General features: G+C 51.3%; 175 protein-coding genes, 4 tRNA genes and 7 pseudogenes (1 of these 186 running past the window's edge). 82 read left to right on the forward strand and 104 right to left on the reverse strand.

Going from position 1 to position 198,804, the window contains the following annotated elements; all coding sequences use genetic code 11:
- The 3 genes in view from nadR to serB are tightly spaced (at most 48 nt apart) and all read right to left on the reverse strand, a layout consistent with a single transcriptional unit that may run on beyond the window.
- On the reverse strand, positions 1-1,083 hold the 5' portion of the coding sequence (gene nadR, locus D9736_RS05540) for a multifunctional transcriptional regulator/nicotinamide-nucleotide adenylyltransferase/ribosylnicotinamide kinase NadR (RefSeq protein WP_130217520.1). It extends 150 nt beyond the left edge of the window; only the first 1,083 of its 1,233 coding nucleotides appear in the window; its start codon is at positions 1,081-1,083; the stop codon falls past the left edge of the window.
- A gap of 20 nt (positions 1,084-1,103) precedes the next feature.
- On the reverse strand, positions 1,104-2,486 hold the full coding sequence (gene radA / locus D9736_RS05545) for a DNA repair protein RadA (protein ID WP_001029698.1): 1,383 nt from the start codon (positions 2,484-2,486) through the stop codon (positions 1,104-1,106).
- 48 nt (positions 2,487-2,534) lie between these two features.
- Entirely contained in the window at positions 2,535-3,503 is a 969-nt protein-coding gene (gene serB / locus D9736_RS05550) for a phosphoserine phosphatase (RefSeq protein WP_130257882.1), read from the reverse strand.
- Positions 3,504-3,608: 105 nt separating this feature from the next.
- Here serB and D9736_RS05555 point away from each other — a divergent pair, with 105 nt between their 5' ends.
- From D9736_RS05555 to D9736_RS05565, 3 genes are read left to right on the forward strand one after another with little or no spacing between them, the layout of a single operon-like run.
- Positions 3,609-4,253 carry a YtjB family periplasmic protein gene (locus tag D9736_RS05555; protein WP_130204786.1) on the forward strand — a complete coding sequence of 215 codons (645 nt, stop codon included), beginning with the start codon at positions 3,609-3,611 and terminating at the stop codon, positions 4,251-4,253.
- Positions 4,254-4,280: 27 nt separating this feature from the next.
- On the forward strand, positions 4,281-5,297 hold the full coding sequence (lplA, locus tag D9736_RS05560) for a lipoate--protein ligase LplA (protein WP_130257883.1): 1,017 nt from the start codon (positions 4,281-4,283) through the stop codon (positions 5,295-5,297).
- 31 nt (positions 5,298-5,328) lie between these two features.
- On the forward strand, positions 5,329-5,592 hold the full coding sequence (locus D9736_RS05565; protein ID WP_130257884.1) for a helix-turn-helix transcriptional regulator: 264 nt from the start codon (positions 5,329-5,331) through the stop codon (positions 5,590-5,592).
- Between the two features lie 160 nt (positions 5,593-5,752).
- On the opposite strand, the gene deoD is transcribed toward D9736_RS05565, so the two are convergent.
- The 4 genes from deoD to deoC all read right to left on the reverse strand — a co-directional run bounded on the left by deoD (position 5,753) and on the right by deoC (position 10,031).
- Positions 5,753-6,472, reverse strand: a complete 720-nt coding sequence (gene deoD, locus D9736_RS05570) for a purine-nucleoside phosphorylase (protein WP_130257885.1) — start codon at positions 6,470-6,472, stop codon at positions 5,753-5,755.
- 56 nt (positions 6,473-6,528) lie between these two features.
- The gene (gene deoB, locus D9736_RS05575) at positions 6,529-7,752 is read right to left on the reverse strand and encodes a phosphopentomutase (protein ID WP_000816471.1); all 1,224 of its coding nucleotides are present in this window, start codon (positions 7,750-7,752) and stop codon (positions 6,529-6,531) included.
- Positions 7,753-7,803: 51 nt separating this feature from the next.
- Positions 7,804-9,126: a thymidine phosphorylase gene (gene deoA, locus D9736_RS05580; RefSeq protein ID WP_130257886.1), complete on the reverse strand. Its 1,323-nt coding sequence runs from the start codon at positions 9,124-9,126 to the stop codon at positions 7,804-7,806.
- Positions 9,127-9,251: 125 nt separating this feature from the next.
- Positions 9,252-10,031, reverse strand: a complete 780-nt coding sequence (gene deoC, locus D9736_RS05585) for a deoxyribose-phosphate aldolase (protein ID WP_001295412.1) — start codon at positions 10,029-10,031, stop codon at positions 9,252-9,254.
- A 257-nt stretch (positions 10,032-10,288) separates the two neighbouring features.
- Here deoC and D9736_RS05590 point away from each other — a divergent pair, with 257 nt between their 5' ends.
- Together D9736_RS05590 and D9736_RS05595 are read left to right on the forward strand one after the other, a co-directional pair.
- Positions 10,289-11,839 carry a YjjI family glycine radical enzyme gene (locus D9736_RS05590; protein ID WP_130257887.1) on the forward strand — a complete coding sequence of 517 codons (1,551 nt, stop codon included), beginning with the start codon at positions 10,289-10,291 and terminating at the stop codon, positions 11,837-11,839.
- Complete coding sequence (locus D9736_RS05595) at positions 11,811-12,674, forward strand: YjjW family glycine radical enzyme activase (protein WP_130257888.1); 864 nt, start codon at positions 11,811-11,813, stop codon at positions 12,672-12,674. Before D9736_RS05590 ends, D9736_RS05595 begins: the two co-directional genes overlap by 29 nt.
- A gap of 418 nt (positions 12,675-13,092) precedes the next feature.
- On the opposite strand, the gene D9736_RS05600 is transcribed toward D9736_RS05595, so the two are convergent.
- From D9736_RS05600 to holD, 8 genes are all read right to left on the reverse strand, one after another.
- A complete protein-coding gene (locus tag D9736_RS05600; RefSeq protein ID WP_130257889.1) occupies positions 13,093-13,872 on the reverse strand; it encodes a metal-dependent hydrolase in 780 nt (259 codons plus the stop codon).
- Positions 13,869-14,942, reverse strand: a complete 1,074-nt coding sequence (locus tag D9736_RS05605; RefSeq protein ID WP_130257890.1) for a patatin family protein — start codon at positions 14,940-14,942, stop codon at positions 13,869-13,871. Before D9736_RS05605 ends, D9736_RS05600 begins: the two co-directional genes overlap by 4 nt.
- A gap of 121 nt (positions 14,943-15,063) precedes the next feature.
- Entirely contained in the window at positions 15,064-15,225 is a 162-nt protein-coding gene (locus D9736_RS05610) for a DUF1328 family protein (RefSeq protein ID WP_000490275.1), read from the reverse strand.
- Positions 15,226-15,351: 126 nt separating this feature from the next.
- On the reverse strand, positions 15,352-15,957 hold the full coding sequence (gene osmY, locus D9736_RS05615) for a molecular chaperone OsmY (protein WP_130217540.1): 606 nt from the start codon (positions 15,955-15,957) through the stop codon (positions 15,352-15,354).
- A 401-nt stretch (positions 15,958-16,358) separates the two neighbouring features.
- On the reverse strand, positions 16,359-17,948 hold the full coding sequence (gene prfC / locus D9736_RS05620) for a peptide chain release factor 3 (RefSeq protein ID WP_130204770.1): 1,590 nt from the start codon (positions 17,946-17,948) through the stop codon (positions 16,359-16,361).
- Positions 17,949-18,038: 90 nt separating this feature from the next.
- Complete coding sequence (gene yjjG, locus D9736_RS05625) at positions 18,039-18,716, reverse strand: pyrimidine 5'-nucleotidase (RefSeq protein ID WP_000870705.1); 678 nt, start codon at positions 18,714-18,716, stop codon at positions 18,039-18,041.
- Between the two features lie 14 nt (positions 18,717-18,730).
- On the reverse strand, positions 18,731-19,177 hold the full coding sequence (gene rimI / locus D9736_RS05630; RefSeq protein WP_130257891.1) for a ribosomal protein S18-alanine N-acetyltransferase: 447 nt from the start codon (positions 19,175-19,177) through the stop codon (positions 18,731-18,733).
- A complete protein-coding gene (gene holD, locus D9736_RS05635) occupies positions 19,146-19,559 on the reverse strand; it encodes a DNA polymerase III subunit psi (protein ID WP_130204768.1) in 414 nt (137 codons plus the stop codon). The genes rimI and holD overlap by 32 nt, the downstream gene beginning before the upstream one ends.
- Positions 19,560-19,661: 102 nt before the next feature.
- On the opposite strand from holD, the gene rsmC reads away from it, so the two are divergent.
- From rsmC to D9736_RS05655, 4 genes are all read left to right on the forward strand, one after another.
- Positions 19,662-20,693 (forward strand): 16S rRNA (guanine(1207)-N(2))-methyltransferase RsmC, encoded by a 1,032-nt coding sequence (rsmC, locus tag D9736_RS05640; RefSeq protein ID WP_001272323.1) that lies wholly within the window; start codon positions 19,662-19,664, stop codon positions 20,691-20,693.
- A gap of 310 nt (positions 20,694-21,003) precedes the next feature.
- Positions 21,004-21,090 (forward strand) — tRNA-Leu (locus D9736_RS05645).
- A 28-nt stretch (positions 21,091-21,118) separates the two neighbouring features.
- Positions 21,119-21,205: transfer RNA gene (locus D9736_RS05650), tRNA-Leu, on the forward strand.
- 34 nt (positions 21,206-21,239) lie between these two features.
- Positions 21,240-21,326, forward strand: a tRNA-Leu gene (locus D9736_RS05655).
- Between the two features lie 27 nt (positions 21,327-21,353).
- On the opposite strand, the gene D9736_RS05660 is transcribed toward D9736_RS05655, so the two are convergent.
- The gene (locus D9736_RS05660) at positions 21,354-21,590 is read right to left on the reverse strand and encodes a DUF1435 domain-containing protein (RefSeq protein ID WP_130257892.1); all 237 of its coding nucleotides are present in this window, start codon (positions 21,588-21,590) and stop codon (positions 21,354-21,356) included.
- Between the two features lie 140 nt (positions 21,591-21,730).
- On the opposite strand from D9736_RS05660, the gene fhuF reads away from it, so the two are divergent.
- Positions 21,731-22,519 carry a siderophore-iron reductase FhuF gene (gene fhuF, locus D9736_RS05665; RefSeq protein ID WP_130221692.1) on the forward strand — a complete coding sequence of 263 codons (789 nt, stop codon included), beginning with the start codon at positions 21,731-21,733 and terminating at the stop codon, positions 22,517-22,519.
- Between the two features lie 37 nt (positions 22,520-22,556).
- On the opposite strand, the gene bglJ is transcribed toward fhuF, so the two are convergent.
- Both bglJ and D9736_RS05675 read right to left on the reverse strand, forming a co-directional pair.
- A complete protein-coding gene (gene bglJ / locus D9736_RS05670) occupies positions 22,557-23,234 on the reverse strand; it encodes a DNA-binding transcriptional activator BglJ (protein WP_130204762.1) in 678 nt (225 codons plus the stop codon).
- Positions 23,192-23,917: a response regulator transcription factor gene (locus D9736_RS05675; RefSeq protein ID WP_130216547.1), complete on the reverse strand. Its 726-nt coding sequence runs from the start codon at positions 23,915-23,917 to the stop codon at positions 23,192-23,194. Before D9736_RS05675 ends, bglJ begins: the two co-directional genes overlap by 43 nt.
- A gap of 628 nt (positions 23,918-24,545) precedes the next feature.
- Here D9736_RS05675 and D9736_RS05680 point away from each other — a divergent pair.
- The 6 genes from D9736_RS05680 to opgB all read left to right on the forward strand — a co-directional run bounded on the left by D9736_RS05680 (position 24,546) and on the right by opgB (position 30,255).
- Positions 24,546-25,316 carry a threonine/serine exporter ThrE family protein gene (locus D9736_RS05680; RefSeq protein ID WP_130216549.1) on the forward strand — a complete coding sequence of 257 codons (771 nt, stop codon included), beginning with the start codon at positions 24,546-24,548 and terminating at the stop codon, positions 25,314-25,316.
- Complete coding sequence (locus tag D9736_RS05685; protein WP_130204757.1) at positions 25,307-25,780, forward strand: threonine/serine exporter; 474 nt, start codon at positions 25,307-25,309, stop codon at positions 25,778-25,780. Before D9736_RS05680 ends, D9736_RS05685 begins: the two co-directional genes overlap by 10 nt.
- A 106-nt stretch (positions 25,781-25,886) precedes the next feature.
- Positions 25,887-26,426, forward strand: a complete 540-nt coding sequence (dnaT, locus tag D9736_RS05690; RefSeq protein ID WP_130257893.1) for a primosomal protein DnaT — start codon at positions 25,887-25,889, stop codon at positions 26,424-26,426.
- A 2-nt stretch (positions 26,427-26,428) separates the two neighbouring features.
- On the forward strand, positions 26,429-27,166 hold the full coding sequence (dnaC, locus tag D9736_RS05695) for a DNA replication protein DnaC (protein WP_130216555.1): 738 nt from the start codon (positions 26,429-26,431) through the stop codon (positions 27,164-27,166).
- A gap of 48 nt (positions 27,167-27,214) precedes the next feature.
- Positions 27,215-27,709, forward strand: coding sequence for a DUF2501 domain-containing protein YjjA (yjjA, locus tag D9736_RS05700; protein ID WP_130205058.1), 495 nt, complete (start codon positions 27,215-27,217; stop codon positions 27,707-27,709).
- Positions 27,710-27,963: 254 nt separating this feature from the next.
- Complete coding sequence (gene opgB, locus D9736_RS05705; protein ID WP_130257894.1) at positions 27,964-30,255, forward strand: phosphatidylglycerol--membrane-oligosaccharide glycerophosphotransferase; 2,292 nt, start codon at positions 27,964-27,966, stop codon at positions 30,253-30,255.
- A 167-nt stretch (positions 30,256-30,422) separates the two neighbouring features.
- Here opgB and lgoD read toward each other — a convergent pair whose 3' ends face one another.
- A complete protein-coding gene (gene lgoD / locus D9736_RS05710) occupies positions 30,423-31,445 on the reverse strand; it encodes an L-galactonate oxidoreductase (protein ID WP_130257895.1) in 1,023 nt (340 codons plus the stop codon).
- Between the two features lie 137 nt (positions 31,446-31,582).
- Between lgoD and D9736_RS05715 the strand changes: the two genes are divergently transcribed.
- Complete coding sequence (locus D9736_RS05715; RefSeq protein ID WP_130257955.1) at positions 31,583-32,497, forward strand: GntR family transcriptional regulator; 915 nt, start codon at positions 31,583-31,585, stop codon at positions 32,495-32,497.
- Between the two features lie 214 nt (positions 32,498-32,711).
- Positions 32,712-34,073 (forward strand): MFS transporter, encoded by a 1,362-nt coding sequence (locus D9736_RS05720; protein WP_130257896.1) that lies wholly within the window; start codon positions 32,712-32,714, stop codon positions 34,071-34,073.
- A gap of 49 nt (positions 34,074-34,122) precedes the next feature.
- Here the strand turns inward: D9736_RS05720 and tsr are convergent, their stop codons facing one another.
- On the reverse strand, positions 34,123-35,787 hold the full coding sequence (tsr, locus tag D9736_RS05725) for a methyl-accepting chemotaxis protein (RefSeq protein ID WP_130257897.1): 1,665 nt from the start codon (positions 35,785-35,787) through the stop codon (positions 34,123-34,125).
- A 181-nt stretch (positions 35,788-35,968) separates the two neighbouring features.
- Here tsr and D9736_RS05730 point away from each other — a divergent pair, with 181 nt between their 5' ends.
- The gene (locus D9736_RS05730) at positions 35,969-36,832 is read left to right on the forward strand and encodes a MurR/RpiR family transcriptional regulator (RefSeq protein WP_064530245.1); all 864 of its coding nucleotides are present in this window, start codon (positions 35,969-35,971) and stop codon (positions 36,830-36,832) included.
- Between the two features lie 9 nt (positions 36,833-36,841).
- Here D9736_RS05730 and D9736_RS05735 read toward each other — a convergent pair whose 3' ends face one another.
- The 3 genes from D9736_RS05735 to D9736_RS05745 form a co-directional block, all read right to left on the reverse strand.
- Positions 36,842-38,311, reverse strand: a complete 1,470-nt coding sequence (locus tag D9736_RS05735) for a sodium:solute symporter family protein (RefSeq protein ID WP_130216571.1) — start codon at positions 38,309-38,311, stop codon at positions 36,842-36,844.
- Between the two features lie 102 nt (positions 38,312-38,413).
- Entirely contained in the window at positions 38,414-38,803 is a 390-nt protein-coding gene (locus tag D9736_RS05740) for a RidA family protein (protein WP_000023754.1), read from the reverse strand.
- 9 nt (positions 38,804-38,812) lie between these two features.
- The gene (locus D9736_RS05745; protein WP_130257898.1) at positions 38,813-40,255 is read right to left on the reverse strand and encodes a D-aminoacylase; all 1,443 of its coding nucleotides are present in this window, start codon (positions 40,253-40,255) and stop codon (positions 38,813-38,815) included.
- 200 nt (positions 40,256-40,455) lie between these two features.
- Here D9736_RS05745 and D9736_RS05755 point away from each other — a divergent pair, with 200 nt between their 5' ends.
- On the forward strand, positions 40,456-41,676 hold the full coding sequence (locus tag D9736_RS05755) for an amino acid deaminase (RefSeq protein WP_130257899.1): 1,221 nt from the start codon (positions 40,456-40,458) through the stop codon (positions 41,674-41,676).
- A gap of 58 nt (positions 41,677-41,734) precedes the next feature.
- On the opposite strand, the gene D9736_RS05760 is transcribed toward D9736_RS05755, so the two are convergent.
- From D9736_RS05760 to D9736_RS05780, 5 genes are all read right to left on the reverse strand, one after another.
- On the reverse strand, positions 41,735-42,745 hold the full coding sequence (locus D9736_RS05760) for an Ldh family oxidoreductase (protein ID WP_130257900.1): 1,011 nt from the start codon (positions 42,743-42,745) through the stop codon (positions 41,735-41,737).
- Positions 42,746-42,756: 11 nt separating this feature from the next.
- Positions 42,757-44,358, reverse strand: coding sequence for an APC family permease (locus tag D9736_RS05765; protein ID WP_130204740.1), 1,602 nt, complete (start codon positions 44,356-44,358; stop codon positions 42,757-42,759).
- A gap of 11 nt (positions 44,359-44,369) precedes the next feature.
- Entirely contained in the window at positions 44,370-45,980 is a 1,611-nt protein-coding gene (locus D9736_RS05770) for an aldehyde dehydrogenase (NADP(+)) (RefSeq protein WP_130257901.1), read from the reverse strand.
- Between the two features lie 14 nt (positions 45,981-45,994).
- Entirely contained in the window at positions 45,995-46,915 is a 921-nt protein-coding gene (locus tag D9736_RS05775) for a dihydrodipicolinate synthase family protein (protein WP_130204736.1), read from the reverse strand.
- A gap of 151 nt (positions 46,916-47,066) precedes the next feature.
- Positions 47,067-47,894 (reverse strand): AraC family transcriptional regulator, encoded by an 828-nt coding sequence (locus D9736_RS05780; protein WP_130221703.1) that lies wholly within the window; start codon positions 47,892-47,894, stop codon positions 47,067-47,069.
- 311 nt (positions 47,895-48,205) lie between these two features.
- Between D9736_RS05780 and D9736_RS05785 the strand changes: the two genes are divergently transcribed.
- The 7 genes from D9736_RS05785 (at position 48,206) to yjiA (ending at position 55,718) form a co-directional block, all read left to right on the forward strand.
- A complete protein-coding gene (locus tag D9736_RS05785; RefSeq protein WP_130257902.1) occupies positions 48,206-49,153 on the forward strand; it encodes a 4-hydroxyproline epimerase in 948 nt (315 codons plus the stop codon).
- A complete protein-coding gene (locus D9736_RS05790) occupies positions 49,150-50,259 on the forward strand; it encodes an FAD-dependent oxidoreductase (RefSeq protein ID WP_130257903.1) in 1,110 nt (369 codons plus the stop codon). The genes D9736_RS05785 and D9736_RS05790 overlap by 4 nt, the downstream gene beginning before the upstream one ends.
- Entirely contained in the window at positions 50,256-50,519 is a 264-nt protein-coding gene (locus D9736_RS05795; protein WP_000017085.1) for a (2Fe-2S)-binding protein, read from the forward strand. Before D9736_RS05790 ends, D9736_RS05795 begins: the two co-directional genes overlap by 4 nt.
- Complete coding sequence (locus D9736_RS05800; RefSeq protein ID WP_130257904.1) at positions 50,500-51,765, forward strand: FAD/NAD(P)-binding oxidoreductase; 1,266 nt, start codon at positions 50,500-50,502, stop codon at positions 51,763-51,765. Before D9736_RS05795 ends, D9736_RS05800 begins: the two co-directional genes overlap by 20 nt.
- Before the next feature lie 501 nt (positions 51,766-52,266).
- Positions 52,267-54,417 carry a pyruvate/proton symporter BtsT gene (btsT, locus tag D9736_RS05805; protein WP_001298933.1) on the forward strand — a complete coding sequence of 717 codons (2,151 nt, stop codon included), beginning with the start codon at positions 52,267-52,269 and terminating at the stop codon, positions 54,415-54,417.
- Positions 54,418-54,547: 130 nt separating this feature from the next.
- Positions 54,548-54,751, forward strand: coding sequence for a YbdD/YjiX family protein (locus tag D9736_RS05810; RefSeq protein ID WP_000467859.1), 204 nt, complete (start codon positions 54,548-54,550; stop codon positions 54,749-54,751).
- A 10-nt stretch (positions 54,752-54,761) separates the two neighbouring features.
- Positions 54,762-55,718, forward strand: a complete 957-nt coding sequence (gene yjiA, locus D9736_RS05815; protein WP_130257905.1) for a GTPase — start codon at positions 54,762-54,764, stop codon at positions 55,716-55,718.
- A gap of 39 nt (positions 55,719-55,757) precedes the next feature.
- On the opposite strand, the gene mrr is transcribed toward yjiA, so the two are convergent.
- Positions 55,758-56,672 carry an adenine/cytosine-specific restriction endonuclease Mrr gene (gene mrr / locus D9736_RS05820; RefSeq protein WP_088551263.1) on the reverse strand — a complete coding sequence of 305 codons (915 nt, stop codon included), beginning with the start codon at positions 56,670-56,672 and terminating at the stop codon, positions 55,758-55,760.
- Positions 56,673-56,859: 187 nt separating this feature from the next.
- Here mrr and hsdR point away from each other — a divergent pair, with 187 nt between their 5' ends.
- The 4 genes from hsdR (at position 56,860) to symE (ending at position 64,114) form a co-directional block, all read left to right on the forward strand.
- Positions 56,860-60,372, forward strand: a complete 3,513-nt coding sequence (gene hsdR / locus D9736_RS05825; protein ID WP_165383144.1) for a type I restriction-modification system endonuclease — start codon at positions 56,860-56,862, stop codon at positions 60,370-60,372.
- A gap of 198 nt (positions 60,373-60,570) precedes the next feature.
- Positions 60,571-62,160, forward strand: coding sequence for a type I restriction-modification system methyltransferase (gene hsdM, locus D9736_RS05830; RefSeq protein WP_059273476.1), 1,590 nt, complete (start codon positions 60,571-60,573; stop codon positions 62,158-62,160).
- A complete protein-coding gene (locus D9736_RS05835) occupies positions 62,157-63,545 on the forward strand; it encodes a restriction endonuclease subunit S (protein WP_130257906.1) in 1,389 nt (462 codons plus the stop codon). Before hsdM ends, D9736_RS05835 begins: the two co-directional genes overlap by 4 nt.
- Positions 63,546-63,772: 227 nt before the next feature.
- Positions 63,773-64,114 (forward strand): endoribonuclease SymE, encoded by a 342-nt coding sequence (gene symE / locus D9736_RS05840; protein WP_130257907.1) that lies wholly within the window; start codon positions 63,773-63,775, stop codon positions 64,112-64,114.
- A gap of 42 nt (positions 64,115-64,156) precedes the next feature.
- Here symE and D9736_RS05845 read toward each other — a convergent pair whose 3' ends face one another.
- The 3 genes from D9736_RS05845 to D9736_RS23540 form a co-directional block, all read right to left on the reverse strand.
- A complete protein-coding gene (locus D9736_RS05845) occupies positions 64,157-70,501 on the reverse strand; it encodes a DEAD/DEAH box helicase (protein ID WP_130257908.1) in 6,345 nt (2,114 codons plus the stop codon).
- A 12-nt stretch (positions 70,502-70,513) separates the two neighbouring features.
- Positions 70,514-73,804: a protein YjiT gene (gene yjiT / locus D9736_RS05850; RefSeq protein ID WP_130257909.1), complete on the reverse strand. Its 3,291-nt coding sequence runs from the start codon at positions 73,802-73,804 to the stop codon at positions 70,514-70,516.
- A gap of 542 nt (positions 73,805-74,346) precedes the next feature.
- A complete protein-coding gene (locus tag D9736_RS23540) occupies positions 74,347-74,391 on the reverse strand; it encodes a hypothetical protein (protein WP_240731119.1) in 45 nt (14 codons plus the stop codon).
- A gap of 250 nt (positions 74,392-74,641) precedes the next feature.
- On the opposite strand from D9736_RS23540, the gene D9736_RS05860 reads away from it, so the two are divergent.
- The gene (locus D9736_RS05860; RefSeq protein ID WP_130257911.1) at positions 74,642-76,054 is read left to right on the forward strand and encodes a PLP-dependent aminotransferase family protein; all 1,413 of its coding nucleotides are present in this window, start codon (positions 74,642-74,644) and stop codon (positions 76,052-76,054) included.
- Positions 76,055-76,295: 241 nt separating this feature from the next.
- On the opposite strand, the gene D9736_RS05865 is transcribed toward D9736_RS05860, so the two are convergent.
- On the reverse strand, positions 76,296-77,252 hold the full coding sequence (locus tag D9736_RS05865; RefSeq protein WP_130257912.1) for an Rpn family recombination-promoting nuclease/putative transposase: 957 nt from the start codon (positions 77,250-77,252) through the stop codon (positions 76,296-76,298).
- A gap of 184 nt (positions 77,253-77,436) precedes the next feature.
- On the opposite strand from D9736_RS05865, the gene D9736_RS05870 reads away from it, so the two are divergent.
- The 4 genes and pseudogenes from D9736_RS05870 to D9736_RS05880 all read left to right on the forward strand — a co-directional run bounded on the left by D9736_RS05870 (position 77,437) and on the right by D9736_RS05880 (position 81,079).
- Positions 77,437-78,717, forward strand: coding sequence for a DUF445 domain-containing protein (locus D9736_RS05870; RefSeq protein ID WP_130257913.1), 1,281 nt, complete (start codon positions 77,437-77,439; stop codon positions 78,715-78,717).
- A 34-nt stretch (positions 78,718-78,751) separates the two neighbouring features.
- Positions 78,752-78,912, forward strand: a pseudogene (locus D9736_RS23545) (2-hydroxyacyl-CoA dehydratase family protein); the annotation flags it as partial.
- A gap of 60 nt (positions 78,913-78,972) precedes the next feature.
- Positions 78,973-79,833 (forward strand): YjiK family protein, encoded by an 861-nt coding sequence (locus D9736_RS05875; RefSeq protein WP_130257914.1) that lies wholly within the window; start codon positions 78,973-78,975, stop codon positions 79,831-79,833.
- Between the two features lie 67 nt (positions 79,834-79,900).
- Positions 79,901-81,079, forward strand: coding sequence for an MFS transporter (locus tag D9736_RS05880; protein ID WP_130257915.1), 1,179 nt, complete (start codon positions 79,901-79,903; stop codon positions 81,077-81,079).
- A 12-nt stretch (positions 81,080-81,091) separates the two neighbouring features.
- Here D9736_RS05880 and kptA read toward each other — a convergent pair whose 3' ends face one another.
- On the reverse strand, positions 81,092-81,646 hold the full coding sequence (gene kptA, locus D9736_RS05885) for an RNA 2'-phosphotransferase (RefSeq protein ID WP_130257916.1): 555 nt from the start codon (positions 81,644-81,646) through the stop codon (positions 81,092-81,094).
- Positions 81,647-81,896: 250 nt separating this feature from the next.
- Here kptA and D9736_RS05890 point away from each other — a divergent pair, with 250 nt between their 5' ends.
- The 5 genes and pseudogenes from D9736_RS05890 to D9736_RS05910 all read left to right on the forward strand — a co-directional run.
- Entirely contained in the window at positions 81,897-82,580 is a 684-nt protein-coding gene (locus tag D9736_RS05890; RefSeq protein WP_001298014.1) for a nucleoside recognition domain-containing protein, read from the forward strand.
- On the forward strand, positions 82,577-83,038 hold the full coding sequence (locus tag D9736_RS05895) for a YjiG family protein (RefSeq protein ID WP_089565898.1): 462 nt from the start codon (positions 82,577-82,579) through the stop codon (positions 83,036-83,038). The genes D9736_RS05890 and D9736_RS05895 overlap by 4 nt, the downstream gene beginning before the upstream one ends.
- Before the next feature lie 12 nt (positions 83,039-83,050).
- Positions 83,051-84,223 (forward strand): beta-aspartyl-peptidase, encoded by a 1,173-nt coding sequence (iadA, locus tag D9736_RS05900; protein WP_130257917.1) that lies wholly within the window; start codon positions 83,051-83,053, stop codon positions 84,221-84,223.
- A gap of 64 nt (positions 84,224-84,287) precedes the next feature.
- Entirely contained in the window at positions 84,288-85,199 is a 912-nt protein-coding gene (hypT, locus tag D9736_RS05905; protein WP_130257918.1) for a hypochlorite stress DNA-binding transcriptional regulator HypT, read from the forward strand.
- A gap of 12 nt (positions 85,200-85,211) precedes the next feature.
- Positions 85,212-85,577 (forward strand): annotated as a pseudogene (locus D9736_RS05910) (putative PEP-binding protein); the annotation flags it as partial.
- A gap of 47 nt (positions 85,578-85,624) precedes the next feature.
- Here D9736_RS05910 and iraD read toward each other — a convergent pair.
- The 4 genes from iraD to uxuA form a co-directional block, all read right to left on the reverse strand.
- Positions 85,625-86,008: an anti-adapter protein IraD gene (iraD, locus tag D9736_RS05915; protein ID WP_033555723.1), complete on the reverse strand. Its 384-nt coding sequence runs from the start codon at positions 86,006-86,008 to the stop codon at positions 85,625-85,627.
- A 413-nt stretch (positions 86,009-86,421) separates the two neighbouring features.
- Positions 86,422-87,195 (reverse strand): Uxu operon transcriptional regulator, encoded by a 774-nt coding sequence (gene uxuR / locus D9736_RS05920; RefSeq protein WP_130216613.1) that lies wholly within the window; start codon positions 87,193-87,195, stop codon positions 86,422-86,424.
- A 268-nt stretch (positions 87,196-87,463) separates the two neighbouring features.
- Positions 87,464-88,924, reverse strand: coding sequence for a fructuronate reductase (locus D9736_RS05925; RefSeq protein ID WP_130257919.1), 1,461 nt, complete (start codon positions 88,922-88,924; stop codon positions 87,464-87,466).
- 80 nt (positions 88,925-89,004) lie between these two features.
- Complete coding sequence (uxuA, locus tag D9736_RS05930) at positions 89,005-90,189, reverse strand: mannonate dehydratase (protein ID WP_000438582.1); 1,185 nt, start codon at positions 90,187-90,189, stop codon at positions 89,005-89,007.
- A 571-nt stretch (positions 90,190-90,760) separates the two neighbouring features.
- Here uxuA and D9736_RS05935 point away from each other — a divergent pair.
- Together D9736_RS05935 and D9736_RS05940 are read left to right on the forward strand one after the other, a co-directional pair.
- Positions 90,761-91,867: an N-acetylneuraminate epimerase gene (locus tag D9736_RS05935; RefSeq protein ID WP_130257920.1), complete on the forward strand. Its 1,107-nt coding sequence runs from the start codon at positions 90,761-90,763 to the stop codon at positions 91,865-91,867.
- 104 nt (positions 91,868-91,971) lie between these two features.
- Positions 91,972-92,151: pseudogene (locus tag D9736_RS05940) on the forward strand (sialate O-acetylesterase); the annotation flags it as partial.
- A gap of 7 nt (positions 92,152-92,158) precedes the next feature.
- On the opposite strand, the pseudogene D9736_RS05945 reads toward D9736_RS05940, so the two are convergent.
- A pseudogene (locus tag D9736_RS05945) lies at positions 92,159-92,263 on the reverse strand (HNH endonuclease); the annotation flags it as partial.
- A 99-nt stretch (positions 92,264-92,362) separates the two neighbouring features.
- Here D9736_RS05945 and D9736_RS05950 point away from each other — a divergent pair.
- Entirely contained in the window at positions 92,363-93,235 is an 873-nt protein-coding gene (locus D9736_RS05950) for a phosphorothioated DNA-binding restriction endonuclease (protein WP_130257921.1), read from the forward strand.
- Positions 93,236-93,545: 310 nt separating this feature from the next.
- Here D9736_RS05950 and yjhR read toward each other — a convergent pair whose 3' ends face one another.
- Both yjhR and D9736_RS05960 read right to left on the reverse strand, forming a co-directional pair.
- Positions 93,546-97,061: a helicase YjhR gene (gene yjhR, locus D9736_RS05955; RefSeq protein WP_130257922.1), complete on the reverse strand. Its 3,516-nt coding sequence runs from the start codon at positions 97,059-97,061 to the stop codon at positions 93,546-93,548.
- A gap of 293 nt (positions 97,062-97,354) precedes the next feature.
- Positions 97,355-97,439, reverse strand: a tRNA-Leu gene (locus tag D9736_RS05960).
- A gap of 193 nt (positions 97,440-97,632) precedes the next feature.
- Here D9736_RS05960 and D9736_RS23550 point away from each other — a divergent pair.
- Together D9736_RS23550 and D9736_RS05970 are read left to right on the forward strand one after the other, a co-directional pair.
- Positions 97,633-97,819: pseudogene (locus D9736_RS23550) on the forward strand (alcohol dehydrogenase); the annotation flags it as partial.
- Between the two features lie 109 nt (positions 97,820-97,928).
- Positions 97,929-99,431 (forward strand): helicase HerA-like C-terminal domain-containing protein, encoded by a 1,503-nt coding sequence (locus D9736_RS05970; protein ID WP_130216641.1) that lies wholly within the window; start codon positions 97,929-97,931, stop codon positions 99,429-99,431.
- 125 nt (positions 99,432-99,556) lie between these two features.
- Here the strand turns inward: D9736_RS05970 and lptG are convergent, their stop codons facing one another.
- The 3 genes from lptG to ytgA all read right to left on the reverse strand — a co-directional run bounded on the left by lptG (position 99,557) and on the right by ytgA (position 101,852).
- The gene (lptG, locus tag D9736_RS05975; RefSeq protein WP_130257923.1) at positions 99,557-100,639 is read right to left on the reverse strand and encodes an LPS export ABC transporter permease LptG; all 1,083 of its coding nucleotides are present in this window, start codon (positions 100,637-100,639) and stop codon (positions 99,557-99,559) included.
- The gene (gene lptF, locus D9736_RS05980) at positions 100,639-101,739 is read right to left on the reverse strand and encodes an LPS export ABC transporter permease LptF (RefSeq protein ID WP_105290081.1); all 1,101 of its coding nucleotides are present in this window, start codon (positions 101,737-101,739) and stop codon (positions 100,639-100,641) included. Before lptF ends, lptG begins: the two co-directional genes overlap by 1 nt.
- Positions 101,740-101,801: 62 nt before the next feature.
- Positions 101,802-101,852, reverse strand: coding sequence for a protein YtgA (gene ytgA / locus D9736_RS23555; protein ID WP_211180521.1), 51 nt, complete (start codon positions 101,850-101,852; stop codon positions 101,802-101,804).
- A 153-nt stretch (positions 101,853-102,005) separates the two neighbouring features.
- Here ytgA and pepA point away from each other — a divergent pair, with 153 nt between their 5' ends.
- From pepA to valS, 3 genes are all read left to right on the forward strand, one after another.
- The gene (gene pepA, locus D9736_RS05985; protein ID WP_000397144.1) at positions 102,006-103,517 is read left to right on the forward strand and encodes a leucyl aminopeptidase; all 1,512 of its coding nucleotides are present in this window, start codon (positions 102,006-102,008) and stop codon (positions 103,515-103,517) included.
- 550 nt (positions 103,518-104,067) lie between these two features.
- Positions 104,068-104,511: a DNA polymerase III subunit chi gene (gene holC, locus D9736_RS05990; RefSeq protein WP_000786399.1), complete on the forward strand. Its 444-nt coding sequence runs from the start codon at positions 104,068-104,070 to the stop codon at positions 104,509-104,511.
- Positions 104,511-107,366, forward strand: a complete 2,856-nt coding sequence (gene valS / locus D9736_RS05995) for a valine--tRNA ligase (RefSeq protein ID WP_000416385.1) — start codon at positions 104,511-104,513, stop codon at positions 107,364-107,366. The genes holC and valS overlap by 1 nt, the downstream gene beginning before the upstream one ends.
- A gap of 49 nt (positions 107,367-107,415) precedes the next feature.
- Here valS and D9736_RS06000 read toward each other — a convergent pair whose 3' ends face one another.
- On the reverse strand, positions 107,416-108,603 hold the full coding sequence (locus tag D9736_RS06000) for a DUF898 family protein (RefSeq protein ID WP_130257924.1): 1,188 nt from the start codon (positions 108,601-108,603) through the stop codon (positions 107,416-107,418).
- A 192-nt stretch (positions 108,604-108,795) separates the two neighbouring features.
- On the opposite strand from D9736_RS06000, the gene D9736_RS06005 reads away from it, so the two are divergent.
- Positions 108,796-109,299 carry a GNAT family N-acetyltransferase gene (locus D9736_RS06005; RefSeq protein ID WP_130206082.1) on the forward strand — a complete coding sequence of 168 codons (504 nt, stop codon included), beginning with the start codon at positions 108,796-108,798 and terminating at the stop codon, positions 109,297-109,299.
- A 45-nt stretch (positions 109,300-109,344) separates the two neighbouring features.
- Here D9736_RS06005 and rraB read toward each other — a convergent pair whose 3' ends face one another.
- Positions 109,345-109,761 carry a ribonuclease E inhibitor RraB gene (gene rraB, locus D9736_RS06010; RefSeq protein ID WP_130206080.1) on the reverse strand — a complete coding sequence of 139 codons (417 nt, stop codon included), beginning with the start codon at positions 109,759-109,761 and terminating at the stop codon, positions 109,345-109,347.
- Between the two features lie 161 nt (positions 109,762-109,922).
- Between rraB and argF the strand changes: the two genes are divergently transcribed.
- Positions 109,923-110,927, forward strand: coding sequence for an ornithine carbamoyltransferase (gene argF, locus D9736_RS06015; protein ID WP_130257925.1), 1,005 nt, complete (start codon positions 109,923-109,925; stop codon positions 110,925-110,927).
- A gap of 46 nt (positions 110,928-110,973) precedes the next feature.
- Here the strand turns inward: argF and tabA are convergent, their stop codons facing one another.
- Positions 110,974-111,426 carry a toxin-antitoxin biofilm protein TabA gene (gene tabA / locus D9736_RS06020; RefSeq protein ID WP_130216649.1) on the reverse strand — a complete coding sequence of 151 codons (453 nt, stop codon included), beginning with the start codon at positions 111,424-111,426 and terminating at the stop codon, positions 110,974-110,976.
- A gap of 196 nt (positions 111,427-111,622) precedes the next feature.
- A pseudogene (locus D9736_RS23560) lies at positions 111,623-111,706 on the reverse strand (hypothetical protein); the annotation flags it as partial.
- Between D9736_RS23560 and pyrL the strand changes: the two are divergent.
- From pyrL to D9736_RS06045, 4 genes are all read left to right on the forward strand, one after another.
- Positions 111,686-111,820, forward strand: a complete 135-nt coding sequence (pyrL, locus tag D9736_RS06030) for a pyr operon leader peptide (protein ID WP_032341226.1) — start codon at positions 111,686-111,688, stop codon at positions 111,818-111,820. The pseudogene D9736_RS23560 and the gene pyrL overlap by 21 nt on opposite strands.
- A gap of 3 nt (positions 111,821-111,823) precedes the next feature.
- Positions 111,824-112,759, forward strand: a complete 936-nt coding sequence (gene pyrB / locus D9736_RS06035) for an aspartate carbamoyltransferase (RefSeq protein ID WP_000013052.1) — start codon at positions 111,824-111,826, stop codon at positions 112,757-112,759.
- Between the two features lie 12 nt (positions 112,760-112,771).
- A complete protein-coding gene (pyrI, locus tag D9736_RS06040) occupies positions 112,772-113,233 on the forward strand; it encodes an aspartate carbamoyltransferase regulatory subunit (RefSeq protein WP_097748119.1) in 462 nt (153 codons plus the stop codon).
- A 72-nt stretch (positions 113,234-113,305) separates the two neighbouring features.
- Positions 113,306-113,692, forward strand: a complete 387-nt coding sequence (locus D9736_RS06045; RefSeq protein WP_000047542.1) for an enamine/imine deaminase — start codon at positions 113,306-113,308, stop codon at positions 113,690-113,692.
- Between the two features lie 205 nt (positions 113,693-113,897).
- On the opposite strand, the gene mgtA is transcribed toward D9736_RS06045, so the two are convergent.
- On the reverse strand, positions 113,898-116,594 hold the full coding sequence (gene mgtA / locus D9736_RS06050; protein WP_130257927.1) for a magnesium-translocating P-type ATPase: 2,697 nt from the start codon (positions 116,592-116,594) through the stop codon (positions 113,898-113,900).
- A gap of 142 nt (positions 116,595-116,736) precedes the next feature.
- The gene (gene mgtL / locus D9736_RS06055; RefSeq protein ID WP_001387276.1) at positions 116,737-116,790 is read right to left on the reverse strand and encodes a mgtA regulatory leader peptide MgtL; all 54 of its coding nucleotides are present in this window, start codon (positions 116,788-116,790) and stop codon (positions 116,737-116,739) included.
- Positions 116,791-116,946: 156 nt separating this feature from the next.
- On the opposite strand from mgtL, the gene treR reads away from it, so the two are divergent.
- The 3 genes from treR to nrdG all read left to right on the forward strand — a co-directional run bounded on the left by treR (position 116,947) and on the right by nrdG (position 121,392).
- A complete protein-coding gene (gene treR, locus D9736_RS06060; RefSeq protein ID WP_276319958.1) occupies positions 116,947-117,921 on the forward strand; it encodes a trehalose operon repressor TreR in 975 nt (324 codons plus the stop codon).
- 535 nt (positions 117,922-118,456) lie between these two features.
- A complete protein-coding gene (gene nrdD / locus D9736_RS06065; protein ID WP_130216657.1) occupies positions 118,457-120,595 on the forward strand; it encodes an anaerobic ribonucleoside-triphosphate reductase in 2,139 nt (712 codons plus the stop codon).
- Positions 120,596-120,927: 332 nt separating this feature from the next.
- Entirely contained in the window at positions 120,928-121,392 is a 465-nt protein-coding gene (gene nrdG / locus D9736_RS06070) for an anaerobic ribonucleoside-triphosphate reductase-activating protein (RefSeq protein ID WP_064530204.1), read from the forward strand.
- Here the strand turns inward: nrdG and D9736_RS06075 are convergent, their stop codons facing one another.
- From D9736_RS06075 to pmbA, 4 genes are all read right to left on the reverse strand, one after another.
- A complete protein-coding gene (locus D9736_RS06075; protein WP_130257928.1) occupies positions 121,393-121,683 on the reverse strand; it encodes a type II toxin-antitoxin system RelE/ParE family toxin in 291 nt (96 codons plus the stop codon). It lies immediately after the preceding gene.
- A complete protein-coding gene (locus D9736_RS06080) occupies positions 121,673-121,915 on the reverse strand; it encodes a type II toxin-antitoxin system RelB/DinJ family antitoxin (RefSeq protein WP_000212715.1) in 243 nt (80 codons plus the stop codon). Before D9736_RS06080 ends, D9736_RS06075 begins: the two co-directional genes overlap by 11 nt.
- Positions 121,916-122,106: 191 nt before the next feature.
- On the reverse strand, positions 122,107-122,493 hold the full coding sequence (gene cybC, locus D9736_RS06090) for a cytochrome b562 (protein WP_130206066.1): 387 nt from the start codon (positions 122,491-122,493) through the stop codon (positions 122,107-122,109).
- A gap of 183 nt (positions 122,494-122,676) precedes the next feature.
- The gene (gene pmbA / locus D9736_RS06095) at positions 122,677-124,029 is read right to left on the reverse strand and encodes a metalloprotease PmbA (protein WP_032230414.1); all 1,353 of its coding nucleotides are present in this window, start codon (positions 124,027-124,029) and stop codon (positions 122,677-122,679) included.
- A gap of 93 nt (positions 124,030-124,122) precedes the next feature.
- On the opposite strand from pmbA, the gene yjgA reads away from it, so the two are divergent.
- On the forward strand, positions 124,123-124,674 hold the full coding sequence (gene yjgA, locus D9736_RS06100; RefSeq protein ID WP_000166270.1) for a ribosome biogenesis factor YjgA: 552 nt from the start codon (positions 124,123-124,125) through the stop codon (positions 124,672-124,674).
- Between the two features lie 168 nt (positions 124,675-124,842).
- On the opposite strand, the gene mpl is transcribed toward yjgA, so the two are convergent.
- Complete coding sequence (mpl, locus tag D9736_RS06105) at positions 124,843-126,216, reverse strand: UDP-N-acetylmuramate:L-alanyl-gamma-D-glutamyl-meso-diaminopimelate ligase (protein ID WP_130216663.1); 1,374 nt, start codon at positions 126,214-126,216, stop codon at positions 124,843-124,845.
- 175 nt (positions 126,217-126,391) lie between these two features.
- Between mpl and fbp the strand changes: the two genes are divergently transcribed.
- Positions 126,392-127,390 (forward strand): class 1 fructose-bisphosphatase, encoded by a 999-nt coding sequence (gene fbp / locus D9736_RS06110; RefSeq protein ID WP_000853753.1) that lies wholly within the window; start codon positions 126,392-126,394, stop codon positions 127,388-127,390.
- A gap of 39 nt (positions 127,391-127,429) precedes the next feature.
- Here the strand turns inward: fbp and D9736_RS06115 are convergent, their stop codons facing one another.
- The 5 genes from D9736_RS06115 to ytfQ all read right to left on the reverse strand — a co-directional run bounded on the left by D9736_RS06115 (position 127,430) and on the right by ytfQ (position 132,904).
- Positions 127,430-127,945, reverse strand: a complete 516-nt coding sequence (locus D9736_RS06115) for a DUF2569 domain-containing protein (RefSeq protein ID WP_130257929.1) — start codon at positions 127,943-127,945, stop codon at positions 127,430-127,432.
- Positions 127,946-127,972: 27 nt separating this feature from the next.
- Positions 127,973-128,977 (reverse strand): galactofuranose ABC transporter, permease protein YjfF, encoded by a 1,005-nt coding sequence (gene yjfF, locus D9736_RS06120; protein ID WP_130216669.1) that lies wholly within the window; start codon positions 128,975-128,977, stop codon positions 127,973-127,975.
- Complete coding sequence (ytfT, locus tag D9736_RS06125) at positions 128,964-129,986, reverse strand: galactofuranose ABC transporter, ATP-binding protein YtfT (RefSeq protein WP_130206106.1); 1,023 nt, start codon at positions 129,984-129,986, stop codon at positions 128,964-128,966. Before ytfT ends, yjfF begins: the two co-directional genes overlap by 14 nt.
- Before the next feature lie 13 nt (positions 129,987-129,999).
- A complete protein-coding gene (ytfR, locus tag D9736_RS06130) occupies positions 130,000-131,502 on the reverse strand; it encodes a galactofuranose ABC transporter, ATP-binding protein YtfR (protein ID WP_130257957.1) in 1,503 nt (500 codons plus the stop codon).
- Between the two features lie 445 nt (positions 131,503-131,947).
- Positions 131,948-132,904: a galactofuranose ABC transporter substrate-binding protein YtfQ gene (ytfQ, locus tag D9736_RS06135; protein WP_130216675.1), complete on the reverse strand. Its 957-nt coding sequence runs from the start codon at positions 132,902-132,904 to the stop codon at positions 131,948-131,950.
- 308 nt (positions 132,905-133,212) lie between these two features.
- Between ytfQ and ppa the strand changes: the two genes are divergently transcribed.
- Positions 133,213-133,743: an inorganic diphosphatase gene (gene ppa, locus D9736_RS06140; RefSeq protein WP_064525871.1), complete on the forward strand. Its 531-nt coding sequence runs from the start codon at positions 133,213-133,215 to the stop codon at positions 133,741-133,743.
- Between the two features lie 568 nt (positions 133,744-134,311).
- Here the strand turns inward: ppa and D9736_RS06145 are convergent.
- Genes D9736_RS06145 through tamA form a run of 3 tightly spaced genes read right to left on the reverse strand, consistent with a single transcriptional unit; the run spans position 134,312 to position 140,168 of the window.
- Positions 134,312-134,656 (reverse strand): gamma-glutamylcyclotransferase, encoded by a 345-nt coding sequence (locus D9736_RS06145; RefSeq protein ID WP_130206055.1) that lies wholly within the window; start codon positions 134,654-134,656, stop codon positions 134,312-134,314.
- A 2-nt stretch (positions 134,657-134,658) separates the two neighbouring features.
- Complete coding sequence (tamB, locus tag D9736_RS06150; RefSeq protein WP_130257930.1) at positions 134,659-138,438, reverse strand: autotransporter assembly complex protein TamB; 3,780 nt, start codon at positions 138,436-138,438, stop codon at positions 134,659-134,661.
- Complete coding sequence (tamA, locus tag D9736_RS06155; RefSeq protein ID WP_130221754.1) at positions 138,435-140,168, reverse strand: autotransporter assembly complex protein TamA; 1,734 nt, start codon at positions 140,166-140,168, stop codon at positions 138,435-138,437. Before tamA ends, tamB begins: the two co-directional genes overlap by 4 nt.
- 205 nt (positions 140,169-140,373) lie before the next feature.
- On the opposite strand from tamA, the gene msrA reads away from it, so the two are divergent.
- Positions 140,374-141,012, forward strand: coding sequence for a peptide-methionine (S)-S-oxide reductase MsrA (gene msrA, locus D9736_RS06160; RefSeq protein WP_130257931.1), 639 nt, complete (start codon positions 140,374-140,376; stop codon positions 141,010-141,012).
- A 187-nt stretch (positions 141,013-141,199) separates the two neighbouring features.
- Positions 141,200-142,555, forward strand: a complete 1,356-nt coding sequence (locus tag D9736_RS06165) for a hemolysin family protein (RefSeq protein WP_130206047.1) — start codon at positions 141,200-141,202, stop codon at positions 142,553-142,555.
- Positions 142,556-142,615: 60 nt separating this feature from the next.
- Here the strand turns inward: D9736_RS06165 and D9736_RS06170 are convergent, their stop codons facing one another.
- Complete coding sequence (locus tag D9736_RS06170) at positions 142,616-142,822, reverse strand: DUF1107 domain-containing protein (protein ID WP_000689228.1); 207 nt, start codon at positions 142,820-142,822, stop codon at positions 142,616-142,618.
- Positions 142,823-143,146: 324 nt separating this feature from the next.
- Here D9736_RS06170 and D9736_RS06175 point away from each other — a divergent pair, with 324 nt between their 5' ends.
- Entirely contained in the window at positions 143,147-143,704 is a 558-nt protein-coding gene (locus tag D9736_RS06175; RefSeq protein ID WP_064525852.1) for a YtfJ family protein, read from the forward strand.
- Here D9736_RS06175 and cysQ read toward each other — a convergent pair.
- Positions 143,694-144,434, reverse strand: a complete 741-nt coding sequence (cysQ, locus tag D9736_RS06180; RefSeq protein ID WP_130206045.1) for a 3'(2'),5'-bisphosphate nucleotidase CysQ — start codon at positions 144,432-144,434, stop codon at positions 143,694-143,696. The genes D9736_RS06175 and cysQ overlap by 11 nt on opposite strands.
- Positions 144,435-144,605: 171 nt before the next feature.
- Here cysQ and cpdB point away from each other — a divergent pair, with 171 nt between their 5' ends.
- On the forward strand, positions 144,606-146,549 hold the full coding sequence (cpdB, locus tag D9736_RS06185; protein ID WP_130257932.1) for a 2',3'-cyclic-nucleotide 2'-phosphodiesterase: 1,944 nt from the start codon (positions 144,606-144,608) through the stop codon (positions 146,547-146,549).
- Between the two features lie 128 nt (positions 146,550-146,677).
- Here the strand turns inward: cpdB and D9736_RS06190 are convergent.
- Positions 146,678-146,785 (reverse strand): annotated as a pseudogene (locus D9736_RS06190) (transcriptional regulator); the annotation flags it as partial.
- A 138-nt stretch (positions 146,786-146,923) separates the two neighbouring features.
- On the opposite strand from D9736_RS06190, the gene D9736_RS06195 reads away from it, so the two are divergent.
- Both D9736_RS06195 and ytfE read left to right on the forward strand, forming a co-directional pair.
- On the forward strand, positions 146,924-147,889 hold the full coding sequence (locus tag D9736_RS06195) for a DMT family transporter (protein ID WP_130216791.1): 966 nt from the start codon (positions 146,924-146,926) through the stop codon (positions 147,887-147,889).
- A 107-nt stretch (positions 147,890-147,996) separates the two neighbouring features.
- The gene (gene ytfE, locus D9736_RS06200; protein ID WP_000331456.1) at positions 147,997-148,659 is read left to right on the forward strand and encodes an iron-sulfur cluster repair protein YtfE; all 663 of its coding nucleotides are present in this window, start codon (positions 147,997-147,999) and stop codon (positions 148,657-148,659) included.
- 58 nt (positions 148,660-148,717) lie between these two features.
- On the opposite strand, the gene D9736_RS06205 is transcribed toward ytfE, so the two are convergent.
- From D9736_RS06205 to fklB, 4 genes are all read right to left on the reverse strand, one after another.
- Positions 148,718-150,238 (reverse strand): hypothetical protein, encoded by a 1,521-nt coding sequence (locus D9736_RS06205; RefSeq protein ID WP_130257933.1) that lies wholly within the window; start codon positions 150,236-150,238, stop codon positions 148,718-148,720.
- A gap of 33 nt (positions 150,239-150,271) precedes the next feature.
- Positions 150,272-151,435, reverse strand: a complete 1,164-nt coding sequence (locus D9736_RS06210; protein ID WP_130257958.1) for a hypothetical protein — start codon at positions 151,433-151,435, stop codon at positions 150,272-150,274.
- Positions 151,436-151,701: 266 nt separating this feature from the next.
- Positions 151,702-153,105 carry a D-serine/D-alanine/glycine transporter gene (gene cycA / locus D9736_RS06215; RefSeq protein WP_130216689.1) on the reverse strand — a complete coding sequence of 468 codons (1,404 nt, stop codon included), beginning with the start codon at positions 153,103-153,105 and terminating at the stop codon, positions 151,702-151,704.
- 302 nt (positions 153,106-153,407) lie between these two features.
- Positions 153,408-154,028 carry an FKBP-type peptidyl-prolyl cis-trans isomerase gene (fklB, locus tag D9736_RS06220; RefSeq protein ID WP_064525832.1) on the reverse strand — a complete coding sequence of 207 codons (621 nt, stop codon included), beginning with the start codon at positions 154,026-154,028 and terminating at the stop codon, positions 153,408-153,410.
- A gap of 217 nt (positions 154,029-154,245) precedes the next feature.
- Between fklB and ytfB the strand changes: the two genes are divergently transcribed.
- Positions 154,246-154,884 carry a cell division protein YtfB gene (gene ytfB, locus D9736_RS06225; RefSeq protein WP_112019584.1) on the forward strand — a complete coding sequence of 213 codons (639 nt, stop codon included), beginning with the start codon at positions 154,246-154,248 and terminating at the stop codon, positions 154,882-154,884.
- On the opposite strand, the gene D9736_RS06230 is transcribed toward ytfB, so the two are convergent.
- A complete protein-coding gene (locus D9736_RS06230) occupies positions 154,868-155,515 on the reverse strand; it encodes a TetR/AcrR family transcriptional regulator (RefSeq protein WP_130216693.1) in 648 nt (215 codons plus the stop codon). The genes ytfB and D9736_RS06230 overlap by 17 nt on opposite strands.
- Positions 155,516-155,726: 211 nt before the next feature.
- Here D9736_RS06230 and D9736_RS06235 point away from each other — a divergent pair, with 211 nt between their 5' ends.
- Genes D9736_RS06235 through D9736_RS06270 form a run of 8 tightly spaced genes read left to right on the forward strand, consistent with a single transcriptional unit; the run spans position 155,727 to position 164,638 of the window.
- Entirely contained in the window at positions 155,727-156,518 is a 792-nt protein-coding gene (locus tag D9736_RS06235) for a 3-ketoacyl-ACP reductase (RefSeq protein WP_130216695.1), read from the forward strand.
- 9 nt (positions 156,519-156,527) lie between these two features.
- Complete coding sequence (locus tag D9736_RS06240) at positions 156,528-157,370, forward strand: sugar phosphate isomerase/epimerase family protein (RefSeq protein WP_130257934.1); 843 nt, start codon at positions 156,528-156,530, stop codon at positions 157,368-157,370.
- 9 nt (positions 157,371-157,379) lie between these two features.
- Positions 157,380-158,156 (forward strand): enoyl-CoA hydratase/isomerase family protein, encoded by a 777-nt coding sequence (locus D9736_RS06245; RefSeq protein WP_032226418.1) that lies wholly within the window; start codon positions 157,380-157,382, stop codon positions 158,154-158,156.
- A gap of 9 nt (positions 158,157-158,165) precedes the next feature.
- A complete protein-coding gene (locus tag D9736_RS06250) occupies positions 158,166-159,707 on the forward strand; it encodes a CoA-transferase (RefSeq protein ID WP_130257935.1) in 1,542 nt (513 codons plus the stop codon).
- Positions 159,704-161,785 carry an FAD-binding protein gene (locus D9736_RS06255; RefSeq protein WP_130257936.1) on the forward strand — a complete coding sequence of 694 codons (2,082 nt, stop codon included), beginning with the start codon at positions 159,704-159,706 and terminating at the stop codon, positions 161,783-161,785. The genes D9736_RS06250 and D9736_RS06255 overlap by 4 nt, the downstream gene beginning before the upstream one ends.
- 20 nt (positions 161,786-161,805) lie before the next feature.
- Positions 161,806-162,282 (forward strand): TRAP transporter small permease, encoded by a 477-nt coding sequence (locus tag D9736_RS06260; protein ID WP_130216701.1) that lies wholly within the window; start codon positions 161,806-161,808, stop codon positions 162,280-162,282.
- A gap of 42 nt (positions 162,283-162,324) precedes the next feature.
- Positions 162,325-163,614 carry a TRAP transporter large permease gene (locus D9736_RS06265; protein WP_130257937.1) on the forward strand — a complete coding sequence of 430 codons (1,290 nt, stop codon included), beginning with the start codon at positions 162,325-162,327 and terminating at the stop codon, positions 163,612-163,614.
- A 52-nt stretch (positions 163,615-163,666) separates the two neighbouring features.
- A complete protein-coding gene (locus tag D9736_RS06270; protein ID WP_130257938.1) occupies positions 163,667-164,638 on the forward strand; it encodes a TRAP transporter substrate-binding protein in 972 nt (323 codons plus the stop codon).
- Between the two features lie 111 nt (positions 164,639-164,749).
- On the opposite strand, the gene rplI is transcribed toward D9736_RS06270, so the two are convergent.
- The 4 genes from rplI to rpsF are packed head-to-tail and all read right to left on the reverse strand — an operon-like array spanning position 164,750 to position 166,189.
- Positions 164,750-165,199 (reverse strand): 50S ribosomal protein L9, encoded by a 450-nt coding sequence (gene rplI, locus D9736_RS06275; RefSeq protein WP_001196062.1) that lies wholly within the window; start codon positions 165,197-165,199, stop codon positions 164,750-164,752.
- Positions 165,200-165,240: 41 nt separating this feature from the next.
- Entirely contained in the window at positions 165,241-165,468 is a 228-nt protein-coding gene (gene rpsR / locus D9736_RS06280) for a 30S ribosomal protein S18 (RefSeq protein WP_000135199.1), read from the reverse strand.
- Between the two features lie 4 nt (positions 165,469-165,472).
- Complete coding sequence (priB, locus tag D9736_RS06285; protein WP_001296681.1) at positions 165,473-165,787, reverse strand: primosomal replication protein N; 315 nt, start codon at positions 165,785-165,787, stop codon at positions 165,473-165,475.
- Between the two features lie 6 nt (positions 165,788-165,793).
- Positions 165,794-166,189, reverse strand: coding sequence for a 30S ribosomal protein S6 (gene rpsF, locus D9736_RS06290; RefSeq protein ID WP_001216676.1), 396 nt, complete (start codon positions 166,187-166,189; stop codon positions 165,794-165,796).
- A gap of 326 nt (positions 166,190-166,515) precedes the next feature.
- Between rpsF and yjfY the strand changes: the two genes are divergently transcribed.
- Entirely contained in the window at positions 166,516-166,791 is a 276-nt protein-coding gene (yjfY, locus tag D9736_RS06295) for a DUF1471 family protein YjfY (protein WP_000492914.1), read from the forward strand.
- A gap of 129 nt (positions 166,792-166,920) precedes the next feature.
- On the opposite strand, the gene ulaF is transcribed toward yjfY, so the two are convergent.
- From ulaF to ulaA, 6 genes are read right to left on the reverse strand one after another with little or no spacing between them, the layout of a single operon-like run.
- Positions 166,921-167,607 (reverse strand): L-ribulose-5-phosphate 4-epimerase UlaF, encoded by a 687-nt coding sequence (gene ulaF / locus D9736_RS06300; RefSeq protein WP_130257939.1) that lies wholly within the window; start codon positions 167,605-167,607, stop codon positions 166,921-166,923.
- Complete coding sequence (gene ulaE / locus D9736_RS06305) at positions 167,607-168,461, reverse strand: L-ribulose-5-phosphate 3-epimerase UlaE (protein WP_000949498.1); 855 nt, start codon at positions 168,459-168,461, stop codon at positions 167,607-167,609. The genes ulaF and ulaE overlap by 1 nt, the downstream gene beginning before the upstream one ends.
- A gap of 9 nt (positions 168,462-168,470) precedes the next feature.
- On the reverse strand, positions 168,471-169,121 hold the full coding sequence (gene ulaD / locus D9736_RS06310; protein ID WP_130257940.1) for a 3-keto-L-gulonate-6-phosphate decarboxylase UlaD: 651 nt from the start codon (positions 169,119-169,121) through the stop codon (positions 168,471-168,473).
- Positions 169,122-169,134: 13 nt separating this feature from the next.
- The gene (gene ulaC, locus D9736_RS06315; RefSeq protein WP_000776505.1) at positions 169,135-169,599 is read right to left on the reverse strand and encodes a PTS ascorbate transporter subunit IIA; all 465 of its coding nucleotides are present in this window, start codon (positions 169,597-169,599) and stop codon (positions 169,135-169,137) included.
- Between the two features lie 9 nt (positions 169,600-169,608).
- On the reverse strand, positions 169,609-169,914 hold the full coding sequence (gene ulaB, locus D9736_RS06320; protein ID WP_000218362.1) for a PTS ascorbate transporter subunit IIB: 306 nt from the start codon (positions 169,912-169,914) through the stop codon (positions 169,609-169,611).
- Positions 169,915-169,929: 15 nt separating this feature from the next.
- Positions 169,930-171,327 carry a PTS ascorbate transporter subunit IIC gene (ulaA, locus tag D9736_RS06325; RefSeq protein ID WP_130257941.1) on the reverse strand — a complete coding sequence of 466 codons (1,398 nt, stop codon included), beginning with the start codon at positions 171,325-171,327 and terminating at the stop codon, positions 169,930-169,932.
- Between the two features lie 353 nt (positions 171,328-171,680).
- Between ulaA and ulaG the strand changes: the two genes are divergently transcribed.
- Both ulaG and ulaR read left to right on the forward strand, forming a co-directional pair.
- Entirely contained in the window at positions 171,681-172,745 is a 1,065-nt protein-coding gene (gene ulaG, locus D9736_RS06330) for an L-ascorbate 6-phosphate lactonase (protein WP_001295191.1), read from the forward strand.
- Between the two features lie 107 nt (positions 172,746-172,852).
- Complete coding sequence (gene ulaR / locus D9736_RS06335) at positions 172,853-173,608, forward strand: HTH-type transcriptional regulator UlaR (protein ID WP_000133631.1); 756 nt, start codon at positions 172,853-172,855, stop codon at positions 173,606-173,608.
- Here the strand turns inward: ulaR and yjfP are convergent.
- The gene (yjfP, locus tag D9736_RS06340) at positions 173,605-174,354 is read right to left on the reverse strand and encodes an esterase (protein WP_130257942.1); all 750 of its coding nucleotides are present in this window, start codon (positions 174,352-174,354) and stop codon (positions 173,605-173,607) included. The genes ulaR and yjfP overlap by 4 nt on opposite strands.
- A gap of 181 nt (positions 174,355-174,535) precedes the next feature.
- Here yjfP and bsmA point away from each other — a divergent pair, with 181 nt between their 5' ends.
- Both bsmA and yjfN read left to right on the forward strand, forming a co-directional pair.
- A complete protein-coding gene (gene bsmA, locus D9736_RS06345; RefSeq protein ID WP_064525807.1) occupies positions 174,536-174,865 on the forward strand; it encodes a biofilm peroxide resistance protein BsmA in 330 nt (109 codons plus the stop codon).
- A 273-nt stretch (positions 174,866-175,138) separates the two neighbouring features.
- Positions 175,139-175,414: a DUF1471 family protease activator YjfN gene (yjfN, locus tag D9736_RS06350; protein ID WP_001517630.1), complete on the forward strand. Its 276-nt coding sequence runs from the start codon at positions 175,139-175,141 to the stop codon at positions 175,412-175,414.
- A gap of 116 nt (positions 175,415-175,530) precedes the next feature.
- Here yjfN and D9736_RS06355 read toward each other — a convergent pair whose 3' ends face one another.
- The 21 genes from D9736_RS06355 to nnr form a co-directional block, all read right to left on the reverse strand.
- On the reverse strand, positions 175,531-177,156 hold the full coding sequence (locus D9736_RS06355) for an isovaleryl-CoA dehydrogenase (protein WP_130257943.1): 1,626 nt from the start codon (positions 177,154-177,156) through the stop codon (positions 175,531-175,533).
- 83 nt (positions 177,157-177,239) lie between these two features.
- Positions 177,240-178,403 carry a glutathionylspermidine synthase family protein gene (locus D9736_RS06360; RefSeq protein WP_130257944.1) on the reverse strand — a complete coding sequence of 388 codons (1,164 nt, stop codon included), beginning with the start codon at positions 178,401-178,403 and terminating at the stop codon, positions 177,240-177,242.
- Positions 178,404-178,405: 2 nt separating this feature from the next.
- The gene (locus tag D9736_RS06365) at positions 178,406-179,044 is read right to left on the reverse strand and encodes a DUF1190 domain-containing protein (RefSeq protein WP_130216719.1); all 639 of its coding nucleotides are present in this window, start codon (positions 179,042-179,044) and stop codon (positions 178,406-178,408) included.
- Between the two features lie 9 nt (positions 179,045-179,053).
- The gene (locus D9736_RS06370; RefSeq protein WP_064525800.1) at positions 179,054-179,452 is read right to left on the reverse strand and encodes a DUF350 domain-containing protein; all 399 of its coding nucleotides are present in this window, start codon (positions 179,450-179,452) and stop codon (positions 179,054-179,056) included.
- Between the two features lie 17 nt (positions 179,453-179,469).
- Complete coding sequence (locus tag D9736_RS06375) at positions 179,470-180,129, reverse strand: YjfK family protein (RefSeq protein ID WP_130257945.1); 660 nt, start codon at positions 180,127-180,129, stop codon at positions 179,470-179,472.
- Between the two features lie 50 nt (positions 180,130-180,179).
- Positions 180,180-180,878, reverse strand: a complete 699-nt coding sequence (locus D9736_RS06380; RefSeq protein WP_130216723.1) for a PspA/IM30 family protein — start codon at positions 180,876-180,878, stop codon at positions 180,180-180,182.
- Positions 180,879-180,896: 18 nt separating this feature from the next.
- Complete coding sequence (locus tag D9736_RS06385; protein ID WP_130205993.1) at positions 180,897-181,298, reverse strand: DUF2170 family protein; 402 nt, start codon at positions 181,296-181,298, stop codon at positions 180,897-180,899.
- A gap of 126 nt (positions 181,299-181,424) precedes the next feature.
- On the reverse strand, positions 181,425-182,156 hold the full coding sequence (gene rlmB, locus D9736_RS06390) for a 23S rRNA (guanosine(2251)-2'-O)-methyltransferase RlmB (protein WP_130257946.1): 732 nt from the start codon (positions 182,154-182,156) through the stop codon (positions 181,425-181,427).
- Between the two features lie 180 nt (positions 182,157-182,336).
- Positions 182,337-184,778: a ribonuclease R gene (gene rnr / locus D9736_RS06395; protein ID WP_130216725.1), complete on the reverse strand. Its 2,442-nt coding sequence runs from the start codon at positions 184,776-184,778 to the stop codon at positions 182,337-182,339.
- 38 nt (positions 184,779-184,816) lie between these two features.
- Entirely contained in the window at positions 184,817-185,242 is a 426-nt protein-coding gene (gene nsrR, locus D9736_RS06400) for a nitric oxide-sensing transcriptional repressor NsrR (RefSeq protein WP_130257947.1), read from the reverse strand.
- A 206-nt stretch (positions 185,243-185,448) separates the two neighbouring features.
- On the reverse strand, positions 185,449-186,747 hold the full coding sequence (gene purA / locus D9736_RS06405) for an adenylosuccinate synthase (RefSeq protein WP_021557463.1): 1,299 nt from the start codon (positions 186,745-186,747) through the stop codon (positions 185,449-185,451).
- A gap of 103 nt (positions 186,748-186,850) precedes the next feature.
- Entirely contained in the window at positions 186,851-187,048 is a 198-nt protein-coding gene (locus D9736_RS06410) for a DUF2065 domain-containing protein (RefSeq protein WP_001089295.1), read from the reverse strand.
- Positions 187,049-187,129: 81 nt separating this feature from the next.
- Complete coding sequence (hflC, locus tag D9736_RS06415) at positions 187,130-188,134, reverse strand: protease modulator HflC (RefSeq protein WP_001232411.1); 1,005 nt, start codon at positions 188,132-188,134, stop codon at positions 187,130-187,132.
- Between the two features lie 2 nt (positions 188,135-188,136).
- Positions 188,137-189,396, reverse strand: a complete 1,260-nt coding sequence (gene hflK, locus D9736_RS06420; protein WP_000312488.1) for an FtsH protease activity modulator HflK — start codon at positions 189,394-189,396, stop codon at positions 188,137-188,139.
- Positions 189,397-189,481: 85 nt separating this feature from the next.
- Positions 189,482-190,762 carry a ribosome rescue GTPase HflX gene (hflX, locus tag D9736_RS06425; protein ID WP_105290100.1) on the reverse strand — a complete coding sequence of 427 codons (1,281 nt, stop codon included), beginning with the start codon at positions 190,760-190,762 and terminating at the stop codon, positions 189,482-189,484.
- A 76-nt stretch (positions 190,763-190,838) separates the two neighbouring features.
- Positions 190,839-191,147 carry an RNA chaperone Hfq gene (gene hfq / locus D9736_RS06430; RefSeq protein ID WP_001051883.1) on the reverse strand — a complete coding sequence of 103 codons (309 nt, stop codon included), beginning with the start codon at positions 191,145-191,147 and terminating at the stop codon, positions 190,839-190,841.
- An 85-nt stretch (positions 191,148-191,232) separates the two neighbouring features.
- Entirely contained in the window at positions 191,233-192,183 is a 951-nt protein-coding gene (miaA, locus tag D9736_RS06435; protein WP_130257948.1) for a tRNA (adenosine(37)-N6)-dimethylallyltransferase MiaA, read from the reverse strand.
- Positions 192,176-194,041, reverse strand: a complete 1,866-nt coding sequence (mutL, locus tag D9736_RS06440) for a DNA mismatch repair endonuclease MutL (RefSeq protein WP_130257949.1) — start codon at positions 194,039-194,041, stop codon at positions 192,176-192,178. Before mutL ends, miaA begins: the two co-directional genes overlap by 8 nt.
- A gap of 9 nt (positions 194,042-194,050) precedes the next feature.
- Positions 194,051-195,379, reverse strand: a complete 1,329-nt coding sequence (amiB, locus tag D9736_RS06445; RefSeq protein ID WP_130257950.1) for an N-acetylmuramoyl-L-alanine amidase AmiB — start codon at positions 195,377-195,379, stop codon at positions 194,051-194,053.
- An 18-nt stretch (positions 195,380-195,397) separates the two neighbouring features.
- On the reverse strand, positions 195,398-195,859 hold the full coding sequence (tsaE, locus tag D9736_RS06450) for a tRNA (adenosine(37)-N6)-threonylcarbamoyltransferase complex ATPase subunit type 1 TsaE (RefSeq protein WP_069913368.1): 462 nt from the start codon (positions 195,857-195,859) through the stop codon (positions 195,398-195,400).
- A complete protein-coding gene (gene nnr / locus D9736_RS06455) occupies positions 195,831-197,378 on the reverse strand; it encodes a bifunctional ADP-dependent NAD(P)H-hydrate dehydratase/NAD(P)H-hydrate epimerase (protein WP_130257951.1) in 1,548 nt (515 codons plus the stop codon). Before nnr ends, tsaE begins: the two co-directional genes overlap by 29 nt.
- Here nnr and queG point away from each other — a divergent pair.
- Positions 197,377-198,516 (forward strand): tRNA epoxyqueuosine(34) reductase QueG, encoded by a 1,140-nt coding sequence (queG, locus tag D9736_RS06460; RefSeq protein WP_130257952.1) that lies wholly within the window; start codon positions 197,377-197,379, stop codon positions 198,514-198,516. The two genes, nnr and queG, sit on opposite strands and share 2 nt — an antisense overlap.
- On the opposite strand, the gene D9736_RS06465 is transcribed toward queG, so the two are convergent.
- Positions 198,499-198,552 (reverse strand): hypothetical protein, encoded by a 54-nt coding sequence (locus tag D9736_RS06465; protein ID WP_100699686.1) that lies wholly within the window; start codon positions 198,550-198,552, stop codon positions 198,499-198,501. The genes queG and D9736_RS06465 overlap by 18 nt on opposite strands.
- Positions 198,553-198,804 lie beyond the last annotated feature (252 nt).

Here is a 198,804-nt window from a genome sequence, read left to right on the forward strand (position 1 = left end):
ACTGCCGAGGCTGCGTAAACCATCCGCCACCCACGGGGTGTTGTTCTCCAGCAGGATCACCAGATCAAAACGGTATTCATCAATCAACGCCTGCACGAACGGATGCTCACGCCCTTCGTACTTTTTGCAGAACGCCTGAGTAGTCACAAAATCAGTGTCGATAAACGCTACTTTATTGGCATATTTTACTGCAAAATCAATATATTGTGCGTGTCCCAGCGCGATTTTATCGTAGTCGGAATACTGCAATGCGATCTCATCGCCGCCGAGATGCGAAAAGACATAATCACGACCAAACTCCCACGCACTGGTGGTGTTGAAGATATTGGCAAGTTTGTTTACCAGGGTGGATTTACCGCTCGACTCGCCGCCAAGGATCGCCACGGTACGCACAAAGAACGGCTTCACTTCGGTAGGAATATATTCCCAGTAGCGGAACGGGTTTTCGCGGATCTGCGCACCGCTGATACTCATAAAAGTGCGTTTCGGATCGATCAACACCGTTTCGATCCCCAAATGCTCCATATACTGCGGCGCGTCGGCCTCTTCCGAGGTGTAGATCAGATCCGGCTGGATCCCCTTTTCAGCCATAAACTTTTTGATGCCGTTGCTCCACACATCCCAGCCGTGCGGATACGGCTCCATGCCCTCTTCGTTAAAGGCATGAATACGAATGTTTTTTTGATACTTAAAGGTTTGCAATAACCAGCGCAGACGATCCGGCACCGTGGGCTGCTGCGACATGGCACTGTCTTCAAACAACGCGCGGTCACGGGTATCGTCAAAGCCCATAATGATATGCAGCTCGTCAACCTGGCTACAGGCGCGCTGGATAAGGTAGATATGTCCGGTATGCAGTGGGTAGAACTTACCGAATACAACGCCGATCGTTTTCTTCTGCCGTGGAAACTCAAGCCCCAAAAAACGGTGCAATGCCTCCAGCTTTTGCGCGCTGGGGCTTTTGATTTTGGCATTCAGTAACTGGCTTAAATACCCTTTGGTCATACCGCTGGCATCAGCTACCTGCTGTAGCGTGCAGCCCTGTTGCTTGATGGCAGTTTTCAGGTAATCAAATGACGACATATCTCCCTCCGTATCTCTTATTATAAGTCGTCGAACACGCTAAGCGCGTCGGAGAGTTTTTTAACGCCAAAAATCTGCATCCCTTCCGGCGCTTTTTTCGGTACGTTAGCCGCCGGAACAATTGCCCGCCGAAAACCGTGTTTCGCCGCTTCTGAGATTCGTTCCTGGCCGCTGGGCACCGGGCGGATCTCCCCTGCCAGCCCGACTTCACCAAACACCACCAGATCCTGCGGTAGCGGCCTGTCACGCAGACTGGAAACCATCGCCAGCAGTAACGCTAAGTCGGCACTGGTTTCGGTTACCTTCACGCCGCCGACCACGTTCACAAACACATCCTGATCAGCCATTTGCAACCCACCGTGACGATGCAGCACTGCCAGCAGGATTGCCAGACGGTTTTGCTCCAGACCTACCGCCACGCGGCGCGGATTCGCCATCATCGAGTGATCGACCAGCGCCTGAATCTCCACCAGCAGTGGACGCGTTCCTTCCCATACCACCATCACTGAACTACCAGAGGTCACTTCATCGCCACGGCTTAAAAAGATGGCTGAAGGGTTGCTGACTTCACGCAGCCCCTGTTCGGTCATCGCAAATACGCCCAGCTCATTCACCGCGCCGAAGCGGTTTTTATGGCTACGTAAGGTGCGAAAACGGGAGTCGGCATCGCCGTCCAAAAGCACCGAACAGTCGATACAGTGTTCCAGCACTTTCGGGCCAGCCAGTGAACCATCTTTGGTTACGTGACCGACCATGACAATCGCCACACCGCGCGTTTTGGCGAAGCGCGTCAGATAAGCCGCCGTTTCACGCACCTGCGCCACGCTGCCTGGCGATGACTGAACATCCGCCATATGCATCACCTGGATCGAGTCAATTACCATCAGCTTCGGTTGCTCTTCTTCGGCAATCAGGCAGATCTGCTCGATGCTGGTTTCCGACAACATATTGAGATTGTCAGTCGGCAGGCCAAGGCGATGAGCGCGCATTGCCACCTGTTGCAGCGACTCTTCGCCAGTGACATACAGCGTTTTCATCTGCTGCGCCAGTTTGCACAGCGTTTGCAGCAACAGCGTGGATTTCCCGGCACCTGGGTTACCGCCAATCAGAATGGCGCTTCCCGGCACAACGCCACCGCCTAATACGCGGTCGAACTCTTTAAATCCGGTGGAAAAACGCGGCAGCTCTTCAAGGCTGATATCGGAGAGTTTCTGGACTTTTGCCACCCCGGCGCTACCGGCATAGCCACTCAGACGCTCGTTACGCGCCACCGTTGGCGACGCAGCAAGACGCACCTCGGTGATGGTGTTCCAGGCATGACAGGCGCTGCACTGCCCCTGCCAGCGCGGATAATCGGCCCCGCATTCATTACAAACAAAGGCGCGTTTTGGAGCTTTTGCCACGGTGTACCTCGTTAATGCTGTGCCGCCCGCAGGATGACGGGCGGGCAATTACTTCTGATTCAGGCTGCCAGAGAGGATGCAGAATACCCCCATCAAGTCAGCGTGACGGATGGTGACTTCCGTCTTTTCATTCACTTTTGGCTTGGCATGGTAGGCAATCCCCAGCCCTGCCGCTTTGATCATCGGCAGGTCGTTGGCACCATCGCCAATCGCCACGGTTTGCGCCAGCGGAATATCATACTCCTGCGCCAGCCGGGTCAGGGTTTTCGCTTTGTACTGCGCGTCCACAATGTCGCCGATCACATTGCCGGTAAATTTACCGTCCATGATCTCCAGTTCATTGGCTACCACGGCGGTTAATCGCAGCTTGTCGCGCAGGTATTCAGCAAAGAAGGTAAAGCCGCCGGAGGCAATCGCCACTTTCCAGCCCAGCGTTTCTAGCTTCAGCACCAGTTGCGTTAAGCCTGGCATCAGCGGCAGATTTTCACGCACCTGTTGCAGAATATTGGCGTCAGCGCCTTTCAGCGTCGCCACGCGGCTACGCAGGCTAGCGGTAAAATCGAGTTCGCCGCGCATCGCCCGTTCGGTCACTTCCGCCACCATCTCGCCCGTTCCAGCCAGTTTGGCAATTTCATCAATACATTCTATCTGGATGGCGGTGGAGTCCATGTCCATCACCAGCAAACCCGGCGCGCGCAGGTGCGGGATTTTCCCCAGCGGCGCGACATCCAGCTGCGCTTCGTGGGCCAGGCGCGTAGCCCGGGCGGTGAGTGAACCTGCCAGACGAATCACCTGATAATCTTCCACGCACCAGGCAGCAACAATCACCATTGCCGCGCCCAGTTTGCTTTGGTACTGGGTCAGACGTTGTTTATCCAGCCCACGACCATACAGCAGCCAGCCGCTACGACCTGCGTGGTAATCCAGTGGCATCACTTCATCACCACTTAATGAAAGAGGCAGACCAGGCCATAAAGAGACATCTTCAGGCAGGTCGCACCAGGTAATGTTAGGCATTAAGGCTCCTGTAAAATCGTTCGAAGCAGGGAAAATAACGCATGAGGCTACCTTGTATCCATTGCTTCTGGCAACATTAAGTCTCAAATTTTCAACGGGTGGAATATGGCTCGCACAAAACTAAAATTCCGGCTGCATCGGGCAGTGATTGTCCTGTTCTGTCTCGCGTTGTTAGTCGCACTAATGCAGGGAGCATCATGGTTTAGTCAAAACCACCAGCGACAGCGTAATCCACAGCTGGAAGAACTGGCCCGTACCCTGGCGCATCAGGTAACCCTGAACGTTGCGCCGCTGATGCGTACCAACTCACCTGATGAAAAACGCATTCGGGCGATCCTCGATCAGTTGACGGACGAAAGTCGCATCCTCGACGCGGGTGTGTATGACGAACAAGGCGATCTTATCGCCCGCGCAGGCGAAAGCGTCGAGGTGCGCGACCGACTGGCGCTCGACGGTAAAAAAGCAGGTGGCTATTTTAACCAGCAGATTGTCGAACCGATTAAGGGGAAAAATGGACCGCTCGGCTATCTGCGCCTCACGCTCGATACCCATACGCTCGCCACCGAAGCCAAACAGGTGGATAACACCACCAATATTCTACGCCTGATGCTGCTGCTCTCGCTGGCAATCGGCGTGGTGCTGACTCGCACACTGTTGCAGGGTAAACGTACCCGCTGGCAGCAATCGCCCTTCCTGTTAACCGCCAGCAAACCGGTACCGGAAGAGGAAGAAAGCGAGAAAAAAGAGTGACCCATTACTACAAGAAAGGAAATCGTTATGTCCACATTACGCCTGCTCATCTCTGACTCTTACGATCCGTGGTTTAACCTGGCGGTGGAAGAGTGTATTTTTCGCCAGATGCCCGCCACGCAGCGCGTTCTGTTTCTCTGGCGCAATGCCGACACGGTAGTGATTGGTCGTGCGCAAAACCCGTGGAAAGAGTGTAATACCCGACGGATGGAAGAAGATAACGTCCGCCTGGCACGGCGCAGCAGCGGTGGCGGCGCGGTGTTCCACGATCTCGGCAATACCTGCTTTACCTTTATGGCTGGCAAGCCGGAGTACGATAAAACCATCTCCACGGAGATTGTGCTTAATGCGCTGAACGCGCTCGGCGTCACCGCAGAAGCTTCCGGGCGCAACGATCTGGTGGTGAAAACCGCCGAAGGCGACCGCAAAGTCTCAGGCTCGGCCTATCGCGAAACCAAGGATCGCGGTTTCCACCATGGCACCTTGCTGCTCAATGCCGACCTCAGCCGCCTGGCAAACTATCTCAACCCGGATAAAAAGAAACTGGCAGCAAAAGGTATTACCTCGGTACGTTCCCGCGTGACCAATCTGACCGAGCTGCTGCCGGGGATCACCCATGAGCAGGTTTGCGAGACCATAACCGAGGCCTTTTTCGCCCATTATGGCGAGCGTGTAGAAGCGGAAATCATCTCCCCGGACAAAACGCCAGACTTGCCGAACTTCGCCGAAACCTTTGCCCGCCAGAGTAGCTGGGAGTGGAACTTCGGTCAGGCTCCGGCGTTCTCGCATCTGCTGGACGAACGCTTTACCTGGGGCGGCGTAGAACTGCATTTCGACGTTGAAAAAGGCCATATCACCCGCGCCCAGGTGTTTACCGACAGCCTTAACCCCGCGCCGCTGGAAGCTCTCGCCGGGCGGCTGCAAGGCTGCCTGTACCGCGCGGATATGCTGCAACAGGAGTGCGAAGCGCTGCTGGTCGACTTCCCTGAACAGGAAAAAGAGCTACGGGAGTTGTCGGCATGGATGGCAGGGGCGGTGCGGTAACTCGCTCATTAAAATATCCAGGGAAGGAAATATGATCGATCTGGAGAACCAGGAACGGGAGATTATCAATTTAATGTTCAGCCAGGGTATATCCTGGCTAGCCGCCATGCGTATCAGGCATAAATTATCGCTTGCTGAAGTAAGTAAAATGTTAGGTATCTCGATTAATTCTCTAAAACGGATCGAAAAGACGGAACGGCTTAGCTCAAATATCAAAAGCAAAATGGCAGGAATTTATGGTTGTCCGCCAGAGTTGCTGATATGCCCTTACTGGATGACGGTTGAACATAAATGAATAGATTCGTGAATAGATACTTGAATGGTTTTGATTTCCTATCCATATGAAAAATAATAGTAAATCTATATATCAGTCGCTATTGATGAATAGATACTAAAAAGCCGGAGCAGTCTCCCGCTCCGGCTTAACACGACAATCGCCTTTCAGCGAAACACAATTACTCTTTATCGCCCAGCAGAACGGATTCCAGTGCAATTTTGATCATGTCGTTGAAGGTGGTCTGACGCTCTTCAGCAGTGGTCTGCTCGTGAGTACGGATGTGGTCAGACACGGTGCAGATAGCCAGTGCTTTCGCACCAAACTCTGCAGCCACGCCGTAGATACCAGCCGCTTCCATTTCTACGCCGAGGATGCCGTATTTTTCCATCACGTCGAACATTTCGCCGTCCGGAGAGTAGAACAGGTCAGCGGAGAACAGGTTACCAACACGCGCATCAACGCCCAGAGCTTTAGCCGCGTCTACCGCGTTACGCACCATGTCGAAGTCAGCGATAGCGGCAAAGTCATGGTCTTTAAAACGGATACGGTTAACTTTGGAATCGGTGCAGGCACCCATACCGATAACGACGTCACGCAGTTTTACATGCGGCAGAACAGCGCCACAGGAACCTACGCGGATAATTTTCTTCACGCCGAAATCGGTGATCAGTTCTTTGGTGTAGATGGAGCAGGACGGGATACCCATACCGTGACCCATTACGGAAATTTTGCGGCCTTTGTAAGTACCAGTGAAGCCCAGCATACCGCGAACGTTGTTCACTTCACGGGCATCATCAAGGAAAGTTTCAGCAATATACTTCGCACGCAGCGGGTCGCCAGGCATCAAAACTACGTCAGCGAAATCGCCCATTTCTGCATTAATGTGTGGGGTAGCCATCGTTTTATCCTTTTTGTGACATAACAAAGGCGGAGTCAACGCTCCGCCCAAATCCATCAGAACATGGCTTTGCCATATTCCATATCAGAAGTACCAAAATATTTTGCCAGAGTCTGACCAATATCCGCGAAGGTTTCACGGTGCCCCAGCGAACCCGGTTTCACTTTCGGGCCATACACCAGTACCGGAATGTGTTCACGCGTGTGGTCAGTACCGGTCCAGGTCGGGTCGCAACCGTGGTCAGCGGTGAGGATCAGGATATCGTCATCGCGCAGCAGAGACATCAGCTCCGGCAGACGGCGGTCGAACAGTTCCAGACCCGCGGCATAACCGGCGACGTCGCGACGGTGGCCCCAGGAAGAGTCAAAGTCAACGAAGTTGGTGAAGACGATGGTGTTATCACCCGCTTCCTTCATCTCTTTAATGGTGGCGTCAAACAACGCGTCCAGACCGGTCGCTTTCACTTTCTTGGTGATACCGCAGTTAGCGTAGATGTCCGCAATCTTACCGACAGAAACCACCTGACCATGTTTTTCATCAACCAGTTTCTGCAGCACGGTCGGTGCTGGCGGTTCAACGGCCAGGTCGTGACGGTTACCGGTACGCTGGAAGTTACCGGCTTTGTCGCCGATAAACGGACGAGCGATAACACGACCGATGTTGTAGCCGCCGTTGGTCAGCTCTTCACGGGCGATTTCACACAGTTCGTAGAGTTTATCCAGACCGAAAGTTTCTTCATGGCAGGCAATCTGGAACACGGAGTCAGCGGAGGTATAGAAAATCGGCTTGCCGGTTTTCATGTGCTCTTCGCCCAGTTGATCCAGGATGACCGTACCGGAAGAGTGGCAGTTACCGAGGTAACCTGGCAGGTTAGCGCGTTCAACCAGTTTATCCAGCAGCTCTTGCGGAAAGCTGTTTTCGTGATCGGAGAAGTATCCCCACTCAAACAGAACCGGGACACCGGCGATTTCCCAGTGACCAGACGGGGTGTCTTTACCAGATGACATTTCGTGCGCCCATGCGTACGCGCCGATAACTTCAGCGTTGCCGTCCATTCCTGCCGGAATGAAACCGGTAGAACCTTCATGTGCTTTCGCCAGCCCCAGACGGGTCAGATTTGGCAGATTGAGCGGGCCTTTACGACCGTTATCAGCTTCGCCTTTGGCACAGGCTTCTGCGATATGACCCAGGGTGTCAGCCCCGACGTCACCAAAGCGTTCTGCATCTTCTGTAGCGCCGATGCCGAATGAGTCCAGCACCATAATAAATGCACGTTTCATATGTTCTCCGTACTCAGTGCTTCAAATTTAAATGATCAGATCAGTATACCGTTATTCGCTGATACGACGATAGACAGTTGGTGTGCTTTCCGGTGCTTTATCGGCAAGTTTAATTGCCGCTTTCACCGCTTTCGCCGCTTCCTGCCAGCTGTTTTCGTCTTTCGCGTGGATAACCGCCAGCGGACGCTGACCGTCTACCAGGTCGCCCAGACGCACCATATCAGTAAAGCCGACGCTGTAATCGATGGTGTCAGATGCCTGACGGCGACCGCCGCCCATCGCAACCACTGCCATTCCCAGCGCACGGGTATCCATTTCACTGACAAAACCTTCGGTATCAGCATAGACTGCTTTCGTCAGCATCGCTGTCGGCAGATACTTCGCGTAGTTCTCAACGAAGTCGGTCGGGCCTTTTTGTGCTGCCACCATACGACCAAAGACTTCTGCCGCTTTACCGTTGTCCAGCACCGCCTGCAATTTCGCGCGCGCTTCGGCGTCATCTTTCGCCAGTTTACCGGAGATAAGCATCTCCACGCACAGCGCCATCGTGACATCAAACAGACGCGGGTTACGGTATTCACCCGTCAGGAACTGCACCGCTTCACGTACTTCAACCGCGTTACCTGCACTGGAGGCCAGCACCTGATTCATATCGGTGAGCAGCGCGGTGGTGCGCACGCCAGCGCCGTTAGCCACGCCAACAATCGCTTCGGCAAGGGCTTCAGAGAGTTCGTAGGTCGGCATAAACGCGCCGCTACCTACTTTCACGTCCATCACCAGCGCGTCCAAACCTTCCGCCAGTTTCTTCGCCAGAATAGAGGCGGTGATCAGCGGAATGGAGTCCACGGTTGCGGTAATATCGCGGGTCGCGTAGAAACGTTTATCCGCCGGAGCCAGTGAGCTGGTCTGGCCGATAATCGCCACGCCGACGTCTTTAATAATTTCGCGGAAACGGTTGTCATCCGGGAAAATGTCGAAGCCAGGGATGGATTCCAGTTTGTCGAGCGTACCGCCAGTATGACCGAGGCCGCGACCGGAGATCATCGGAATATAGCCGCCGCAGGCTGCGACCATTGGCCCTAACATCAGCGAAGTGACATCGCCGACGCCACCGGTCGAGTGTTTATCAACAATCGGGCCATTCAGATGCAGGCTTTTCCAGTCGAGAACGGTTCCTGAATCTCGCATCGCCATGGTCAGCGAGACACGCTCAGGCATTGTCATATCGTGGAAGAAAATGGTCATCGCGAGGGCGGCAATCTGCCCTTCGGAGATAGTGTTGTCGCGAATGCCGTTGATAAAGAAACGAATTTCTTCATCACTCAGCGCATGACCATCACGTTTTTTACGAATAATTTCTTGTGCGAGAAACAAGGTAACCTCCCGTGGAAAAGAGTATGAGGCGGCTTTTGCCGGATGCGTCTACGCCTTATCCGGCCTACGGGTGATACGTCTCGTAGGCCTGATAAGCGCAGCGCATCAGGCGCAAAGCATCTTACTTAGTAGCTGCTGGCGCTCTTACCGTCGCCGTGGCCCAGCGCTTTCAGCAGGCTTGCCAGCAGGCTGGAAGCGCCAAAGCGATAGTGACGCGCATCTGCCCAGTCAGCACCGAACAGTTCATCTGCAATAGCGAGATATTTCTGCGCATCTTCCGCAGTACGCACGCCGCCCGCCGGTTTGAAACCAACGGTTTTCTCTACGCCCATATCACGGATCACTTCCATCATGATGCGCGCGCTTTCCGGCGTCGCGTTCACTGCCACTTTACCGGTAGAGGTTTTGATGAAGTCGGCACCCGCTTTGATGGAGATTTCAGACGCTTTGCGGATCAGCGCTTCGTCTTTCAGTTCGCCGGTTTCGATGATCACTTTCAGCAGTACGTTCGCCGCTGCGCAAGCCTCTTTACAGGCTTTCACCAGATCAAAACCAACTTGCTCGTTGCCCGCCATCAGCGCACGGTACGGGAACACCACGTCAACTTCATCAGCACCGTAGGCGATTGCCGCACGGGTTTCTGCCAGTGCAATTTCAATGTCATCGTTACCGTGTGGGAAGTTGGTTACCGTAGCAATACGGATTTCCGGGGTGCCCTGCTCTTTCAGCGTTTTGCGAGCAATCGGGATAAAGCGAGGATAGATACAGATAGCAGCGGTATTGCCGACCGGAGTTTTGGCCTGATGACACAGGGCGATCACTTTCTCGTCGGTGTCGTCGTCATTCAGGGTAGTCAGGTCCATCAATTTCAGTGCACGCAGGCTGCTTGCTTTCAGATCAGTCATTTCATTCTCCTGGCTTGTCGCCAATAAAATTCACCTTGCGAGTTTGTTAGTATTCTAACATCGACTCCGCAACACACTTCGATATACATCACAATTAAGAAAATCTACTTACAAATTTGCATTACGGTAATGCGATCTGGTTCAAATAATTCACTTTCAAATGAATGCACCGGTGGTGACAAACGCATCAGGATCAAAGTGAACATCACGAAACTTCTTACAATGGCGCATCACCTTTGGCATAAAAGGAAAAGAAGATGCCCACTTCTCACGAGATTGCACTGCAACAACGTTGCCAGCAAATTGTCACAAGTCCGGAGCTTAGTCCGGAGCAGAAACGCCATTTTCTGGCGCTGGAAGCAGAAAACAATCTGCCTTATCCGCAGCTACCTGCCGAAGCCCGCCGCGCGCTGGATGAAGGCGTAATCTGCGATATGTTTGAAGGTCATGCGCCGTACAAACCGCGCTATGTCTTACCCGATTACGCCCGTTTTCTGGCGAACGGTTCCGAATGGCTGGAGCTGGAAGGCGCGAAAGATCTTGATGACGCGCTCTCTCTGTTGACCATTCTTTATCATCATGTCCCTTCGGTCACATCGATGCCGGTCTACCTGGGGCAGCTGGATGCGTTGTTGCAACCGTATGTTAGAATTCTAACACAAAACGAGATCGACATTCGAATAAAACGTTTCTGGCGTTACCTCGACAGAACCCTGCCAGACGCCTTTATGCACGCCAATATCGGCCCGTCTGATTCGCCCATTACCCGAGCAATTTTACGCGCAGACGCAGAACTGAAGCAGGTTTCACCGAACCTGACCTTTATCTACGATCCTGAAATTACCCCTGATGACCTGCTGCTGGAAGTGGCGAAAAACATCTGTGAATGTAGCAAACCGCACATCGCCAACGGTCCGGTGCATGATAAAATTTTCACAAAAGGGGGCTACGGGATTGTGAGCTGTTACAACTCACTGCCGCTGGCGGGTGGTGGCAGCACGCTGGTGCGCCTTAACCTGAAAGCCATTGCCGAGCGCAGCGAATCGCTGGAAGACTTCTTTACGCGCACTCTACCGCACTACTGCCAGCAGCAGATCGCCATCATCGATGCGCGGTGTGAATTCCTCTATCAACAATCACACTTCTTTGAGAATAGCTTCCTGGTGAAAGAAGGGCTGATTAACCCTGAACGTTTTGTGCCAATGTTTGGCATGTATGGGCTGGCGGAAGCGGTTAACTTGCTGTGCGAGAAAGAAGGGATTGCCGCGCGCTACGGTAAAGAGGCCGCCGCAAATGAAGTGGGTTATCGCATCAGCGCGCAACTGGCGGAGTTTGTCGCCAATACCCCTGTGAAATATGGCTGGCAAAAACGCGCCATGTTGCACGCACAGTCGGGGATCAGTTCCGATATCGGCACCACGCCGGGCGCGCGTTTGCCGTATGGCGATGAGCCAGATCCGATCACCCATCTGCAAACTGTCGCCCCGCATCATGCTTATTATTATTCCGGCATCAGCGACATTCTGACGCTCGACGAAACCATCAAACGTAACCCGCAGGCACTGGTACAGCTTTGCCTCGGTGCCTTTAAAGCCGGAATGCGTGAATTTACCGCCAATGTCAGCGGTAACGATCTGGTTCGCGTTACCGGTTATATGGTGCGTTTGTCGGATTTAGAAAAATATCGCGCCGAAGGTTCACGCACCAACACCACCTGGCTGGGCGAAGAAGCCGCACGCAACACTCGTATTCTGGAACGCCAGCCGCGCGTGATAAGCCATGAACAGCAGATGCGCTTTAGTCAGTAAGATTATCCCCTTCTCCTGCGTTGACGGGCCAGGCAGTCGTCTGGCTCTGTTTTTGCAGGGCTGCAATCTGCGCTGCAAAAACTGTCACAATCCGTGGACGATGGGACGTTGCAATGACTGTGGGGAGTGCGTGCCACAGTGTCCGCATCAGGCGTTGCAGATTGTTGACGGCAAAGTGCTGTGGAACGCTGTGGTCTGCGAGCAATGTGATACCTGCCTGAAGATGTGTCCGCAACACGCCACGCCAATGGCGCAATCCATGAGCGTGGACGAGGTGCTTAGCCATGTCCGCAAAGCGGTGCTGTTTATTGAAGGGATAACGGTAAGCGGCGGCGAAGCCACGACCCAGCTGCCGTTTGTGGTGGCGCTGTTTGCTGCCATCAAAAACGATCCGCAATTGTGCCATCTCACCTGTCTGGTGGACAGTAACGGCATGTTGAGTGAAACCGGCTGGGAAAAATTACTCCCGGTGTGCGACGGCGCGATGCTCGATCTCAAAGCGTGGGGGAGCAAATGTCATCAACAATTAACCGGACGCGATAATCAGCAGATTAAGCGCAGCATTAGTCTGCTTGCCGATCGCGGCAGGCTGGCGGAACTGCGTTTGCTGGTAATCCCAGGCCAGGTTGATTATTTGCAACACATCGATGAGCTGGCGGCGTTTATCAAGGGACTTGGAGATGTTCCGGTTCGCCTGAACGCATTTCATGCCCACGGCGTGTATGGCGAGGCGCAAAGCTGGCCGAGCGCCACGCCGGAAGACGTTGAGTCGTTGGCTGATGCGTTAAAGGTGCGCGGGGTGAGTCGGTTAATATTTCCGGCGCTGTATTTGTGACATGCCGGATGCGGCCTACGGTTCGGCATAAACTTGTAGGCATGATAAGACGCGACAAGCGTCGCATCTGGCATTGTGCACCGACTGCCGGATGCGGCGTGAACGCCTTATCCGGCCTACGGTTCGGCACAGACTTGTAGGCATGATAAGACGCGTCAAGCGTCGCATCTGGCATTGTGCGCCAACTGCCGGATGCGGCGTGAACGCCTTATCCGGCCTACGGTTCGGCACAGTCCTCCAGGCATGATAAGACGCGACAAGCGTCGCATCTGGCATTGTGCGCCGACTGCCGGATGCGGCGTGAACGCCTTATCCGGCCTACGGTCGGCACAGGCCTGTAGGCATGATAAGACGCGACAAGCGTCGCATCAGGCATTGTGCGCCAACTGCCGGATGCGGCGTGAACGCCTTATCCGACCTACGGCACGTTAAACAACGTATACGTGTTATTAAGCAACACTTCGGCAATCTCATCCACGGGTTCCGGGCGTAACTCGCAAAGCACGGCAAACACACGGGCAGCCTGCTCCGGGCGGTTAGGCTGCCCCTGAAAACCGTTGAGCGGCATATCCGGCGCGTCGGTTTCCAGCAACAACGATGCCAACGGTAATTTTGCGATGACATCGCGGGTTTTACTGGCGCGTGGATAGGTGATAGTACCGCCTACGCCAATTTTGTAGCCCAGCTGTACAAACCGTTCGGCCTGCTGCAAGCTGCCGGAAAAACCGTGAACCACGCCAGTGCACGGCAAATCGTGACGCTTAAGATGCATCGCCAGTTTGTCGTGCGTGCGCCGTGAATGAAGGATCACCGGCAGATCGTAGCGTTTCGCCAGTTTCAGTTGTTCGTCGAGCAACCACTGCTGCCTCTCAAATTGCGGATCATCGCCGAAGAGATCCAGACCGATCTCCCCCACCGCCACCACCTTCGCCGGACGCCTTTCCAGCGCCTGCTGTAACTGCTCCAGCGATGCATCGTTATGTTTTTCCAACATACCAGGATGCAAGCCCAATGCGGCATACAGTGGCTGATAATTTTCCGCCAGTGCCAACACGCGGGCAAAATTTGCCGCCTCGGTTGCCGGAACAATGATCTTGCCTACGCCCGCTTGTGCCGCGCGTTGCAGGCTGGCCTCTTCATCGCCGCTAAACGGCGGGAAATCAAAATGGCAGTGGGTGTCGATAAAACGGCAAATCAAGCCAGATCCTCATTGTTAAATGTCGGGTCGTTCGCCTGCGGAGCATCGCTCACTTCGGCAACCAGCGTATCGTTGGCGACTGGCGCAGGCGGAATGACAATCGATTCCGGCGTCACCACTGGCACCAGATGGCGGGTAAGCGGCGCTTTTTCAGTTAATAGCTTGCCAACCGTGGCGAGGAAATAACGACCGCATAAACGCCCAAGTTTATAGTCTTCACGCAGCGCCGGAATCCGACTGCCAAGCGCGATACTATGCAATGGCTTCGGCGGATAAATTTCGAATATCCGCAGCTTGCCCGGTGGTTTCTCAATAAACTGCTGAATGTCACGATAGCTGGTTTCATGATGCTGCACCAGATTGACCAGCGGCTGCAGGCTACTGTCACCCAGCCAGCGTTCCATGCGTTTGAACCACTGCGGCGTGTAGTACATTTGTGACGGCACAGTGCGGATGACGACCAACGTTTTAGCGCCCTGCCTTGCCGCCTCTTTAACCGGAATCGCATCACTGATCCCACCATCCAGGTAGTTAATGCCTTCCAGCGACACTCCGCTACGATAAAAACCAGGTATCGCACTGGAGGCGCGAATCACATCCAGCCAGTTTTGTTTGGTCGGTAAAAAGTAATTCGGCGCATAGTCGTCCTCACGACAGGCACACATATAAAACGATTTACCGCTCTCAAACAGCCGCGCGGCGGTGTCCATTTGCAACGGCATCTGGCTTGCGGTGGCCTCCACCAGCCAGTCGAGATCGATAAGATTTCCTCCACGGACGAAGCGCACTGGATCGAAAAATTCGCGTTTTGTGGTATAGCGCATGATGACTTTGCGCGCGTAACCGGGCTGATTGCAGATATATGCCGAAAGGTTCTGCGCCCCGGCTGATGTGCCGAGATAAAGATCGAAAGGATTAAACTGCGCGCGCATAAACTCATCCAGCACGCCAGCCGTGAAAATTCCACGCTGCCCGCCGCCTTCGCACACCAGAGCAATTCGTCCAGGCTGGAACGGCCTTAGCGACAACGGCGCAATATTACCAAGCGTTACAGGTATTCGCTGCCCCACCTCTGCCTTCCTGTTTTTGTTGTGAAAGACTGACAAAGTAACGCAATTTATTATTCGCTAAAACCGCAAAAGCCAGTCCGTTGGACTGGCTTTGTATAAAATTTTCTTAATGGTTTGAAATCTAGGGTCGTTTTCGGCCCATAAACAAACTCACCAGGAACAGAATAATCCCGACGACAAAGACAATTTTAGCTGCGCCTGCAGCGGTACCGGCCAGACCACCAAACCCAAGTGCGGCGGCGATTAACGCGATAACCAGAAATATGATGCCCCAACGAAACATAAGCGTCTCCTTTACCATAGTTAATGTCACCGCTTGATATGAGCGTGAAAATCACTCAATGCGATATTTTTAGTGTGGTGCACATCGCGCCTCCCGACAAAGTTCGGGAGAACGAATTACGACGAATTACTTAGTTTTCAGATCATTTTTAACGCTTTTCACACCATCTACCGCTTTGGCGATACTTTCAGCACGGTCGCTTTGTGCCTGGGAATCGACGGTACCGGAGAGCTGAACCACGCCGTCGGTGGTTTCAACTTTCACATGACGGGAAGGGACGATGTCATCCGCCAGCAGTTTGGCTTTGATTTCACTGGTGGTGGCGGTGTCCCCCGCATAGCCCTTCACAGAGCCTTCTTTAGCGTCGCGAACGTGCAGTTTGTCGCTGACAGAGGTCACGCCTTCAACGCCTTTCGCCACTTTCACAGCCTCTTCGGCCTGGGCCTGGCTTTCAACGAAACCGCTCAGGGTCACAACTTTTTGATCGGTTTTGACAGAGATATCAGTGCTCTTGATGTTGTCATGATCCACCAGGGCCGCCTTCACTTTCGCGGTGATGGCGCTGTCATCCATGAAATTACCGACTTTATTCATAGAGCTATCGACTTTTTGCCCTGCGCTTTCATTGGTTGTCTGCGCGCTGTTTTCCGCAAAAGCAGAGCCGGTCGCGACGGCAGAGGTCAACATTACAGCCAGCAGAGTTTTCGAAATCTTCAGTCTTGTCATAGTCATCGATTTATTCCTGTATGTTTGCTCGTAATTTGAGCCAGGCAACACGAGGTTGCATTGCTGAAAGGGAGAGACTTCACCCTGTACAGAAGTCAATGGTCGCCATCACAAAAGCGATGAGTGATGAATAACGACCATTACAGCCTCTGAATCAGTTATTAATATCAATCGGATGACAGTTAACGGTTTTAAATACTGATATCTACGTATTGATCGGTATTTAAAGCCGTCACAAATGTCATCACTTTGTTAAATATAGATCACAATTTTGAAACCGCTCGCCGTATCGACTAAAAAACGCGCAAACATAAGCAAAAGCGAATGTTTTAAGAACATTCCGCAAGCGGCTAATAAGGAAGGGAAATTGACAGGGCGCGGCGGATACCGCGCCCTGGAGGCAAGAATTAATGCTCGCGGGTCTGGTGGAACTGAACGTCCGGGTAACGCTCCTGCGCCAGGCGCAGGTTGACCATGCTGGTAGCGATGTAAGCGAGGTTGTCGCCGCCATCCAGCGCCAGTTGGCTTTCGTTCTTACGCTTGAACTCTTCGAATTTCTTCGCGTCCGCGCATTCTACCCAGCGAGCGGTGGCGACGTTGACTGACTCATACACCGCTTCGACGTTGTATTCGCTCTTCAGGCGCGATACCACCACATCAAACTGCAGCACACCAACCGCACCAACGATCAGATCGTTGTTGGAGATCGGACGGAACACCTGCACCGCGCCCTCTTCGGAAAGCTGTACCAGCCCTTTGAGCAGCTGTTTTTGCTTCAGCGGATCTTTCAGGCGGATACGACGGAACAGTTCTGGCGCGAAGTTCGGAATGCCGGTGAACTTCATCATCTCACCCTGGGTAAAGGTGTCGCCGATCTGAATAGTGCCGTGGTTGTGCAGACCAAGGATGTCGCCCGGATACGCTTCTTCAACGTGCGAACGGTCACCCGCCATAAAGGTCAGCGCGTCGGAGATCACCACATCTTTCGCGGTGCGCACCTGGCGCAGTTTCATGCCTTTTTCATATTTACCGGACACCACACGCATAAACGCCACGCGGTCGCGGTGTTTCGGGTCCATGTTGGCCTGAATTTTAAATACGAAGCCGGTAAATTTGTCTTCGCTCGCTTCTACGGTACGGGTATCAGTCTGACGCGGCATCGGCGCAGGTGCCCACTCCACCAGGCCATCCAGCATATGATCGACGCCGAAGTTACCCAGCGCAGTACCGAAGAATACCGGAGTGATTTCGCCCGCAAGGAATAATTCTTTGTCGAACTCGTTAGACGCGCCTTTCACCAGTTCCAGTTCGTCACGCAGCTGCTGTGCCAGATCTTCACCGACCGCAGCATCGAGATCCGGGTTATTCAGCCCTTTAACAATGCGGACTTCCTGAATGGTGTGGCCTTTACCGCTCTGATAGAGATAGGTTTCATCTTTATAAAGGTGGTAAACGCCTTTAAACAGCTTGCCGCAGCCAATCGGCCAGGTGATCGGTGCGCAGCCGATTTTCAGCTCGTTCTCAACTTCATCGAGCAGTTCCATCGGGTCGCGGATATCACGGTCAAGTTTGTTCATAAAGGTGAGGATCGGCGTGTCGCGCAGACGGGTAACTTCCATCAGCTTACGGGTACGATCTTCAACACCTTTTGCGGCGTCGATAACCATCAGGCAGCAGTCCACCGCGGTCAGAGTACGATAGGTATCTTCCGAGAAGTCTTCGTGCCCCGGGGTGTCGAGCAGGTTAACCAGGCAATCCTTATAAGGGAACTGCATCACAGAAGTGGTAATAGAGATACCACGCTGCTTTTCCATCTCCATCCAGTCCGACTTAGCGTGCTGGTTAGAACCACGGCCTTTTACTGTACCGGCGGTCTGAATGGCCTGTCCGAACAGCAGCACCTTCTCGGTGATGGTGGTTTTACCGGCGTCCGGGTGAGAAATAATGGCAAAAGTGCGGCGCTTCGCCACCTCTTGCAAATAAGGAGACAACGTCATAATTCTTTCTTCTTGAGTAAGCGGCATCGCGCCGCGCTTGTTGAAAACGAAAAATTGCGGCTATTTTACCCATCAACGGGGGGGAGGCAATCAGTGTTTACACAGGAGCTGCTCCAGTTCGTGCAACGAAGAAACGGTCCAGGTGGGCGCGATGCCTTCTGGTTGCTCGCGATTGTGCGCATTCAGCCAGCAGGTCGCAAGCCCGGCGTTGATGCCACCGAGAATATCGGACTCAGCTGTGTCGCCAACCATCAGCACGCGTGAACGGTCAGGATTGCCCGCCTGTTCCAGCGCATAATCGAAAATTTTCTTATTCGGTTTGGCAACGCCAACTTCTTCGGAAATCACCAGCAAATCGAAATAATCACGCAGACCCGTGCGTTCCAGACGCACTTGCTGCAAGGCGCTAAAACCGTTGGTGATGATGCCGATTTTGGCGTTGCCACGAATGGCGTTAAGCAGGGAAACCGCCCCCGGCAGCGGCGTACAGATTTCCGCCATCGCATTAATAAAGGCGTCGTTGAGTTTACCCGGCTCGACGTTCAGGCGTTCGGCCCAGCTCTCAAAACGCCCGTGCTGAAGCTGTAATGAAGTGATCGCGCCGTTTTGATAATCCACCCACAGTGGCTTGTTAACGGCCTGATAGTCCTGAAAATCTTCAGCGGTAAAGGTGACGCTGTAATCAAGAAACATCCGCTGCAGGCCGGTGAATGAGTCAAAGGTAAACAGCGTTTCATCGGCATCAAAGAAAATCCAGTCCCACTTCATTATTCCACCTTGTCTTACATACTGATTGGCAACGCCATGATGATGGCGTCTTCGCGACCGTCCGTGGTGGGGTAGTAATTGCGGCGAATCGTCACCTCGTTAAAGCCTAAACTTTCGTACAGGGCAATGGCGGCAGCGTTTGAGGCACGGACTTCCAGCCAGAGCGTCGCCACGCCGCGTTTTTCCAGTTCGTCGATCAGATGTTCCAGCAGCGCCCTTCCCAGTCCCTGACGCTGATAGTCGGGATCGACCGCAATATTGAACAATGTAGCTTCATCCAGCACCACTTGCGTAATCGCAAACGCCGCCATTTTGCCGTTTTGCGTTAACTGAAAGTTGAGATAACGCTCGCCCTGATTGCTGGCAAACGTTTTTTCACTCCACGGAAAGGCGTGGGCACGTTGTTCAATGTGGAAAGCCGCTGGTAAATCAGTCGTTTCGAGGGAAGAAATCGTGTTCATATGTGCAAATTTGTTGCCATAACGCGGCGCGTGCCGTTGGGTTTGCCCGTAATTCGGTGAGCGCCGGTGATGCCACCTGAGCGCCTTCCAGTGATAGCGGTTCGTCAGTACCCAACCGCCAGCTGTTGCAGCGACTGCCTTGCGGCAGCATCGCGATCCTATCTGGCGTCAGTTGCAGCACTTGATCGGGGCTGACGGTTAATGCACGCAGAACATCGCTCACCAGTGGATCGGTCAGGGCGGGAAGATCGTTTGCCACCATCACCAGACGGACGTGTGCCGGGATCGCAATGGCAATCTCCCCCTGCAACGCGCCAGGGCGACGCAGCGACCACTGGGTAATGCCCAGTTGCTGTAACTGCCAGTCTCGTCGGGATGTCATAGCGAATCGCTCCTGTTGTCAGGGGCGCAAATATAGCAAATTCGTCGATACCGCGCCAACATATGGCTATAATCGCCGCCAGTATCAATTGAGGAGCATTCCATGTCTGCATTTACCCCGGCAAGTGAAGTCTTGCTGCGTCACAGTGATGATTTCGAACAAAGCCGTATTCTGTTTGCCGGAGACTTACAGGATGACCTGCCCGCGCGTTTAGATACCGCGGCCAGCCGTGCTCATACCCAGCAATTCCACCACTGGCAGGTGTTAAGCCGCCAGATGGGAGATAACGCCCGTTTTAGTCTGGTCGCCACGGCGGATGACGTCGCAGATTGCGATACGCTGATTTACTACTGGCCGAAGAATAAACCAGAAGCCCAGTTCCAGTTGATGAATTTACTTTCTCTGCTGCCGGTGGGGACGGATATTTTTGTCGTTGGTGAAAACCGCAGCGGCGTACGCAGCGCCGAGCAGATGCTAGCCGATTATGCGCCGTTGAATAAAGTCGACAGCGCCCGTCGCTGTGGCCTCTATTTTGGTCGTCTGGAAAAACAGCCGGTGTTTGATGCGGATAAATTCTGGGGCGAATACAGCGTCGATGGCCTGACGGTCAAAACGCTGCCTGGCGTGTTTAGCCGCGACGGTCTGGATGTCGGTAGCCAGTTGCTGCTCTCGACGTTAACCCCGCACACGAAAGGTAAAGTGCTGGATGTCGGCTGTGGCGCGGGTGTGCTTTCAGTTGCCTTTGCGCGCCATTCGCCGAAAATTCGTCTCACCTTGTGCGATGTCTCTGCCCCGGCGGTAGAAGCCAGCCGTGCGACGCTTGCGGCCAACGGTGTTGAAGGTGAAGTCTTTGCCAGCAACGTCTTTTCCGAGGTGAAAGGTCGTTTTGATATGATCATCTCCAACCCGCCGTTCCACGATGGGATGCAAACCAGCCTGGATGCGGCGCAAACGCTAATTCGCGGCGCGGTGCGTCATCTTAATAGCGGCGGCGAGTTGCGAATTGTAGCGAACGCCTTCCTGCCTTATCCGGACGTGCTGGATGAGACATTTGGCTTCCACGAAGTGATCGCGCAAACCGGGCGCTTCAAGGTGTATCGCGCCATTATGACCCGCCAGGCGAAGAAAGGTTAAGTATCTAGCACCTGTCGCCGCATACCGTGCTGGATGCGGCGTGAACGCCTTATACAACCTACAAAACCTGCACGTTAGCCCTTCGTAGGCCAGATAAGACGCGCCAGCGTCGCATCTGGCATCTGCACCCAAATACCGTGTCGGATGCGGCGTGAACGCCTTATCCGACCTACCAAACCTGCACGCTAGTTTCCTGATGGCCATTTTTCCAGCAATTACACATCAGGCGATAATTAACTATTGACGAAAAGCTGAAAACAACTAGAATGCGCCTCCGTGGTAGCAATTCTTTTTTAAGAATTGATGGTATGCGAAGGTGGCGGAATTGGTAGACGCGCTAGCTTCAGGTGTTAGTGTCCTTTCGGACGTGGGGGTTCAAGTCCCCCCCCTCGCACCAAAAACCACGTTGATATTGCTTGCACTGGGCGAAGGTGGCGGAATTGGTAGACGCGCTAGCTTCAGGTGTTAGTGTCCTTTCGGACGTGGGGGTTCAAGTCCCCCCCCTCGCACCAAACGAGGCGATATCAAAAAAAGTAAGATGACTGTGCGAAGGTGGCGGAATTGGTAGACGCGCTAGCTTCAGGTGTTAGTGTCCTTACGGACGTGGGGGTTCAAGTCCCCCCCCTCGCACCAATTATCTTTACTTCCTTCCCTGTTTTATCATCCCTGATTCCCGTTCATTATCATCAGCATGACGCCAGAAATAAGCGCCAGGCACGATGGTAGCAAAACGTAATGCCGTAATTGTTTGTGATACAGCATCACCGGCGTCAATACTAATCCCATCAGAATGACAATCCGCCACTGATCCGGCGATAAATCCGCATAAATCAGCCCTGCAATCAGCAATCCTGGCAGCAACACTCCCCAGCCACTGCCCAGCATACGTTGCAACATGGTTTGATCTCTTTCATTAATAATGATAACCAATATCATATGATAATTTTTATCATTTGCAAGCCAGAGAAATCCCTTGCTATCGGGTAAACCTATCGCTAGGATTAGCAATCATTATCATTTAGATTACTATCACGATTATGGCCTATCGTTCCGCACCGCTCTATGAAGATGTTATCTGGCGAACGCATCTCAAGCCGCAAGATCCCACGCTTGCACAAGCGGTTCGCGCGACGATCGCCGAACATCGTCAACATTTGCTGGAGTTTATCCGTCTGGATGAACCCGCCCCGCTTAGTGCCATGACGCTGGCGCAATGGTCCTCTCCCAATGCGCTAAGTTCTCTACTGGCGGTCTATTCCGATCATATCTACCGCAATCAACCAATGATGATCCGCGAGAACAAACCGCTGATCTCACTGTGGGCGCAATGGTATATCGGCCTGATGGTGCCGCCATTAATGCTGGCGCTGCTGACGCAGGATAAAGCGTTAGATGTGTCGGCGGAACATTTCCACGTTGAGTTTCACGAAACCGGTCGTGCTGCCTGTTTCTGGGTCGATGTGTGTGAAGATAAAAACGCAACATCACATTCGCCACAGCAGCGAATGGAAACGTTAATCAGCCAGGCGCTGGTTCCGGTTGTGCAGGCATTAGAAGCGACAGGTGAAATTAACGGCAAACTTATCTGGAGTAATACCGGTTATTTGATTAACTGGTATCTGACCGAGATGAAGCAGTTGCTTGGCGAGGCGTTAGTTGAATCGCTCCGCCATGCCCTGTTCTTTGAGAAAACGCTCTCCAGCGGCGAAGATAATCCATTATGGCGCACAGTCGTGCTGCGCGACGGCCTGCTGGTGCGCCGCACCTGTTGCCAGCGTTATCGCTTACCGGATGTGCAACAGTGTGGGGATTGCACGCTGAAATAAGCACACTGCCGGGAGGATAAACCCGGCATTAAGTAGATTAATATGGATGCAACACATTACTTGTTTCTGAAATCCGCATACATAACAGAATATCTGCCGCCTCAAGCAATCCGGCATCAGAACTGACACCCAGTTTCGACATCACATTAAATTTATGCGCGCGGATCGTTTTTATATTCCGTTTAAGCTGTTCAGCAATTTGCGTCATTGAGTAGCCACGCGACATAAACCGTAATATTTCCCTCTCTGTCGGGCTCAGCGTCCGGCTTTGATTAATATACCACTGGTTGTTCAGTCGATCGGTCGCCTGACGTACACCATTTAATGACAGAAACAACTCCTGGTGAAAAACATCCAGCGTTGATGCTTTACTTAACACACCATCCAAAGGAGAAGGCGATAATGAGCCAATCAACCGCGCTTCAATATCATCATCCGCAATAACCAAACGCCGGGTACGTGGAAATTTGATTGCCAGCTCAGTCAGACAAGATAATCCCTCCCTGCGCTCAGTTCTCATGGCAGAAAAAGAAAAAATGACCGCCGCAAATGAAACCCGCGACATAGCATCCTGAAAAGCCTCCTGGCTGGTATACGTATAGAGTTTATAAGGATTACCCGCAAACTTTCTGAATAAACTCTCAATACCGATACTGCTCATGACGCACTTTTCTATGAGTGCGACATTTCTCTTCTTAATTCGGTTGTGTTCCATTCCGCGGCATCTCCATAAACAGAAGGCAAGTTAAGTTCCCTTGCCCCCTGTGCGCTATTAATCCATGCATACATCTCAGCGTTACTGTGAATTGCCAGCCGACGCATCGCACTGTTTTTTTGTGCGCTGATGGTTTTATTGCTTTTCTTAAGCAATGAAGCTATTTGGTTGATGCCCCATCCTTTACCTAACAGCCGCAGTACCTTGCGTTCAGAAAGGGTAAGAATCACGGTGCGATAACCAAATTCCTGGATTTCCGGCATTGCAGGCGAAGTCAGCATGGCGCTGATGCGATCTGCATGGACATTGCCGGAACGAACGGTCTTGACCAGATTCTCAATGGGCTCGATATCGGACAGTAACGTCGCAGTTGGACACATGAGCAGTTCCACCGCCTGAGAGTACCAGGCTCGCGAAACCATGAAAACCCAATGAATTTCCCGGTATTGTGAGATCAATGAATAGTAATGTTCACAAACAGAACGCGGGTCTTCTGTTTGTCCGGCTAAATCGGCAATAACTAACCCAGCCCGACGTAATTGTAATATGGTCAGCTCCTCCGCAGAGGTGCTACTCGTTATATCGTATTCAGGGAGATGGGTCCTCATGACCTCTTTTAACCCTGCCTGCATAACGGGTATTTTACTGATAACAATTCCATTTTTGCAGCATCCTGGCAACATATATCCTCCACATCCACTGTCTATAAATTATGATGGTTTATTCAGAATATTCATCCTTTAAATAATTCCAATAAATTAATAGATTCAGCGAATAATTTATCCTTAGCATTCACTTCATATCAGTTTACCCCAGCCACACAAAAAATCCTTTGTATGTTTCAGGAGACTAGCATCAAATAATAACCTGGAAAAATACCTCTGACACATTTAAAATATCTAAATTATGTTGTTAGAAATACTTAATCAACATCCTCAAAATCAATCAGTTTAAGATATCATTTAAAATAACGAATAAAAGTTAAATGAAACGCCTTTAGCCAGAATATCAAGAAAAAAACCAATAAAAACTGAAGTGTATTTCTTACCAGAAACCGAAAAAAATGATTTCACCGGCCATTACTCAAACGCGTAAAAACAAAACAATAAATTCATTTTAATGATAATATTCATGGAATTATTTATTCCACTCAAAACTTGCACCGTTTCCCTTCCGCGAACTCATCACCGCAACCAGGATTAATCAGCGCAATTTTGATCTTAACCAACGTCAAAACAGCCATGCTTCGTGATACAAAAGGGTTCTCATTTTTTGAAAAATACGCAACGCGTCTATGACAAAGGGCGAGTTATGCAAACAGAGCAACAGCGAGCCGTTACACGGCTATGTATCCAGTGCGGATTATTTCTTTTACAGCACGGGGCGGAGAGCGCGCTGGTTGACGAGCTTTCTTCACGACTGGGTCGGGCGTTAGGGATGGACTGCGTTGAAAGCTCCATCTCTTCCAATGCTATCGTACTGACCACCATTAAAGATGGTCAATGTCTGACATCTACGCGCAAAAACCACGATCGCGGTATTAATATGCATATGGTTACTGAGGTACAACACATTGTGATTCTGGCGGAACATAAGCTGCTGGATTACAAAGGTGTTGAGAAACGTTTTAGCCAAATACATCCCCTGCGCTATCCGCGTTGGCTGGTCGCTTTGATGGTGGGACTCTCTTGCGCCTGTTTCTGTAAACTGAATAACGGTGGTTGGGATGGGGCGTTGATTACATTCTTCGCCAGTATGATCGCCATGTATATCCGCCAGCTACTGGCACAACGCCACCTCCATCCACAAATAAACTTTTGCATCACTGCCTTCGCCGCCACCACAATTTCTGGCCTCCTTCTACAACTTCCGACATTCAGTCATACGCCTACTGTGGCAATGGCGGCCAGTGTTCTTTTACTGGTGCCGGGTTTTCCGTTGATAAATGCTGTAGCCGATATGTTTAAAGGTCATATAAATACCGGACTGGCACGCTGGGCGATTGCCAGCCTGCTGACACTGGCAACCTGCGTTGGCGTGGTGATGGCACTCACAATTTGGGGGCTACGCGGATGGGTGTAATCGAATTTCTCTTAGCATTAGCGCAGGATATGATCCTCGCGGCAATCCCAGCGGTCGGCTTTGCGATGGTGTTCAACGTGCCAATCCGGGCATTACGCTGGTGTGCGCTGCTTGGCGCGATGGGTCATGGTTCACGAATGATTTTAATGACTACCGGACTCAATATTGAGTGGTCGACGTTTATGGCTTCGCTACTGGTCGGCACCATTGGTATTCAGTGGTCGCGCTGGTATCTGGCGCACCCGAAAGTCTTTACCGTGGCGGCTGTCATTCCGATGTTCCCGGGCATCCCGGCGTATACTGCAATGATTTCAGCGGTAAAAATCAGTCAGTTAGGTTACAGCGAGCCGTTAATGATTACCCTGTTAACTAACTTTCTTACCGCTTCATCAATTGTTGGCGCGTTATCCATCGGTCTTTCCGTTCCTGGATTGTGGTTGTACCGCAAGCGCCCCCGCGTATAAAATTGCCTCGCTTAAAGCACATGGATGAGAGGCTGCCTGGCCTCATCCGTGTGTTACTATAAAAGTAATCTCCCTTCTCGTTCATCGTTCCATATTGAGAAACAGTATGTCTTCCAGAGTTTTGACCCCGGACGTCGTTGGTATTGACGCCCTGGTACACGATCACCAAACCGTTCTGGCAAAAGCAGAAGGCGGCATGGTTGCCGTATTTGCCAACAATGCCCCGGCGTTTTATGCCGTTACGCCCGCGCGTCTTGCTGAACTGCTGGCGTTGGAAGAAAAACTGACGCGTCCGGGAAGTGACGTGGCCCTGGACGATCAACTCTATCAGGAACCGCAAGCCGCCCCCGTAGCCGTACCCATGGGCAAATTCGCCATGTACCCAGACTGGCAACCCGATACCGACTTTATCCGTCAGGCGGCATTATGGGGCGTGGCGCTAAAAGAGCCGGTGACCGCCGAAGAACTGGCGTCATTTATTGCTTACTGGCAGGCGGAAGGCAAAGTTTTCCATCATGTGCAGTGGCAACAAAAACTGGCGCGCAGCCTGCAAATAGGTCGTGCCAGCAATGGCGGATTAACGAAACGAGATGTGAACACAGTCAGTGAACCTGACAGCCAAATTCCACCGGGATTCAGAGGGTAACGATGAAAAACGTTGGCGACCTGATGCAACGTCTGCAAAAAATGATGCCAGCCCATATCAAACCCGCTTTCAAAACGGGTGAAGAACTTCTGGCATGGCAGAAAGAACAAGGGGCGCTCCGCGCCGCCGCTCTTGAGCGCGAGAATCGGGCGATGAAAATGCAGCGAACCTTTAACCGCTCTGGCATTCGTCCACTGCATCAAAACTGCTCCTTTGAGAACTATCGTGTTGAGTGCGAAGGGCAGATGAATGCGTTGAGCAAAGCGCGCCAGTATGTCGAAGAGTTCGACGGCAACATCGCCAGCTTTATCTTTTCTGGCAAGCCTGGAACTGGCAAAAACCATCTGGCGGCGGCAATCTGCAACGAACTGCTGCTACGCGGTAAGTCCGTATTGATCATCACCGTGGCCGATATTATGTCGGCGATGAAAGATACCTTCAGAAATAGCGGTACCAGCGAAGAACAACTGCTTAACGATCTGAGCAACGTTGATCTGCTGGTGATCGATGAGATCGGCGTGCAGACCGAATCGAAATACGAAAAAGTGATCATCAACCAGATCGTCGATCGCCGCTCTTCTTCCAAACGCCCAACCGGGATGCTGACCAACAGCAATATGGAAGAGATGACCAAGTTACTGGGCGAACGCGTTATGGATCGTATGCGACTGGGTAACAGTCTATGGGTTATTTTTAACTGGGAAAGCTATCGTAGCCGGGTAACGGGTAAAGAGTATTAATCCTCCTTTCCGGCGCTATACTGCGACACAATTCCACCTTGAGTAATGATGATGAAAACTATTAAACACCTTCTGTGCTGTGCAATTGCCACCAGCGCATTAATTTCCACCGGGGTGCATGCCGCGTCCTGGAAAGATGCGCTTTCCAGCGCCGCCAGTGAACTTGGCAACCAAAACAGCACCACACAGGAAGGCGGTTGGTCGCTCGCCTCATTAACTAACCTGCTTAGTAGTGGCAACCAGGCGTTAAGCGCAGACAACATGAACAATGCCGCAGGCATTTTGCAATACTGCGCGAAGCAAAAGCTGGCTTCAGTTACCGATGCGGAAAACATCAAAAATCAGGTCCTGGAGAAGCTAGGCCTGAACAGCGAAGAGCAGAAAGAAGATACCAACTATCTGGATGGCATTCAGGGTTTGCTAAAAACCAAAGATGGTCAGCAGCTTAATCTGGACAACATCGGTACGACTCCTTTAGCTGAAAAGGTAAAAACCAAAGCCTGCGATCTGGTGTTAAAGCAAGGTCTGAACTTTATTTCCTGATCCGCATAACGCCGCGTTTTAGCTGTTAATCGGCTGGCGCGGCTATCCCCTTCTCTTTTTCCCGCTTCTGACGCTTTCATCCCTTGCTATGCGGGAAACAACCTCGCTCAAAAAAGTCTGTTTATAAACTAATTCCTAACAACATCGCATTTTTTTGACACTAGAATTGCAGCTATATGGCAGCACCATTACATTGTGTTTCTCAAAAAATCTTAAACATCGGCTAACCGGCCTGTTTTAGTGAGGATCGCCCGTTGTCAGAACTATTCTCTTTCGCCCTATTTCTCGCCTCTGTGCTGATCTACGCATGGAAAGCGGGGCGTAACACCTGGTGGTTTGCCGCCACGTTAACGGTACTGGGGTTATTTGTCGTTTTAAACATTACCCTGTTTGCCAGTGACTATTTTACTGGCGACGGCATTAACGACGCGGTGCTCTATACCTTAACTAACAGCCTGACCGGTGCTGGCGTCAGCAAATATATCCTGCCGGGAGTGGGTATCGTGCTGGCACTGGCGGTAGTTTTCGGCGCGCTGGGCTGGATCCTACGCCGACGCCGTCATCATCCTCACCATTTTGGCTACAGCCTGCTGGCGCTCTTACTGGCGCTGGGTTCTGTGGACGCCAGCCCGGCGTTTCGCCAGATAACGGAGCTGGTAAAATCCCAGTCACGCGACGGCGATCCTGACTTTGCGGCTTATTATAAAGAACCGTCGAAAACCATCCCTGCCCCCAAACTTAACCTGGTTTATATCTATGGTGAGAGTCTGGAGCGGACCTATTTTGATAACGACGCTTTTCCTGACCTCACTCCCGAACTGGGCGCACTGAAAAATGAAGGGCTGGATTTCAGTCATACTCAACAACTGCCAGGAACGGATTACACTATCGCGGGCATGGTGGCGTCTCAGTGCGGGATTCCACTGTTTGCCCCGTTTGAAGGTAACGCCTCTGCCTCGGTTTCCAGCTTCTTCCCGCAGAACATCTGTCTTGGCGATATCCTGAAAAACTCCGGTTATCAGAACTATTTTGTGCAAGGGGCTAACCTGCGTTTTGCGGGTAAAGATGTGTTCCTGAAATCACACGGTTTCGACCATTTGTATGGTGCAGAAGAGCTGAAAAGTGTGGTGGCGGATCCGCATTATCGCAACGACTGGGGATTCTACGACGATACCGTGCTGGATGAAGCGTGGAAAAAGTTTGAAGAGCTTTCCCGCTCTGGTCAGCGATTCTCACTGTTTACTCTGACGGTCGATACCCATCACCCGGATGGTTTTATCTCTCGCACCTGCAACCGCAAAAAATATGATTTTGACGGTAAGCCGAATCAGTCATTCAGCGCGGTAAGTTGCAGCCAGGAGAACATCGCGACGTTTATCAATAAAATCAAAGCGTCACCGTGGTTTAAAGATACCGTCATCGTCGTCTCATCTGACCATTTAGCGATGAACAACACGGCGTGGAAATACCTTAATAAACAGGATCGTAACAACCTGTTTTTCGTCATCCGTGGCGACAAGCCACAGCAAGAGACGCTGGCGGTGAAGCGCAACACCATGGATAACGGCGCTACAGTGCTGGATATTCTTGGTGGCGATAACTTTATCGGCCTTGGGCGTAGTAGCCTCTCTGGTCAATCCATGTCGGAAGTGTTCCTCAACATTAAAGAGAAAGTGCTGGCGTGGAAGCCCGATATCATTCGTCTGTGGAAATTCCCCACCGAGATGAAAGAGTTCACCATCGATCAGAATAAAAACATGATCGCCTTCTCGGGTACCCATTTCCGTCTGCCGCTGCTGTTACGCGTGTCGGATAAACGTGTGGAACCACTGCCAGAAAGCGAATATTCTGCACCACTTCGTTTCCAGTTGGCCGATTTCGCTCCGCGCGACAATTTCGTCTGGGTTGATCGCTGCTACAAGATGGCGCAGCTATGGGCGCCAGAGTTGGCTCTCTCCACTGACTGGTGTGTTTCCCAGGGGCAGCTTGGTGGTCAGCAAATTGTTCAACATGTTGATAAAACGACGTGGAAGGGCAAAACCACATTTAAAGATACCGTCATCGATATGGAACGCTACAAAGGCAATGTCGATACGCTGAAGATTGTCGATAACGATATTCGCTACAAAGCCGACAGTTTCATTTTTAACGTCGCGGGTGCACCGGAAGAAGTGAAACAGTTTAGCGGGATTTCCCGTCCGGAGTCGTGGGGCCGCTGGTCCAACGCGCAGCTGGGCGATGAAGTAAAAATCGAGTACAAGCATCCGCTGCCGAAGAAATTTGACCTGGTGATTACCGCCAAAGCATACGGCAATAACGCCAGCCGTCCTATTCCGGTACGCGTAGGCAATGAAGAACAAACCATCGTACTGGGCAATGAAGTGACCACCACCACGCTGCATTTCGATAACCCAACCGATGCCGACACACTGGTAATTGTTCCGCCAGAACCTGTCTCAACCAACGAAGGGAATATCCTCGGACACTCGCCGCGTAAGCTCGGCATTGGCATGGTGGAAATCAAAGTGGTGGCGCGTGAAGGGTAATCACTGACTGATTTGTAGTTTGGATAGACGCGCAAGCGTCGCATCCAACATTGAGTACATAATGCCGGATGCGACGAAAACGCCTTCTCCGACCTACAAAACATTATTAAGAAACAGAAAAAACAGCGCCCAACATTTCCCCGGGCGCTGCATGGCAACTCGCATTATCAGAAAGTAATCACGCCCTTAATCAACTCACGATTGTTAATCACATCGCGCTCATAGATTTCTGCCAGCGTGGCGAATGGATAGCGATGGGTTAACATCATGTCGGCAGTAATTTTCCCTTCCGCCATCAGCCGCCCGACTTTCGCGAAATCTTCCGGCGTGGCATTTCGGCTGCCCATCATTGTGGTTTCTTTTTTATGGAATTCCGGATCAGAGAACTGCAACTCGCCTTTAAACAGGCCAACAAAAACTACCGTGCCGCCATGACGAATCAGATTAACGGCGTTATTCATCGCATGTTGATTACCTGTTGCGTCGATCACTTTCTGCGCCAGCGAACCACCAAATTGCGCCCGCAACTGGTCGTCAAAATCCTCGGCTGACGGGTCCAGCACGGGTAACTCCAGACGCGTTGCCACATGCTCACGCCGCGCCGGACTGGTATCCGCCACCACCACCTGTGCGCCATCGGCTTTAGCGATTGCTGCCGCGCCCAGACCAATTGGTCCCGCCCCGACCACCAGCACCTGCTCACCTGGCGCAATTGCTGCGCGACGAACCGCATGAGCGCTAATAGCGAAAGGTTCAATCAATGCTGCCGCCTGCGGATCAATACCATCCGCAGGCAAAATGTTCGCCACCGGCACGCTCAAATACTCACTAAAACCGCCATCCTGATGCACGCCAATGACCGAAATTTTTTCACAGCAATTGGTGCGACCGCTTTTACACGCCGGGCATTCCTGACAAGAAATATACGGAATTACCGCAACTTGCTGTCCATTTATAAGATCAGCAATATTTTTTCCCAATCCAACAATCTCCCCACATATTTCATGGCCTAAAACGCGTGGATAACTAAAAAATGGTTGATTCCCCCTCCAGGCATGAATATCGGTACCACAAATTCCGACGGCTTTAATTTTAATTAATGCTTCGTTGTCACCCGGAATAGGTATCTCGCGTTGTTTCCAGATTAATTCTTTCGGCTGCTGACAAATTAAAAATTTCATCGTAGACATGATTCTGTTCTCCATTCTTTGTTGCAATAGATATCAATGAAAATTAAAAATGACAGCAAAACAGAAAATCTATTTTGTGAAAACACACACATAAAAATGTTTTAAATATGGTTTTAATGGACTCACAAGGAGAAAATATGAGTCGTTCGCAAAATTTACGCCACAATGTGATTAACCAGGTCATTGATGATATGGCGCGTGGTCATGTCCCTTCACCACTTCCATCGCAAAGCGCGCTGGCGGAAATGTACAACATCAGTCGCACCACAGTGCGGCATATTCTCAGCCACTTACGCGAATGCGGCGTCCTGACACAGGTCGGAAATGACCATGTTATTACGCGCAAACCTGACTACGATGACGGTTTCGCCTGCACTATCGCTTCAATGAGTGAGCAAAACAAAATGTTTGAACAGGCTTTTTTCACTATGATAAACCAGCGCCAGTTACGCCCTGGGGAAACTTTTTCTGAACTGCAACTGGCGCGAGCCGCGGGTGTCAGCCCGGTGGTAGTGAGGGAATACCTTTTAAAATTCGGTCGGTATAATCTTATTCAAAGCGAAAAACGCGGTCAGTGGTGCATGAAGCAATTCGATCAACCCTACGCCGAGCAGCTGTTTGAACTGCGTGAAATGCTCGAAACACATTCACTTGAGCACTTTCTTGACCTGCCTGATCATGATCCCCACTGGCTGCAGGCGAAAAGCATGCTCGAACGTCATCGCCTACTACGAGACAACATCGGCAATAGCTTTCGTATGTTTTCCCAACTGGACAGAGATTTTCACTCCTTACTGCTTTCAGCTGCCGATAATATCTTTTTTGATCAATCGATTGAGATAATCTCAATCATCTTTCATTTTCACTATCAATGGGACGAAAGCGATCTTAAACAGCGTAATATCATTGCCGTCGATGAGCACATGACCATTCTCAGCGCCTTGATTTGCCGCAGTGACCTGGATGCCACCCTTGCGCTCCGTAACCATTTGAATTCAGCTAAACAATCAATGATTCGCTCCATTAATGAGAACACGCGTTATGCTCATTAAGTACGGATTAAAAACAGCAAACTATTAGCGGGTGCACGGTTTTATCAAAAGATAAATACCGGGAAATTCCCGCTTACCTATGCTCACAATCAGTCGACTAAAAATGTTTTTGTGAGCGGAAGTAAAGTCCTAAAACTTTAACCTGCCGTTAATGTCAACCTTGCGTAATGCACAATTACGTAAACAATTAAAATTATAAATACAGGAGTCCGGCGTGGAAAAAGAAAATATCACCCTCGATCCGCGTTCTTCATTTACTCCATCTTCGTCGGCAGATATTCCCGTGCCACCAGATGGATTAGTTCAACGCAGTACCCGAATTAAACGCATTCAAACCACCGCCATGTTGTTATTATTTTTTGCGGCGGTAATCAATTATCTCGACCGCAGTTCGCTGTCGGTAGCAAATTTAACGATTCGTGAAGAATTGGGATTAAGTGCCACCGAAATCGGCGCTTTGCTCTCCGTGTTTTCACTCGCTTACGGCATTGCGCAACTTCCTTGCGGCCCACTATTGGATCGTAAAGGCCCACGCCTGATGCTGGGACTGGGGATGTTCTTTTGGTCACTGTTCCAGGCCATGTCTGGCATGGTGCACAGCTTTACGCAGTTCGTGTTGGTTCGTATCGGTATGGGGATTGGTGAAGCGCCGATGAACCCATGCGGTGTAAAAGTCATTAACGACTGGTTCAACATCAAAGAGCGCGGACGCCCGATGGGCTTCTTCAACGCAGCGTCTACCATTGGCGTAGCCGTAAGCCCACCGATTCTGGCGGCGATGATGCTGGTGATGGGTTGGCGCGGGATGTTTATTACCATTGGTGTGTTGGGTATTTTTCTCGCCATCGGCTGGTATATGCTCTATCGCAACCGCGAGCACGTAGAACTGACTGCCGTTGAACAAGCTTATCTCAATGCTGGTAGCGTCAATGCCCGCCGAGATCCGCTCAGTTCTGCCGAATGGCGCAGCCTGTTCCGTAACCGCACAATGTGGGGAATGATGCTCGGATTCAGTGGCATCAACTACACTGCGTGGCTGTATCTGGCCTGGCTTCCTGGTTACCTGCAAACAGCCTATAACCTGGATTTAAAAAGCACAGGGTTGATGGCGGCTATCCCTTTCCTGTTTGGGGCTGCCGGGATGCTGGTCAACGGTTACGTTACCGACTGGCTGGTCAAAGGGGGAATGGCTCCGATTAAGAGCCGGAAGATCTGCATTATTGCCGGGATGTTCTGTTCTGCCGCCTTTACGCTGGTAGTACCGCAAGCGACAACATCCATGACGGCGGTTCTGCTGATTGGCATGGCACTGTTCTGTATTCACTTTGCCGGAACATCCTGCTGGGGATTGATCCACGTCGCAGTCGCTTCTCGCATGACTGCGTCGGTGGGCAGTATCCAGAACTTTGCCAGCTTCATCTGCGCCTCTTTCGCGCCGATTATTACCGGTTTTATTGTTGATACCACACACTCATTCCATCTGGCACTAATCATCTGCGGTTGCGTCACCGCGGCTGGTGCGCTGGCGTACATCTTCCTGGTTCGTCAGCCGATCAACGACCCACGTAAAGATTAATCTCCCTATGCCCGATAGCATTTTGCTTATCGGGCATTTTTCATGGCGATTAAAACGTTTCCCAGTTATCCCCGCTATCAGCGACGGCAATTTTGCGCGGCACAACCGGCAACGCTGCGTTTAACACTGGCAAAGCTTCATGCTGACGCTGTTGCGTTTGCTGTATACGGAACACCGCCACGGCTTCGGTCAGACGGCTGGCCTGCTCTTCCAGCGCGGCGGCAGCGGCAGCAGACTCTTCCACTAACGCGGCGTTCTGTTGCGTTACCCTATCCATTTCGACAACCGCTAAACCAACCTGATCAATGCCACGGCTTTGCTCATCAGAGGCTGAAGCGATTTCTCCCATAATGTCAGTAACGCGTGTTACGGCGCTGACAATCTCTGTCATGGTTTCCCCGGCACTTTCGACCTGCGTAGATCCGACATCCACTTTACTTACGGAGTCTTCAATCAAGCTTTTAATTTCACGGGCCGCCTGGGCGCTACGCTGCGCCAGGTTACGCACTTCCCCCGCAACTACCGCAAAACCACGCCCTTGCTCGCCCGCGCGCGCCGCTTCAACCGCCGCGTTCAAAGCCAGAATATTGGTCTGGAAGGCAATACCATCGATAACGCTGATAATATCGGCAATCTTCTGCGAACTGGTGGAGATATCGCGCATCGTCTGTACCACGTTATCCACTACCTTGCCGCCACGTTGCGCAGTTTCAGATGCACTTAACGCCAGATGACTGGCCTGACGCGCGTTCTCGGCGTTCTGTTTCACCGTTGCAGTCAGTTGCTCCATGCTGGCCGCCGTCTCTTCCAGTGAAGCCGCTTGCTGCTCAGTACGTGATGAGAGATCGTTATTACCCGTGGCAATTTCGCTGACACCGCTATAAATGGCATTAGCACCGTTACGTACATCTCCGACAGTACGCATCAGTTCACTTTGCATATGGCGTAAACTCTGAGCCAGTTGTCCTACTTCGTTAGAACCATCCACCTCAATGGGTTTTACCAAATCCCCGCCAGCAATATGACAGATGCTTTCGATCAGGCGATTCATTGGTGCTACCAGCGAGGCTTTAATACCAAACCAGACGGCCACAATGACGGCTAACACGACGATCAACACGCCCACCAGCACCCACATCGCCTGGTTGTAGGAAGCATTATTATCGCTGACGGCAATATCGTAGAGACGATCGTTTTGCTCCATATAAGCCATATACAGCTTCTCGAAACCGTCCTGATATCCCTGAGTCGGCTGCTCAAAAAACTCATTGATTTTGCCTGCACCTAACAGCTGGATCAGCTCCGCCAGCGCATTGTGGTAAATATCGTAATTACGTTTGATGTCCGCCGCTGCGGCTGTGCTCTGACGCGGGTCACGCGGCAATGCTTCGTAGTCCGCCCAGTTTTTTTCCGCTTGCTTCAGCGAAATACTGGCACTCTGCATCAGCTCGGCGACGGTTGAACCGCTGCCAATATTGTTCTGATCCATCATGTAGCGGATACCCGCGCGGTTGAGAGTGTTACGTGTCTGCAACAACGCGACCCAGCTGCCATTCAGCGTGGATTGCTGCTGACGAATGGTTTGTAAAACGGAGAAATTTTCTTTGTCATTTTTTAAGGCATTAAAGAACAAACCGCCTGATGTCAGTTGTAAAAGGCCAAAAACGGCCAAAACCAGCAATAAGCTGGTCACGATCTTAATACGTTTAAACATGGTTTCTCTTCCCTCCAGACCTGATACTCAGGTTGTCGGCCTGGTGGTAGAAAACTTTATGATCTGGAGCGGTGTTGAGCGTTTTTTTGTCGCTGCGTACTTACATTTTTTATGAGGGTCACACTCTGGAGCAATTTTTATGGTACAAAGTACCAGTTTTTACTGAATCAGTGATACTCCCATGGCTTATAGCATCGATATCATCTCCTGCATTACCGAGCGGTTTATGGCGTTAACCGCCACTGAAAAGCGTATCGCACAATTTATTCTTGATGACGTCTCCGCAGCCGTGGAACTGCCAATTGCCGAGCTGGCGCGGTTAACACAAACCAGCCAGGCGTCGGTGACGCGTTTTGCCCGTGCATTGGGTTGCAAAGATGTCCGCGAACTGAAAGTCAAACTGGCGCAGTCACTGGCTATCGGGCAGCGGTTTATTCTCGATGTACCGGATCTTGACGGTGTTCAGGGGATCTACGAATCAATTATCAGCGTGCTGGAAACGCATCGTCGCTCACTGGATATGAACGCCATCAGCCAGGCGGTCAGTTGGTTAAGCCAGGCGCGGCAAATTCTTGCATTGGGAACGGGCGGCGGTTCTACCATCTGCTCGCAGGAGATCCAGTACCGTCTGTTCCGCCTGGGATTGCCAGTGGTCAGTCAGAACGATTCACTCATGATGAGAATGATGTGCTCAGCCGTGATGCCGCAGGATGTGGTGATAGTTCTTTCACTCGGCGGCTATACGCCAGAAATCATCGAAAGTGCCGCTATCGCCCGTCAGTACGGCGCGCGAGTTATCGCCATTACGCCTGCACAAACACCACTGGCAGAACAGGTGGATCTGGTATTGCCGTTGCTGGTTCAGGAAAGTGATTACATTTTTAAGCCCACCCCTTCCCGTTACGCCATGCTCGCGATGATCGATGTGCTGGCAACAGAGCTGGCTATGGCAAATAAAGCGCAGGCGAAAGATCGCCTGCGGCGGATAAAACTGGCATTAGACAGCCACCGGGGTGGCGCTAACCGCCAGCCACTTGGCGATTAGCACTATTGGTTATGCCTCTTCAGGTTTGGTGATCACGACACTCTGGTTTTCACGCTCATTGGTGATAATAGCCAGAGCTTCTTCCCGGCTGATCTCGCTTGCTGGCGTTACCAGCGTCACCAGTACGCCAGCGACCAGGCTTCCCAGCACTGACGGAATACACGGGTTACCCCAGTAAGCCAGCCAGTCGGCATTCATCAGCACCACAATTGACATCACCATACCGCTCACTAACGCTGCCAGCGCGCCCTGCCAATTAAAGCGTAGCCAGAAGCGACCGAGAATCGAGCAGATAAACAGCCCGGACATCAGCATCGAAATCATTTTGGTAATGTAGCTGATGATGTCATTAGAGGTCAGAGCAAAGACCAGCGCCAGGCCAATAACAAAGGTCAGCATCCAGCGTGAGTAAGTGATTGCCTTGTTCTCCGGCGGCATTCTGCCGGTAATCATCGTGTAGACATCGCGCATCATAATCGCCACCGCTGCGATGGCATCGGAGCTGGCAGAAGACATGGTGGCAGAAAGCCCGGCAATCAGTACCACCAGGCCAAGCAATGGCGGCAGAAAACTGGTGGCGAACAAGAAGGCATAGTTACTGTTTTCCAGATTCGGGTTCATGGTGAACGCCGCCATGCCGATAATGGCAGGCAGAATCGAGAAGAACAGATACAGCACGCCAGTAATAACAAACGAACGGCGTACAGAGGGAACATCTTTACCCGAGTAAATACGCTGGCGATAAGACGGTGTTGCCAGCACACCTACGCCAATAACCAGCGCCAGCGAAAGCGCAGGTAACACGCCCATTTTATCAATCGCAAACAGGCTCATCGCTTTTGGGTCCATCGCCTGTTCAATCGCACTCCAGCCGCCTACGTGAACAACGGCAAGAATAGCCATCAAAATAAAACCAAAGAACAAAATTAAGGCCTGAATGGTGTCTGTCCACACTACCGCCGAATAACCGCCGATAATAACGTAAATCGCAAAAGCTAAGGCGATAATTAATTTTGCTACAGTAAGATCAATACCTGTTGCCCAGGCAAGATACATACTGCCACCTAAAATATGCGCGCCCAGCCAGCCAATAGAGGCAATAAATATCATCAGACCGACAATATTTTTAATTAAATGACTCCCGCCAGTATAATAAGAGAGTTCTTCACTCATGGTCATAAAACGTAATTTACGTACCGGTGCAAACAGCCACGCCACCAGCAATATACCTACGGCCCCACCGACGCCATAAAGCATTCCGGCCCAGCCATTGCTGTAACCAAAGCCCACTGCGCCCATACTGGAACCCGTGCCAACCATTGTGGCAACGGTTGAACCCAGCGTCAGAAACAGCGGCAGCGAGCGCCCGCCCAGCAGAAAATCTTCTCCGCTTTTCTGATTTCGCGAAACAAACCAACCAAGCCAAATCATGGCGATGGCATAAATAATAAAGCCGACTAAAAAGATATGACTGTTCATAATTCACATCCTGCCAGTAGAGAGAAAATAATGTAAGAGTTCCCGGAGTGCTGAATGTATTCAGCACTCAATTGCGGTCTATTTTTTTAATTCTTAAATTTATTAGCGGGTCGCGTTATAACAGGTCACATCGACTTCGACTTTACAATCGACAACCAGATCAGCCACACAACAAATACGTGCGGGCGGATTCTCGCCAAAAAATTCTCTGAATACTTTATTAAATGACTGGAAATAGCGGGCGTCGGTCAGGATCACTTTCACGTGAACCACATCCGCCAGGCTATAACCGGCTTCGGTCATGATGTCGACACAGTTTTGGATCGCCAGTCGTGACTGTTCAACGATACCGCCTTCTACCACCTCACCATTTTTCATGGGTGTTTGCCCGGAGACGTACAGCCAGCCGCCCGCCTCAACCGCCCTGGCAAACGGCAAATGCTGCCCACCAGTGCCCGTTCCACCTTCCGTACCGTAACGTTTAATGCTCATATTCACTCCTTAATGTGAGGTCTGGCGGCGCAGGAAACGTCCCGCACGGCCTGTAATGTGTTTATCGCGACCATAGCTCATAACACCGTTCACCATCACCGCCTCAATGCCATCTGCCGGACGTTTGGGATCAGAAAAACTGGCAACATCACGAATGGTTTGCGGATCGAACAACACCAGGTCCGCAAAATAGCCGACTTTCACCAGTCCACGCTGGGGTAGACAAAAACGGCTGGCAGAAAGCCCGGTCATTTTGTGGATAGCCGTGGTCAGCGGGAATAAGCCTTCATCACGACAATAGTGACCCAGCACGCGAGGGAAAGCGCCCCATAAACGCGGATGCGGCATGGGATCATTAGGCAGGCCGTCAGAGCCAATCATACTGACCGGATAACTCAATACTCGGCGGACGTCGCGCTCGTCCATGTTGTAATAGATAGCCCCGGCAGGCATTAGCAGCTTCGCAGCCTCCAGCATACTCATCTGCCAGTCGATGGCGATTTGTGCCAGTGTTTTCCCGGCCTGCTGCGGATGTGTTTGTGACCAGGTGATCACAATATCGAATTCGTCGGTGACTTGTTTGAGATCCAGCGTTGAAGAGCTGGCCGAGTAAGGGTAGACATCGCAGCCAATTTCCTGGTGTTGACGCATTTGGTCAAAAAAAGCCAACGTTTCTTTTGTCCGCCCCCAGTTTTTCGCCCCGGCACATTTATGGTGGGAAACAACGACAGGCACTTTGCCATGACGCCCAATACGAAACGCCTCATCCAGCGCATCCAGAATCGGTTCGAATTCAGAACGCAGATGAGTGGTATAAACCCCCTTCTCACCTGCCAGTTCTTCCGCCAGCGCCATCACCTCTTCGGTAGTCGCCTGAAATGCCGTGGCATAGGCCAGTCCGGAACTTAACCCCAGCGCCCCCTGACTCAACGCCAGACGTAAGTCGGCACGCATAGCGGCAATTTCATCTGCCGTCGCCGGGCGAAACAGGTCGCCCATATGATTATTACGCAGCGCCGTATGACCAATCAGCGTGCCAACGTTCAGTGACGGTCTGGCTGCTTCCACTGCCTGGGCATAGCTTTCAACGGTGGGATAAATAAAGTGCTCCGCTTCCCCCAACAGATTCATCGGGTCAGGGACTTCGCCTTTCATTTTCGCCGACGCTGCACTGATCCCGCAGTTGCCGACAATCACGGTGGTGATCCCCTGGCTGATTTTTGGCAGATATTCCGGGATACGAATAACGTTGATATCGTCATGGGTATGAACGTCGATAAACCCTGGTGCCAGCACCCGTCCTTCACCGTCAATGGCCTGCTGCGCCGTAACGTTAAGCGCAGGGGCAATATCAACAATCCGATCACCTGTTATTGCCACGTCCCCGCGAAATTCAGGGCCGCCGCTGCCGTCGATAACCGTCACATTTTTGAATAACCAGTCAACCTGCATGTTCGTCACTCCATTTCTGCAATGGTGACAAGTTAACCATTTACAAGGATGAAAAACAGTGGAAAACTACGCAAAACCCAGATGATTTTCTGATACTTTTATTCATAAATCATAAGATAAATAAACTAAGTATTTATATTTCATTTAGTTACAAATGATACTCACATCCGATACGTTGAAATCTTTAAAAGGTGAATGTTATGAAATACCACTCTAAGCCGCTGGTTCCCCATAAATCTGCCCTGATGCAAATGCCCGCCAATATCCTTGCCGAAGATGTTTGTTTACCTGCCGCGATCATTAAAAAGCAGGCCCTGGAGAACAACATTACGTGGATGCAGCGTTACGCTGACGCGCGCGGCGTTTCGCTGGCACCGCACGGTAAAACCACCATGACGCCGTGGATTTTTCAGGCGCAGCAGGCGGCTGGTGCCTGGGCAATAGGTGTCGGTAGCGCGTGGCAGGCTGGTGCGGCAATGGCGAGCGGTATTCAGCGTGTGCTGATGGTTAACCAGTTGGTCGGCAAGGCGAATATGCAGCTGATTGCCCAGTTGCAACGGCATTACCCGACGGTCGATTTTATCTGCTGTATCGACAGCATTGAGAACGCCCGCGCTTTGTCTGCCTTTTTTGCCAGCCAGCAACAGACGCTGAACGTGATGATTGAGCTGGGTGTTCCCGGCGGGCGCTGTGGTTGCCGCTCAACGGATGCCGCACTGGCTCTGGCTAAGCAGGCGGCCCAGTTACCAGGATTACGTCTGCGAGGGCTTGAGTTATATGAAGGTGTTTTACACGGTGACGATCCACAGCCGCAGGTAGAAGCGCTGCTGCGGGATGCCGCACAACTAGCCTGTGATATGGCGAGTCTGGTTGATGGCGAGTTTATTCTCACCGGAGCAGGCACGGTCTGGTATGACGTGGTGTGCAATATCTGGCTGGCGGCAGAAAAACCGACTAACTGCCGAATTGTCATTCGCCCAGGCTGCTACATCACCCATGACGCAGGGATCTACGACATCGCGCAACAGCAATTGATCGCCCGTGATCCCGTGGCTTGCGATCTGGCAGGCGATCTCACATCTGCACTGGAACTGGTGGCTATGGTGCAATCGGTGCCAGAGGCCGATCGTGCGGTGGTTAATTTTGGTAAGCGTGATTGCGCCTTCGACGCCGGACTGCCGCAACCAGTCGCCCACTATCGCAACGGCAAATCACTGGCATTTAATCCTGAGGCTATTCGCAGTGTCGGCATTATGGATCAGCACTGTATGTTGCAACTGTCAGCTAATAGCGACGTGCAGGTGGGGGATATTCTGGTGTTTGGCACTTCCCATCCGTGCCTGACCTTCGACAAATGGAAAACGTTGTTATTGACTGATGACGACTACAACGTACTGGCAGAGCTGGATACGTTGTTTTGATAGCGCAGATGGCGGGAGCCTTCCCGCCATTAATTGTATGTATATCCTTTAATATCTATCAGCTACTTAAGGATCGAATATCGTCATAGAGTGACTGGCTGATCTCTACACCCTGTTGCTCACTGCGCAATCGTGCCTGGTAGCGACGTTCTCCCGGCAGGCGCGCGCCCTGTGCCTGCATCTGACTAAACAGTGTTTCCGCCCTTGCCAGATGCCTCCCGGCATCCTCACCAAGAAAACGCTGCGGATCGAGTGCCAGGATCAACTCTCCGCCATACGGCAAACCACCTGCACCGTTATCCCACGCAAGAGACTCAGCACTGGTCATATCGCCAATCAGTGGCCCCGCAATCAGCTCCACCATCGCTGCCAGTGCCGAACCTTTATGACCGCCGAAGGTTAACATTGCTCCGTCCAGCACAGCTTGTGGATCGGTGGTGGCATTGCCATTACTGTCGATCCCCCAACCTTCAGGAAGTGATTTCCCGGCTCGCTGATGTAACTGAATCTCCCCGCGTGCCGCCGCACTGGTCGCCATATCAAAAATAAATGGCGGCTGTTTGTCGCGCGGCCAACCAAACGCGATTGGGTTAGTACCAAAAAGAGGTTTGCGCCCCCCTTTCGGCGCAACCCAGGCATGGCTTGGCGTGGTCGCCAGCGCCACCAGTCCGACTTCAGTCAGCGGTTCAACATCCGCAAATAAGGCGGAGTAGTGAACACAATGATTAATCGCCAGTGCTGCAATCCCGCACTGACGCGTTTTCTCGATCAGTAACGGTAGTGCCTGCTGATAAGCCAACAGCGAATAGCCACCTTTGGCATCGGCCTTAACGATTGCCGGCGCCTGAGATTCCACTGTCGGCAGAGCATCGGCAGAGACTTTCCCTTTTCGCAGCGTGTCAACAATCCCCAGCAGTCGCCATAAACCGTGCGAGGCACAGCCGTCGCGCTCCCCGGCGGTAACGTTGTTTGCAATCACCACTGCATGTTGCTCACTAAATCCGTTACTGATGAGCGCATGATAGGCTAGTGCGTAAGCCTCTGATAATGAGAGGATTACTCTATCCATTTTCTACTCCTTTATTCTTCTTCATCCCCGTTAAAGTTCGCCCGAGGAAGACAGGTGTATGCGCCCCAGTAATAAATTCCCAACGACATCAGCGCGACGACGATAGTATCCCACGGGTGACCTATAATGCCGCTACCGCCAAAACTACCCAACCAGGAAAACAGCATAATCAGGGCATAGAAGGCAATAAGCCACAATGAAGATTTAATCTGCTGCGCCAGGCTGACATGCTGAACAGGCACTTTCGACTTACAAACCACGTAAACCACAAACATTACGATTTGTAGCCCCAGCAGCCAGGAAAGCGTTCCCCAACCAGACCAAAAAACAATCAGCGCGGAAATCATAAAAGAGAGTGGGCCGAGCACCGCAAAACCACGAACGCGGAACGGGCGCGGCATATCTGGTGCATTACGACGCAGCCCGGCAGCTGTAACTGGCGCGATGGCGTAGCTCAGTACCAGAGCCGCAGAAACCACGCTAATCAATTGCTCCCACGACGGGAACGGCAGCGTCCAGAAGATAGATAAACCAAACGTCAGCCACAGTGCCGGACGTGGAATACCTGACTCCTTATCGATATGAGTAAAGGTTTTAAAGAATGTCCCCGCCTTCGCCCAGCCATAGATCACGCGCGGTGTCGCATTCATGTAAATATTGCCAGTGCCGCTGGGAGACACAATAGCATCACATACCACCATAAATGCCAGCCAGCCCATCCCAAGGGTAATGGCGATATCACGATACGGCAGCGAATAGTTCTTACTGATCTCCGCCCACCCCCCACTTAGCGACTCAGTAGGGATGCTGCCCAAAAAGGCTATCTGCAGCAGAACGTAGATGATGGTCGAGAGAATTACCGAGAGGATCAGCGCAAATGGGATGGTACGTTGCGGATTTTGCGCCTCGCTGGCAACGGAGATAATCGGTGTCAGCCCAAGGTAAGCGAAGATAATCCCACCCGCGCTAATTGCCGCTTCCACTCCTGACATACCAAATGGAGCCATACCCTGTATATGCAGATTCTCCGGTTTGAAGAAGGCAAATAACGTTATTACCACCAGCAACGGCACCAGAAACTTCAGCACACTAATAAAATTGTTCGAGCGGGCGAACGTTTTGACACTGTAGTAGTTCAGGGCAAAAAAGAAGCACAACAGTAAGAACTGCACCACCCAGCCTAACAGCGTCGGGTCACTGCTCCCCGTCTGCGTCAGCGCCGGAAACCAGGCGGCAGCATATTGCCGTGCGGCTACAATCTCAATGGAGATCAGGCTGGAGAAGGCAATCAGGGTAATAAAGCCCAGCAGATAGCCCATCAATTCGCCGTGCGAAAATACCGGGTAACGAATAATACCGCCCGCGCGGGGAAGCGCCGCCCCCAGTTCGCAGTAAATAATCCCCAGTAGCAACACCGCAAAACCGCCAATAACCCAGGAAGCAATCCCGGCTGGGCCAGCGATCGATGCGACATGGCTGGCAGCAAACAGCCAGCCAGAACCAAAAATCGCCCCCAGACCAATAAAGGTCAAGTCGGTGAGCGTTAACTGCTTTTTAAACTTCCCCGACTCAACAACGACGGTTTGCGTGCTTTGGGTAGAAGGAATTGTCATAGTGATGCCCTTCAATGAGTCAACAAGGAGGAAATGGCTTCCCGGGTCCACTGGCCGTTAACCAGGCGCAGCAGGTTTAATGGATTACTGTCCTGCAACGCAGGCGGTAATAGCGCAGCGGGTGCATTTTGCAGGCATACCGGGCGCAGAAAACGAGTAATGGACAGCGTGCCTACGGACGTGCCGCGCGCGTCGGTGGTTGCCGGGAACGGACCACCGTGTACCATGGCATCGCAAACCTCAACGCCGGTGGGATAGCCGTTGAACAATACGCGCCCGGCTTTATCAGCCAACAACGGCAATAAACGACCAGCCAGTTGCCGGTCATCCTCATCCGCCTGAAGTGTGGCAGTAAGTTGCCCTTGCAGAGCGTTAATCACCTGCAACAACTCCGCTTCATCAGCGGCTTCAACCACAATCGCGAGCGGCCCGAACACTTCCTCCTGCAACAGAGGATCTTTTTCAAGTACGCTTGCCACCTGAGCCTGATAGAGACGAGCTTCTGCACGTCCGGTCTGATGATTATCGCCCCCCGCCAAACACCGAATTGTCGGATGTCCTGCCAGTTTCTCTACGCTGTGGCGATAGTGTTCAAGCGTGGAGGCGTTAAGCATGAGTTGCGGTGAGGCGGCATTCACTTTCTCAACCAGTTGCTGCAAAAAGTCCGCGTTTTTCTCCCCCTTCAGCAACACAACCAAGCCTGGTTTAGTGCAGAACTGCCCACATCCCAGCGTGAACGACGCGACTAAATCGCGGGCCAGCGTATCGGCACGTACTGATAGCGCCTGCGGCAGAATGAAAAAGGGATTGAGAGCCGACATTTCGGCAAAAACCGGTATCGGCTGTGGACGCTGTTGGGCCAAACGAAAGAGTGCCATGCCACCACGTAATGAGCCGGTAAAACCCACCGCCTGAATTGCGGGATGTTTCACCAGTTCAGCACCGATATCAGTACCGAAAATCATATTGAATACGCCTGCGGGCATGGCGCATTTAGTCACGGCACGAGCGATCGCTGATGCGATAATTTCTGCCGTTCCCATATGCCCAGGATGCGCTTTCACCACTACCGGGCATCCTGCAGCCAGTGCCGCAGCTGTATCACCACCGGCGGTAGAAAAAGCGAGTGGAAAGTTGCTGGCACCAAATACCGCCACCGGCCCGAGAGCCGTTTTATACTGGCGCAAATCCGGTCGAGGAAGAGGCTGACGCTCCGGCAACGCAGTATCAATTCTTACCTCAAACAGATCGCCCCGACGTAATAACCCGGCAAACATGCGCATCTGCCCGCTGGTTCTTGCCCGCTCTCCCTGTAAACGCGCCAGGGGTAACGCTGTCTCCTGATGTGCCGTAGCGAACAGTTCGTCGCCTGCCGCATCAAGTTCATCGGCGATGGTTTCTAAAAAATCGGCACGTTGCCCGGCACTGGTCTGTGAATAGCGCACAAAAGCCTGCTGCGCCGCAATAGCCGCCTGCGCGGCCTCCTCCACGGAGGCCGGGTAAAAACGTTGCCCGGTAGGTTCGCCATCCTGCGCTCGCAGGCTGACCAGCGACGGTTCACCGCTGGCAACACGTTGCCCGGCGATGAACTGTTGCCCGGTGAAAGGGAAAGTTTCAGTCATAGTCTCTCCCCACCTCAAAGGCCCACGTCCGGCAGCGCAGGGCGAGTCGCCAGCGCTTTCTCAACTATCGCCACAACCTGGGCACGCGTTTCACCTTCCAGCGCCAGACGCGGCGGGCGAGTAACCTCACTGCCACGCCCCAACAGGGCTTCGCACAGCTTGATACACTGCACCAGGTCAGGACGCGCATCGAGATGCAGCAGCGGCATAAACCAGCGATACAGCGCCATAGCCTCGTCAAAACGCTGTTGTTTTGCTAAACGGAACAACGTCTCACCTTCGCGTGGGAAGGCGTTTGACATCCCGGAAATCCAGCCTTCAGCGCCCACCGCAATGCTCTCAACCACGACATCATCCAGCCCTGCAAACAGCACAAAGCGATCTCCTACCGCATTGCGAAGATCGATAAAGCGACGAGTATCACCAGAGGAATCTTTAAAGCAGACAATATTTTCGCAATCAGCGAGTGTTTCCAGGATATCAGGGGTGACATCGTTTTTATAAATCGGTGGGTTGTTATAGACCATGATCGGCAGGTCGGTCGCCATTGCCACACTGCGGAAGTGCGCTGCAGTTTCATGAGGCTTAGACGAGTAAACCAAAGCAGGCATCACCATAACGCCATCAACACCGACCTTCTCGGCCTCTTTTGCCATCGTCCGGGCAAAGGCGGTGGTGAACTCAGCAACCCCGGCAATCACCGGAATTTTTCCGCCAGCAGCATCTTTCGCGACTTCGATGATTTGCAGTTTTTCCTGAGTGGTAAGTGACGTGTTTTCTCCTACGCTACCGCACACTACCAGGCCAGAAACCCCGTCTTTAACCAGGTTTTTCATCACCGCATGGGTAGCATCCAAATCAAGTGAGTAATCACTACGGAACTGAGTGCTAACCGCCGGAAAAACGCCACTCCAGTTAATCGCTTTATTGCTCATCTTTGGTTTCCTTATTGTCAACCTGTTGCGTTAATGTGAATTAAAAGTGAATTTTCATTAACAGATTGACCTCTCCTTGCGCTGGCGGCTTGTCGATTTTCTTTCCCCAGGATGACGAAATTAGCACAATGCCCGGTTGCGATTTGTCGTGCTACCCGACCAACGTCATCCGAAAATCACGCGGTGTTGAGCCTGTCATCGCCTTAAATTGACGGCTGAACGCACTGTGGTCGGTATAACCGCACTGCAAAGCGATATCGGTAATCGGCGTAGTTCCGGCAAGCAACTCCGTGGCCTTTTCCAGTCGAACTTTGTGGATCATCTGGCGAGGAGTCAGGTGAAAAATCCGCTTACAGTAGCGTTCAATTTGCGCCACAGACATTCCGCTCATTTCAGTCAACTCTTCCATAGAGATCGCGCGGTGGTAGTGATTGCGAATGTGCTCATCGATGATCGCCAGACGTTGCCAGGCAGGATGACGCGCATGTGCTTCCTGGAGATCATGTGAGATCCCCGCCATTCCAATCACACGCCCCTGCATATCGCGCAGTGCCAGTTTCTGCGTCAGGCACCAGCCGCGTTCGCGCCCGTTATAGAGATGCATCTCCAGTTGATCACGTAACGCAACCCCTTCGCGTAGCACACGCAGATCCTGTTCGGTATATCCTCGTCCCAGCGCAGAAGGGAAAACATCTGCCGATGTCTTCCCCAGTAGCGATGTCACGTTTTTAAACCCGCAGCGTCGCGCCAATGTCATATTGACTAACAGATAACGGGCCTGCACATCCTTAATAAAAAACACCACATTAGGAATGGCGTTGAGAAGTGGCGCAATCAGCGCCAGTGCATTTAACAATGCCTGAATATTTTGTGGACGCTGCCGCGCCAGCCCCTCGCAAATTTGACTAAGTTCATCAACGGCCAGCGCAGTTTCTTCACAAGGGGAAAACTCAATAGTCTGATGACATATGCTGGACATAGCTGTTCCTCATAGCGATTGAGGATGAATGTTTATTAACCTTTAGTTAACATGACAAGTACTGAAAGCGCATTTTGCGATCCTTCCGTGTATTTCCACTTTCCGTTGCTCTCACTACTGACGAACGCTTGTTCTTGGTCTAACACATCACTAACAAGATGATTAATATTAAAAAAATATGACCACTCCTGGTATCGCGAAATAATTCACTGTGCTGATTTCGTCATTTCCCTTGCAGAAACCCTTCAAGCGATAAAGTTGCAATTACGCCAGCATTTAGAAACATTTCGTTAACCACATGGAGCCAGAGCATGCATGTTCCTCACCAAATCACTGAACTCAGGGCTATCGACTCCCATACCGGAGGCGAGCCGACCAGGTTGATTATTGATGGCTTTCCCGATCTCGGTAGCGGCAGCATGGCCGAACGGCGCGAACGTTTTGCCCGGGAATTTGACAGTTGGCGCAAAGCCATAATTCTTGAGCCACGCGGCAACGACGTGCTGGTCGGCGCGCTACTGTGTGAGCCGGTTTCCCCTCATGCCACGGCGGGTGTCATCTTTTTCAATAATGCCGGATACCTGAATATGTGTGGGCACGGCACTATCGGGCTTATTGCTTCACTGGCCTGGTTAGGTCGTATTAAACCAGGCGTTCACCGCATTGAAACCCCTGTTGGAGATGTAAACGCCACATTGCATGACGATGGCAGTGTGTCAGTTGAAAACGTTCCGGCCTGGCGCTGGCAAAAACAGGTAAGTGTGGAAACGGCGGTGGGTACAGTTACAGGTGATATCGCCTGGGGTGGCAACTGGTTTTTTCTTATTAATGATCATCCATTTGATATTGTGCCGGAACAGATCCCGCAGTTAACTGAATACGCCTGGGCGGTACGGGAAGGACTCGATAATGCGGGGATCGTCGGTGAAAATGGTGGCATTATCGATCATATCGAACTTTTTGCCGATGACGATCAGGCGGATAGCCGTAGCTTCGTCCTTTGCCCAGGCAAAGCGTGGGATCGTTCTCCCTGTGGCACAGGCACCAGCGCCAAGTTGGCCTGTCTGGCAGAGGACGGAAAACTCGCCCCCGGCGATATCTGGCGCCAGGCCAGTATTATTGGTAGCCAGTTTACGGCTCACTATACCCGCCATGGCGAGAAGATTATCCCCACCATTCGTGGAGAAGCCTGGGTATGCGGCGACAATCGCCTGCTCCTTAATCCGGACGATCCCTTCTGCTGGGGGATTAGCCTGTGAACAGCACGGAGGTCATTGTCATCGGCGCAGGCATCATCGGGGCCGCCTGCGCATGGCAACTGGCAAAACGAGGGGTGAGAGTCACGTTAATTGACGACGGCCGAGCCGGAGCTACGGCTGCAGGAATGGGGCATCTGGTCTGTATGGATGATGATCCCGCAGAACTGACGCTCTCTGCCTGGTCGCTGGAACTGTGGCGCACGTTGACGCCTCAGTTACCGGAAAGCTGTGCCTGGCGCGGCTGTGGCACATTGTGGCTGGCGGAAACACCAGAAGAACTGGAAATGGCCCGAGAGAAGCAGCGACGTCTGGCATCGCAGAAAGTAAACAGCGAAATGCAAAGCGCCGCACAATTGGCTGAGCGAGAAGTTATGCTACGCCCGGGGTTATCCGGCGGGTTATGGGTGCCGGGCGATGGCATCGTCTATGCCCCAAACGTTGCCCGTTGGTTTATTGCCAATGCGGGCGATAAGCTGACACATCTGGTTGATCCCGCCATTCGTCTGGAAGAACCAACAGTGACATTACAGAGCGGTCGCCAGGTACGCGCCGACGCGATCGTCATCGCCAGTGGTCTGGGAGCCAATACGTTACTGGGGGAGCCATGGCTGCGCGCGAAGAAAGGCCAACTGGCGATTACTGATCGCTATGGTCCACTGGTCAATCACCAACTGGTTGAACTTGGCTACGGCGCCAGTGCTCACGGCGGCGGCACGTCAGTGGCCTTTAATGTGCAGCCTCGTCCCACCGGCCAACTGCTGATTGGCTCTTCACGTCAGTTCGATAACCAGGATCGCGAACTGGACCTTCCACTCCTGGCCGCGATGCTGTCCAGAGCGCAACACTTTCTGCCGTCTCTGGCAACGCTCAATATTATTCGTTGCTGGAGCGGTTTTCGCGCCGCCTCGCAGGATGGTAATCCCCTTCTCGGCCCGCATCCTTCCCGTGCTGGCGTCTGGCTGGCTCTTGGTCATGAAGGGCTTGGCGTGACCACTGCCCCCGCCAGCGCGTCGCTGTTAGCCGCACAGTTGCTGGGTGAACGTAGCCTCGTATCTCCTGCCCCCTGGCTACCCGCCAGACTTATCTCCCTGGAGGCCAGCGCATGAGTGGCACTATTCGAATTTTTATTGCCGGACAGCCCTGGTTTGTCCCGACGGGTATTAGCGTAGCGGCGGCACTGGCCTTAACCGATAACCCCATTACGCGCCTTTCGGTGAGCGGGCAACCACGTACACCTTTCTGCGGCATGGGCGTTTGCCAGGAGTGTCGGGTGAGCGTTAATGGTCGTCGGGTACCAGGTTGTCAGACCCTTTGCCAGCCAGACATGCAGATTGAAAGGAGCGGATATGCAGACCTTACAGTGTGACATTTTAATTCTCGGTGCAGGTCCGGCGGGGCTATCAGCTGCCCTGGCCGCAGCAAAGTGCGATAAGCAGGTCATCATCCTTGATGATAATCCGCTTCCTGGCGGTCAAATCTGGCGCGATGGCCCACAAAGTCAGCTTCCTCCACTGGCCCGCCATTACCGTGATGCCGTTGCCAACGAATCGCGGATTCGTGTGCTCAACGGAGCGAGGTTAATCGCCCGCCGCAGCGAAAATTGTGTACTGTTCGAAACCGCAGAAGACTACGGCACAGTAAGCTGGAATAAACTGATTCTCTGCTGCGGTGCACGTGAACTTGCATTACCGTTTCCAGGCTGGACACTGCCCGGTGTCAGTAGCGCGGGTGGGTTACAGGCACAAGTGAAACAGGGGCTGCACATGGCGAATCAAAAAGTGGTTATTGCCGGAAGCGGGCCACTATTACTGGCCGTTGCTGACACCGTTCGCCGTGCCGGAGGCGAAGTGGTGGCGATTGTGGAACAAGCCCCACGCGCAGCGCTATTGCGCTTTGGCCTCGGGCTATGGCGTTGGCCGGGTAAGCTGCGCCAACTGGCGACACTATTTCCTCGTCGTTATCTCAGTGCAAGCCAGGTTATCGCTGCTCACGGCGACGCAACATTGCGTGCTGTCACCCTCCGACACAATGGTAGGGAAATCACACTGCCATGCGACAAATTGGCTATTAGCTATGGTCTGGTGCCTAATCTTGAACCAGGGTTGTTCTTCAGTTGTGTCATCAGCAATGATGCCGTGCAGGTGGATGAACTTCAGCGAACCTCGGTTAAAAACATCTATGCAGCCGGTGAATGTACTGGATTTGGTGGCAGTGAACTGGCGCTGATAGAAGGTGAGATAGCCGGGCTTTGTGCGGCCGATCGCGCCCATGAAACCAGGTTTCTGCAACAAAAACGTGCCGGGTGGCAGCGCTTCGCCCTTGCACTTCATAAAACCTTTGCCCTGCCCGAAAGTCTCAAGCGCGTTGCGACACCAGAAACGCTGCTTTGCCGCTGCGAAGACATTCGCTGTAGCGATGTAGAGCAAGCACAAAGCTGGCTGCAGGCCAAATTAACGACCCGCTGCGGCATGGGAGCCTGTCAGGGGAGAACCTGCGCCGCTACCGCTCGATGGTTATACGGCTGGCCATTACCGCAACCGCGAGAACCCCTTTCCCCCTCTCGCAGCGAAACGTTAATTGCCCTGGCGCACCAGCCACCTTCACCACATTAAATCCCTGATAAGGACTTAACGTTAATGGCTTATCCGGTCTGGTAAATCTTACAAATTCAATACATTGCAGAATCTACCCAGGCCAGATAAGCGTGGCGCATCTGGCAATTATTGAGGCGCAAACGAGAAATCTATCCAGGCAAAAAAATTCGTGATCTCAATCACATATTAGCCTAATGAATAATTCTTGCCCAACCGCTCACCGCCATTCCTGACCGCTTACGTCCCTAATATAACCACTCAGTTATTTACCTTACTTTACGCGCGCGTAACTCTGGCAACATCACTGCAGGATAGCGGTCAATTTACCTCCTCAAACGCAACGCAAACCTAGAACGGCTTCGGCCTATGATTAACAAATTACTCTAAGGATTTTGGTTTGCAGGAAGGCAGCAAGTGAGTGAATCCCCGGGAGCTTACAACAGTAAGTGACAGGGGTGAACGAACGCAACTGCCGCACCTGTAAGCCAAAAGACGACGAGTAAAATGCCAGGTTTTACTATGGATACGAAAAAACTATTCAAGCACATACCCTGGGTGATTCTCGGAATCATCGGTGCATTCTGCCTCGCGGTAGTTGCATTACGTCGGGGGGAGCACGTCAGCGCCCTGTGGATCGTGGTCGCCTCTGTGTCGGTGTATCTGGTGGCGTATCGCTACTACAGTCTGTATATCGCCCAGAAGGTGATGAAACTCGACCCCACGCGCGCGACGCCTGCGGTTATTAACAACGACGGTCTGAACTACGTTCCGACCAACCGTTACGTGTTGTTTGGTCACCACTTCGCCGCTATCGCCGGTGCTGGTCCGCTGGTTGGTCCGGTTCTCGCCGCGCAGATGGGCTACCTGCCTGGCACGCTGTGGCTGCTGGCGGGGGTAGTGCTGGCCGGTGCGGTTCAGGACTTTATGGTGCTGTTTATCTCCTCTCGCCGTAACGGCGCATCTCTCGGTGAGATGATCAAAGAAGAGATGGGACCAGTACCGGGGACTATCGCGCTGTTTGGCTGTTTCTTAATCATGATCATCATCCTTGCCGTACTGGCGCTGATTGTGGTTAAAGCCCTGGCCGAAAGTCCGTGGGGTGTCTTCACCGTTTGCTCAACCGTACCGATTGCGCTGTTTATGGGTATCTACATGCGCTTTATTCGTCCGGGGCGTGTGGGTGAAGTCTCTGTCATTGGTATCGTGCTGCTGGTTGCCTCTATCTACTTCGGTGGCGTGATTGCTCACGACCCGTACTGGGGTCCAGCACTGACCTTTAAAGACACCACCATTACCTTCGCGCTGATTGGCTATGCGTTTGTTTCCGCACTGCTGCCGGTGTGGCTGATCCTCGCACCGCGCGACTATCTGGCCACCTTCCTGAAAATCGGCGTTATCGTCGGCCTGGCGCTGGGTATCGTGGTGCTGAACCCGGAACTGAAAATGCCAGCGATGACCCAGTACATTGACGGTACTGGCCCGCTGTGGAAAGGTGCACTGTTCCCGTTCCTGTTCATCACCATCGCCTGTGGTGCGGTATCTGGCTTCCACGCGCTGATCTCTTCCGGTACGACGCCGAAACTGCTGGCTAACGAAACCGACGCGCGTTTCATTGGCTACGGCGCAATGCTGATGGAGTCCTTCGTGGCGATTATGGCGCTGGTTGCTGCGTCCATCATCGAACCGGGTCTTTACTTCGCGATGAATACCCCGCCTGCGGGCCTTGGCATCACCATGCCTAACCTGCATGAAATGGGTGGCGAGAACGCGCCGATCATCATGGCGCAGCTGAAAGACGTTACCGCACACGCGGCGGCGACCGTCAGCTCCTGGGGCTTCGTGATTTCGCCAGAGCAGATCCTGCAAACCGCGAAAGACATTGGTGAGCCTTCTGTCCTGAACCGTGCAGGTGGTGCGCCGACACTGGCGGTAGGTATCGCGCACGTGTTCCACAAAGTGCTGCCGATGGCTGACATGGGCTTCTGGTATCACTTCGGTATTCTGTTCGAAGCCCTGTTCATCCTGACCGCGCTGGATGCCGGTACCCGTTCTGGCCGCTTTATGCTGCAAGACCTGCTGGGTAACTTCATCCCGTTCCTGAAAAAAACCGACTCTCTGGTTGCCGGTATCATCGGTACTGCGGGTTGTGTGGGTCTGTGGGGCTACCTGCTGTATCAGGGCGTGGTCGATCCGCTGGGCGGCGTTAAGAGCCTGTGGCCGCTGTTCGGTATCTCCAACCAGATGCTGGCAGCCGTAGCGCTGGTACTGGGCACCGTTGTGCTGATTAAGATGAAGCGCACCCAATACATCTGGGTAACTGTTGTTCCGGCTGTATGGCTGCTTATCTGCACCACCTGGGCGCTGGGCCTGAAACTGTTCAGCACCAACCCGCAGATGGAAGGCTTCTTCTACATGGCGAGCCAGTACAAAGAGAAGATTGCTAACGGTACTGACCTGACGGCGCAGCAGATTGCCAACATGAACCACATCGTTGTGAACAACTACACCAACGCAGGTCTGAGTATTCTGTTCCTGATTGTGGTGTACAGCATCATCTTCTACGGTTTCAAAACCTGGCTTGCGGTGCGTAACAGCGACAAACGTACTGACAAAGAAACACCGTACGTTCCAATCCCGGAAGGCGGCGTGAAGATCTCTTCGCACCACTAACCGGTTGCCGGATGCGCTGCGCGTATCCGGCCTACAAAGTGTCTATCGTGGGCCGGATAAGGCGTTTACGCCGCATCCGGCAAATCCCCAGCCCGGACCTTCCGGGCTTTACGCATATCTGGAAGGCAAAATGTTTGGTAACTTAGGACAGGCAAAAAAATATCTCGGCCAGGCGGCGAAGATGTTGATTGGCATTCCAGACTACGACAACTACGTCGAGCATATGAAGACCAACCATCCCGACAAGCCGTACATGAGCTATGAAGAATTCTTCCGCGAACGCCAGAACGCGCGCTACGGCGGCGATGGTAAAGGCGGTATGCGCTGTTGTTAATGGAGAGAGCATGAACCCGATTGCAGTTACCCTACTCACCGGTTTTTTAGGCGCGGGCAAAACCACCCTGCTGCGCCATATTCTTAACGAACAACACGGCTACAAGATTGCCGTGATTGAAAACGAATTCGGCGAAGTCTCCGTTGATGATCAACTGATTGGTGACCGCGCCACGCAGATCAAAACGCTGACCAACGGCTGCATCTGCTGTTCGCGCTCCAACGAGCTGGAAGACGCACTACTCGACCTGCTGGATAATCTCGACAAGGGCAATATTCAGTTCGACCGTCTGGTCATTGAATGCACCGGCATGGCCGATCCCGGCCCGATTATTCAGACCTTTTTCTCCCATGAGATTTTATGCCAGCGCTACCTGCTGGACGGCGTGATTGCGCTGGTGGATGCGGTACATGCCGACGAGCAGATGAACCAGTTCACTATCGCCCAGTCACAGGTTGGCTACGCCGACCGTATTCTGCTGACCAAAACCGACGTCGCAGGCGAAGCAGAAAAACTGCGTGAACGCCTGGCGCGCATCAACGCCCGTGCACCGGTCTACACCGTCACCCACGGCGACATCGACCTGGGCCTGCTATTCAACACCAACGGTTTTATGCTGGAAGAGAACGTCGTCAGCACCAAACCGCGTTTCCACTTTATCGCGGATAAACAAAACGATATTTCGTCGATTGTGGTGGAACTGGATTACCCGGTAGATATCAGCGAAGTTTCCCGCGTGATGGAAAACCTGCTGCTGGAATCGGCGGATAACTTGCTGCGTTACAAAGGGATGCTGTGGATTGACGGCGAACCTAACCGCCTGCTGTTCCAGGGCGTCCAGCGCCTCTACAGCGCCGACTGGGACCGCCCGTGGGGCGATGAAAAACCGCATAGCACGATGGTGTTTATCGGGATTCAGCTGCCAGAGGATGAGATTCGGGCGGCGTTTGCGGGGTTGAGGAAGTAAGGGGTTATGGGCCGGATAAGGCGCATCCGGCCTGATATTTCACTCAAAATAGTCCATATCCAGTTTCGGCACCTTCAACAAACGTGAAGAAACCCCTACTTCGTTTTCGATCATTAAGTGCACCAGGCGTTCCCCATCAACCAGCACCATACCCTCGACGGATTGAGCAAAGTCACGCGCCTGAGACGTAAATCCAGAAGTGGTAATAAACACCCCACGTTTCGCCTTTTGCCCAGCCAGTGCGCCGTAAAATGCCTGTAACTCTGGCCTGCCTACAGTGTTCTGCCAACGTTTTGCCTGAACATAAACTTTCTCCAGGCCAAGTTTATCAAGCGATATCACACCATCGATGCCACCATCTCCAGTACCGCCAACACGCTGCAAATCATCACGGTGGCCGCCATACCCCAGGCGATGCAAAACATCCAGAACAATGACTTCAAAGCGCGAAGGAGAAACCTGCAATAAGTTTTCCAGAACCTCATCAGCCACCGCATCACGAAGCTCTTTTAGCGCCTGATCTAACCGATCGTCCGGGCTGCTCTTTGCAAGTTCTTCATGATCGGGAGAGTCGGCTTTCGGATCTAAATCGACGGCATCCGGCCGTGACTTAAGTTTGACATTCACAAAATCGAAGGCCAGATGGTTCGTCTCCTGCTCCTTCATTGGCTGGGGATGAGACGCAACCCAGTCAAAACCCGCAGGAGTCAGGCACCATTTGCCACGCGACAAACTTTGCGACAACCCGGCACGTTTTAAACGGTCATGCGCCCAGCCTGCACGATTTTTATAAACAAGTTGTCCGCTGGTAATGACTTTCGCTCGCTGACTGTCATCCAGTCCTAATGCATCCGCGGCAGCCTCATGAACATCACGCGCGGCTGCACCTTCCGGTTTTGTCGCCAGATAACGCAGAACAGGTTCAATAAATTTGTCATAGGTAGGAACCGTCATAGTACATCCTTGCAGAATCAGGTAGATGTTTTTCGGCTACTATAACACTACCAAAATAGACGAACACGTTAGAAATTAGTCAGTTGCTGTGACTCCGGTCATTGCCCGGAAAGGTACAGAAAGCTAAGATAGGGCGTTATGGGCCTTAAATATTTGGACAGGCCCACACAGCAATGGATTAATAACAATGATGAATAAATCCAATTTTGAATTCCTGAAGGGCGTCAACGACTTCACTTATGCCATCGCCTGTGCGGCGGAAAATAACTACCCGGATGATCCCAACACGACGCTGATTAAAATGCGTATGTTTGGCGAAGCCACAGCGAAACATCTTGGTCTGTTACTCAACATCCCCCCTTGTGAGAATCAACACGATCTCCTGCGCGAACTCGGCAAAATCGCCTTCGTTGATGACAACATCCTCTCTGTATTCCACAAATTACGCCGCATTGGTAACCAGGCGGTGCACGAATATCATAACGATCTCGACGATGCCCAGATGTGCCTGCGACTCGGGTTCCGCCTGGCTGTCTGGTACTACCGTCTGGTCACTAAAGATTATGACTTCCCGGTGCCTGTGTTTGTATTGCCAGAACGTGGCGAGAACCTCTATCACCAGGAAGTGCTGACGCTAAAACAACAGCTTGAACAGCAGGTGCGAGAAAAAGCGCAGACTCAGGCAGAAGTCGAAGCGCAACAGCAGAAGCTGGTTGCCCTGAACGGCTATATCGCCATTCTGGAAGGCAAACAGCAGGAAACAGAAGCGCAAACCCAGGCTCGCCTTGCGGCGCTGGAAGCACAGCTTGCCGAGAAGAACGCGGAACTGGCAAAACAGACCGAACAGGAACGTAAGGCTTACCACAAAGAAATTACCGATCAGGCCATCAAACGCACGCTCAACCTTAGCGAAGAAGAGAGCCGCTTCCTGATTGATGCCCAACTGCGTAAAGCGGGCTGGCAGGCCGACAGTAAAACCCTGCGCTTCTCCAAAGGCGCGCGTCCGGAACCCGGCGTCAATAAAGCCATTGCCGAATGGCCGACCGGGAAAGATGAAACGGGAAAACAGGGCTTTGCGGATTATGTGCTGTTTGTCGGCCTCAAGCCCATCGCGGTGGTAGAGGCGAAACGTAAAAATATCGACGTTCCCGGCAAGCTCAATGAGTCTTATCGCTACAGCAAATGCTTCGATAATGGCTTCCTGCGGGAAACCTTGCTTGAGCACTACTCACCGGATGAAGTGCATGAAGCGGTGCCGGAGTATGAAATCAGCTGGCAGGATACCAGCGGCCAACAACGGTTTAAAATCCCCTTCTGCTACTCGACCAACGGGCGCGAATACCGCGCAGCAATGAAGACCAAAAGTGGCATCTGGTATCGCGACGTGCGTGATACCCGCAATATGTCGAAAGCCTTACCCGAGTGGCATCGCCCGGAAGAGCTGCTGGAAATGCTCGGCAGCGAACCGCAAAAACAGAATCAATGGTTTGCCGATAACCCTGGCATGAGCGAGCTGGGCCTGCGTTATTATCAGGAAGATGCCGTCCGCGCGGTTGAAAAGGCAATCGTCAAGGGTCAACAAGAGATCCTGCTGGCGATGGCGACCGGTACCGGTAAAACCCGCACCGCAATTGCTCTGATGTTCCGCCTGATCCAGTCCCAGCGTTTTAAACGCATTCTCTTCCTTGTCGACCGCCGTTCTCTTGGCGAGCAGGCGCTGGGGGCGTTTGAAGATACGCGTATTAACGGCGACACCTTCAACAGCATTTTCGACATTAAAGGGCTGACGGATAAATTCCCCGAAGACAGCACCAAAATTCACGTTGCCACCGTACAGTCGCTGGTGAAACGCACCCTGCAATCAGATGAACCGATGCCGGTGGCCCGTTATGACTGTATCGTCGTCGATGAAGCGCATCGCGGCTATATTCTCGATAAAGAGCAGACCGAAGGCGAACTACAGTTCCGCAGTCAGCTGGATTACGTTTCTGCCTACCGTCGCATTCTCGATCACTTCGATGCGGTAAAAATCGCCCTCACCGCCACCCCGGCGCTGCATACGGTGCAGATTTTCGGCGAGCCGGTTTACCGTTATACCTACCGTACCGCGGTTATCGACGGTTTTCTGATCGACCAGGATCCGCCGATTCAGATCACCACCCGCAACGCCCAGGAAGGGGTTTATCTCGCCAAAGGCGAGCAGGTTGAGCGCATCAGCCCGCAGGGGGAAGTGATCAACGACACCCTGGAAGACGATCAGGATTTTGAGGTCGCCGACTTTAACCGTGGCCTGGTGATCCCGGCGTTTAACCGCGCCGTCTGTAACGAACTCACCAACTACCTTGACCCGACCGGGTCGCAAAAAACGCTGGTCTTCTGCGTCACCAATGCCCATGCCGATATGGTGGTGGAAGAGTTGCGTACCGCGTTCAAGAAAAAGTATCCGCAACTGGAGCACGACGCGATCATCAAGATCACCGGTGATGCCGATAAAGACGCGCGCAAAGTGCAGACCATGATCACCCGCTTCAATAAAGAGCGGCTGCCCAATATCGTGGTAACCGTCGACCTGCTGACAACCGGCGTCGATATTCCGTCGATCTGTAATATCGTGTTCCTGCGTAAAGTACGCAGCCGTATTCTGTACGAGCAGATGAAAGGCCGTGCCACGCGCTTATGCCCGGACGTGAATAAAACCAGCTTTAAGATTTTTGACTGTGTCGATATCTACAGCACGCTGGAGAGCGTCGACACCATGCGTCCGGTGGTGGTGCGCCCGAAGGTGGAACTGCAAACGCTGGTCAACGAAATTACCGATTCAGAAACCTATAAAATCACCGAAGCGGATGGCCGCAGTTTTGCCGAGCACAGCCATGAACAACTGGTGGCGAAGCTCCAGCGCATCATCGGTCTGGCCACGTTTAACCGTGACCGCAGCGAAACGATAGATAAACAGGTGCGTCGTCTGGATGAGCTATGCCAGGACGCGGCGGGGGTGAACTTTAACGGCTTCGCCTCACGCCTGCGGGATAAAGGGCCGCACTGGAGCGCCGAAATCTTTAACAAACTGCCTGGCTTTATCGCCCGTCTGGAAAAGCTGAAAACTGATATCAACAACCTGAATGATGCGCCGATCTTCCTCGATATCGACGATGAAGTGGTAAGCGTAAAATCGTTGTACGGTGATTACGACACGCCGCAGGATTTCCTCGAAGCCTTTGACTCGCTGGTGCAACGTTCCCCGAACGCACAACCGGCATTGCAGGCGGTGATTAATCGCCCGCGCGATCTCACCCGTAAAGGGCTGGTCGAACTCCAGGAGTGGTTTGACCGCCAGCACTTTGAGGAATCTTCCCTGCGCAAAGCATGGAAAGAGACGCGCAATGAAGATATCGCCGCCCGGCTAATTGGACATATTCGCCGCGCTGCGGTGGGCGATGCGCTGAAACCGTTTGAGGAACGTGTCGATCACGCGCTGACGCGCATTAAGGGCGAAAACGACTGGAGCAGCGAGCAATTAAGCTGGCTCGATCGTTTAGCGCAGGCGCTGAAAGAGAAAGTGGTGCTCGACGATGATGTCTTCAAAACCGGCAACTTCCACCGTCGCGGCGGGAAGGCGATGCTGCAAAGAACCTTTGACGATAATCTCGACAACCTGCTCGATAAATTCAGCGATTATATCTGGGACGAGCTGGCCTGACACGTATACACTTCATCCTTCAGGCTGCCTCTGCGTTGGCTGCGCTCGTTCACCCCGGTCACGTACTTCTGTACGCTCCCGGGGATTCACTCACTTGCCGCCTTGATGCAACCTGAATGATTTTGTGTATATTACCCTCGGCAATTTCTTCTGCGGCCCCAAACAATGCGGGCCGCTGCTTAATTTACGGAATCTACAATGAACAATAACGATCTGGTCGCGAAGCTGTGGAAGCTGTGCGACAACCTGCGCGATGGCGGCGTTTCCTATCAAAACTACGTCAATGAACTCGCCTCGCTGCTGTTTTTGAAAATGTGTAAAGAGACCGGGCAGGAAGCGGAATACCTGCCGGAAGGTTACCGCTGGGATGACCTGAAATCCCGCATCGGCCAGGAGCAGTTGCAGTTCTACCGAAAAATGCTCGTGCATTTAGGCGAAGATGACAAAAAGCTGGTACAGGCAGTTTTTCATAATGTTAGTACCACCATCACCGAGCCGAAACAAATAACCGCACTGGTCAGCAATATGGATTCACTGGACTGGTACAACGGCGCGCACGGTAAGTCGCGCGATGACTTCGGCGATATGTACGAAGGGCTGCTGCAGAAGAACGCCAACGAAACCAAGTCTGGCGCGGGCCAGTACTTCACCCCACGTCCGCTGATTAAAACCATTATTCATCTGCTGAAACCGCAGCCGCGTGAAGTGGTGCAGGACCCGGCAGCAGGTACGGCGGGCTTTTTGATTGAAGCTGACCGCTACGTTAAGTCGCAGACCAATGATCTGGACGACCTTGATGGCGACACGCAGGATTTCCAGATCCACCGCGCGTTTATCGGCCTCGAACTGGTGCCTGGCACCCGTCGTCTGGCGCTGATGAACTGCCTGCTGCACGATATTGAAGGCAACCTCGACCACGGCGGCGCAATCCGTCTGGGCAACACCCTGGGCAGCGACGGTGAAAACCTGCCGAAGGCGCATATTGTCGCCACTAACCCGCCGTTTGGCAGCGCCGCAGGCACCAACATTACCCGCACCTTTGTTCACCCGACCAGCAACAAACAGTTGTGCTTTATGCAGCATATTATCGAAACGCTGCACCCAGGCGGTCGTGCGGCAGTGGTGGTGCCGGATAACGTACTGTTTGAAGGCGGAAAAGGCACCGATATTCGTCGTGACCTGATGGATAAGTGTCATCTGCACACCATTCTGCGTCTGCCGACCGGTATTTTTTACGCGCAGGGCGTGAAAACCAACGTGCTGTTCTTTACTAAAGGGACGGTGGCGAACCCGCATCAGGATAAGAACTGCACCGATGACGTGTGGGTGTACGACCTGCGTACCAATATGCCGAGCTTCGGCAAGCGCACGCCGTTTACCGACGAGCATTTGCAGCCGTTTGAGCGCGTGTATGGCGAAGACCCGCACGGCTTAAGCCCGCGCACTGAAGGTGAATGGAGTTTTAACGCTGAAGAGACGGAAGTTGCCGACAGCGAAGAGAACAAAAACACCGATCAGCATCTGGCCACCAGCCGCTGGCGCAAGTTTAGCCGCGAGTGGATCCGTACCGCGAAATCCGATTCGCTGGATATCTCCTGGCTGAAAGATAAAGACAGTATTGATGCCGACAACCTGCCGGAGCCGGATGTATTAGCGGCAGAAGCGATGGGCGAGCTGGTACAGGCGCTGGGCGAACTGGATGCGTTGATGCGTGAACTGGGGGCGAGCGATGAGGCGGATGCGCAGCGTCAGTTGCTGGAAGAAGCGTTTGGTGGGGTGAAGGAATGAGTGCGGGGAAATTGCCGGAGGGGTGGGTTGAAACCAATCTGCAAAACGTCGCATCATGGGGCTCAGGTGGAACACCCTCCCGAAATCATGATGAGTATTACAATGGCAATATCCCCTGGATTAAAACAGGTGATTTAGGGCCTAAAATTATTACTAATGCCAGTGAGTATATAACCGATGCTGGTGTAAAAAACTCAAGTGCAAAATTCTTTCCTAAGGGTTCTGTCGCTATTGCAATGTATGGAGCAACTATTGGTAAAACATCCATATTAGGCATTGATGCAACCACAAACCAGGCATGTGCAGTGGGAACCCCTCTTGAAGGCGTCACATCCACCCTTTTTCTATATTATTTTTTACTTAATGAAAAAAATGCATTTATAAAAAAAGGAAAAGGTGGTGCACAACCTAATATTTCTCAAACAGTGATAAAAGAGCACATAATTTACTTGCCACCACTTGCCGAGCAAAAAATCATCACTGAAAAACTCGATACGCTGCTGGCACAGGTAGAGAGCACCAAAGCACGTCTTGAGCAAATCCCACAAATCCTGAAACGTTTTCGTCAGGCGGTGTTGGCTGCTGCTATGGGGGGGAAATTTACTACAAATGCAGGCATAACACAGTCACCTTTGACAATTGGATATGAGACATCTAAAACTCCGCCAGGATGGAAATGGTATAAGCTAATAAAACTGGCTCAATTGGAATCAGGTCATACCCCTAGAAAAACTGTTCCTGAATATTGGGAAAATGGTGATGTACCATGGATTTCGCTACAAGATATAAGAGCTGCTCATGGTAAAAAAATATATAAAACGAAGTTTATGCCAACACAAAAGGGCATAGATAATTCTAGTGCAAGATTACTACCAGAAGGAACGGTTTGTTTTTCCCGTGATATTTCAGTTGGATATGTCACAATTATGGGAAAAAGAATGGCAACTACACAGCATTTTGCTAATTGGATATGTGGCAACGAATTGAAAAACAAGTATTTAATGTTTGCTTTTATGGCGGCAAAGCAACATTTAACAAATTCAGGTCAAGGAACAACTGTAAAAACTATTTACATGCCCGCACTTAAGGAATTAATGATTTTAATACCGTCTCTTTCTGAACAAGCCGAAATCGTTCGCCGCGTCGAGCAACTCTTCGCCTACGCCGACACCATAGAAAAACAGGTCAACAACGCCCTGGCCCGCGTCAACAACCTGACACAATCCATCCTGGCAAAAGCGTTCCGTGGTGAACTCACCGCCCAGTGGCGGGCCGAAAACCCGGAATTAATCAGTGGTGAAAACAGCGCCGCCGCGTTGCTGGAAAAAATCAAAGCTGAACGCGCAGCCAGCGGGGGTAAAAAAGCCTCGCGTAAAAAATCCTGATCATTATTTTCTGGCGCACCTTTCCGGTGCGCTTTTTATTATTTCACGCCAATCATAATTCACGCAAATATATTTAAATCACTCCAGAAATTGCCCATTTTATTCTATTTTTAGCTGGACTTTCCCTGTATTTACTGATGATATATCCAGGTATTTAGCGCGGTGCGGATGTGCGCCAACACACCCGCACCGCTCATCACAATCACTATTTATAGAGAATAGTTATCATGACTGACACGCATTCTATTGCACAACCGTTCGAAGCAGAAGTCTCCCCGGCAAATAACCGTCATGTCACTGTCGGTTATGCGAGCCGCTACCCGGATTACAGCCGTATTCCCGCCATCACCCTGAAAGGTCAGTGGCTGGAAGCCGCCGGTTTTGCCACCGGCACGGCGGTAGATGTCAAAGTAATGGAAGGCTGTATTGTCCTCACCGCCCAACCACCCGCCGCCGAAGAGAGCGAACTGATGCAGTCGCTGCGCCAGGTGTGCAAGCTGTCGGCGCGTAAACAAAAGCAGGTGCAGGAGTTTATTGGGGTGATTGCGGGTAAACAGAAAGTTGCCTGAATGGAAAAACGCTCCCGACACCACATCGGGAGCGGCACATCATCAGGAGGCGATCACCTCCACCAGCACATCCGTTGCCCAGCTCTCTTCGCTGTTGGCGACATTCCCTTCCTGACAGGCCTGAGCCATTTTGACTAACTGGAAAGAAACGTCATCGCTGAAGTCAAAGTAATGCCATTTCGATGCAAAGTTGATACGCCAGTAGCCCATCCCCTGATCGAAGCGGATCTTCAATACCTGACCATCCTCAAAAGTCACCGTCAGTTTACGATGGTGAGGAATATCGCGCGGCGAGTCGAACACCGTCAGTTCTACCGGCCTGCCCAGCGCAGCAGCAAACCACTGATCAGCGAAATCCTGAAAATCCGCTATGCTCATCCAGTCATGGAAAGGCCGTTTACCGGGGCGATCTTTATCTTTAAACAGCGTATCCAGCGCCACTTCAGCGCCATCGGTCAGCTTTGTTTTTAGCGGTCTCAGAATTGATCCCAATAACGCCAGCGCAACCGGGTTTTGCAGATAGCGATCGGTATAGTGAACGCCGGTAATTCGCGTGTTTTTCATCAGAGACTGCGCTTCTTCATGGTCGTTAAACAGCACGTCCCAGAAGCGTTGCCCAAACTGCGACAGTGGTCCATTCAACTGTTTGTGGATCTGAATGTCTTTGACCCGCTCCACAGCGTTGGCGGCTTTAGCGGGCAGAATAAACTCGTTCAGTTGTACCGTTTTATAGCCGAGGCTACGCACCACCAGTTCGTCATTCAGGTGCCACTCCGGCCCCGGAATCGTTGCCTGCTGGCTGCGAGAGGCCAGCGTCATCACGCGATCGGCAAAGGTGACCTGGGCAACAATCGGTAATTGCAGCTCCTGCTCAACATGGCACAACCGCACACCCAGCGCAGTAAATTGCGAAAGTTCATGCCACAGGTCCGGGTCATCCACTCCCGCAGGAATAACAAGATCGACCTCGACATTGTCTTTTAGCCGATAGCTCTGAATAGCCGCGCGGAACTGACGGGCGTATAAATCCCACTCATTGGGCGCGCCGGTCATCCATAGGGTAAGCTTTTCAGCACCTTCGTTAATCGCCCGGCGAATCGTATCGCCAATAGCGCCAGGGCAGTAGCGGGCATCCGGCAGCGAGAATGTCTCTTCATCCGGTAAACCGATGTAATACGTGAAGTCATCGCCAAGCCAGGCCAGCGCCGCTTTGCGATCCAGCAAATCATGATCGTGGCGAGTCTGGGAATCAAGCAGGCATTCACTACATGCAGTATCACAATGGCGGCAGCCTAACTGTTTCACCATTCCCTGCAAAATAGCTTCAATGTGTACCGGTGCGCTGGAGGCAAAACCTGCACCACCGCTGATCACATCATAAAGCTGTACGGCTAATACCGATTGCCCATCCTCCAGTCTGACCGGACGTACAGAATAGCCGAGTTCTGCGGTGGAGATACCCAGAACGCCCGCCAGCGCCTGACGCAGAGCAACCGCCAGAGTCATGGCGACAATCCGCCCCTCTTCTGTGTTATCTGGCAGATACTCGCCGTTTTGCGGTTTGCGCAGAACCATTTCAAAGACATCGGTGCGCGCCAGTGCGCCCAGGGTGACGTTCTTCATGAGTGCCGTCGAACCTGGGCAAATCAGACGATGATTCTGGCTGTCGCGGTCCGCTTTACCCGGACGCGGTGGATAGTGAGCTTCCATACTTTTCGGCGCATCATTTTCATTCAGCATCGACTCCGCACGGCCACAGCTCAGACACAATGCATAACCGTGTCCACCTTCCCCCAGACTTTGCTGGAAAACATGCCCATCAGCCCCAGAAGCCATATAACCCATTAGCGGGTTAGGCAACGGTACGGGCTCTGCTTTAACAAAGACCCAGGCGGGGACAACCGGGACGAATTTCATGGTTTCAATATTGTTCGTTACCGGAGCGTGTGCATCGGTGACAAACCCGGCAGGCTGCAGCACCTGACGGCGATTATCCATGATTATTTTTTCGCCGCAGGCGCTATTGGAGCAAAAGAGCATCCCGGAACTGCTCATCCCCTCTTCATAGCCAATGGTCCCGCATTTGTGACAGCGCCAGGCGCAATCCAGACGCTGGGCTTCATTGGTATCAGCATTAATGTTGTGCCAGTGCAGTGAGACACCGGCAGAGCGGAAGACACGGCCATCAAGAATGATCTCTGCTCCCGGTGCATATTCACGAATGGCAACACCGAGGTTACGGGAAGGTAATCCTTTATAACGGGAGACGTTATCTTCACGGTCCTTTTTATCACGACTTTTCTGCGATTTTTCGCGGATATAATCTTCCATTGTGAAGTTATCAAACGTCACTACATCTGTCGGGAAACCGTATCCCGGCAAGAAGGTTCTGGCAGCCAGATCGCGCAGCAGATACTCGCCACAGTGCCGTTTCTTCTCCAGCTCTATGCGCTTACGATAAGGCGTTTGCGGCTGCGACTCACGCTCCTGGGTCACGAGATCGCGATAAACGGAGAGCCACCGCTGTTGCAGGAAGGTGATCGCGCTGATTGTTTTATCCCGCAGATGTTCAGCTCTTGCACCATGCAACGCCGTACCTTTCACCAGCCGTTCCAGCGCCGTGTCGATATCAAGAACCGGGCGCTCCAGCCAGACTTTAAAGCGTTCGCATTTTGACTGCCCATCATCTTCACCGAAAAACCAGAGGCTATCGAGGCTGGTTTTCTCTTTATCGGTTTCGCCAATAACGTTACATAAAAAGTCAGACAGTAATAATGCATTGACGTGACGTTGCACCAGTCGGGCGGAGTTCATCGCGACCATGGGTGCCGGGATCATGGTTTCAAATGGCCAGAGCGGGTTGGCAAAAACCTGCTGGTCGTGTGGGTTACCTTTGCATAGGGTATAAGAGATCGCGCGTGATTCTTTACTACGCCCGGCTCGCCCGGCGCGCTGTAAATAGTTGGCCGGATGTGGCGGAACGTTGTTCATTACCACCGCAGTAATGCCCCCAATATCAACCCCCATTTCCATGGTGGTGGAACAGTTGAGAACATTTAGTTGCCCGTTCTTGAACATCTTTTCATAGCTTTGCAGGCGTTCTGACGACTGCTGGGCAGAGTGCTCGGCAGTGCGATAGTAGAAACCGCCTTCCACGACACGATCGTTGATGTCTGTCCAGACGTTTTCCGACCGCAATTGTGCGATCAGCGGCTGATTGCTGACCCAGTCTCGTGCTTTTGCCAGACCCTCTGCGTAGTCTTCCTGTGAACGATCCAGCTTCCAGATTTCCGGCATGGTGACTTTCTGCGCGACAAAAGTGTCATATTGCGCCTGGGTAAGATGCTCGAACGAAATGTGGGTAGGCAGATAAGGGGTTAAGCCTTTAAAAGCCGTATCCAGGATTTTATTGGTTACCGGGCAAATCCAGGCATCCGTGATTAAAGAAAAAGTCATATGCTCTTTCGGTAAATAAAAACGGTTGCCATCGGGTTTCAGTACTGCAAGCGGTCCGGTAAGTTGGGCCCATGCTTCTTTCAGCCATGTATTGATAATATCAATAGTCGCCGTATTGACGGTTTTGAATCCAGCCCCCAGCATCAGTAACTTCGCTAAACGATGGGATACGTTGCCATTACGAATTTGAGGCCAGCGTCTGTTCTGATTATCTTCAGGATCTTTTGATTCCGGGTTACGGACGAATTTTGATGAAAAACGGCTACCGATCCAGTTTTTCAGCTCATCATCCAGCTGTGTGAAGTTGCTCTCGCGAACGTAATGATCCAGCGTAACCTTGAGAAAATCGCGCCAGTCATCCAGCGTTAATCCTTTTTCCTGCCAGTGCAGAGGGATCTTATGTATTTTCTCCAGTCCCAGGTAACCTACCTGAACAAGCCCCTGTGTTTCCAGGCTGTTGGTTCGTTTAGGGCGACGCATGAATTCCCGGAACAACAACATTTCCGAGAGCTTTAGAGGCCCGCCGTTTTCATTAAACACTTCAGGCTTAAGATAATGGTTATATTGCAGAACCGGCCCGCGGATATCGGCTCTCTCTTTAAGCTCGTTAACCATTTCTGTCCAGGTTCGGGATACCAGAATAGTCGCGGCTTTCCCACCGGTTGCAGCCTGATAAGCCTGTTCAAGCTGTTCAGCCTGCGCTTGCGACAATTTAGCCTGGTCCGGCAATCCCCAGCTTCGATATTCTTCTGCCTGCTCACGGGCTTGCTTCGCCCTGGCCGCTAATTTTTCCAAATCGGCATTGGCATTCGGCGCTGTGGACGTTTGTGTCCGTTGATGCCAACTCAGAATTTCGACTACGCTTCCACGTAAGCGACTGCGTTCTGCTTCTTGCTGCATACGCACCGCCATTCGGGCTGTACCTTGTCGACTGTCCGTAAAGGTAATGAGTCGACGTCCTCGCCCTGGCAACGAATCTGGTCCGACGCCCTCTTTGCCTTCATCACTGGTAAAGTCCTGACAATACTCAAGAACGGTGGGCACGATGTTAGTAACGTAAAATGGCCCTCCTAATAATGCACGCCGGAAGGGTTGTTTCCCACTCATGCCTCTGTAGCCACAGCCACTGGCACTACAAACCTGTTCAATATCATTAATAATCAGCGGAATGCTGTCATTGTTAATAACGCCAATACGGCGCGTCTGACGGTCGAGGCGTTGTAGGGTATAACCTGCCTCGCTGGTCTCTCCTGCGGCAATAATCAACGGAGGCTGAAAACTGTTCTCTTTTTCGACTTTTTCTTCTGTAGCGTCATGTTCAACAGGTACTTCATCCTGCAAAGAGAATTCATCGCCACCTTTATTTTCCCACTGGACTAGTTTGCCCTTTTTGTCCCGTGCCAGAAGATGAGGCTCATTACAATCATTGCAGAATGCAACTTCGTATACAGGGCTTCCACAGTCACAATTTTGTCGCTGGTTCACATACACATAGCCAAAGGGCCAGCCTTTTTCGAGCGGTGTACCGTGCTTTAATCTGCAATCTTTATCAACACAAGCCCATATTCCCTGGGTATTACGCTGGAAGATATGCGCCCTGACTTTAAGAAATGCGGGATCCTTTGCATTAGGTTGAGTCCCTGAACAGACATCGATCCAACGCAGTACTTCCTGCTGGCTGTAATGCTGTTTTGTCAGCACGTTTAACCGATCTGTCATCTCATCCAGCTTCATCGGATTGGGCTGTTTGACCAACATCTCACGTATGTAACGCGCTTCGGGGGAATGCGTAAGCGCATAAAAGCGATCAGGACTTATCCCTTTAATTTTATTATCATTTTTATCTCTTAGATCCAGATCAGGTATTTGCTCTATTTCGTCTAACGGAAGAGAAACGTTTTTGGATGGTTCCAGTTCAGGAATCACCCGACTTCCGTCCAGAACATCGATGCGCTCCTGCGGGATACCGGATAATTCAGAGAGAAATTTTTTCAGCTGCTTTTCGGCGTCGCTGCCGGCAATGGTCGCAGAGGTCGCTACAAAGCGCACATCATCTGGCGTCACGCCAAACGCTGTCATCACACGACGCAGCTGGAGTGCCAGTTCAGCGGCCTGCGACCCGACATAGGTATGCGCTTCATCCAGTACAATCCAGCGTAGTGATTTTTGTGCTTTGGATTGCTGGATAATCGGGGCGTCGACCTGGCGAACCATCATATATTCCAGCATCGTGCCGTTGGTCACCAGAATCGGCGCAGGTTCTTCACGCATTTTTTCGCGCGAGAGCACCTCATTCGGCCTTTTTGCCTGTTCGCTTTTTACCGAAGCGTGTAGGTTTTCGGTGTTGCCGTTGTAAAGGCAGTAGCGGATCCCGGTACCAAAACCACGCGTCCAGGCATCCAGACGCTCGCGCTGTGAATTAATCAGGGCGTTCAATGGATAGAGAAAAAGGGCTCGGACACCGACCAACGGATTGTTGCCATTTTCATGCAGTTCCCGGTAAAGATCTTCCAGCACCGGTACCATAAAACATTCCGTTTTACCTGAACCCGTACCACTGGTTACCACCACTGAATGTTTCTTTTCCAGCAAAGCTTTCCAACTGGCTAACTGGTGTGTAAAAGGCTTCCAGTCAGCACCAAATCGGTACCGGCCATTACTCTGATCATCCAGTGAATCAACCACTGCTTTGCTCAACAATGCGTTGCCTTCCGTCAGACTGCGCATCGTGTGGTTTGACTCCTTCCAGCCAAACATTTGCTGGAATACCGGAGAAGCAAGGAATGAGCCCGGTTTCCCACAATCAGCCCCCATTTGCTGCGCGAGATGTTCACGCAACTGCGGGTTTGTAACGCCCATGATACTGAGCGTTGCTTCAGTTGAACGAGACAACGATTGTTCAATAAGTGACGAAAAATAGCGTGTAGTCATCCTTATTCCTTTTTATTTTTTAGCAACATAACGCAACAGGCTGCACTGGAAGATGGCCTTAAACCAGCGGGAATCGAAATCCCTGACTTGCCTCAGGAAAAATACGGCACCGGGTTTACGGTCAAATACAGATTCAAAAGAAGCATTTCCGCTTGCCACCGCTGCGGCGAAGACGGGTAACCAGGCCACGGAATAGCGGTGATTTGCGTCAGGATTAATACCAATCACTGGATTTTTTTGTGACATCATCCATTTATACAGACGCTTGCAGCCATATTCAGGCCAGCGAGCCTCACTGTGCTCACGTAAGAGCTCCTGATACCACCCGTGGACACAAGATTCAGGAATAGACGGGGGGAGATATCCATTACTTAACCATTTCTCAATTTCATCGGCATATGTCGGGAACACGAGCCCCAGCCGTTGAAACATATTGGTAACCAGTAATTTCTGGGTTTCCTCCGGTGCACCTTTTTGGCTCAGGAACAATTTGAAACGCTCAGATGCAGCTTTGATCTCAAAGATGGGGAAAAACTCCCATAAAATAGGGAACTCATTCTCAATACGACTCAGATACTCTGCTGACATTTCGAATTTGAAGAGCGACATCGCCAATGCCTGCGGATGCTGCACTAGTGCACGCCATACTTCAAAGGTTGCCAGCGGTAAATAACCAAATTGATCGTACAGGCTACGCATAAATTGCCAGCCGGAATGGGCAGGATCGTTAGCCATCTGTCCGAGAACCCGTGTGATGGTATTAACTTCTGCCTGTGGATTAAAAAGCTGGGTCGCTTTCTGCAATGAGCGGATGTTGCTTTCTTCTACCGGTAACGAAGATTCGCCACGAATGAAGCAGGGGCGAAAAGCCATCTCTTCACCCGGTTTAGGAACAACCAACCATGGTCCGTTTTTGTTAACGATTGAGCTCAACTCATATTCACCGACAGGCACTCCCTCGCTCATTCTTGATGCTAAGGGAATGGATTTCCTCTCGGGTTCACTTAACAGCATGATAACGGGGGAAGGAATCTGTCCAGCACGATGGTTCACTGACTGGCTGAGTAATAGTTCTTTTTCATAATCATAGCGCAGGCTGTATTTATAGCGACGAATTTGCCAGGCCATGACCACACCCGCCCCCGTAATACGCATCTCAACAACCTGATCAATACCTGCCTCAAGTGAAATCAGATTTTCAATGTGTTCACGTAGACTATAGAGATTCAATTCAACAGGACGCTCGCTCAATGCCGTATAACTCCATTCGTGCCATGCCTGTAATCCACTAATGGAGCGCAAATGCAACTGCAATGTATATTTTGTCGGCTCACCATTTCTGGAGAACAGGAATGCTCTGGAACCCAGCAGATCATGCAGCGTAATGTTTTTATCCAGAGGACGTCCGTTTACATCAAGAGCAAGGCAGCCTTTAGCTGGGAAAGGTAACTCAATGTCGATGGTATCAGCCGCCAAATTAGGCAGAACTTGTAATGTAATAAATGCCGGAGGTACCCCTTCCGCTTTGAGTTGTATCTCTGTTCGCCCCTCAGTACGCTTACGTGTAGCCTCCAATGTTTTATCTTTAAGTGTTGCTACACAAGGATGCTGTGTGGTGATTACGATAGTGCCTTCATTTGCGTGCATTCCACCTTTTATCTCAATACTGAAATCAGCAGGCAAGATACCGATTTTGCGACGCAAGAGCGTTTCATTATTACTATTACGGATAGAAAGATATTGAGCCCCTAGCATCTCTTGTATATGACATTGCTCAATTGAAATTCCGCTCAGGTAACGCGTTACATCAATGCTTTGAATATCTGGTAGTGTAGAAATGACTTTTGGTACACCAATAAATGTCTCATCTGGATGACAAACCCAGCTTGCACGCTTTCCATTTAGAGCAAACCTTCCGATGCTGATTTGTTCTCTTCCGGTGCGAATCCGATAAGTTTCATTTGCTGTAACTGTAACGTCCTGACATCCCTTAACAGGTAGCGCTTTAAGTCCTAATACGTTTACTGCACTCGATTGGCCATCAAAACCAGCAACAGTACTATTGTCCCGAGGGAGCACAATCAGAACATCGCTGCTTCGCACACTACAGGAGGCCTGTCCCTGTAACAGCCATTGATCTGCATCAACGATGAAGGTTAACGGCACCTCACCAATGGCAATTTCACTGTCATCAAGTTTAATGCTCCCAACAATCATCCCTCCAGCACGAGCCACTAACGACAAACCTGCCGATGGATTTTGCCTGACAAATCTCACTTCGCTTTTACGTAATCGAACTGTTGCCTGTCTGTTTTCCAGGGAAGCATAGGCTGGCCCAAGGCCAGAGACTTCCTCACCATCTTCACAAATGGCAAGTTCAAAGCGCGTAGTTGACGGCTCGCTTGTTACAGGAAAGGAAACTTCGTCAGGGAGAGATACTATCGCCCTAAGCTCATCTGGATGCTTTTCTGACCAATAGAATTGGCAACGCGTACTCTTATTTTTTTGTAGTCGAGGCTTAGCCTCTACAGAGGCTGCGCATAGCAGTCCATTCAAAAAATGCGTTCCTGTTTCATCATCTAACGGTATTGGAAACTCGCTTCGCCAGGTAGGGTGAACCTTATCAAGCTGTTGTACTGGTTCTTTGTGATTTATTAGGTTGTGAGTAAGTACTAAGGAATTGAGGTTATCAGCCATATGACTGATAAGTTCTACAGAGGTATCTTCGCTAAAAACAGTTGGCAGCGCTGATTTTTCTATGACGGCTCTTGCCAGCGAAAGGGCAGAAAAACCTGACTGCTTTGCTTGCTCATATTGTCCAAGGATCCTGGAGAAAACAGCCAGAAAGCGACTGTCTGATTCTTTGAGTAACCGGAAAGGTAAACCACCTTCACTGAATAATGTTCCGAGAAAATTGCGTCGTTCAGATTCATAAAATCGAATTGGGCGCAGCCAGTAATCGTCCATCCCTTTCGGTACGATAGTACCAAGCTCTGTGGCGGTAAATGAAATCCCTATTTTTTTATATATAGGGTCCCACGTCCATCCGCATTGCCGTTCATAATCCCTGCGGTACCACTCAGAGCAAAAAAGAACAAAACAGGCAGCAAAGTCCTTATTACATATATTAGATTGTGATTGACCGACTGCACGGAGTAGCTGCGTTAATTGGTTATATTCATCATTGGTTGCATGATATTCATAAAGAGGACGGCCATCCGGTTGTCTCAACCCTCTAAGATTCACAAAGTTACTTAGCCAGGAAGTACATTTTACCCATGAAATGTATTCTGATTGACCCAAAGCAAGCTCCTTAGAGATAAAAGATACAAAAACAAAACCCCAGAATATTTCTAATTTGAAAGAAAACCTTTAAAAATATCGTATAATTAATCAGGCGGCAATAGCTAATTTTTCAGGTCGGCGCCATAAATCAATTTTAGATAAAAATGATATCAACTATCTATTAATCACAACTCATTTATCACCTGACTTTATAATTTCAAATGAAAATAAATCTCAAAAAATAAAAAAGTATGCAGTAACTAACATTTAACTTTCCAGGATATAAAACAATTAGAGAAACTTCACAATAGCGAATAATGAGAGTTGTAAAGTCAGTCAAAAAACACAAGTAATCACTGTGCGTTTTTTGACCATTATCGACATGAGTTTAAAGAGGTTAGTGAAGAAGATATTCCTGTACACTCCATACCTATTGATGAATTGTCTCAGGAAAATTTTTATAACTTAATTTAAAAACATAAAAACGTTTTATTATATAAATTTATATCCCCCCTCACTCCACATCCTCCCTGCGTAACCCAATATCCCTCAACCGCTCATCACTCATCTGCTGTAACACGCGCCGGGCCTGCTTTTTCAGCCACCAGGTCCTCACCGCCTGCCAGAGTTGCACCAGGCCGATAAACGGCGCTTTAGCTTTGTTTTCGTGAAATTCCATCTGCTGCCTCCTCATCTTTCAGAGGCTTCATCATCCGCCTTTTGGCAGTTCACAATACAGATGCAAATATTACTTTTATTTAACATACACACAGATTAAAACAGCATCTGCATCCGGTTTTTTAGCCTCATCTGTACCGGTTTTTCTCTCTGTATGGTCCACATAAGGAATACAGCATGACGCGTTATCAACATCTGGCGACTTTGCTTGCCGAGCGGATTGAGCAAGGGCTGTATCGTCACGGGGAGAAATTGCCGTCGGTGCGCAGCTTAAGTCAGGAGCACGGCGTCAGCATCAGTACCGTGCAGCAGGCGTATCAAACGCTGGAGACGATGAAGCTCATCACTCCGCAGCCGCGTTCGGGTTATTTTGTCGCACAACGTAAAGCCCAGCCGCCAGTACCGCCGATGACGCGTCCGGTGCAGCGCCCGGTGGAGATTACCCAGTGGGACCAGGTACTGGATATGCTGGTAGCGCATAGCGACAGTTCCATTGTTCCGTTAAGCAAAAGCACGCCGGATGTCGAAACGCCCAGCCTGAAACCGCTGTGGCGGGAGTTAAGCCGGGTGGTGCAGCATAATCTGCAAACCGTTCTCGGTTATGACTTGTTAGCCGGTCAGCGAGTGTTGCGTGAGCAGGTTGCCCGCCTGATGCTCGACAGCGGCTCGGTGGTCACCCCCGATGACATCATTATCACCAGCGGCTGCCATAACTCGATGTCGCTGGCGTTAATGGCGGTGTGTAAACCGGGCGATATTGTCGCGGTCGAATCCCCCTGTTATTACGGTTCAATGCAGATGCTGCGCGGTATGGGCGTGAAAGTGATTGAAATCCCAACCGATCCAGAAACAGGCATCAGCGTTGAAGCGCTGGAACTGGCGCTGGAACAGTGGCCGATTAAAGGCATCATTCTGGTGCCAAACTGTAATAATCCGCTGGGATTTATTATGCCGGACGCGCGCAAACGGGCCGTTCTCTCTCTCGCTCAGCGTCATGATATTGTAATTTTTGAAGATGATGTCTACGGCGAACTGGCAACGGAGTATCCGCGCCCGCGGACCATTCACTCCTGGGATATCGATGGGCGAGTGCTGCTGTGCAGCTCGTTCAGTAAAAGCATTGCGCCTGGCCTGCGCGTGGGTTGGGTCGCGCCGGGACGTTATCACGATAAACTGATGCATATGAAATATGCCACCAGCAGCTTTAATGTGCCGTCCACGCAAATAGCGGCGGCAACGTTTGTGCTGGAAGGTCACTATCACCGCCATATCCGGCGGATGCGGCAGAACTATCAGCGCAATATGGCGCTTTATACCTGCTGGATACGGGAATATTTTCCCTGCGAAATCTGTATTACGCGCCCGAAAGGCGGATTTTTACTGTGGATAGAATTGCCTGAACAGGTCGATATGGTCTGCGTCGCGCGGCAACTGTACCGCATGAAAATCCAGGTGGCGGCAGGCTCGATTTTCTCAGCGTCCGGCAAATACCGTAATTGTCTGCGCATCAACTGCGCTTTGCCGCTCAGCGAAACCTATCGCGAAGCACTGAAGCAAATTGGCGAGGCCGTGTATCGGGCAATGGAATGAATTCGAAATAGTGGCGAAGCACCTGATTTACTCTCACGAATCGCCTGTAACTCGTTTTATCTCTGCTGGGTCATCGCCACGTTCCAGCCTGACTTAGGCAAAGTGCGCTTCTTTCATGCCGGATGCGGCGTGAACGCCTTATCCGGCCTACAAACCGCGCAAATTCAATAGATTGCAGAGATAATGTAGACCTGATAAGCATAGCGCATCAGGCTGCTTTGCGTTTGTCATCAGTCTCTGATTAGTACTCGATCCATGGATCGCGCTTGCTTTCAGGCAAGGGCTGATCTAATGCCTGCATTTGCTCTGCCGAAAGTCCGGTATATCGTTGTATCCATTCAGGATCCGCCCCATTCTGCAACAACAATCGGAGGAGGCTCTGTTCCCCTTCTTCTTTCCCTTCTTTCCTCCCCCTCTCCCTTCCCAACAGCCATCCATCATTATGAATTCGCTCTGCAATCGTCATTATTCGCTCCCTGTGTTGTGGCATTCGACTGGTTAGTTCGCTGATAAACTCTTTAAAACTCGCTTCATCGCCAGCCAGTAAAATGTAATTTAACAGCGCGGTTATCTGGCTGTCATTAGCGCACCCTGTAACCAGTAATACTGCCAGTTGATCAATAAGCCCCATTAGATCGCGCTGGCGAATATGCTTTTGGATCAACTCCAACAGGGCGACTCTGCGATGCTGCACAATCTCGTCGTCTGGCACGACAGTGATATCCACCAGCGGGAACGCGGCGTTATAAACTTTCCGTGCGGTAGTCGGGTCGGCAAATTCGTCCAACCAGCACAGGGACCAGGGATAAGGACTACGGCTACCGTGATAAAACAGCATCGGGATGACCAGCGGTAGCGGCCGGCGTTTATCATGCTCGATATGGCGTTGCATCACCGCCATGGAATAGCGCATCAGGCGAAAGGCCATATGAATATCCTCACGGCTCTGATGTTCAATCACCACATAGATATAACCATCGCCTTCGCGGGTCTTTACCGACCACAGAATATCGGAATGTAGCGCCCGCAATTTTTCATCGACAAAGCTGGCGGATTCCAGTTTTAAGCTGTCGAGATCGCACAGCTCACGTAAATCTTTAGGTAAGTGGATCTCCATAAAATCCCGCGCGGTGTCAGGGTGCGTGAGAAAGGATTTAAATAATGCGTCATGCGGCGTGCTGCTCGTGAAGTTTGTCATGGCGATCCGTCACCTGTAGATAAGATGGCCCGACTTTAGCGACTAACAAAACCATTCTCACCTGGCAATTTCCCGTTCCCCGAGGCGCTTTCCAGGCTATTTTTATTCTTCTGCAAACGATACATTTTTATGGAAGATATCTCGCTTTTTGCGTTTTCTTACCGTCAGGCTCTATTCTTACGATATGAATAAAATCATTGAACTCCGACGCGCCAAAATGCTGGCGCTCTCTTTGCTGCTCGTTGCTGCCGCGACTTTTATCGTTACGCTGTTTTTACCGCCTAATTTTTGGGTGAGCGGCGTGAAGGCGATTGCCGAAGCGGCGATGGTCGGCGCGCTGGCGGACTGGTTTGCGGTGGTGGCGCTGTTTCGCCGCGTGCCGATACCGATTATTTCTCGCCATACGGCGATTATTCCGCGTAATAAAGACCGGATTGGCGAAAATCTCGGCCAGTTCGTGCAGGAAAAATTTCTCGATACTCAATCGCTGGTAGCGCTAATCCGGCGTCATGAACCGGCGTTGTTAATTGGCAACTGGTTTAGTCAGCCGGAAAACGCCCGTCGCGTTGGACAGCATCTGTTGCAGATCATGAGTGGTTTTCTCGAGCTGACCGATGATGCGCGTATTCAACGTCTGCTTAAGCGTGCGGTGCATAAGGCGATCGATAAAGTGGATCTTTCCGGCACCAGTGCACTGATGCTGGAGAGCATGACCAAAAACGATCGTCATCAGGTGCTGCTCGATACGTTAATCGCACAACTGATCGCCCTGCTGCAACGAGACAAATCGCGCAAGTTTATCGCCCAGCAGATCGTCCGCTGGCTGGAGAGCGAGCATCCGCTGAAAGCCAAAATTTTGCCTACTGAATGGCTGGGCGAACATAGCGCGGAGTTGGTTTCTGACGCCGTGAATTCTTTGCTTGATGATATCAGCCGCGATCGCGCACATCAGATCCGCCATGCGTTTGATCGCGCTACCTTCGCGCTGATCGAGAAACTGAAAAACGATCCGGAAATGGCGGCGCGTGCCGATGCCGTGAAAAGTTATCTGAAAGAAGATGAAGCATTTAACCGCTATCTTGGTGAATTGTGGGGAGATTTGCGGGAGTGGTTGAAAGCGGATATCAACAGCGAAGATTCTCGCGTGAAAGAACGTATTGCTCGTGCAGGACAGTGGTTTGGCGAGACGTTAATTGCCGATGATGCCCTGCGCGCCTCGTTAAATGGTCATCTGGAACAGGCCGCGCACCGCGTCGCGCCAGAGTTTTCGGCATTCCTGACTCGCCACATCAGCGATACGGTAAAAAGCTGGGATGCGCGCGATATGTCGCGGCAGATCGAGTTAAATATTGGCAAGGACCTCCAGTTTATCCGTGTTAACGGCACGCTAGTCGGCGGTTGTATTGGTCTGATTTTGTATTTGTTGTCGCAGATCCCGGCCTTGCTACCCTTCAGCAATTTTTAGGAAGCGATAAAAATTATGCCAGGGGCGAACTGAGAAAAGCAGCTACAGTTTCAGCAAAATCGATAATGCCCCTACTTCTATTTTTCTGATCTGGTGGTCAGTGAAGCTATCTGCGACAGCAAAAAGAAAATGTACGAATACATGGCGGCGTTTAAACCTGTTCATGTAATGCAACAGCCGAACGGCGTTAAGGATTCATTAAGATCGCTACGTATACTTCTCGATATCTTATTGATTTGCCTTAAAGGGATTACCGTGACAAAAAGTATTTCGTTAAGTAAACGCATCTCCGTTATTGTGATTCTTTTTGCCATTGTGGCAGTGTGTACTTTCTTCGTGCAATCTTGCGCCCGTAAAAGCAATCATGCAGCGTCATTTCAGAATTACCACGCCACCATTGATGGCAAAGAAATTGCAGGCGTAACGAATAATATCTCCTCGCTGACCTGGTCGGCACAGAGCAATACCCTGTTTAGCACTATCAACAAACCTGCCGCCATTGTTGAAATGACCACCAATGGCGATTTGATCCGCACTATTCCTCTGGATTTTGTTAAGGATCTCGAGACGATCGAATACATTGGCGATAATCAGTTTGTCATTAGCGATGAGCGCGATTATGCCATTTATGTGATTTCACTGACCCCAAACTCGGAAGTAAAAATCCTCAAAAAAATAAAGATCCCGCTGCAAGAATCCCCAACCAATTGCGGTTTTGAAGGGTTGGCCTACTCTCGTCAGGATCACACTTTCTGGTTTTTTAAAGAGAAAAACCCGATTGAAGTCTACAAAGTTAACGGGCTGTTAAGTAGCAATGAATTGCACATCAGCAAAGACAAGACACTACAACGGCAATTTACTTTAGATGATGTGTCCGGCGCAGAATTTAACCAACAAAAAAATACGCTTCTGGTGCTGTCTCATGAATCACGCGCACTCCAGGAAGTAACGCTGGCTGGCGAGGTTATCGGTGAAATGTCACTAACCAAAGGCAGTCGAGGTTTGTCGCATAACATCAAACAGGCCGAAGGGGTTGCGATGGATGCCTCTGGTAATATTTATATCGTTAGCGAACCAAATCATTTTTATCGCTTTACCCCTAAATCATCACATTAACAGGCTGGCATGTTTCACCTTTTTGTTATTAACTTGTTAACTACAAAAAATACAAACAAGGTTAAACATGCCCCCGTCCTCGCATCCCGTAGAACGCTTTTCTTTCAGCACCGCGCTTTTCGGGATGCTGGTTCTGACCTTAGGTATGGGATTAGGTCGCTTCCTTTATACACCTATGTTGCCCGTCATGATGGCGGAAGGGGCGTTTTCATTTAGCCAGCTCTCGTGGATTGCCAGCGGCAACTACGCGGGGTATCTGGCTGGCAGTCTGCTATTTTCGTTTGGCGCATTTCACCAGCCGTCGCGCCTGCGCCTATTTCTGTTGGCTTCTGCCCTGGCGAGCGGATTGTTGATCCTCGCAATGGCATGGTTGCAGTCGTTTTTTCTGGTGTTATTGATTCGCTTCCTGGCGGGTGTCGCCAGCGCCGGAATGCTGATTTTTGGTTCGACGCTGATTATGCAGCACACGCGCCATCCTTTTGTGCTGGCAGCTTTGTTTTCTGGCGTTGGCATTGGCATCGCACTGGGCAATGAATATGTTCTGGCTGGCCTGCATTTTGCCCTCTCCTCGCAAACGTTATGGCAAGGCGCCGGGGCGCTTTCTGGCATGATGCTGATTGCACTTACGCTTTTAATGCCCTCGAAAAAACACGCCATCGCACCAACGCCATTGGCAAAAACGGAGCAACAGATAATGAGCTGGTGGTTACTGGCTATTCTGTACGGCCTGGCGGGATTTGGTTATATCATCGTCGCGACTTACCTGCCGCTCATGGCGAAAGATGCAGGTTCGCCATTGTTAACCGCCCATCTCTGGACGTTAGTCGGCTTATCAATTGTGCCTGGTTGCTTTGGCTGGCTATGGGCAGCAAAACGTTGGGGGGCTTTACCCTGCCTGACGGCGAATTTACTGGTGCAGGCTATCTGTGTGCTGCTTACTCTCGCCAGCAACTCGCCTCTCTTGCTTATCATCAGTAGTATCGGTTTTGGCGGTACCTTTATGGGCACGACATCTCTGGTGATGACTATCGCCCGCCAACTGAGCGTACCGGGAAATCTCAATCTTTTAGGCTTTGTGACGCTCATTTACGGCATTGGGCAAATCCTCGGCCCGGCGCTGACCAGTATGCTCGGCAATGGAACATCGGCGCTTGCCAGCGCCACTCTCTGCGGCGCGGCGGCGTTGTTTATTGCTGCGCTTATCAGCACAGTGCAATTATTTAAGCTACAAGTGGTCGCTTCATAAGGGCAGTTTCCCTTACCACTCAAGAAACTCAACCGCAACCGTTGATGTCAGCCAGACCCCGTTTTCTGCTTGCCAGAAAGGGATCCCTCGTTTCGCCATTTCCTGTGCTTTGACGGTTAAGATAACCGGCGAACCGTGTCTTGCCCCGACTTTGCGGGCCGTTGCTTCATCAGCAGAGAGATGCACATGATGACGCTCCCCTGCAATCAGCCCCTGTTTTTTTATCGCCTCAAGAAAACGGCTTGCCGTACCGTGGTAGAGAAATTGTGGCGGTGTTTTTTCGGTGAAGGCAATGGCGACCTGCGAAGTCGAATGCCCCTGAACGGCGCGAATGCACGTACCATCACTGGAATAACTAAAGCGCTTCTTATCGCTGGTTGCGACCACAGTCTCCAGTAATGCGCGGGTTAACCGCTTGCCCGCTTTTTGTGCACAGAGTATGAGCTTATCGATATCCGCCCATCCTTCACGGTCCAGCACGATGCCAATCGCCTCCGGTTTATGTCGGAGGACAAAACTTAAAAACTTGCTCGTCTCTGCCAGCTCTTTGTCGTTGTATTTTGCCATTTTGCATTCGTCCTTGTATTCGCCGCCTTTACTCACCAGCTGTCATTGTCACTGTGTTTATGAATTTTCTGCAACTCAATCCTTACAGGAAGGTTCTCCTCGCAGCGTAATTTTTCCACTATGCAAAAAACGCATAGCCAGAAACATACTTGCATTTTCCCCATACCCACATGGCTGATAAGGTTTTTCAGCTCCAGGAATTTTCCTGGTAGTCACAACACACATACACAAAAAAACAATGGGGATTGTTATGACACAACAAGGGGATGCTGTAGCTGGGGAGCTGGCGACAGAAAAAGTGGGTGTTAAAGGGTATCTGGCCTTTTTTCTCACGATTATCTTTTTTTCCGGAGTTTTTTCCGGGACAGACAGTTGGTGGCGCGTTTTTGACTTTTCCGTTCTGAACGGATCGTTTGGGCAACTGCCTGGTGCGAATGGAGCTACCACCTCGTTTCGCGGCGCAGGTGGCACAGGAGCTAAAGATGGCTTTCTCTTCGCGCTGGAACTGGCACCGTCAGTGATTCTCTCGCTGGGAATTATCTCGATTACTGATGGTCTTGGCGGATTGCGCGCCGCGCAGCAGTTAATGACACCCGTGCTAAAACCGTTGTTGGGCATTCCAGGCATCTGTTCACTGGCGCTCATCGCCAACCTGCAAAACACCGATGCCGCCGCTGGTATGACTAAAGAACTGGCGCAGGAAGGGGAAATTACCGAGCGCGATAAAGTGATTTTCGCCGCTTATCAAACCAGCGGTAGCGCCATCATCACCAACTATTTCTCTTCTGGCGTCGCCGTATTTGCCTTTCTGGGGACGTCCGTAATCGTACCTTTAGCTGTCATCCTGGTGTTTAAATTTGTCGGTGCCAACATTTTGCGCGTCTGGCTTAACTTCGAAGAACGTCGCAACCCAACGCAAGGAGCGCAAGCATGACAACTCAGGTCCGCAAAAATGTCATGGATATGTTTATCGATGGCGCACGCCGTGGCTTTACTATCGCCACCACCAACCTGCTGCCGAACGTGGTGATGGCATTTGTCATTATTCAGGCACTGAAAATTACTGGTCTGCTCGACTGGGTGGGACATATCTGTGAACCGGTGATGGCGTTGTGGGGATTGCCCGGCGAAGCGGCAACTGTCCTTTTAGCCGCATTGATGAGTATGGGCGGCGCAGTCGGCGTTACCGCCAGCCTGGCGACCGCTGGCGCATTAACCGGCCACGATGTCACCGTTTTACTTCCCGCGATGTATTTAATGGGCAACCCGGTGCAAAATGTTGGTCGCTGCCTGGGAACAGCCGAAGTGAATGCCAAATATTACCCGCATATCATTACGGTCTGCGTGATTAACGCATTGCTGTCGATCTGGGTTATGCAGCTTATTGTTTAACAAGGAGTTACCATGATTGATTATTCCGCAGCCGGTTTTACCCTGTTGCAGGGAGCGCATTTGTATGCGCCGGAAGATCGGGGAATTTGCGATGTCCTCGTCGCTAACGGCAAGATTATTGCCGTTGCCAGTGACATCCCTTCTGACATCGTACCGGACTGCACGGTTGTCGATCTCAGCGGGCAGATCCTCTGCCCAGGTTTTATTGATCAACACGTCCATTTAATTGGCGGCGGCGGCGAAGCTGGCCCTACCACACGTACGCCGGAAGTGGCATTAAGTCGTCTGACAGAAGCGGGCGTCACGTCAGTGGTTGGTCTGCTCGGCACCGACTCTATCTCTCGCCACCCGGAATCCTTACTCGCCAAGACTCGTGCGCTCAATGAAGAAGGCATCAGCGCCTGGATGCTGACCGGTGCTTATCATGTGCCTTCCCGTACCATTACAGGCTCGGTGGAAAAAGATGTGGCGATTATCGATCGCGTGATTGGCGTGAAATGCGCCATCTCTGATCACCGCTCAGCCGCGCCGGACGTTTATCACCTGGCCAATATGGCGGCGGAATCCCGCGTTGGAGGTTTGCTCGGCGGTAAACCTGGCGTCACCGTGTTCCACATGGGCGACAGCAAAAAGGCGTTACAGCCCATCTATGACCTTCTTGAGAACTGCGACGTACCCATCAGCAAGTTGCTGCCGACCCACGTTAACCGCAACGTTCCGTTGTTTGAGCAGGCGCTGGAGTTCGCGCGCAAAGGCGGCACCATCGATATCACCAGCAGCATTGACGAACCGGTCGCCCCTGCCGAAGGTATTGCCCGCGCCGTTCAGGCGGGTATTCCGCTGGCCCGCGTTACCCTTAGCTCCGACGGCAACGGCAGTCAGCCGTTCTTTGACGATGAAGGGAATTTAACGCATATCGGTGTTGCGGGTTTTGAGACGTTGCTGGAAACCGTGCAAGTGTTAGTCAAAGACTATGGCTTTAGTATCAGCGATGCCCTGCGTCCACTCACCAGCAGCGTCGCTGGTTTCCTCAACCTGACCGGTAAAGGCGAAATTCTGCCGGGCAATGACGCAGATCTGTTAGTGATGACACCGCAGTTGCGTATTGAGCAGGTATACGCTCGCGGCAAACTGATGGTCAAAGACGGCAAAGCGTGTGTGAAAGGAACGTTTGAAACTGCATAAGCAGTTGTCAGCCGCCCGAATGGACGTAGAATGCCCGCAAGGGCGGCTGACAGAGTAAAACGCAATGGATGACAATGGTTCGGTCTTGCATAATATTGAAACCAAATGGCTTTACGATTTTTTAACGCTGGAAAAATGCCGTAACTTTTCCCAGGCGGCAGTCAGTCGCAACGTATCACAACCGGCATTCAGCCGCCGGATACGCGCGCTGGAACAGGCGATTGGCGTTGAATTGTTTAACCGCCAGGTAACACCGCTACAACTCTCGGAACAAGGGAAAATATTCCATTCGCAGATCCGCCATCTGTTGCAACAGTTAGAGAGCAACCTTGCAGAACTCCGTGGTGGCAGCGATTACGCGCAACGCAAAATTAAAATAGCCGCTGCACACTCTCTTTCCCTCGGGCTGTTACCGTCCATTATCAGCCAGATGCCGCCGCTCTTTACCTGGGCGATTGAAGCTATTGATGTCGATGAAGCAGTCGATAAACTGCGCGAAGGGCAAAGTGACTGTATTTTTTCGTTTCACGACGAAGACTTACTGAAAGCGCCGTTCGACCACATTCGGTTGTTTGAATCACGTCTGTTCCCCGTCTGCGCCGTTAACGAACAGGGGGAAGCGCTTTTTAGCCTCACGCAGCCGCACTTTCCTCTACTCAACTACAGTCGTAATTCCTACATGGGGCGATTGATTAACCGCACCCTGACGCGCCACGGCGAGTTAAGTTTCAGCACCTTTTTCGTGTCTTCCATGAGCGAGTTATTAAAGCAGGTTGCCCTCGACGGCTGTGGGATTGCCTGGCTACCGGAGTACGCCATACAACAAGAAATTCGCAGCGGGCAGCTCATTGTCCTGAATCGAGACGAATTAGTTATCCCGATTCAGGCCTACGCATACCGGATGAACACACGGATGAATCCCGTTGCAGAGCGTTTCTGGCGTGAACTGCGCGAGCTGGAGATTGAACCTGGCTGAAAGTTTTCTGTAGAAAATCTTCCAGCGCTGGGAATTATGATTGAGGTTCCTGCCGCAGTCATGATTGCAGACAAATTAGCCAGTGAAGTCGATTTCTTTTCCATCGGCACCAACGATCTGACGCAATATATTATGGCGGCAGACAGAGGAAATAGTACCGTCGCAGAACTGGTCGATTATCGTAATGACGCGGTGATTAACGCTATTGCTATGGTGTGTCAGGCCGGACGTAATAATGAAATTCCGGTCAGTATGTGCGGCGAAATGGCTGGAGATACCCAGCAAACAGCACGACTGCTCACCATGGGGATTGATAAGCTCAGTGCCAGTCCATCCCGACTTCCGGCCTTGAAAGCAGCAATCAGAACCTCCCACTAATTGTGACCTAACGCGATACGTCTTGCGCGTATCGCGTTTCCCGTCATTTACTGCGGCATCGTGCGATGCCAGCTCCCCTTCTGCCAGACCAGGTCAAACGTTAGCGGCTCATCATCGTGGTATAGCATCATCTCCAGACTAATGACCAACTCGTGGCAATAGACTGCTTTCAGATTGACCTGCAATGCCGCAATACGTGGCTCATGAAATAAAAGCGCGGAACGTAACTGGCGGCAATACCAACTCTGGAGAAGCTTGTCGCTCTGATTATGCCCTTGCCACTCAGGCATGCCTGAAACAAGTAATATTGGTAGCGGTGAATGGGGAGAACTAAAAAGTTGAAAGAGATCCCGGCATACGGAATCACGCAGCGATAACGTATTGTTCCCTGTACTTTCAGGTAATACCGTCTGAACTGATTGGCGCATCATTTTGCGCACTCCTGACGTTTAGTGGCATCTGTATCCTGCCCTGGCTGCTGGACACCACTGGGTTGATGCTCATATTCCATAATCATTCCTTTATGCTCATTGCGTCCCTGGCACTTTCATAAGGGATTTATAAGATCCGCCAAAGATAAAACACTGTACAGAAAAGAATATCCACTGACTTTTTATTTAAAAAGGTATCATTTGACAAAAGTCATTAAACATAACGGAAATACGTTAACATATTCCGATTATTCCGAATAATTTCTCAGCGTTAAACTGATATATAATTATTCCAAAACAATATATCGTACGTAATGATTAAATTACGCATAATATATTCTGCAGAACATAATTAATTATTCAGGGAACATACATAGTGCAAAGCGGTTCAACTTTGCACCAGAAATGAGGGATCAGGCGTCCACTTTATCCAACGGCCACGAATCAAACAGATAACCATCGAAATAGATGTCATCGACGTTAGAGAACTCCAGCAAGCGCTGCTTCACATTCTCCAGATGCTGCCACATCGCCAGTTTTGCCGCGCGGGCATCTTTCTTGATTAACGCAGCCAGGATTTGTTTGTGATCGTCCAACCACTCTTTGCGGTATAAGCTGTCATCGAGATGGCTATGTAACTGGATCCACATTGGATTATTTTCCCGCCACTCCCAGGACTGACGGAACAGTTCCACCAGCATGCTGTTATGCGTCGCTTCGGCAATGGCGAGATGGAACTGCATGTCACCGCTTTCGCTGCTGCCCGGCGCACTGGAGGCCAGTTCACGCTCTTCCAGTTGCAATGCCTGACGCATTTTAACGATGTCTTCGCGGGTAGCCTGCAAAGCGGCAAACTCGGCGATGTTACTTTCCAGCAACTGGCGCGCCTGTAACAATTCAAAAGGACCGGCGTCATTGCAGACGTTGGCCTCTGCGCTCTCTGCATTATGGCTGGGTAAACTGTCGAGCACATAAATACCGGCACCACGTCGTACTTCTACCAGCCCTTTGATCTCCAGCATGATCAGTGCCTCACGCACCACCGTGCGGGTGACATCCAGCATTTCTGCGATTTCACGCTCCGGCGGTAGCCGTTCGCCAGGATTGTACGGCGTCTTAAGGATCAGATCGCGGATCATCGCCCCAACTTCCTGGTAAGGTCTTTGCGCAGAGGTGGCAGATTTCATGATGTTGTGTCCGTTAGATGCGATTAATCAAATTATTGCCGGATGCGGCGTGAACGCCTTATTCGGCCTACAAAGAGTGCGTATTCAATAAATTGCGATTGATCCGTAGGCCCGACAGGCTTGCTTACCGGGCAATTTTACGTTGACCGTTAATTTCAAACTATACCATTAGCACTGGAGGTTGGCACGTACAGGTGGGCAAAAAACGAAAACTGGTCAACCAAATATAATTTTGATTGACCAGTAAGTCTGTAGGGTAATCAGTCAGTTACAGTGCAGCCACACACTCACGCGCGCCGCGCTCGCACAGCTGCTGATATGCCGCAGTCACCGCGCCAACAAAGTCTGCATTTTGCGGCAGATCATCGGCAAAGATACCGCTCAGGCCCAGCAACGCTTTCACGCGGTCTGCGCCCTGATACTGCGCATTGATCTTCTGGAACTCGGCCTGCATCGGGTCTACCACGTCAATGGCATTACCCTGCTCATCCACGCCCTGGGTGTAACGCATCCAGCCAGCCACGCCCAGCGCCAGGTGACGCCAGCTACCGCCGTTTTGCAGGTGCAAACGCACTGGGTCCAGCAAACGCTGCGGTAACTTCTGGCTGCCGTCCATCGCAATCTGCCAGGTACGGTGACGCAGAGACGGGTTGCTGAAACGCTCGATCAGCAGCGTCGCATAGGCGTTCAGATCAGTCCCTTCCGGCATCGACAGCGTTGGTGCTTGTTCCTGCATCATCAGGGCAAAGGCCGCTTTGCGATAATCCGGGTTAGTCATGGTGTCGGCAATGGTTTCATAGCCGCCGAGGTAACCGAGGTATGCCAGGAAAGAGTGGCTGCCGTTAAGCATACGCAGTTTCATCATTTCGAACGGTACAACATCGGCAACAAACTGCGCGCCGACTTTATCCCAGTCCGGACGACCATTAACGAAGTTATCTTCAATTACCCACTGACGGAATGGTTCGCAGGCAATGGCGCACGGGTCATAAACGCCCAGCTGGTCAGCAATTTCCTGCAACGTTTCAGGCGTCGCCGCCGGAACGATGCGGTCAACCATGGTGCACGGGAAGGTGACGTTCTCTTCAATCCATTCCGCCAGTTGCGGGTCACGCGCCTGAGCCAGCCCCAGAACGGCAACTTTCGCCACATGACCATTTTCACGCACGTTGTCACAGGACATCACCGTAAACGCTTTCAGCCCTTTTTCACGACGCAGACGCAGGGCTTCTACGATATAACCAATCGCGGACTTCGGCGCAGTCGGATTTTCCAGATCGTGCTTGATCAGCGGGTTATTGAGATCCAGCTGACCGCTTGCCGCATCGGCACAGTAGCCTTTTTCCGTGACCGTCAGGGAGACAATCGCCGTCTGCGGACGCGCCATCGCGTTGAGAATACCTTCGCAACCGTCGATTTCCGGATGCAGGGCTTCTTTCATCGAACCGATAATTTTCAGTTCGGTGCTTTCCGCGCCTTTTTCCGCCACGGTGTACAGCAGTTGCTGTTTTTTCAGGTTTTCGATCAGCACACGGTCGTTACCTGGCATCAGGTTAACTTCGCAGATACCCCAGTCGCTGTCGGTGCTTTCCAGCAGGTGATGGGTATACAGCGCCTGGTGCGCGCGGTGAAACGCCCCGCAACCGAGATGCACAATGCGTGATTCCAGACGAGAATGATCCCATGACGGGCGGGCAACCGGCAGATTGCTGTCAACAATAGTAGTCATCGTAAACTCCAGAATCCGTCTTCAGAGAGTGACGGCAAGGAAGAAGGAACCGGCACGGCGCGCAGCCATGCCGGTAGATATTAACGGCTAAAGAAAGCGCGCTGGATCGCCAGTTCGACACCGCGAACTTCGGCCAGGCCTTTCAGACGACCAATTGCGGAGTAACCTGGGTTGGTTTTCTTCTTCAGGTCGTCCAGCATCTGATGACCGTGGTCCGGACGCATCGGGATCAGGTCTTCTTTGCCTTCCGCTTTACGACGGTGCTCTTCTTCAACAATCGCTTTCACCACTTCGTACATATCAACGTCACCGTTCAGGTGCGCCGCTTCGTGGAAGGTTTTCGGGTTATCTTCACGCATGGTGGAGCGCAGATGGGTGAAGTAAATACGCGGACCGAACTGCTTGATCATATCAACCAGATCGTTGTCAGCACGCACGCCGTAGGAACCGGTGCACATGGTGAAACCGTTCGCCATGCTGTTTACGGTATCAACCATCCACTGCATATCTTCAATGGTGGAAACGATACGCGGCAGGCCGAGGATCGGGCGCGGCGGATCGTCCGGGTGAACAGCCATACGCACGCCAACTTCTTCGGCAACTGGAATGATCGCTTTCAGGAAGACGGCAAAGTTTTCGCGCAGCTTCGCTTTGTCGATATCTTTGTACAGCTCCAGGTGCTTACGGAACTGGTCGAGGGTATACCCTTCTTCCGCGCCCGGCAGACCAGCAATGATGTTACGGGTAAGACGCGCTTTGTCTTCGTCGCTCATAGTGGCGAAGCGTTCAGCTGCCTGAGCAATTTCTTCTTCGGTGTAATCCGCTTCCGCGCCTGGACGCTTCAGGATGTGCATTTCGAATGCAGCGAATTCGATCTGGTCGAAGCGCAGAGCTTTGGAGCCGTCTGGCAGCACGTATTCGAGGTCAGTACGGGTCCAGTCGAGCACCGGCATGAAGTTGTAGCACACGGTGCGGATACCGCACTGCGCCAGGTTGCGCAGGGTCTGCTGATAGTTAGCGATCCACTGCTCATAGTTGCCAGTGTGGGTTTTGATATCTTCGTGAATTGGCACGCTTTCCACGACAGACCACACCAGACCTGCGTCTTCAACGATAGCCTTGCGTTTGAGGATCTCTTCAACGGACCATACTTCGCCGTTCGGGATATGGTGCAGCGCGGTAACCACGCCAGTTGCGCCCGCCTGACGGACATCAGCTAAAGAAACCGGATCGTTAGGGCCGTACCAGCGCCAGGTCTGTTCCATGTTTATTCCTCTTTCACGTAGTGGGTTCAACAGCGAAGAGACGCGGAACCCCGGAGTTGTTTAGGTATCCGAATGAACGACCAGACCGCAGCCGTGGCGTTGCATCGGATGAGATGGCGTATAAGTTCTACCTTTTGGTAATACATGTCAACCTGAAATCTAAAATTGGTTAACCACATCACAAGAAATCTACTCTCCTGCCGGTTGACGCAAATGACAACAAAGGAAGAACGGCAGTTAGTGAGCGGGGGATGTGACATTCATCGCAATAATGGTTGACCAATTTACATAACGTGTCGTCCAACATAACAATGGATTAACCTAGAGAGGTTAATTTTATTGGTTCCCCGGCGATTGTGGTGGTGATGCTGACGGAGTGCTGAAGCACACTAGCTGTAAAACGCCTTATATCACCCTGATGCTTCTCTCTTAACCTGCTCCCCCATTGCATAAGTTGTGACCGACACAACAAAACTGATGTTGTTGCAAGGATTGCTATTTAGTTTTGGTATAAAAGGTATACAGGCACATGGTGCAACATTTGAATTCCAGCGAGCAGGAGTAATTCACAATGAAGAGAACAATAACGGCGCTTGCTATCATGATGGCATCATTTGCCGCAAACGCGTCTGTATTGCCGGAAATTCCAGTACCATTTAAAAGTGGTACTGGTGCAATTGATAACGACACTGTCTACATTGGTTTAGGTAGCGCTGGTACGGCATGGTACAAGCTGGATACGCAAGCCAAAGATAAAAAATGGACAGCTCTGGTTGAATTCCCCGGTGGCGCAAGAGATCAAGCAACGTCCGCATTTATTGATGGTGATTTGTATGTATTTGGCGGTGTTGGCAAAAACCAACAAGGTTTAACCAGGGTGTTCAACGATGTGTACAAATATAGCCCAGCAACTAATACCTGGATTAAATTGATGTCACACGCACCGATGGGCATGGCGGGTCATGTGACTTTTGTTCACAACGGCAAAGCTTATGTTACTGGCGGTGTTAACCAAAATATCTTCAATGGCTATTTTGAAGATCTCAACGAGGCTGGAAAAGATTCAGCAACTATAGATAAAATCAACGCCCACTATTTTGACAAAAAAGCAGAAGATTATTTCTTCAATAAGTTTTTGTTGTCTTTTGATCCCTCAACACAGCAATGGAGTTACGCTAGCGAATCGCCCTGGTACGGGACGGCTGGTGCGGCGGTTGTGAATAAAGGTGATAAAACCTGGCTTATTAATGGCGAAGCTAAACCAGGATTGCGAACGGATGCCGTATTTGAACTTGATCTTACCGGCAATAACGTAAAATGGAATAAGCTTCCTCCCGTCTCATCACCAGATGGCGTCGCTGGCGGTTTTGCGGGGATAAGCAATGATTTTCTTATATTTGCCGGAGGTGCCGGATTTAAAGGCTCGCGGGCAAATTACCAGAACGGTAAGAACTATGCGCATGAAGGCCTGAAAAAATCATATAGCGCTGATATTTATCTGTGGCATAACGGGAAATGGGAGAAATCTGGCGAACTGACGCAAGGTCGGGCCTACGGAGTATCATTGCCCTGGAATAATAGTCTATTGATTATTGGCGGTGAAACTGCGGGTGGTAAAGCGGTGGCGGATTCAGTGTTGCTCTCAGTGAAAGATAATAAAGTTACTGTGCAAAACTAACTTTTCAGGGTTTCCATTGCCTGAAAATAAAGATGTTGTTCATCCCGGAATAAAATAACTGGCGCGGTTTGCGCAGATACATCCTGCGCCCGCCATATCACTTTAAAAGAGAACTGACAAACGCGCCTGATGAAAATCCAAATAATTTGAGCAAGGGATATAACGGTTCAGCGTACCGAATTCCTGAGAACAAGACGACGGCGCTACGAAGCCGTCATTTCAGTCGGGGGATGATTGTAGACAAATTTGTTGACGCTATTTTGCAGTTTTGGCGCGAAAGATGAGCGTTCATTAATTTGATTTATTTGCATCCATCAACGCTTTTAACTCCTCCGGCGTAAACGGTGGTTTGCGTCGGTGCAGCATCGCATGACAATTAGGGCACACAGGAAATAAAAAAACAAATGAGATCAAGGTAATATATCTTCGCTTGCAGGCTTGAACAGCAGAAAATTTGCGAGCATGATCGCAATTATTTCACTGCCAGGGATATCAATGGCTTCCAGTAAATCGCTACAGCAGGCAATTGCCAACATAAAAATCTGGCACAAGGGTGAACAGCGCGCACCGCATAAGCCGTTGTTATTGCTATACGTATTAGCGGGATACCTGAATGGACATCCGCGCCTTTTCGATTATGGCTCGGAAATCTACGAACCTCTGCACAGTTTACTGGAACGTTTTGGGCCACAGCGTTCACAGTACCGACCTGATATACCGTTCTGGCGATTACAAGGCGACGGATTCTGGCAATTACACAATGCCGGGCTTTGCTCAACAGCAGGGAGCAGCCGACAACCGCCAGTGAAGGAACTGACCGAATACCACGTTGCAGGCGGTTTCGATGAACAGCATTACGCCCTGGTAACCGGCAATAAAAAACTCATCAACACTCTGGCACAACAGATACTCGAAGCGCACTTCACCGAGAGTATTCAGGAAGAAATCGCTGACGAGCTGGGTTTTGATCTCCAGCAAATCCGTAAACAGCGCGACCCGTTATTTCGCAAAAATGTATTACGTGCTTATAACTACCAGTGCGCGATATGTGGCTTTAATATGCGCCACGATGACACCACCGTCGCGCTAGAAGCTGCGCATATAAAATGGAAACAGCACGGCGGTCCTTGTGAAATCCCTAATAGCCTGGCGCTTTGCGCAATTCACCATAAAGCCTTTGATAAAGGATCGATTGGCCTGGATGAAAATATGCGGGTGCTTGTCTCGGATGCGGTAAACGGCGGAGGTATTGTTGAGAAACTATTCTGGGATTTTGACGGGAAAACTATTGCGTTGCCACAGGTGCGTAAAAATTACCCTTATGAGGGGTTTGTGGAGTGGCATCGGAAAGAGGTTTTTAGGGGGTGAGGTAATACTTATTTTGCTGATTTAACGTCTCTATCTGATTCAATTCGGCATCATGAACAGCCATGATATGCTTAATACCGGGCGAAAAAATTAGACCGTTATGATCGGTTTAGATTTCCGTTATTACTTGCATTCGCTTTCATTCCTAAAAGCCCCTGCCGTTAATGCCAGGCGCATTACGCAAAGGAGAATGATTAGTAAACAATAAGATTGAAAATCAGGAAGGCGACTCGCAATAAATCTGAAAGTCGCTTTCACATTGTTAAAATATATCCCTTACCACTCCTGTGTTGTGAACTGTTCATCACACTTATAGCTGACGTTGATCCAGACTGCTATATATCGCCTTTATTTCATTTTTTACGCCTTCGCCACGGTACACCAAAGACGTATCATATCGTTGATATTTATCTTCTCGCGCAGCACTGAACCAGTTAAAAGATCCAACGCACAGCAACTCCTCATCTCTAATCACAATTTTGCTGTGAACGCGATTCACCAATTTTGTAGCAATGCCCATATTATTGAGCTTTTCGACTGCATCATTTAGAAGATGCAGTTTCTCCTGGCGCTTATCATCATCGATATGCGCAATATTGCAGTTTTTATCCGTTACCACGGTAATATCAATACTTCGGGAGCGGGCCAGAGCCATTGACGTCAGAAACCCCGTTTGCTCCACTTTTTGCCAGGATAACCAGGGGGAAATAATCGTGATCTTCTGTTGAGCTGCGGCCAGAGCATTATTCAAGAATTCATCATGCTGCTCCACACCATGCAACGTTGAAATTTTTGTCTGTGCGGAAATTAAATCCTGTCGTTTCTGAAACTCAAATTGCAACGCATTATTATCTGAAGCAAACAGAAATTTTGCCAATAACCCACGCGGCGAAGATGCGGGCTGCATCTCAATAAGGTCCATATCGCCAAAGACCAGAAAACTATCCTTAGCGCGTGAGACAGCAACATTGAGGATACTGCTGTTGCTATCAAGAAACCTGCCATCTTCATGTTTTGAGTAGACTGGGGAAAAGAGAACAATCGCCCTTTCCGCACCCTGCAAGGAGTGCACAGTCCCCACTGTCAGTGAGCCCTCTTCGTCTTTGTCATTAATCTCCAGCTTACGCAATGACGTTTTGATGGCATTAACCTGCGCCGAAAATGGCGTCACAACACCAACAACTTTGTACAGAGGTTCCCCGTAATGGCGCTCTATATCATCCTTATGTGTCGCCAGCCATGCTGCTATTGTTTCAGCTTCAAGAGGGTTATAACGGCTCCCCCCATTTGGCTTCATGCCTCGGCCATCAATATGCAGATATCCCATTGCGGGAAAAATCGTCCCTTTTTCCATCCCTCTTTTAGGCTGCAACTTACCGTGATAGCAAAGTGAGTTACAGTAGCCGATGATGTTATTGAAACAGCGACGATGCTCATACAGATACATTCCGCGCTCGAACTTGAGATCATACTGGTAGCGGGAGTTGAACTGGGCAACCTGCATTACGCTACCAGATGCTGCACTTTTTCCAGACCCACACACATGGGAATATGTATTTATTAACTCTTCCTGAGTGCCACCAGAAAGAATATTCTCCTCAAGCATATTGCCCATATCAGTAACGGGTAGACAATTCCAGATTGGAGCTATTTGCTCCGTATCGCCAATCACCAGTGCTTTCTTCGCCAATGCAAAAGAGGCCGCAGCAACCTCCGGGAGTACCTGCCCTGCTTCATCGACAATCAGTAAATCGGCAAAGTTATATAAATAATTATTATCCGATGTTCTGTCCCCACCAAAAGATTTTCTCCTGTTCATATGGTAAGGCAACATGTAGCAGGTCATTACCACACAAGGAGTAAGTTTCATTCTTCTTAGCCAACGAGCCTCGGCGATAGTTGTCCCGGTAATTCCTTTTTCTTTTTGCAGGTTATCAATTGCCGCCATATCCATCAGCCAGCGACCTTCCCAATAATGAGTCGCTAACAAGAACGCTGGAAAACGAATCTGAGTATCGGCAAGCTCGTCCGCTCCGGCGAGGTTCAGCTCATCGTCTCCCCTGTAGCCCAGAGCATAAGTCAACCCGCGCCATTGTTTTGCTGCTTCCATTTCGCTTCGGGCTATGTCCTGCGCAAAGTTGATATTCTGTTGGCACACCGCCTGCTCTTGTTGCGCTTTAGCGATCAAACTATCGATAAATTTATCAATATCTTCGGGACAATTTCCCTGGAACGCTGTCATTCTTGTGCCGAACGTAGAGTCCAGGAAGAGGTTAATCTGGTAATGGCGTTTAGCACGAACAGCAGGGAGCCATGACAAAAATGCATACATAAGCGACTCATCGGCACGGTATTGCTGCCACTGCTTTTTACCTCTGGCTAAAAGCGAAATTTCATTGCCAATATTGAGAAGAAGTGTGTTTTTGTCCTGAAGATACTGGTCGAGATTCTCACTGATGACTCGCTGTTCATGGCGGATATCATTGAGTCTGCGCCATGCGGGTTCGATTTGCTGAAGTTGCATAAACTGTGAAGTTAAACGTTCATGCAAAAGCGTCACTACATGCTCTGGCGAATTGCACTCTCCAGCTCCAAACGCCGCCTCCGCTTTTTCAAGGTAAAAGGCCCGGGCTTTTTCCAGATATTCCTGGGATTCAACGCGGTTAAAAAAATCTTCCGTCTGGTATTTCTTCGCTGCCTCAACCTGACGGCTTTTAGACGGAAAATAAGCGCCATAGCTTATTACCTCCGGCAACCAACGCCCAGACATTACGCCAAAACCAGTAGAGAAATCTTTTCCAAAGGCTTCAATAATATTGGTGACGGCCTGATTGTTAGTCGATGTGGCAATAATTACAGGAGGTTCAGTTTGATTAAGTGCGGCTCTTGTCCATTCGGTGGCAATAATAGAAAGCACCAGCGTAGTTTTACCCGTTCCCGGAGGACCGTTGACAGCGAGCATATCACCCTGCTGTTGAGTCAGATAATGGCTCAGGGCATCGCGCTGCGCCACTGCCAGCGGAAACTTATCGCCGGAATGCCCCAGACGTTCGCAGAACATCGCATTCTTAGCGAGAAGTGGCTCCACTGGAGCCATTTCGTTTGAGGCAAAACGCGTTAATAGCGGAACCTTAACCTGGCTCATCAGAAGATGGTCATACATAGGCAGGATATGAACGCTGGCCCCTACATGCTGGCTAGCTTTAACAATATAACCATATCCAGCCCGTTCGTATGGCTCAGATGTAGCGACCCAATTTCCCGCGACGTTTCTTAAAAGGTTATCTGACTGTTGAAGATAATTTTGCCAATGCTGAAGATACCTGGCATGGCGTTCCGCTTTCTCTTCGTCAGTTTCTTCGTAATGTTCTGGTTCATCTTCATTAATGGTGGCTGTGTTATGCGTGGTTTTGTATTTGTCATATTGCGCCAACTCACCAATAGAAAAATGACCGGAAGGGAGAGGTTCAAGCAGATCGCGGGGAATAGTGGCTGAAGCGGCAGGAAACAAAAAACCTTCCCTATTCAGAAGAGCGGAGGTAACCAGTGGCGTGATAATTGCGGGTGCACCTGCCATTTGCTCTTTGCCATGCTTTACTATGCGGTTCCACACTTGGGGCCGTAACACGACTTCAACGGTTTTTACCGACTCCCCTTCACCGTCAAAAAATGCCCGAATAGTCTCGTCATCCAACTGCCCTGCGGTGATATTTATCCATCGAATGAATGAATCTGTATCTTTACGTGAAAACGTTCCTTTACCAGATTCGGCGTCAGCTAAGGAGTTGCGCCAGTATGAAGTGAATCCCAATGTATTGCTGTCCATTTTCCATTCCGTGACATAATAGAAATCATTGATTTCATTGATGTAAATATTACTTATGATTAAACATTGTCCACGATGCGAGCACGATCGCAATAAATATTGTGCCTGGAGGATGGATTAGATTTTCTGAAAGAGCCGAATCCTTAATAGATAAGCGCAAACATACTTGGTTCGGTATTCTTAAGGGAATTAATATGGATTGAACCAGGTGGAAAAAAACAGCGGAAAAGATTTGTGTAGCGCGGATTTCAGGCATAAAAAAAGACCTCAGTTGAGGTCTATTTACATACTTTTGGTGCCGAAGGCCGGACTCGAACCGGCACGTATTTCTACGGTTGATTTTGAATCAACTGCGTCTACCGATTTCGCCACTTCGGCACTGAAGAGGTATGCGGAAAACGTTGTGAATTATACCTGTCACGCGCCACCATGCAAGCGCCAGCTTGTGCATGCCTCGCTAAGTGCTGAAAATTTCAGCGTTGTCTTCAGCGATATGTAACCTTTGTCACACTCCAGGCCCCGTCCTACCATGCTCTACACTTCCCGGGCAACACCAGAGAACGACAAAAGCATGTCGATAATCAATAACGAATAGGGATTGTCGCAATATCCGCTAATTGCCGAACATAAGGTGATTCGCCACGTGGTTGCCCAGGGTAGCGCCGCGCAGCCGTGGTCACTACGGCGCCTGTATTCGCGATAATCAAATCAACTTCTGGCAAGGTGCGGTGCCTACAATTATGAATTGCGGAGGTTTTGTTGGGTCGCTTCTGCCAGGCCTTTAAGATATCTCGCAATCGGCTGAATTTAGTGGTGAAAACTTTTTAACCGTGCCTATACTCCAGACAGGGAACTGGAGGAAATCTCATGAGCGAATCACGTTTAATTGCCCGCACGCCGGACACAGAACTGTTTTTACTACCCGCTATGGCTAACCGTCACGGACTGATTACTGGCGCAACGGGGACAGGTAAAACTGTCACGCTGCAAAAACTGGCGGAATCTCTGTCAGAAATCGGCGTTCCGGTGTTTATGGCCGATGTAAAAGGTGATTTGACCGGGGTTGCGGCAGAAGGTACTACCTCGGAAAAACTGCTCGCTCGGTTGAAAAATATCGGCGTCAACGACTGGCAACCACATGCGAATCCAGTGGTGGTATGGGATATTTTTGGTGAGAAAGGTCATCCAGTGCGGGCAACGGTATCGGATCTCGGGCCGTTGTTGCTGGCGCGTTTGTTGAATCTCAACGATGTGCAATCTGGCGTCCTGAATATCATTTTCCGTATTGCTGACGATCAGGGATTGTTGCTTCTCGACTTTAAAGATTTGCGGGCGATTACCCAATACATCGGTGATAACGCCAAATCATTCCAGAATCAGTACGGTAATATCAGTAGCGCATCGGTTGGTGCCATCCAGCGCGGATTACTGACGCTGGAACAGCAAGGGGCAACGCATTTCTTTGGTGAGCCGATGCTGGATATCAAAGACTGGATGCGTACCGATGCCAACGGTAAGGGTGTTATCAATATCCTTAGCGCCGAAAAACTCTACCAGATGCCTAAACTGTACGCCGCCAGTCTGTTGTGGATGCTTTCAGAGTTGTATGAGCAACTGCCGGAAGCAGGCGATCTGGATAAACCGAAACTGGTGTTTTTCTTCGACGAAGCGCATCTGTTGTTTAACGATGCGCCGCAGGTGCTGCTGGATAAGATTGAACAGGTAATAAGGCTTATCCGTTCAAAAGGCGTGGGCGTCTGGTTTGTTTCGCAAAACCCTTCTGATATTCCGGACAACGTGCTTGGGCAGTTGGGTAATCGCGTTCAGCACGCTCTGCGCGCCTTTACACCGAAAGACCAGAAAGCGGTGAAGACGGCAGCGCAAACCATGCGACCTAATCCTGCATTTGATACGGAAAAGGCGATTCAGGAACTAGGAACCGGCGAAGCGTTGATCTCTTTTCTGGATGCGAAAGGAAGTCCTTCTGTGGTAGAGCGTGCGATGGTGATCGCGCCTTGTTCACGGATGGGGCCAGTGACAGAAGATGAGCGTAATGGCTTGATTAATCACTCCCCGGTGTATGGCAAGTATGAAGATGACGTGGACCGGGAATCCGCCTATGAGATGTTGCAAAAAGGCGTACAGGCAAGCACCGAGCAGCAAAATACCCCTCCGGCCAAAGGGAAAGAGATAAGTGAAGATGACGGTATTCTGGGTGGGTTGAAGGATATTTTGTTTGGCACTACTGGACCACGCGGCGGGAAGAAAGATGGCGTGGTGCAAACAATGGCGAAAAGCGCCGCCCGCCAGGTGACGAATCAGATTGTACGCGGAGTGCTGGGGAGTTTGCTTGGGGGGAGAAAAAGGTAAGTCAGGCGCTGTTTGTGTTCTCTCACACCAACTTGCCTTTGCCTGATGCACTACGCTTATCAGGCCTACGCCACTTTGCTAACAATAATAAAGGGAGCTTTAGCTCCCTTTATTCGTTCATCAGGTTACGATTTTCTCATTAACAGCCACAGGCTGATTAAGAAGAAGCTGGCGCTTGGCAACAATGCGCCAATAATCGGCGGGATGCCGTAAACCAACGTCAGCGGGCCGAAGATCTGGTCCAGTACGTAGAACACAAAACCGAAGCTAATACCAGTGACCACGCGCACGCCCATCGGCACGCTGCGCAGCGGGCCGAAGATAAATGACAGCGCCATCAGCATCATTACCGCCACGGATAGCGGCTGGAAGATTTTGCTCCACATATTAAGCTGGTAGCGCCCGGCGTCCTGACCGCTCGACTTCAGATACTTCACGTAGTTGTGCAAACCACTGATGGAGAGCGCATCCGGATCCAGCGCCACCACGCCCAGTTTGTCCGGCGTGAGGTTGGTTTTCCAGATGCCGCTCACCGTCTGCGAACCGGTTATCTGTTTGGGATTGGTCAGGTCAGACTCATCAACCTGCGACAGACGCCAGACTTTATGTTCAGGGTCAAACTTCGCGGAAGCGGCATAGCGAACGGATTGCAGACGACGATTCTCGTTAAAGGCATAAATACTGATACCACCTAACTCTTCGTCGCCTTTTACTCGCTCAATATAGACAAAGTTGTCACCATCTTTGGCCCATAAACCTTGCTGAGTAGAGAGCAACGAACCACCGTACATCGCCTGCGCGCGGTAGTTACGCGCCATCTGTTCGCCCTGCGGCGCGACCCATTCGCCAATCGCCATCGTAAGCAAAACCAGTGGAATGGCGGTTTTCATTACTGACAACGCGACTTGCATGCGGGTAAAACCAGAAGCCTGCATCACCACCAGTTCGCTGCGCTGCGCCAGCATCCCCAGCCCGAGCAACGCGCCCAGCAGGGCCGCCATCGGGAAGAAGATTTGTACATCTTTCGGCACGCTCAGCAGGGTATACATCCCCGCGCCTACCGCGTCGTAACTCCCCTGCCCGGCTTTTTTCAGCTGATCGACAAACTTGATAATGCCGGAAAGCGACACCAGCATGAACAGCGTCATCATGATGGTGGTGAAAATGGTTTTACCGATATAGCGGTCAAGAACACCAAAAGGTTGCATCACACCGCTCCTTTACGCGAAAAACTGGCGCGCAGGCGGCGGACCGGCACTGTGTCCCAAAGGTTGAGAACAATCGCCAAAGCCAGATAAATCAGGTTAACGGTCCACATCCACAGCGTCGGGTCCAGCTTACCTTTACCGCCGTTCGATTTAAGGGAGGTCTGGATCAGGAAGAAAAGCAGATATAGCAGCATGGCTGGCAGCATCGACAGGACACGTCCCTGACGCGGGTTAACCACGCTCAGAGGCACAACCATGAGCGCCATCATAAACACGGTGAATACCAGCGTGATACGCCAGTTCAGTTCTGCGCGGGCACGATCGGTGTCGGTGTTCCACAATGTGCGCATGTCCATCTGGTCGGTATCGTTCGGGTCGAGCGCCACCGCCTGGTGACCAATGATCGCCTGATAATCCTGGAAGTCCGTAATGCGGAAATCACGTAACAGTGCAGTGCCTTCGAAGCGCGTTCCCTGGTTGAGGCTGACGACCTGGGATCCGTCGCGCAGTTGCGTTAAATGTCCGGAATCGGCCACCACCACAGAAGGACGCGCGTTACCTTTTGGTCGAATTTGCGCGAGGAATACATCTTTGAAATCGCTGCCGTCAACGCTTTCGATGAACAGCACTGAGCTGCCATTAGTCGCTTGCTGGAATTGCCCTTGCGCCAGCGCCGCCATGCCTGGGTTAGCTTTCGCTTCTGCCAGCACTTCATCCTGATGGCGCGATGACCACGGCCCCGCCCACATAACGTTAACCGCCGCGACAATCGCCGTGAACACCGCAAGAACCATCGCCGCTTTCACCAGCACCGCTTTGCTCAGGCCGCAGGCATGCATTACCGTAATTTCACTTTCGGTATACAGTTTGCCCAGCGTCATCAGCAGCCCGAGGAACAGGCTTAATGGCAGGATAAGCTGCGCCATTTCCGGCACGCCCAGCCCCAACAGGGAGAGCACCAGATTCGCCGGAATATCGCCGTCAACCGCTGCGCCGAGGATCCTCACTAACTTTTGACAGAAGAAGATCAAAAGCAAGATGAAGAGTATCGCCAGCTGGCTTTTGAGCGTCTCCCGCACCAGATATCTTATGATTATCACTTTAAATACGCCCGTAAAAACTCGTCTTTTGCAGGATTTTAGCTTGTTTCATGGCTTAAACGTCATTTATTCTCTTGAGTCGTCGAAATCGTCGCTAAGATAATTATACTCAACGGATTCACCTCTCAGATTTTGTTCTGACGTGCCAATGCCGTAATAACGTTAAGATTAACACGAAGTCATCGCAACAGCGGACATGAGTTACGAAAGCTTGCAATTCTATCTGTAGCCACCGCTGTTGTCTTTAAGATTCAGGAGCGTAGTGCATGGAGTTTAGTGTAAAAAGCGGTAGCCCGGAGAAACAGCGGAGTGCCTGCATCGTCGTGGGCGTCTTCGAACCACGTCGCCTTTCTCCGATTGCAGAACAGCTCGATAAAATCAGCGATGGGTACATCAGCGCCCTGCTGCGCCGGGGCGAACTGGAAGGAAAACCGGGGCAGACGCTGTTGCTCCACCATGTGCCGAACGTGCTTTCTGAGCGCATCCTTCTTATTGGTTGCGGTAAAGAACGTGAGCTGGATGAGCGCCAGTATAAGCAGGTGATTCAGAAAACCATTAATACGCTGAATGATACTGGCTCGATGGAAGCGGTCTGCTTCCTGACCGAGCTGCACGTTAAAGGCCGTAACAACTACTGGAAAGTGCGCCAGGCTGTCGAGACGGCAAAAGAGACGCTCTACAGTTTCGATCAGTTGAAAACGAACAAGAGCGAACCGCGTCGTCCGCTGCGTAAAATGGTGTTCAACGTACCGACCCGCCGTGAACTGACCAGCGGTGAGCGCGCGATCCAGCACGGTCTGGCGATTGCCGCCGGGATTAAAGCAGCAAAAGATCTTGGCAATATGCCGCCGAATATCTGTAACGCCGCTTACCTCGCTTCACAAGCGCGCCAGCTGGCTGACAGCTACAGCAAGAATGTTATCACCCGCGTTATCGGCGAACAGCAGATGAAAGAGCTGGGGATGCATTCCTATCTGGCGGTCGGTCAGGGTTCGCAAAACGAATCGCTGATGTCGGTGATTGAGTACAAAGGCAACGCGTCGGAAGATGCACGCCCAATCGTGCTGGTCGGTAAAGGTTTAACCTTCGACTCCGGCGGTATCTCCATCAAGCCTTCCGAAGGCATGGATGAGATGAAGTACGATATGTGCGGCGCGGCAGCGGTTTACGGCGTGATGCGGATGGTCGCAGAGCTACAACTGCCGATTAACGTTATCGGCGTGCTGGCTGGCTGCGAAAACATGCCTGGCGGGCGAGCCTATCGTCCGGGCGATGTGTTAACCACCATGTCCGGTCAAACCGTTGAAGTGCTGAATACTGACGCTGAAGGCCGCCTGGTACTGTGCGACGTGTTAACTTACGTTGAGCGTTTTGAGCCGGAAGCGGTGATTGACGTGGCGACGCTGACCGGTGCCTGCGTGATCGCGCTGGGTCATCATATTACTGGTCTGATGGCGAACCACAATCCGCTGGCCCATGAACTGATTGCCGCGTCTGAACAATCCGGTGACCGCGCATGGCGCTTACCGCTGGGTGACGAGTATCAGGAACAACTGGAGTCCAATTTTGCCGATATGGCGAACATTGGCGGTCGTCCTGGTGGGGCGATTACCGCAGGTTGCTTCCTGTCACGCTTTACCCGTAAGTACAACTGGGCGCACCTGGATATCGCCGGTACCGCCTGGCGTTCTGGTAAAGCAAAAGGTGCCACCGGTCGTCCGGTAGCGTTGCTGGCACAGTTCCTGTTAAACCGCGCTGGGTTTAACGGCGAAGAGTAATTGCGTCAGGCAAGGCTGTTATTGTCGGATGCGGCATGAACGCCTTATCCGACCTACACAGCACTGAACTCGTAGGCCTGATAAGACGCGGCAGCGTCGCATCAGGCAATGCTGTTATTGTCGGGCGGCGTGAACGCCTTATCCGACCTACACACAGCACTGAACTCGTAGGCCTGATAAGACGCGGCAGCGTCGCATCAGGCAATGCTGTTATTGTCGGATGCGGCGTGAACGCCTTATCCGACCTACACACAGCACTGAACTTGTAGGCCTGATAAGACGCGGCAGCGTCGCATCAGGTAATGCTGTTATTGTCGGATGCGGCGTGAACGCCTTATCCGACCTACACACAGCACCAAACTCGTAGGCCTGATAAGACGCGGCAGCGTCGCATCAGGCAATGCTGTTATTATCGGATGCGGCGTGAACGCCTTATCCGACCTACACACAGCACTGAACTTGTAGGCCTGATAAGACGCGGCAGCGTCGCATCAGGCAATGCTGTGTATTACCAGATGCATATTTAAATCCACCACAAGAAGCCCCATATATGAAAAACGCAACGTTCTACCTTCTGGACAATGACACCACCGTCGATGGCTTAAGCGCCGTTGAGCAGCTGGTGTGTGAAATTGCCGCAGAACGTTGGCGCAGCGGTAAGCGCGTGCTCATCGCCTGTGAAGATGAAAAGCAGGCTTACCGGCTGGATGAAGCCCTGTGGGCACGTCCGGCAGAAAGCTTTGTTCCGCATAATTTAGCAGGAGAAGGACCGCGCGGCGGTGCGCCGGTGGAGATCGCCTGGCCGCAAAAGCGTAGCAGCAGCCCGCGCGATATATTGATTAGTCTGCGAACAAGCTTTGCAGATTTTGCCACCGCTTTCACAGAAGTGGTAGACTTCGTCCCTTATGAAGATTCTCTGAAACAACTGGCGCGCGAACGCTATAAAGCCTACCGCGTGGCTGGTTTCAACCTGAATACGGCAACCTGGAAATAATGGAAAAGACATATAACCCACAAGATATCGAACAGCCGCTTTACGAGCACTGGGAAAAGCAGGGCTACTTTAAGCCTAATGGCGATGAAAGCCAGGAAAGTTTCTGCATCATGATCCCGCCGCCGAACGTCACCGGCAGTTTGCATATGGGTCACGCCTTCCAGCAAACCATCATGGATACCATGATCCGCTATCAGCGCATGCAGGGCAAAAACACCCTGTGGCAGGTCGGTACTGACCACGCCGGGATCGCTACCCAGATGGTCGTTGAGCGCAAGATTGCCGCAGAAGAAGGTAAAACCCGTCACGATTACGGCCGCGAAGCTTTCATCGACAAAATCTGGGAATGGAAAGCGGAATCCGGCGGCACCATTACCCGTCAGATGCGCCGTCTCGGCAACTCCGTCGACTGGGAGCGTGAACGCTTCACCATGGACGAAGGCCTGTCCAATGCGGTGAAAGAAGTTTTCGTCCGTCTGTATAAAGAAGACCTGATTTACCGTGGCAAGCGCCTGGTAAACTGGGACCCGAAACTGCGTACCGCTATCTCTGACCTGGAAGTAGAAAACCGCGAATCGAAAGGTTCGATGTGGCACATCCGCTATCCGCTGGCTGATGGCGCGAAAACCGCAGACGGTAAAGATTATCTGGTGGTTGCGACTACCCGTCCGGAAACCTTGCTGGGCGACACCGGCGTGGCCGTTAACCCGGAAGACCCGCGTTACAAAGATCTGATTGGCAAATATGTCATTCTGCCGCTGGTTAACCGTCGTATTCCGATCGTGGGCGACGAACACGCCGATATGGAAAAAGGCACCGGCTGCGTGAAGATCACTCCGGCGCACGACTTTAACGACTATGAAGTCGGTAAACGTCACGCCCTGCCGATGATCAACATCCTGACCTTTGACGGTGATATCCGTGAAAGCGCCCAGGTATTCGATACCAAAGGTAACGAATCTGACGTTTATTCCAGCGAGATCCCGGCAGAGTTCCAGAAACTGGAGCGTTTTGCTGCACGTAAAGCAGTCGTTGCTGCGGTTGACGCGCTCGGCCTGCTGGAAGAAATTAAACCGCACGATCTGACCGTTCCTTACGGCGACCGTGGCGGTGTAGTTATCGAACCGATGCTGACCGACCAGTGGTACGTGCGTGCCGATGTACTGGCGAAACCGGCGGTTGAAGCGGTTGAGAACGGCGACATTCAGTTCGTACCGAAGCAGTACGAAAACATGTATTTCTCCTGGATGCGCGATATTCAGGACTGGTGTATCTCTCGTCAGCTGTGGTGGGGTCACCGCATTCCGGCATGGTACGACGAAGCGGGTAATGTTTATGTTGGCCGCAACGAAGACGAAGTGCGTAAAGAAAATAACCTCGGTGCTGATGTTGCCCTGCGTCAGGACGAAGACGTTCTCGACACCTGGTTCTCTTCTGCGCTGTGGACATTCTCTACCCTTGGCTGGCCGGAAAACACCGACGCCCTGCGTCAGTTCCACCCAACCAGCGTGATGGTATCTGGTTTCGACATCATCTTCTTCTGGATTGCCCGCATGATCATGATGACCATGCACTTCATCAAAGATGAAAATGGCAAACCGCAGGTGCCGTTCCACACCGTTTACATGACTGGTCTGATTCGTGATGACGAAGGTCAGAAGATGTCCAAATCCAAGGGTAACGTTATTGACCCGCTGGATATGGTTGACGGTATTTCGCTGCCAGAACTGCTGGAAAAACGTACCGGCAATATGATGCAGCCGCAGCTGGCGGACAAAATCCGTAAGCGCACCGAGAAGCAGTTCCCGAACGGCATTGAGCCGCACGGTACTGACGCGCTGCGCTTCACCCTGGCGGCGCTGGCTTCTACCGGTCGTGACATCAACTGGGATATGAAGCGTCTGGAAGGCTACCGTAACTTCTGTAACAAGCTGTGGAACGCCAGCCGCTTTGTGCTGATGAACACGGAAGGTCAGGATTGCGGCTTCAACGGCGGCGAAATGACGCTGTCGCTGGCGGATCGCTGGATTCTGGCTGAGTTCAACCAGACCATCAAAGCGTACCGCGAAGCGCTGGACAGCTTCCGCTTCGATATCGCCGCAGGCATTCTGTATGAATTCACCTGGAACCAGTTCTGCGACTGGTATCTGGAGCTGACCAAGCCGGTAATGAACGGTGGCACCGAAGCCGAACTGCGCGGTACTCGCCATACGCTGGTGACCGTGCTGGAAGGTCTGCTGCGCCTCGCGCATCCGATCATTCCGTTCATCACCGAAACCATCTGGCAGCGTGTGAAAGTACTTTGCGGTATCACTGCCGACACCATCATGCTGCAGCCGTTCCCGCAGTACGATGCGTCTCAGGTCGATGAAGCAGCACTGGCCGACACCGAGTGGCTGAAGCAGGCGATCGTGGCGGTACGTAACATCCGTGCAGAAATGAACATCGCCCCGGGCAAACCGCTGGAGCTGCTACTGCGTGGTTGCAGCGCGGATGCAGAACGTCGCGTAAATGAAAACCGTGGCTTCCTGCAAACGCTGGCGCGTCTGGAAAGCATCACCGTGCTGCCAGCCGATGACAAAGGCCCGGTTTCCGTTACCAAGATCGTCGACGGTGCAGAGCTGCTGATCCCGATGGCTGGCCTCATTAACAAAGAAGATGAGCTGGCGCGTCTGGCGAAAGAAGTGGCGAAGATTGAAGGTGAAATCAGCCGCATCGAGAACAAGCTGGCGAACGAAGGCTTTGTAGCGCGCGCACCGGAAGCGGTCATCGCGAAAGAGCGTGAAAAGCTGGAAGGTTATGCGGAAGCGAAAGCGAAGCTGATTGAACAGCAGGCAGTTATCGCCGCGCTGTAATCAACACTGTGAAGAAAACGAAGGCCGGAGCATGCTCCGGCCTTTTTATTTAGATAAACGGAACATACGGCATAATACCGCGAGATATCCACATTAACGGACCGCTATCCTGCGGTTTGTCATCATTGGTTAACTCCAGCGAATCAAGATCGCCCTGGACATGGGTATTGTTAGCAATCCAGCTAACCATCCACATTTTCAGCCAGGGATAAGCCAGACCACAGGTAATTGAGGACCCCATTAATACCGCCAACATGCGCAAAAGCATACCGATCGCGGTAACAGATGAATGAAAACGAATAGTGCCATTTGCCAGCGTCAGGTTATTCAAAAACAGATTGCGTAACGTGACATAGAGATAACTGGCAAACACAAGGATCGCGACAAAATACAGGAAATAAGAAGCCATAATCTGCGGGTAATATTGTAATACAAGCTCACTGCCAGCATCAGACCTACCCAACATGGTCATCATCATTAACTGCTGAAATACTGGCGCAATCATAATACCAATCACAATGATGAAAGGAACCATGGTTAATATTGCGAGCATACAACCTTTAATGCATTCTTTTACGTTGACCTTAATGGAAAATTGATGGACACCAAAAGTCGCGTTATTACCCAGTAATGGCATCCACTTGCTATAGGTAATACCGTTGATAACACCCAGTCCGATGACGGAAAGCAAACTTAAGACCACTAAGTTAAAGAATAACCCACCTATCGATGTCGTCACTTGCGCAATAAGGTACAGTACGAGCCAAAAAGCTAATGCCAACAGAACAGGCAGACCTAACATAACCCACCATGCACGGAGCATTGAGCAGTTAAAGCCAAAGCGAATACCATTCAGCGAGGTCATGTTCGCCTGATACTGCAGACTCTTCACTGCCATGCAAGGAATACCGCAGATCAAGAGAGCAAACAGGAGAAAAGCAAGAACAAAGTGTTGGCCTGCAAAACAAGAAATACTGAAAAAATAAACGATCATAATAAGCAACATGCTAACAAAAATGGCACCACCTGTTCCCTTATAACTAAATGGTTGCCCCTTGAGTGTAACATGCTGATAAATATAACGACGGCATTTCACTAATGCCCACGGCCCATATATTCCCAGAGTAATAATTGTCAGTAAAAAATTCACAAGACAAATAAGAAAATACTCACCACCCTTGCCTATAAAAACAAATGCGTGACGAGGATTATCTTTCCCGACGTTTACACCATTCATGAACTATATCCCTAAAATAAATTCCATTCATATAGATAATAATTCCAGTCAATTGATACTGGACCATCTAGAATACGCTTTATCTAAGCGATATATGCTTAATATTTTCTGATTTATCTTCTTCTTGCACCACCAAAGCGAGGGTGGTATTAAAGGGAGCTATAAATCATACATTTGAAATTGAGCTATGCTATGAATGTTGTCGTTTCCCCCGCGCTCCGTTTGCGCAAACTTACCGCCGCCGATAATCCCGCCATCGCCAGCGTCATCCGCCAGGTGTCCGCAGAATACGGTCTTACCGCTGATAAAGGCTATACCGTCGCCGATCCCAATCTCGACGAATTGTATCAAGTGTATAGTCAGCCCGGTCATGCCTATTGGGTAGTTGAGCACAATGGCGAAGTGGTGGGCGGCGGCGGGATTGCGCCATTAGCAGGTAGTGAATCGGACATTTGCGAACTGCAGAAAATGTATTTTCTTCCTGCTATTCGCGGCAAAGGGCTGGCGAAAAAACTGGCCTTAATGGCGATGGAGCAGGCACGAGAAATGGGCTTCAAACGCTGCTATCTGGAAACGACTGCTTTTTTGAAAGAAGCGATTGGTTTGTATGAACATTTAGGTTTTCAACATATCGACTATGCACTTGGCTGCACGGGCCATGTTGATTGTGAAGTGCGGATGTTGCGCGAACTCTAAAAAAATGCCCGCTAGTGTGTGCTATCGGGCATTTTAATCAATTAATTAATGGCGAACACCGTCATCGTCTTCGTCGACATAATCTTCATCGTCGCCATCTTCGCCGTTAGGATCTTCAAAATAAGTCCCCCAACCGTCGTACTCAACGTCGAATTTCTCTGCCAGGTTCATCAATTGCTCAACCTGGGCATCGATCAGATCGGCATTCAACGCGCATTCGCTGACGATGTCACAGCAAATTACGATATCCCCATCTTCCACTTCCAGCTCTTCCGGATCGGTCACTTCGTAACCGAGTTTAAACGCTTCAACCGCTGCTTTTTCCAGGGTTTCCAGATCGTCTGCGGAAAGGTGATGTTCGATGGTGTACAGCGCGTCCGGATCGCTGCCATCTTCCAGTAATTCTTCAATAATCAAACGTGTTTCTTCACGCTGTTCTTCGAGTTGTTCCGGGTTTGCCATGACTTATTCCTCTTAATGTCCTGCTGATACTCTTATTGTCACACACCACTGACATTGCCTCCACCTTTGTGACAAAGTTTTATGCTTTAGGCTTGCAAATGAATATTCATACATATAAATTGAATTTTAATTCATTATGGCGTAAGCCACAGGAGGGATCTATGTCCGGGTTTTATCATAAGCATTTCCTGAAATTACTTGATTTCACGCCAGCTGAACTAAACACCTTGCTCCAGCTAGCCGCTAAACTAAAAGCAGATAAAAAAAGCGGTAAAGAAGAAGCCAGACTTACTGGTAAAAACATCGCGCTCATCTTCGAAAAAGACTCAACCCGTACCCGATGCTCTTTCGAAGTTGCCGCATATGACCAGGGCGCTCGCGTCACTTATCTCGGCCCAAGCGGCAGCCAGATTGGTCATAAAGAGTCAATTAAAGATACCGCCCGCGTGCTTGGCCGCATGTATGACGGTATTCAGTATCGCGGCTATGGTCAGGAGATTGTCGAAACACTGGCGGAATACGCTGGCGTCCCGGTATGGAATGGGCTGACCAATGAGTTCCACCCCACGCAACTGCTGGCAGATCTGCTGACCATGCAAGAACATTTACCGGGTAAAGCGTTTAATGAGATGACGCTGGTCTACGCCGGAGATGCCCGCAATAACATGGGCAATTCGATGCTCGAAGCTGCGGCGCTTACTGGTCTGGATTTGCGTCTGGTGGCGCCACAGGCATGCTGGCCGGAATCTTCGCTGGTTACGGAATGCCGCGCCCTGGCACAACAAAATGGCGGGAATATTACCCTGACAGAAGATGTCGCGACTGGCGTTAAAGGTGCTGACTTTATCTATACCGATGTATGGGTGTCGATGGGTGAAGCAAAAGAGAAATGGGCTGAACGGATTGCATTGCTGCGTGATTATCAGGTGAATAGCAAGATGATGCAGTTAACTGGTAACCCGGAGGTCAAATTCCTCCACTGCCTGCCCGCGTTTCATGATGACCAAACAACGCTTGGCAAAAAGATGGCTGAAGAATTTGGCCTGCATGGTGGGATGGAAGTAACGGACGAGGTTTTCGAATCTCCTGCCAGCATTGTTTTTGATCAGGCGGAAAACCGTATGCATACTATCAAAGCGGTAATGGTCGCTACGCTTGCCAAATAATTTCAGTACCGGAGGCGGCTTCACGTCGCCACCGGCAGGTACTCGCTTAAGCCATCAGCATCTTAACAACCGCTTTGCGAACCTGAGCAGGCTCACCCACTGCGCACAGCGGTTTATGCACTTCACCCGGATAAAACACAACAAAATCGCCTTCATTAAGGATAACTGTTTTCTCTTCAATACCTTCAGGCAAAAAGGCGATGTCTTTATCAGCTAACCAGTCAGTATCCGGCGTACCCGCAGGCTGTGTGCTAAAAGTCATTCCTTCCTGCCCTTTTAACACAATCTGGATGTCGAGATAGCGGGCATGATACTCCGCGCGACGCGCTTCATACGGCTCAGTCATATCTTCAGAGATAAGATAAAACAGACGGTTGCCTTCGATATCATGCTTACCTTTTGGCGTTTCTGCCGTAACGTGCATTTTGATATGTTCAATGGCCTGGCGTAACTCTTCTGGCAACCACGGCTGGAGATTATGAATATTTCCGATGATCATCTTTTCACTCCTCAATTAAAACAATGTTTCATTTCTCTCGTTATACGTAATTCCTTACTGCCATACCAGCATTTTTTGCTGTCCGATTGCACCAAAGCATGTTTTCCTGCCCGCTTACCACAAAAACAAGCATTGTTAAAAACTCAATTTTAAAGCATATAAATTCACTACAATCGTTTACCTGCGTAATTTTTTGCATCAATCGCTTGATCCCACTTTCTGGCTGAGTATAATGCCGGACAATTTGCCGGGAGGATGTATGGTTCAGTGTGTTCGACATTTTGTCTTACCGCGTCTGAAAAAAGACGCTGGCCTGCCGTTTTTCTTCCCGTTGTTCACCTATTCCCAGCCCCTCAATCGAGGGGCTTTTTTTTGCCCAGGCGTCAGGAGATAAAAGATGGCTAATCCGCTATATCAAAAACATATCATTTCCATAAACGACCTTAGTCGCGATGACCTTAATCTGGTGCTGGCGACAGCGGCGAAACTGAAAGCGAACCCGCAACCAGAACTGTTGAAACATAAAGTGATTGCCAGTTGCTTCTTCGAAGCATCAACCCGCACTCGCCTCTCTTTCGAAACCTCGATGCACCGCCTGGGCGCTAGTGTGGTGGGATTCTCTGACAGCGCAAACACCTCACTGGGAAAAAAAGGGGAAACGCTGGCTGATACCATCTCGGTTATCAGCACTTACGTCGATGCGATTGTGATGCGCCATCCACAGGAAGGTGCGGCACGCCTGGCAACCGAATTTTCCGGCAATGTACCGGTACTGAATGCCGGTGATGGCTCCAACCAACATCCGACGCAAACCTTGCTGGATCTGTTCACCATTCAGGAAACTCAGGGACGTCTTGACAATCTTCGCGTCGCAATGGTCGGCGACCTGAAATATGGTCGCACCGTTCACTCCCTGACCCAGGCGCTGGCGAAGTTCGACGGCAACCGTTTTTACTTCATCGCCCCGGATGCGCTGGCAATGCCGCAGTACATTCTGGATATGCTCGATGAAAAAGGTATCGCCTGGAGTCTGCATAGTTCCATTGAAGAAGTGATGGCGGAAGTGGACATTCTGTATATGACTCGCGTGCAAAAAGAGCGTCTGGACCCGTCCGAATACGCCAACGTAAAAGCGCAGTTTGTCCTGCGCGCCAGCGATCTCCACAACGCCAAAGCCAATATGAAAGTGCTGCATCCGCTGCCGCGTATTGATGAAATTGCGACGGATGTCGATAAAACGCCGCACGCCTGGTACTTCCAGCAAGCAGGCAATGGGATTTTCGCTCGCCAGGCGTTACTGGCACTGGTTCTGAATCGCGATCTGGTACTGTAAGGGGAAATAGAGATGACACACGATAATAAATTGCAGGTTGAAGCTATTAAACGCGGCACGGTAATTGACCATATCCCCGCCCAGATCGGTTTTAAGCTGTTGAGCTTGTTCAAGTTAACAGAAACCGATCAGCGCATCACCATCGGTCTGAACCTACCTTCCGGCGAGATGGGCCGCAAGGATCTGATCAAAATCGAAAATACCTTTTTAAATGAAGATCAAGTAGACCAACTGGCACTGTATGCGCCGCAAGCCACGGTAAACCGTATCGACAACTATGAAGTGGTCGGCAAATCACGCCCCAGCCTGCCGGAACGTATTGATAATGTGCTGGTCTGCCCGAACAGCAACTGTATCAGCCATGCAGAACCGGTTTCTTCCAGCTTTGCCGTGAGAAAACGCGCCAATGATATTGCGCTCAAATGCAAATATTGTGAAAAAGAGTTTTCGCATAATGTGGTGCTGGCCAATTAATTGCGGTTGGTAATAAATGTCAGGCTCCCTATAATGAGCCAGACTTTTTACCGCTGTAATAAAGGAGAAATCATGAGCAAAACTATCGCGACGGAAAATGCACCCGCAGCTATCGGTCCGTATGTTCAGGGCGTTGATCTGGGCAGTATGATCATCACTTCCGGTCAGATCCCGGTAAACCCGAAAACTGGCGAAGTACCGGCAGACGTCGCTGCACAGGCGCGTCAGTCGCTGGATAACGTAAAAGCGATCGTGGAAGCGGCAGGTCTGAAAGTGGGCGATATCGTTAAAACCACCGTGTTTGTGAAAGATTTGAACGATTTCGCAACCGTAAACGCCACTTACGAAGCGTTCTTCACCGAGCACAATGCCACCTTCCCGGCACGTTCTTGCGTTGAAGTTGCACGTCTGCCGAAAGACGTGAAGATTGAGATCGAAGCGATCGCTGTTCGTCGCTAATCTTGATGGAAATCCGGGCTATCATGCCCGGATTAAGTCTGATGACAAAAGCAAAATCGCCTGATGCGCTACGCTTATCAGGCCTACGTGATTCCTGCAATTTATTGAATTTGTAGGCCGGATAAGGCGTTTACGCCGCATCCGGCATGAACAAAGCTCACTTTGTCTGCAATCTGAATCCGGGCCACCATGCCCAGTTAATTCTTTACTGCCAGCCGTAACGACGACTATAAACCCCTTTAACCAACTGCGTTAACACCATATACCCTGCCAGAATCGCAATCAGCCACGGGAAGTAACTTAACGGCAGTGCCTGCAGTTGCAGATAACCAGCCAGCGGTGAAAACGGCAACGCGATCCCCACGACTATCACAATCGCGGTCATCGCCATTAATGGCCACGACGCACAACTCTGAATAAACGGCACACGGCGGGTGCGGATCATATGCACAACCAGCGTTTGCGACAGTAATCCCACCACAAACCAGCCCGACTGGAACAGCGTTTGCGTTTCCGGCGTATTGGCATGAAATACCCACCACATCAGGCAAAACGTCAGAATATCGAAGATCGAGCTGATCGGTCCGAAGAAGATCATAAAGCGGCCAAGATCCGCCGGATTCCAACGCTGCGGCTTTTGAATTTGCTCGTCATCAACGTTATCAAACGGGATCGCTACCTGCGATACATCGTACAGTAAGTTCTGGATCAGTAAGTGCAATGGCAACATCGGCAGGAAGGGCAAGAAAGCACTCGCCACCAGCACGCTGAACACATTACCGAAGTTAGAACTTGCCGTCATTTTGATGTATTTCAGCATGTTGGCAAAAGTTCGGCGTCCTTCAATAACCCCCTCTTCCAGTACCATCAGGCTTTTTTCCAGCAGAATGATATCAGCCGCTTCACGGGCAATATCTACCGCCCCGTCCACAGAAATACCGATATCCGCAGCACGTAAGGCGGGCGCATCATTAATACCATCGCCCATAAAGCCAACCACATGCCCTTCGCGCTTCAGTAAGGTCACGATGCGTTCCTTATGCATCGGCGTCAGGCGGGCAAACAACGTGGTACGCTGCGCGAGATTTGCCAGTTCGTCGTCAGATAGCGTTTCAATATCACTACCAATTACCACCTCTCCCGCATCTAGTCCCACTTCATGGCACACTTTCGCCGCCACTAATTCACTGTCGCCAGTAAGGATTTTGACGGTAATTCCACTCGCTTTTAATGCCTTCAGTGCCGGAGCGGTTGTCTCTTTTGGCGGATCAAGGAAAGCAATATATCCTTCGAGGATCAGGTCGGATTCATCCGCCCGCTGGTAATCTCCTTCACGTGCTGGCAGGTATTTCGTCGCCACCGCAACCACGCGCAGCCCCTGACGATTCAGCGTATCGGTTACCCGCTTAATCTTACGCAGCATGGTGTCATCGAGCGGAACAATCGCGCCATTGTGACGCACCTGCGAACACACATTGAGGATTTCCTGCAATGCGCCTTTGCACACCAGTTGATGGTGTTCGTCATTTTCTGCCACTACCACCGACATCCGGCGACGCTCAAAATCAAACGGAATCTCATCAATTTTTTGCCAACGACTGGCCAGCGAGCGCGCTGACTCTTCATCCGTACCTTCGAGCACCGCTGTATCAAGCAGGTTTTTAAGTCCGGTCTGGTAATGGCTGTTCAACCACGCGCTATGCAGCACGCGCTCACTGGTTTTACCGGAGATATCGGTATGATTCTCCAGCACAATTTTATCTTGCGTCAGGGTGCCTGTTTTATCAGTGCACAGAATATCCATTGCACCAAAGTTCTGAATCGCATCCAGATGTTTGACGATCACTTTCTGTTTCGACAGTTTTACCGCACCACGCGCCAGCGTCGAGGTGACAATCATCGGCAACATTTCCGGCGTTAAGCCTACCGCTACCGAAAGCGCGAATAGCGCCGCTTCCCACCAGTCGCCTTTGGTGTAACCGTTGATCAACAGCACTACGGGCGCCATCACCAGCATAAAGCGAATCAGCAGCATACTGACGCGGCTGATCCCTTGCTGAAACGCATTCGGCTCGCTTTCCTGCTCGCTGACACGCCCCGCCAGTTGACCAAACCAGGTGTTGGCACCTGTGGCAATCACCATTGCTTGTGCCGTACCGCTCACCACGGTGGTGCCCATAAAACACAGGGTATCGCACTCCAGCGGATTGCTGTGCTCTGGCTGGCGAGTGGTTGCGGCTTTTTCCACGGGCAGAGACTCACCGGTTAATGACGCCTGAGCGACGAACAGATCCCGCGCCTGCAAAATACGTAAATCTGCCGGGATCATATCCCCCGCCGCCAGTTTAATAATATCGCCAGGCACCAGCTGGTCGATCGGGATCTCCAGCCAGCCATTTTCGCCTTTGTCGTTAATTACACGCAGCACCGTCGCAGTATTACTGACCATCGCTTTCAGGGCATCTGCTGCTTTGGTGGAGCGCGCTTCCTGAATAAAGTTCAGCAACGTAGAAATAGCGACCATTAACGCAATAACGCCCGCGGCAAATAAATCTTCCGTGGCGTAAGAAATGCCGCCGAGGATCGTGAGCAAAATATTAAAGGGGTTGCGATAACAGACCCACAAATGTACCCACCACGGCGACGGTTGTTGCGCGGGTAGTTTATTTTCACCGTGTTGTTCGCGGGCTAATTCCACTTCCGCCTGATTTAACCCTTCTGGATGCGTGCCGAAGGTTTTCCATAATTCCTTTTCTGGCATCACCGCCATTTTCAGGCAATGCGCGCTTAAGGAAGGCGGGATCGGAATATTCGCTGTCTGTTGCGCACCAGGCAACGGATCGCGATGGACCAGACGAGAAGGTAAATAGCGAATGAGCCGGGTAAAAATTTCTTTAAACATAGGAAGTCCCTCCGCACCCTGTAAGCATGGTGCAGAAAATATCTTCAGGCGTCGCAAAGCCTTACCTGAAGGTAATAAACATGAGCTGGGACGTTAAAACGTCACGGCCTTACACATCCGGTAATGCCGTGAAAAGACAGGCTTACCGGAAAAGTTTTAATCTCCGTCGAGGGAGAGGCGTGGGATCAGGTTCCATAAAACCTCCGGTAAGTGAAAAAAGCGCCGCAAATAATAAGGAGAATCCAATAATATTCGTAGCATTTATGCCGATATAATATCTGCAAGCAACTAAACCAACGATAAACCAGACTTTACCCATTGCTGAATGCGTGGGTAAAGTTAGGCTCAAATAATTAAACGCAAATTACGGGACAACAGGATGCAAAATCGGCTGACCATCAAAGACATTGCTCGTTTAAGCGGCGTGGGGAAATCCACGGTTTCCCGAGTGCTGAATAACGAAAGTGGCGTGAGTCAGCACACGCGCGAGCGCGTGGAAGCAGTGATGAATCAGCATAGATTTTCCCCTTCCCGATCCGCGCGTGCTATGCGTGGGCAAAGCGATAAAGTGGTTGCTATTATCGTCACCCGTCTGGATTCGTTATCAGAAAATCTCGCCGTTCAGACGATGCTGCCGGCATTCTATGAACAGGGTTACGATCCGATCATGATGGAAAGCCAGTTTTCGCCACAGCTGGTTACTGAACATTTAGGCGTTCTGAAACGTCGCAATATTGACGGAGTGGTACTGTTCGGTTTTACCGGCATAACGGAAGAAATGTTAGCTCACTGGCAATCATCTCTGGTACTGCTGGCGCATGACGCAAAAGGTTTTGCTTCGGTCTGTTATGACGACGAAGGGGCGATTAAGATTCTGATGCAATGCCTCTACGATCGGGGGCATCGCAATATTAGTTATCTTGGCGTACCGCACAGCGACATTACCACTGGTAAGCGGCGTCATGAGGCTTATCTGGCATTCTGCAAAGCACATAAACTACATCCCGTCGCCGCCCTGCCCGGCCTGGCCATGAAGCAAGGTTACGAGAACGTGGCAAAAGTGATTACGCCAGAAACCACTGCGTTGCTGTGCGCAACCGACACGCTGGCGCTCGGGGCATGTAAGTACCTGCAAGAGCAACACATCGACACCCTGCAACTGGCGAGCGTTGGTAATACGCCGTTAATGAAGTTTCTCCATCCGGAGATCGTCACCGTTGATCCAGGCTACGCCGAAGCCGGACGTCAGGCTGCCAGCCAGTTGATCGAACAGGTAAACGGACGCAGCGAACCTCAACAAATCGTCATCCCAGCAGCCCTTTCCTGAGAGTTACCTTCTACCAGATTTATCCAAAGAGTGTTCAGAACACTACTGGCAGCTTCTGATGTATAGCTTTGAAGAAACCTAACCACAACTCTGTGCCACGACATTACGGTCTTTTGAGGTTGTCTGGTGGTTTCAGAGATAATCCTTCTCCAGACCATGCTAAAGCGAGTATTTCCGGGGACTTACCGGGTAGTATATTGTTTTTGTTGATTTTATAACCAGAAAATCATCAAAAAATTTACACATCGCTCTAGCGCCCGCCATCCGTACTCTCTGCTTTTTACTTTGAGCTAAATCAAAAAAAACGCAAACATCCTTAATGCAAAGCACTATATATAGACTTTAAAATGCATCTCAACCCAATATGTTGTATCCATCGTCTAAACTTGCAACAAGATACACGTCAACGAAGCCGACACAATTGTGGATAAAGCGAATTGGGATTGCAGTAAATCCCCGTAACAAGAGCTGAATAAACCGGGGCGCACTTCCCAACTTTCTGTGGATAACCTGTTCTTAAAAATATGGAGCGATCATGACACCGCATGTGATGAAACGAGACGGCTGCAAAGTGCCGTTTAAATCAGAGCGCATCAAAGAAGCTATTCTGCGTGCAGCTAAAGCAGCGGAAGTCGATGATGCAGATTATTGTGCCACTGTTGCCGCTATCGTCAGCGAGCAAATGCAGGGGCGTAACCAGGTAGATATCAACGAAATCCAGACCGCTGTTGAAAACCAACTGATGTCTGGCCCGTACAAACAACTGGCCCGTGCATATATTGAGTACCGTCACGATCGCGACATTGAACGTGAAAAACGCGGTCGTCTGAACCAGGAGATCCGTGGCCTGGTCGAGCAGACTAATTCCTCGCTGCTCAATGAAAACGCGAATAAAGACAGTAAAGTCATTCCGACCCAGCGTGACCTGCTGGCCGGGATTGTTGCTAAACACTATGCACGTCAGCACCTGCTGCCGCGTGACGTGGTGCAGGCACATGAACGTGGTGATATCCACTACCACGATCTCGATTACTCGCCGTTCTTCCCAATGTTCAACTGCATGTTGATCGACCTGAAAGGCATGCTGACGCAAGGCTTTAAGATGGGGAATGCCGAGATTGAACCACCGAAGTCGATCTCTACGGCTACCGCAGTAACTGCGCAAATTATTGCTCAGGTCGCCAGCCATATTTATGGTGGCACCACCATTAACCGTATCGACGAAGTTCTGGCGCCGTTTGTCACCGCCAGCTACAACAAACACCGTAAAACTGCGGAAGAGTGGAGCATTCCTGACGTCGACGGTTACGCTAACTCTCGTACCATCAAAGAGTGCTACGACGCATTCCAGTCGCTGGAATATGAAGTAAATACCCTGCACACCGCCAACGGTCAGACGCCGTTTGTGACCTTTGGCTTTGGTCTGGGTACCAGCTGGGAATCGCGCCTGATTCAGGAATCTATCCTGCGTAACCGTATCGCGGGCCTGGGTAAAAACCGTAAAACCGCCGTGTTCCCGAAACTGGTGTTCGCAATTCGCGATGGCCTGAACCATAAAGTGGGCGATCCGAACTACGACATCAAACAACTGGCGCTGGAGTGCGCGAGCAAGCGCATGTATCCGGATATCCTGAACTACGATCAGGTAGTGAAAGTCACCGGTTCGTTTAAAACCCCGATGGGCTGCCGCAGCTTCCTCGGCGTGTGGGAAGACGAAAACGGTGAGCAGATCCACGATGGACGTAACAACCTCGGCGTGATCAGCCTGAACCTGCCGCGCATTGCTCTGGAAGCGAAAGGCGATGAAGCCACCTTCTGGAAGCTGCTGGATGAACGTCTGGTGCTGGCGCGTAAGGCACTGATGACCCGTATCGCCCGCCTGGAAGGCGTGAAAGCGCGCGTAGCGCCGATCCTCTATATGGAAGGTGCCTGCGGCGTACGTCTGAATGCAGACGATGACGTGTCTGAAATCTTCAAAAATGGTCGAGCGTCTATCTCGCTGGGTTACATCGGTATCCACGAAACCATTAACGCGCTGTTCGGCGGCGAGCATGTTTACGACAACGAGCAGCTGCGTGCGAAAGGTATTGCGATTGTTGAACGTCTGCGTCAGGCGGTGGATCAGTGGAAAGAAGAAACCGGCTACGGTTTCAGTCTCTACAGTACGCCGAGTGAGAACCTGTGCGACCGCTTCTGCCGTCTCGATACCGCCGAGTTTGGCGTGGTGCCGGGCGTGACCGATAAAGGTTACTACACCAACAGTTTCCACCTTGATGTGGAGAAGAAGGTGAACCCGTACGACAAGATCGACTTTGAAGCGCCTTACCCGCCGCTGGCGAACGGTGGTTTCATTTGCTACGGCGAGTATCCAAACATTCAGCACAACCTGAAGGCGCTGGAAGATGTCTGGGATTACAGCTATCAGCATGTGCCGTATTACGGCACCAACACGCCGATCGATGAATGCTACGAATGTGGCTTTACCGGCGAGTTTGAGTGCACCAGCAAAGGCTTCACTTGTCCGAAATGTGGTAACCATGACACCTCCCGTGTGTCGGTAACTCGCCGCGTGTGCGGATATTTAGGTAGTCCGGATGCGCGTCCGTTTAACGCTGGCAAGCAGGAAGAAGTTAAGCGCCGCGTTAAACATTTAGGAAATGGGCAGATCGGTTGATCTCCACGCTGCGTTAAGCAATGCCGGATGTGATGTGAAAGCGTCGCATCCGGCGTTGATTGCCGGATGCGGCGTAAACGCCTTATCCGGCCTACAAATTCCAGACTGTAGCAACGGCTGTAGGCCCGATAAGACGCGACAGCGTCGCATCAGGCATTGATTGCCGGATGCGGTGTAAACGCCTTATCCGGCCTACAAATCCTACAAATTCCAGACTGTAGCAACGGCTGTAGACCTGATAAGACGCGACAGCGTCGCATCAGGCATTGATTGCCGGATGCGGCGTAAACGCCTTATCCGGCCTACACGCGGACTGATAAGCCAGGCGAAATATGAACTTCCATCAATACTATCCTGTCGACATCGTCAACGGCCCCGGCACTCGTTGCACCCTGTTTGTCTCCGGGTGTGTTCATGAATGCCCCGGTTGCTATAACAAAAGCACCTGGCGGGTAAATTCCGGTCAGCCATTTACCAAAGAAATGGAAGACCAGATCATCAACGATCTGAACGACACTCGCATCAAACGCCAGGGCATTTCCCTCTCCGGCGGCGATCCGCTGCATCCGCAAAACGTGCCGGATATTCTGAAACTGGTACAACGCATCCGTGCCGAATGTCCGGGTAAAGACATCTGGGTGTGGACAGGGTATAAACTCGACGAACTCAACGCTGCACAAATGCAGGTTGTTGATTTGATTAACGTGCTGGTTGATGGCAAATTTATGCAGGATTTAAAAGACCCTTCCCTGATCTGGCGCGGCAGCAGCAACCAGGTGGTACACCATTTGCGTTAATCACTCTTCCAGCCGTTTATCCGCATCTTCATAAACGGCTGAGTTCTCTCTCTTACCAATAGCTATCACCAACACGAGCAACTCTTTATCGTTAACCTGATAAACCAGGCGATATCCCAGAGTGCGAAGCTTAATTTTGTAGCTGTCCGGTAAATCCCGCAGTTTAGCCGATGGATTGCGCGGTCTTTTCAGCACATCCTCAAGCTTTTTTTTAAATTGTTCCCGGACTGTCACGCCCAGTTTTTGCCACTCTTTCAGCGCTCGCGGATCAAAGGCCAGCTCATAGTTCATCCAGTCGGACCTTAATGGCCTCTTGTGGGTTGGCCAGTCGTTCCCTGACAGTGCGTAACAAGGCTTCTTCACTATCACTGACAGTGAGCGTTTTTACCGGCATTCGCCCATTTTCCGCAACGTACTGAAACAGCAGCCGTACGGCTTCGGTAGGCGTGATATTTAATTTTTCCAGCACCGCATAAGCCTCATTTTTCAGTTTGTCATCCAGGCGGACGTTAAGTGTGGCCATTATGCCTCCGGTAATTATGAAAAGTGTAATGCATTATAGCATTACATATGCATTACATTCATTTCTGGAAAACGCCTCGCAAAAATGGCGGCGACACGCAGAAATATGCCGTAGTGAAGAGAGATTTGGCGGTGATTTTACGAAGGGAGAGGAGAGCATTGGGCGGCGACGTTTCACCGCCCAATGAGGAATTAACGATACTTCTTGTGATATGAATTGCGGGTCGTTTTCAGTTGCTCTGCGGCGGCCTGCGCTTCTTTTACTTTACCTTCATTAGCCAGCTTCAGCGCGTCGTCAATCTGGCCAACCAGAATGTCGAAACCGTGGCGGAAGTCTTTCATTTCCGGGCTGTCTGGCGATTTTCCTTCCAGCTTCGGCGGCGTTGCTTTTTGCGCATCCAGCGCCGCGGCACGCATTTTGGTTAACGCGTCTTTGACTTGCGCCGCGTTATCCGCTTTTTCGACCACTTTTAAATTGTCGTTGAGGGTTTCCATATTGTCTTCCAGCTCAGCGGCAAACGACACCGAACTGAATACCAACGAGGAGACTGCAAGAATAGCTAACAGGCTTTTACGCATTGCTCACTTCCTTTTTTATTTACACTTCATCCTTCACACTGCCTCATCGACGGCTACGCTCATTCGCCCGAGTCACGTACTACGAGTACGCTCCCCGGCCCTCATTCACTTTCCGTCTCGATGCAGTGCGAATGATTTTGTGTAATTTTTTAGTTTATAGCGCGGCAGGTCGCGCCAGTTTTTTTACTGTCCGGCGATTTTCATCTCCGGCAACAGCACAGAACCACACTGTATATTACTGCGTGTTTCAATATCGTTACCGACGGTGACAATATTGCGCCACATATCTTTTAAATTACCTGCGATGGTGATTTCGCTAACCGGATACTGAATTTCGCCGTTTTCTACCCAGAAGCCCGCCGCACCACGGGAATAATCACCGGTAATTGCACTCACGCCCTGGCCCATCAATTCCGTCACCACCAGCCCAGTGCCCATCTCTTTGAGCATCTGCTCGAAGCTTAGACCTTGTCCGGCAATGCGCCAGTTGTGAATACCGCCCGCATGTCCGGTGCTTTTCAGCCCCAGTTTGCGCGCCGAGTAGCTGGTCAGCAGCCACTGAGTCAGGATGCCATCTTTAATAATGTCGCGACGTTCGGTACGAACACCTTCGCTGTCGAATGGCGTCGACGCCAGCCCTTTCAGCAGATGCGGATGCTCTTCAATGGTCAGCCAGTCTGGCAGAATTTGTTTACCCAGCGAGTCGAGCAGGAAGGTGGATTTACGGTAAACCGATCCACCCGCTATCGCCCCAACCAGATGCCCAAAAAGCCCGGTTGCCACTTCATTGGCAAAAATGACCGGCGCTTTCATGGTGGAGAGTTTACGCGGTGACAGGCGCGATAAAGTACGGCGAGCGCAGTCGGCCCCGACCCACTCTGGCGTTTGTAGATCGCTCATCGCGCGGCCAATGGTGTAGGCATAATCACGCTCCATATCGCCATTTTCTTCGGCAATCACGCAACTGGAGAGCGAATGACGCGTTGAGCAGTAGCCTTGCAACATACCGTGGCTATTACCGAAAACTTTGACACCGTAGTGGCTGTTAAAACTGCCGCCTTCGGTATTGGTAATGCGTTTATCCGCCTGTAATGCCGCCTGTTCAGCACGGGCCGCCAGTTCAATGGCTTCGTCTGGAGAAACTTCTGCGGGGTGGAACAAGTCAAGATCCGGCGCGTCGAAAGCCAGCAGCTCTTTGTCTGCCACGCCTGCATACGGATCTGGCGAAGTGTAACGCGCAATATCCAGCGCCGCCTGTACGGTGCGGGCAATGGCCTGCGGGCTTAAATCGGTGGATGATGCGCTACCTTTGCGGTTCTGGTGATAAACGGTTATCCCCAGCGCGCCATCGCTATTGAATTCGACATTCTCCACTTCACCATAGCGCGTGCTAACGCTAATGCCGGTGGTCTTGCTGACGGCAACTTCCGCACCGTCCGATTTGCCTGAGGCCAACTCCAGCGCAGTCGAAACTGCTTCTTCCAGAATCTTGCGCTGCGCTTCAACTTGAGAGATTACTTTCATTGCAAGTGCCATAATGTAGAGAGTTTCTCTGAAGTCTAACAGAGAACCGTTTTTCAGTGCGCATCTTAACTGGTAACATTAGCCTCTTTTTTTAAGGAGCCTGACATGACTAAGCAGCCCGAAGACTGGCTCGACGACGTTCCCGGTGATGACATCGAAGACGAAGACGATGAAATTATCTGGGTCAGTAAAAGTGAAATTAAACGTGACGCCGAGGAGCTAAAACGCCTGGGCGCAGAAATTGTTGATCTGGGGAAAAACGCGCTGGATAAGATCCCGTTAGATGCGGATCTGCGTGCGGCTATTGAGTTAGCCCAGCGTATTAAGATGGAAGGTCGCCGCCGCCAGTTGCAGCTCATTGGCAAGATGCTGCGCCAACGCGATGTAGAACCTATCCGTCAGGCGCTGGATAAGCTGAAAAACCGCCACAACCAGCAGGTGGTGTTGTTCCATAAACTGGAAAACCTGCGCGATCGCCTGATCGATCAAGGGGATGACGCCATCGCTGAAGTATTGAATCTGTGGCCAGATGCCGATCGTCAGCAGCTGCGAACTCTGATCCGCAACGCGAAGAAAGAGAAAGAAGGGAATAAGCCGCCGAAATCCGCACGCCAGATTTTCCAGTATCTGCGCGAGCTGGCAGAGAACGAAGGGTAATTTTCGTTGTTGATGTGAGTATGGTTTGCCGGATGCAGTGCACCGCCAGATCTGTAGGCCTGATAAGACGCGTCAAGCGTCGCATCAGGCGCTATGCTCAAATGCCGGATGCGGCGTCAACGCCTTATCCGGCCTACACCCCTGTAGGCCTGATAAAACGTCTCAGGATTACTGCGCAGCTTCCGCTTTCTTCGCCAGACCATCCAGCAGTTTCTGATGGATCCCACCAAAACCGCCGTTGCTCATCACCAGAATATGGTCGCCAGGCTGAGCGGTTTTCACCACCATTTCTGCCAGCGCATCAACATCTCCACTCCAGTGCGCAGGCTGAATACATGCTTCTGCCACTTCTGCTACCTGCCACGGAATATGTGACGGTTGCAGCAGGAAGACTTCATCGGCACGACCTAATGACGGAGCCAAATCATCTTTGCAGACTCCCATCTTCATGGTGTTGGAACGCGGCTCAAGCACGGCAATAATACGCGCCGTACCGCCAACTTTGCCGCGCAGCGCCGCCAGCGTTGCCAGAATTGCCGTTGGGTGATGGGCAAAATCGTCATACACCGTCACGCCGTTAGCTTCGCCACGCAGTTCCAGGCGGCGACGGGCATTGATAAACAATCCCAGCGCGTTAGCAGCATCAGCCGGTGCGATGCCAACATGACGGGCCGCAGCAATCGCCATCAAACCATTGTGCATATTATGTTCGCCCACCAGCGACCATTTCACTTCGCCCACTTTTTCGCCATCCAGCAAGACTTCCCATTCGGAAGCGTCAGTGGTCAGCTTTTTCGCCTGCCAGTGACCTTGCTCGCCCACCAGCTCCTGCTCACTCCAGCAGCCCATCGCCAGGGTTTGTTTCAGGTTGATGTCGTTTTCCGGCCAGATAATACGCCCCTGACCAGGAACAATACGCACCAGATGGTGGAATTGTTTCTGAATCGCTTTCAGGTCGTCGAAGATATCGGCGTGGTCGAACTCAAGGTTGTTGAGGATCAGCGTTCGCGGGCAGTAATGAACAAACTTAGAGCGTTTGTCGAAGAAGGCGCAGTCATACTCGTCTGCTTCGATAACAAAGAAGTCGCTTTCGCCCAGGCGTGCAGAAACGTCAAAGTTCCCCGGGACTCCACCGATCACAAAACCTGGTTTATAGCCGCACTGTTCCAGAATCCAGGTCGCCATTCCCGCCGTGGTGGTTTTACCGTGTGTACCGGCAACGGCCAGCACCCAGCGGTCGCGCAGCACAAAATCGTGCAACCACTGCGGACCTGACATATATGGAATGTTTTTTTCCAGTACCGCTTCCACACACGGATTTCCACGGGTCATGGCGTTGCCAATAATCACCAGATCTGGCTGAGGATCGAGCTGGTTGGCATCATAACCCTGAATCAGTTCAATGCCTTGCTTCTCAAGTAAGGTGCTCATCGGCGGATACACATTGGCGTCCGACCCCGTTACTTCATGGCCCAACTGACGCGCCAGAATCGCCAGACCGCCCATAAACGTGCCACAAATTCCTAATATATGAATGCGCATACGTCACTATCCTTTTTTAATCTACCGTTCATTTTACGCATATGTCGGGCAACAGAGAAACGCATTTCAGGATAATCCGTAATTTGCTGGCGCGATTCACCTGAGCGCAACATTGAGATTATTTGTTAAGATTATTGCGGTCGCTTTACTCCATAAACATTGCAGGGAAAGTTTTATGAAAACGTTAGGTGAATTTATTGTCGAAAAGCAGCACGAGTTTTCTCATGCTACCGGTGAGCTCACTGCTTTGCTATCGGCAATAAAACTGGGTGCCAAGATTATTCATCGCGATATCAACAAAGCTGGACTGGTTGATATCCTGGGTGCCAGCGGTGCTGAGAACGTGCAGGGCGAGGTTCAACAAAAACTCGACTTGTTCGCTAATGAAAAACTGAAAGCCGCACTGAAAGCACGCGATATTGTTGCGGGCATTGCATCCGAAGAAGAAGATGAGATTGTCGTCTTTGAAGGTTGTGAACACGCAAAATACGTTGTGCTGATGGATCCGCTGGATGGCTCGTCCAACATCGATGTTAACGTCTCTGTCGGTACCATTTTCTCCATTTACCGCCGCGTTACACCGGTCGGCACGCCGGTAACTGAAGAAGATTTCCTCCAGCCTGGTAACAAACAGGTTGCTGCAGGTTACGTGGTATACGGCTCCTCTACCATGCTGGTTTACACCACCGGATGCGGTGTTCACGCCTTTACTTACGATCCTTCGCTCGGCGTTTTCTGCCTGTGCCAGGAACGGATGCGCTTCCCGGAGAAAGGAAAAACCTACTCTATCAACGAAGGGAACTACATTAAGTTTCCGAACGGGGTGAAGAAGTATATTAAATTCTGCCAGGAAGAAGATAAATCTACCAACCGTCCGTATACCTCACGTTATATCGGCTCGCTGGTCGCGGATTTCCACCGTAATCTGCTGAAAGGCGGTATTTATCTCTACCCAAGCACTGCCAGCCACCCGGACGGCAAACTGCGTTTGCTGTATGAGTGCAACCCGATGGCATTCCTGGCGGAACAAGCGGGCGGTAAAGCGAGCGATGGCAAAGAGCGTATTCTGGATATCATCCCGGAAACCCTGCACCAGCGCCGTTCGTTCTTCGTCGGCAACGACCATATGGTTGAAGATGTCGAACGCTTTATCCGTGAGTTCCCGGACGCGTAATGGTCTAAAAACGCCGGATGGTTCCGGCGTTTTTGCGTTTTAATTAACAAAAGTTAATTTGACTCGTTTAGAGACACGGAAATAGGGAATCCAGATCGCCATATGAATGATATTTTTCAGCACACCCCATGCGTCTAAAGGCTCAATTGTGGCATGAAGAAACTGTACTGCTCCCCAAATATCAGCAACATTAAATACGAAGAGAGACAGAAGAAGGGCAATATAGTAGTGCGGAAGCTGGCGTTTCTTTTTAAAAAACAAAAAAGTAGTATAACTTACCAACAGAAATACCATGGCAAATCCAACCACTTCCAGATACAGCAGAGTTCTGAGCGGTTCTTCCTGATTGCCCTGAACAAGCCCCCATGTTTGTATAAAAGAATAGATGCTCGAAATAATCACCAGCACTAAAGAAATAGCAGGTAAATACAACCAACCGCCAATTCCCATAAGTTTTTTATCCGCACAACTTTTACAATAATCGTCAGGTGGTAAAACAGCCACACCACAGTTTTTGCATGTTGTCCTTAAATCCTCGCCTTCCTTTGCCCACATAAAAATATCCTTATATATCAGTTAAATTTATTCTTTTAGTCTAATTTCCGGACTCACTCTCATTACTGGCGAACTCTGACGATTCTCCCACAACACCGTTAACCCACGCTGTAAGGCAATAAAAATGAATAACAAAATGCCGATGGCGATTTTCGTCCACCATGAGCTCAGCGTGCCGTCAAAGTTTATGTAAGTCTGGATCAGTCCCTGAATCGCCACACCAAAAAGCGTCCCTAATACCGTTCCAACGCCACCGCTCAAAAGTGTACCGCCAATCACCACCGACGCGATAGCGTCCAGTTCCACACCTACACCCGCCAGGGCGTATCCGGCCTGGGTATAAATCGAGAAGACAATTCCTGCCAGTGTCGCCAGTCCGGTAGAGAGCATATAAATGCGAATAGTGGTGCTGCGAGTGGAAATCCCCATCAGGTTCGCCGACGTTGCGTTGCCGCCAATGGCGTATACCTGATTACCAAAACGCGTACGATGCGCGAGGAATATGCCGATAACCACCACCGCCAGCATCAGCAGCCCCATCGCGCTTAAGCGACCACCGCCGGGGATTTTCCACGCCAGGCTTGAAAGCGTGTCATAAATTGGATGGTTTATCGGGATCGACTCTTCCGAAACGAGATAGCTGACGCCGCGCAAAAAGAACATTCCCGCAAGGGTAATGATGAACGCCGGGATCTTCAGGGCGTCGATCAGAAGCCCCATAAATGCGCCGAAGGCACAGCCCATCACCAGCACCAGTGGAAACGCCAGCAGCGGCGAGAGGCCGAAATCGCCAATCACTTTTGCCAGAAACACGCCGGTAAAGGCGATCACCGAACCGACGGAGAGATCGATTCCGCCGGAGAGGATCACAAAGGTCATGCCAACGGCAATGATCCCAAGAAAGGCGTTATCGGTCAGGATATTGCAGATCACTCTTGTGGAAGCAAAACCAGGAAACTGCGTCAGGCAGTAGAGATAGCCCAGCACAAAGACGCCGATGGTGATCATAAGCGGCAAGTTACGTTTTATCACGGCTACGCACTCCTTTAATCAGACTGATAAAACGTTGCGACTGAACAATCAGCACGCAAAGCACCACCACCGCTTTCACCACCTGGTTCATCTCCGGCGGGAAGCCCGAAAGTAAAATTCCGGTGTTCATTCCCTGAATAATCAGCGCCCCCACCACTGAGAGCAACAGGTTAAAGCGCCCGCCCATCAGCGATCCGCCACCGATGACCACCGCAAGAATGGCATCCAGCTCCAGCCATAACCCGGCGTTATTGGCGTCGGCACCGCGAATATCCGCCGCCACGATAATGCCTGCAATCGCCGCACACAGCCCGCTCAATACGTAGGTGAGCATGACGATGATTCGTGTGTTAACTCCGGCATTTTTTGCCGCACGAATGTTGATGCCAACGGCTTCAATAAACATCCCCAGTGCCGTTTTGCGGGTCAACAGCCAGAAGAAGAGAAGCGTCAACACAGCGATAATGACCGGCGTTGGCAGGAACAATAGCGATCCGCTGCCGAACCATGAGAGATCCGGCGAGTTGAACGTGACGATCTGCCCGGAGGTGATCAGTTGAGCCACACCGCGCCCGGCAACCATCAGGATCAGGGTGGCAACAAACGGCTGAATTTTGAGGATCGCCACCAGTATGCCGTTCCACAATCCAGCCAGAATGCCGGTACCCAGGGCGCTTAACAAAACAATTGGCAGGCTGAACCCCGCAACCGTCATCGCAGCCGTTGTGGCTCCGGCGATAGCCATCACCGCCCCTACGGAGAGATCAATCCCACCCGTAGCGATCACCAGCGTCATGCCAATCGCCAGTAACGCAACCGGAGCGGCGCGATTAAGAATGTCGATAGGGCTACCGAACAAACGCCCATCCTGAAGCACCACCTGCCAGAAATGCGGGGCCACCAGGCTATCGACCACCAGCACCAACAATAGCGCCACCAACTGCGGCATCCCCGTCGGCCAGCGAAAGCGCTTTTTCGAAGACGCGGTGTCCGGGAGAGATTGAGGCATCACACTGTTCTCCTTACGCCGCAATGGCGTTCATGATCGCCGGAACGGAAAGCTCTGCCAGCGGGATCTCCGCCACCTGTTTGCGATCGCGCATGATAATCACCCGATCGGCATAGCCCACCAGTTCTTCCAGTTCGGAGGAGATCACCAGCAGCGCCAGACCGTCAGCGCACAGCGTTTCAATCAGGCGAATGATCTCGGCATGGGCGCCAACGTCAATGCCACGCGTTGGTTCATCGAGGATCAGAAATTGCGGACGAGTCAGCAGCCAGCGTGAGAGCAACACTTTTTGCTGATTGCCGCCGGAGAGAAATTCAATCGGTTGTTCGCTGGAAGGCGTACGAATGCCAAGCTGGCGGATAAAGCGTTCGGCAATCTCTTGCTGTTCTTTACGGGAAATCGGCCGTAGCCAGCCGCGCTGGGCCTGGAGAGCGAGGATGATATTTTCCCGCACCGAGGCGGCGGCGATAATGCCATCGGTTTTCCTGTCTTCCGGGCAAAAGCCGATGCCCAGTACCGAAGCCTGATGTGGCGATCGCAGGGTTTGCGGTTTGCCTTTGATCAACGCCGTGCCGCTATCGGCTGGTTTGATGCCGAAGATCACTTCAGCGGTTTCGGTCCGCCCTGATCCCAGCAGACCTGCCAGCCCGACGATCTCACCGGGACGTACTTCCAGATCAAACGGCGCGATCGTTCCTCTCTTGCCGTAATCTTTAAACGCTGCAACAGGATTGTCACTAAGCAATGTTCTTCCGGCACGCTGTAGCGCATGAGTATCCAGCTCACGCCCCAGCATCATTTTCACCAGTTCGATCTGCGGTAGCTCGCGGGTTTCCCGACAACCAACAAAGCTGCCGTTGCGTAAGACGGTGATCCGATCACTGACCTGATAGACCTGATCGAGAAAGTGAGTAACGAAGATCAGGCTGACGCCGCGATCGCGCAACTGCCGCATCAGGCCAAATAATAACTCCACTTCCTGAGTGTCGAGACTGGCGGTGGGTTCATCGAGGATCAGCACTTTGGCGGAGAGATCGATGGCCCGACAAATGGCGACGATTTGCTGCATCGCAACTGAAAAGCGGTTGAGCGGTTCACGCACGTCGAGGGAGAAACCGTAAGATGCCATCAGTTCGGTGGCGCGCTTTTCCATCTCTTTACGTCGTAGCAGGCCGAAACGCTTAGGTTCGCGGCCGATGAATAGATTATCAGCGACCGACATATTGGGTAGCAGGTTAACTTCCTGATAGACAGTGCCGATGCCGAGCTGCTGTGCGTGGGCGGTGTTTTTCGGTGAAATAGCCTGACCTTCCAGCCAGATGGTGCCGCGATCGGCATGGTAAACGCCGGTAAGTGCTTTGATTAACGTTGATTTACCAGCTCCGTTTTCACCGAGTAGCGCCATGATTTCACCACGGCGCAGGCTGAAATCAACGTTATCTAACGCTTTGACGCCAGGGAAAAATTTGCTTAATCCTTCGGTACGGAGGATTTCCTGGTGTTGGTCGGTCGTCATGGTTTCCCCCGAAGTAAAGCGTGCTCCAGCCAGGCCTGATAAGACGCGCCAGCGTCGCATCAGCCACCAGTGCACAACTGCCGGATGCGGCGTAAACGCCTTATCCGGCCTACACAGCGCATCGAGCTCGTAGGCATGATAAGCGCGCCAGCGTCGCATCAGGCATCAGCGCACAACTGCCGGATGCGGCGTAAATGCCTTATCCGGCCTACACTGCGCATCGAGCTCGTAGGCATGATAAGACGCGCCAGCGTCGCATCAGGCATCAGCGCACAACCGCCGGATGCGGCGTAAACGCCTTATCCGGCCTACACTGTGCGTCGAGCTCGTAGGCATGATAAGACGCGCCAGCGTCGCATCAGCCACCAGTGCACAACTGCCGGATGCGGCGTAAACGCCTTATCCGGCCTACGAGTCGGTATCAGGCATTGATGCCTGATACGTCTCAATACCCCATGTTTTTCTTCTTCTCTAACTCTTCTTTTGCGGTATCAGGCAGGTAAAGGGTGGACTTGGTCAGCGTCAGCTTTTCAGGCATGGTGCCGTCTTTTTTATATTTCTCCAGCGCGTCAAAGGCGGGTCCCGCCATGTTTGGCGTCAGTTCAACGCTGGCGTTCGCTTCGCCATCCATCATCGCTTTGTAGATGTCCGGCACGCCGTCGATAGAGCCTGTCAGGATATCTTTGCCCGGTTTCAGGCCCGCTTCTTTAATTGCCTGAATCGCGCCAATCACCATGTCGTCGTTATGGGCGTAAACCATGCAGATGTTTTTGCCGTTGTTTTCCGCTTTGATAAAGCTCTCCATCACTTCTTTGCCTTTACTACGGGTGAAGTCACCGGACTGCGAGCGGATTATTTTAATATTTGGCGCATTCTTAATGGCTTCGGCAAAGCCTTTCTTACGGTCAATGGCGACGCTGGCCCCAACGGTGCCCTGTAACTCAACCACGTTACACGGTTTGCCGTTAACCTCTTTCACCAGCCAGTCACCGATCAACTTACCTTCGAGGATGTTGTCGGCAGTAACGGTGGTCATATAGAGAGATTTGTCTTTCACATCGATGGAACGGTCAAGCAAAAAGACCGGAATTTCGGCTTCCTTTGCTTCTTTCAAAACAGGTTCCCAACCCGTTGCAACCACCGGGGCGATAAAGATGGCATCTACCCCCTGCGCGACAAAAGAACGCACTGCTTTAATCTGGTTTTCCTGCTTTTGCTGACCATCGGCAATTTTCAGTGTGATACCGCGTTTTTCGGCCTCACTTTTCGCCACATTAGTTTCTGCTGCGCGCCAGCCGGATTCGGATCCGACCTGCGAAAATCCTACGGTTAAAGGAGCGGCCAACGCCATAGACGACATGGCTGCCGAGACTGCAGAGACTACAAGTAAGCGTTTCCACATAGGGTTGTCCTCGTCGGGGTGATTATTATTGGTGAAAAGATGTTCGCGAAAAAACTATAGACAATTGGTTCTGTAACAGATTGCGTTACATCACACTTCAAAAAAGTAAATACATCGTTAATCACAAGTTTGTAATCGCTTTCATATCACTATGAAAAATGCGGCTACGGTTATGGATTTTCCAGCTCTGCGAACCGTCTTAAAACTGGCGAAAAAGGAAAATGAGGACGAAAACAAGCGAAGACATTCGGCGCGAGTTGGCTATAATACTCGGCACTTGTTTGCCACATATTTTAAAGGAAACAGACATGAGCTTACTCAACGTCCCTGCGGGTAAAGATCTGCCGGAAGACATCTACGTTGTTATCGAAATCCCGGCTAACGCTGATCCGATCAAATACGAAATCGACAAAGAGAGCGGCGCACTGTTCGTTGACCGCTTCATGTCCACCGCGATGTTCTATCCGTGCAACTACGGCTATATCAACCACACTCTGTCTCTGGACGGTGACCCGGTTGACGTTCTGGTCCCGACTCCGTACCCGCTGCAGCCGGGTTCTGTGATCCGTTGCCGTCCGGTTGGTGTTCTGAAAATGACCGACGAAGCTGGTGAAGATGCGAAACTGGTTGCTGTTCCGCACACCAAACTGAGCAAAGAATACGATCACATCAAAGACGTTAACGATCTGCCGGAGCTGCTGAAAGCTCAGATCGCTCACTTCTTCGAGCACTACAAAGACCTCGAAAAAGGCAAGTGGGTGAAAGTTGAAGGTTGGGAAAACGCTGAAGCCGCTAAAGCTGAAATCGTTGCTTCCTTCGAGCGCGCAAAGAATAAATAAGTTCTTAGATACTCTAAATAATTCAACTTGCAGGACAAAACGCCAGCGGCGTTTTGAACAACGCTTGCGTTGGCCCTGAAAGGGCGAGGCCTAAGGCCGAGTAACGCGACAAGTGTGTGAATCCCCTGGAGCTTACAGAAGTAAGTGACTGGGTGAATGAACGCAGTCGCAGCACATGCAACTTGAAGTATGACGAGTATAGCGCAATAACCCTGAACGCCGGACTTCGGTTAGTAAGGGTTTTTTTATGCCCGCAATTTATAAACTATCTACTCCACTATTATTATTTTCAGCAGTTGAAAGGCTTGAACGGTAAGAACAAGCTAAACTCGACCACCATTTTGCTGTTCATAGCCGCTTGCTGGAAGTTAGCCGATCTCACTCATTCTCACCGTTCAAAGCGTGCCCCCGTTTTACCCCTGCACATTTGTGAACACCAGCAGAGATTTTTATGCGTTAACAGATCTGGAAAGCGACTCGGAGAGAAAAGAAACTGGTGGGAAAGTTACAAAACTGATTGCGAGGGGCATCGCAAAAAACAACGCCACCCGAAGGTGGCGTGTTTATATTATGACTGATCCCTGTCTAACCAGTCGCCGCTTTCAATCAGCGTTAATCCATCGACGGGTCGTTGATAAACGTACATCCATGCACTCCCGTACGGCGTCTGAATCAACTGGCGCGCGTATTCACCGCCCCTGGTGCGCAAGGCATCAAGTTCGGCCAGCGTGGCGTTGTCAATACGATAAACTTCACCATGTACCGTTCCGTTTCCCGGAACTGCGCCTGGATAGTGGCCCAGGCTATACAACTGGTAGTTATCGATACTGAAATCGCCCAGCAACTGGGCATTTGTCATCCAGTGGCTGTTGCCTTGTTTGTGACGTAAACTGCCGTAGACAAATATTCGCATAGCTAAAACTCGAACTGATAGAGCAAATCCAGTGCCTGATCTACACCAGACACGGCTTCCAGATATAGCTTCGGCATCAGGCGATAACGTAACGTGAGTGTTGCTATAGAGTCAAATATCCCCACGCCGTATTTCACTTGTAAGCCTGGTAATACATAGCCGCTGACCACCACCTGGGAAGAATCACCTACCCCTTCGGTGTCGAGCGCTAAATTACTTACACCAAATGTCTCGCCGATTTTACCCACAATCTGACCACTTTGCGCAACCCCCAGACCAATCAGCATCGAAGTCATCGCCGCGCTGTCGCTCTGATCGCTCTCCAGCCCTTGTCCACGCAACAAGTAAGACAATGCAGCCTGTTGTGACATCGCCGGGTCAGAGAAGATCTCCGCTTTCGGCTCATCCGCCAGCCCGGTGACACGAACACCAGCGATTACGTCATCTTCTGTTGCATCCGGGTTACGAATGGCTTCGATATTGAGATACGGTTGATCCGGTGGACCAGAGAACAGCAGCTCACCTTTGCGCACAATCAGATCCTGGCCATATGCATGGAAGCGCCCTTCAGGGATGTTAATTTGCCCGTTCAGGCCCAGCCCTTGTTTGTCCTGTACGACGTTGAGATCACCCGTCAGCCGCGCCTTCAGGCCAAAGGCATCAATGCGCACGTTATTGCCGACGTGGACAATCAGGTTGCTGTTGATCGGAATTGACGCGGTTTTCGTCTCCTCCGGTTGCAGGTTATCGTTGAGCATCACCACATCGCTTGAGACACCCACCGCACTTTCCGGCAGATCGTGCACCACAATGCGCGCCCACGGTACATCCACGCGACCATCAAGGGTAAACAGGCTTGGTGTCGCTTCGAATACGATGTCAGGCGACACATCCATTCGCACCATCGGTGGTACGGTGATCCGGACCTTACTGCCTTTCGCCGTTACCCGCGCCCGCCAGTTTTCAATCTGGCTCCAGTCAGCATCACCGTTCAGGTAGATGTCACCCTGCTGAGTCCTCACGGTCCCCGCAAGCGTCGAGCGCATACCGTTAAAATTGACCGCAAGCTGGCTCGGCTGCATATCAAATGGCATAAAGTTGCCGTCGATATCCACGCCCGTGACCTGTAGCTGACCAAACAGCTGCGGGCTTTGCACATCACCGCCCAGACGTAGGTTAGCGCTCACCATCCCCGCGGCTTTTTCACCACGCGTAAAGATGGGGTTCACCATTGCGAGGTTAAAATTGCGGATGTTGACGTTGCCGCCAAGATTCCGGCGGCCTTGCGGATCGGTCACCTGCACCTGACCATCAAACTGGCCGTTATTGGTCAGACGGATGGTCCAGCCCAGCTCAGCGCGATTATTCCGCAGCTCTGCCGATAGGTTCAGCGTCTGAAACGCCACCGGTAGCGCCGCATCGTTGACGGTTTGCGTCACCTGCACGTTACGCCCCGAAAGAGTGATACTGCCCTGTGGCAGCCCCTCTTTGGTGGTGTCCCAGGCAACGTCCGCTTTACCCGTGAAGATACCGCTGGCCTGAGTAGTTTCCGGCATAAACGGTTTCAGCATGGCCAGGTCGAAGCGGTTGAGATTCACCACCGCACGCCCTTCAGCCCCGGCATCAATGGTTTGCGGCACGCACAGTTCCGCATTCGGGTTAAGCCAGCAGTGTGCCCCAATGCTGATTTTTTGCTCCTGATTGCGGTAGTCCAGCGCGATATCACGCGTCAGCGACCACGGTCCGACCGGCGTCTGGAAGCGCGTATTGCTAAGTGTTCCCTTCCAGCGTTCTTCTTTGCGATCAAAGCTACCTGCCAGATTAAGCTGCCCGGAAATCGGTTCGCCCTGAATCCGCAGTTGTAACTCGTGCTGCTTTTCGCTGCCTTTCGCATTCAGAGTAACGAGGTTGATATTCACATCCGGTTGCGAGATTTGCTCAACGCGCACGTCGAGTTTACCCGCAATCTGATCGGTGGATTTGATGTCACCTTCCACGCGAACCTGCGACACAGAAAGTTCCTGCCAGCGCAAGCCGCGCGCGGTGATATCCGCCAGCAACTGCGGCGCTTCCACCGTACCGCGAACTTTCACCAGCCCTTTCGCTGTACCGCCAAGTCCTGGCAGCGCGTTATCCAGACCAGGCGCGTTGATCGTGGCGTCAAGATTGAGATCTTTCACCCCAAGCTCGCCTTTCACTTCGGCACTGTTTGGCCCCAGTTCCAGATGCAGACCTGGGATCATCCACTGCATATAACTGTTGCCTTTCAGCGTTCCCTCAACGTTCACTTTGTTCTGTTTGACGTTGCCGGTCAGCTTCAACTCCGGCACGTCCATCTGCCAGGTGCCGCCGTACAGGCTACCGCGCGTTTTGATCAAACCATTGAGTTTCGATGGCCAATCCGGGAACTCTTTCACCGTATTAATGCCGTTGAACGTCAATTCGCCGCGCCAACTAATGGCCTGCTGCCAGTCGAGCAGCGCCTTCAGCTCGGTTTTTCCTTCCAGCGCCGCAACGGTGAGTTTATCGAGATTGACCTGCTGTTCATTCCCTTTCGCATCAAGGGTAATGGTCGCTGGCGGGATCTCCTGCCCTTTCACCGCCGTACGCATAGACAGCGTGTAATCGGTCATTTTGCCGGTGAGTTTCAGTTTCAGGTCATCCGCCTGATATTGCTTCTCACCAGTGAACGGCCAGTAAAGTTGTTTGCTGTTCACTTCCACGTTGAGCGGCAGTCCGGCTTCCGCCAGCCGCGTCTGGGCGCGTAAATCCATATCCACCGGGCCGGAAAGGTTAACGCCTATCTCCAGCTGTTCGCGCAGCGCGCCGCCCACTTTCAGCTTCACCTTTTCACCTTTCAACGGCTCCACATTCAAAGTGCTGTTGAGGGTGATATCCACCGGCCAGTTGTTGGACAATTGTGCCGTACCGCTGGCATTGACAATCCCCTGGTTAGAGTCAATATCCAGCGCATCCAGTTTGGTATTGCCGTCGATGCTGCTCACTTTCAGCAGCATGGTGCTCACGGTGATATCCGTGTCGCCTGTCACGCGCAGTTGCTCGCCTTTAAACTCTTCAATGTTCAGGTTGAGCGGCAAATGCACGTCGGTCATTTCCGGCAATACCGGGCGAGAAAAGAGATCTTTCAGCGTTTCGCCGAGCGGCTTTTCATCCGGCTGCGGATTTTCAATCTTCGGTTCGACCACTTCTTCCTGCGCCACGTCCGCCACTTTCGGCAAGGCAATCAGCAAGCCTTTCAGCGACGTCGGTTTCAGGGTCAGGGTTTTCTCCTGCCAGTTCAGGCCGGAGGTGAAGTCCATCACCGACACCGTGGTGTCATCAATTTTGATGTTGACGTTATCCAGCGCCACACGCGTCAGAGTGATGGGATACGGCGTGGAGAGATCCAGCGGCCCGCTATCTTCCTCTTCTTCAACCTGCTCAGAAGGAGGCATTTTTTTGCTGTCGATGTTGACCTGAATATCTTTCAGCGCCAGATCGTTAACACAAACGCTGCTGCTCCACAGACAATCCAGCCCAACGGCCAGATGCAGATTGCCCGCTTTTACCGCCACACCTGGCTGCTCATAACGAACGTCAGACAGGGTAAGGTCACGCCAGCCGCCAGTGACCTTGCCAATGTCCAGCCCTGGCACCCAGCGGTCCGCCGCTTTAAATACCAGATGCAGGCCGCTGGTGGTGCCGACCAGAAATGCCACCGAGCCCAGCAGTAGTAAGATGACGATAACCGCGCCGAGGCTGATTTTTTTCCATAAACTCATAATTCTGGCCCCAGACCGATGTAAAACTGTAACCCGTGCTCGTCTTTATCCGCGACCGGTACGGCAAAATCGAGCTTGATCGGCCCGACCGGCGATTCCCAGCGCACGCCAACCCCGGTGCCGGTTTTGAAGTCGCTGCGGCGGATATCACTCACCGCTTCACCGCTATCGACAAACACCGCGCCCCACCATTTTCCGGTCACGTTGTACTGGTACTCCAGTGATCCGGTAATTAGCTTTGATGCCCCTTTCAGGTCACCATTGTCATATTTCGGTGCAATAGATTTGTATTTATAGCCGCGAATGCTGCGATCGCCCCCGGCGAAGAAACGCAGATCCGGCGGTACTTTGTCGAAGTCACCGGTTTCAATCCAGCCCAACGTGCCGCGCGTAACAAAGCGATGGCGATCGTACAGTGTGCGGATCCAGACGTTCTGTGCCTGGAAAACGGAGAAATCGACATCCGATCCCCAGGCTGTGTTGGAATAGTCGATAGAGTAGCGTTGCGAGTCGCCCCAGGTCGGCATCAGGCCGCCGCGTGATCGCGTCCGGCTAATCATCACTCCTGGATAAAACAGCATTGTGGTGTTAGTAATTTCACCCTGAGTAAAGTGGTCGAGACTCCAGCGTAGGTTAATGGCGCGCTGCCAGCCGCTGGAAAGATCCCAGTAGCGGGAAGCGACCAGGGTAGTGGAATCGGATTCGGTGTCATTCAGGTCAGTACGCTTAAAACCGCCCTGCACCAAATAATATTGTTCCAGTGGATTCTTCAGCAGCGGCATTTTATAGCTGAAGTCGAGGGTCTGTTCCGGCGCGGAAATACTGGTACTGGTAGTCAGACTGTGACCGTATGAGTTCATCCACGGCTTTTTCCACGTCGCTTTCACGCGCGGTCCCACGTCCGTAGAGTAACCGACCCCGGTTTCGATGGTGTTTTCTGTTCGCGGCGAAACCACGCCCGTCAACGGTAATACTTTCGTTTCGCGCGCTTTATCAAATTGCGGTGCCACTACCACCGAATTAAACCAGCCAGTCGCGGAAAGGCGACGGTTCAGTTCCGCCAGATCTTTTGACTCGTACTCATCGCCCTCTTTAAACGGCACCAGATTTTGCAGGTATTCATCGCGGATTTGTGATCCTTCAAAGGTCACATGCCCAAAGCGGTAACGTTCGCCACTGTTGTAATCAATATCCCAGAAGGCTTTATGCAGGCCGAGCGCAATGCCCAGCTGCGCTTTGGTAAATTCGCTATCGAAATAACCTTTACGCAACGCAATGCTGGTTAAGGACTTTTTGAAATTTTCATAATCGCCCTGGTTTAGCACCGTACCTATAGCCGGGCGAGTATCCAGCAACTTCAAATAGTCTTTATCGGTTCGCGCACCGCCGCGCAAGACAACATCGGTGCCGCCAATCAACACGGGTACACCCGGTGTAACTTTAGCAACCAGCACCTGCCGTCCTTTCTTTGGCGGTGGCTGGAGATCAAATTCAATTGTTGGCTGGTAATAGCCCAGTGCTTTTAGACCTTCCCGAATGGCATCATCAACACGTGCGCGAAAGCGCCGGTCTGGCGTCACTTCATCACTTTGAATCGTAGAAAGCTGTGCACGAACGTTTTTTTCCAGCTGTCCCGATAACCCTTCCACCTGTAGACGGACATTCGCGGCGATGGCAGAACCACTAAAGCAGAGTAAGCTTACACAGCATAACTGTCGGATATAGCGCACATTTTCTCCTGAATATCCTTTATTCCTGCCCCTGGAACTCCGTTAAACGGCTTAACAATAATCCAGCAATATGGATTAAAAAGCAGACTAAACCCAAAATATTACTTATGTTTTACTTTAGACCCATTCACGGGGGTTATTGTGTGCAAATACGTCCCTTGTTACAACCTAAACCCCTATGACCGACTTTCGGGAGAACGACACCATGAGTTTATTTGATAAAAAGCATCTGGTTTCCCCCACCGATGCCCTTCCTGGACGGAATACCCCGATGCCCGTAGCTACGCTGCATGCGGTCAACGGTCACTCAATGACAAATGTGCCTGACGGAATGGAGATCGCCATTTTTGCGATGGGCTGTTTCTGGGGCGTTGAACGCCTTTTCTGGCAACTTCCCGGTGTTTACAGCACTGCCGCAGGCTACACTGGCGGTTACACGCCAAACCCGACTTATCGGGAAGTGTGTTCCGGTGAGACCGGCCACGCCGAAGCGGTGCGAGTGGTTTACGATCCGTCGGTAATCAGCTATGAACAACTGTTGCAGGTTTTCTGGGAAAACCACGATCCTGCACAAGGGATGCGTCAAGGTAATGATCACGGCACGCAGTACCGTTCCGCGATTTACCCGCTGACGCCAGAACAGGATGCCGCCGCCCGCGCAAGTCTGGAACGTTTTCAGGCCGCAATGCTCGACGCCGATGACGATCGCCAGATAACCACCGAGATTGCTAACGCCACACCGTTCTATTATGCCGAAGATGACCACCAACAGTATCTACATAAAAACCCTTATGGCTATTGCGGAATTGGCGGAATAGGCGTTTGTCTGCCGCCTGAAGTGTAGTATTAAAAGGTGGCCCCAAAGTGAAATGAGACAAAAATTTAACCCTCTGGCGACTTTACAGTACCTTACGCTATACTAGCCTCTGAAAATGCCGGTTCACTCTCTTCGAATCGGCTTTCAATGTGTATTTCACACAAATTAATCAACTTCCCCTTCCGAGGATCTGACCTGAACGGTTAGATAAGATATGTTAAACAGTATTTTAGTCATACTCTGCTTGATCGCTGTAAGTGCGTTCTTCTCGATGTCTGAGATCTCGCTTGCCGCCTCACGCAAAATCAAACTTAAACTGCTGGCTGATGAAGGCAATATAAATGCCCAACGCGTTATGAATATGCAGGAAAATCCCGGCATGTTCTTTACCGTGGTACAAATCGGTCTGAACGCAGTGGCGATTCTCGGCGGTATCGTCGGTGATGCGGCGTTTTCCCCGGCTTTTAACAGCCTGTTCTCCCGCTATATGTCGGCAGAGCTCTCTGAGCAACTGAGCTTTATTCTCTCTTTCTCGTTAGTGACTGGCATGTTTATCCTGTTTGCGGATTTAACCCCGAAACGCATCGGTATGATTGCGCCAGAAGCTGTGGCTTTGCGTATCATCAACCCGATGCGCTTCTGCCTGTACGTCTGCACCCCGCTGGTGTGGTTCTTCAACGGCCTGGCGAACATGATCTTCCGTATCTTTAAACTGCCGATGGTGCGCAAGGATGACATCACTTCCGATGATATTTACGCGGTAGTAGAAGCGGGGGCGCTGGCGGGGGTATTACGTAAACAAGAGCATGAACTGATTGAAAACGTGTTCGAGCTTGAATCCCGTACTGTCCCGTCATCTATGACTCCGCGTGAGAACGTCATCTGGTTCGATCTCCACGAAGACGAGCAAAGTCTGAAGAATAAAGTGGCGGAACATCCGCACTCAAAATTCCTCGTCTGTACTGAAGATATCGACCACATCATCGGCTATGTGGATTCGAAAGATCTGCTTAACCGCGTGCTGGCCAATCAAAGCCTGGCGCTGAACAGTGGCGTCCAAATTCGCAACACGCTGATCGTGCCAGACACGCTGACCCTTTCTGAGGCGCTGGAAAGTTTTAAAACTGCGGGCGAAGACTTTGCAGTAATCATGAATGAATACGCGCTGGTGGTGGGGATAATCACCCTCAACGACGTGATGACCACACTGATGGGCGATCTGGTTGGTCAGGGTCTGGAAGAGCAGATTGTGGCGCGTGATGAGAACTCATGGCTAATCGATGGCGGAACACCGATTGATGACGTGATGCGTGTACTGGATATTGACGAGTTCCCGCAGTCAGGCAATTACGAAACCATTGGCGGCTTTATGATGTTTATGCTGCGTAAGATCCCCAAACGCACTGATTCGGTGAAATTCGCCGGCTACAAATTTGAAGTGGTGGATATCGATAACTACCGCATCGACCAGCTGCTGGTAACGCGGATCGACAGCAAAGCCACCGTCCTTTCGCCAAAACTGACTGACGCTAAAGATAAAGACAAAGATAAAGAAGAAAACGTCGCATAACCTCAGAAACATCAACGGCTCCTGAATCAGGAGCCGTCTTATTACTGCATAGCACTTTGGTTAAGCCATCTCTGTTTGCAGACGCATAACCTGACGGTTTACTTCGGACATCACTGATAAATGCAGTTTATCCTTCACTTTTGGGATAAGAATTTTACCCTTATCAAATTCAAAAGCGCCAACATCCTTGATGTATAACCGTCCACGAAACAGGATCTTCACGTACTTCGCCACTTGCAGTGGGTTGTACCGTTGGAAAATTTTCATTGTTGTCTCCTGCTGAGTATTACGCCTTTGCGGTACCACAATCGGTCCAACTATTATGAGGCGCAAATTTTAATGCCTAATGACTATAGACTACTGCGGTAATGTTTCCAGCCTGTATGAGTTTTTTTACCGTAACGTTACAATTATTCAGAATTATCTTTTCGCCTAATCAGAATCTTTAGTATAAGCATTCATTTTTCATATGATTTGTGCGCTTGTCCGCAAACTGGCATCACACTTGCGGGATTTTCGATAAATAGCACATATGATTAAAAGTCAGACCCAAGTGGTCGGATCACCTGCATATCATAAGAAGGAAACACCATGACTCTACGCAAGATTCTGGCCCTCACCTGCCTGCTGCTGCCGATGATGGCCTCTGCACATCAGTTCGAAACCGGCCAGCGAGTACCGCCGATTGGCATTACCGATCGTGGCGAGTTGGTGCTTGATAAAGATCAGTTTAGCTACAAAACCTGGAACAGCGCGCAGTTAGCGGGAAAAGTGCGAGTGCTACAACATATAGCTGGTCGTACGTCAGCCAAAGAGAAAAACGCGACGCTGATAGAAGCGATTAAATCGGCGAAGTTGCCGCACGATCGCTACCAGACCACCACCATTGTCAACACAGATGACGCAATTCCGGGTTCCGGCATGTTTGTGCGCAGCAGTCTGGAAAGTAATAAAAAGCTTTATCCGTGGTCGCAGTTTATTGTCGATAGCAACGGCGTCGCGCGCGGCGCCTGGCAGTTGGATGAAGAGAGTTCTGCCATTGCCGTGCTCGATAAAGACGGCCGTGTGCAATGGGCGAAGGACGGAGCGCTCACCCAGGAAGAGGTGCAGCAAGTGATGGACTTGCTGCATAAGTTGCTCAATAAATAGAAACTCTGAATCCTGGATTCAGGAACGATTCACGCGGGGTATAATCCAGCGGTTTACCCTGCCAATCGTGTACGTGCGCTCCGGCTGCGGCAGCAACAGCGTGGCCGGCGGCAGTGTCCCAAATATTGGTTGGTCCGAAACGTGGGTAGAGCTGCGCCTGCCCTTCCGCCACCAGACAGAATTTCAGCGAAGAGCCAATGGACGTCGTCTGATGTTCGCCAAGCTGTTGCAGATACTCTTTCAGCTCTGCATCCGCATGGGATCGGCTAATGACCACCAGCGGCGGCCGCGCATCGCGAACCTGAATCTGCTTGCGCACGCCGCACTCTTCTTTCCAGGCTTTGCCTTCTGCCGCACTGTACATTACGTTCATTACTGGCGCATACACCACACCTAAAATCGGTTTTCCGTGGTCGATGAGCGCAATATTAACGGTGAATTCACCGTTACGTTTAATAAACTCTTTAGTGCCATCCAGCGGGTCCACCAGCCAGTAACGTTGCCAGTGCTGACGGACTTCCCAGCCGGGAGGATCTTCTTCAGACAGAACCGGAATATCCGGCGTCAGCGTACGTAAACCGTCCATGATTACGGTATGCGCGGCAATGTCCGCCGCTGTCACCGGTGAGTTATCCGCTTTGCTGACGACGTCCATCGGTTTCGTCCCGTCGTAGACCTGCATAATGGCATCGCCCGCAATCCGTGCGAGTTGACATACTTGTTCTAACATTCTCCACCTCTTTTGTTTCAGTGGTGTTAACTCGTTGTTTTACTTATACCCTATCGTTAAAGAATCCGCCAACTGTGATGGCGTCATCGTTTCCTGATTTATTATTTATGGCATCCTTCAACGCTCTGTATGAAAGACGTTTCATCTACTCATTCATAAAAGGATGCCCAGATGGTTAAGTTTAGTGCAACGCTCCTTGCTACGCTGATTGCCGCCAGCGTGAATGCGGCAACAGTCGATCTCCGCATAATGGAAACCTCTGATTTGCATAGCAATATGATGGATTTCGATTATTACAAAGACTCCGCCACAGAAAAATTCGGACTGGTTCGTACTGCGAGTCTGATTAATGACGCGCGTAATGAAGTGAAAAACAGCGTACTGGTCGATAACGGCGATTTGATTCAGGGGAGTCCGCTGGCAGATTACATGTCGGCGAAAGGATTAAAAGCAGGTGATGTTCATCCGGTTTATAAGGCGCTGAATACGCTGGATTATACGGTCGGCACACTCGGCAATCATGAATTTAACTACGGTCTGGATTACCTGAAAAATGCGCTGGCAGGGGCGAAATTCCCTTATGTAAACGCCAACGTCATTGACGCTAAGACCAAACAGCCCATGTTTACGCCGTATTTAATTAACGACACCGAAGTGGTCGATAAAGACGGGAAAAAACAGACGCTGAAGATTGGCTACATCGGCGTCGTGCCACCGCAGATTATGAGCTGGGATAAAGCCAATTTATCCGGCAAAGTCACCGTTAACGATATTACTGAAACAGTGCGCAAGTACGTACCAGAAATGCGCGAGAAAGGGGCCGATATTGTTGTCGTTCTGGCTCATTCTGGTTTGTCTGCCGATCCGTATAAAGTGATGGCGGAAAACTCGGTTTATTATCTCAGTGAAATTCCGGGCGTTGACGCCATTATGTTTGGCCATGCTCACGCCGTCTTCCCGAGTAAAGATTTTGCCGATATTAAAGGCGCGGATATTGCCAAAGGTACGCTGAACGGCGTTCCGGCGGTAATGCCTGGCATGTGGGGCGATCATCTGGGCGTGGTTGATCTGCAACTCAATAATGACAGCGGGAAATGGCAGGTGACGCAGGCCAAAGCCGAAGCACGGCCTATTTACGATATCACCAATAAAAAATCTCTCGCCGCAGAAGACAGCCAACTGGTAGAAACGCTAAAGGCCGATCACGACGCCACACGCCAGTTTGTCAGCAAACCGATCGGTAAATCTGCCGACAATATGTATAGCTATCTGGCGCTGGTGCAGGATGATCCGACCGTGCAGGTGGTGAACAACGCGCAAAAAGCGTATGTCGAACATTACATCCAGGGCGATCCGGACCTGGCAAAACTGCCCGTGCTCTCTGCTGCCGCGCCGTTTAAAGTCGGTGGGCGTAAGAACGACCCTGCCAGCTATGTCGAAGTGGAAAAAGGCCAGTTGACCTTCCGTAATGCCGCCGATCTCTATCTCTATCCCAATACGCTTATCGTGGTGAAAGCCAGTGGTAAAGAGGTGAAAGAGTGGCTGGAGTGCTCCGCCGGGCAGTTTAACCAGATTGATCCTAACAGCACTCAACCACAGTCGTTGATCAACTGGGATGGTTTCCGCACCTATAACTTTGATGTGATTGATGGCGTGAATTATCAGATTGATGTTACCCAGCCCGCCCGCTATGACGGTGAATGTCAGGTGGTTAATGCCAATGCAGAGCGGATTAAGAACCTGACTTTTAACGGTAAACCCATTGATCCGAATGCCATGTTCCTCGTTGCCACCAATAATTATCGCGCTTACGGCGGCAAATTTGCCGGAACAGGTGATAGCCATATTGCCTTTGCTTCACCGGATGAGAACCGCTCGGTACTGGCAGCGTGGATTGCTGAAGAGTCTAAACGTGCGGGAGAAATCCACCCGGCGGCAGATAACAACTGGCGTCTAGCACCGATTGCTGGCGATAAGAAACTGGATATCCGTTTCGAAACTTCCCCGTCAGATAAAGCCGCAGCATTTATTAAAGAGAAAGGGCAGTATCCGATGAATAAAGTCGCGACCGATGATGTCGGCTTTGCGATTTATCAGGTGGATTTGAGTAAGTAAAACACTTCATTTTCGGCCGACAAATCATCAATCGCATCCGGCATTTATTGGCGGATGCGATGCTGACGCATCTTATCCGCCCTACAAGCCATGAACCGTAGGCCGGATAAGCGCAGCGCATCCGGCAGTTATGTCGCTCGTTCATCTCGCACCGCCAACACCTCGGGCAAATTCAACTCAATCCAGTCCGCCAGTACAGCAACCTTTTCGCTCACCTGCTCGCCCAGCGGCGTTACTCGCGACGTCCGGTTAATGTTAATAACTAGTTAATTAAAGTGGCATCCTCCCGCATCCTCTCGGATAATGACGGGATGCCGGGAACGACCACGTCTGTTCCCTGAATATTTCTTCTGACAGATCAATGGATGCCAGTAATGATTAGCGGCGTGCTGTACGCCCTGTTAGCAGGGTTGATGTGGGGGCTTATTTTTGTCGGGCCGTTGATCGTACCGGAATACCCGGCGATGTTGCAGTCGATGGGGCGTTATCTGGCGTTAGGATTAATTGCGCTGCCCATTGCCTGGCTGGGGCGCGTGCGTCTGCGTCAGTTGGCGCGTCGCGACTGGCTTACCGCCTTGATGCTCACCATGATGGGCAACCTTATCTATTACTTCTGTCTCGCCAGCGCCATTCAGCGTACCGGCGCACCTGTTTCCACGATGATTATCGGCACTCTGCCGGTGGTGATTCCCGTCTTCGCCAATCTGCTGTACAGCCAGCGCGACGGCAAACTCGCATGGGGGAAACTCGCCCCGGCGCTGGTTTGTATTGGCATCGGCCTGGCGTGTGTGAATATTGCTGAGTTAAACCACGGACTCCCCGATTTTGACTGGGCGCGTTATACCTCAGGCATCGTGCTGGCGTCAGTCTCTGTAGTCTGTTGGGCGTGGTATGCCCTGCGCAACGCCCGCTGGCTGCGGGAAAACCCCGACAAACATCCGATGATGTGGGCGACGGCGCAGGCGCTGGTCACGCTGCCGGTTTCTCTCATCGGCTATCTCGTCGCTTGTTACTGGCTGAATACCCAAACGCCGCAATTCTCCCTACCCTTTGGCCCCCGTCCGCTGGTTTTTATTAGCCTGATGATTGCGATTGCCGTGCTTTGCTCATGGGTCGGTGCACTCTGCTGGAACGTCGCCAGCCAGCGATTACCGACAGTGATTCTCGGGCCGCTGATTGTTTTCGAAACGCTGGCAGGTTTGCTGTACACCTTTTTACTCCGCCAGCAAATGCCGCCGCTGATGACGTTGAGCGGTATCGCGCTGTTAGTGATTGGCGTGGTTATTGCGGTCAGAGCAAAACCGGAAAAGCCTTTAACTGAATCTGTCTCAGAAAGTTGACACGCTAGCAGTGAGTTAAATAAGCCTCTGCTACGTAAGGGTTATAGCTTTTGCCTTAAAGATGCATTTAAAATGCATCTTATCTTATTAAGAATGAGGTATCAGCTATGGCTTATCGCGACCAACCTTTAGGTGAACTGGCGCTCTCTATTCCTCGCGCTTCGGCTCTGTTTCGTAAATATGATATGGATTACTGCTGTGGCGGTAAGCAAACGCTGGCGCGTGCTGCGGCACGTAAAGAGCTGGATGTTGAGGTCATTGAAGCTGAGCTGGCAAAGCTTGCTGAACAACCGATTGAGAAAGACTGGCGTAGCGCCCCACTGGCGGAAATCATCGACCATATCATCGTGCGCTACCACGATCGTCACCGCGAGCAACTGCCGGAGCTGATCCTGCAAGCTACCAAAGTAGAGCGCGTTCACGCCGACAAACCGAGCGTGCCAAAAGGGCTGACAAAATACCTGACCATGCTGCATGAAGAGCTTTCCAGCCACATGATGAAAGAAGAGCAGATCCTCTTCCCGATGATCAAACAAGGCATGGGCAGCCAGGCAATGGGGCCAATCAGCGTGATGGAAAGCGAGCACGATGAAGCGGGTGAACTGCTGGAAGTGATCAAACACACCACCAATAACGTCACACCGCCGCCGGAAGCCTGCACCACCTGGAAAGCGATGTATAACGGTATTAATGAACTGATTGATGACCTGATGGATCACATCAGTCTGGAAAACAATGTGCTGTTCCCACGCGCGCTGGCGGGTGAGTAATTTGTTCGATCAACGCACTTGGTTTACACAATCAGGTGCGTTTTCATATTACATTGCATTATTCACCACTCTGGAACAATCTTTTATATCTACTGGCCTGGAAAAACTCATTATTCAGCCAATAATAAGTCCCTTCAACGGTTACTAAGTCAGTATTTTCATTAATATAAGCCTTATTCATCTCCCGGGTTTCATTACGCCGACGCCCACCATTTACCAGAGCACTATCAAGGAAATAGATATATTTATCATCATGGGCAAAAGTATCAGACACCGTCCCTCCGGGCGTTTTAAACCATGTTAATTTTCCTTTAAGTTCAAAGGTTGCAATCGTACCACCACCGATAAAGTACATATATTTATCGTCATATGCTAAACGTTTCGACAATTCACCGTCCGCATTTTTAAACCACTGCCATTGTCCATTAATATCAAAAATAGTCACATCATCGCTCGCGATGAAATAAACTTTATTCCCTACAATATTAACGCCTTCCTGTAATTCTTGTTTCGGGTCGGGTAAATGAATAACCGAAAGCGTTTTTTCGACCCCAGAAACATACTTCACCAGATAGAGCGAATCTTTATATTGCGCCACATTATCCGTCAGGTGGCGAAAATATTCCGGATCAACATCAGGAATGGTCGCAACCCGGCAGTCATTGGCACGCCTGGAAGCATCTCGGGTCATCCAGGTTACTTTATCCCGCTGTAGGTCAAACGTACTCCGGCAATCTTTACCGAACGAATAACGTTTTTCCCCATCTTTATCGCGATAAATCAGCAGGGAACCGGCTCTCCAGCGCACAATCTGAAAGGTATCCGGATCGGCGTTGATGGCATCTCCGTTGACAAAGACCTGCGATTTGGTCCGCCAGATGGTATCCCAGGGTCCTGGATTACTTTTGCTTTCGCAGCTATTGGGGGAATAAATAATGGGACGACGTGTCCAGGATTTAACGCCAAGAATAGAATACCCTTGCGCACTGCCCAGCCAGCGCCCCTGAAAGTAAATATTGCGACGATCTTTCAATACATCTGCGGAATCACCTGCGTAAATTATCCCTCCCACCTGTTGCAGTGAATCCATATCAACCTGCTTTTCGCCGCGGTTATCATCCGTGCGTTCACCATCAAAATAGAGGCTGTCTTTATCGGCAGCAAAACGCCCCCAGACGCGGAATGTTGCGGCATCGACTTTCGGTGTTCCCGGCGGGTTCTGGACTATTTTCCCAGCCCATAAAATATGGCGGCCATCAGTCAACCAGTCGAAACGCCAGCCGCCATTTGACCGATAGCCAGAAAAGGGAGCCACCCGCACAAAATCATTATTGATATCATCTGGAGAATCATATTCTCCATCAGTGCCGTCAGCTACGCGGCGTAACTGTTTGAACTTCACCTGCGGCAAATGAATATCCGGAAAATCGATACCGTAACCGTCACTATCTTCAACGATATATTTTGTGCCCTGGTCCCACGGCTGGTAGTAAAACGCGGCATAAGGCACGCCGGAGCAGGCTATTGAAGCGGTTGAAAATAAAGCCAGTACGAGACAAACGGGTTTAATTGGCAACATAGCATCATCCTGAAGCTGTTAGCGTGTAAGAGGTTATTTAAATAAGGGTTTCAGACCGCTCGGAGGTTGCTTCACCGTTGACCATTCTGCTGAAATGGGGTTGTAACGCAGCCATTTAGTTTGCTCGTAGTGTCTTCCGTCAATTGTGGTTAATCCACCAAGTTGGTGACTGTAGAGTTGCCCGTCTGTGGTGATATACATGTAGCCAGTTACCATGCTTCCTCTCTCCAATAGTTCAGAAACATCCTCTGGCCTGGGCATTATCAGTTCACCTTCACCTAATGTATTGGTTTTAACCTTATAGAATTGAGCTTTGTAATAGCCTACCGACCAGGTTAATAAGGTAAATTTTTCCGGATCTACTCCCGCCAGTGTTTCATAAACACAATCACTCCCCGCTGGCGTTGCTTCTTGTTTAAGCCAGGACACAGTCTTCAAACTAATTTTAAATGACGCACAGCTGTGACCAATATCCTCAAGCTCATAGTCATGCTCACCGCTTTTATCGCGATAAACCAACCGTTCGCCAGGCATCCAACGTTTAATCTGAAAGGTTTTGCGATCGGCGGGCAGCGGCTTGCCATTAACAATCACCTGCGAATTTGTCAGCACAACAAATTGCAGAGCTGAATCATGCCGCTCGATTTGAAATCCATCGGCATGACCCAGCCAGCGACCTTTATGCCAAAGACTATTTTTATCACGCAGTAAATTCCAGATGTCCGTCTCTTCCAGCGTTGACATATCCACCTGCTTATCGCCGCTATTATCATCGGTACGCTGACCGTCAAAATAGATACTGCGTTTATCAGCAGCGAAAGCACCGAATGCCTGAAAACTGGCGGCATCGACATTAGGTTCACCGGATGGATTTTTCAGGACTTTGCCTGCCCAAAGAACAGAGCGTCCATCGGTGAGCCAGGTATGCTGGCAATTATTCCGATCATCGCAGTCGAACTTATCGGGATTAAAATCGGACAGTAAGCGGGTTTCTTGTTTATTGGCTAAATTGGCAATGCGCCAGAGCCGGGAATAATTAACGTCCGGCAGTTCGGAGAGGATCTCATCTTTTTCCCCCTTCTGTTCGGCAACATAAACCGTGCTTTTCTCCTGCTGGCGATAATAAAAATCTGCGCCCCAGGAAGGTGAAATGGAGAGAGGTAATGCGGCGATTAATAACCAACTGTGCTTAGCCATAGTGAACTCTGCAATGAGTGGCAAAGATCCACGGTAAGCCCGCGCCTGAGAGCTGTCGATGACGGGAAGTATTTTTAGGAATGTATAAAGACAAAGGAGATTGCTGACAAAGTGTGCTTTGTTCATGCCGGATGCGACGTAAACGCCTTATCCGGCCTACAAAGGCACGCAAATTCAATATATTGCAGAGGTTCTGTAGGCCTGATAAGCGTAGCGCATCAGGCAATTTTGCAGCCTGAAAGGCACCAGCAGGTGCCTTAGCGGCATTACTTCGCCATGCGTTTTTTACCAATAAACAGCCAGCCCAGCCCCAGCGCGATAAACCACAGTGGGGTAACCAGCAGCGCCTGGCGGGTGTCATCTTCCAGCGTCAGCAGCACGATGACGAACACAAAGAACGCCATACATACCCAGCACATCAGCTTGCCGAGCGGCATCTTGTAGATTGACTTCTCATGCAGGTGCGGACGCTGTTTGCGATACACAAGGTATGAGCAAAGGATAATCGTCCAGACAAACATAAACAGAATCGCGGAAACAGTCGTGATCATCGTGAACGCGCCAATCACGCTTGGATTCACGTACAACATCACCACGCCGCCGAGCAGACAGATACAAGAGAAGGTCAGCCCTTTCGCGGGTACTGCGCGTTTAGAGAGTTTAGCGAACGCTTTCGGCGCCACACCTTCCTGCGCCAGACCAAACAGCATGCGACTGGTAGAGAAGACGCCACTGTTAGCGGAAGAAGCCGCAGACGTCAGCACCACAAAGTTGATCACGCTGGCAGCAGCAGGCAGACCCACCAACACGAACAGTTCAACAAACGGGCTTTTATCCGGGACTACCGAACTCCACGGCGTCACGGACATAATCACAATCAGCGCGAAGACGTAGAACATAATGATGCGGATCGGAATAGAGTTAATTGCACGCGGCAGTGATTTCTCTGGATCTTTGGTTTCCGCAGCAGTAGTACCTACCAGCTCAATCCCCACGAAAGCGAAAACCGCTATCTGGAATCCGGCAAAGAAGCCGCTTAAGCCTTTCGGGAACCAGCCGCCGTCATTCCACAAATGCGCAAATGACGCTTCCACACCGGTCGGTGACTGAAAGTGCATCGCCACCATGACCAGGCCGACGACAATCAGCGACACAATGGCGACGATTTTGATCATCGCAAACCAGAACTCCATCTCACCGAACATTTTCACGGTGGCGAGGTTCAGGGTCAGCAACAGCACTATCACCGCCAACGAGGCGACCCAGTCAGATAGCCCCGGAAACCAGAACTGCGCATAAGCCGTGATGGCAACCACATCCGCCATACCGGTAACCACCCAGCAGAACCAATAAGTCCAGCCAGTGAAATATCCTGCCCACGGCCCTAATAAATCGGAAGCGAAGTCACTAAAAGATTTGTATTCCAGATTCGAAAGCAGCAATTCCCCCATTGCCCGCATCACGAAAAAGAGCATAAAACCGATGATCATATAAACGAAAATGATCGACGGCCCGGCAAGACTGATTGTTTTACCGGATCCCATAAACAACCCCGTACCAATGGCGCCGCCAATGGCAATAAGCTGAATATGCCGGTTTGTGAGATTGCGCCGTAGCGACTGTTCAGCCGGAGCCTGATCATCGGCAACGACTTTTACCTGATCTACCATGTTTTTTTCTTCCTGTCTGTGTTGTTCAGGCTCTGCGGCCTTTAGTCAGTCTATGATACGACGAATCTGTATCGGGACTCATCGATATTAGGAAACAATACGTGGGATGAATACTAAGATTTAGATCTAATGTTAATTTTATGTTTAAAGTGAGTGTCATATCACGGTGATAACGCGAAACAGCTCACAAAAATACACGCTTACGGAGCGTTTGCAACACAAAATATCGCCGATTGGCAAACTGAAGGGTTTATTGCTAAATGCCTGCTCCCCTCTGGCTCGAGGGGAACAGAATACGCTGCTTAGAGGATTTCCAGCAGCTCGACTTCAAACACCAGGGTGCTGAACGGAGGGATGGACGCGCCAGCGCCGCGCTCGCCATAGGCCAGTTCCTGCGGGATAGTCAGTTCCCACTTAGAACCTACTGGCATCAGAGTCAGTGCTTCAATCCAGCCTGGGATCACGCCGTTCACCGGGAATTCAGCCGGTTCGCCACGAGCAACAGAGCTGTCAAATACAGTGCCGTCGATCAATTTACCAGTGTAATGAACGCGAACGCGGTCAGTACGGGCAGGAATTGCGCCTTCGCCCTGGTTGATCACGCGGAATTGCAGGCCGGATTCGGTGCTGTTCACGCCTTCTTTTTTAGCGTTTTCTTCAAGATATTTCACACCTTCAGCAGCCATCGACTGGAAACGCTGACGACGAACAGCATCGGCACGTTCATGGATTTCACGCAGCGCGCGGTGCACCACATCAACCGGAACTGCCGGATGTTTGCCTTCCAGCGCGTCGGCAATACCTGCAACCAGCGCTTCTGGCAGCAGCCCTTCCAGACCAGATTCACTCAGTTGTTGCCCTACCTGCAAACCAATGCCGTAGCTTGCTTGCGCTTCGATGGTGTCAAAAGTTGGGGTGGTCATCGTATTTCCTTCCTCAGGGTATAAAGTAACGGGCAGCATATCAGCCACACTTCCTTGGGTAAAACTTTGTCGCGAGAGTGATGACAAATCCCGGGGAAAAAGAAACAATAGCAATATCCCGTATGAATATAATAAAGGCGGGTTTACCACGGACATCATAGCGTTAGCTTATTCATAGGCTATGATTGAGGAACAAGACGCGGAGCAGGAGGAAACCATGCCCGGGCGCTTTGAACTAAAACCAACCCTGGAGAAGGTCTGGCACGCGCCGGACAACTTTCGCTTCATGGATCCGCTACCTCCGATGCATCGTCGGGGGATTATTATTGCCGCCATTATTTTGGTGGTCGGTTTTCTGCTTCCGTCTGAGGATGCGCCCGACTCCCCCGTCGTGACGCGTGAAGCGCAGCTGGATATTCAGTCGCAATCTCAGCCGCCGACGGAAGAACAACTGCGGGCGCAGCTAGTTACGCCGCAAAACGATCCGGATCAAGTTGCCCCGGTCGCTCCAGAACCAATACAGGAAGGTCAACCGGAAGAGCAGCCGCAAGCTACGCAAACGCAACCTTTCCAGCCAGATAGCGGCATTGACAATCAATGGCGCTCTTATCGTGTCGAAGCCGGCAAAACGATGGCACAACTGTTCCGCGACCACGGTCTGCCTCCTACCGATGTATACGCAATGGCGCAGGTAGAAGGCGCAGGTAAACCATTAAGTAATTTGCAAAATGGGCAAATGGTGAAAATCCGCCAGAACGCCAGCGGCGTGGTGACGGGCTTAACCATTGATACGGGGAATAATCAACAAGTCTTGTTTACCCGCCAGCCGGATGGCAGTTTTATTCGCGCGCGGTAGATGACCGTTCAACCAGAAGCCAGCTAAGGATCGTATCTTTGATGACCTTACGTCTGGCTTCCAGTGCCTGCGGTGAAACCATACTGATGTGATAAACCAGACCAAGCGTATGCTGGTTGATCAAATAATATCCCCCAAGCGCAGCAATATTAATATTCACCTGCAACGGGTCGATATCTGGCTTAAATATATTGAGTTTCTTCCCTTCATCCAATAAAGATTCCATTAACTGCAAATGCGCATGGTTAATTTCTAAGAGACGTTGTGATTTTGCATAATGCACGCCTTTACTTTGGTTTTCACTATGTACAATTTTTAAAAACCAAGGGTTTGAAACATAATAGTCCCAAGTAAAATCAATGATTTTTTCAATCGCTTTTTGTGGCGGAAGACCTGAGAAATCAAGGGCCTTTTCTTTTTGTCGAATATCGTTCCAGGTATATTCCAGCACTTCGATAAATAAATTTTCTTTATTTCCAAAGTGGTGATAAACCGTCTGCTTACTACACCCCGCAGCCTTAACAATATTATCGACCCTGGCGCCTTCGTAACCATATTCGGCAAATTCATTAACCGCGCATAACAGCAGCTTTTCCTTCAGGCTTTGTACGTTGCTGGTATCAAGATACATAACGCTTCCCCACGTCTTCTTCGTGATGGCTATCATAACCGTATTTGATCTCAGCGACAGCAAAAAGGCAAAACATTGTCTTTCATCGAGTTATCAAATGTCCTGTGATCATTATCGCAGATCAACCAACCAGATGGTTGATCTTTTTACTGACTGGTCGCAAGCTAACCATCACTTAAGGAAACAATATTCAGAAAAAGAGGATTAACCTATGAAATCCACTCGTCCTGTTGCTGTCATCACTGGCGCTGCACGTGGTATTGGAAAGGGTTGTGCGCTGGAACTTGCTCGTGGCGGGTTTAACCTGCTGATTAACGATCGTCCCGATGCCGACAGCGTAGAAAAACTGCATATCACACAACAAGAATGTATGGCAGAAGGCGTGGAAGTCATTTGCTTCCCTGCCGATGTTGGCGATCTCTCCCTGCATGAAGAGATGCTCGACGCGGCGCAAAACCAGTGGGGGCGTCTGGACTGTCTGCTCAACAACGCAGGGATTTCAGTGAAAAAGCGCGGTGACCTCCTCGATCTCGAACCAGACAGTTTCGACCAAAACATTGCCATCAATACCCGCGCGCCGTTCTTCCTCGCTCAGGCATTCAGTAAACGTCTGCTCGCACAGCCGAAGCCGGAAGCGGAGCTGCCGCACCGCTCGATTATTTTCGTCAGTTCAATCAACGCCATCATGCTGGCGATGAATCGCGGCGAATACACCATTGCCAAAACCGCCGTTTCTGCCGCTGCTCGTCTGTTTGCTGCTCGCCTTTGCAATGAACAAATTGGCGTTTATGAAGTGCGCCCTGGCCTAATCAAAACCGATATGACCATTCCGGCAACCGCCTATTACGACGAATTGATTGCCAAAGGTCTGGTGCCGTGGGGACGTTGGGGTTATCCGGCGGATATCGCCTCCACTGTCCGCGCGATGGCGGAAGGCAAACTGATTTACACCTGTGGTCAGGCGGTCGCCATCGACGGCGGCTTAAGTATGCCGCGCTTCTGAGGCTGAATCATGAGAGATCTGTTACAACGCCCTGATTTATTCAGCATTAATACCGCGACGCTGGGTTATAAAACGCCGCTGCCCGCCATTATTGACGCTTGCGCTGCGCGCGGTATTGGCGCAATCGCCCCCTGGCGCAGAGAATTGCAGGGCGAAGATCTCCAGCAGATCGCCCGCCAACTCGCCGCCAGTAACATGAGCGTTTCCGGTTTGTGCCGTAGCACTTACTACACCGCACCGACGCTGGCGGAACGTAAACTAGCGATTGATGATAACCGCCGGGCGCTGGACGATGCAGCGGTGCTTAACGCCGCCTGTTATATGCAGGTGGTTGGCGGACTGCCAACGGGTACAAAAGATCTGTATGAGGCGCGGGAACAGGTGAAACAAGGGATTCGCCAGTTACTACCGCATTCGAAAGAGGTCGGCGTGCCGATTGCGCTGGAACCGCTGCACCCGATGACCGCAGCCGATCGTTCCTGTTTGTGCACGTTACGCCAGGCGCTGGACTGGTGTGATGAACTCGATCCCGATGGCGAATTTGGCCTCGGCGTCGCGGTAGATGTCTACCACGTTTGGTGGGATCCGGAGCTCACCAGCCAAATCCTGCGTGCCGGAAAACGCATTCTCGCGTTTCATGTTTCCGACTGGTTAGTGCCGACCACCGATCTGGTCAATGATCGGGGAATGCCGGGAGATGGCGTCATCAATATTCCGTCAATCCGTCGGCTGGTTGAAAACGCCGGATTTAATGGCGCTATTGAACTGGAAATATTCTCCCCCTACTGGTGGCAGCAAGATATTAACAGCACGTTGGATATTAGCGTCGATCGCATCGCGCATTATTGTTAAGGAATGATCATGAGTGACCAACCCGTTCTGTTCAGCAGAGCGGCAGCTTCCTGCCGCCTGACATTGAATCGAGAAGATAAATGTCATGCTATTAACGAAGAAATGATCGAATCTCTCGATCATTATTTAAATGAAATTGAAAACGACACCACATTACGATTAGTCGAATTAACTGCTACAGGTGATAAATTCTTTTGTGCGGGCGGCGATATTAAATCGTGGTCAGCCTATTCGCCATTAGATATGGGCAGAAAATGGATTAAACGCGGTAATGACGTTTTTAATCGTCTGCGCAATTTACCCCAATTAACCGTTGCGAATCTCAACGGTCATACCATCGGCGGTGGGATTGAACTTGCTTTGTGCTGCGATATTCGTATTGCTCGCCCCAGCGCGAAATTCTCTAACCCGGAAGTGATGCTCGGTATGGTGCCTGGCTGGATGGGCATTGAACGCGTGCTTAATCAGGTCGGTCCGGTGGTCGGTCGCCAGATGCTGATGCTGGGTAAACGTCTGACGGCACATGAAGCCCAGGCGGCGAATTTGATTGATGAAGTGGTAGAAAAAGAACAGGTAGAAAGCTGGATGGCGAATCAGCTAGCGCAGCTGGAAAAATGTGGCCCGGTGGCGCTGGCGCATATTAAGCAGCTGATTCTGGCACTGGAAAATAAACATGCCGATTACTCGCACCAGTTACTGGCAGGGTTAATGTCTGCTACTCAGGATTGCCAGCAGGCGACGCGCGCGTTTGCCGAAAAAAGTAGCGTGAGCTTCCACAATCAATAAGGAAATTGTATGCGTAAGATAACAACCGCCGAGGCACTGGCGGCGCAAATTCAGGACGGCGCAACCATTGCCATTAGCGGTAACGGCGGCGGCATGGTGGAAGCCGACCATATTATGGCAGCCATTGAAGCTCGTTTTCTGCAAACCGGACACCCGCGCGATCTGACACTAATCCACTCGCTGGGTATTGGCGATCGCGACAGCAAAGGAACCAATCGCTTCGCTCATGCCGAAATGCTCAAACGCATAATTGCCGGACACTTTACCTGGTCGCCCAAAATGCAGGAACTGGTGAAAAACAATGCCATTGAAGCCTACTGCTTTCCTGGTGGCGTGATTCAGGCGTTGCTACGGGAGATCGGTGCCGGACGTCCGGGACTTTTTACCCACGTAGGGTTGGGATCGTTTGTTGATCCGCGCAATGGCGGCGGTAAGTCGAACGCTTGCACCACCGACGATCTGGTAGAACTGATTGAAATTGATGGTGAAACCAAACTCCGCTATCGCCCTTTCAAAGTGGACTATGCCATTTTGCGCGGCACTTATGCCGATCCGCGTGGCAACGTCAGCCTTGAAGAAGAGGCGATTGATATGGATAGCTATTCGATGGCGCTGGCAGCACACAACAGCGGCGGCAAAGTGTTCGTACAGGTGCGCGACGTACTGGAAGCAGGCGCACTTGAACCACGTCGGGTCAAGCTGCCGGGGATTCTGGTTGATGGCATCGTTGAACACCGCGAACAACCGCAAACCTATCTTGGCGGTTACGACCTGACCATTAGCGGCCAACATCGCCGTCTGAGTTCTAACGACGCTATTGAACTGGTTAGTCATCCGGTACGTCGCCTGATTGCCCGTCGGGCAGCTCGCGAACTGGTGGCTGGCGCTTCAACCAACTTTGGCTTTGGCATTCCCGGCGGCATTCCTGGGGTTGCGCTGCGCGAAGGCGTTCCTTACCAAAGTTTATGGCTGAGCGTCGAGCAAGGCGTGCATAACGGTATGATGCTGGATGATGCGTTTTTCGGCTGCGCCCGTAACGCCGACGCCATTATTCCATCACTCGATCAATTTGAGTTCTACAGTGGCGGCGGGATCGATATCACCTTCCTCGGTATGGGAGAGATGGATCAGCACGGTAACGTCAACGTCTCGCATCTCAATGGCAATCTCATTGGCCCCGGCGGATTTCTCGAAATTGCGCAAAACGCCCGTAAAGTGGTGTTCTGCGGCACGTTCGACGCCAAAGGCAGCAAAATCGATGTAACGCCAGATGGCTTGCATATCGCCCAGTCAGGTCAAATCCCTAAACTGGTTACCCAGGTAGAAAAAATTACCTTTAGCGCCGCGTACGCACAGCAAAGCGGTCAGGAGGTGCTGTATATCACTGAACGCGCGGTATTCCAGTTAACGGCAGAAGGCGTTGAATTAATTGAGATCGCACCGGGCGTGGAGATTGAGCGCGACATTCTGCCGTTCATGGCCTTCCGCCCGATTATCAGGCAACCACGTCTGATGGAAAGCAGCCTGTTTACGCCAATGGAGGATGCATGAGTCAGCTTGATGACACCATCCTCGATGCGCTGACGCACGTCACTTTCCCGAAGGGGTTTGTGTCAGCAGAACCAACGTCAATTGTCACCGTTGAGGATGTTGATTACCCGATCTGGCAAGTTGATGCGCTGGTCGTTGGTAGCGGCGCAGCAGGATTACGTGCGGCAGTTGAGCTAAAACGTCGTCAGCAAAATGTGCTGATCGCCACCGCCGGGTTATATATGGGAACGTCGGCATGCTCTGGTTCCGATAAACAAACACTGTTTACCGCTGCCACTGCGGGCAACGGCGACAATTTCGCCAAACTGGCGGAAGCACTGGCGAGCAGTGGCGCAATGGATCACGACACCGCTTATGTCGAGGCGGTCGGTTCTCTGCATACCCTCGGCGGCCTGCAATATCTTGGTCTGGAATTACCAGAGGACCGCTATGGCGCAATTCTCCGTTATCAGACCGATCATGACGAAGCCGGGCGCGCAACTTCTTGTGGGCCGCGCACTTCTCGTCTGATGGTGAAAGTATTACTGGAGGAAGTGCAGCGTCTTGCCATTCCACTACTGACCAGTGCAACGGTGATTAAGCTCCTGCATCAGTGCGGAGAGAATGGCGAAGATCGCGTTGCGGGGGCTATTCTCGCAACCGGTTCCCGCGCCCATAACCCCTGGGGGCTGGCCATTGTGACTACGCCCAATGTGGTACTGGCAACGGGCGGACCGGGCGAACTTTATCGCGACAGTGTTTATCCACATAAATGCTTCGGCTCGCTGGGACTGGCACTGGAAGAAGGTTTGACGCTAACCAATCTGACAGAAAGCCAGTTTGGTATTGGCACGCCGCGCTGCACCTTTCCGTGGAATTTGTCTGGCACCTATGTACAGGTGATCCCGTATATCTATTCTGTGGATGCTGAGGGCAACGAGTATAACTTCCTTGCAGATTACTATCGCACTACCCAGGAACTGGCTTCAAACATCTTCCGTAAGGGCTATCAGTGGCCGTTCCATGCCACGCGGGTGATGGATTTTGGTTCAAGCTTGCTGGATATGGCGGTGGCGCAGGAACAGCAACGTGGTCGCCAGGTTTTTATGGATTTCAATCGCAATCCTGAAGCCGTACCTGGTGATTTGCCGTTCTCATTAGAGCGGCTGGATGCCGACGTTCATGCGTATCTGGAAAATAATGGCGCCCTGGCGCAATCGCCCATCGAACGTCTGCAACGGATGAATCCGCTCTCTATCTCGCTGTATAAGATGCACGGTTACGATCTCACCGCGCAGCCTCTGCAGTTTGCCATGAATAATCAGCATATGAATGGCGGTATAGAAGTGGATATCTGGGGGCAAACCTCACTGCCCGGTTGCTTCGCGGTGGGAGAAGTTACCGGAACTCACGGCGTTACCCGGCCTGGCGGCGCGGCACTGAATGCCGGACAGGTTTTTGCCGTGCGCCTGGCGCGTTTTATTGGTTGCACCCAAAAGCAGTCTGTTAATGGAGATATTGCAAAGCTGGCAGCCTCGCCGTTGTCTACTGTTAGAGAGCTCATCACTCAGGCGCTGGCTAACGAGAACGGAATGACGCTGACAACGGCGAAAGAAAAAATCCAGGCACGAATGTCTGATTATGCTGGATTTATTTGTCATGCCGATAAAGTTCGCCACGCCACCCGCGACGCCCTGCTGTTGAGTGAATTTGTGCAGCAACACGGTTTGACCATCAACCACGTAGGCGAAATTGCCGAGCTATTTATGTGGCGGCATATGGCACTGACCTCTGCCGCGGTATTGACACAGTTGACGCATTATATTGATGCAGGTGGCGGTAGTCGCGGGGCGCGGATGGTTATGGATGAAGCCGGTAATTCTATCCCACAAACACGAAATGGTTTTTGTGATGCATGGCGCTTTCGTTCAGAGCGTATAGAGGATAAAAAGAATAAGTTACTCATTCATTATTGCAACGGTGCATTTCAAGTCAGAAATACTACTGTTCGTGAGTTTCCCATTATCCACAGCATCTGGTTTGAAAAAAATTGGCCTGACTTTCTTAATGGGACAATTTACCAGCCACAGGATGAATGATATTGCAAAGGTTAATCACTATGCGAAATATAATTAGATCTATTAATGCTCTGCTTGCAACATTGAATATTACCATTTTGGCGATCATTGTGGCATGTGTGACATGGCAGGTGGCTGCACGATTTATATTTAATAGTCCCAGTATTTTTACAGATGAACTCAGCCGTTTGCTCTTTATTTGTCTTGGACTTTTTGGTGGTGCGTACACCGCAGGGCAAAACCGGCATCTGGCGATTGACCTGCTACCTATGATGCTGAAAGGAAAAGCCCGACGTCATTTATTTTTGTGTATTCAGATTATCGTTATTATCTTCGCTACCATCATTATGGTATATGGTGGTGGGCTATTAACGATGGACACATTCGATTCAGGTCAAACCTCACCCGCTTTAGGCTGGCAGATGGGATATATCTATATGAGCATCCCGATTAGTGGTGTACTTATTATCATATACACCATAGATATGGTTTTAACCGAACTTAAACAACCACTCTAAAGATAACAAACAACAACCAACCATAGTAGGAATGGAGAAATTATGGATTACTGGTTACCTATTATTGTGTTATTTGGTGCCTTCTTTTTTATGTTGGCATTAGGTGTACCTATTGTTTATGCCATTGGTTTATCGACACTGGCATCAATTTCCACACAACTCGATTTCAACTCAGCATTGAGTGTGGTTTCCCAAAAGTTAGCCTCCGGGTTAGATAGTTTTACGTTGTTGGCAATCCCATTTTTTATCTTGTCTGGCAACATTATGAATCACGGAGGAATAGCGCGAAGGCTAATTAACTTTGCCCGAATTCTTGGCGGTCGTCTGCCAGGCTCACTTGCTCACTGTAATATTCTTGCCAATATGCTGTTCGGGGCAATTTCTGGTTCGGCGGCGGCGATGGGCGGAGTCATGCATCCACAGCAAGTGAAAGAGGGCTATGATCCGGCATTTAGCACTGCGGTTAACGTTGCCTCAGCCCCCACTGGTTTGCTTATTCCACCAAGCAATACACTGATAGTCTATTCACTGGTCAGCGGCGGTACGTCTATTGCTGCACTGTTCCTGGCAGGGTATGTTCCGGGAATTTTACTGGGCCTGGCGCTGATGGTCGTCGCCGGTATTATCGCGGTACGTCGCGGATACCCCAAACCAGAACGTCCGACTTTGCGCCAGGCTGGAGTGGCTATATGGATGGCGATCCCCAGCATTTTCCTGATTGTGTTAATTATGGGTGGCGTACTAAGCGGTATTTTTACCCCAACCGAAGCTTCGGCAATTGCGGTAATTTATACTCTTTTCCTCGCGCTGGTTCTCTATCGTGAAATATCAGTTAAGGATTTACCTAAAATATTTCTGGAATCAGTGATTACCACAGCAATTGTTTTGTTATTGATCGGCTCTTCAATGGGCATGTCATGGGCTATGTCCAACGCTGACGTACCATTCCTGATCCTCGATTTGCTCAATACCATTTCTGATAATCCAATAGTAATCCTGCTTATTATCAATATTATCTTGTTGATCATTGGCACATTTATGGATATGACGCCAGCGGTACTGATTTTCACCCCGATATTTTTACCCGTCGTCACCGAGTTGGGCATGGACCCGATTCACTTTGGTATTGTCATGGTACTGAACATGTGTATCGGTATTTGTACTCCACCAGTAGGCAGTGTGCTGTTTGTTGGCTGTAGTGTATCTAAATTACCAATCAACAAAATTATCAAACCTATGCTGCCCTTCTATGCCGTGATGGTATTAGTGCTGGCAATGGTGACCTATATTCCGCAAATCAGTATGGCATTGCCAAGAGCACTGGGCTACTGATATGCATTCACTGGCGGCACCTGCCGCCATATTTATTAGAAAAGGAATATCTATGAAAATAAAAGTATCCGCTGGCATTATCGGTGCTGTTCTTATGTTATCTGCAGGCCAGTCCTGGGCAGTTACGTTAAAACTTAGCCATAATCAGGATAAATCACATCCTGTTCATAAAGCGATGGAGTTCTTTGCGAAAAAGAGCAAAGAGTACTCTAACGGTGATATTACTATTCGTATTTACCCAAATGGAACATTGGGTACTCAACGAGAAACAATGGAGCTGATTCGTTCTGGCGCTATTCCACTGGTTAAAACCAATGCGGCAGAAATGGAAGCATTTGAAAATTCTTATAAATTATTTAGCCTGCCTTATTTGTTCCGCGATCGTGATCATTATTATCAGGTCATGCAGGGCGATATCGGAAGGAAAATCCTCGACTCAACAAAAAACAAAGGTTATTTCGGTCTGACGTTCTATGATGGAGGCGCCCGCAGCTTCTACGGCAATAAACCTGTGCTGAAACCAGACGATCTGAAAGGCATGAAAGTCCGTGTTCAGCCAAGTCCTGGCGCAGTTGAAATGATCAAAGTCATGGGCGGTAACCCGACGCCACTGGATTACGGCGAGCTGTATACAGCCTTACAGCAAGGTGTGGTTGATATGGCAGAAAACAGTGTGATGGCGCTGACCACCATGCGTCACGGTGAAGTGGCAAAATCCTTCAGCCTTGACGAACACACTATGGTTCCCGATGTGGTTCTGATGAGCAATGCTGCGTTTGATAAACTTAGCCCAGAAAATCAGTCAGTTATATTAAAAGCAGCGAAAGAATCAATGAGCTACATGAAAGACTTGTGGAGCGAGGAAGAGAAAAAAGAATTCGCTAAACTGGATAAAATGGGCGTGAAAGTCTACCAGGTTGATAAAGCTCCGTTTATCGAGAAAGTGCAGCCGATGTACGCAGCCTTTGCTAAGGATAACCCTGCCCTTGCCCCAATGCTGGCTGACATTCAGGCGGCTAAGTAATTATCTTCATGGGGCTGCTTATTGTGGCCCTTATCGATATCTGCAAGTGCTCGCTACAAAAGCAAAACGCCGACACAAGGTCGGCGTTTTTACGTCTCGTTGAATAACGAATTATTCAGCTACTACGTTTACGATCACTTTCGCGAATACTTCGCTGTGAACCTGGAAGCTCACTTCGTGTTCGCCAGTGGTACGCAGAACGCCGTTCGGCAGACGAACTTCGCTCTTAGCCACTTCAACGCCAGCTGCAGTTACAGCGTCAGCGATGTCGCGAGTACCGATGGAACCGAACAGTTTACCTTCGTCGCCAGCTTTAGACGCGATGGTAACAGTTTCCAGTGCATTGATTTTCTCAGCGCGAGCATTAGCTGCTGCCAGAACTTCAGCCAGTTTAGCTTCCAGTTCAGCGCGACGTGCTTCGAAGAATTCAATGTTTTTCTTGGTAGCTGGAACAGCTTTACCCTGCGGTACCAGGAAGTTACGAGCATAGCCCGCTTTAACGTTTACCTGATCACCCAGGCTACCCAGGTTTGCTACTTTATCAAGCAGAATAACTTGCATTACCTTATCCTCTCAAAGTCGTATTAATGGACCGTGACCGATTACTGATGGCGATCAGTGTACGGCAGCAGGGACAGGTAGCGAGCGCGTTTGATAGCGCGAGCCAGCTGACGCTGGTATTTTGCACGGGTACCGGTGATACGGCTTGGGACAATCTTACCGCTTTCGGTGATGTAGTTTTTCAGCGTAGCGATATCTTTATAGTCGATCTCTTGAACGCCTTCCGCGGTGAAACGGCAGAACTTGCGACGACGGAAATAACGTGCCATATGGCTAGTCTCCAGAATCTATCAATTCAATCTGCTCGGCATGCAAAACCATTTTGCTCAGTCCGTTCTTTGCCTTGTGGCATGAAATGAACCCCTGAACGGTTATGCGACTGCCGACCGTTATACTGTGAGTAATGGCCTGGTTTTCGTGTCCGCTAACAATAACGGGCATTTGGCACCACGCCTGCCGGTGAAAACCGGCTTCCTCCTGCACAGAACGATGCTCAAGCACGAACTGGCAGTGAGGAATTCCTGATGGACTGACCTTTCGAAGGGGAGTCCTGCACACGGTGCCGGACAACACCAGACGGTTGGTCATCAGAAATTACTCTTCAGAATCCCCAGCTTCAGCATCATCTGCGGTTTCGTTTGCGAAATCATCGCGACGCTCACGGCGCTCGTCTTTCGCTTTAACCATCGGAGATGCTTCGGTAACAGCGTGCTTGGTACGCATAACCATGCTGCGGATAACGGCATCGTTGAAGCGGAAGGTAGTTTCCAGCTCATCGATCACTTCCTGCGGAGCTTCAACGTTCATCAGAACGTAGTGTGCTTTGTGCAGTTTGTTGATCGGGTAAGCCAGCTGACGGCGGCCCCAGTCTTCCAGACGGTGGATCTTACCTTCTGCACCAGTGATGGCAGCAGTGTAGCGCTCGATCATGCCCGGAACCTGTTCGCTCTGGTCAGGATGGACCATAAAAACGATTTCGTAATGACGCATCGAATTGCTCCTTACGGATTATTCAGCCTCCTGTCTGGGTCAGCCGAATCCCGGGGAGGCAAGGAACGTGTTAAAGGTCGGCTGAAAAATGACGCGTTATAGTACTTGTATGCCCCGCTAAACTCAAGGCCAGCCGACAAATAAATCTCATCTTTCGCGCAAAAGAACTAACTCGCTGATTTGAAGTTCATCACATTCCGTCACAGTGTTTTTTCGAACAACTGCATCAGAAATGGTCACCATCAACTTCTTTATCATTGATTAAAATTAAATCAGAAGATCATCACAGAGGAGAGCACACAAAGTCAGCCGTCGAGGAGGTATCTATGTTCAGTCGTGTTTTAGCCCTTCTGGCTGTGCTTTTGCTAAGTGCAAATACATGGGCAGCCATTGAAATTAATAACCACCAGGCCAGAAATATGGACGACGTACAGAGCTTAGGCGTGATTTATATCAACCATAACTTCGCCACTGAAAGTGAAGCTCGCCAGGCACTGAATGAAGAGACAGATGCGCAAGGCGCAACGTACTACCACGTGATTCTGATGCGAGAACCGGGGAGTAACGGCAATATGCACGCCAGCGCGGATATTTATCGCTAGCACCAGGTATAACCAACGAAACATTGCCATAGTTTGCTTTGCCCCCTTCTCCGGGGGCATTTTTTTGAAAAACGGCTGCGGAATCAGACCAGTTATCTCCCGAAGAAGGAAATTTCCGCAGCGCATGTTTTACTTCTGCCCGTAATAGGCGTTGGGACCGTGCTTACGCATGAAGTGTTTATTCATCAGGAAGCTGTCGATGTGATTGAGTTGTGGGTTAATACTGCGCGCAATCCACGCCATTTTCGCCACTTCTTCCATCACCACCGCGTTATGCACCGCGTCGTGGGCACCTTTCCCCCAGGCGAACGGTCCGTGCTGATACACCACAATTCCCGGCGTATGCAGCGGCTCAGCGTCACCCAGCGTTTCGATAATCACTTTGCCTGTGTTTAGCTCGTATTCGCCTTGCACCTCTTCTTCGCTTAATCCGCGCGTACACGGGATATCACCAAAGAAGTAGTCGGCATGCGTGGTGCCTAACGCCGGGATCGCCAGCCCCGCCTGCGCCCATGCGGTGGCATGAGTGGAGTGGGTATGGACAATGCCGCCGAGCGACGGGTAACGACGGTAGAGTTCGAGATGCGTCGCGGTGTCGGAAGATGGGCGATACGCCCCTTCCACCACCTTGCCGCTCATATCAACCACCACCATATCGGCCGCTTTCATGGTTTCGTAGGCGACGCCGCTGGGCTTGATCACCACCAGCCCGCGTTCGCGGTCAATGGCGCTGACGTTGCCCCAGGTAAAGGTCACCAGCCCGTAGCGCGGCAGATCCATATTGGCTTCAAACACCTGCTGTTTCAGCTTTTGCATTATGCCGCCTCCACCATGCCTGCTTTGGCCATGCGCGCTTTCACCCAATCGCGCGCTTTCGCCACTTCTGCCGCCGGGTCTTCCGCCGTTTCGCTCCACATCTCAATCAGGTACGGCCCGCAATAGCCACTTTGTTTGAGCGTTTCGAAGCAACGTTCGAAATCCACTACGCCTTCACCAAAAGGCACGTTTTTGAAGACGCCTGGTTTGGTGTCTTTCACATGCACCGCGACGATATGCCCGATTCCGGCCTGCAATTCCATCTGCACATCGTTGTCCCACGCCGACAGGTTGCCGATATCCGGGTAGAGCTGGAACCACGGGTTGTTGAGATAGTGCGCGTAGCCCAGCGCCTTGCTGATGGAGTTCATCAATGGGTAATCCATGATCTCCATTGCCAGCGTCACCTGCGCGCGGCTCGCCATCTCAACACTCTCTTTCAGCCCGTCACGGAAACGACGACGCGTTTCGTTATTGGCTTCCTGATAGTAAACGTCATAGCCCGCCAGCTGGATCACGCGAATGCCAACGTCCTGGGCGAACTGGATAGCTTTGCGCATAATCTCCAGCCCCTGCGCCCGCACCGCGTCATCTTCGCTGCCCAGCGGGAAACGACGATGGGCCGAAAGGCACATGGACGGCACGCGCACGCCGGTTTCAACAATCGCATTCACCAGCGCCAGACGCTGCTCGCGGCTCCAGTCGAGGCGCGACAGGCGATCGTCCGTTTCATCTACCGACATCTCGACAAAATCGAAGCCCAGCGTTTTTGCCAGTTGCAGCCGTTCCAGCCAGCACTCCCCGGCGGGGAGCGCTTTCTCATAGATGCCAAGCGGGATCTGTTTGGACAACATATCCGCTCCTTAGCCCCACAGTTCGGCGATGGAACGTTTGAACTGACGCGCGGCTTCCACTGGAGAAGCGGCATCACGGATGCTGCGACCCGCGATAAACACATGAATCGGAATACCTTTGAACAGCGGCAGATCTTCCAGCGCCAGGCCACCAGTGACGGTGACTTTAAAGCCCATATCGGAAAGACGTTTGATCGCGGTGATATCTGCTTCGCTCCACGCCACGCCTGCGGCCTGCGCGTCACGGCTGCGGTGATAAACCACCTGCCCAATACCTGCATCGCGCCACTGCTGCGCCTGTTCCCAGGTCCAGTAGCCGGTCAGTTCGATCTGTACGTCGCCGTTAAACTCTTTTGCTACGTCCAGCGCGCCTTTGGCGGTGTTGATATCCGCACAGCAAATCACGGTCACCCAGTCAGCGTTGGCTTCGAAGCACATGCGAGAAAGAATTTTGCCCGCATCGGCAATTTTGGCGTCAGCCAGTACGATTTTGTGCGGGTAAAGCGCTTTCAGGTCACGAACCGCACGCACGCCTTCGCCCACGCACAGAATGGTACCCACTTCGATAATGTCGACTTCTTCGGCAATCAGGCGAGTGGTTTCGTAGGCGCTATCCATAGTCTGGTTGTCCAGCGCGACCTGCAACATCGGTAATGACATGTTCAATTCCTTCTTAAGCTGCCGCGTTGGTGCGGTCAATGAGATCCAGTACTTCCTGCTCAGTACGGCAGGCGCGTAAACGGTCGAAATTCTCTTCATCTTCAAACAGGTTGACGATCTGCATGATGCCCACTTCCTGGTGAGTGTTGGCATCAACCGCCGCCATAGTGATGAGGATATCCACCGGATCGTTATCTTCGTGGTTGAACTCCAGCGGCTTTTTCAGCGTCACCAGCGCAAAACCGGTTTTCTTAACGCCCTCTTCCGGGCGACCGTGCGGCATTGCCAGGCCTGGTGCGAGCACAAAGTACGGGCCGTGCTGTTCAACCGCATCCAGAATCGCCTGGTAGTAACGCGGCTCGACAACATCCGCCGCCACCAGCAGGTCAACGCCGATTTTTACTGCGTCCTGCCATGTCTCAGCTTCAGCCTGCAGGCGGATGGATTTATTCTCCGCCAGCGAATCACGTAATTTCATGGCGCGTCCTTACTTCACGTCCTGCGGGAAATGCTCTTTGATCACTTCCAGCAGTTTCGGGCCAAAGTCGGCAGGAGAGAGCATATTGCGCACGCCAACCACGTATTTGTTGCCGGTCACGGTGATTTCGCCCGCAATGTGCGTAGAAGCGATGATGATATCCGCGCCGCTCAACTCGCTTTTGTATTCGCCAACCGCGCAGCTATTTACCGTGTGGTCAATGTTTGATTGGGTTAAAAACTGGTCCACTTTCATTTTCATGATCATGGAACTGCCTTGTCCGTTGCCACACACAGCCAGAATACGTACGGTCATAATCAAAACTCCTTATTAAGCAGACTGTTCTGCCAGTTGTTTTTCTGCATCTTCTTCTGCGCGCAGTGCGCGGCCAGCGAAGAACATATAAGCCAGTGCAATTACAATGATGACGGCCATAAAGGCGATACCGATGGAGAAGAAGCCCTGCATCATCGGCGGTGCCAGAATCGACCAGTCCGCCATACCCATCCAGGCACTCATACCGGTGAGTTTCACCGCCCAGACGCAACCAAAGATTTCGATCATCCCCATCACCAGACAAATCTTCAGCGCCGCACGCCAGCCGCCGAAGTGGTTAGCGAACACGCCGATGGTGGCGTTGGAGAAGAACATCGGGATAAAGCCAGGGATAATCAGGATCGAGGAACCGCAGGCGACCAGGATACCAACCGCAATCAGCTGACCGATGGTGCCCCACATAAAGCCCCAGACCACGGCGTTCGGCGCGAAGCTATAGATAGCCGCACAGTCAATCGCCAGAACCGCACCAGGGATCAGACGCTGGGAGATACCGTTAAATGCTTCAGAGAGTTCCGCCACAAACATGCGCACGCCCTGAGTAATGATGAAGATCGCCACCGCAAAGGAGAAACCGGTTTGCAGGATGTAGACCGTCCAGTGCACTTTGCCTGCCATCGCCTGCACGGTGTCGATACCGAAGGAGAGCAGAATGGCGCCAAAGAAGATGGTCATGACAATCGCCGTGGAGACGATGTTGTCGTGGAAAATGTTCAGCCAGCCAGGCAGTTTGAGGTCTTCAACGCTCTCATCTTTTTTGCCCAGGAACGGCGCGACTTTATAAGCAATCCATGATGCAAACTGCTGCTGGTGACCGATGGAGAAACCGCAGCCATCCGTCACTTCCTGAGTCGGCTTGTACATCATGTTGGAGGTAATGCCCCAGTAGAGCGAAACCAGAATCGCCGTGCAGATAATGGTGGTCCACATGGAGTAGCCAAAGATGAACAGCGTGACGGCAATCAGCCCCGCCTGCTGAAACATAATGTGGCCGGTCAGCATGATGGTGCGAATACCGGTAATACGACGCAGCAGCACGTAACAAATGTTCAGCGCCAGTGCCAGCAGCACCGCGTACCCTACCCAGCTATAGGCATCGCCCATGCGCTCGATAGTGGCCATCATCGAAGCGTAAGTATCTGAAATCGCACCGTTGATACCGTAGACTTCCGACATTTTCGCCACCACCGGTTTGAAGGTGCTGGTCAGGATGCCGGACCCTGCCTGCAACAACATGAAACCAATAATGGTTTTAATCGTCCCTTTAATAATAACGCTGACACTTTTGCGCAGTAGGATGTAGCCCAGGCAGGTCACAATACCCAGCAACAACGGGGCATTGGTCATGACCTGGTTAAAAAACACGGTAAAGATGTTGTAGAGGATCTCCATAACGATCTCCTGAAGAAGAGGTAACCGGGTATTCCGCACACCCGGAATGTTGTGCATTCACTCTAATTTTCAAAAGTAATCACAACAAGATTATTTATGATTAAATGTGACGCGGCACGCAAATAATTCCACATTGATAGAGTGGGATTCATGCAAAGAAACAATTACTCATTTAAATTCATTCAGTTAAATGAATTACACATTCCATTAAATCTTTCCACACTCAAAATCCACAACAACTCCCCTGGCAAAAAGTCAAAAAATGGTCATTGCCTTCCTGAAAAAATAGTGTCAGGATTAATCAAAACCAATCACATATTGATTAAAACTGAACATCATGAAGGTAAATGGCGATGAGTAAAGTGAAAAGTATCACCCGTGAATCCTGGATCCTGAGCACTTTCCCGGAGTGGGGTAGCTGGCTGAATGAAGAAATTGAACAAGAGCAGGTAGCTCCTGGTACATTCGCGATGTGGTGGCTCGGTTGTACTGGGATCTGGCTGAAATCGGAAGGTGGCACCAACGTTTGCGTTGATTTCTGGTGCGGTACTGGCAAACAAAGTCACGGTAACCCGCTGATGAAACAGGGTCACCAGATGCAGCGCATGGCTGGCGTGAAGAAACTGCAGCCAAACCTGCGTACTACCCCGTTTGTTCTTGATCCGTTTGCGATTCGCCAGATCGACGCGGTACTGGCAACTCACGATCACAACGATCATATCGACGTCAACGTCGCTGCTGCCGTGATGCAGAACTGTGCTGATGACGTACCGTTTATCGGACCGAAAACCTGCGTGGATTTATGGATTGGCTGGGGAGTACCAAAAGAGCGCTGCATCGTGGTCAAACCAGGCGATGTGGTAAAAGTGAAAGACATTGAAATTCATGCCCTTGACGCGTTCGACCGTACTGCACTGATCACCCTACCAGCGGATCAAAAAGCGGCTGGCGTGCTGCCAGACGGCATGGACGATCGCGCAGTAAACTATCTGTTCAAAACACCGGGCGGTTCCCTGTATCACAGCGGCGATTCCCACTACTCTAACTACTATGCAAAACATGGCAACGAGCATCAGATCGACGTGGCGTTAGGATCGTACGGTGAGAACCCACGCGGTATTACCGACAAAATGACCAGCGCCGATATGCTGCGTATGGGCGAAGCGTTGAATGCGAAAGTAGTTATCCCGTTCCACCATGATATCTGGTCAAACTTCCAGGCCGATCCGCAGGAAATCCGCGTACTGTGGGAGATGAAAAAAGATCGTCTGAAGTATGGCTTTAAGCCGTTTATCTGGCAGGTCGGTGGCAAGTTTACCTGGCCGTTGGATAAAGATAACTTCGAGTATCACTATCCGCGTGGTTTTGACGATTGCTTCACCATTGAACCGGATCTGCCGTTCAAATCGTTCCTGTAATCTGTCGTTGATACCGGGTAGCGTGGATCTGTTCGCGCTATCCGGCGTAGTATTTCCTGGCTATTTCAAATATCATCTAAAAAAATCAAATTTTATCGGAATAGCTCATGACTGAAGCACAAAGACATCAAATCCTCCTGGAAATGCTCGCACAATTGGGCTTTGTGACCGTGGAGAAAGTCGTTGAGCGTCTGGGAATTTCGCCTGCCACTGCGCGACGCGATATCAATAAACTCGACGAAAGCGGCAAACTGAAGAAAGTGCGCAACGGCGCTGAAGCGATTACCCAGCAGCGCCCGCGATGGACGCCGATGAATCTGCATCAGGCGCAGAATCACGATGAAAAAGTACGTATCGCTAAAGCGGCCTCGCAGTTGGTTAATCCGGGCGAAAGCGTGGTCATCAACTGCGGCTCTACCGCATTTCTGCTCGGCCGGGAAATGTGTGGCAAACCGGTGCAAATCATCACTAATTATCTCCCGCTGGCAAACTATCTGATCGATCAGGAACATGACAGCGTGATCATCATGGGCGGGCAGTACAACAAAAGTCAGTCCATCACCTTAAGCCCACAGGGCAGCGAAAACAGTCTCTATGCCGGGCACTGGATGTTTACCAGCGGCAAAGGGCTGACCGCAGAAGGGTTATATAAAACCGATATGCTGACGGCAATGGCAGAGCAGAAGATGTTGAGCGTGGTAGGGAAACTGGTAGTGCTGGTCGATAGCAGTAAGATTGGTGAACGTGCGGGGATGCTCTTTAGCCGCGCCGATCAAATCGATATGCTGATCACCGGCAAAAATGCTAACCCAGAGATCCTGCAACAGCTGGAAGCGCAAGGGGTCAGCATTCTGCGTGTTTAAAGATGCTGGTGGAAAAACGTCACTGCAGCATCTAACGCCTCGGGTGTAATACGGTGGCGTACGCCAGGCTGCCATGAACAGGTTAACTGTTTATCTCGTCCCGTCTCGCTTAAGGCCTGCTGCAAACGTAGTGATTCGTCGGCAGGCACGACGTCATCGTCAAGGCCATGCCATAAGAGCAGCGGTCTGTTCCCCAACTCTGTCAGATGGTTTGTCGCTTCCCACTCTGCCAGCGGCGCGACAATGTTATTGAATTCATTCTGCTGTGCTGCCGTTTCAGGTATCAGCGGTGGAAACAGTGAACGGGCGAGCGATGTAAAATAGCCAGACCCCATCATGCTGGCGGTACATTTCACCGTGGGGTGGCGAGCGGTAATCCCCAGCGCGGTCATTGCGCCCATTGACGCGCCACCAACTGCCAGGCGTTCATCAAGCAGCCAGTTTTCTTTAGCTATTGCCGCACGTAACGTAGTGAATTCCTGCATACTTTGTAGCAAGATTTGCCAGAATTGATTTAAACGCCGCGCTGCGTCGCCACTAAAACGGCTACCGTGATTGGGCGCATCCGGCATGATCACCCGCAAACCCGCCTGCGCCAGCGCGACGGCAAAATAGCTATAAACCAGGCTGGATGAAGTAAATCCGTGATAAAAAATCACACACGGTAACGGGATTTCTTTTTGCCCTACGGGATAAGCGTGAAGAACGGGAATATCAGCCAACACACGTGATTCTAATTCAATCATCTTTTTCTCCTTTGAGTCTGGTATGACATGAAGAAATCCTTAGCACAAGTTTCTGCTGACCGTATTAGTTCATAATGTTGAGATGTGGATTACGCTTTCACAACGTTTTCATTCGAAAATCGCGTACCAGGTAACAATTCGGGAACATTCCCCTCAAGTTAAATAAATAAGGCACTACACTATGGTTAGCAGGAAACGTAATAGCGTTATTTATCGGTTTGCCAGTTTATTATTGGTGTTGATGCTAAGCGCCTGTAGCGCACTGCAAGGTACGCCACAGCCAGCACCGCCAGTAACGGACCATCCGCAAGAGATTCGCCGCGACCAGACACAAGGGTTACAGCGAATAGGTAGCGTAAGCACGATGGTACGGGGCTCTCCGGATGACGCATTAGCAGAAATCAGAGCGAAAGCTGTCGCTGCAAAAGCTGATTATTACGTTGTCGTAATGGTGGATGAAACCATCGTGACAGGACAGTGGTATTCACAAGCCATTTTATACTCTAAATAATTCGAGTTGCAGGAAGGCGACAAGCGAGTGAATCCCCAGGAGCTTACATAAGTAAGTGACTGGGGTGAGTGAACGCAGACGCAGCACATGCAACTTGAAGTATGACGAGTATATACCGTAAATAAATCAGACAACTTATACAGCCAGCTTTACATTGCTTTGCGTCCCTATGCGTTTACCTGTGCACAATAAATTACCGGCGGGAAGCTCGGGCGTTTATTACCGCGATGGAATGCCCTGCCACATGTGGGGAAACGAAAAATGGAGCTGACGATGAAACAATTACTTGCCTCACCCTCGCTGCAATTAGTGACTTGCCCTGCGAGCGCCACGGCACAGTCTGCAGAATTCGCCAGTGCTGACTGCGTGACGGGCCTGAATGAAATAGGTCAGATCTCGGTTAGCAATATTTCAGGGGATCCGCAGGACGTGGAACGTATCGTGGCGTTAAAGGCCGATGAACAAGGGGCATCATGGTATCGCATTATTACCATGTATGAAGACCAGCAGCCCGATAACTGGCGTGTACAGGCGATACTGTATGCGTGAGTGTCATCTACAGCAAATGAACAATGCCGGATGCGGCGCGAGCGCCTTGTCCGGCCTACAATTTTCACATATTTCATTTAGTTAATCGAAACCAGCGTCGCATCCGTCGTATACGCTTACAAACACACTCCCCCCGTCGCCCGCAGCAATAAATCATTCTGGATCTGCTCTGACAACCGCACGCCACCGCGCGTATTTAACATCACCTGACACCACGCCTGCGCCATTGGCGGAGAAGCATATTTCAACATTTGCGCGCCGCAGCCCAGCAAAAATAATTGATGTGTTATCTCCCGTCCCAATTCTTCAGCCGGTTTGCGCAGTTGCTGTTGTAAGCGACGAACCGCGCGATCAAAATAACGATCTTGCCCTTTCACTTCCATAAACGCTTCCGACAGCAAATCGTAGACGCCCGCTTGCTTATTAAGAACGCGCAGCACATCGAGGCACATAATATTGCCAGAGCCTTCCCAGATGCTGTTCACTGGCATCTCCCGATAAAGTCGCGGTAGTTCGCTCTCTTCGCAATAGCCAATACCGCCCAGCACCTCCATCGCTTCAGCCACAAACGGAATGCCACGTTTGCAGGTAACAAATTTCGCCGCTGGCGTAAATAAACGCGCCCACAGGGCTTCTTTGGCATCGGCACGCCGATCCCACGCCCGCGCCAAACGAAACAACAACGCTGTTTGCCCTTCAAGCTGAAGCGCCATGCGACTTAAGACATGGCGCATAAGGGGCTGTTCGATTAACGGATTACCAAATACATGGCGTTGATGAGCGTGATAAATCGCCAGCGAGAACGCGCGACGCATCATGGCATGGCTACCCAGAGCACAATCAAAACGCGTCATCCCGCCCATTTTCAGAATCAGGCGAATCCCTTCCCCTTCCTGACCCAACAACCAGCCAATGGCATCCTGAAACTCCACTTCGCAACTGGCATTGGAACGATTACCCAGCTTATCTTTCAGGCGCTCCAGTCGAATCGCGTTGCGTTGCCCGTCAGGCAAAAATCGCGGCACAAAAAAGCAGGACAAACCGCCCGTGGTCTGTGCCAGCACCAGATGCGCGTCGCTTTGTGGCACCGAGAAAAACCATTTATGCCCCACCAGCCGATAAGAGCCATCTTCCAGACGCTCTGCACGGGTGGTGTTGCTCATGACATCGGAACCGCCCTGCTTTTCCGTCATTCCCATGCCAATCAACAAACCGCGTTTTTGCCCACCTGGCAATAAGTGAGAATCGTAGCGATCGCTCAACAGCGGCGTGGTCCAGTCCTGAAACGGCGCGGGTAACATCTGTAACAGCAATGGCGTGGCGGCAAAGGTCATGGTTATCGGGCATAATGACCCGGCCTCAACCTGTGCGTGCAACATAAAACGCGCCGCCCGCGCCACAAATGCGCCGGAGCGAGCATCTTCTTCCCAGGCCAGGTTGTGTACCCGATTGGTACATAACGCCTGCATCAGCAGGTGCCATGCGGGATGGAAACGGACATCGTCCAGACGTCGCCCCTGGGCATCGTAGCGCAACAGTTCAGGTGGGTTTACATTCGCCAGCCGCCCCAGTTCAAGGGATTCTGCCGTTCCGAGTTGCTGACCAATACTGGCGAGAAAATCGCTATCCCAACCAGCGCCTTCGCGCGTTACCGCTTCGCAGAGCGCGCCATCAGACAGGTATAAATTGCTGTTATTTAAGGGTATAGGTTGATTAAAAACAGTGTGAGTTTGCCAGTGCACTGTGTCTCCCTCCATCAATGGCAGTCACCATTAGTATGGTCACTGCCACGGATTCCTGACAGAAAGAGATTGCTAAAACATTCTTAACCCGCAATGTAGTGCGGAACAAAACGCGAAGTGTCTTTAGTGATCAGCGTGTTATCTTCACGAATCCCCATACCACACGCTTCATCATCGACAATCCAGCTACCAATCAGCGTGTAACTATCGCCAAATCGCGGTAGCGGTTGAAACGCCTGATAGATCATCGGTTCATCGGCGTAATCACCGTCAGCGTGGTCAACGACGTTATTCTGACCGTCGAAAATGGTGACGTTACCGCCCTCGCGTGAGTAGATCGGTTTACGCACATAGCTTTCGCCAGCGGCGATCTGCGGTTTTTCGCCCTCAAACCAGGACGCCAGAAGATTAGGATGACCAGGAAAGAAGCGCCAAAGCAGCGGCATTAGCCCTTTGTTACTCAAGATACTTTTCCATAACGGCTCCACCCACTGCTCACGACGCTTGCGCAGCAGCGGACCGTTATCGTCACGCATCATCCACTCCAGCGGGTACAGCTTAAATGCACGCTGGATGACATTATCATCAAGATCGGTCAGTACACCGCCGACGCCCAAACCGAGATCTTCAATGTAGATAAACCGCGACTCCTGTCCTGCCTGCTGAGCGCAGTCCTGCAAGTACAGCACAGTACTCCTGTCTTCGTCGGTGTCCTGACAGCAGCAAAAATAAAACGGCTCCCGGCTATAAAGCTCGCTAAAGCGTGAAATCAGGCGCTCCTGAATGGCATTGTACTGATCGGCATCACGCGGAATAACACCGCTGCGCCGGGCATCTTCCAGCCACAACCACTGGAAATAAGCCGACTCGTACAGTGAAGTTGGCGTATCGGCGTTGTACTCCAGCAACTTAACCGGCGCATTACCACACCAGGCAAAATCCATACGGCCATACAGCGAAGGATCGCGTGCGCGCCAGCTTTCGGCGATCACATCCCAGTACAACGGCGGAATCGCCAGTTGCGTCAGGATCTCTTCATCTTTAACCGCGCGATCCACCACCTCAAGGCACATCTGATGCAGTTCCGCAGTCGGTTTTTCGATCTGCTCTTCAATCTGGCGCAAGGTAAAGCGGTAAGCCCGACTCTCATCCCAATAGATTTCATTGTCGATGATATGAAAGTCAAATCCGTTATCGGCGGCAATCCGGTCCAGCTCCCGCCGCACAGGAACGTTGTGTCTCAGCATGATTAGCCTCCCCAATGCCCACGGGCGCTGGAAGAACGACCATAGCCGCCGCGCGAAACGGTAGACGCTTTTTTGGTGGTAAAGCCGCCCGTGGAATAAGACTCTTTTTTGCCAGAACCGGAGCGCCAGGAGTAATCACCGGAAGTGTTGCGCCAGACGGGGCGGGAAGCAAATGAGGATCCACCGCTGTTATAAACAAACTGCTCATCGCGATCTTTACGAATAACCCGGCTTAACAAAAATCCAGATATTACCGGGATCCAACTCTGTTCAACATTGTCGTAGTAGCAATTTTCGTACTTAGACTGACAATTCTGCTGAGTCATATTCTTCGGAACATCGGCATAAAATGCCGCTTTGGCGTTATTCCAGCCACGCGCGCAAATGTCTGCATTATTACCGTCATCAATACAATCCTGCACTGTCGAATAAAACGTTCCGTCACCGTCGTTATCGACATCGCTACTTTCACTCCATCCTTTGATCACTAAAAAAACTGCGCCGCCCATAATCGCCAGGGTCAGATATTTTTGTGCGTAGCGATTGCGACGCGGCTCAAAAGGATTATTGGGTCTACCAATGCGACTGATCGCTCCGTGACCAATTTTACTGTTATTTCTTGATTTGCGTTTTCTGGCCATGATCGTCCATTACCATGTCATACAAGCTGCGTTAAAAATACCGCCAGCCAGCGCGGCGGTTCCCATAAACATTCCTGCCGCAGTGTTGTGATTAATAATTTTATCGCTTAATGCCGGCATATAAAGTCTGACGCCAGCAAAAACGAGTAACTGAATCACCAGTGCGATTCCGCCCCAGGCAAAATAATCTGGAATACTCACCGCATTGATTGCCGCACTGGATAACGGGATCACGTAGCCCAACAATGTACCGCTGAACGCCAGCGACGCCGCAGTGTTATTATTCTTGATCAACTGCCATTCATTATGCGGAGTAATTTTGGAATAGATAAAAAGAAAAACAATTACCATCGCCACGCCGATAAAAAAATAGGCGCTAAAAGCAAGGAGTGAATCCAGTATATGCATTATAAACGTCCCTGTAATTAACCAATAATATGAAGTGATGTCAGTGGGATATCGACACCCAGAGCGCGCGAAAATAGCCACTCCGGCTCGCCGAGATCGTTAAAAGATTCCTCACCATTTAAAAGCAAATATTCGTAAGTATCTTCGGTCACTTGCCGTTGGTAGCCCATGGTAAAATTATGCACTTCCCATTTGGCATGGTTTTGATTTTCTACTTTTTCCAGCATGTAGACGGGTTCAATATTTCCCGGTTCTTCGCTGTTAAAAAATCTCTGCCAGCATTTTTCCTGCCAGTTTAAGGTCACCGCCCCCATCGCTTTGGCGTTGATCGCCTCGCGCCAGTAACTCTCTTTGCTGATGCCGTAGCTCTCTTCGTAGACAAAGAGCTTGATATCATCAATGTCATCAATATCTTCGCCGCCAGTAGTATTGATTTGCAGAAATTCATCGCCCGAAGTGTAGTAGCGGAAAATCTGGCTACCGCCGCCCAGATCGATGTGGCTGACGGCGGCCACTGTGTATTCTTCCCCTGGCAACGCAATCAGCAATTCATCTTCCAGTAAACGAAACGCTAATGTGTCGAGCGTAAAGCCACTATTGAGATGGAGTCCCAGCGGACCGCGAGTAATAGCAGGCTTATCAACCTGACCAAACAGGCGCTGGAAAAAACCAGACATATTTTATCCTTAAATTAGCAGCCAGCCTTTTAGTGAGGCTGGCAAAAAAATTACTCGCCCTGTTGGCGTTGCAGTCTTGCCAGCACATCCTGGGCGCTGCTTTTATTGGTGCCGCCAATTCCGGCTTCCGCCAGCTTCTCGTCAAGGTCGCGACCGTCTGCGACTTTTTCCAGCTGTGCGGCGGCATCCAGTCGAGCCTGACGTTCAGCCTGACGCGTTTGCAGGCGTTTTAATGACTCTGCCGCTGTCGAAACGCTGGAAGAGGCGCCAACGGTCGAGGTCGTTACGGCCTGCTGCGCACGCTGCATGGCTTCAGTCGCTTTAACGACTTCCATTTGTTGCTCAAACTGGGAAATACGCTGTGCCGTTGCCGTAACGGCTTTTTCCACACCATCGCGGGAGACTTCCAGATTCGACAACACCTGTTCTTCAGCGGTAATAAGATTCTCAAGGCGCGCAATTTCTTCGGCGACTTCGTTAATTAACGATGGGTTAACGTTCTTGCTTAATGCTTCCAGCGCACGGGCTTCCAGACTGGTTTTACGCTCGCGTAAATCTTTCAGCTTATCGTTACTTAATTTCACCCGCGCCAGCAGATCGACGCGAGATTTTCCGGCTTTATCCAGTTCAGCTTTGGCGTCCCGAATATGTTGTTCCAGCATGCGCACGCCCTGGGTTTCTTCAATGGATTCTTCCGCCTGGGAGATAAACGATTTCCCCAGCGTAAATAAACTTTTTAAAATTCCCATAAATACCCGTCCTTGTAATTAATGTGAATATTCTTCTGTAATTTCAGCCAGATCCAATGCATTATCTACCAGCGAGGTTATCTCAAGCAGGATATCTTCAAGAGAAGATTTAAGCGATAACGCCCCAAAAACAATGTAATACTCTTCCTGTTGCACGCTGGAGATCCCCACCGATGATAACGGCATAATTTTCTGATTTCTTAAAAGGAATGTATTAAATTCATTTGGATTATTGATATAGCTTACCGGACAAATAAATGTTTCGATAATCATCTGGCGAGAAGTAAAAAGAACATTGATTTGCAAATCGCCGTAATCATTCATTTTAATAATTAATGCATTTTCACTATTTGTTACATCAATATTTTGTTTAGGTACAGCTTGTAACGCTGTCGCCAGCGCCAACGGATTCCATATCATATATTATTCCATATATATAAAATTTAATTATTAATAAGGTGAATATTTATAGAGCGTAATTATCTTACCAGCTATAGATAAAAAAAAACCATCCAAATCTGGATGGTTTTTCTTAAATCAGAGGGATTAGCTGCGCTGGCGAACCGCTTCAAATAAGCAAATTCCGGTCGCAACCGAAACGTTCAGCGAAGAAACACTTCCTGCCATTGGGATGCTGATCAACTCATCGCAATGTTCACGAGTCAGGCGACGCATACCTTCACCTTCCGCGCCCATCACCAGCGCCAGGCTTCCGGTCATTTTGCTCTGATAGAGCGTATGATCCGCCTCACCTGCCGTACCGACGATCCAGATGTTCTCTTCCTGCAACATACGCATGGTGCGCGCAAGGTTAGTCACCCGAATCAGCGGAACGCTTTCTGCCGCGCCGCAGGCTACTTTTTTCGCCGTGGCGTTGAGCTGTGCGGAGCGATCTTTCGGCACAATCACCGCATGAACGCCAGCGGCGTCCGCGCTACGCAGGCACGCGCCGAGGTTGTGCGGATCGGTTACACCGTCGAGGATCAGCAGGAATGGTTGATCGAGCGAAGCGATCAGATCCGGCAGATCGTTTTCCTGATACTGCCGTCCTGGTTTCACACGGGCGATAATGCCCTGATGCACGGCACCGTCGCTTTTCTCATCGAGATATTGGCGGTTTGCCAGCTGGATAACCACGCCCTGGGACTCAAGGGCGTGAATCAGCGGTAACAGACGTTTATCTTCACGGCCTTTTAAAATAAAGACTTCCTGAAAACGTTCAGGGGCGCGCTCCAGCAGGGCCTGCACTGCGTGGATGCCGTAAATCATTTCGCTCATTAATGTACTCGTTGTTTACGTTTTGCCTGATGCACTACATTTATCCAGCCTACATGGTCCCTGCAATATATTGAATTTGCGTGATTATGTAGGCCGGATAAGGCGTTCACACCGCATCCGGCATGAACAAAGCGCATTTTGTCAGCAATCTAACCCTCTTCTGTTTGAAGAGGGTAATGATCACTCTGCCACTTTTTTCTTCGCCGCACGCTTCGCTTTGGTCGCTGCGGCTATTTTCTGCGTTTTAGCCGATGGCTTTTTCGCTTTTCTCGCATCTTTCTTCGCCGCTTTCGGCTTCGGTTTTTTCTCGCCACGGAAGGCACTGTCTGGCTCAAAGTTTACCTTTTTACCGACCTGACGACGCTTGCCGCCTTTTTTGCCTGCATCGCCTTTTTTCGCTTTCTCGCGCGCCGTTTTACCGACGTTGCGCGGTGCGCGTTCGCTGGAGATCAGGCTAAAGTCGATTTTGCGCTCGTCCATATTAACTGCTTCGACGCGAACTTCCACGCGATCGCCCAGGCGATAAGTCTGGCCGCTGGATTCGCCCATCAGCCGTTGACCCACCTGATCAAAGCGATAGTAGTCATTGTCCAGCGAAGAGACGTGGACCAGACCATCAATGAACAGGTCGTCGAGTCGAACAAAGAAACCAAAGCCGGTGACGCTGGCAATAACGCCTTTAAAGACGTTGCCCACCTGGTCGAGCATAAAATCACACTTCAGCCAGTCAGCCACATCGCGCGTTGCTTCGTCGGCACGACGTTCCGCCATCGAACAGTGCTGACCCAGTTGCAGCATCTCTTCCATCGAATAATGGTAGCCGCCGGTTTCAGTGGTGTTGCCCTGATGCCCCTGCTCTTTCGCCAGCAGATACTTAATGGCGCGGTGCAGCGTCAGGTCAGGATAACGACGAATCGGCGAAGTGAAGTGCGCATAGGACTGCAATGCCAGACCGAAGTGACCACGGTTTTCCGGATCGTAAATCGCCTGTTTCATCGAGCGTAGCAGCATGGTTTGCAGCATTTCTGCATCAGGACGATCGGCAACCGACTCCAGCAGCTCCGCGTAGTCACGCGGTTCCGGCTTGTTACCGCCCGGCAGTTCCAGCCCCAGCTCCGCCAGCACTGAACGGAAAGAAGTTATCGCTTCGGTGCTCGGCTTATCGTGAATACGGAACAATGCCGGTTCTTTGGCTTTCTCAACGAAACGCGCCGCCGAGATATTCGCCAGAATCATGCACTCTTCAATTAACTTGTGTGCGTCGTTCCGTTGGGTCTGTTCGATACGCTCAATACGGCGTTCAGCGTTGAAAATGAACTTCGCTTCTTCGCTCTCAAATGAGATCCCACCGCGTTCTTCACGGGCTTTATCTAGCACTTTATAGAGGTTATGCAACTCTTCGAGATGCTTAACCAGCGGCGCGTACTGCTCGCGCAGATCCTGATCGCCCTGCAGAATATGCCAGACTTTGGTGTAGGTCAGACGCGCGTGAGAGCTCATCACCGCTTCATAGAATTTGTAGCCAGTCAGGCGGCCTTTCGACGAAATTGTCATCTCGCACACCATACACAGGCGGTCTACCTGCGGGTTGAGCGAGCACAGGCCGTTAGAGAGCACTTCCGGCAGCATCGGGATAACCTGCGAAGGGAAATACACAGACGTACCACGGTTACGCGCTTCGCTGTCCAGCGGTGTTGGCGGACGCACATAGTAGCTGACGTCGGCAATCGCGACCCATAAACGCCAACCGCCGCCGCGTTTTTTCTCGCAGTAAACTGCATCGTCAAAGTCACGGGCGTCTTCGCCATCAATGGTGACCAGCGGTAAATCGCGCAGATCGACACGACCCGCTTTTGCTTCTTCCGGCACTTCTTCTTTCAGCCCGGCAACCTGTTGCTCAACAGCCTGCGGCCAGATATACGGAATTTCATGGGTACGCAGAGCGATATCAACCGCCATGCCGGTGCCCATATTGTCGCCCAGCACTTCGACGATTTTACCCACCGCTTTGGTACGGCGAGTCGGGCGTTGGGTCAGTTCAACAACCACCACAAAGCCCATCCGCGCGCCCATGATCTGATCGGGCGGGATTAAGATATCGAAGCTCAGACGGCTGTCGTCAGGAACCACAAAGCCGACGCCCGCTTCGGTAAAGTAGCGACCAACAATCTGGCTGGTTTTTGGCACCAGTACGCGAACAATACGCGCTTCACGACGACCTTTACGGTCAGCGCCCAGCGGCTGCGCCAGCACCTGATCGCCATGAATGCAGGTTTTCATCTGCTCACTGGAGAGATACAAATCATCTTTACGTCCTTCAACCCGCAGAAAGCCGTAGCCATCACGGTGGCCAATAACGGTACCTTTCACCAGGTCGAGGCGTTCCGGCAGCGCATAGCACTGACGGCGAGTGAAGACCAGTTGACCATCGCGCTCCATCGCGCGCAGGCGGCGACGCAGGCCTTCAAGCTGCTCTTCGCCTTCAATGTGCAGTTCTACCGCCAGCTCATCACGGCTGGCCGGTTTTTCTCGTTTGGTTAAATGTTCGAGGATAAATTCCCGACTAGGGATGGGATTCGCGTATTTTTCAGCTTCGCGTTCCTGGAAAGGATCTTGTGACATCTCGGTTCCTCCGTTGTCATCTCTGATGAAGATTTTCGTCACTCCACCAGCAATAATTTATAAAGCGGTTGATTCTCTTCAACCAAATCGGCAAGCGTGTAGTTATCCAGTTCCGTAAGAAAACCTTGCACGGCCTTAGAAAGTGCCTGTTTCAACCGACAGGCAGGTGTAATGTGGCAAAACTCACTACTGCAATTCACCAGCGATAAAGGTTCCAGCTCGCGCACCACATCACCAATACGTATCGCACTCGCCGGTTTACCCAGGCGAATGCCGCCATTTTTTCCACGAACAGCAGTCACGTAGCCGGCACGACTAAGTTGATTGATTATTTTGACCATATGATTACGGGAGACGCCGTAGACGTCAGTCACTTCAGAAATACTGGTCATCCGCCCTTCTGGCAATGATGCCATGTAGATCAGCGCACGTAATCCGTAATCAGTGAAACTCGTTAACTGCACATCAACCTCAAAAAAGGGAAATCGGGAAAAAATACATTTATATTGATGATAAACCAGCCACAAGCTGTGTCGCTAATTTATTTCAGTTTGGGGAAGGAAAAAAGCGAGGATTTAACACTGTGTCGGATAGCGTAATGGCTTACCCGACACAGCAATGTATCACACTGTTAGCCCAGCAGGCAAAATATCTGCCGGGCGTCACAGAATTACGCGTCGAACGGGTCGCGCAGAATCATGGTTTCAGTACGATCCGGGCCGGTAGAGATGATATCGATCGGCACACCGGTCAGCTCTTCAATACGCTTGATGTAGTTCAGCGCCGCCTGCGGCAGGCCGCTACGTTCTTTCACGCCGAAGGTGGATTCAGACCAGCCCGGCATGGTTTCGTAAATCGGCTCTACACCTTTCCAGTCGTCAGCTGCCAGCGGAGTGGTAGTCACTTCGCGACCATCCGGCATACGGTAAGCCACGCAGAGTTTCACCTCTTTCAGGCCATCCAGAACGTCCAGTTTGGTCAGGCAGAAGCCAGACAGAGAGTTCAGCTGTACCGCACGACGAACGGCAACGGTATCCAGCCAGCCGGTACGACGACGACGCCCCGTAGTTGCGCCGAATTCGTTACCCTGCTTGCAGAGGAACTCGCCAGTTTCATCAAACAGTTCGGTCGGGAACGGACCTGCACCTACACGAGTAGAGTAAGCTTTGAGGATACCCAGAACGTAATCAACATAACGCGGGCCCAGGCCGGAACCGGTCGCCACGCCACCAGCAGTGGTGTTGGAAGAAGTTACGTACGGATAAGTACCGTGGTCGATATCCAGCAGCGTACCCTGCGCACCTTCGAACATGACGAAATCGCCACGCTGACGCGCCTGGTCGAGCAGGTCAGAAACGTCAACCACCATAGAAGTCAGGATGTCGGCAACAGCCATCGTATCATCCAGAACTTTCTGGTAATCAACCGCTTCAGCTTTGTAGTAGTTAACCAACTGGAAGTTGTGATATTCCATCACTTCTTTCAGTTTTTCAGCGAAGGTTTCTTTGTCGAAAAGGTCGCCAACACGCAGACCGCGACGTGCCACTTTATCTTCATAAGCAGGCCCGATACCACGACCGGTGGTGCCGATCGCTTTCGCGCCACGCGCTTTCTCACGCGCGTTATCCAGCGCAACGTGATAATCAAGGATCAGCGGACATGCTTCGGACAGTAGCAGACGCTCACGAACGGGGATGCCACGGTCTTCCAGTTCTTTCATCTCTTTCATCAGCGCGGCCGGAGACAGCACAACACCGTTACCGATGATGCTGGTTACATTCTCGCGGAGAATACCTGATGGAATAAGATGGAGAACGGTTTTTTCACCGTTGATTACGAGAGTATGGCCTGCGTTGTGACCGCCCTGGTAGCGTACAACATATTTAGCCCGTTCAGTCAGAAGATCGACGATCTTACCTTTACCTTCGTCACCCCATTGGGTGCCCAGTACGACGACGTTGTTACCCATTTTTCAAAATCACCGTTTGCTTAAAAATGGATTCTACCATCGCTTTTTCAGAGTTACAGCACTTTTTGCATCCAAAAATAACCTTAGTCAGCCTATTTTTTGCTCAGCCAATCGTTTTCCTCAACATGTAGTAGACCACAACGCCCGCAACCACAAGTCCACCGCCAAAACGACGTAAAATATTATCGGGTAAATTAGTCATTGCGGAGATCATCTTCTTCCATGCCTTCGGGTAAAGCATCGGCCCTAAACCTTCCAACACTAAAACCAGGGCAAGCGCCAGCCAGATTGTCGAATTCATTCATTATCCTTATAGAAAAAGAAAACCACCGACATCCCTGAGGATGCGGTGGCTTTATTGACCTGTACCGCGGTCGTTATATTAACGCGTCGCGGAGCTCGGCGTCTTCATGTAGCGGAAGAAATCGCTGTCCGGGCTCATGACCATCACGTCCTGATTGCCAGAGAAGCTGTTCTCATAAGCACGCAGGCTACGAATGAACGCGTAGAAGTCTGGATCCTTGCTGAATGCGTCTGCAAACAGCTTGGCAGCTTCGGCATCACCTTCACCGCGCATGATACGGCCCTGACGTTCTGCTTCTGCCAGCGTTCTGGTGACTTCATAGTCAGCAGTCGCACGCAGTTTTTCTGCTTCTTCCTGACCTTGTGAACGATGACGACGTGCTACCGCTTCACGCTCGGCGCGCATACGGTTGTAGATCGCTTCAGACACTTCGGTCGGCAGGTTGATCTGCTTGATACGCACATCGACAACTTCAATACCCAGCGCCGCCATACTGTTCGGGTTGATGACCGGAACTTTGCCCTTCGTCTCAGCCGTTACGCGCTCTGCCGCTTCGGCAATGGCGTTATCTGCTGCCGGGGTAGTAACTTCATCTTCTGTACCCGCAGAACCAGAGTTCAGCGCGTCACGCACTTCCAGGGTCAGACGACCACGGGAATCGGTGACGATGTCTTTCACGTCCAGGCGACCAATTTCAGAACGCAGACGGTCAGAGAACTTACGTTTCAACAGCACTTCCGCTTGCGAAATGTCGCCACCGCCCGTTGCCAGGTAGTAACGGCTGAAATCGCTGATGCGCCATTTGATGTAAGAGTCGACGATCAGGTCTTTCTTCTCTTTGGTCACAAAGCGGTCGGCCTGGTTGTCCATGGTCTGAATACGTGCGTCGAGCATTTTCACCGTTTCAATGAACGGTATCTTGAAATGCAGACCCGGCTCATAAACCAGAGGTTTGTTGTCATCGTCACGCAGTACCTTACCAAAACGCAGCGTAATACCGCGCTCACCTTCTTTGACGACAAAGACAGACATGTAAAGCACTACCAGCACGATGATGATAATCGCGATAACTGACTTACGCATCGTTATTCCCCCTGACGCTGGTAGTCGTTACGCTGCGCGTTGGCGCGGCGTTGGTCCATAATATCGCCCTGACTGGTGGACGACGTGTTGCTTGCTCCACTGGTTGTGGAGGAAGAGGCTGGCGGCAGACGCAGCAGATTGCTGGCACCGTTATCGCTCTTCGCCGCAGGGGCGTTACCACCTTTCAGCATCTGGTCTAACGGCAGAACCATCAGGTTGCCACCTTTATCGTTAACCAGCACTTTGCGGGTGTTACCCAACACTTTTTCCATCGTCTCGATATACAGACGCTCGCGAGTAATTTCCGGCGCGGCTTTATATTCCGGCAGAAGTTTAGCAAAGCGCGCCACTTCACCCTGAGCTTCCAGGATGGTCTGGGCCTTGTACGCACGCGCCTCTTCGAGGATACGTTGCGCCTGACCGTTCGCACGCGGCTGAACTTCGTTGGTATACGCTTCTGCTTCACGAATGTATTGCTGTTCGTTTTCACGCGCGGCAATCGCATCATCAAACGCCGCTTTTACTTCTTCCGGCGGACGAGCAGCCTGGAAGTTGACGTCCAGCAGCGTGATACCCATGTCATACGGGCGGATAGTCTCTTCCAGTTCGCGCTGAGTATCGCTACGAATCACGGTACGACCTTCCGTCAGAATGCGGTCCATAGTGTATTTACCGATAACCCCACGCAGGGCGCTGTCGGTAGCCTGACGCAGGCTGTCATCCGGGCTGGTCACGCTATACAGGTATTTTTCCGGATTAGTTACGCGGTACTGCACGTTCATCTCAACGCGCACCACGTTCTCGTCCGACGTCAGCATCACACCAGAAGCGGCCAGTTCACGCACGGCTTCCACGTTCACCGGTTTGACTTCGTCGATAAACGTCGGTTTCCAGTTCAGACCCGGCTCAACCAGATGGCTGAATTTGCCAAAGCGTGTTACCACGCCGCGTTCGGCTTCTTTAATGGTGTAGAAACCACTGGCCGCCCAGATAATGACAATCGCTGCCGCTGCGATGGTAACGACACGACCGCCAAGCTGCGGGCGCGGGCCTTGCGATGAACTACCACCGCCAGATCCGGTGCCTTTACCGCCGCCCAGACCACCGAGCTTTTTGCTCAGTTTGCGGAAGATATCATCTAAATCAGGTGGCCCTTGATCGCGACCGCCTTTGTTTCCATTTCCCTCAGAGTTGCCGCCAGGTTTGCTGCTTCCCCACGGGTCGCGGTCTTGTCCGTTATTACCGGGCTGATTCCACGCCATGTTTGTGCTCCATATTTGTTATGCGGTGATCCCTGTTGTCTTTCGACGCCAGAGGATATGACTCCACGCTTCAGACGCTACGCCGTTAGATCAGGTAATCGATCAACGTCGGTTCTTGTTTACAGAGGCGACGCCAGTCAACGATCGGCATACGAACTTGCAGACTTACGCTGCCGTCTTCCTCCATCCACTCTTTTTCTATTGCCTGAAGCTGATAAAAACGACTTCTCAGACGCCCTTCCTGCGGTGGCAGACGCAATGTATGCTGCGCCACCTCGCCGGAAAGCCGCTCCGTCAAAGCCTGAAAAAGCTGTGGTATCCCCGCTCCGGTCTGTGCGGAAAGCCAGACACGGATCGGTTTGTTCTCTTCATCCCGATCAATACGCGGTTCGAAATCTTCCAGCATATCGATCTTGTTCATCACCAGCAGAGTTGGGATCTCGTGAGCATCGATCTCTTCAAGAACCGTATTCACCGCTTCGATGTTTTCTTGTACACGCACATCCGCCGCATCAATCACATGCAGCAGCAATGTGGCTTGCCGCGTCTCTTGCAACGTGGCTTTAAACGCCGCCACCAGATCGTGCGGCAGGTGGCGAATAAACCCTACGGTATCTGCCAGCACGGTTTCACCGACATCCGCGACGTCAATACGCCGCAACGTCGGGTCGAGGGTGGCAAACAACTGGTCTGCCGCGTAGACCCGCGCTTCGGTGATGCGATTGAAAAGGGTAGATTTACCGGCGTTGGTATATCCCACCAGCGAAACAGTAGGGACGTCGGCTTTGATACGTGATTGCCGCCCCTGCTCACGCTGCTTTTCAACTCTTTCCAGGCGCGACTGTATCTGTACGATGCGATTACGCAACAAACGACGGTCGGTTTCGAGCTGGGTTTCACCCGGACCACGCAAACCGATCCCGCCTTTCTGTCTTTCAAGGTGGGTCCAGCCACGCACCAGGCGCGTAGCCAGATGGCGCAGCTGCGCCAGCTCAACCTGCAACTTACCCTCATGGGTACGCGCACGTTGGGCGAAAATATCTAAAATAAGGCCGGTGCGGTCGATAACACGACACTCGCACAAACGCTCCAGGTTACGCTCCTGCGCCGGGCTCAGGGCATGGTCAAAAAGAACGACCGAAGCACCCGTCGCTTTTACGGCTTCCGCAATTTCAACTGCTTTACCTTCACCTACAAAATACTTTGGGTGCGGCGCTTTACGGCTACCGGTAATCACCTGCAATGCTTCGACACCGGCGGAAGAAACCAGAGATTCGAACTCCTGGAGGTCTTCCATATCTTTGTCTTGCGTAAAATAGATGTGTACCAGTACCGCCTGCTCACCAGCATCATAACGGTCAAACAAGCGTATAACCCTCTAAATAGATCAGCGGGGAACGCAGGATCGCTGGCTCCCCGTGTAAAAAAAACAGCCCGAAACCTTATTCGGTTTCTTCGCTGTCCTGTTGCGCGGAAGTATTCTGCGCGCTGCTACCATGATGGTAGTTACTGCTGGTACCGCCACCGGCGTTGTTACTGTGATGAGAAACCGGGCGAGACGGGACAACAGTAGAAATCGCGTGCTTATAAACCATCTGGCTGACCGTGTTTTTCAACAGGATCACGAACTGATCAAAAGACTCGATTTGTCCTTGCAGCTTAATACCATTCACCAAATAAATAGAAACTGGAACACGTTCCCGACGCAGTGCGTTCAGGAACGGATCTTGTAAAGATTGCCCCTTAGCCATTCTCTCTTTTCCTTATATGCTTATTTGTACTTTGAACCTTTCGATTCTGAAAAAATTGCGCACGATACGTCTCAATTGTACACATTCAGCCTGCGATAGCACCAACAACCTGTAATACTTCGTCACGCGCCTGTTCTGGTTTTTCACTGTCAAGCCAGTGAACCCCTTCCCAACCACGCAGCCAGGTTATCTGCCGCTTCGCCAACTGTCTCGTGGCGCAAACACCTCGATAAACCATTGCATCGTATGAAATTTCGCCTTCAAGGTAAGACCACATCTGGCGATAACCCACGCAACGAATGGAAGGCAAATCCGTATGCAAATCTCCTCGGGCAAAAAGCGCCCGGACTTCTGCTTCAAAACCTGAAGCCAACATCTGATGAAAACGCTGCTCAATTCGTTGATGGAGCAGTTCACGGCTCGCCGGGGCGATGGCGAACTGATGCACCTGATACGGTAGAGCGTCTCCTGACGTTTGCGTCAGTTCCGTTAAAGTTTTACCCGAAATGAAAAAAACTTCCAGTGCTCGGGAAAGCCTTTGTGGATCATTTGGATGAATCCTTGCTGCCGCAACCGGATCGATCTCCTGAAGTTGACGATGCAATGACTCCCAACCTTGCTCTGCCGCCTGTTGCTCAATTCTGGCCCGTACTTCCGGATCCGCCGACGGTAGCGGCGACAACCCTTCCAGCAATGCCTTGAAATACAACATCGTACCGCCCACTAACAGTGGGATCCGCCCCGCCGCCGTGATATCGGCCATCTCCGCCAGCGCATCGCGGCGAAAATCAGCGGCCGAATAAGCCTGCGACGGATCGCGAATATCCAGCAATCGGTGCGGCGCAGCGAGTAATTCTTCAGCGTTCGGCTTCGCCGTCCCGATATCCATCCCTTTGTAAATAAGGGCAGAATCAACGCTTATCAACTCTACTGGTAAAATTTTACGCAGCTCAATAGCTAACGCCGTTTTACCGGAGGCCGTCGGCCCCATCAAAAAAATCGCCTTAGGCAGGCTCGCCTTACTGATATCACTCATCTTTCAGGGCTTTTATCGCCGGATGTAAATCAACAGATTGTAACAGACCACCCGGCGGCGTTTTCACAAGCTGCGGACATAACCGTTCCACGTCCGCCAGCAGGGTAATGGCCTGTGCCATTGACCACTGCGCATGTTCGCTCATCAGATTTCGTGCAATCCACTGCGCAATATTGCCAGGTTCGAATACGGACTGCTTCGCCAGGTAGCCTATCAGTTCAGGAATCAAGATTTGTAAATTTTGTTGGCGTAAGGGTAAAGGCACGGCCCTGATGGTCACATGCTGCGCATCGGACTGAAATTCAATACCCAATTCCGCCAGTGCAGACTGCGCTTTTTCTAAGGCCGATCTTTCTTCACCAGAGACTTTTAGCCGCAGCGGAATAAGCAGCGGCTGAGCGCAGACCGGCGCATCTCCCGGCGTTAACTGCGCCTGACGTAACCAGCGTTCCGCCACCGGCAGGGCTAAAAGTGAAATATTGCCGTCACGTTCCAGCAGCGCACAGTCCAAATGGACGATAGTCAGCACCCGACCAAAGCTTTGACCATTCGCAGCCAGCGTAAGTTCCTGCGATTCTTGCACTTTTGGTTTGTGCATCGGTGCAGGCGTTTGCAACAGCTGGCGATACACTTCGCCTTGCTGTTTCTGGTAGCCCGGTTGCGCGTTCGGCCACGGGGCAGCCTGACGGCTACCGCTACTTGTTGCAGGCGCAGGAGATGAAGACGGAGAGTAACGCGGAGCCACTGGCTCACGAACTGCCGGTTCAGCAAAGTGATTACGCCCTGCTGCCACGCGGTTTTCGGGTATATGGCGCGGTGCTGACTGGGCGTTATCTTCCAACGGCAAGGGCGTTTCCAGCTGCTGTTGCAGCACGCTCAGCACGCCCTGATAGATAAAGTCATGCACCAGACGCGACTGATGAAAGCGCACTTCGTGCTTTGCCGGATGGACGTTGACGTCCACCTGATGCGGGTCGATCTCCAGATATAGCACAAACGCCGGTTGCTGATCGGCGCCCAGTTTGTCTTCGCAGGCCTGGCGGATCGCGTGATTAATCAGGCGATCGCGCATCATGCGCCCATTTACGTAGCAATACTGAATTTCCGCCAGTGCGGGCGTGATGTGATTCGGATCAGCCACCCAGCCGCGCAGCGTGAGATCGCCGTGTTGCCATTCGATCGCCAGCGCATGTTCGAGAAAAGCGGTGCCGCAAATCGCCCCTAAACGGCGTTCTTTTTGCCCGCCTTCCGGCACTGCGCGGTACTGGCGTACGATTTTGCCGTTATGCGACAGGTTGATAGTGACGTCGAAACGCGCCAGCGCAATGCGGCGGATGATTTCATCGATATGGTTAAATTCGGTTTTCTCGGTGCGCAGGAATTTGCGCCGCGCCGGCGTATTGTAGAACAGGTCCAGCACTTCCAGCGTCGTACCCACCGGATGCGCCGCCGGTTTAACCGTCACGTCCATATCGCGCCCTTCGGCATAAGCCTGCCAGGCCTCCTGCTGCTCCGCGGTACGCGAAGTGAGTGTCAGACGGGAAACCGAACTGATACTCGCCAGCGCCTCACCGCGAAAGCCCAGGCTGATAATGGCTTCGAGATCGTCCAGAGAGGCGATTTTACTGGTGGCATGACGAGCCAGCGCCAGCGCCAGCTCATCTTTTTTGATACCGCAGCCGTTATCACGAATGCGGATAAGTTTCGCCCCACCGCGTTCGATATCAATATCGATACGCGTCGCGCCCGCATCGAGGCTGTTTTCCACCAGTTCTTTGACTACCGACGCAGGTCGCTCGACCACCTCACCTGCGGCAATCTGGTTCGCCAGTTGTGGCGGTAAGACCTGAATTGGCATCAATAATCCTTAGTTTGGCAGCGTGCGATCTGGCGTCGTCACCGTACTGGCAGTTTGTGCCGTTGCACCCTGCGGCGCAGACTGCATTGGATGCGCAAGGAAGTAATTGCGCAGGCCGTTGTAAATGGCTTCTGCCAGTTGTTGTTGGTAATCGTCGCTCGCCAGCAAACGTTCTTCGCTGTTATTGCTGATAAAACCAGTTTCGACCAGTACTGACGGGATATCCGGCGAACGCAGAACGCCGAGACTGGCGTGTTCTGGTCGGCGTTTATGAATTTCGCCAATGCGTTGCAACTGACTGATCATATTGGTCGCCACATCATACCCTACCCGCTGGGAATGACCGAATTGTAAATCCAGCACCGCCTGGCTTAGGTACGGGTCGGCCTGACTGTTCGCCAGCACATCGCCCGCCCCGCCCAGCAGCTCCGACTGCTTCTCATGCTGTTCCAGCCAGCTTGCCATTTCGCTGTTAGCGCGACGGTTTGAGAGCACCCATACGGAGGCACCGGTGGCACTACGGTTTGGTGCGGCATCGGCATGAATCGACACAAGGAAATTGGCGTTTTGCTTACGTGCCACATCACTGCGCCCCATCACCGAGATAAAGTAATCCCCGTCACGGGTTAAAACGCCCTTAAACATCGGATCGTTATTGAGCAAGGTACGTAATTTACGCGCAATGGCGATGGTGACATTTTTCTCCCGTGTACCACCAGGGCCGATAGCGCCAGGGTCCTGACCGCCGTGTCCAGCATCAATAGCGATGACAATTTTATCGCCAGTGTTAGCCGTCGCGCGCGCTGCCGGACGCGTTACCGTATTGCTGCTGATAACACCCGTGGTACGGTTGCTTTCTGTTTTAAACGGATTGCGCGCCGGTTCGCTAACGCGCGGTGCGACAACCGCAGGCGTTTCAACGCGTTTCGCAACCACGGGCGGCGGTGGTGGCACATCTGCGTTAATCGTAAAGACGACAGTGTAATTGCTGCCATTCTGCCGCTTCACCGCTTCGGTTTTACCATTTTCGGTAAGATCGACCACCAGCCGTAGCGTTTGTGCATCTTTAGGCGTTCCAGAGCGAATCGCCTTCACCAGATTATTGCCGCTGAACAACAACGGCAGCCCCTGAATCACGCCCGATTGTTTGATATCGAGTGCCACGGTGCGTTTACCTTGATGGCTAAACGCATAGTCAGGCTCGCCAATAAAACTCAACGTTATCCGCGCCTGTTGGTTGCCGTTAGAAACCTGAATATCAGAGAGCGTCGCGGCGCCAGCCTGCGCGCACAGCAGCACCAACGTCGCAACCAACCAATTTCTGATGCGATACATCATCCCGCCACCTTTCAAAGGTTAACCGGCTAAACGCGCCAGCAACAATTCACCCGCAGAGGAAACCGCACTCACGCGCGCCTCACGGCCTTGTGCCTGATAATCAATGTGTATTTCGACATCCGGGTCAGGAAGAACACCTGTACCTTGTTGTGGCCACTCCACCAGGCAGATGGCATCGTTGGCAAAATAATCGCGGATCCCCATAAACTCCAGCTCCTCGGGATCGGCAAGGCGGTACAAATCAAAGTGATAAACCATTATGTTGTCGAGCGTATAGGGTTCGACCAGCGTATAAGTGGGGCTTTTGACATTACCCTGATGACCCAGAGCCTGTAAAAAGCCCCGGCTAAAGGTGGTTTTACCTGCGCCTAAATCGCCATACAGATAGATTACGGTTGCGCCATCGCAGGCTTTCGCTACCCGCTCGCCCAGGTCTAATGTTGCCTGCTCATCAGGGAGCGGAATTACTCGATTCATCATGGTTTTTATCAGTCACTTCCGGGTTAACAATACGCTGTAGCGTGGAAAAGAGATCGGTTGCCAGCATCCCGCGCGTACCAAAACGCGCCGCCAGTACGTCAGCTGCCGCGCCGTGTGCGACACAGCCTGCACAGGCTGCATCATACGGCGACAGTTTTTGCCCAAGCAATGCGCCAATAATACCAGAGAGCACATCACCCATGCCGCCGCTCGCCATGCCTGCATTTCCGACATCAATAATGCCTAAAGCGTCAGGATGGGCGGCGACCACGGTTCCGGCACCTTTCAGCACCGCTACGCCGCCATAACGTTGTACCAGACGTTGGGCGCAATGTAAGCGGTCACTTTCAATTTCTGCTACGGAACAGCCCAACAACCGCGCGGCCTCGCCAGGATGCGGCGTGATCACGCGATTGTGACGCTTATCGGGATTGATTGCCAGCAGGTTCAATGCATCGGCATCCCACAACATCGGTTTGCGAAAATTCTCAACTTTTTGCAGGGCTTTTTTCCCCCACTCTTGCTGGCCCAGACCGGGACCAATCACCACCACATCGGCCCATTCCAGGCTTTCGGTAAGAGAGTCCATAGTCAGTTCATGCACCATCAATTCCGGTCGTGCAGTCAGCAGCGGCGCAATGTTTTCACTGCGGGTCAGCACTCTGACCAAACCAGCACCAGCACGCAGCGCCGCTTCCCCCGTCATACGAATCGCCCCCGCCGTGCCGTGATCGCCACCAATAATCACCAGCCGCCCGTGATCGCCTTTATGCGAAGTCGGGCGACGCGGTTTCAGCCAGTGAGAAAGTTGTTCAGCAGAAAACCGCTGAATTTTCGTCTCCTGACCTGCCAGCCAGCTATCCAGCCCCAGCGAATCAAAATGCAGTTGTCCGGTAACATCCCGCGCTTTCCCGGTGAGCAAGCCAGGTTTCAGCGCAATAAAGGTGATGGTGTGATCGGCGTTGATCACCGCGCCTGGCGTGGCGCCGGTTTCCGCCAACAGGCCGGAAGGAATATCAACCGCCACAATCGGCGCGGGATGGGTATTAGCATGGTCGATTAATTGGCTAATAGATTCACGAGGCGCTTGCTGCAATCCGGTGCCGAGCAGCGCATCAACAATCAGATCCACCGATTCGGGCCAGACAATATTCGAAGCATGGATTTCGCCTCCCGCGTTTAACCATGCCTCGCGTGCCAGCGCGGCCTCTTCCGGCAACGGTTTGTCACTTTCCTGGGCCAGCAGCGTGACATCAATACCGATCGCTTTGGCCAGCCGCGCGACCACGTAGCCATCGCCGCCGTTATTACCATGACCGCACAGCACCAGCCAGTGGCGGGCGTCAGGATAAGCCGAACGACACACCTGGAATGCGGCTTCGCCAGCGCGAAGCATCAGCTCATAGAGAGTGAGCCCCAGCGCATCTGCCGCCTCACGTTCTCCGCGGCGGATATCGTCGGCGTGCCAGACGGTGTGTGGTATACTTACGGGGTTTTTCTTCATTGTATGGTCCGTCATGTCAGAGCCCCTCGATCTCAATCAGTTAGCGCAAAAAATTAAACAGTGGGGGCTGGAACTGGGCTTTCAGCAGGTAGGTATTACCGATACCGATCTCAGCGCGTCCGAGCCCAAACTGCAAGCATGGCTGGACAAACAGTACCACGGCGAAATGGACTGGATGGCGCGTCACGGTATGCTGCGCGCTCGCCCTCACGAATTATTGCCCGGTACGCTGCGCGTGATCAGCGTGCGGATGAATTATCTTCCTGCCAACGCCGCATTTGCCAGCACGCTGAAAAATCCCAAACTCGGCTATGTTAGCCGTTATGCGCTGGGCCGTGACTATCACAAGCTTCTGCGCAACCGACTCAAAAAGCTGGGCGAGATGATTCAGCAACATTGTGTTTCGCTGAATTTTAGACCGTTTGTCGATTCTGCGCCTATTCTCGAGCGCCCGTTAGCTGAAAAAGCTGGACTTGGCTGGACAGGTAAGCACTCACTTATCCTCAATCGCGAGGCCGGTTCGTTCTTCTTTTTAGGTGAATTGCTGGTCGATATTCCTCTGCCCGTGGATCAACCGGTCGAGGAAGGATGCGGTAAATGCGTGGCCTGTATGACAATTTGCCCGACCGGCGCCATCGTCGAGCCATATACCGTCGATGCTCGCCGTTGTATTTCTTATCTGACGATTGAGCTGGAAGGGGCTATCCCGGAAGAGTTGCGACCGTTAATGGGAAACCGTATTTACGGCTGTGATGACTGTCAGCTTATTTGTCCGTGGAATCGCTATTCACAACTGACAACTGAAGACGATTTCAGCCCGCGCAAACCACTACACGCACCGGAACTCATTGAGCTTTTTGCATGGAGCGAAGAGAAATTCTTAAAAGTCACGGAAGGATCGGCGATTCGCCGTATAGGTCACCTGCGTTGGCTGCGTAATATCGCCGTAGCATTAGGCAATGCGCCCTGGGATGAAGCGATTCTGACGGCGCTGGAAAGTCGTAAAGGTGAGCACCCACTTCTTGATGAGCATATAGCGTGGGCGATTGCGCAGCAAATCGAGAGACGAAATGCGTGCGTGGTCGAAGTGCAATTACCAAAAAAACAGCGTCTGGTTCGTGTAATTGAAAAGGGACTACCACGTGACGCCTGATTCATCCACAGCTTGTGAATAAAAATAAAAACGCATTGCAATTCAAGACGAATATCATCGTCAAGTGATCGATACGACAAAATACAATCTTAATTTTCAACTTATATATCAACAAGTTAAAAAATTACTATTCACCGTGCGAAGTTTTTCTGAAATTAAGATTACAGCCCGCACCTGTGGATAACTCTGTTTACAAGAGTTTGTCAGAGGCAACAAAAACCAGCAATAACGCATCGCGTCGCTGTGGATATTTTATTGGGAGAAGAATTTGGAGCGGGAAACGAGACT

The organism is Escherichia sp. E10V10, assembly GCF_004211985.1.
GTDB lineage: Bacteria > Pseudomonadota > Gammaproteobacteria > Enterobacterales > Enterobacteriaceae > Escherichia.

Coding starts and splice junctions, on each gene's coding strand:
- serB (WP_130257882.1), bottom strand. CDS start 3,503: ATGCCTAACATTACCTGGTGCGACCTGCCTGAAGATGTCTCTTTATGG.
- D9736_RS05555 (WP_130204786.1), top strand. CDS start 3,609: ATGGCTCGCACAAAACTAAAATTCCGGCTGCATCGGGCAGTGATTGTC.
- lplA (WP_130257883.1), top strand. CDS start 4,281: ATGTCCACATTACGCCTGCTCATCTCTGACTCTTACGATCCGTGGTTT.
- D9736_RS05565 (WP_130257884.1), top strand. CDS start 5,329: ATGATCGATCTGGAGAACCAGGAACGGGAGATTATCAATTTAATGTTC.
- deoD (WP_130257885.1), bottom strand. CDS start 6,472: ATGGCTACCCCACACATTAATGCAGAAATGGGCGATTTCGCTGACGTA.
- deoB (WP_000816471.1), bottom strand. CDS start 7,752: ATGAAACGTGCATTTATTATGGTGCTGGACTCATTCGGCATCGGCGCT.
- deoC (WP_001295412.1), bottom strand. CDS start 10,031: ATGACTGATCTGAAAGCAAGCAGCCTGCGTGCACTGAAATTGATGGAC.
- D9736_RS05590 (WP_130257887.1), top strand. CDS start 10,289: ATGCCCACTTCTCACGAGATTGCACTGCAACAACGTTGCCAGCAAATT.
- D9736_RS05595 (WP_130257888.1), top strand. CDS start 11,811: ATGAACAGCAGATGCGCTTTAGTCAGTAAGATTATCCCCTTCTCCTGC.
- D9736_RS05610 (WP_000490275.1), bottom strand. CDS start 15,225: ATGTTTCGTTGGGGCATCATATTTCTGGTTATCGCGTTAATCGCCGCC.
- osmY (WP_130217540.1), bottom strand. CDS start 15,957: ATGACTATGACAAGACTGAAGATTTCGAAAACTCTGCTGGCTGTAATG.
- prfC (WP_130204770.1), bottom strand. CDS start 17,948: ATGACGTTGTCTCCTTATTTGCAAGAGGTGGCGAAGCGCCGCACTTTT.
- yjjG (WP_000870705.1), bottom strand. CDS start 18,716: ATGAAGTGGGACTGGATTTTCTTTGATGCCGATGAAACGCTGTTTACC.
- rimI (WP_130257891.1), bottom strand. CDS start 19,177: ATGAACACGATTTCTTCCCTCGAAACGACTGATTTACCAGCGGCTTTC.
- holD (WP_130204768.1), bottom strand. CDS start 19,559: ATGACATCCCGACGAGACTGGCAGTTACAGCAACTGGGCATTACCCAG.
- rsmC (WP_001272323.1), top strand. CDS start 19,662: ATGTCTGCATTTACCCCGGCAAGTGAAGTCTTGCTGCGTCACAGTGAT.
- D9736_RS05660 (WP_130257892.1), bottom strand. CDS start 21,590: ATGTTGCAACGTATGCTGGGCAGTGGCTGGGGAGTGTTGCTGCCAGGA.
- fhuF (WP_130221692.1), top strand. CDS start 21,731: ATGGCCTATCGTTCCGCACCGCTCTATGAAGATGTTATCTGGCGAACG.
- bglJ (WP_130204762.1), bottom strand. CDS start 23,234: ATGGAACACAACCGAATTAAGAAGAGAAATGTCGCACTCATAGAAAAG.
- D9736_RS05675 (WP_130216547.1), bottom strand. CDS start 23,917: ATGTTGCCAGGATGCTGCAAAAATGGAATTGTTATCAGTAAAATACCC.
- D9736_RS05680 (WP_130216549.1), top strand. CDS start 24,546: ATGCAAACAGAGCAACAGCGAGCCGTTACACGGCTATGTATCCAGTGC.
- D9736_RS05685 (WP_130204757.1), top strand. CDS start 25,307: ATGGGTGTAATCGAATTTCTCTTAGCATTAGCGCAGGATATGATCCTC.
- dnaT (WP_130257893.1), top strand. CDS start 25,887: ATGTCTTCCAGAGTTTTGACCCCGGACGTCGTTGGTATTGACGCCCTG.
- dnaC (WP_130216555.1), top strand. CDS start 26,429: ATGAAAAACGTTGGCGACCTGATGCAACGTCTGCAAAAAATGATGCCA.
- yjjA (WP_130205058.1), top strand. CDS start 27,215: ATGATGAAAACTATTAAACACCTTCTGTGCTGTGCAATTGCCACCAGC.
- lgoD (WP_130257895.1), bottom strand. CDS start 31,445: ATGTCTACGATGAAATTTTTAATTTGTCAGCAGCCGAAAGAATTAATC.
- D9736_RS05715 (WP_130257955.1), top strand. CDS start 31,583: ATGAGTCGTTCGCAAAATTTACGCCACAATGTGATTAACCAGGTCATT.
- tsr (WP_130257897.1), bottom strand. CDS start 35,787: ATGTTTAAACGTATTAAGATCGTGACCAGCTTATTGCTGGTTTTGGCC.
- D9736_RS05730 (WP_064530245.1), top strand. CDS start 35,969: ATGGCTTATAGCATCGATATCATCTCCTGCATTACCGAGCGGTTTATG.
- D9736_RS05735 (WP_130216571.1), bottom strand. CDS start 38,311: ATGAACAGTCATATCTTTTTAGTCGGCTTTATTATTTATGCCATCGCC.
- D9736_RS05740 (WP_000023754.1), bottom strand. CDS start 38,803: ATGAGCATTAAACGTTACGGTACGGAAGGTGGAACGGGCACTGGTGGG.
- D9736_RS05745 (WP_130257898.1), bottom strand. CDS start 40,255: ATGCAGGTTGACTGGTTATTCAAAAATGTGACGGTTATCGACGGCAGC.
- D9736_RS05755 (WP_130257899.1), top strand. CDS start 40,456: ATGAAATACCACTCTAAGCCGCTGGTTCCCCATAAATCTGCCCTGATG.
- D9736_RS05760 (WP_130257900.1), bottom strand. CDS start 42,745: ATGGATAGAGTAATCCTCTCATTATCAGAGGCTTACGCACTAGCCTAT.
- D9736_RS05765 (WP_130204740.1), bottom strand. CDS start 44,358: ATGACAATTCCTTCTACCCAAAGCACGCAAACCGTCGTTGTTGAGTCG.
- D9736_RS05770 (WP_130257901.1), bottom strand. CDS start 45,980: ATGACTGAAACTTTCCCTTTCACCGGGCAACAGTTCATCGCCGGGCAA.
- D9736_RS05775 (WP_130204736.1), bottom strand. CDS start 46,915: ATGAGCAATAAAGCGATTAACTGGAGTGGCGTTTTTCCGGCGGTTAGC.
- D9736_RS05780 (WP_130221703.1), bottom strand. CDS start 47,894: ATGTCCAGCATATGTCATCAGACTATTGAGTTTTCCCCTTGTGAAGAA.
- D9736_RS05785 (WP_130257902.1), top strand. CDS start 48,206: ATGCATGTTCCTCACCAAATCACTGAACTCAGGGCTATCGACTCCCAT.
- D9736_RS05795 (WP_000017085.1), top strand. CDS start 50,256: ATGAGTGGCACTATTCGAATTTTTATTGCCGGACAGCCCTGGTTTGTC.
- D9736_RS05800 (WP_130257904.1), top strand. CDS start 50,500: ATGCAGACCTTACAGTGTGACATTTTAATTCTCGGTGCAGGTCCGGCG.
- btsT (WP_001298933.1), top strand. CDS start 52,267: ATGGATACGAAAAAACTATTCAAGCACATACCCTGGGTGATTCTCGGA.
- D9736_RS05810 (WP_000467859.1), top strand. CDS start 54,548: ATGTTTGGTAACTTAGGACAGGCAAAAAAATATCTCGGCCAGGCGGCG.
- yjiA (WP_130257905.1), top strand. CDS start 54,762: ATGAACCCGATTGCAGTTACCCTACTCACCGGTTTTTTAGGCGCGGGC.
- mrr (WP_088551263.1), bottom strand. CDS start 56,672: ATGACGGTTCCTACCTATGACAAATTTATTGAACCTGTTCTGCGTTAT.
- hsdR (WP_165383144.1), top strand. CDS start 56,860: ATGATGAATAAATCCAATTTTGAATTCCTGAAGGGCGTCAACGACTTC.
- hsdM (WP_059273476.1), top strand. CDS start 60,571: ATGAACAATAACGATCTGGTCGCGAAGCTGTGGAAGCTGTGCGACAAC.
- D9736_RS05835 (WP_130257906.1), top strand. CDS start 62,157: ATGAGTGCGGGGAAATTGCCGGAGGGGTGGGTTGAAACCAATCTGCAA.
- symE (WP_130257907.1), top strand. CDS start 63,773: ATGACTGACACGCATTCTATTGCACAACCGTTCGAAGCAGAAGTCTCC.
- D9736_RS05845 (WP_130257908.1), bottom strand. CDS start 70,501: ATGACTACACGCTATTTTTCGTCACTTATTGAACAATCGTTGTCTCGT.
- D9736_RS05860 (WP_130257911.1), top strand. CDS start 74,642: ATGACGCGTTATCAACATCTGGCGACTTTGCTTGCCGAGCGGATTGAG.
- D9736_RS05865 (WP_130257912.1), bottom strand. CDS start 77,252: ATGACAAACTTCACGAGCAGCACGCCGCATGACGCATTATTTAAATCC.
- D9736_RS05870 (WP_130257913.1), top strand. CDS start 77,437: ATGAATAAAATCATTGAACTCCGACGCGCCAAAATGCTGGCGCTCTCT.
- D9736_RS05880 (WP_130257915.1), top strand. CDS start 79,901: ATGCCCCCGTCCTCGCATCCCGTAGAACGCTTTTCTTTCAGCACCGCG.
- kptA (WP_130257916.1), bottom strand. CDS start 81,646: ATGGCAAAATACAACGACAAAGAGCTGGCAGAGACGAGCAAGTTTTTA.
- D9736_RS05890 (WP_001298014.1), top strand. CDS start 81,897: ATGACACAACAAGGGGATGCTGTAGCTGGGGAGCTGGCGACAGAAAAA.
- D9736_RS05895 (WP_089565898.1), top strand. CDS start 82,577: ATGACAACTCAGGTCCGCAAAAATGTCATGGATATGTTTATCGATGGC.
- iadA (WP_130257917.1), top strand. CDS start 83,051: ATGATTGATTATTCCGCAGCCGGTTTTACCCTGTTGCAGGGAGCGCAT.
- hypT (WP_130257918.1), top strand. CDS start 84,288: ATGGATGACAATGGTTCGGTCTTGCATAATATTGAAACCAAATGGCTT.
- iraD (WP_033555723.1), bottom strand. CDS start 86,008: ATGATGCGCCAATCAGTTCAGACGGTATTACCTGAAAGTACAGGGAAC.
- uxuR (WP_130216613.1), bottom strand. CDS start 87,195: ATGAAATCTGCCACCTCTGCGCAAAGACCTTACCAGGAAGTTGGGGCG.
- D9736_RS05925 (WP_130257919.1), bottom strand. CDS start 88,924: ATGACTACTATTGTTGACAGCAATCTGCCGGTTGCCCGCCCGTCATGG.
- uxuA (WP_000438582.1), bottom strand. CDS start 90,189: ATGGAACAGACCTGGCGCTGGTACGGCCCTAACGATCCGGTTTCTTTA.
- D9736_RS05935 (WP_130257920.1), top strand. CDS start 90,761: ATGAAGAGAACAATAACGGCGCTTGCTATCATGATGGCATCATTTGCC.
- D9736_RS05950 (WP_130257921.1), top strand. CDS start 92,363: ATGGCTTCCAGTAAATCGCTACAGCAGGCAATTGCCAACATAAAAATC.
- yjhR (WP_130257922.1), bottom strand. CDS start 97,061: ATGGACAGCAATACATTGGGATTCACTTCATACTGGCGCAACTCCTTA.
- D9736_RS05970 (WP_130216641.1), top strand. CDS start 97,929: ATGAGCGAATCACGTTTAATTGCCCGCACGCCGGACACAGAACTGTTT.
- lptG (WP_130257923.1), bottom strand. CDS start 100,639: ATGCAACCTTTTGGTGTTCTTGACCGCTATATCGGTAAAACCATTTTC.
- pepA (WP_000397144.1), top strand. CDS start 102,006: ATGGAGTTTAGTGTAAAAAGCGGTAGCCCGGAGAAACAGCGGAGTGCC.
- holC (WP_000786399.1), top strand. CDS start 104,068: ATGAAAAACGCAACGTTCTACCTTCTGGACAATGACACCACCGTCGAT.
- valS (WP_000416385.1), top strand. CDS start 104,511: ATGGAAAAGACATATAACCCACAAGATATCGAACAGCCGCTTTACGAG.
- D9736_RS06000 (WP_130257924.1), bottom strand. CDS start 108,603: ATGAATGGTGTAAACGTCGGGAAAGATAATCCTCGTCACGCATTTGTT.
- D9736_RS06005 (WP_130206082.1), top strand. CDS start 108,796: ATGAATGTTGTCGTTTCCCCCGCGCTCCGTTTGCGCAAACTTACCGCC.
- rraB (WP_130206080.1), bottom strand. CDS start 109,761: ATGGCAAACCCGGAACAACTCGAAGAACAGCGTGAAGAAACACGTTTG.
- argF (WP_130257925.1), top strand. CDS start 109,923: ATGTCCGGGTTTTATCATAAGCATTTCCTGAAATTACTTGATTTCACG.
- tabA (WP_130216649.1), bottom strand. CDS start 111,426: ATGATCATCGGAAATATTCATAATCTCCAGCCGTGGTTGCCAGAAGAG.
- pyrL (WP_032341226.1), top strand. CDS start 111,686: ATGGTTCAGTGTGTTCGACATTTTGTCTTACCGCGTCTGAAAAAAGAC.
- pyrB (WP_000013052.1), top strand. CDS start 111,824: ATGGCTAATCCGCTATATCAAAAACATATCATTTCCATAAACGACCTT.
- pyrI (WP_097748119.1), top strand. CDS start 112,772: ATGACACACGATAATAAATTGCAGGTTGAAGCTATTAAACGCGGCACG.
- D9736_RS06045 (WP_000047542.1), top strand. CDS start 113,306: ATGAGCAAAACTATCGCGACGGAAAATGCACCCGCAGCTATCGGTCCG.
- mgtA (WP_130257927.1), bottom strand. CDS start 116,594: ATGTTTAAAGAAATTTTTACCCGGCTCATTCGCTATTTACCTTCTCGT.
- nrdD (WP_130216657.1), top strand. CDS start 118,457: ATGACACCGCATGTGATGAAACGAGACGGCTGCAAAGTGCCGTTTAAA.
- nrdG (WP_064530204.1), top strand. CDS start 120,928: ATGAACTTCCATCAATACTATCCTGTCGACATCGTCAACGGCCCCGGC.
- D9736_RS06075 (WP_130257928.1), bottom strand. CDS start 121,683: ATGAACTATGAGCTGGCCTTTGATCCGCGAGCGCTGAAAGAGTGGCAA.
- D9736_RS06080 (WP_000212715.1), bottom strand. CDS start 121,915: ATGGCCACACTTAACGTCCGCCTGGATGACAAACTGAAAAATGAGGCT.
- cybC (WP_130206066.1), bottom strand. CDS start 122,493: ATGCGTAAAAGCCTGTTAGCTATTCTTGCAGTCTCCTCGTTGGTATTC.
- pmbA (WP_032230414.1), bottom strand. CDS start 124,029: ATGGCACTTGCAATGAAAGTAATCTCTCAAGTTGAAGCGCAGCGCAAG.
- yjgA (WP_000166270.1), top strand. CDS start 124,123: ATGACTAAGCAGCCCGAAGACTGGCTCGACGACGTTCCCGGTGATGAC.
- mpl (WP_130216663.1), bottom strand. CDS start 126,216: ATGCGCATTCATATATTAGGAATTTGTGGCACGTTTATGGGCGGTCTG.
- fbp (WP_000853753.1), top strand. CDS start 126,392: ATGAAAACGTTAGGTGAATTTATTGTCGAAAAGCAGCACGAGTTTTCT.
- D9736_RS06115 (WP_130257929.1), bottom strand. CDS start 127,945: ATGTGGGCAAAGGAAGGCGAGGATTTAAGGACAACATGCAAAAACTGT.
- ytfT (WP_130206106.1), bottom strand. CDS start 129,986: ATGCCTCAATCTCTCCCGGACACCGCGTCTTCGAAAAAGCGCTTTCGC.
- ytfR (WP_130257957.1), bottom strand. CDS start 131,502: ATGACGACCGACCAACACCAGGAAATCCTCCGTACCGAAGGATTAAGC.
- ytfQ (WP_130216675.1), bottom strand. CDS start 132,904: ATGTGGAAACGCTTACTTGTAGTCTCTGCAGTCTCGGCAGCCATGTCG.
- ppa (WP_064525871.1), top strand. CDS start 133,213: ATGAGCTTACTCAACGTCCCTGCGGGTAAAGATCTGCCGGAAGACATC.
- D9736_RS06145 (WP_130206055.1), bottom strand. CDS start 134,656: ATGCGAATATTTGTCTACGGCAGTTTACGTCACAAACAAGGCAACAGC.
- tamB (WP_130257930.1), bottom strand. CDS start 138,438: ATGAGTTTATGGAAAAAAATCAGCCTCGGCGCGGTTATCGTCATCTTA.
- msrA (WP_130257931.1), top strand. CDS start 140,374: ATGAGTTTATTTGATAAAAAGCATCTGGTTTCCCCCACCGATGCCCTT.
- D9736_RS06165 (WP_130206047.1), top strand. CDS start 141,200: ATGTTAAACAGTATTTTAGTCATACTCTGCTTGATCGCTGTAAGTGCG.
- D9736_RS06170 (WP_000689228.1), bottom strand. CDS start 142,822: ATGAAAATTTTCCAACGGTACAACCCACTGCAAGTGGCGAAGTACGTG.
- D9736_RS06175 (WP_064525852.1), top strand. CDS start 143,147: ATGACTCTACGCAAGATTCTGGCCCTCACCTGCCTGCTGCTGCCGATG.
- cysQ (WP_130206045.1), bottom strand. CDS start 144,434: ATGTTAGAACAAGTATGTCAACTCGCACGGATTGCGGGCGATGCCATT.
- cpdB (WP_130257932.1), top strand. CDS start 144,606: ATGGTTAAGTTTAGTGCAACGCTCCTTGCTACGCTGATTGCCGCCAGC.
- D9736_RS06195 (WP_130216791.1), top strand. CDS start 146,924: ATGATTAGCGGCGTGCTGTACGCCCTGTTAGCAGGGTTGATGTGGGGG.
- ytfE (WP_000331456.1), top strand. CDS start 147,997: ATGGCTTATCGCGACCAACCTTTAGGTGAACTGGCGCTCTCTATTCCT.
- D9736_RS06205 (WP_130257933.1), bottom strand. CDS start 150,238: ATGTTGCCAATTAAACCCGTTTGTCTCGTACTGGCTTTATTTTCAACC.
- D9736_RS06210 (WP_130257958.1), bottom strand. CDS start 151,435: ATGGCTAAGCACAGTTGGTTATTAATCGCCGCATTACCTCTCTCCATT.
- cycA (WP_130216689.1), bottom strand. CDS start 153,105: ATGGTAGATCAGGTAAAAGTCGTTGCCGATGATCAGGCTCCGGCTGAA.
- fklB (WP_064525832.1), bottom strand. CDS start 154,028: ATGACCACCCCAACTTTTGACACCATCGAAGCGCAAGCAAGCTACGGC.
- ytfB (WP_112019584.1), top strand. CDS start 154,246: ATGCCCGGGCGCTTTGAACTAAAACCAACCCTGGAGAAGGTCTGGCAC.
- D9736_RS06230 (WP_130216693.1), bottom strand. CDS start 155,515: ATGTATCTTGATACCAGCAACGTACAAAGCCTGAAGGAAAAGCTGCTG.
- D9736_RS06235 (WP_130216695.1), top strand. CDS start 155,727: ATGAAATCCACTCGTCCTGTTGCTGTCATCACTGGCGCTGCACGTGGT.
- D9736_RS06240 (WP_130257934.1), top strand. CDS start 156,528: ATGAGAGATCTGTTACAACGCCCTGATTTATTCAGCATTAATACCGCG.
- D9736_RS06245 (WP_032226418.1), top strand. CDS start 157,380: ATGAGTGACCAACCCGTTCTGTTCAGCAGAGCGGCAGCTTCCTGCCGC.
- D9736_RS06250 (WP_130257935.1), top strand. CDS start 158,166: ATGCGTAAGATAACAACCGCCGAGGCACTGGCGGCGCAAATTCAGGAC.
- D9736_RS06255 (WP_130257936.1), top strand. CDS start 159,704: ATGAGTCAGCTTGATGACACCATCCTCGATGCGCTGACGCACGTCACT.
- D9736_RS06260 (WP_130216701.1), top strand. CDS start 161,806: ATGCGAAATATAATTAGATCTATTAATGCTCTGCTTGCAACATTGAAT.
- D9736_RS06265 (WP_130257937.1), top strand. CDS start 162,325: ATGGATTACTGGTTACCTATTATTGTGTTATTTGGTGCCTTCTTTTTT.
- D9736_RS06270 (WP_130257938.1), top strand. CDS start 163,667: ATGAAAATAAAAGTATCCGCTGGCATTATCGGTGCTGTTCTTATGTTA.
- rplI (WP_001196062.1), bottom strand. CDS start 165,199: ATGCAAGTTATTCTGCTTGATAAAGTAGCAAACCTGGGTAGCCTGGGT.
- rpsR (WP_000135199.1), bottom strand. CDS start 165,468: ATGGCACGTTATTTCCGTCGTCGCAAGTTCTGCCGTTTCACCGCGGAA.
- priB (WP_001296681.1), bottom strand. CDS start 165,787: ATGACCAACCGTCTGGTGTTGTCCGGCACCGTGTGCAGGACTCCCCTT.
- rpsF (WP_001216676.1), bottom strand. CDS start 166,189: ATGCGTCATTACGAAATCGTTTTTATGGTCCATCCTGACCAGAGCGAA.
- yjfY (WP_000492914.1), top strand. CDS start 166,516: ATGTTCAGTCGTGTTTTAGCCCTTCTGGCTGTGCTTTTGCTAAGTGCA.
- ulaF (WP_130257939.1), bottom strand. CDS start 167,607: ATGCAAAAGCTGAAACAGCAGGTGTTTGAAGCCAATATGGATCTGCCG.
- ulaE (WP_000949498.1), bottom strand. CDS start 168,461: ATGTTGTCCAAACAGATCCCGCTTGGCATCTATGAGAAAGCGCTCCCC.
- ulaD (WP_130257940.1), bottom strand. CDS start 169,121: ATGTCATTACCGATGTTGCAGGTCGCGCTGGACAACCAGACTATGGAT.
- ulaC (WP_000776505.1), bottom strand. CDS start 169,599: ATGAAATTACGTGATTCGCTGGCGGAGAATAAATCCATCCGCCTGCAG.
- ulaB (WP_000218362.1), bottom strand. CDS start 169,914: ATGACCGTACGTATTCTGGCTGTGTGTGGCAACGGACAAGGCAGTTCC.
- ulaA (WP_130257941.1), bottom strand. CDS start 171,327: ATGGAGATCCTCTACAACATCTTTACCGTGTTTTTTAACCAGGTCATG.
- ulaG (WP_001295191.1), top strand. CDS start 171,681: ATGAGTAAAGTGAAAAGTATCACCCGTGAATCCTGGATCCTGAGCACT.
- ulaR (WP_000133631.1), top strand. CDS start 172,853: ATGACTGAAGCACAAAGACATCAAATCCTCCTGGAAATGCTCGCACAA.
- yjfP (WP_130257942.1), bottom strand. CDS start 174,354: ATGATTGAATTAGAATCACGTGTGTTGGCTGATATTCCCGTTCTTCAC.
- bsmA (WP_064525807.1), top strand. CDS start 174,536: ATGGTTAGCAGGAAACGTAATAGCGTTATTTATCGGTTTGCCAGTTTA.
- yjfN (WP_001517630.1), top strand. CDS start 175,139: ATGAAACAATTACTTGCCTCACCCTCGCTGCAATTAGTGACTTGCCCT.
- D9736_RS06360 (WP_130257944.1), bottom strand. CDS start 178,403: ATGCTGAGACACAACGTTCCTGTGCGGCGGGAGCTGGACCGGATTGCC.
- D9736_RS06365 (WP_130216719.1), bottom strand. CDS start 179,044: ATGGCCAGAAAACGCAAATCAAGAAATAACAGTAAAATTGGTCACGGA.
- D9736_RS06370 (WP_064525800.1), bottom strand. CDS start 179,452: ATGCATATACTGGATTCACTCCTTGCTTTTAGCGCCTATTTTTTTATC.
- D9736_RS06375 (WP_130257945.1), bottom strand. CDS start 180,129: ATGTCTGGTTTTTTCCAGCGCCTGTTTGGTCAGGTTGATAAGCCTGCT.
- D9736_RS06380 (WP_130216723.1), bottom strand. CDS start 180,878: ATGGGAATTTTAAAAAGTTTATTTACGCTGGGGAAATCGTTTATCTCC.
- D9736_RS06385 (WP_130205993.1), bottom strand. CDS start 181,298: ATGATATGGAATCCGTTGGCGCTGGCGACAGCGTTACAAGCTGTACCT.
- rlmB (WP_130257946.1), bottom strand. CDS start 182,156: ATGAGCGAAATGATTTACGGCATCCACGCAGTGCAGGCCCTGCTGGAG.
- rnr (WP_130216725.1), bottom strand. CDS start 184,778: ATGTCACAAGATCCTTTCCAGGAACGCGAAGCTGAAAAATACGCGAAT.
- purA (WP_021557463.1), bottom strand. CDS start 186,747: ATGGGTAACAACGTCGTCGTACTGGGCACCCAATGGGGTGACGAAGGT.
- D9736_RS06410 (WP_001089295.1), bottom strand. CDS start 187,048: ATGAATTCGACAATCTGGCTGGCGCTTGCCCTGGTTTTAGTGTTGGAA.
- hflC (WP_001232411.1), bottom strand. CDS start 188,134: ATGCGTAAGTCAGTTATCGCGATTATCATCATCGTGCTGGTAGTGCTT.
- hflK (WP_000312488.1), bottom strand. CDS start 189,396: ATGGCGTGGAATCAGCCCGGTAATAACGGACAAGACCGCGACCCGTGG.
- hfq (WP_001051883.1), bottom strand. CDS start 191,147: ATGGCTAAGGGGCAATCTTTACAAGATCCGTTCCTGAACGCACTGCGT.
- miaA (WP_130257948.1), bottom strand. CDS start 192,183: ATGAGTGATATCAGTAAGGCGAGCCTGCCTAAGGCGATTTTTTTGATG.
- mutL (WP_130257949.1), bottom strand. CDS start 194,041: ATGCCAATTCAGGTCTTACCGCCACAACTGGCGAACCAGATTGCCGCA.
- amiB (WP_130257950.1), bottom strand. CDS start 195,379: ATGATGTATCGCATCAGAAATTGGTTGGTTGCGACGTTGGTGCTGCTG.
- tsaE (WP_069913368.1), bottom strand. CDS start 195,859: ATGATGAATCGAGTAATTCCGCTCCCTGATGAGCAGGCAACATTAGAC.
- queG (WP_130257952.1), top strand. CDS start 197,377: ATGTCAGAGCCCCTCGATCTCAATCAGTTAGCGCAAAAAATTAAACAG.
- nnr (WP_130257951.1), bottom strand. CDS start 197,378: ATGACGGACCATACAATGAAGAAAAACCCCGTAAGTATACCACACACC.